Source organism: Flavobacterium algoritolerans, assembly GCF_030010385.1.
In the GTDB taxonomy this organism is placed as follows: domain Bacteria; phylum Bacteroidota; class Bacteroidia; order Flavobacteriales; family Flavobacteriaceae; genus Flavobacterium; species Flavobacterium algoritolerans.
Window position 1 is genome coordinate 1,095,756 of the sequence record NZ_JASCRZ010000001.1, and the last position, 193,995, is coordinate 1,289,750.

The 193,995-nt window shown below is 35.4% G+C and carries 154 protein-coding genes, 1 tRNA gene and 2 pseudogenes (1 of these 157 cut by a window edge); 83 read left to right on the top strand and 74 right to left on the bottom strand.

Annotated features, from left to right (window positions below):
• The 5 genes from hemE to QLS65_RS04760 all read left to right on the top strand — a co-directional run.
• Window positions 1-970: the 3' portion of a uroporphyrinogen decarboxylase gene (gene hemE, locus QLS65_RS04740; RefSeq protein ID WP_282715561.1), read on the top strand. 56 nt of this gene lie to the left of the window's left edge; the window shows 970 of its 1,026 coding nt (coding positions 57-1,026); its start codon lies off the left edge, out of view; it ends in the stop codon at window positions 968-970.
• A gap of 68 nt (window positions 971-1,038) precedes the next feature.
• Window positions 1,039-1,947, top strand: a complete 909-nt coding sequence (gene hemF / locus QLS65_RS04745; RefSeq protein WP_282715563.1) for an oxygen-dependent coproporphyrinogen oxidase — start codon at window positions 1,039-1,041, stop codon at window positions 1,945-1,947.
• A 121-nt stretch (window positions 1,948-2,068) separates the two neighbouring features.
• A complete protein-coding gene (hemB, locus tag QLS65_RS04750) occupies window positions 2,069-3,061 on the top strand; it encodes a porphobilinogen synthase (RefSeq protein WP_282715565.1) in 993 nt (330 codons plus the stop codon).
• 2 nt (window positions 3,062-3,063) lie between these two features.
• On the top strand, window positions 3,064-3,573 hold the full coding sequence (locus QLS65_RS04755; protein WP_282715566.1) for a DinB family protein: 510 nt from the start codon (window positions 3,064-3,066) through the stop codon (window positions 3,571-3,573).
• 37 nt (window positions 3,574-3,610) lie between these two features.
• Window positions 3,611-3,997, top strand: a complete 387-nt coding sequence (locus QLS65_RS04760; protein WP_282715567.1) for a c-type cytochrome — start codon at window positions 3,611-3,613, stop codon at window positions 3,995-3,997.
• Window positions 3,998-4,027: 30 nt separating this feature from the next.
• Here the strand turns inward: QLS65_RS04760 and QLS65_RS04765 are convergent, their stop codons facing one another.
• Window positions 4,028-4,258 carry a hypothetical protein gene (locus QLS65_RS04765; protein WP_282715568.1) on the bottom strand — a complete coding sequence of 77 codons (231 nt, stop codon included), beginning with the start codon at window positions 4,256-4,258 and terminating at the stop codon, window positions 4,028-4,030.
• Here QLS65_RS04765 and QLS65_RS04770 point away from each other — a divergent pair.
• The 3 genes from QLS65_RS04770 to QLS65_RS04780 all read left to right on the top strand — a co-directional run bounded on the left by QLS65_RS04770 (window position 4,246) and on the right by QLS65_RS04780 (window position 7,064).
• Window positions 4,246-4,716 (top strand): methylated-DNA--[protein]-cysteine S-methyltransferase, encoded by a 471-nt coding sequence (locus QLS65_RS04770; protein ID WP_282715569.1) that lies wholly within the window; start codon window positions 4,246-4,248, stop codon window positions 4,714-4,716. The two genes, QLS65_RS04765 and QLS65_RS04770, sit on opposite strands and share 13 nt — an antisense overlap.
• Window positions 4,717-4,855: 139 nt before the next feature.
• Window positions 4,856-5,569 (top strand): 3'-5' exonuclease, encoded by a 714-nt coding sequence (locus QLS65_RS04775; protein WP_282715570.1) that lies wholly within the window; start codon window positions 4,856-4,858, stop codon window positions 5,567-5,569.
• Window positions 5,570-5,624: 55 nt separating this feature from the next.
• Entirely contained in the window at window positions 5,625-7,064 is a 1,440-nt protein-coding gene (locus tag QLS65_RS04780) for a nucleoside recognition domain-containing protein (protein ID WP_282715571.1), read from the top strand.
• Window positions 7,065-7,140: 76 nt separating this feature from the next.
• Here QLS65_RS04780 and QLS65_RS04785 read toward each other — a convergent pair whose 3' ends face one another.
• From QLS65_RS04785 to QLS65_RS04850, 13 genes and pseudogenes are all read right to left on the bottom strand, one after another.
• Window positions 7,141-9,183 carry a M4 family metallopeptidase gene (locus QLS65_RS04785; protein ID WP_282715572.1) on the bottom strand — a complete coding sequence of 681 codons (2,043 nt, stop codon included), beginning with the start codon at window positions 9,181-9,183 and terminating at the stop codon, window positions 7,141-7,143.
• A 222-nt stretch (window positions 9,184-9,405) separates the two neighbouring features.
• Entirely contained in the window at window positions 9,406-10,065 is a 660-nt protein-coding gene (locus QLS65_RS04790; RefSeq protein WP_282715573.1) for a CoA transferase subunit B, read from the bottom strand.
• A 2-nt stretch (window positions 10,066-10,067) separates the two neighbouring features.
• A complete protein-coding gene (locus QLS65_RS04795) occupies window positions 10,068-10,769 on the bottom strand; it encodes a CoA transferase subunit A (protein ID WP_121343182.1) in 702 nt (233 codons plus the stop codon).
• A gap of 189 nt (window positions 10,770-10,958) precedes the next feature.
• Complete coding sequence (locus QLS65_RS04800) at window positions 10,959-13,268, bottom strand: penicillin-binding protein 1A (protein WP_282713263.1); 2,310 nt, start codon at window positions 13,266-13,268, stop codon at window positions 10,959-10,961.
• Window positions 13,269-13,277: 9 nt separating this feature from the next.
• Window positions 13,278-13,757 carry a gliding motility lipoprotein GldH gene (locus QLS65_RS04805; protein ID WP_099713891.1) on the bottom strand — a complete coding sequence of 160 codons (480 nt, stop codon included), beginning with the start codon at window positions 13,755-13,757 and terminating at the stop codon, window positions 13,278-13,280.
• Window positions 13,741-15,006 carry a PSP1 domain-containing protein gene (locus QLS65_RS04810; RefSeq protein ID WP_099713890.1) on the bottom strand — a complete coding sequence of 422 codons (1,266 nt, stop codon included), beginning with the start codon at window positions 15,004-15,006 and terminating at the stop codon, window positions 13,741-13,743. Before QLS65_RS04810 ends, QLS65_RS04805 begins: the two co-directional genes overlap by 17 nt.
• 186 nt (window positions 15,007-15,192) lie before the next feature.
• Window positions 15,193-16,560: an oxygen-dependent tRNA uridine(34) hydroxylase TrhO gene (gene trhO, locus QLS65_RS04815; RefSeq protein ID WP_282715574.1), complete on the bottom strand. Its 1,368-nt coding sequence runs from the start codon at window positions 16,558-16,560 to the stop codon at window positions 15,193-15,195.
• A gap of 349 nt (window positions 16,561-16,909) precedes the next feature.
• Window positions 16,910-17,586: pseudogene (locus QLS65_RS16185) on the bottom strand (DUF2461 domain-containing protein).
• 1 nt (window position 17,587) lies between these two features.
• Window positions 17,588-18,046, bottom strand: coding sequence for a DUF1905 domain-containing protein (locus QLS65_RS04830; protein ID WP_282715576.1), 459 nt, complete (start codon window positions 18,044-18,046; stop codon window positions 17,588-17,590).
• A 357-nt stretch (window positions 18,047-18,403) separates the two neighbouring features.
• Entirely contained in the window at window positions 18,404-18,814 is a 411-nt protein-coding gene (locus QLS65_RS04835) for a BrxA/BrxB family bacilliredoxin (RefSeq protein ID WP_091172289.1), read from the bottom strand.
• Window positions 18,815-18,916: 102 nt separating this feature from the next.
• Window positions 18,917-20,083: a lycopene cyclase family protein gene (locus QLS65_RS04840; RefSeq protein ID WP_282715577.1), complete on the bottom strand. Its 1,167-nt coding sequence runs from the start codon at window positions 20,081-20,083 to the stop codon at window positions 18,917-18,919.
• Window positions 20,084-20,103: 20 nt separating this feature from the next.
• Complete coding sequence (locus QLS65_RS04845) at window positions 20,104-20,571, bottom strand: thioredoxin family protein (protein ID WP_282715578.1); 468 nt, start codon at window positions 20,569-20,571, stop codon at window positions 20,104-20,106.
• A complete protein-coding gene (locus tag QLS65_RS04850) occupies window positions 20,571-22,814 on the bottom strand; it encodes a TonB-dependent receptor (RefSeq protein ID WP_282715778.1) in 2,244 nt (747 codons plus the stop codon). Before QLS65_RS04850 ends, QLS65_RS04845 begins: the two co-directional genes overlap by 1 nt.
• Before the next feature lie 120 nt (window positions 22,815-22,934).
• Between QLS65_RS04850 and QLS65_RS04855 the strand changes: the two genes are divergently transcribed.
• From QLS65_RS04855 to QLS65_RS04865, 3 genes are all read left to right on the top strand, one after another.
• Window positions 22,935-24,806, top strand: coding sequence for an Nramp family divalent metal transporter (locus tag QLS65_RS04855; RefSeq protein WP_282713270.1), 1,872 nt, complete (start codon window positions 22,935-22,937; stop codon window positions 24,804-24,806).
• A gap of 155 nt (window positions 24,807-24,961) precedes the next feature.
• Window positions 24,962-25,615 (top strand): metal-dependent transcriptional regulator, encoded by a 654-nt coding sequence (locus QLS65_RS04860; RefSeq protein ID WP_282713271.1) that lies wholly within the window; start codon window positions 24,962-24,964, stop codon window positions 25,613-25,615.
• Between the two features lie 43 nt (window positions 25,616-25,658).
• A complete protein-coding gene (locus tag QLS65_RS04865; protein ID WP_282713272.1) occupies window positions 25,659-26,075 on the top strand; it encodes a hypothetical protein in 417 nt (138 codons plus the stop codon).
• 26 nt (window positions 26,076-26,101) lie between these two features.
• On the opposite strand, the gene QLS65_RS04870 is transcribed toward QLS65_RS04865, so the two are convergent.
• The 8 genes from QLS65_RS04870 to QLS65_RS04905 form a co-directional block, all read right to left on the bottom strand.
• Window positions 26,102-28,561 (bottom strand): PAS domain S-box protein, encoded by a 2,460-nt coding sequence (locus tag QLS65_RS04870; protein WP_282715579.1) that lies wholly within the window; start codon window positions 28,559-28,561, stop codon window positions 26,102-26,104.
• A gap of 99 nt (window positions 28,562-28,660) precedes the next feature.
• The gene (locus QLS65_RS04875; RefSeq protein ID WP_282715580.1) at window positions 28,661-29,182 is read right to left on the bottom strand and encodes a YfiR family protein; all 522 of its coding nucleotides are present in this window, start codon (window positions 29,180-29,182) and stop codon (window positions 28,661-28,663) included.
• A 45-nt stretch (window positions 29,183-29,227) separates the two neighbouring features.
• Entirely contained in the window at window positions 29,228-31,912 is a 2,685-nt protein-coding gene (locus QLS65_RS04880; RefSeq protein ID WP_282715581.1) for a TonB-dependent receptor, read from the bottom strand.
• A 571-nt stretch (window positions 31,913-32,483) separates the two neighbouring features.
• On the bottom strand, window positions 32,484-32,615 hold the full coding sequence (locus QLS65_RS04885; RefSeq protein WP_121343192.1) for a FeoB-associated Cys-rich membrane protein: 132 nt from the start codon (window positions 32,613-32,615) through the stop codon (window positions 32,484-32,486).
• Window positions 32,616-32,756: 141 nt separating this feature from the next.
• Window positions 32,757-34,988, bottom strand: coding sequence for a TonB-dependent receptor family protein (locus QLS65_RS04890; protein WP_282715582.1), 2,232 nt, complete (start codon window positions 34,986-34,988; stop codon window positions 32,757-32,759).
• A 104-nt stretch (window positions 34,989-35,092) separates the two neighbouring features.
• Complete coding sequence (gene feoB, locus QLS65_RS04895) at window positions 35,093-37,192, bottom strand: ferrous iron transport protein B (RefSeq protein WP_121343193.1); 2,100 nt, start codon at window positions 37,190-37,192, stop codon at window positions 35,093-35,095.
• On the bottom strand, window positions 37,192-37,431 hold the full coding sequence (locus tag QLS65_RS04900; protein WP_121343194.1) for a FeoA family protein: 240 nt from the start codon (window positions 37,429-37,431) through the stop codon (window positions 37,192-37,194). The genes feoB and QLS65_RS04900 overlap by 1 nt, the downstream gene beginning before the upstream one ends.
• Window positions 37,432-37,599: 168 nt before the next feature.
• Window positions 37,600-38,265 (bottom strand): SCO family protein, encoded by a 666-nt coding sequence (locus QLS65_RS04905; protein WP_099713879.1) that lies wholly within the window; start codon window positions 38,263-38,265, stop codon window positions 37,600-37,602.
• A 224-nt stretch (window positions 38,266-38,489) separates the two neighbouring features.
• Between QLS65_RS04905 and QLS65_RS04910 the strand changes: the two genes are divergently transcribed.
• Window positions 38,490-40,553, top strand: a complete 2,064-nt coding sequence (locus QLS65_RS04910; RefSeq protein WP_282715583.1) for a M13 family metallopeptidase — start codon at window positions 38,490-38,492, stop codon at window positions 40,551-40,553.
• Window positions 40,554-40,623: 70 nt separating this feature from the next.
• Here the strand turns inward: QLS65_RS04910 and QLS65_RS04915 are convergent, their stop codons facing one another.
• From QLS65_RS04915 to QLS65_RS04935, 5 genes are all read right to left on the bottom strand, one after another.
• Complete coding sequence (locus QLS65_RS04915) at window positions 40,624-41,547, bottom strand: DMT family transporter (RefSeq protein WP_282713280.1); 924 nt, start codon at window positions 41,545-41,547, stop codon at window positions 40,624-40,626.
• A 1-nt stretch (window position 41,548) separates the two neighbouring features.
• The gene (locus QLS65_RS04920; RefSeq protein WP_282715584.1) at window positions 41,549-42,352 is read right to left on the bottom strand and encodes a Rossmann-fold NAD(P)-binding domain-containing protein; all 804 of its coding nucleotides are present in this window, start codon (window positions 42,350-42,352) and stop codon (window positions 41,549-41,551) included.
• 12 nt (window positions 42,353-42,364) lie between these two features.
• Window positions 42,365-44,683: a M28 family peptidase gene (locus QLS65_RS04925; protein ID WP_428831870.1), complete on the bottom strand. Its 2,319-nt coding sequence runs from the start codon at window positions 44,681-44,683 to the stop codon at window positions 42,365-42,367.
• A 103-nt stretch (window positions 44,684-44,786) separates the two neighbouring features.
• Window positions 44,787-45,134, bottom strand: coding sequence for a hypothetical protein (locus QLS65_RS04930; RefSeq protein WP_282713282.1), 348 nt, complete (start codon window positions 45,132-45,134; stop codon window positions 44,787-44,789).
• Window positions 45,131-46,660, bottom strand: coding sequence for a bifunctional GNAT family N-acetyltransferase/carbon-nitrogen hydrolase family protein (locus tag QLS65_RS04935; RefSeq protein ID WP_282713283.1), 1,530 nt, complete (start codon window positions 46,658-46,660; stop codon window positions 45,131-45,133). The genes QLS65_RS04930 and QLS65_RS04935 overlap by 4 nt, the downstream gene beginning before the upstream one ends.
• 180 nt (window positions 46,661-46,840) lie before the next feature.
• Here QLS65_RS04935 and QLS65_RS04940 point away from each other — a divergent pair, with 180 nt between their 5' ends.
• Window positions 46,841-47,173: a single-stranded DNA-binding protein gene (locus QLS65_RS04940; protein WP_282713284.1), complete on the top strand. Its 333-nt coding sequence runs from the start codon at window positions 46,841-46,843 to the stop codon at window positions 47,171-47,173.
• A gap of 116 nt (window positions 47,174-47,289) precedes the next feature.
• Here the strand turns inward: QLS65_RS04940 and QLS65_RS04945 are convergent, their stop codons facing one another.
• The 7 genes from QLS65_RS04945 to metG all read right to left on the bottom strand — a co-directional run bounded on the left by QLS65_RS04945 (window position 47,290) and on the right by metG (window position 54,765).
• Window positions 47,290-47,460 carry a hypothetical protein gene (locus tag QLS65_RS04945; RefSeq protein ID WP_282713285.1) on the bottom strand — a complete coding sequence of 57 codons (171 nt, stop codon included), beginning with the start codon at window positions 47,458-47,460 and terminating at the stop codon, window positions 47,290-47,292.
• Window positions 47,461-47,504: 44 nt separating this feature from the next.
• Window positions 47,505-48,011, bottom strand: a complete 507-nt coding sequence (locus QLS65_RS04950; RefSeq protein ID WP_282713286.1) for a ferritin — start codon at window positions 48,009-48,011, stop codon at window positions 47,505-47,507.
• Between the two features lie 39 nt (window positions 48,012-48,050).
• On the bottom strand, window positions 48,051-48,680 hold the full coding sequence (locus tag QLS65_RS04955) for a chloramphenicol acetyltransferase (protein ID WP_282713287.1): 630 nt from the start codon (window positions 48,678-48,680) through the stop codon (window positions 48,051-48,053).
• Window positions 48,681-48,888: 208 nt separating this feature from the next.
• Window positions 48,889-50,151: an OmpA family protein gene (locus QLS65_RS04960; RefSeq protein WP_282713288.1), complete on the bottom strand. Its 1,263-nt coding sequence runs from the start codon at window positions 50,149-50,151 to the stop codon at window positions 48,889-48,891.
• Window positions 50,152-50,389: 238 nt separating this feature from the next.
• Window positions 50,390-51,076 carry an HAD family hydrolase gene (locus QLS65_RS04965; protein ID WP_282713289.1) on the bottom strand — a complete coding sequence of 229 codons (687 nt, stop codon included), beginning with the start codon at window positions 51,074-51,076 and terminating at the stop codon, window positions 50,390-50,392.
• Window positions 51,077-51,129: 53 nt separating this feature from the next.
• Entirely contained in the window at window positions 51,130-52,563 is a 1,434-nt protein-coding gene (locus tag QLS65_RS04970) for a hypothetical protein (protein WP_282715586.1), read from the bottom strand.
• Between the two features lie 141 nt (window positions 52,564-52,704).
• Window positions 52,705-54,765, bottom strand: coding sequence for a methionine--tRNA ligase (gene metG / locus QLS65_RS04975; protein WP_282715587.1), 2,061 nt, complete (start codon window positions 54,763-54,765; stop codon window positions 52,705-52,707).
• Between the two features lie 132 nt (window positions 54,766-54,897).
• Between metG and QLS65_RS04980 the strand changes: the two genes are divergently transcribed.
• The 12 genes from QLS65_RS04980 to QLS65_RS05035 all read left to right on the top strand — a co-directional run bounded on the left by QLS65_RS04980 (window position 54,898) and on the right by QLS65_RS05035 (window position 65,221).
• Complete coding sequence (locus QLS65_RS04980; protein WP_282715588.1) at window positions 54,898-55,725, top strand: hypothetical protein; 828 nt, start codon at window positions 54,898-54,900, stop codon at window positions 55,723-55,725.
• A 126-nt stretch (window positions 55,726-55,851) separates the two neighbouring features.
• Window positions 55,852-56,022, top strand: a complete 171-nt coding sequence (locus QLS65_RS04985; RefSeq protein ID WP_282715589.1) for a hypothetical protein — start codon at window positions 55,852-55,854, stop codon at window positions 56,020-56,022.
• A 68-nt stretch (window positions 56,023-56,090) separates the two neighbouring features.
• Window positions 56,091-56,630: a DMP19 family protein gene (locus QLS65_RS04990; protein WP_282715590.1), complete on the top strand. Its 540-nt coding sequence runs from the start codon at window positions 56,091-56,093 to the stop codon at window positions 56,628-56,630.
• Between the two features lie 225 nt (window positions 56,631-56,855).
• Complete coding sequence (serS, locus tag QLS65_RS04995) at window positions 56,856-58,127, top strand: serine--tRNA ligase (protein WP_282715592.1); 1,272 nt, start codon at window positions 56,856-56,858, stop codon at window positions 58,125-58,127.
• Between the two features lie 97 nt (window positions 58,128-58,224).
• The gene (locus QLS65_RS05000; RefSeq protein ID WP_282715780.1) at window positions 58,225-60,000 is read left to right on the top strand and encodes a tetratricopeptide repeat protein; all 1,776 of its coding nucleotides are present in this window, start codon (window positions 58,225-58,227) and stop codon (window positions 59,998-60,000) included.
• A gap of 67 nt (window positions 60,001-60,067) precedes the next feature.
• The gene (locus QLS65_RS05005; protein WP_282713961.1) at window positions 60,068-60,379 is read left to right on the top strand and encodes a DUF4286 family protein; all 312 of its coding nucleotides are present in this window, start codon (window positions 60,068-60,070) and stop codon (window positions 60,377-60,379) included.
• A 134-nt stretch (window positions 60,380-60,513) separates the two neighbouring features.
• Complete coding sequence (rsmA, locus tag QLS65_RS05010) at window positions 60,514-61,293, top strand: 16S rRNA (adenine(1518)-N(6)/adenine(1519)-N(6))-dimethyltransferase RsmA (RefSeq protein WP_282715594.1); 780 nt, start codon at window positions 60,514-60,516, stop codon at window positions 61,291-61,293.
• Entirely contained in the window at window positions 61,283-62,635 is a 1,353-nt protein-coding gene (mgtE, locus tag QLS65_RS05015) for a magnesium transporter (protein ID WP_099713861.1), read from the top strand. Before rsmA ends, mgtE begins: the two co-directional genes overlap by 11 nt.
• A 145-nt stretch (window positions 62,636-62,780) precedes the next feature.
• Window positions 62,781-63,557, top strand: a complete 777-nt coding sequence (proC, locus tag QLS65_RS05020; RefSeq protein WP_282715597.1) for a pyrroline-5-carboxylate reductase — start codon at window positions 62,781-62,783, stop codon at window positions 63,555-63,557.
• 138 nt (window positions 63,558-63,695) lie between these two features.
• Window positions 63,696-64,076 (top strand): Dabb family protein, encoded by a 381-nt coding sequence (locus tag QLS65_RS05025; protein WP_282713298.1) that lies wholly within the window; start codon window positions 63,696-63,698, stop codon window positions 64,074-64,076.
• 55 nt (window positions 64,077-64,131) lie between these two features.
• The gene (locus tag QLS65_RS05030) at window positions 64,132-64,728 is read left to right on the top strand and encodes a hypothetical protein (RefSeq protein WP_282715599.1); all 597 of its coding nucleotides are present in this window, start codon (window positions 64,132-64,134) and stop codon (window positions 64,726-64,728) included.
• A gap of 76 nt (window positions 64,729-64,804) precedes the next feature.
• The gene (locus tag QLS65_RS05035) at window positions 64,805-65,221 is read left to right on the top strand and encodes a hypothetical protein (RefSeq protein WP_282715601.1); all 417 of its coding nucleotides are present in this window, start codon (window positions 64,805-64,807) and stop codon (window positions 65,219-65,221) included.
• Window positions 65,222-65,309: 88 nt separating this feature from the next.
• On the opposite strand, the gene nhaA is transcribed toward QLS65_RS05035, so the two are convergent.
• A complete protein-coding gene (nhaA, locus tag QLS65_RS05040; RefSeq protein WP_282715602.1) occupies window positions 65,310-66,464 on the bottom strand; it encodes a Na+/H+ antiporter NhaA in 1,155 nt (384 codons plus the stop codon).
• Between the two features lie 143 nt (window positions 66,465-66,607).
• Between nhaA and QLS65_RS05045 the strand changes: the two genes are divergently transcribed.
• Genes QLS65_RS05045 through QLS65_RS05055 form a run of 3 tightly spaced genes read left to right on the top strand, consistent with a single transcriptional unit; the run spans window position 66,608 to window position 68,832 of the window.
• Entirely contained in the window at window positions 66,608-67,957 is a 1,350-nt protein-coding gene (locus QLS65_RS05045) for an NAD(P)-dependent oxidoreductase (RefSeq protein ID WP_428831869.1), read from the top strand.
• Between the two features lie 52 nt (window positions 67,958-68,009).
• Window positions 68,010-68,393 carry a DUF4234 domain-containing protein gene (locus tag QLS65_RS05050; RefSeq protein WP_282713301.1) on the top strand — a complete coding sequence of 128 codons (384 nt, stop codon included), beginning with the start codon at window positions 68,010-68,012 and terminating at the stop codon, window positions 68,391-68,393.
• Window positions 68,368-68,832 carry a DUF2752 domain-containing protein gene (locus QLS65_RS05055; RefSeq protein ID WP_282713302.1) on the top strand — a complete coding sequence of 155 codons (465 nt, stop codon included), beginning with the start codon at window positions 68,368-68,370 and terminating at the stop codon, window positions 68,830-68,832. Before QLS65_RS05050 ends, QLS65_RS05055 begins: the two co-directional genes overlap by 26 nt.
• Window positions 68,833-68,901: 69 nt before the next feature.
• Here QLS65_RS05055 and QLS65_RS05060 read toward each other — a convergent pair whose 3' ends face one another.
• On the bottom strand, window positions 68,902-70,704 hold the full coding sequence (locus QLS65_RS05060; RefSeq protein ID WP_282713303.1) for a lysophospholipid acyltransferase family protein: 1,803 nt from the start codon (window positions 70,702-70,704) through the stop codon (window positions 68,902-68,904).
• 203 nt (window positions 70,705-70,907) lie between these two features.
• Here QLS65_RS05060 and QLS65_RS05065 point away from each other — a divergent pair, with 203 nt between their 5' ends.
• The 3 genes from QLS65_RS05065 to QLS65_RS05075 all read left to right on the top strand — a co-directional run bounded on the left by QLS65_RS05065 (window position 70,908) and on the right by QLS65_RS05075 (window position 74,184).
• Window positions 70,908-71,669 carry an exodeoxyribonuclease III gene (locus tag QLS65_RS05065; protein WP_282715605.1) on the top strand — a complete coding sequence of 254 codons (762 nt, stop codon included), beginning with the start codon at window positions 70,908-70,910 and terminating at the stop codon, window positions 71,667-71,669.
• A 163-nt stretch (window positions 71,670-71,832) separates the two neighbouring features.
• Window positions 71,833-72,774 (top strand): OmpA/MotB family protein, encoded by a 942-nt coding sequence (locus QLS65_RS05070; protein WP_282713305.1) that lies wholly within the window; start codon window positions 71,833-71,835, stop codon window positions 72,772-72,774.
• A 372-nt stretch (window positions 72,775-73,146) separates the two neighbouring features.
• Entirely contained in the window at window positions 73,147-74,184 is a 1,038-nt protein-coding gene (locus QLS65_RS05075) for an aldo/keto reductase (protein WP_282715607.1), read from the top strand.
• A gap of 48 nt (window positions 74,185-74,232) precedes the next feature.
• On the opposite strand, the gene QLS65_RS05080 is transcribed toward QLS65_RS05075, so the two are convergent.
• The 8 genes from QLS65_RS05080 to panC all read right to left on the bottom strand — a co-directional run bounded on the left by QLS65_RS05080 (window position 74,233) and on the right by panC (window position 83,161).
• Window positions 74,233-76,200, bottom strand: a complete 1,968-nt coding sequence (locus tag QLS65_RS05080; protein WP_282715609.1) for a transglycosylase domain-containing protein — start codon at window positions 76,198-76,200, stop codon at window positions 74,233-74,235.
• A gap of 199 nt (window positions 76,201-76,399) precedes the next feature.
• Window positions 76,400-76,834 carry a hypothetical protein gene (locus QLS65_RS05085; protein WP_282715611.1) on the bottom strand — a complete coding sequence of 145 codons (435 nt, stop codon included), beginning with the start codon at window positions 76,832-76,834 and terminating at the stop codon, window positions 76,400-76,402.
• A 43-nt stretch (window positions 76,835-76,877) separates the two neighbouring features.
• Window positions 76,878-77,282, bottom strand: coding sequence for a hypothetical protein (locus QLS65_RS05090; RefSeq protein ID WP_282715613.1), 405 nt, complete (start codon window positions 77,280-77,282; stop codon window positions 76,878-76,880).
• Between the two features lie 174 nt (window positions 77,283-77,456).
• Window positions 77,457-79,100, bottom strand: a complete 1,644-nt coding sequence (locus QLS65_RS05095; protein WP_282715615.1) for a carboxylesterase/lipase family protein — start codon at window positions 79,098-79,100, stop codon at window positions 77,457-77,459.
• 35 nt (window positions 79,101-79,135) lie between these two features.
• Complete coding sequence (radA, locus tag QLS65_RS05100) at window positions 79,136-80,497, bottom strand: DNA repair protein RadA (RefSeq protein WP_121343219.1); 1,362 nt, start codon at window positions 80,495-80,497, stop codon at window positions 79,136-79,138.
• Window positions 80,497-81,645 carry an alpha/beta hydrolase gene (locus QLS65_RS05105; protein ID WP_282715617.1) on the bottom strand — a complete coding sequence of 383 codons (1,149 nt, stop codon included), beginning with the start codon at window positions 81,643-81,645 and terminating at the stop codon, window positions 80,497-80,499. The genes radA and QLS65_RS05105 overlap by 1 nt, the downstream gene beginning before the upstream one ends.
• A gap of 302 nt (window positions 81,646-81,947) precedes the next feature.
• Window positions 81,948-82,298, bottom strand: coding sequence for an aspartate 1-decarboxylase (panD, locus tag QLS65_RS05110; protein WP_121343221.1), 351 nt, complete (start codon window positions 82,296-82,298; stop codon window positions 81,948-81,950).
• A 14-nt stretch (window positions 82,299-82,312) separates the two neighbouring features.
• Complete coding sequence (gene panC, locus QLS65_RS05115; RefSeq protein WP_282715619.1) at window positions 82,313-83,161, bottom strand: pantoate--beta-alanine ligase; 849 nt, start codon at window positions 83,159-83,161, stop codon at window positions 82,313-82,315.
• A gap of 108 nt (window positions 83,162-83,269) precedes the next feature.
• On the opposite strand from panC, the gene QLS65_RS05120 reads away from it, so the two are divergent.
• The 7 genes from QLS65_RS05120 to QLS65_RS05150 all read left to right on the top strand — a co-directional run bounded on the left by QLS65_RS05120 (window position 83,270) and on the right by QLS65_RS05150 (window position 94,385).
• The gene (locus tag QLS65_RS05120) at window positions 83,270-84,076 is read left to right on the top strand and encodes a glycogen/starch synthase (RefSeq protein WP_282713314.1); all 807 of its coding nucleotides are present in this window, start codon (window positions 83,270-83,272) and stop codon (window positions 84,074-84,076) included.
• 20 nt (window positions 84,077-84,096) lie between these two features.
• Window positions 84,097-85,698, top strand: a complete 1,602-nt coding sequence (bamH, locus tag QLS65_RS05125) for a BamH family beta-barrel-assembly machinery protein (protein WP_282715621.1) — start codon at window positions 84,097-84,099, stop codon at window positions 85,696-85,698.
• Between the two features lie 6 nt (window positions 85,699-85,704).
• Window positions 85,705-87,552: a glutamine--fructose-6-phosphate transaminase (isomerizing) gene (gene glmS / locus QLS65_RS05130; protein ID WP_282715623.1), complete on the top strand. Its 1,848-nt coding sequence runs from the start codon at window positions 85,705-85,707 to the stop codon at window positions 87,550-87,552.
• Between the two features lie 391 nt (window positions 87,553-87,943).
• Window positions 87,944-90,751 (top strand): TonB-dependent receptor domain-containing protein, encoded by a 2,808-nt coding sequence (locus QLS65_RS05135; protein WP_282715625.1) that lies wholly within the window; start codon window positions 87,944-87,946, stop codon window positions 90,749-90,751.
• A 28-nt stretch (window positions 90,752-90,779) separates the two neighbouring features.
• On the top strand, window positions 90,780-92,258 hold the full coding sequence (locus QLS65_RS05140; RefSeq protein ID WP_282715627.1) for an SGNH/GDSL hydrolase family protein: 1,479 nt from the start codon (window positions 90,780-90,782) through the stop codon (window positions 92,256-92,258).
• 255 nt (window positions 92,259-92,513) lie between these two features.
• A complete protein-coding gene (gene atpD, locus QLS65_RS05145) occupies window positions 92,514-94,025 on the top strand; it encodes a F0F1 ATP synthase subunit beta (protein WP_035668832.1) in 1,512 nt (503 codons plus the stop codon).
• Between the two features lie 78 nt (window positions 94,026-94,103).
• Window positions 94,104-94,385, top strand: coding sequence for a FoF1 ATP synthase subunit delta/epsilon (locus QLS65_RS05150; protein ID WP_099713839.1), 282 nt, complete (start codon window positions 94,104-94,106; stop codon window positions 94,383-94,385).
• 52 nt (window positions 94,386-94,437) lie between these two features.
• Here QLS65_RS05150 and QLS65_RS05155 read toward each other — a convergent pair whose 3' ends face one another.
• From QLS65_RS05155 to QLS65_RS05175, 5 genes are all read right to left on the bottom strand, one after another.
• Window positions 94,438-94,980, bottom strand: a complete 543-nt coding sequence (locus QLS65_RS05155) for a GNAT family N-acetyltransferase (RefSeq protein WP_282715630.1) — start codon at window positions 94,978-94,980, stop codon at window positions 94,438-94,440.
• Between the two features lie 93 nt (window positions 94,981-95,073).
• Window positions 95,074-95,541: a hypothetical protein gene (locus QLS65_RS05160; RefSeq protein WP_282713320.1), complete on the bottom strand. Its 468-nt coding sequence runs from the start codon at window positions 95,539-95,541 to the stop codon at window positions 95,074-95,076.
• A 183-nt stretch (window positions 95,542-95,724) separates the two neighbouring features.
• Entirely contained in the window at window positions 95,725-97,281 is a 1,557-nt protein-coding gene (locus tag QLS65_RS05165; RefSeq protein ID WP_282715631.1) for a vanadium-dependent haloperoxidase, read from the bottom strand.
• Entirely contained in the window at window positions 97,271-98,194 is a 924-nt protein-coding gene (locus tag QLS65_RS05170) for a hypothetical protein (RefSeq protein WP_282715633.1), read from the bottom strand. Before QLS65_RS05170 ends, QLS65_RS05165 begins: the two co-directional genes overlap by 11 nt.
• Window positions 98,195-98,719: 525 nt before the next feature.
• Window positions 98,720-99,259: a hypothetical protein gene (locus QLS65_RS05175; protein ID WP_282715635.1), complete on the bottom strand. Its 540-nt coding sequence runs from the start codon at window positions 99,257-99,259 to the stop codon at window positions 98,720-98,722.
• A 295-nt stretch (window positions 99,260-99,554) separates the two neighbouring features.
• On the opposite strand from QLS65_RS05175, the gene QLS65_RS05180 reads away from it, so the two are divergent.
• From QLS65_RS05180 to QLS65_RS05200, 5 genes are all read left to right on the top strand, one after another.
• Entirely contained in the window at window positions 99,555-100,715 is a 1,161-nt protein-coding gene (locus QLS65_RS05180; RefSeq protein ID WP_282715637.1) for an aminotransferase class I/II-fold pyridoxal phosphate-dependent enzyme, read from the top strand.
• A gap of 28 nt (window positions 100,716-100,743) precedes the next feature.
• A complete protein-coding gene (locus QLS65_RS05185) occupies window positions 100,744-101,142 on the top strand; it encodes a GxxExxY protein (protein WP_282715639.1) in 399 nt (132 codons plus the stop codon).
• Window positions 101,143-101,178: 36 nt separating this feature from the next.
• On the top strand, window positions 101,179-101,796 hold the full coding sequence (gene bioD, locus QLS65_RS05190) for a dethiobiotin synthase (RefSeq protein ID WP_282715641.1): 618 nt from the start codon (window positions 101,179-101,181) through the stop codon (window positions 101,794-101,796).
• An 84-nt stretch (window positions 101,797-101,880) separates the two neighbouring features.
• Window positions 101,881-103,152 carry an adenosylmethionine--8-amino-7-oxononanoate transaminase gene (gene bioA / locus QLS65_RS05195; protein WP_282715643.1) on the top strand — a complete coding sequence of 424 codons (1,272 nt, stop codon included), beginning with the start codon at window positions 101,881-101,883 and terminating at the stop codon, window positions 103,150-103,152.
• Between the two features lie 124 nt (window positions 103,153-103,276).
• Entirely contained in the window at window positions 103,277-104,431 is a 1,155-nt protein-coding gene (locus QLS65_RS05200) for a beta-ketoacyl synthase N-terminal-like domain-containing protein (protein WP_282713328.1), read from the top strand.
• Window positions 104,432-104,445: 14 nt separating this feature from the next.
• Here the strand turns inward: QLS65_RS05200 and QLS65_RS05205 are convergent, their stop codons facing one another.
• Window positions 104,446-104,925, bottom strand: coding sequence for a regulatory protein RecX (locus tag QLS65_RS05205; protein ID WP_282713329.1), 480 nt, complete (start codon window positions 104,923-104,925; stop codon window positions 104,446-104,448).
• Window positions 104,926-105,263: 338 nt separating this feature from the next.
• Between QLS65_RS05205 and QLS65_RS05210 the strand changes: the two genes are divergently transcribed.
• The 3 genes from QLS65_RS05210 to QLS65_RS05220 all read left to right on the top strand — a co-directional run bounded on the left by QLS65_RS05210 (window position 105,264) and on the right by QLS65_RS05220 (window position 116,029).
• Window positions 105,264-108,857 carry a T9SS sorting signal type C domain-containing protein gene (locus tag QLS65_RS05210; RefSeq protein ID WP_282715646.1) on the top strand — a complete coding sequence of 1,198 codons (3,594 nt, stop codon included), beginning with the start codon at window positions 105,264-105,266 and terminating at the stop codon, window positions 108,855-108,857.
• Between the two features lie 174 nt (window positions 108,858-109,031).
• The gene (locus QLS65_RS05215) at window positions 109,032-111,941 is read left to right on the top strand and encodes a T9SS sorting signal type C domain-containing protein (RefSeq protein WP_282715648.1); all 2,910 of its coding nucleotides are present in this window, start codon (window positions 109,032-109,034) and stop codon (window positions 111,939-111,941) included.
• Between the two features lie 230 nt (window positions 111,942-112,171).
• Entirely contained in the window at window positions 112,172-116,029 is a 3,858-nt protein-coding gene (locus QLS65_RS05220) for a T9SS sorting signal type C domain-containing protein (protein ID WP_282715650.1), read from the top strand.
• Window positions 116,030-116,093: 64 nt separating this feature from the next.
• Here the strand turns inward: QLS65_RS05220 and bioB are convergent, their stop codons facing one another.
• From bioB to QLS65_RS05240, 4 genes are all read right to left on the bottom strand, one after another.
• Window positions 116,094-117,179: a biotin synthase BioB gene (bioB, locus tag QLS65_RS05225; RefSeq protein WP_282715652.1), complete on the bottom strand. Its 1,086-nt coding sequence runs from the start codon at window positions 117,177-117,179 to the stop codon at window positions 116,094-116,096.
• A 65-nt stretch (window positions 117,180-117,244) separates the two neighbouring features.
• The gene (locus QLS65_RS05230) at window positions 117,245-117,454 is read right to left on the bottom strand and encodes a hypothetical protein (protein WP_282715654.1); all 210 of its coding nucleotides are present in this window, start codon (window positions 117,452-117,454) and stop codon (window positions 117,245-117,247) included.
• 449 nt (window positions 117,455-117,903) lie between these two features.
• Complete coding sequence (locus QLS65_RS05235; protein WP_282713334.1) at window positions 117,904-118,353, bottom strand: hypothetical protein; 450 nt, start codon at window positions 118,351-118,353, stop codon at window positions 117,904-117,906.
• 115 nt (window positions 118,354-118,468) lie between these two features.
• The gene (locus QLS65_RS05240) at window positions 118,469-119,398 is read right to left on the bottom strand and encodes a bifunctional riboflavin kinase/FAD synthetase (protein WP_282715656.1); all 930 of its coding nucleotides are present in this window, start codon (window positions 119,396-119,398) and stop codon (window positions 118,469-118,471) included.
• A 215-nt stretch (window positions 119,399-119,613) separates the two neighbouring features.
• Between QLS65_RS05240 and QLS65_RS05245 the strand changes: the two genes are divergently transcribed.
• Window positions 119,614-122,313, top strand: coding sequence for a zinc-dependent metalloprotease (locus QLS65_RS05245; RefSeq protein WP_282715658.1), 2,700 nt, complete (start codon window positions 119,614-119,616; stop codon window positions 122,311-122,313).
• Between the two features lie 50 nt (window positions 122,314-122,363).
• Here QLS65_RS05245 and pth read toward each other — a convergent pair whose 3' ends face one another.
• The 3 genes from pth to QLS65_RS05260 form a co-directional block, all read right to left on the bottom strand.
• A complete protein-coding gene (gene pth, locus QLS65_RS05250) occupies window positions 122,364-123,038 on the bottom strand; it encodes an aminoacyl-tRNA hydrolase (RefSeq protein WP_282713337.1) in 675 nt (224 codons plus the stop codon).
• Window positions 123,039-123,386: 348 nt separating this feature from the next.
• Entirely contained in the window at window positions 123,387-123,998 is a 612-nt protein-coding gene (locus tag QLS65_RS05255; RefSeq protein ID WP_282713338.1) for a 50S ribosomal protein L25/general stress protein Ctc, read from the bottom strand.
• Between the two features lie 85 nt (window positions 123,999-124,083).
• Window positions 124,084-125,025, bottom strand: a complete 942-nt coding sequence (locus QLS65_RS05260) for a ribose-phosphate pyrophosphokinase (protein ID WP_099713818.1) — start codon at window positions 125,023-125,025, stop codon at window positions 124,084-124,086.
• A gap of 219 nt (window positions 125,026-125,244) precedes the next feature.
• On the opposite strand from QLS65_RS05260, the gene QLS65_RS05265 reads away from it, so the two are divergent.
• The 7 genes from QLS65_RS05265 (at window position 125,245) to QLS65_RS05295 (ending at window position 131,094) form a co-directional block, all read left to right on the top strand.
• A tRNA-Leu gene (locus QLS65_RS05265) sits at window positions 125,245-125,324 on the top strand.
• A 229-nt stretch (window positions 125,325-125,553) separates the two neighbouring features.
• Window positions 125,554-127,473, top strand: a complete 1,920-nt coding sequence (locus tag QLS65_RS05270; RefSeq protein ID WP_282715661.1) for a glycoside hydrolase family 97 protein — start codon at window positions 125,554-125,556, stop codon at window positions 127,471-127,473.
• A gap of 397 nt (window positions 127,474-127,870) precedes the next feature.
• A complete protein-coding gene (locus QLS65_RS05275) occupies window positions 127,871-128,260 on the top strand; it encodes a hypothetical protein (RefSeq protein ID WP_282715663.1) in 390 nt (129 codons plus the stop codon).
• A 242-nt stretch (window positions 128,261-128,502) separates the two neighbouring features.
• Window positions 128,503-129,030, top strand: coding sequence for a hypothetical protein (locus tag QLS65_RS05280; protein ID WP_282715665.1), 528 nt, complete (start codon window positions 128,503-128,505; stop codon window positions 129,028-129,030).
• A 170-nt stretch (window positions 129,031-129,200) separates the two neighbouring features.
• Window positions 129,201-129,581, top strand: coding sequence for a hypothetical protein (locus QLS65_RS05285; RefSeq protein WP_282715667.1), 381 nt, complete (start codon window positions 129,201-129,203; stop codon window positions 129,579-129,581).
• 22 nt (window positions 129,582-129,603) lie between these two features.
• Window positions 129,604-130,251: a hypothetical protein gene (locus QLS65_RS05290; protein ID WP_282715668.1), complete on the top strand. Its 648-nt coding sequence runs from the start codon at window positions 129,604-129,606 to the stop codon at window positions 130,249-130,251.
• Between the two features lie 180 nt (window positions 130,252-130,431).
• The gene (locus tag QLS65_RS05295; protein WP_282715670.1) at window positions 130,432-131,094 is read left to right on the top strand and encodes a hypothetical protein; all 663 of its coding nucleotides are present in this window, start codon (window positions 130,432-130,434) and stop codon (window positions 131,092-131,094) included.
• Window positions 131,095-131,377: 283 nt separating this feature from the next.
• Here QLS65_RS05295 and QLS65_RS05300 read toward each other — a convergent pair whose 3' ends face one another.
• From QLS65_RS05300 to QLS65_RS05355, 12 genes are all read right to left on the bottom strand, one after another.
• Window positions 131,378-132,559 (bottom strand): aldose epimerase family protein, encoded by a 1,182-nt coding sequence (locus QLS65_RS05300; protein ID WP_282715672.1) that lies wholly within the window; start codon window positions 132,557-132,559, stop codon window positions 131,378-131,380.
• A 111-nt stretch (window positions 132,560-132,670) separates the two neighbouring features.
• Window positions 132,671-134,179 (bottom strand): L-arabinose isomerase, encoded by a 1,509-nt coding sequence (araA, locus tag QLS65_RS05305; RefSeq protein WP_121340714.1) that lies wholly within the window; start codon window positions 134,177-134,179, stop codon window positions 132,671-132,673.
• Between the two features lie 176 nt (window positions 134,180-134,355).
• Window positions 134,356-135,057 carry an L-ribulose-5-phosphate 4-epimerase gene (locus QLS65_RS05310; protein ID WP_099713803.1) on the bottom strand — a complete coding sequence of 234 codons (702 nt, stop codon included), beginning with the start codon at window positions 135,055-135,057 and terminating at the stop codon, window positions 134,356-134,358.
• Window positions 135,041-136,732 (bottom strand): ribulokinase, encoded by a 1,692-nt coding sequence (locus tag QLS65_RS05315; protein ID WP_282715675.1) that lies wholly within the window; start codon window positions 136,730-136,732, stop codon window positions 135,041-135,043. Before QLS65_RS05315 ends, QLS65_RS05310 begins: the two co-directional genes overlap by 17 nt.
• Before the next feature lie 165 nt (window positions 136,733-136,897).
• Entirely contained in the window at window positions 136,898-138,883 is a 1,986-nt protein-coding gene (locus QLS65_RS05320; protein ID WP_282715677.1) for an alpha-L-arabinofuranosidase C-terminal domain-containing protein, read from the bottom strand.
• Window positions 138,884-138,968: 85 nt separating this feature from the next.
• Complete coding sequence (locus tag QLS65_RS05325; RefSeq protein ID WP_282715679.1) at window positions 138,969-140,936, bottom strand: glycoside hydrolase family 127 protein; 1,968 nt, start codon at window positions 140,934-140,936, stop codon at window positions 138,969-138,971.
• A gap of 21 nt (window positions 140,937-140,957) precedes the next feature.
• Window positions 140,958-141,944 (bottom strand): arabinan endo-1,5-alpha-L-arabinosidase, encoded by a 987-nt coding sequence (locus QLS65_RS05330; RefSeq protein WP_282715681.1) that lies wholly within the window; start codon window positions 141,942-141,944, stop codon window positions 140,958-140,960.
• 186 nt (window positions 141,945-142,130) lie between these two features.
• Window positions 142,131-143,126 carry a glycoside hydrolase family 43 protein gene (locus QLS65_RS05335; RefSeq protein ID WP_282715683.1) on the bottom strand — a complete coding sequence of 332 codons (996 nt, stop codon included), beginning with the start codon at window positions 143,124-143,126 and terminating at the stop codon, window positions 142,131-142,133.
• Window positions 143,127-143,216: 90 nt separating this feature from the next.
• Window positions 143,217-144,839 carry an arabinan endo-1,5-alpha-L-arabinosidase gene (locus tag QLS65_RS05340; protein ID WP_282715685.1) on the bottom strand — a complete coding sequence of 541 codons (1,623 nt, stop codon included), beginning with the start codon at window positions 144,837-144,839 and terminating at the stop codon, window positions 143,217-143,219.
• A 12-nt stretch (window positions 144,840-144,851) separates the two neighbouring features.
• Window positions 144,852-146,399, bottom strand: coding sequence for an alpha-N-arabinofuranosidase (locus QLS65_RS05345; RefSeq protein ID WP_282713482.1), 1,548 nt, complete (start codon window positions 146,397-146,399; stop codon window positions 144,852-144,854).
• An 85-nt stretch (window positions 146,400-146,484) separates the two neighbouring features.
• Window positions 146,485-148,032 (bottom strand): RagB/SusD family nutrient uptake outer membrane protein, encoded by a 1,548-nt coding sequence (locus tag QLS65_RS05350; RefSeq protein WP_282713483.1) that lies wholly within the window; start codon window positions 148,030-148,032, stop codon window positions 146,485-146,487.
• Between the two features lie 29 nt (window positions 148,033-148,061).
• The gene (locus QLS65_RS05355) at window positions 148,062-151,106 is read right to left on the bottom strand and encodes a SusC/RagA family TonB-linked outer membrane protein (protein WP_282715687.1); all 3,045 of its coding nucleotides are present in this window, start codon (window positions 151,104-151,106) and stop codon (window positions 148,062-148,064) included.
• 626 nt (window positions 151,107-151,732) lie between these two features.
• Between QLS65_RS05355 and QLS65_RS05360 the strand changes: the two genes are divergently transcribed.
• On the top strand, window positions 151,733-152,422 hold the full coding sequence (locus tag QLS65_RS05360; protein ID WP_282715689.1) for an NUDIX hydrolase: 690 nt from the start codon (window positions 151,733-151,735) through the stop codon (window positions 152,420-152,422).
• 186 nt (window positions 152,423-152,608) lie between these two features.
• Here QLS65_RS05360 and fsa read toward each other — a convergent pair whose 3' ends face one another.
• The 3 genes from fsa to QLS65_RS05375 all read right to left on the bottom strand — a co-directional run bounded on the left by fsa (window position 152,609) and on the right by QLS65_RS05375 (window position 156,723).
• A complete protein-coding gene (gene fsa / locus QLS65_RS05365) occupies window positions 152,609-153,265 on the bottom strand; it encodes a fructose-6-phosphate aldolase (protein WP_121340722.1) in 657 nt (218 codons plus the stop codon).
• Between the two features lie 20 nt (window positions 153,266-153,285).
• Window positions 153,286-155,325, bottom strand: a complete 2,040-nt coding sequence (locus tag QLS65_RS05370) for a transketolase family protein (RefSeq protein WP_282715691.1) — start codon at window positions 155,323-155,325, stop codon at window positions 153,286-153,288.
• Window positions 155,326-155,724: 399 nt separating this feature from the next.
• Window positions 155,725-156,723: a GntR family transcriptional regulator gene (locus tag QLS65_RS05375; RefSeq protein ID WP_282715693.1), complete on the bottom strand. Its 999-nt coding sequence runs from the start codon at window positions 156,721-156,723 to the stop codon at window positions 155,725-155,727.
• Between the two features lie 101 nt (window positions 156,724-156,824).
• Here QLS65_RS05375 and QLS65_RS05380 point away from each other — a divergent pair, with 101 nt between their 5' ends.
• The 8 genes from QLS65_RS05380 to QLS65_RS05415 all read left to right on the top strand — a co-directional run bounded on the left by QLS65_RS05380 (window position 156,825) and on the right by QLS65_RS05415 (window position 167,894).
• On the top strand, window positions 156,825-157,877 hold the full coding sequence (locus QLS65_RS05380) for an aldose epimerase family protein (RefSeq protein WP_282715695.1): 1,053 nt from the start codon (window positions 156,825-156,827) through the stop codon (window positions 157,875-157,877).
• 1 nt (window position 157,878) lies between these two features.
• On the top strand, window positions 157,879-158,973 hold the full coding sequence (locus QLS65_RS05385) for a glycoside hydrolase family 53 protein (protein WP_282713491.1): 1,095 nt from the start codon (window positions 157,879-157,881) through the stop codon (window positions 158,971-158,973).
• A gap of 6 nt (window positions 158,974-158,979) precedes the next feature.
• On the top strand, window positions 158,980-160,026 hold the full coding sequence (locus QLS65_RS05390) for a glycoside hydrolase family 53 protein (RefSeq protein ID WP_282715698.1): 1,047 nt from the start codon (window positions 158,980-158,982) through the stop codon (window positions 160,024-160,026).
• 34 nt (window positions 160,027-160,060) lie between these two features.
• On the top strand, window positions 160,061-162,487 hold the full coding sequence (locus QLS65_RS05395) for a DUF4982 domain-containing protein (RefSeq protein WP_282715700.1): 2,427 nt from the start codon (window positions 160,061-160,063) through the stop codon (window positions 162,485-162,487).
• A gap of 95 nt (window positions 162,488-162,582) precedes the next feature.
• Window positions 162,583-163,752: a galactokinase gene (galK, locus tag QLS65_RS05400; protein WP_282715702.1), complete on the top strand. Its 1,170-nt coding sequence runs from the start codon at window positions 162,583-162,585 to the stop codon at window positions 163,750-163,752.
• On the top strand, window positions 163,752-164,831 hold the full coding sequence (locus QLS65_RS05405; protein WP_282715704.1) for a UDP-glucose--hexose-1-phosphate uridylyltransferase: 1,080 nt from the start codon (window positions 163,752-163,754) through the stop codon (window positions 164,829-164,831). Before galK ends, QLS65_RS05405 begins: the two co-directional genes overlap by 1 nt.
• Entirely contained in the window at window positions 164,828-165,847 is a 1,020-nt protein-coding gene (gene galE / locus QLS65_RS05410; protein WP_282715706.1) for a UDP-glucose 4-epimerase GalE, read from the top strand. The genes QLS65_RS05405 and galE overlap by 4 nt, the downstream gene beginning before the upstream one ends.
• Before the next feature lie 361 nt (window positions 165,848-166,208).
• Window positions 166,209-167,894: a sodium/sugar symporter gene (locus QLS65_RS05415; RefSeq protein WP_282713497.1), complete on the top strand. Its 1,686-nt coding sequence runs from the start codon at window positions 166,209-166,211 to the stop codon at window positions 167,892-167,894.
• Window positions 167,895-168,279: 385 nt separating this feature from the next.
• Here the strand turns inward: QLS65_RS05415 and QLS65_RS05420 are convergent, their stop codons facing one another.
• A complete protein-coding gene (locus tag QLS65_RS05420) occupies window positions 168,280-168,627 on the bottom strand; it encodes a toxin-antitoxin system YwqK family antitoxin (RefSeq protein ID WP_282713498.1) in 348 nt (115 codons plus the stop codon).
• Between the two features lie 228 nt (window positions 168,628-168,855).
• On the opposite strand from QLS65_RS05420, the gene aspS reads away from it, so the two are divergent.
• The 18 genes from aspS (at window position 168,856) to QLS65_RS05510 (ending at window position 186,242) form a co-directional block, all read left to right on the top strand.
• Window positions 168,856-170,601, top strand: a complete 1,746-nt coding sequence (aspS, locus tag QLS65_RS05425; RefSeq protein WP_282715709.1) for an aspartate--tRNA ligase — start codon at window positions 168,856-168,858, stop codon at window positions 170,599-170,601.
• A gap of 132 nt (window positions 170,602-170,733) precedes the next feature.
• Entirely contained in the window at window positions 170,734-170,928 is a 195-nt protein-coding gene (locus QLS65_RS05430; protein WP_007137066.1) for a cold-shock protein, read from the top strand.
• Between the two features lie 299 nt (window positions 170,929-171,227).
• Entirely contained in the window at window positions 171,228-171,593 is a 366-nt protein-coding gene (locus QLS65_RS05435; protein ID WP_282713500.1) for an NADH-quinone oxidoreductase subunit A, read from the top strand.
• A 71-nt stretch (window positions 171,594-171,664) separates the two neighbouring features.
• Window positions 171,665-172,213, top strand: a complete 549-nt coding sequence (locus tag QLS65_RS05440) for an NADH-quinone oxidoreductase subunit B (RefSeq protein ID WP_066335808.1) — start codon at window positions 171,665-171,667, stop codon at window positions 172,211-172,213.
• Between the two features lie 4 nt (window positions 172,214-172,217).
• Window positions 172,218-172,739, top strand: a complete 522-nt coding sequence (locus QLS65_RS05445) for an NADH-quinone oxidoreductase subunit C (RefSeq protein ID WP_099713780.1) — start codon at window positions 172,218-172,220, stop codon at window positions 172,737-172,739.
• Between the two features lie 35 nt (window positions 172,740-172,774).
• Window positions 172,775-174,013: an NADH-quinone oxidoreductase subunit D gene (locus QLS65_RS05450; RefSeq protein WP_282715712.1), complete on the top strand. Its 1,239-nt coding sequence runs from the start codon at window positions 172,775-172,777 to the stop codon at window positions 174,011-174,013.
• 49 nt (window positions 174,014-174,062) lie between these two features.
• A complete protein-coding gene (locus QLS65_RS05455; RefSeq protein WP_282715714.1) occupies window positions 174,063-174,593 on the top strand; it encodes a complex I 24 kDa subunit family protein in 531 nt (176 codons plus the stop codon).
• Between the two features lies 1 nt (window position 174,594).
• A complete protein-coding gene (gene nuoF / locus QLS65_RS05460) occupies window positions 174,595-175,962 on the top strand; it encodes an NADH-quinone oxidoreductase subunit NuoF (protein WP_113636420.1) in 1,368 nt (455 codons plus the stop codon).
• A gap of 18 nt (window positions 175,963-175,980) precedes the next feature.
• The gene (locus QLS65_RS05465; protein ID WP_121340741.1) at window positions 175,981-177,030 is read left to right on the top strand and encodes an NADH-quinone oxidoreductase subunit G; all 1,050 of its coding nucleotides are present in this window, start codon (window positions 175,981-175,983) and stop codon (window positions 177,028-177,030) included.
• Window positions 177,023-178,075 carry an NADH-quinone oxidoreductase subunit NuoH gene (gene nuoH / locus QLS65_RS05470; RefSeq protein WP_282715717.1) on the top strand — a complete coding sequence of 351 codons (1,053 nt, stop codon included), beginning with the start codon at window positions 177,023-177,025 and terminating at the stop codon, window positions 178,073-178,075. Before QLS65_RS05465 ends, nuoH begins: the two co-directional genes overlap by 8 nt.
• A 114-nt stretch (window positions 178,076-178,189) precedes the next feature.
• Window positions 178,190-178,735, top strand: coding sequence for a NuoI/complex I 23 kDa subunit family protein (locus tag QLS65_RS05475; protein ID WP_091172451.1), 546 nt, complete (start codon window positions 178,190-178,192; stop codon window positions 178,733-178,735).
• Window positions 178,735-179,247, top strand: coding sequence for an NADH-quinone oxidoreductase subunit J family protein (locus QLS65_RS05480; protein ID WP_282715719.1), 513 nt, complete (start codon window positions 178,735-178,737; stop codon window positions 179,245-179,247). The genes QLS65_RS05475 and QLS65_RS05480 overlap by 1 nt, the downstream gene beginning before the upstream one ends.
• Window position 179,248: 1 nt before the next feature.
• Window positions 179,249-179,569: an NADH-quinone oxidoreductase subunit NuoK gene (nuoK, locus tag QLS65_RS05485; protein ID WP_066079401.1), complete on the top strand. Its 321-nt coding sequence runs from the start codon at window positions 179,249-179,251 to the stop codon at window positions 179,567-179,569.
• A 6-nt stretch (window positions 179,570-179,575) separates the two neighbouring features.
• Window positions 179,576-181,459: an NADH-quinone oxidoreductase subunit L gene (nuoL, locus tag QLS65_RS05490; protein WP_282715721.1), complete on the top strand. Its 1,884-nt coding sequence runs from the start codon at window positions 179,576-179,578 to the stop codon at window positions 181,457-181,459.
• 9 nt (window positions 181,460-181,468) lie between these two features.
• Window positions 181,469-182,911, top strand: a complete 1,443-nt coding sequence (locus tag QLS65_RS05495) for a complex I subunit 4 family protein (RefSeq protein WP_282715723.1) — start codon at window positions 181,469-181,471, stop codon at window positions 182,909-182,911.
• A gap of 12 nt (window positions 182,912-182,923) precedes the next feature.
• Window positions 182,924-184,294, top strand: a complete 1,371-nt coding sequence (locus QLS65_RS05500) for an NADH-quinone oxidoreductase subunit N (RefSeq protein WP_282715724.1) — start codon at window positions 182,924-182,926, stop codon at window positions 184,292-184,294.
• Between the two features lie 194 nt (window positions 184,295-184,488).
• Complete coding sequence (locus QLS65_RS05505; RefSeq protein WP_282715727.1) at window positions 184,489-185,205, top strand: DsbA family oxidoreductase; 717 nt, start codon at window positions 184,489-184,491, stop codon at window positions 185,203-185,205.
• A gap of 53 nt (window positions 185,206-185,258) precedes the next feature.
• Window positions 185,259-186,242, top strand: a complete 984-nt coding sequence (locus QLS65_RS05510; RefSeq protein ID WP_282715729.1) for a Gfo/Idh/MocA family protein — start codon at window positions 185,259-185,261, stop codon at window positions 186,240-186,242.
• A gap of 79 nt (window positions 186,243-186,321) precedes the next feature.
• On the opposite strand, the gene QLS65_RS05515 is transcribed toward QLS65_RS05510, so the two are convergent.
• Complete coding sequence (locus tag QLS65_RS05515) at window positions 186,322-186,918, bottom strand: T9SS type A sorting domain-containing protein (RefSeq protein ID WP_282715731.1); 597 nt, start codon at window positions 186,916-186,918, stop codon at window positions 186,322-186,324.
• Between the two features lie 188 nt (window positions 186,919-187,106).
• On the opposite strand from QLS65_RS05515, the gene QLS65_RS05520 reads away from it, so the two are divergent.
• Both QLS65_RS05520 and QLS65_RS05525 read left to right on the top strand, forming a co-directional pair.
• On the top strand, window positions 187,107-187,979 hold the full coding sequence (locus QLS65_RS05520) for an AraC family transcriptional regulator (RefSeq protein ID WP_282715733.1): 873 nt from the start codon (window positions 187,107-187,109) through the stop codon (window positions 187,977-187,979).
• A 1,168-nt stretch (window positions 187,980-189,147) separates the two neighbouring features.
• Window positions 189,148-193,995: pseudogene (locus QLS65_RS05525) on the top strand (hypothetical protein); the annotation flags it as partial.

Here is a 193,995-nt window from a genome sequence, read left to right on the forward strand (position 1 = left end):
ACCAGTTTGGATGATGCGTCAAGCCGGAAGATATTTACCAGAATTCATCGCTTTGCGTGATAAATATGATTTTTTTACCCGTTGTCAAACTCCGGAATTAGCTGCTGAAATCACCGTACAACCAATACGAAGAATTGCTCCTGATGCTGCGATTTTGTTCTCAGATATTTTGGTAATTCCGCAAGCAATGGGAATTGAAGTGTTGATGAAAGAAAATTTTGGTCCGTTTTTGCCAAATCCAATTCGTACGATTCAAGACGTGGAGAAAGTAATCGTTCCTGATGTTAATGAAACATTAGGATACGTTTTTGACGCTATCAAATTGACCAAAGAAATGTTGAATGATGAGGTGCCGTTAATTGGTTTCGCAGGTTCTCCTTGGACAATTATGTGTTATGCAGTAGAAGGGAAAGGTTCTAAAAGTTTTGATATGGCCAAAGGATTTTGTTTCCAACATCCAGAAGCAGCTCATGTTTTATTGCAAAAAATCACGGATACCACTATTTTATATTTGAAAGAAAAAGTAAAAGCGGGAGTAAACGCCGTGCAAATTTTTGATTCTTGGGGTGGAATGCTTTCTCCGGTTGATTATCAAGAATTCTCTTGGAAATACATCAATCAAATCATTGAAGCATTGGCAGATGATGCACCGGTAATTGTTTTCGGAAAAGGATGTTGGTTTGCATTAAATGAAATGGGAAAAAGTAGAGCTTCTGCACTTGGTGTTGACTGGACCTGTTCTCCAAGAAATGCAAGATACTTGTCTGGTGGAAATATCACATTACAAGGAAATTTTGATCCATCAAGATTATTATCTCCAATTCCTGTAATCAAGAAAATGGTTCATGAAATGATTGACGAATTCGGAAAAGATAAATATATCGTGAATTTAGGTCACGGAATTTTACCAAATATTCCAGTTGATCACGCAAAAGCGTTCATTGATGCCGTGAAGGAATACAATCAGTAGTCAGTCACAGTCAAAGTTTTCGGTTTCCATTTTTGTAGCTGAAAACCATTACTGAAAACTAATTTATAATGAAAGAACAATTTTATTCTTACATACAAAACCTTCAAGATCAAATCTGTAAAGGATTAGAGGCAGTTGAAGGTCAAGCTAAATTCCGTGAAGATCTTTGGGAACGTCCGGAAGGTGGAGGAGGAAGAACACGCGTGATAGAAAACGGGACTGTTTTCGAAAAAGGCGGTGTCAATATTTCAGCAGTTCACGGGAAATTACCGGAAGCCATGCAGAAAATGTTCAATGTAGGTGAAGCTGATTTTTTTGCTTGCGGACTGAGTCTGGTATTGCATCCAAAAAATCCAATGGTACCGACGGTTCATGCGAACTGGCGTTATTTCGAAATGTACGATGATAACGGAAATGTGATTCAGCAATGGTTTGGTGGCGGACAGGATTTAACCCCATATTATCTGTTTGAAGAAGATGCAATTCATTTTCATCAAACCTGTAAAACCGCTTGCGACAAACATAATCCGGAGTTTTATCCAAAATACAAGAAACAATGCGAAGCCTATTTTTGGAACGCTCACAGAAATGAAGCACGTGGAATTGGTGGATTGTTTTTCGATTATTGCAAAGCAACCGATGAAATGAGTATGCAAGATTGGTACAACTTTGTAACCGAAGTTGGCAATAGTTTTCTGCAAGCGTATGTTTCCATCGTAGAAAAAAGAAAAGATTTACCGTATACTTCAGAGCAAAGAACGTGGCAGGAAATTCGTCGTGGTCGTTATGTGGAGTTTAATTTGGTGCACGACAAAGGCACTTTATTTGGACTAAAAACCAACGGAAGAATCGAAAGCATCCTGATGAGTTTACCGCCGCATGTGCAATGGGTTTACGATCATCATGCAGAAGCTGGAAGCGAAGAAGAAAAATTAGTAAACGTATTAGAGAATCCAAGAAATTGGATTGCAGATTGATGATTAACGATTTTTGATTTCAGATTTTCTGTTATCACCAATTCGTTTTAAATTATAAATCAGCAATCGTAACCCGAGAGCTTTGCTCGAATTGGCGAAGCAATCTAAAATCATAAATCATATGTTCCCATTACACAGAGGCAGAAGATTAAGAACGAACGAATCCATTAGAAGTTTAGTTCGTGAGACCAGTTTAAGTCCAGCGGATTTTATGTTTCCTATGTTTATTGCAGAAGGTGAAAACTACAAAGTAGAAATTCCTTCGATGCCAGGCATATTTCGTCGTTCGATTGATTTAACGGTAGAAGAAGTCAAAGAAATATTTGCATTGGGAATTCGTGCGGTGAATATTTATGTAAAAGTAAGCGAGAATTTAAAAGACAATACAGGAAAAGAAGCTTGGAATCAAGATGGATTAATGCAAAATGCCATTCGTGCCATCAAAGCCGCTTGTCCCGAAATGATTGTAATGCCTGATGTAGCTTTGGATCCGTATTCCATTTATGGTCATGACGGAATAATTGCAAATGGTGATGTAGAAAATGATTCGACGAATGCAGCCTTGGTGAAAATGGCTGTTTCTCATGCGCAAGCGGGTGCCGATTTTGTAGCGCCATCGGACATGATGGACGGACGCGTGTTGCGTTTGCGCGAAGGTCTTGACGCTGCCGGTTTTCACAATGTGGGTATCATGAGTTATTCTGCTAAATACGCTTCTGCATTTTACGGACCATTTCGTGATGCGTTAGACAGCGCTCCTGTCGATGCAACTGAAATTCCTAAAGACAAGAAAACCTATCAAATGGATTATGCGAATCGCATCGAAGCCATCAAAGAAGCGTTGTGGGACGTGGAAGAAGGCGCTGATATGGTTATGGTAAAACCCGGAATTGCGTATTTAGACATCGTTCGTGAAGTCAAAAATGCCGTAAATGTTCCGGTAACGGTATACCACGTTTCGGGAGAATATGCGATGATTAAAGCTGCTGCCGAAAGAGGTTGGTTAGACCATGATAAAATTATGATGGAACAATTAATGTGTATCAAACGGGCTGGAGCCAGTTTAATTTCGACTTATTTTGCTAAAGAAGCTGCAATACTTTTAAATAAATAGAAATGAAAAAATATTTAATAATAGCGGTTTTATTGCTTTCCAATAACATTTTTGCACAAGTTGAGGTGGTTTCCACTTTCATCGAAAAATGGGATAATTCCAAAGATTATTTAGTAGCCGTTGCAGAAGCTATGCCGGAAGATAAATATGATTATAAACCTGCTGAACGTGAAATGTCGTTTAGAGAACAATTATTTCACATACAAGACAACATGAATTGGTTGGGCACAACACATTTTTCGGAAGAGAAATATGTGAAAAAAGAAGCGGTAAAAGGACTTTCAAAAGCGCAAATCGTCCAAGAAATAAAAGCCTCTTTTGATAAAGCAAAGACATTTGTACAAAAAACCAATAATATTGAACTGTCCCAAAAAGTAGATTTTTTTGCTGGTCCAAAATCAAAATTACAAATACTCAACTTGATGCAAGATCATGTTACCCATCACAGAGCGCAAATTTTAGTATATTTGAACCTGAATGGAATTCAACCACCCAAGTATGTTGGTTGGTAATTTTGCAATTTAGATACTTATAATTAAAGAAATTAACATGAGAAAGACGTTGTTTTTATTTGCCGTTTTAGCCTTTGCTTCTTGTAAAAAAGAAGAAGTCAAAAAAGAACCTTTATACCCAACCACTGCCGAAGAAGTTGCCCAAACTCCAGAGGAATTAGGAGAGGAGATTTTCAAAGGAAAAGGAAATTGTGTTGCCTGTCATCAAGTAGACAAGAAAGTGATAGGACCAAGTCTGCAGGATATTGCTAAGATTTATAAAGATAAAAACGCAAGCATCGTAACGTTTTTAAAAGGTGAAGGTGAGCCTATTGTTGACCCAAGCCAGTATGAAGTTATGAAAACAAACTTCGCCGTTACAAAAGCTATGTCTGATGACGAATTGAAAGCTTTAGAAGCTTACGTATATTCAAATTTGAAATAATTTATACTGAACTTGCTTCAGTATCCGGAGCTAATCCCGCTCTACGCTGTATTCCCGATAAATAAAAACTACGGCTAAAAAGCCTTGTATTTCTAAATCGGGAGATGTCGCTGCTATCGGGGCTAAAATACAAGAACCATTCGTCTCTGCGGATGGTTTTTTTATGCCTAAAACTGTTTGAGCGTATTTATTTCTGAACTTTCTTGCTTCTTTAGAAACAATGTGGTTAATTTTTTTATCTTTAAAATATGGAAACAGCATACATCAAAACGCCTTTAGGAATCGCTACAATCATTGGTGATGAAAATGGAATATCTGTAATTTCAGTTTCGGAAGAAGGAGAAATTTCAACTACAATTCATGCTGTTGTGCAAGAAGCCGTTACGCAACTCAATGATTATTTTGAGGGGAAACGAACCGATTTTGACTTTGCACTGAATCCAAAAGGTACTGAATTCCAACAAAAAGTTTGGAAAGGATTACTCGAAATTCCATTTGGGAAAACCTGCAGCTATATGGATTTATCCAAAAAACTGGGTGACGTTAAAGCTATTCGAGCTGTGGCTTCTGCTAATGGGAAAAACCCGCTTTGGATTGTCGTTCCGTGTCACAGGGTCATTGGAACAGATGGTTCCTTAACAGGATATGCGGGTGGTTTATGGCGCAAAAAATGGTTGTTGGAACATGAGAATCCAACCACACAACAAAGTCTTTTTTAAAAATAGACTTCTTAGATTTCTTTGATTGTTAGAAATTTAGATTGTCTCAGATTTAAAAAAATCGATCAAGTTTACTAATTTAGGTTTTTGTATTTAATCTAAAAATCTAAGAAGTCAAAAAATCTAACAAATCTAGCTGATGATAGAAAAAATAAACCTCAATAACATTCTGTTTCTCGATATAGAAACTGTTCCGGAAGCCGAAGATTTTAATGCATTAGATGCTGAAATGAAAGACCTTTGGGAGCACAAAACCCAATACCAGCGCAAAGACGAATACACGCCGGAGGATTTTTATGACCGAGCGGGGATTTGGGCCGAGTTTGGTAAAATCGTTTGCATCTCCGTGGGTTATTTTACTATCAAAGGCGATATTCGAAATTTTAGAGTGACTTCTTTTTTTGGAGAAGAAAAGAAAATGTTGTTGGATTTTAATAATTTGTTGAACAATCATTTCAATCAGCCTCAACATGTTTTGTGTGGGCACAATGCCAAGGAATTCGATATTCCGTTCCTTGCCCGACGCATGATTATCAATCAAATTGCCATTCCTAACAAGTTGAATTTATTTGGAAAAAAACCATGGGAAATCCCACATTTAGACACTTTGGAGTTATGGAAATTTGGCGATTACAAACATTTTACTTCTTTAAAATTGATGTGTAAAGTCCTTGGAATCCCTTCTCCAAAAGGCGACATCGACGGCAGTCAAGTAGGACATGTTTTTTATGTAGACAAGGATATTGATAGAATCGTAACCTATTGTGAAAAAGACACGATAGCCGTGGCACAGATTTTCCTGAGATTACGCAGGGAAGAATTGTTAATTGAGGACGAGATTATTCATGTGTAAGCATTCTGTCATTGTCATTGCAATTGATTTATTACATTTACAAAAATTATAAATTATGGTATTGAGTAGATTTTGGTTGGTCATTTTTATTTCAGCAATTGTATTTGTAGTATTTAGTTTGTTTTCTGGAGACAATTATACGATTGACCACGTTTTGAACGGAAAAAAAGATGATCCAATTCTGGTTTCGGAGAAATTCGCAGAGCAACTTCCTGCTTTTATTAAAGACAGCATCAAGAAAGCACCTGAACAAACCATGATTATCAATCGTGATACGCTAAATGCGGATACGACTTATGTCTATAAAAATAAAACCGTAAAAATATATAGCGGTGTTCAAAAATCAGATGGTTTATTGCCAACGTGTAAAAGTACTTTACTGGAATTAATCCTTCCGCTGATGGCCTATTTGGCTTTTTTCTGTGGATTGATGGAGCTTTTAATCATTTCAGGAGCCTCTGGAAAATTAGCTAAAGCATTGAGTCCTGTTTTTGTAAAAGTGTTTCCTAGTATTCCCAAAAACCATCCTTCCATTTCGTATATGACTTTAAATTTCGCTGCAAATTTCTTAGGATTGGATTCTGCTGCAACTCCTTTTGGTCTAAAGGCCATGGAGAGTTTACAAGAGATAAATCCAGAGAAAGACAAAGCAAGTGATGCACAAATTATGTTCATGTGTTTGCACGCATCAGGTCTTACTTTGATAGCTACTTCTATTATAGGATATCGTGCTGCTGCAAATGCGAGTAATCCCGCTGATGTGATGTTGCCTTGTATTATCACTTCTTTTATTGGTACAATTGCTGCCTTTTTAATTGTTGGAATCAAACAAAAAATCAATTTCAAAAGTGCTTCTTTGGTGATTGTATTGATGACATTAATAGCTGCCATTGTAGGTTTGTTGATGTATGTAAATCATTTGGATTTAATTGGAAAAAACTATTTCACCTCTAATCTTTCTGCTTTAATATTAATCGGAATAATTGCCTTTACCTTGATCTTTTCGTTTATTCATGAGAAAAAATTTACTGAAGCATCTACTACAGTTTTTGAAAGTTTTGTAGTGGGAGCTAATAATGGTGTGAAAACCGGAGTGACTATTTTTCCTTATGTTTTGGGAATGCTGGTAGCTATTTCTTTATTCAGAAACAGTGGTTTGTTTGAAATTATTAGCGATTGGATTGCTTTCATTTTTTCAAATATGGGAGTAAGTAAGGAAATTACAGACGCTTTACCGGTTGCGTTGCTTCGTCCCTTTAGTTCTGCCGGATCAAGAGGATTTTTGATTGACTCGATGAATACTTTTGGTGCGGATTCTTTAACGGCTAGATTGGCAAGTATTTTTCAATGCAGTGCCGAGAGTACTTTTTATGTGATAGCCGTTTATTTTGGCTCTGTGAACATTAAAAACACACGCTATGCATTAGGAACGATGCTTATAGTAGATGTAATTTGTGTGATTACAGCAATTTTTGTGGCGACTTGGTTTTTTTAAAAAGAAAAATTTAAGATATAAAATAAAAAAGCCTCACAACATTGTGAGGCTTTTTTTTAGACTTAATTTGGAAGGATTACTTCTTGATGAATGTTTTTACGATGGTTTCTTGACCATTATTCAATTCGAAGAAATAAATTCCCTTAGTTAGTGTGCTTACATTAATCTCTCCTCCTGATGTTTTTCCGTTTTGAAGTTCAAATCCAAAAGAGTTATAGATTTTATAAGAACCACTTTTGTTTTCTTTGATTGAAATGCTTAAAACGTCAGTTGCCGGATTTGGATACAATACAAATGCTTCATTCGTAGTTTCGGTACTCGCTACTTTAGCAGCACTGGTTTTAGCAGTTGATCCTGAATAAGCGGTTCCAACACCTACGGCATAAAATGCATTTGTAGTCGCTATCACCTCAGGAGAACCTGCTCCGTAAAGGTCAGTTGCGGCTTGTATTCCGAATGTTCTTGCATTTGCATACGTTGAGTTAGCAGACAAATAAACGCTTTCTAAACGATACGTAATTTTAGCCGCTTTATCAATTCCGATACCCGCAACGCTATAGAAACTTCCTTTGTCGTTTGTTCCTGTTTTACCTTCAGTCAGGATATAAAACCAATGGTTTAAAACTCCGCTGTTTGTGTGAACGCCACAATAGTCATTTCTAGAGCTTGGTCTACATTTTGTTTGGCTGATCCAATTTGTTCCGCCATAAGTATCCGGTTGCCCTTCACTTTTAGGATTGCTCATAGAACGTAAAGCTAAATGTCCTGATCTTCTTTCTATGTCTTCTCCAATTAACCAAAGTTGTTTATTTGGTGCAGCATAATATTCGATACAAGCTCCCCAAATATCAGAGAAAGCTTCATTCATTGCGCCAGATTCTTGTTGGTATGCCAAGTTTGCAGTGTTCGTACAAACTGCATGTCCTATTTCGTGTCCGGCTACATCTATTGAGGTTAAGATGTCAAATCCACCTGTTCCAGAGCCGTCACCATACGTCATTACACTTCCGTTCCAATAAGCATTGTTATAATTGCTACTGTAGTGAACATAGCTTTTTATGGCTGCTCCAGCATTATTATAACTGTTTCTTCCGTGAACAGCCGAAAAATAGTCATACGTCTTTTCAGCTCCCCAATGTGCGTCTAACGCTCCATTATCTTTGTTTACATTATTGAATTCAGCTGCCGTCCAGTTATTGTCTACATCTGTAAAATTTACGGCTGCCGTGTAGCTAGTTCCTTTTTTCATATTGTAAGTCATAACTCCATTACCACGTGTTGCATCTGCTAATATGTATGATGATCCGCTCAATGTTGTTTGGATTGATTGGGAACCACTATAGCGAGTGTCAGCATTGGCAATTACAAATGATGTTGCTGCATTGTTTTCAGATTTTTTATTTACGGAATTATGCTTTGCATCATTGCTGAATTCATCCAGATGTTTGATGGTTGTATTGTAAAATAAAGTGGCACCGGTTATTGCATCAATATAGACGTCACCACGGCTTACCGGATTTGTGGCATAAATGTCAAATTTATAAGCTAAGCGAAATTGCTCTGTTTTTTTACCTTTGGCATCTTCATCCACAAGAGGAAGTAAAACTAATTCGCCAGTAGGTTTTTGATAGTCATTAATCTTTGCTTCTGCTGGAGATTCCCAAAGATATGTAGCTGCTCCAATTTGTTTTAAAGCGCTGTTTAAAGCTTGTTGTTTTGATAAAACCGGACGCGTGTTTACGTTTTCTAATTGATAAAACTCACCGCTCATGGATTCTAATTTTCCTGATTTTGAGTGTAAGGTGTACGTAGAGAATTCAACTTTTATCCCTTGGTGAAATAATTGAAATTTTTCATGAGAAAACCCTAATTTGTCAGTTTCTGATTTAGTTTTTGCGAAACTGGAATTGTCTTTTAATTCTAATTGCTCTCTGAATGCTTTTTCAGAATCGGTGTTTTTGTACGTTGACTTTTCGTTAAAAACAATTAGTGAAGGTTTTCCTCTTTCGTCAGTAAATTTTTCTTTTACATTTTTAGTTGCGTCTTGAGCATTTGTTTCTAAAGCAAAAAAAGAAACGGAGGCAAAAAGCGCAATTTTTCCAAGTAATTTTGTTTTCATTTAATAGGGTGTTTTGGTTAGTTAAATAATGAATCAAATTTAACAAAAAAACAATATAATGTTAGTTTTGTGTTAAATTAATTGGTTTTTATTTGTTGTGAAATATAAAATCTGTCAAAATAGATGTTTTTATAAGAGGCAAGAAAATGTAAAATTAATGTCAAAAAAAAATGCATCCCTTTATAGGATGCATTTTCTATAGTCGATTTTGAACCGAAAATGTTAGTCGATAATCATCTCCGGAATTTCACCTTCAATAATTAAATCAGCTTCAGTAGAAGCGATGATATGTTCTACGGTTGCACCTGGTGCGCGCTCCAATAGTTTGAAACCTTGCGGTGTTATTTCTAAAACAGCCAGTTCAGTAACTACTTTTTTAACGCAACCTACACCCGTTAATGGCAAGGTACATTTTTTAAGTATTTTAGATTCTCCTGCTTTGTTTACGTGCATCATGGCTACAATAATATTCTCGGCAGAAGCCACTAAATCCATTGCGCCACCCATTCCTTTGACCATTTTACCTGGGATTTTCCAGTTGGCAATATCACCGTTTTCGGCAACTTCCATAGCGCCAAGGATTGTTAAGTCAACATGCTGTCCACGAATCATTCCAAAACTGAATGCTGAGTCAAAGAAACTTGCTCCGGGCAAAGTAGTTATGGTTTGTTTTCCTGCGTTGATTAAATCAGCATCTTCTTCACCTTCAAAAGGGAATGGACCCATACCTAGAATTCCGTTTTCACTTTGAAATTCAACGTCAATTCCTTCGGGGATATAATTAGCCACTAATGTTGGAATTCCGATTCCCAGATTCACGTAATAGTTGTGTTTTAATTCTTTTGCAATGCGTTTTGCAATTTGATTTTTATCTAAAGCCATAATTAGAAAATTTTTCTCACGGTTCTTTGTTCAATTCTTTTTTCATATTTCACACCTTGAAAAATTCTATTTACAAGTATGCCTGGAATATGAATTTCGTTTGGATCTAAACTTCCTGCAGGTACTAATTCTTCTACTTCGGCGATAGTGATTTTTGCCGCTCCAGCCATACAAGGATTAAAGTTTCTTGCGGTTCCTTTGAAAATTAAGTTTCCGGCTTCGTCACCTTTCCATGCTTTTACGATGGCGAAATCAGCGTTGAAAGCGTGTTCCATAACATGCATTTTCCCATTGAATTCGCGAACTTCTTTGCCTTCGGCTACTTCAGTTCCATATCCGGCTGGTGTAAAAAAAGCGGGAATTCCTGCTTGTGCCGCACGACAACGCTCTGCTAAAGTTCCTTGAGGGATAAGATCCACTTCGAGTTCTCCAGAAAGCATTTGGCGTTCGAATTCGGCATTTTCACCTACGTAAGAAGAAATCATTTTTTTGATCTGACGCTTTTGCAAAAGCAATCCAAGACCAAAATCATCAACACCTGCATTGTTTGAAATACAAGTTAAATCCGTAGTTCCTTTTTTTACTAATTCGGCGATGGAATTTTCTGGAATACCACATAATCCGAAACCGCCAAGCATAATAGTCATCCCGTTTTCAATTCCTTGAAGGGCATCCTGAACGTTGTTTACTTTTTTGTTAATCATAAAAATGAGTTGCTATTTGTCGAATTTTATTTAATGAAGAAGTAAATCTGTTTATAATACAAGAACAACAGAATTTAATTTTGAGAACCAAAGCCCTAGCCCAGATAGAAGCGACATCCTTTCTGGTTCTGATTTTTTTCAGGACCAGAAAGATATAGCGGTTAGCTGGATTAGCTCCAGATGAAAATTTTACAATTCAAATTCTTCGGTATCTTGTTCTACGGCCGTCGTGTCTATTACCTTTTTAGGAACGTAACAGTCTACTTTTATAGAAAGATTTGCAGGTCTTTCAAAGCCTTCCTTAGAAACTTTAAGGGCTGGATCAGCATAACAAAGTTTCATGAAATACCCCCAAACCGGCAATGCGGCTGTGGCTCCCTGACCATAAGTGATGCTTTTGAAACGGGCTGAACGATCCTCACAACCTACCCAAACTCCAGTTACAAGATTAGGAACCATTCCCATAAACCAACCGTCAGACTGGTTTTGAGTAGTACCTGTTTTTCCTGCAATAGGGTTTTTAAACGAATATGGATAACCCGTCCAGCGGTTGTCTCCGTTACCGCCGCCAGTGGTGCGCAAACGGTCTCCAGAACCACCTTCGGTTACACCTTCCAGTAATTTGATAACCGCATAAGCGATGTCTTTGTTTAAAACATCATGCGATTCAGGTATTGGTTCGTAGATGATAACGCCACTTTTATCTTCAATTTTAGATATAAATTGAGGTTTCATATAAACGCCTTGATTGGCAAAAGTGCTGTAAGCGGCAACCATGTCTTCAACTGTAATTTCAACTGCTCCTAAGGCAATGGAAGGTTGGTTTACAATTTCGGATTTCACTCCTAATTTATGGGTTAAGTCGATTACTGCTTCCGGACCAACTTTGTCAATTAATTTTGCGGATATCGTATTTATGGAATTAGCCAAACCTCTTTTTAAGGTAACCATTCCGCGGTATTTGTTGTCTGAATTTCTAGGTTCCCAATCTTCGGTAACATGATGGCGTCCTTTTCTGATTACGAATGGTCCATCAACAATCGAGTCACAAGGAGACATGTTCAATTGCTCGATAGCAGTGGCGTAAACAAATGGTTTGAAAGTAGAGCCTACTTGTCTGGCGCCTTGTCCTACGTGATCGTATTGGAAATATTTGTAGTTGATACCACCAACCCAAGCTTTTATATTACCGGTTTGTGGTTCCATTGCCATCAATCCAGATTGTAAAAAGTGTTTGTAATAACGGATAGAATCCAATGGCGTCATGATCGTATCTTTTTCTCCTTTCCAAGAAAAGACAGTCATTTTTGCTTTTTCGCTGAACGATTTTATAATTTCTTCATCGCTTTTATCCATTGATTTCATCACAGCCCATCGGTTAGATGATTTCATTGCCTGATTCAAAATTCGTTGTGTTTCTACCGAAGAAATATTAACAAAAGGAGCGTTTTTATTATCCTTAGACTGATTGAAAAATTCTTCTTGAAGGTTTGCCATGTGAGCAGTAACTGCTTCTTCAGCATGCAATTGCATTCTGGAATCAATCGTGGTGTAAATTTTCAGACCGTCTTTGTAGATGTCATAATCAGAACCATCCGGTTTTTTATTTTCCTCGGCCCATTTCTTCATGTAATCACGCAGGTATTCTCTGAAATAAGTTGCCGTTCCGTCTTTATGAGTTTCTAATTTGAAATTTAATTTGATAGGTAAACTTTGAAGTCTTTCCTTCTCTTCTTTCGAAATGATTTTTCCTTTTTCCATTTGCAAAAGCACCACATTTCTTCGGTTTTTTACCCCTTGCGGGTTTCTGATAGGATTGTATAAACCGGAATTTTTAAACATCCCAACTAATATTGCCGATTCACTGATGGTTAAATCCTTAGGTTCTTTAGAGAAATAGGTTTTTGCCGCTGAACTTACTCCGACAGAATTATTTCCAAAATCATACACATTACAATACATGGCAATGATTTCATTTTTAGTGTATTGTCTTTCTAATCGAATGGCGATAATCCATTCTTTTATTTTTTGTACAATTCTAAAAGGCAGGAATTTAGATCCTTCTCCGTGAAATAATTGTTTGGCTAATTGCTGTGTCAACGTACTTGCACCACCGCTGGTTCCTAAACTTGAAATAGCTCTTAAAGTTCCTCTACCATCAATACCGGAATGCTCATAAAAACGGGCGTCTTCAGTGGCGATTAATGCTTGTACGAGGTTTTTTGGTAAGTCTGAATAGCGTAATTGAGACCTGTTTTTTTCAAAATATTTACCCAAAACCACTCCGTCAGCCGATATGATTTCGGTAGCTAAGTTAGAATCTGGATTTTCTAAATCTTCAAAAGAAGGCATCGAGCCGAAAAGTCCCCATGAAGCAAATAAGAAAAACAAACCGACAGCACCCATTCCATAAAAGAAGATTTTCCAAAATTTCTTTTTGTAGTAAGTGACGTCCTTATCAATGTTTTTTGTCTGATTGTTATTTTTTTTGATAGCCATAATACTATTTTATTCTTTTTTTTCTATTCTAAAACCTACCTCTGTAATTCCGTCTAAAGCTGTTACGCCAGGAACTTTGCCGTTTTCTCTAACAGCTTGTTTGATATAGACTTTGTATTTTGATTTGAACCGCACATTTTCCTTGTAAAAGAGTTTGCTTTCTTTTATATCCGAAAAACCATCGCCTAATAGTGTTCCGTCCGGATCTGCCATTTGGTATTCAAGCGTGTCTACTTTTGTAAAACCATTTGGCAATTCTAATGCCACAATTAAAAACAGATTATTGTATTGATAATTGTTATTGGCTCTCAAATTCACAAATAAATTGTATCGTTTTGTTGAGTCTAATTCCGGTAAATTGAACGTTACAATGCTGTCTTTGTGCCACGCACTGCCAACAGATTTATATTCATCAAAAACTCTTTTTTTATCACATGAAGAAAAGAGAATCACCACTAAAAGAAGTAAAGCGCTATTTTTTATCCACATTTTTAGTAATAATTATAGGTTTTCTTGGTTCCGCAGGCTTTTTGTCATTTGGATTCTGACGGTTATTATTGTTATTGTTTGCGGGCTTGTTGTTATTTGCTACAATTGCATTTTCACCGGCCGGTTTGCGTTTTTTATGCTGTTTTTTCTTTGGTTTTGGTTGATCAAAACGAGTCAAACTTTCTTGACCCATTGCATTATTGAAGTTTTTCTCCGGTTCAGCAACAATCTCGATAGCATAATCTTCTAACGAAGAAACTTTGTTTTTTAGTTTGTTTTCGGCAACAATTTCTTTGACTTGTTCAATTTTCAGCACATGCCAATTAGCAAAATTATTGGTGTACGCAAACCACATCAATCCTTTGAAAATATCTTGTTTCTGGCAAATGGCATCTCCTTTTTCAGTCACCAATTTTGTTTCAAAATCCGGAAAATCTTTCAACGCATCCATGTACGTATCTAGCTCATAGTTCAAGCAGCATTTCAATTTTCCGCATTGTCCAGCCAGTTTTTGTGGATTCAAAGACAGTTGTTGGTAACGTGCCGCTGAGGTGTTTACACTTCTAAAATCTGTCAACCAAGTAGAACAACACAATTCTCTTCCGCAAGAACCAATTCCGCCTAAACGAGCTGCTTCCTGACGAAAACCTACTTGCTTCATCTCGATACGAGTACTGAATTCTTTAGCGAAATCTTTAATCAACGCACGAAAGTCGATACGGTCATTTGCCGTGTAATAAAACGTAGCTTTTGATCCGTCCCCTTGAAATTCAATATCCGAAATTTTCATTTCCAGTTTTTGAGCAATCGCCAGTTCACGTGCGCGAACCTTCATCGGCTCTTCACGATCTCTTGCAGTAGACCAAATATCAATATCTTTTTGGGAGGCTTTTCTATAAATTTTTGGAATTTCATTACCCAAGTAATTCGCTCCTTTTTTCTTCATTTGAATTTTAACCAATTCTCCAGTCAAAGTAACAATTCCTATATCATGACCCGGAGAAGCAACAGTAGCTACGATATCGCCAATGCTTAACGTTAATTTCTCGGTATTGCGGTAAAATTCTTTTCTTCCATTTTTGAAACGTACTTCAACACAGTCAAAAGGTGCGTCGCCATTAGGCAAACTCATATTAGAAAGCCAATCGAATACCGTTAATTTATTGCAGCTATCGGTGCCGCAAGTCCCATTATTTTTACAACCCTTAGGTGCGCCACCATCAGAAGTTGAACAACTTGTACATGCCATAATCTTATATGTAGTGTTGCGACGAGCACAACTTAAGTTCTTAAAACGTTTAATGTGTAAAGATAGTATTTTTTAATTTTATGGAACAATGCCTATTTGCGCCAATAAATCATAAATTTTTAATAAAAAAACCCATTACAAATCAGATTGTAATGGGTTAATTTCATAGGATTTTATCCTAAATATTTAATCTAAAATCTTATATAATTTATCAGATAATCGGATTCTGAACGGCAGTTTAAACGTGCAAGTGTCTCCAGAAACTGCTTTTTCTTGTGCTAAATCGTTAACAAGCATTTCTTCGATTACTACTTTTTGTTCTCCGGTTGTGGAACCTTTTATTAAAATGGTATCGCCAATTTTGATTTCGTTTTCTTCAATTAAAAACTGACCAATACTTGGTTTTGAAAAAAAATGCGTTCCTTTTCCGATATAGACTTTCTTAATTTTTGGTTCTTTTTTGATGGCAGTCCCGGCGCTTCGAGATGGTTTTTCGGCAACAAAAACACCATGCGTTTCTTCGTTGTTTTTGAAAGTCAAAACGTCTGATTTTCCTTTTTTGAAAATCTTATTTCCGTTTTTAATTCCTCTTCGAATGGCTTTTTGCTCTTCTTCCGGTAAATGAATCACACTAACACATTCGGCAGAACAGCACCCTTCCATTTTTTCCTTGCAAGAGTCACATTGGATAAAAAGTAAATGACAGCCTTCGTTCACGCAATTCGTATGCACGTCACAAGGTTCGCCACATTGATGACATTGGGAAACAATATCATCTGTAATTCTTTCGCCTAAGCGGTGATCAAATACAAAGTTTTTTCCAATGAATTTACTTTCTAAACCTTCAGCTTTTACTTGTCGTGTGTATTCAATAATTCCGCCTTCGAGTTGGTATACGTTTTCAAAACCTTTGTGTTTGAAATATGCGCTGGCTTTCTCGCAACGGATTCCTCCGGTGCAATACATCAATAGTTTTTTGTCTTGTTTGTGTTCCGCAAGCTGCTCTTCGATGATTGGTAAACTTTCACGAAAAGTATCAACATCTGGTTTTATGGCTTTGGTAAAATGTCCAATTTCACTTTCGTAATGATTTCGCATATCGACCACAATGGTATTCGGGTCTTCCAAAAGTTCATTGAATTCCTTGGCTTTTAGGTGGATTCCAATATTCGTCACATCAAAAGTCTCATCAACCAAACCATCAGCCACAATCTTGTCACGCACTTTTACAGTCAGTTTTAAGAACGAGTGATCGTCTTGTTCTACGGCAATATTCAATCGTATTCCTTTCATGAAATCATAGACTTCAATCGAATCTTTGAACGCATAGAAATTATCGGCAGGCAATGATAATTGGGCGTTGATTCCCTCACTGGCTACATAAATTCGACCCAAAACTTCAAGAGCGTTCCAAGCCAGGAATAATTCGTTACGAAATTGTGTTGGATCTGAGATTTGCGCATAAGCATAGAAAGACAACGTAAGACGTTGTTTTCCGGCATCATCAATCATGATGGCTCTTTCCTCTGCGCTTAAGGTGTTATACAGTTGCATGCTATAAACAGTTTTAAGTTGAGAAATTTATTTTTGCAAAAGTAATTAATTTAACCGCAAAGTTCGCAAAGAAGGCGCAAAGTTTATGAATGGTTTGATTTCTTGGAGCTATTTAGCTTCGCTGAATCTTCGATGTCCAGCTTTTCGTTAGATCTCTTGTTTTCGCTATCGCTACAAAAAGAGGATGCCGCTGCAAACGAAGTTCACTGAACTCCTATAAAAATATAGACTAGTAAAGTAATCTGGGCTAGGGGAGTTGTGGTGCATAGAAAGTTTAGTTTTTCAGAGTCGTACTTGTCACTTCGAGTCACACGAAAGGATTCGTGCGAGAGCGGGGGCGGGGTTCTTTTTATTCTTTAAATTCTATAGCTTTATTAAGATATTCAATCAGTGGTTTTGCCGTTTTAAAATAGTTACTAATGATTTTTACTGCGTCTGCACTTGTCAAAACATTGTCACTTATCAATTCTTTGGTACAAAAACCTTTCATTTTTAGTAATTCAATAACTGGTTCCCTTTCTTCAGGAAAATCAGTGAATTTTTTTAATTTACTTTGACCTTGAATACCGTTTGGAAATATATCCTGAAATTGTTTACTTGAAATTATTCCTTTAATTTCTTCATATGAATAACTTATTTCTTTCCGAATTTTTTTAAATATTCAGGAGTTGTCTGCCAAACTCCACCACCAACCATACAATTGCCTGGTTCAATATGAATAAAATATCCTGCTGTGTTTCCGTGTGGAGCATTTTTATTGAAAACGATTAAGACATAATTTTTATAAGGCGTCTTGTCTTTTGAAAAACGCAAGTCTCTGTTTACTCTAGTCAAGCACTTTTTAGGAACTAAATTTGCATTTGCTATTGACAAGTCTAAATTTGCTAATTCTAACAATAAATTCTCTGTAAACAAAATAATATCATCCTTGTAGGCTTGATAAGTAAGTTTGTTCTGTTCAAACCACTCTCTTGAATTATTTTTTTTAAGTTCTTTTAAAAAGTTTAAAGATGTTTGCTTAATCATTTTACTTATTTAATTTATCTATGTGTTTTATAATTATCTTAATTTGTTTCTCTTCGATTTTTTGAGAAATAATACTTTCTAAAACATCATTTTTTTCCGATTCGCTTAGTCTTTCAAAAGCTTCTAAAACTCCAGATTCCTTGAAGGTTTCTAAAATTTGCTTTTCAGTTATTTCTTCTTTCTTAGATAATAGATAAAGTGAAACTGTAACAATATCACCACCTTTTTTATTGATAGCTTTTCTTATTTCACTATTTATAGAAAGCATTTTGTCTTCTCCTTTTATTGGGGCAAGGTTTCTTGCTTCAATCTTGTAAGTATCGATTGAACCTGAAACTTTTATGTCGCCCCATTTTCCATCAATATGTTTTGAATTTGGAATACGTAAATGATAAGTCCAAGCACCTTTTCCGTGTTCATATTTTAATTCGAGTTTTTCGTCTTTTATGATATACTCCATTTTACAGTCTCATTTTTAGCTTTTTTGCTAACTATTTAATACCATCAAATATACACTTCTTTTTCTATCCTAAATTTTTCCAAGCCCGGATTACTTCACAGGATTTTATTTTATAGGAGTTCAGTGAACTTTGTTTACAGTGAAAATTCTTTCTAGCCCGGATAGTCACGAAGTTTCGGGAGAAATCCTTTTTTATCCGCTTTTTAGCTTAAAAAAAGATTGAAACGAATAGCTTGACATCGAAGATTCAGTATAGCTAAATAGCTCCAAATAAATAATCATTTAAAGTTTATAAATAAAAAAACCCTTTCAGAGTTTAGAACTCTGAAAGGGTTAATACATTCTAAAATAGAATTTTTAGCAATACTCGTTGAAAGCATCTTTTAAGTTTTCAGCGATTAGTTCTGCTGGGCGACCTTCAATGTGGTGACGCTCTAGCATGTGAACTAATTCTCCGTTTTTGAACAAAGCCATACTTGGCGATGATGGAGGAAAAGGGAACATGTGTTGTCTTGCAGCATCAACTGCATCTTTGTCAACTCCTGCAAAAACAGTGATTAAATGGTCTGGTTTTTTAGCGCCATCTAAACTCATTTTTGCTCCCGGACGTGCGTTTCTTGCAGCACAACCACAAACCGAATTCACAACTACAAGCGTTGTTCCTTCTAATTTCATTGCGTTTTCTACCGCTTCAGCACTATGTAAATCTTGAAAACCTGCAGCTGTTAATTCCGCTTGCATTGGTTTTACCATTTCTTCTGGATACATATCTTTTTTATTTTAAATCAATAATAACTTCGAGTTACAAAGTTACAAAGTTTACAATCAAGAATAGGAGTTCAATTATAAAGTTTTGTTATAGTTTGATTGTTATTTCATTGCTTTGAAAGCCACATGAAAAATAGCTTTGATAAATAGCATTTTTGGACATTTTAAAATCACCTGAATGTCTTCAATAAAAGAGGTTTCCTCGTCTAAAAATTTAAAAATCAAACTTGGATTTCCTTTTTTGAACATTGAAGAAAAAATATGGGAACCCAATTCATTTTTTCGGTCTAAAATGTCTAACAAAAGCAAATCGTAAAACCAGAATTTGGTTCTTTTATGAAATTTGGTGAAGTCGGTTTCCCTTTGAAGAAACGCCACCAATTCACTTGATTTTTTATCAGAATTCTTGAAAGTGTAACCCGTACTCGCTTTTGTCCAACCGCCGGAAGTTCCTATGTTTAGTACGTTTTTAGTGTTTGCTTTCCGAAAAGGATAACATGTCATAGGAATACTGCCTTGCTCTTTTTCGACGATTTCATAAGTTGTAATGCCAAGTTTTTCGATGTATTGCTTGATTTCGTTTTCGTATTCTTCTTTTTTTAAATGGTGGTGCGAAAACAAAGTGTATTCCAGTAAAGCTTCAGTTTTTGATGTGGGTAACACATACATAAAACGGGTGTTTCCTTTTTGTTCCACCGAAAAATCCATGAAAGTTGCTTGCTCGGAATTGAAAATAGGCTGCTCGCTTTTGATAAACCAACCAATAAAATGCTGTTGTAAAACAGGATATTTCGCCTGACTTTCTGCTTTATGTTTGTTGTAAATGCTGTTGAATAATTTCGAGCATGAAAAGGATTCACTTTCGGTTTGTACCAGAATTATAGTTTCAGATTCTTCAATTTCCAATACTTTGTGTGGAAGGAAAGTGATATTTTCTTGTTTCGAAAGCAAATCAAATACTTGGTTATAAAAATCCAGTCCTTTCACCATATTGTAGTGATACGGTTGCAAGTCTAAATCCCTGCGAAAGTTTTCATTGGCAAACAAAGCCAAATCCCATTTTTTTGAAATAGATTGTTCCCAAAGTGAATCGTTAGTTTTCCAGAAACACCAAGTTCTGTCGTTGGTTTTTTTAGTGTTTTCATCCAATAACAAAATACTTGTATTCTTAAATTTTCCGGATTGTACCATTTTGTACACGGTCATCAAAGCCGATAATCCTGCGCCTGTAAAAATATAATCGTAGTGTTTCATTTGAGGATTTGACATTTCCCCAAAAATAGACAATTTTATTCTTTTAGTTTGGCTAAAATCAGCTTTAATTCTTTTGGTTTTAAGTACCCGCTGTGTTGAAAAATAATCTCGTTTTCACTGTTCAAAACACACAAAACAGGAAAATTCAGTTGCTTATTTATGGTTCCTAATGCGATGGCCAGTTCGTGCGTTCCAGAGTTGTTTCCTGTGGGCTTGAATTGAAAAGTGGTTTTATTGAAAACTACCGCTCGTTTTTCTTCGGCATTGAAATTAATAAAATAGAAAGCGTTGTTGAGTTCTTTGATGATTTCCTCGTTTTTGAAAGTGCTGTTTTTCATCGCATGGCAAAATTGGCACCAATCGGTTTGAATGAAAACTATCGTTTTTCTCTTTTCGATACGTTGTAAACTGTCAATTTGTTCCAATGAAACCGAATGCAACTGCGCAAATCCAGCAGGAATTACACAGCATAAAAGCAACAGTAAATAAAGATTCTTTTTCATTATTTTAAGGTGTAACGAAGTCCGAAAAAGCTTCTGATTCCTTGGTTTGGTCCATAGACATAAGTCGTATCAAACGTTAATCCATAGGGATTTTCAGGTGTTGCCAATACTTGTCCGTTCGTATCGTATGTTACATTTTTATCAAAAGGATCATTGGTTCTTGCAATTAAAAATGGGTTATTTTGTTTAGGCAAAAAGTTTAATAGGTTTTTAATTCCGGCATAGAATTCAAAGTTTTTCAAGCCAGAATACGTAAATTGAATGTTTTGCAAACTGTACCAAGGTGATTCTGAAGCACGAGGATCCAAAGCGCTTAAAAGAGGCAATTGCATTGGGCTGTACACATTTCCGGTGTAATCTACATTCAAATCAATAGCCTGAAATTTATACGAAACGCTCCATGTTGCCGTAAATTTCTCGGTTAGAAAAGGGGTTTCTTTTCGGCCATTTTCAACGTTTTTATTGTCTAGCAAGGAAGCGCCAGTGATAATCTTTAATCCATTCGGAAAATTGAAATCGATGTTCGTGCTGATGCCTTGGCTTATCGCATAACCGTTGATGTTGTCATAAATGATTTGATTTGGATCAGTATCATAATCCGAAACAATTTTATTACCGAATCGGGTATGGAAAAAGGAAGTTTCAATACCAATAAAAGTTCCGTTATCGAAATTTATTTTCTTGATATAATTCAAATTGGCATTTATGGATTGTTCCGGTTTCAGGTTATTGGCAATTACAATTTCACGGGCGCCGGTTAAAGCTGCGTGATCTTCAGTAAATAAATTCACCACTCTAAAACCCGTTCCCGCATTCAAACGAATGATGTTGTTATCGTCCAATTTCCATTTGTAAGCAATTCTTGGTGTTAAGATACTTCCGTGAAACGAGTTGTAATCGTAACGCATTCCCAGCAACAGCTTGTGTTTTTCAGTGAACGTGATTTCATCTTGAACAAAAATTCCCGGCAACCACGTTTTCTCGGGGTTGTTATTTCCCAGTTTTGAAGTTGCTGGTGTATTGTCATCGTAATAATTGTATCGGGTGGCAATTCCGGTAAGCAAATCATTTTTTCCTATTTTTTTATCCCAAGTCAATTGTAGAAAACCAATTTTTTGGTTGGCAATATAACTCGTTGTGCCGTACCGACTGTCTTGAAAATGTACATTTCCTGAAAAGGAAAGCATCAGTTTTTCCTGAAACGGCAGTTGGTAACTTCCAATCAATTCTGCTCGTTTGGTATAAATGCTTTCCCCGTAAATTTCGTCACCGCCACGATTTTTTTTCTCCCAACGCACATCGCCACCAAAACGGTCTTCATAAACACCACGCGCCGCAATGGTGAACAATCGATTTTCTTTTCTGTTGAAAGTCCATTTTTGAAAAAGGGAAATTCGGTCAGAAAGGGTAACATCGGTAAAATTGTCGTTATCGTTATCTATTTTTTGATTGTATCTGAAATAATTTAAACCTAAAAGTGCCGTTGCTTTCTTGCCAACATTGAGTTTTACTCCTAAATCAACATTGGTTTCCAACCAAGAAGTAGAAAACACATCAGCGGAAAATAGGGGAGCGTTTGTTGGATTTTTAGTAATGATATTGATTAAACCGCCCACGGCTTCACTGCCATATAAAGAAGAAGCGGGACCTTTTACGATTTCAATTCGTTCCACCAATGAGTTTGGAATTCCGGATAATCCATACACTGTGGATAAACTGCTCACGATGGGCATTCCGTCTATTAGAACCAAAGTATAGGGACCTTCCAGTCCGTTGATGTGGATGTCGCCCGTATTACAAACACCACAATTAAGCTGTGGTCGGACTCCGTTTACATTCTGTAAGGCTTCATAAATACTGGCTGTTGGGTTTTTCTTAAAAAATATCGGGGAATAAACCTCGACTGGAACGGCACTTTCTAATCTTTTTACTGCTTTTAAAGTTCCCGAAACAACGACTTCATTGAGTTGGTTTTCGGTACTTGAAAGATCAAAATCCAAAATGTTGTTCTCATTAATTTTGACCGTTATATTCTTTTTTAAAGTTTGAAAACCGCTTGCCGTAATCTGAATTCTATAATTTCCTTCAGCAATATTCTCGATGCTGTACTTTCCTAAACTATCCGTTTGAGTGGCGTATTTTGTTCCAATTAAAAAAATACGGGCATCCGAAACCCCTTTTTTCTCTGATGAAACAAATCCTGAAAGACTCGTTTTTTCTTGGCCGTAGCTAAAGTGAAACATCAGAAAAACAAAAAATACATATAATTTTTTCACTATGCTTAAATTAAATTTAGGCAAAGCTAAAAATTATATTTTGCAAAACAAATTTTTTAATTACATTTGTATCAATAACTTAATAATATGACTAAATCTTTAGAAGAAGTAAACCAATCCGTTTCTACGCTAAACAAGAAATCAGTATTCCGAAAAATCCTTGCTTTTTTTGGACCGGCTTATTTAATCAGTGTTGGTTATATGGATCCGGGAAATTGGGCGACGGATATTGCAGGCGGAAGCCAGTTTGGGTATGCATTGCTTTGGGTTTTATTAATGAGTAACATTATGGCTTTGTTGTTGCAAAGTTTGAGTGCCCGACTGGGGATTGTTACCCAACGTGATTTGGCACAAGCCTCCAGAGAAACCTATTCGCCATTTATCAATTATATATTGTACTTCCTTGCCGAAATTGCTATCGCAGCCTGTGATCTTGCCGAGGTTTTGGGAATGGCAATCGGTATCAATTTATTATTTGACATTCCGCTGATTGAAGGCGTGTTAATCACAGTTTTAGATACCTTTTTGTTGCTGTTCTTAATCAATAAAGGCATCCGAAAAATGGAAGCTTTTATCATTGTATTGGTTGCTATCATTGGATTTTCTTTTATTTTCGAAATGATTTTTGCCCAGCCGGAACTGGATAAAGTGTTGTTTGGATTAATTCCTTCGATGCCCAATGAAGCGGCATTATATATTGCTATCGGTATTATTGGAGCTACGGTTATGCCACACAATTTATACTTGCATTCTTCATTGGTGCAAACCAGAAAATTCGAAAGAACGACTGCCGGAATTAAGCAGGCTTTGAAATATAATTTTATTGATTCTACGATTGCATTAAACTTAGCTTTTTTAGTGAATGCCGCAATTTTGATATTGGCAGCAGCCACATTTTATAAAAACGGCATGTTTGAAGTGGCCGAGATTCAAGATGCCCATCGTTTTCTGGAGCCACTTTTAGGAAGCAAGTTTGCGCCTATATTATTTGCGGTAGCCTTGATTGCTGCCGGACAAAGTTCCACAATTACAGGAACTCTTGCCGGACAAATTGTAATGGAAGGGTATCTTAATTTGCGTATTCAGCCTTGGGTTAGAAGAATCATCACACGATTAATCGCCATTGTTCCTGCGGTTATCGTAATTACGATTTACGGGGAAAGTGTTACGGGAAAATTACTGATTTTGAGTCAGGTTATTTTGAGTTTACAACTGGGTTTTGCCATTATTCCGTTGATTCATTTCGTGAGTGATAAATCAAAAATGAAAGGATTTCATATTGGGAAAGTGACCCAAATCGCTTCTTGGGTTATTGCAACAATCATTGTTTCATTAAATGCTAAATTGGTTTTTGATGAAATAACAGGTTGGCTTGAAACTTCCGAAAATCCACTTTTGTTATGGTTAACGGTAGTTCCTTTAGCTTTTGGATTCTTGATTTTATTGCTTTATATTGTGTTTAAGCCTTTTATTGCCAAAGCCAAAATAGATATTCAAAATCATTCGCCACACAGTTTAAAACTGCGATTTTCTAAATCAGGAAGTTACACAAAAAAGAATATTGTGGTCTCCGTAGATTTCTCCAGTGCCGATGAAGTGGCTTTAAATAACGCTTTTGAATTAGGAGGAATAGAAGCAAAATACACTTTGATTCACGTGGTAGAAACCGTGGGAGCCATGATTTATGGCGAAAACACAGATGATCACGAAACCTTAATCGACGAGAAATTATTAGAGGAATACAAAGTAATGCTTACCGAAAAAGGATTTCAAGTAGTCACACAATTAGGCTTTGGGAAACCGAATAAAGTGATTCCGGAGATTGTCAAGAAAGGAGCATTTGATATTTTGGTTATGGGAACGCATGGTCATACGGGATTCAAGGATTTAGTCTTTGGAACTACGGTTGATAAATTGCGCCACAAAATTTCTATTCCGTTACTAATTGTTAAAAATTAAATTCTTGTGCTGAATTTGTCTCAGTATCAGAAGCTATTCCCGTTATCCGTTGTAAATGAAATTCACTGAACAACAATGCAAATAAAAGGATTCCCACTGTTATCGAGACTAGGGAATCTGAAATCAAAAATCGTTAATCTGCAATCAAAAATCAAATGACATTTTCAGAAGAGAATTATCTTAAAACCATATACCACCTTACCATTATTTCAGATTCAGAAATAAGCACCAATGCTATTGCCGAAAAAATGGAAACCAAAGCTTCATCAGTGACTGATATGCTCAAGAAATTAGCCGAAAAAGACTTGGTTAATTATAAAAAATACCAAGGCGTTTCGTTGACAGAACACGGAAAAATAGCCGCAAAAATGATCGTGAGAAAACACCGTCTTTGGGAAGTTTTTTTAGTAGACAAACTAGATTTTTCCTGGGATGAGGTTCATGATATTGCGGAACAATTGGAACACATCAAATCAGAAAAACTTATCAACAAACTGGATGATTTTTTAGGAAATCCTACCGAAGATCCACATGGCGATCCTATTCCCGATGCAAATGGTCAAATGGTTAAAATAGAAAAGCAATTGCTCTCTGAATTGCACGAAAACCAAGCAGGAATTTGCGTTGGCGTTAAAGATACCTCCTCAGAATTTCTAAAATATTTGGACAAACAGGGAATCGCATTGGGTTCTAAAATTGAAATCATAGGAAAGGAAACTTTCGATTTGTCTTTGAAAATAAAAGTGGACAACAAGGATTTAACCATTTCCAATAAAATTGCCAGTAACCTTTTCGTAAAATTAACGTAGCTATTTGGCGTTATCTTTGGATAAACTATTTAAAATAAAGAACATGAAAAAATACTTGCTGTTGTTTCTTTTGATGCTTGGCACGATAACTTTCGCACAAAACACCAAAACAGAAAATGTTCAATCCTTGAAGATAACCCAAAAAAAGTGTCTTAAGAAAAAGGGATTCAATTTGGTTTTGAAAGAACTCGTTTCTGATTCCCGCTGCCCGGAAGGTGTGACTTGTATCTGGGCGGGAGAAGCTTCGGTTGTAGTTTCGGTTTACAAAGATTCAAAATTAGTAGAGGACCACACAATGGTTTTTTCGATGAAAAACGAAGAAAAAAACAAACAGTGGTTTTCTAAATATTTGCCTGAAAAGCAAAAAAACATAAAAAATTTTAGTGTTTTTCCTTATCCAAAAGAAGGAGTTCAAGTCAATCCGAAAAACTATTATGTAAAAATTGGGTATGTAAAATAACCCTTCTGGAATCAGTACAGTAAATGTTATTTTTTATCGCTTTTGAATCCTATTAATTTTCGATATTTCTGTTCGCTTTCTTCTAAAGCTACCTCAAGTTCTTTGTAATAGGTGATGTCTTTTATATTTGCAACAGCAGCAATTACATAGTTGTTTTCATCGATTATCGGTCTTCCGCTGATGATAACCCGTTTTTTAGTTTTCGTTTCTGAATCTTCAATTATAATCTCGACATCATCTGTTGATTCGCCTTTTAATGCTTTTTCCAATGGAAGGTTTTGAGCCGGAAAAATAGTTTGCTCGTCAGGATAATACAAGTCGTATTTAGTGGACCAATCCAGTGTAGTTGGCATTGTAGAGTCTTGTTTTATACCTATGATTTCTTCGGCCATATGATTCGATAAAACGATTCTTTTCTGGCTGTCAGTTACAATAATTCCTTCGCCAATATTTTCTAATATCAATTTCAATTTTAATTCATTAAGACGCACTAATTTATCGGCTTCTATTTTCTCGTCTTCTAGTTTTTTGCTTATTGAGATGTCTTTAATAAAAGCAATGAAAATGTATTTGCCTAAAATAGTAGCTTGCGACACGGTTAACTCAATATCAAATTCAACATTTTGGTTGTTAAGTGCTGTGGTTTCAAATGTTTTATTAAGAATAGGTCCTTCGCCAGTATCTATAAAGTGATGAAGTCCTTTTAAATGATTCTCTCTATGTTGTTCTGGCATAATTAATTCATGCATTCGTTTGCCTAAGGCTTCTATAATGGTCCAGCCAAAGATTTTTTCGGCTTGCGGATTCCATCTCATGATGATTCCCTCGTCATTTATTACAATTAAAGCGTCAGGCGCCTCATTGAAAATGGTTTGTAATTGACCTTCGCTTTCTTTTAATTTCTGCTCGGCTGCTTTTCGTTCCGTGATGTCTCGCATGATCGATTTGTGACCGGTAATTCTATTTCCTTCCCTTAACTGCATTACCGTTTGTTCTACCCATTTTAGTTCTCGGTTTTTGGTAATAATGGGAAATGAGAATAATGTTTCGTCTATTTTATGTTTAAATTGATTTAAGTAAAAATCGGCCACACGGTCTTTCCATTCTGGAGCGACTAGTTCTGAAAAATGTTTTCCTATAAGCTCATCTTGGGTATAACCCGTTAGTTTTTTACAAGCAGGATTGATGTAGGTGAAATAACCTTTATAGTCTGATGTGTGGACAAGATCACTTATGTTTTCCACAATTTCACGATATTTCTCTTCGCTTTTGCGAAGTGTTTCTATGGCTTCTGCCAATTGGGCTGTGCGTTCCGTTACTTTTTGTTCCAGTTCTTCATTTAGTTTTTTAATCTCGGTTTCTGCATTTTTCCGTTCCGTGATATCATGAAAAACTGCCACCGCTCCGGTTATTTTACCAGCCGAATCTTTTAATGGTCTGGCGGATATTACGACAAAATTGCCTTCGGTTTTTTTGTAATTTTGTACAAATATTTCCATATCATCCACTTCTTCACCATGCAATGCCTTAACGATAGGCAGGTCATCAGTAGCCAAAACAGCTTTAGTATCCGGCCACAATATGCCATAAGTATCAGCCCATTTTTCTTCGGGTATATCCAGAAGGCCAATTCCAATTATTTTTTCAGAAGCGGGATTCCAAATGATAAATTTCCCATTTTCATCAGCAACGACTAATCCATCACCCATGTTTTGAATCACGGATTGTAAAAGTATATTTTGCTCATTTAACTGCTCTTTAGATTGAGCCACTTCATTGTCTCTTTTTTCGATTGTTGAAAGCATGTCATTAAGACCTATGGAAAGAATACTGATTTCGTCTTTTCCTTCAACGGTCATTCGGGTGGTATAATCACTGGTGTCCTTTATCTGCTGAATTACGGTTACCAAGTTCAATAAGGGTTTTGAGATGTATTTTTTAATAATCATTGCAATCAAGAATGCCAGCCCGATTCCTACGACCAATAGTACAACTCCCAGACGCAGTACATCCATTTTTATTTTATTCAATTCTGATAATTCAAATCGGATACAAACCAATCCAATTGTTTTATTGTCTTTCTTGATTTTGCTGTAAACAAAAAGATTTTCATTGGTAAAATGAGAACTTTTTTCATTCATGGCCGGGACAGAAAATCGATAGTTAGGATCAGAGCCCGGTTTTGTATAGGAGGCAAAAACGTTGCCTTTTTTGTCCAATATGTTTGCATTCAAAATGTCGTTTTGCACGTTTAATTCCGATAGGATTTTATTGGCGGCAGCATTATCCAAAAACTCAAGGGCAGAAACATTATTGAAACCTACCACTTGTGCAATAGCTATTGAACTAATCACTTTTCGGTCTTTAAATCCTTGAATGTCAATCAGTACAAAAGCAGTAATACAAAGTCCCAATACAAATGCTGAGGTGAAAACCTGCATGAGCACCAGCTTATTTTTAATTGATATGTTGCGTAGATTCATCATGTATGTATTGTTTTTTCAATATTTATAGCACCACTTCGCACATTAAACGTTTTGTGTTTTAAAGATTTTCAAATCACTCAAAGCTGTATTTTGATATTATTATTGCACAATAATGGCATGTTGCAATAAGAACGAACTGATTCCTATTCCGGCTTTATTTATTGCTTTTAGATTTACTTCAAATTTTAATTTATTGTCGACCGTAACAAAATTCACATGTGTGCCTTTTTTTCCGTAGCCGTTTTGTTCTGTCACAATCAGTACCGGTTTTCCGGCATATTTAGAAAGAATGGTCTCAATAGGAATGGAACAATTGTAAGGAACAAACAGGATGTTGCAAAAACTTATGTCATTCAAATTTTTATATTCTTTTACTTCAATTTTTTTGTTTTTACTAATGTCAATTAGTGAACTGGTAATTGGACTTCCTTCCAGAATAGCAATCCTGAAAGTTTGTTTTTTAGAATAGTTTTTCCAATAGACGTAGTCTACAAAACGATATAGAAAATCAGCTTTTAAAGCATATTCCTTCCCGCCGGAATTCTCTTGGGCCGAAATCGTATTTCCCCCCATTAGCATGATAATTACGCTTAAAATAAATAGGTGATTTCTAGTTTTCATCATTATGTTTTTAACGAAGTTCTACCCTGATTTGAAATATCTTTTTTAAAATTTATAGATAAGCGACAAGCTAAATAAAGTTCCTAATTGGCTAAAGTGATATCCTTGATAGGTCATTTGCGAGTAACGACCATTGAATGTAATCAGGTTAAATTGTGATTTCACTTGATTCGGGTTGTTCAGAATGGCTGTTCCGGCGGCATTTTCGGCTTTAAATTTCCATTCGGGCACTACATTTAACACATTATTCGCGTTAAACGTTACGGTTAATTTATCTGTTGCAGTGTAGTTAATTCCTAAATCAGTGACTATTTTAGGGATAAACTCCGTTCTTAAATTGGAGTCTAAACCTTCTTGTTTGAAAGTTGTTTTTCCAAAATACGTGTTGCTAAGTGAGAAGTCAAATTTTCTGATTCTGTAATTTGCTCCCAAAATCCATTTGGTTTCGGGTCTGGACGTAAACATTAAAGCATCAAGTGTTGCACCAAAATTATTACTTGCAACGGGTGAAATTCTTTTGTTTTCAAGCGTTATATTTCCGGACAAATTGAATTCAATAACCCCGGCCCCTAATGTTAAAGTGCCGTAATTCATGACCACATCTATGCCTGAAGTTCTCGTATCGAATGAGTTTTCAAACCAGGCAACGCTGCCAAACTGTGTGTCCACTTTATCCCCTAAAATGATTCGGTCTTTTACTTTAATGTTGTAATAATCTACAGTGAAATTTAAATCTTTCAAAGGATTGGAACCTATTCCTACAGTTATATTGGTTGATTTTTCGGCATCTAATTTTGGAATACCCAAAATACGTGCATGTGCAGAAATATTATTAATTAAGCCGTTGATTTGAATTCCCTGACCCGCTACGAAAGAATATTGTGATTTTTGAGAGTAGATTTGGTGTAATGTCGGTGCTCTAAATCCAGAAGAAATAGAACCTCTTACCGTAATTTTATCTTTATAAAATTTATATCTGGAACTTAATTTCCAAACCGTTGCTGCCCCAAAATCACTGTAATCTTCATAACGAACGGTACCATTCACTGAAAAATCTTTTGTAAAGTCATACGCCAGATCAAAGTATCCTCCTAAATTGTAACGATTCCATTTTCCAGAATTCTCGGGTCGATTCCCCGCAAATGAGTCGGCGCCAAATCCATCCCAAGAAGCCTTATCGCCTTCATTGATCAGGAACGTTTCGGTTCTCACTTCGGAGCCAAAACCAATACTTATTTTATCTGACAGCACTTTAGAAATATCTAAATTACCCACAACATGATTGAATGATGCGCCTCCCGGTTTGAAAAAAATGGGACTGTTCTCACGATTTAAATTCACTCCATTTGCATCCTGAATATCAGATCTGTTATGAGAGTTTTCTATAGCGTAAGTTTGTTTGTTTCCGCCTACTGTTATGCTGGCATCAGTATTCCATCCGTTTTTTATGGATTTGTAGCCTAAAGTGGCGTTGTAATCGTTTAATTCGCCAATAAATGTTGGAATATGGCCTTTGTATGAAGCTATAGTTCCGTCTCCAAAGAAGTTTAATAAATAGGGAAGGTCGTTTAAAGTAATTCCTCCTCCGTAGCCCCAGTATGGCGTTCTGTAATTGGCATAAGAATTCACTTTTTTATAGACATAGGCGGCGTTGTAATACATTTGTGTCTCATCAGATAGATTCAATCCACCGTTTACCAAAAATTTTGCAGCAGCAGTTTCTGGAGCTCCATTTATATTTTTGGCATCCGGATATTTTGTTAGAAAAGCGTTAATATCTGCTGAGGTGTTAATACCTGAAATAGAACCTCCAAAATCAGTAAATTCTCCATCTGCATCTACTTTTCCGGGTCTGTTTGCCAATTTTACTTTCGAAAAATCTAATGTATAATTTACAAAACCATTATTGCCCACATCAGAGCCATTGTTTAAGCTCACGCCCAGCATTTCGCCGTCACCTTCACCTGTCATGCCTGTTTTAATAGTTACGGAACCATCATCAGCTCTCTTTTTTAAAATAATATTGAGTACTCCGGCAATGGCATCAGAACCGTATTGTGCCGATGCGCCATCCCGAAGAATTTCCACCCGTTCTATGGCATCAATTGGTATTCCGGAAATATCAGCTCCTGTTTCCCCTTGACCGGGAGATGTTTGAACATAAAGTAAAGCGCTTAAATTTTTTCGTTTTCCGTTGATGAGTATTAAAGTTCTACTAGGTCCCATGTTTCTGATTTCGTATGGGTCAAGTAAGGAAGTAGCATCATTTACGGGAGTTTGAGCAGTATTAAAAGAGGGAATTTTATACTGTAATGCTTTGTCAAAGGTTATTTGTCCTGTTGAGGTCAGTTCTTCATAGGACACAATATCAATGGGAAGTGTTGTTGTAGTATTGCTTCTGGGCGTAGCTCTGGTTCCGGTAACGACAACTGCGTTAAGATTTTGTCCGCTTCCTTCAGATAAAACAACATTCAAAATAGATTCGGTTGTGTCATATTCTTGTTTGGAGAAACCAAAGTAACTAAAGACTAAAATAGCTCCTTCTTTGACGGTAATCTTGTATGCTCCGTTGAGATCAGTGGAAACGCTGTTACTTGTTCCTTTTTCGGTGACATTTACGCCTGACATGGCAACACCAGCATTATCTATCACAAAACCGGAGATTTCTTTTTGTGCAAAAAGAAAGGTGATGTTCAGCATAAATAATACGATGGTGACAAACTTTTTCATGATTAGTTGATATTGGTCCATTTTGGTTTGAAATCAATGGCAACGTAATAATTGTAAGAAGTTTTCAGGGAACTACTTCTTGTGTTTTTGAGAAAAAGTAATCCGTGAAAAAGAGGAGTATGAAATCAAAAAGTAGTTTTGTTCAAGTTGTTAAAAAGCAGTTTATCCCAAAACGAGTACTACTTTAGGTCTATAACAGAATTGGAAATATTTTTTGGGATTAAAAATATTTATACTTATGAATGAGATTTTTACTAAAAATTATGATGGTCTAATCCTATGCGAATTCCCCATTCATAATAGTTCTATAATTTCAATTCTTTGTAGGGATAGAGTTGAAATTATGTCCAAAAGGCAACTTAGATTCAGGTTGAATTTAAAAGCCACTTTTTTAATATAAAAATGGAAATAGCTGATTTTGAATCTAAAAGCTCGTTTTTTCTATAGTAAATTTAGTCAAAAAAAGGGATTTTATTAAGTTGTTGAAAGATTTTTTTTGTTTTTTTAAGGAAACTTTAACCCAATTGAGTTTTAAAGTAATTCAGATTAAGAAACAGAAAAGAGGAAAATTTTAATTGCAACCACAATCATCACCGCTGCCGCAATTTTTATCTGATTTTTTCTTTTTGAAAAAGAATTTTTTGATCAGAAAAGCAAGGGCAATTCCCAAGGCAATAAAAGCAATTATTTCTTGAATATCCATACTGTAAATTTAAGAAAAAGCAACCCGAAAAGGTTGCTTTTTTGCGTTAAACTAATTACAAAGTTTTTAGAACTGCGCCATGATTCCAAAGTTAATTATAAAGATTTATTTCAGATAATGAAACTGTAATTTCATGTTCAATTATAATTTTGCACCAATGGAAATGTAAAAGGTTCTTCCTTCTCCGGGTAATATACCAGGTCCTGGATATCCAGTCGAACGTCTTGTAGCATAAGCTTCATCAAAAACATTGTTTATTCCTGCTTTGATATTGTAGTTCTCTAAGAATTTATATTCTGATGAAAAGTCAAACACATTGTATTTATCGAGCATTCCCGTTACTCCATTTGCAGATGGTGTTGTGGTATTATTAGCATCTGTAAATATTTTTCCTGTTAAGCGGTATTGTAGGGTAGTAGATACGTTGTTTTTACCCCATGAAAGCCCTAAATTGTGAATATAACGAGGCGCATTTTCAACTCTTTTACCGTCTAGATTTGAACTTGTTATTACTGCATTAGGTGCTGTTCCTGTAGTTGTAAAAGTTTCAAAATCGGTGTAGCGACTGTCAATAAAACTCATCGAAGCAAAAAAGTCAACATTTCCTACTTTGTTGTCTATTTTAAGAAAACGTGTAATATTGAAGTTAAAAAAGCTTTCAATACCCTTGTTCACGGTAGTTCCTAAATTCGTTCTGTATAAAAAAGTTCCTTGTGATGGATCATTATTTGTAAACTGTCTCACTCCACCAATACGGTTGTTGTATTGAAGGTAAAATAAACTAATGTCAAAGTTGATGTAGTTGTTTATATTTCCTCTATATCCTAAATCAGCATTGTATCCGCTTGCATCCTTTAAGTTTGGATCAATCACATCTGTAACTGCTGGAGGTGTTAAGTCAGAGAAAAGTATCGGTCTGTAAGCTTGAGATATATTGGCATACACATTGGTACTAGCAAATTTATATTCTAATCCAAGGCCAAACAATGCTTTGTTACGTACAATAGGTGCTGCGTCAAAATTTACATTTGCACCATTGTTTACAGCAAATAATCCAGCGCCACTAGAGGTAATGTGTTCAAAACGAACTCCGGGTGTAGCACTAAATTTTTCAGTAACTCTAAATTGATTCTCTGCAAAAAATGCAATGTTTTCAGTCTTAAATTTTATATTTCTTGTATAATCTGGATTTACAGATAAATCGAAATCACTTCCTGTTGTACCATTTCCGCTTTGTTTACGAGTAGTTGTTGCTTGGTATGCACGTGCTCCAAAAGCCAAGTTGTGTGATGTTTTGCCCAATTTGTATTTGTAAACATTTCTGTTTTCTACACCAAAGTTTTCATAAAAATCACGATCTACACGTCGGTTGGCATAGTTATCTGTAGTAGGATTTATAGCATCAGCAACATTTGGTGTTGCAGTAAACCCAACACTATTACGCTCCCCTTTAAGACCAAATAATTTTGTATTAGAAGTTAAATTGTCATTTATTTTGGTGTCTAACTGTACTGAGAAAACATTCCATGGAGTTCCAAACCAGTTTCTATTACGTAAAGACTGCTGTGGGTTGGCTTCAAATTGTGCATCGGTCAAACCTCCAGATTGTTTCATTTGGTAATCCATATTGGTATACTCAGCAGAAATTTTGGTGTTTGGTGTAAAACGATATTCTAAGAAAGCATGGGTGTTGCGTACGGTGTACTCTCCGTTTTGTCTCCATCCATCAGCACTTCTTGAATGGTTATATATGTAGTACGAAAAGTTTTTTAGGGTACCACCAATAGCGTTGTAAGAGCTCATTAAGCCATAACTACCGACACTGTTTTGGGTTTCAAAAGTGAATTTTTTCTTTGTTTCTCTTTTCAACACATAGTTTAGCATTCCTCCAAATTGGGGTCCAAATTGTAGCGAAGCACCACCTCTGATCAATTCAATACTTTCAACTGCTTCAAGTGGCGGGTTGTAGTACGCTTCTGGATACCCAAAAACATCCGATGAAATGTCATATCCGTTTTGTCTAGTATTTAATTCCCAACTTCTGTTAGGACTCAAGCCTCTTACACCTACATTAATTTGTATACCTGATCCTTCGTTTTCCCAAATGTTTACACCAGGTACTCTAGAAAATACTTCTCGGGCGTTGTTTGTAGCAAAGTTACCGTTGATGTTAGAAAGTTTTAAAATCTCATTTTTCTTTCCTGAAAACAAAACGTTTTCTTTTACTTCTGGCATTCTTTCTGGACTTTGAATTTTACCAGTTATAATCACAGGCAACAAAGTCTTTACTGTGTCATTTAATGTTGGATTTATTTGCTGAGCAAATACGCTTGTAGTAAGCAAACATAGTCCTATCGAAAAGGCATTTTTCATATTATCTTTATTTAGATTAAATCTACGATGCAAAGATAAATCTGAAATATTATTTAGACAAATTAAAAATAATAAAAATAAAAATTTAACGTTTGTTCAATATTTTATTTTAGAATTTGATAGGCAAGTAAAGCCACCACATAAGCAAATCCAGACATGAAGATCAATTGTCCAGCCGGCCATTTCCATGAATTGGTTTCTTTTTTAGTAACTGCAAGCGTACTGGCACATTGCATGGCAAAAGCATAAAACAACAACAATGATATTCCGGAGGCAAAGTTAAAAATCTTTTCTCCGGTTACCGGATTGATTTCGGCAGCCATTTTATTTTTGATTGTAGTCTCATTATCACTGCCACCTACGCTGTAAATGGTAGCCAATGTTCCTACGAATACTTCTCTGGCAGCAAAGGAACTGATAATGGCAATTCCTATTTTCCAGTCATAACCAAGGGGTGAAATCGCCGGTTCAATAGTTTTTCCCATTAATCCAATATAGGAATTTTCCAGTTTTTGTGAAGCGACGGCATTCTCAAAATCTGTTTCTGATAACGGATTTTGCTTCGTGTTTTCAGTAACAATTGTTTCTGCATTATTGAATTTTTCGCCTGGACCGTAAGAGGCTAAAAACCACAATACAATAGAAATCGCTAAAATGATTTTTCCGGCGCCAAAAATAAAAGCTTTCGTTTTTTCGATTACATTGATTCCCACGTTCTTGAAAAGGGGTAATTTATAATTCGGCATTTCTACTACGAAGTATGTTTTTCCTTTTATTTTAAGGATTTTATTCAAAATGTAAGCAGAGAAAATAGCCATTCCAAAACCCAAAAGGTACAACAACATTAAGGTCATTCCTTGCATGTTCAGAAAACCAAAAACACGATTGTCCGGAATTACTAGTGCAATAATAATGGCATAAACCGGTAATCTGGCAGAACAGGTTGTAAAAGGTGTTACCAGAATGGTGATTAATCTTTCTTTCCAGTTCTCTATATTTCTGGTAGCCATAATTGCGGGAATAGCACAGGCTGTACCTGAAATAAGCGGCACCACACTTTTACCTGATAAACCAAATTTTCGCATGATTTTATCCATCAGGAAAACTACTCGGCTCATGTAACCACTTTCTTCAAGAATCGAAATAAACATAAACAGGAAGGCAATTTGTGGAATAAATATCAAAATTCCGCCTATTCCGGGAATGATTCCCTGTGAAATTAAATTGGTCAAAACTCCTGCCGGTAATTCTTCGGCAGCAAGTGTACTCAATGAAGCAAAAGAAGCATCGATAAAATCCATTGGAATTTTAGACCATTCAAAAATAGATTGGAAAATAACAAACAAAATCAGGAAGAAAATTACATATCCCCATACTTTGTGTGTCAGAACACGATCCAGTTTACTGCGGAAATCTTTAGCAATAGTGGTGTCAATTTTTAATCCTTCTTTCAAAACATCATTGATGAATTGATAGCGTTTTATGGTTTCTTTTTGTTGCAAACGCTTTAAATCCGAATGCGATTTAGTAAACGAACTTCTAATTTCATTTCGATCTAAATTCAGGAAGTTTACGTCTTGCGTGATGACCAACCATAATTTATACAACAGCTGGTTTGGAAATGTTTTGCGAAGCGTATTAAAATATTCAGGATCAATACTGGACGCATTCAAACACGGTTCGCTTGAAATGGTTTTGTAACTGACAATCAATTTTTTCAATTCATCGATTCCAAAGCCTTTTCTGGAACTGATAAGTGCGATCTTTGTTTTTAAATGCTCCTCAAGATACGGAATGTCTAGTGTGATTCCTTTAAATTTCATTCTATCGGCCATGTTGATGACTAATATTGTGGGGATTTCAAGGTCTTTTATTTGGGTAAAAAGCAGTAAATTTCGTTTCAGATTTTCAACATCAGTAACAACAAGTGCTACATCCGGATATAATTTATCGTTTTTATTCAGTAATAATTCAATGACTACATTTTCATCAATCGAACTGGCATTTAAGCTGTAAGTTCCGGGTAAATCCAGAATATTCGCTTTGGCATTATTGGGTAATTTACAAAAACCAATCTTTTTTTCAACCGTAATTCCAGGGTAGTTTCCCACTTGTTGATTAAGTCCTGTCAACTGATTAAAAACGGAAGTTTTCCCCGTATTAGGATTCCCGATTAAAGCAACATTGATATTTTGATTGGTCATTATAAGTTGTTTTTTAGTATTTCAACTTCAATCTCACGGGCTGTCTCCACGCGGATAGCAACGTGTGAACCATTAATGTTAAGGTATAAAGGATCGCCAAAAGGAGCAATTTGAAGCAGTTCAACCATATTTCCAGGCAAACAACCCATTTCTAGTAATTTCAACGGAACAATGTCAATATCAAAATCTTTGATAATGGCTTTTTCACCTTTTTTTAGAGAATGTATCGTTGTTTGCAAGTCTTATTTAGATTGAATTAAGATTGCAAAAGTACATATTATAAAACTAAAAAAAATGATAATTGTCAATTTTGTAGTTTTTTTGGATAAATTTTAAGAATAGGGAATAGTTTGTTTTACTGGGTTTTTCAATCAGATTATAAGTGACTTATCTTCTGTTTAAAGTCTTTATTCGTTACTCAAAAAAGTAATATCTTCGATTAATCGCTTGATGTCTTCTTTATTGGTGCCGTCATAAAAGCCACGAACTCTTTTTTTGGCATCCACCAAAACAAAATTTTCGGTGTGAACCATATCATATAATTCACTTGGTTTTCCCAGTTTCACGGCCAAATATGATTTTCTGGCCATGGTATAGATTTCTTTTTTATCTCCGGTAACTAAATTCCATTTGGCATCATCAACATGATGTTTTTTGGCGTAGGCCTTCAAAACAGGAACGCTGTCAGTCTCCGGGAAAACGGTATACGATAATAATTTCACCTTTGGATTATTGGCGAAAGCTTTTTGAATATCGGATAAATTGGTGGTCATCTTTGGACAGATAGAGCCGCAAGTGGTAAAGAAAAAATCAGCAACGTATATTTTGCCTTCGTAATCTTTTTGGGTGATGGTTTTTCCGTTTTGGTTAACAAATGAAAAATCAGCAATCGTATGGTACTTGCTTTTGTATTGAATGGTGCTGTCCACTAATTCAGGATTTACATCCGCAGGATTATAAATGGGGAGTGTTTTTTTTGGCTTTAAAGCCGAATAAAATAAAGATAAAATGATTGCCGAAAGAACAATGAAGACCCCGAAAAAGAGTCGGTATTTTTTGAAAAATTCTAACATAACGCTATTTTGATGCAAAAATACGAAAACGAGATTTGTTTTTAATTCAAATTAACACAATCTTATTTTAGGTGCATTCCTTTGAAATAAAGGATGTGAAATTAATACCTTTTAGGATTAAACCTTTTAGAAATTTTAAAGTCAAATAAAGATGTATTTGATTTTAACTAAAAATCAAATTATTTATTAATAGCTTTGTTAAGATAACTAAAAACCAAAAAAAAATGAAAAAAACCAGCAATAAGCAATTGCTTTTTGTGATTCCCGCAATCATGGGTTTTGCGGTGAGTCAAGCACAGAATGCTCCGGCAGCTAAAGAACCGGGGATCAATGTGAATTACATGGATAAGGCTGTAAAGCCTAGCAACGATTTCTTTCGTTATGTAAACGGAACTTGGTTGGATAATACGGAGATTCCAGCTGATAGAACCCGTTGGGGTAGTTTTGATGAATTGCGTCAAAAAACAGATGCTGATGCATTGGCAATTCTAAAAGAAGCCGCAACAAATCCAAGCTACAAATCAAATACTGATCAAGGAAAAGCGATTAACTTATACAAATCTATTCTCGATACCGTAGGAAGAAATAAGTTAGGTATAGCGCCTTTGAAACCGTACTTAAAGAAAATAGACGCGGTTAAAAATGCCAAAGATTTAGAGGTATTATTGATCGAAATGGAACCTATTGGTGGTATTGGATTTATGGGTGCCGGCGTAGGAACTGATGCAAAAAACAGTAGTAGAAACGTGATTAATTTAGGTCCCGGCAGTGTAGGCTTGCCAGACAGAGATTATTATGTTTCTGAAGATGCCGATTCCAAAGAGAAACGTGCTAAATATCTTTTACACGTTGCCAAAATGTTGCAATACCTTGGTGATAAACCAGCAGTTGCAAAAATGAATGCTGAAAAAATCCTGGCTCTTGAAATTGCCATGTCTAAACCAAGATTGGACAGAGTAGAACGCAGAGATCGCCGTAAGTCATACAATCCAATGACATTGGCTGATTTGAGTAAATTAACTCCATCAATCAACTGGAATAATTATTTCACAAAAATTGGATTGGCAAAAGTAGATACTGTTATTGTATCGCAACCAAAATACATGACTGCGCTAGAAACTATTTTTAAAGAAAATAAAGTAGAAGACTGGAAAGCATACATGCGTTGGAGTTTGTTGAATAGAGCTTCAAGCCAATTATCAACTGAAATTGAAAATGCAAACTGGGAGTTTTACGGAAGAACGTTAACGGGAGCTGTAAGTCAAAGACCACGTGACGAAAGAGCACTTCAGACCATCAATGGAGCGGTTGGAGAAGCGTTAGGAAAATTATATGTTGAGAAAAAATTTCCGGCTGAAGCCAAAGCCAAAGCGGAGAAAATGATCAAAAATATATTTTCAGCTTTCGAAAACAGAATCAATAATTTGTCTTGGATGTCTGCAGAAACAAAGGTGAGCGCGCTTGCTAAACTGCATAAATCAAGAATTAAAATTGGTTATCCTGACAAATGGAAAGATTATTCAGCCTTGACGATAAAAAGTCCAGAAGAAGGCGGAACGTATTTTGAAAACGCTAAAAGCATGGCGCAATGGCGTTTCAATGAGAATATAGCAGAGTTGAATAAACCTGTTGATAAAGACAAATGGGGAATGTCTCCACAAACGGTAAATGCGTATTACAATCCTTCAAATAACGAGATTGTATTCCCTGCAGCAATTTTACAACCGCCTTTTTACAATTACCAAGCGGATGAAGCAGTAAATTATGGTGGAATCGGTGGGGTTATTGGACACGAAATTTCACATGGTTTTGATGATTCAGGTTCCCGTTACAATGCTGACGGAAACTTAGTAGACTGGTGGACTGCAGAAGACTTGAAACAATTTTCAGCCTTAACAGGAGCACTTGCCGCTCAATACAGCGCTTTGCAACCTATTCCGGGAACTTTTGTAGATGGTAAATTTACGCTGGGTGAAAACATTGGAGATTTAGGTGGAGTAAATGCTGCTTATGATGGTTTACAATTGTATTTGAAAGAAAACGGAAATCCGGGATTAATCGACGGATATACTCCAGAACAACGTTTCTTTATTTCTTGGTCAACGATCTGGCGTTCAAAAATGCGTGATGAAGCCTTGAAAAACCAAGTAAAAACAGACCCGCATTCTCCAGGAATGTACCGTGCTTATGTTCCTTTGCAAAATATAGATACGTTCTATAAAGCATTCGATATCAAAGCAAATGACGGAATGTATATTGCACCTGAAAAGCGTGTAAGAATCTGGTAGAAATACATACAAGCATAAAAAAAGTCCCATTTGACACCGTCAGATGGGACTTTTTTGATTTATCAGGGATTTATTTTCGGCCTTTCCTCAACGAATAATTGACCATATACAATCCAAACAATGTAACGCCACCGCCTATTGCAATGGCAGCATTTAGTACTTCTCCGAAAATCACAGCACCTAGAATTACGGCTATAATTGGGTTGATGTAGGCGTAAATACTGCTTATTTCAGCAGGAAGATTTTGAAGCGCATAGATAAAGGCAATGAAAGTAAGTACAGAACCAAAAACAACTAAATAAGCAATAGACCACCACGAAATAGCTGGAATAGCACTCAAACTAACGGAAGTTCCCGTTGCTCCATTGTACGCAAAAATTAAAATACTGGATATAAACATTTGCAGCCCCAAACTAAAATAAGGATTAAAACTGGCTGCTTTTTTCTTTGTGTATAACGAGCCAAATGCCCAAGTTAACGTGGCTATTAATGACAGTATAATCCCAAATCTAAAATCAGGAATCATAAAATCACTTAAATGATCGTAAAAGATAACGCAGACGCCGCCAAAACTGATAATCAGACCAATAACCGTCAGTCTTGCCAATCGTTCTCCTTTAAAAAAAGTAATAATTACAATCCATAAAGGAACAATAGCGCCAATGATTGCTCCCAGTCCGCTACTGATGTATTTCACGCCCCAAGTGCTTAATCCGTTGCTCAAAACAAAATTAAGGATGCTTAAAATGACAATGGTTTTCCATTGTTTTCCTTTTGGCCAAGGTGTTTTTTTGAACAAGAAAAAAGAAATATACAGCAATCCACCAATGAATTGTCTAATGGCAGCAAGTTGTAAAGCCGGCATATGTTTTACGCCTTCTTTTGAAGCAATCCAAGTAGTTCCCCAAAAAAAACTGACCCAGCACAAGGCCAAAATAGGTAATCCAATGGCATTAACTTTAGACGAAACAGCATTTTTAATTTTAGTTCTCACGTTATAAATTTGGTTTTGTAAAAGTATAATTTAAAACGGTTTCTATTTTAGTACTCAAAATTGTTTTTCCAATAGATGGATTTTTATGATTAAACTTTGGCAAAGCCAAATCTAAATCCACTGCTTTTTGTGTGTAGTACCTTTCTCGTGAGGGATGAGATGGAGCGACCGCATTGAAGGTTTCATTCCACACATCATTTTCAATGATTTTTAGAATTATACCCACACAATCTTCCTGATGAATCAAATTAATCGAGGCGTCAGGATTATCCAAATTTTCACGTCCAGCCAAGAACTTTATTGGATTACGGTCTTCGCCAATTAAGCCGCCAAAACGCAATACCGTTGTTTTAAAGTTTATATTGCTTTGCAAAAGCTTTTCTGTTTCCAGTAATTGTTTGCTTCCTTCAGTATCCGGTTTCGGGATTGTTTCTTCAGTAACAAAAGCATCATCGTCATTATAGACCGATGTTGAACTGATGAAAAGCACTTTTTCGACTGATGATTTTTCTGTAAACGGAATTGTATTTCTAATCTTGGAAACAAAGTTTTCTGTCCCTGAACCGCGAAGTTTTGGTGGAACATCGATTATTAAAATTTCAGAATTCTCCAGAAAATCGGTTACGTTTCCAGTGGTTTTATTTTCTGAAAGTGCAATTAAAAAAGGTTCAATTCCTGCATTTTCCAATACGGCTAATTTCTCTGTCGAAGTCGTCGAGCCGTTTACTGAAAATCCTTTTGAAAGTAAGGCTTTCGCCAAAGGAAAACCCAGCCAGCCACAACCTAGAATACTAATTTTTGTCATTTGGTGTTTAAATTATTTGACTTTCAAACTGTCTTTTGCAACTGTTAAACTATCTTTAGTCATAGGATTGATAGCAGTATCCAAAGCATTTGCAACCACAACCGGTGTCGGTTTTATTTTTTGTTTGATTACTACCGCATCATTCAAAACAAAAGGTGTTGGCATCATCCAGTTTTCTCTTTTGGCTATTCCAAATAAAGGATTAGTCATTAAATCAAAAGAACTTTCCATCAGTTCCATATCAAAAACCGTTGAGGAATTTACACTGAACTGCATTTCTAAAGGTGTGTTTCCAACGACATAATAACTCAATATTTTCTTTCCTTTGCGTTGGTAAAGTGAATTTTTCTGGCCTAATGTGGTCACGCCATTCGCTTTGAAATTATGAATCGCCATTTTTTCATTGGCAAAAATATCATAGCGGTTGACGTTTCGATTCGGGGAAATCTTTATTCTCAAATACCTTTGATTGCCTATAATTCTGTCTTCCAGAAACGCTATACTTGGTTTTAGAATGTCTTTTTTAGGAGCTTCGGCAGCATAAGTAAAACCGGAATTGTATTTGCTGAACAATGGTGTTTCGTTCAAAATGGCTGCGTCTTTTGGGTTTTCACCCAAATAGCTTTTGGTCCAGGAATCAAGATTGGTGTCATACGTAACCCAATTGGTTTTGTCAGTATCGGCATCATAGACATACAATAAGCTGTTTGATTTGGCTTTCCCATATTCGTAACCAGATTCAGAATGCGCTTTGGCAAAAAAGCCAATGGCAAGCACAAAAAACACTAAAGACCAGATTCCCTTTTTGGCGAAAGTCCCAAAAACAGGCAACAATAATGTGAATGTCAAAACGGTAAGAATTGCACTTCCAAACAACACTTTTAATCCCAAACCAATAGGAAACATCTGTATGAAAGGCGCTATGATTATCAAGGCCGGAATGCTAAAAATAAGACTTAGTATTTTACGGGATTTTTGGGTAATGATAAATGCAGCGAATAAAAATAATCCAAAATAGACCGGAATAATCAAGAATCCAGCTCCTTGTAAACTAAAAGCAAGCGCTCCATTAATGACAATCCAAATAAATAATGGCGCTACATAATGATTCATAGTCACTTTCTTGGCAGAAAAACGGTTGTAAAATACTAAGCTTATCGCCAAAGCCAGAAGTACAAATGCTGCAATGTAAGCGTGTCCGTTATAGGTAAATCCGTTGAGTAAATCATTGTATTGCGGGTAAACGGCTAATAATCCTTTCCAACCAAAAAAAGTAATTAATCCAGTAACAATCAATGAACCTAAAAACGGAATAAATCCTCTTCCAATTTCGCGAAATGATAAAATACGCTTGGCTATTCCTAAAAATAATAGGAAAATAAATAGCACCAATGCGATTACCACCATTGGTAAAACCCAGCTAAAAGGATAACTTATAAATGTATACGGAATGGTAAAATAGACGTAATCTTCGCTGGCTTGTGTTGTATTTAAATCGGCATTTGAGAAATAGTTCAGCAATGGCATTAAATACGTGCCTTGATGCGCTAACGTGTTTTTGTTCAAATGATTGATGTCGTCCTGAGCGGTATGATAGTTAAAATGGTCATCAATAAATGCAAAATTATACCCTTGAATATTGCCTTGTTCTCTGAAAACAGTCAAATCAGTATCGTTTGGTAACATTTTATAAATGCTGTACATCAAGGAATTTGAAACGGGAAAAGTCGCTTTTGCAGCAGCAAACTCTTTTACTAACCCTGCATTTCCCTTGTTGGTTTCCATCAACATATAGCTGGGTCCGGATGAACCACGCGCTTCAAAATTAAGCACCAAACCTATTTCTTTTGCCCAACGGTGTTTGGTTACAAATAATGCTGCGCCATTTAATCCTAATTCTTCCGCATCTGAAAACAGAATGATAATGTCATTTTTATGAGGAGTTTTAGAATATAAAAAAGCACGAACACTCTCTAGAATCGTCGCTACGCCAGAACCTGCGTCACTTGCCCCTTTAGAGTAGGAATGTGGCGCGCTGTCATAATGGGAAAGCAATAACAAAGCTTTAGAACTAGAAGTTCCTTTTATGCGAGCCAATATGTTTTTTGATTGTACCAAATTTCCCCAATCGCTCAAGGTGTATCCTTCTTGAACAGAAGTTTCCAGTCCTAACTTGTTCAGCTCTTTTACGAGATAATTTGCAACCATTTCATGTTCTTTGGAACCTACATAATGAGGTTGTTTTGAAATGGCTTCCACTTGGTTCAAAGCTCTTTTGGTCGAAAATTCAGAAAGAGAACCTTCTTCATCTGAAGTCCAATGTGGCATCATGGTGAAATAAATCAATCCTAGAATTACTAAGATAAATAAACCGGCAAAAATTGAGGAATAATCTTTTTTCATTTTTGGTTAGATAGGTTTGGGGTTGTGGTATTTATATGTCTTTTTTGACTAGCATGTAAAAATCATTGTCTAAAAGCATATAGCCTTGATCATATAGGAAGTAGTAGGTGTTTCCAGTTTTGGTTTGTAAAATATTAGTAAAAAACTCAAAATCGAAACCTTTGCCCAGGAGTTTTGTCCGAGTGGTTTTTGATTTTCCTTCAACATTAAGCTCTGACAAAATACGGTAATTCTTGCGTAACTTATTGTTGATGTTGCGCATAAAGTTAGTACTGTCTTTGTTTATTTTATTGTTGTAGGTATTACGGCAACCGTCACTACAGAATTTCTTATCCTCGCGACCTACAATTTTCTCTCCACATTCTAGGCAGGTTTTCATGGATTTATTTTTTTAATTTCGTACAAATCTGTTCTACGATCTTTAAGAATTCGAACACTTCCATGCTCGTGAAGTTCCTTTAATAAATTCAAATCAACATCTACAATTAGGGTCATTTCAGTATTCGGAGTAGCTTCGGCTTTTATTCCGTTACTTGGAAAGGCAAAATCCGATGGTGTAAACACCGCAGATTGGGCATATTGAATGTCCATGTTGTTCACCTTTGGAAGATTTCCAACACAGCCGGCTATAGCCACGTAACATTCGTTTTCAATTGCTCTGGCCTGTGCACAATGTTTGACTCTGGTGTAGGCATTTTGAGTATCAGTCAAGAATGGTACAAATAAGATGTTCATTCCTTCATCAGCCATTAATCGGGAAAGTTCTGGAAACTCTACATCATAACAAATCACGATACCTATTTTTCCGCAATCGGTATCAAAAGTCTTAATTTGTGATCCTCCGGTCATTCCCCAATGTTGCACTTCGTTTGGAGTGACGTGAATTTTAGCATACATTTCTGAAGTTCCGTCTCTTTTACAAAGAAAACCAACATTGTATAACGTGCCGTTTTCTAAATACGGCATACTTCCTGTAATGATGTTTATGTTATAAGAAATGGCTAATTCTTTAAAGCGTTTGTGAATGGGTTCAGAATGTTTGGCTAATTCCCGTATGGCTTCGGCTTCAGATAAATGATTGTAATCCGCCATCAACGGTGCTGTAAACAGTTCCGGAAATAAAGCAAAATCACTTCCGTAGCCAGAAACTACGTCAACAAAAAATTCGCATTGTTCAAACAAAGCTTCAAGATTATTCAATTGACGCATCTGCCATTGTACCAATCCCAGTCGGATAACGCTTTTTTCGAGGTTTATTAATTTTGGACTTTCGTCGTAATAGATATTATTCCATTCCAATAAAACGGCAAATTCTTTGGAATCAGAGTCACCTTCCAAGTAGTTTTTCATTACTCGGATCACGTGAAAATCATTACTCAACTGAAAAGAAAGTACGGGATCGTGAAGTTCTTTTCTTTTTACTTTTTCGATATAATTTTTTGGAGTAAGTTTTTTTGCATGTTGTCCATAATTAGGAATTCTTCCTGCAAAAACAATTGCTTTTAAATTCAATTGTTCACATAATTCTTTTCGGGCATCATATAAACGTCTGCCAAGGCGTAATCCTCTATAATTTGGATGAATAAAGACATCTATTCCGTATAAAACATCTCCTTTAGGGTTATGGGTAGAGAAGGTATATTTCCCTGTTATATCAGAATAATTATGGTTTTTATCGACAAGACTTTCATCAACAATGAGTGATAATGCTGAACCAACCACTTTGCCATCAACTAAAATTACCAATTGACCTTCAGGGAAAAGGCTTAATAACTTTTCAATATGATGTTCTCTCCAGTAGGAACCAATCATTTCAGGATAGGATTCTACCATGGAGTTTTTTAACTCTTTGTAATCGTTAAACTCTAGATTTCGTAATTCTACTTTGTTTATTTTGGCTTGCATAAGAAGTTGATTTCCATCAAATATAATTAAATTTTCCCATTTACAAACGTTTACAAATAGTTACAACCGAAAGTAATTAGTTAGTAACCGAATACTTTTTGGAAGTCACCGCATCTTTGCAATGTTGATTTGAAAGACCAATTCAACAAAACATACACTAACATTTAAATAGTATACGCCATGAGCACATTAAGAAACAAAGTACAGTTAATTGGACACGTAGGAAATGATCCGGAAATCAAAACTTTTGACGGAGGAAAAAAAATAGCCAATTTCACATTAGCAACCAATGAAAGCTATAAAAACGACAAAGGAGAAAAAGTAGAAGAAACCCAATGGCACAAGCTTGTAGCTTGGGGGAAAACAGCTGAAATTATTGAAAAATATGTTACTAAAGGCAAAGAAATTGCCATTGAAGGGAAGTTGACCCATAGAAGTTATGATGATAAAAATGGGGAGAAACGCTATGTTACCGAAGTAGTGGTAAATGACGTCCTTCTTTTAGGGAAGTAGTTTTTTAGTAATCAATATTCAGTTCAAGTCTGTTACTGAAAACCATAAAAAAACCATCGATAATTATCGGTGGTTTTTTTATGGTTTATTGAACGGTAAACTATAACTGATATTGTTTATTTGTCTTTTTTGCGTAAATCAAATTTTGGACAGTTTTTGCAACGTTTGTGTTCTGCTTTTTTATATTTTTCGCAACACTCAGACTTGAGGTTTTCTTTAGCAGATCCATTTTTAAGGAATTTTTTTTTATCCTTTTTCGTATCCTTATTTTTCTTCTTTTTACTCAATTTCTAAAAAATTAAAATCAAGTTATTTGCTAAACAATATTTGATTATTTAGGTGTGCTGTTTAAAGTTAGTTGTTGCATATCTCTGTCAAATAAATACAAGCCACCTTTATCGTCACCAATCAGGTTTATTTTATCCAAAATAAGTTTTGCCTGGGCTTCTTCTTCGATTTGTTCAGCTACATACCACTGTAAAAAGTTGTGTGTGGCATAATCCTTTTCAGAAAAGGAAACATCAACCAGTTTGTTAATCGAATCAGAAACAAAAATTTCATGTTTATACAATTCTTCAAACATTTCCTTAAATGTTCCGTAACTGATTTTCGGAGCCTTTAATTCGCTAACTTTAGCATGACCACCGCGTTCATTTACGTAGCGGACTAGTTTAAGCATGTGTACTCTTTCTTCTTCAGATTGAGCATACATAAATTTTGAAATTCCTTCCAAACCATGAGTTTCTGCCCATGAAGCCATAGAAAGATAGGTTTGGGATGATTCAGCTTCAATCCGAATCTGATTGTTTAGCGTGTGTTCTATATTTTTTGATAACATGGCAGTAAGTTTTAAGTAAAGTTACAAAAAAAACTTAACCTACTGATTCATAATATCTTGAAAAAAATCTACAAATTGTCCTAAATGTAAGCCATCTACTAATCCATGATGCACATGAATAGACATTGGCATGGTTCTTTTTCCGTTTTCAGCAATTTTCATTTTTCCAAAGGAAATTTTCGGACAACTATCCGGAAAAGTATAGCTTCGCGCATGCGATAATGAAGTGAAATCCAGCCATGGAATCGCCGAAAAATGGATTACATTATCATCTGTAAATGTTCGGGTAAAAAGACCAGTTGTATTTTGTATTCTTTCAATTTCAGTTAGTGCATTTGCAGTAAAAATTTCAAAATCTGCGTTGTATTCGATTAAAGAAAATCCGAAACTACCGTCTTCACGACCAATAGTTGCAGAAGCATTAATTTGGTCACAAACATATATTTGGTCATCCGTAATCCTGTAGCGAAATGATTCGGTAGTATTGACAGCAACCAATGTTTTGTGTAAATAATAGATAAAAAAAGAAGCGTTCAATGATTTTGCTGTTGCGTAGGCTTTGGTGCAGTCGATTTCTACGGTTGCGCCAAAGAAGGGTTCTTCAAATTGTCTAAAAAAATGGAAATGTTCTTTTCTGGACCAGTTCTCTATATCTAAAAGTGTTTTCAAGATTTTGTAATTTTATTTAGGATTCAAAAGTACAGCTATTCTTTGAAATCTGGAATTCATTTCATCCAACTTTTGTTGTGAACAAATTATAAAATGGATGTTTCGAATGCTGTAATGTTGATTTTTTTTTGTGATAAAAAACGAAAATAACAGCCATAAAAAAAGCCCTAAAGAAACTTCTTTAGGGCTTTTTGATATAAAAAACAGCTTATTTTACTCTGAAAGTAACTCTTCTTACTAATCTTCTTGCATTTTCTGAATCGATATCTACTGAAGTATCTTCACCAGCAGCAATTACATTTAATCTTGATGCATCAACATTAGCTTTAACTAAAGTGTTTTTCACATTGTTTGCTCTTGCATTAGATAATTTATCATTATATGAAGATCTTCCAACTTCGTCAGCATGTCCTACAATATCAATTGTAGCAGTAGGATTGTTTCTTAAGTATGTTAAGATAAAATCAGTGCCTTCTGTAGAAACATTAGTTGGAGTTGATTTATTGAAGTCAAAATAAACTGCAACATAACCACCATTAATTAGACTAGTGATCAATTCATTGTTTGTTAAAAGAGGAGACTTGTTAGTAGCACTACCATAATTTTTTATGATAAAAGCTTCTGTTTCATCAGGAACATTATTATTGTTTTTGTCAATAGATCTTCCTTTAGTATCAACCATTGCTCCTGCTGGTGTACTTAACTCTTCATCTAAATAATCAGCTACACCATCTTTATCAGAGTCTAACATTTTATTTTCAATAGCCATAAATCTTGCGTCAATTGCATCAAATCTACCTTCATGATCGATAACCCAGTCAGCATGTTTTTCGTTTTTACCTAAGTAAACAGTTAAACCTACTGTACCATTGAAAAGTACACCGCCGAAACCAGGAGATCCTATTGTACTTGCACCATCAAAAGTACGGTTTTGTTTAGCATTAAGAATTGTTGTAAAATCTCCAGTTAATGCAATTCTATTAGATAATTTAATTTGACCAGTAACACCAGCAATAAAATTACCCATTCTGTCAGTTCCTGAAAAGTTGTCAGATTCACCAAAACCTAATCCAAAACCAGCGTGACCTAATAAACCAAGAGTGTTTGTCCAAGTTTCAAAGCTCATGATTCTTCCTAAGTTAGCAACTGCTTGTAAGTCAGCTCTGTAGTATTTAGAGTCAAATCCTATTGAATTTTCACCTTCTTTAAAACTGTTATATCCAAAATCAACTTTCAAACCAAATTTGTTATTGAACATATAACGCACACCTAAATCAGCTACATAAGCACTAGTAACAGCAGTTCTATATCCAGCAGTCATAGGTCTCATCGGTTTGTTTAAACCACCAGCTAATTCAACAGACCATTTGTTAAATTCAGTTCCAGTACTTGCGCTTTCTACATTTTCTGTTTGAGCACTCAAAGTTGTCATTGCAGAAGCAAAAACTAACGTAAGTATGATTTTTTTCATAATTTTATTTTTTAAAAATTCTATGCAAAAATACGATATATTGTTAGATAAGAAATTTTAAACAGTTAATTATGTAAGAATTAGTTTTAATTCTACAAACCAAGTTTGTAACGGCATTTTTAGCAATATTTTGTATTTTTTTTATAGATTATATAAAGATATTAACTTTAAATTTAAACGGTTTTTAATTGAAAAATAGTTTTGTTAATGATTAAAGAGGCTTAAAAATTGGTTTTTATTATTCCAGTCTTCTTGCTACTTCTTTTATTTTTTCATAAGCGCTGAAATTTTCATGTTCCACCTTATAGTCTATTTTTTCGTGTGCCCAAGTTGTATGAAACGGAATATGAACAGCGTGTCCGCCAATGGCTAAAACAGGTAAAACATCTGATTTCAAAGAATTACCAATCATCAAAAATTCTTCAGGTTGTATTTCCAAACGTTTGATTAAATCAGAATAATCAATTTCTTGCTTGTCTGACATTACCTCTATGTGATGAAAATAATGGCCTAAACCAGAATTGTGAAGTTTTCTTCTTTGGTCCAATAAATCACCTTTAGTGGCAACGACTAATTTGTATTTTCCGTGTAAAGCATCTAAAGTTTCTTCCACACCATCTAATAGAACAATGGGTTTTTCCAGTAATTCTTTACCGTATTGAATAATTTTTTCGATAATTTCTATAGGAAGTGTATTATTCGAAATGGTCATTGCGGCCTCAATCATCGACAGAATATACCCTTTGATCCCGTAACCGTATAATCTTAAATTATCGATTTCTACCTTAAAAAGTTCTTTAGAAATTCCTTGATGCGACAGATAATCTTCCATCAAACAACAGAATTTCTTCTCCGTTTCATCAAAATACGTTTCGTTGATCCATAAGGTATCATCGGCGTCGAAAGCAATTACTTTTAGTTTCATTTTTTTTGTAATGGTTGATTAATAAAATCCAAAAATTAATTGTGTTCTATTTTTTAATCATTAAATTTTTTGAGAATATATTCCTTTGTTTTATTATCATAATAACCTAAATAATAAGCATCGGTTTTAAATAATGTTTGTGATGAAACATCTTTATAGGTATCGAAAAAAGTACGGATTTTATCAAACGCTAAAGGTTGTAAATCGCCTTTAATATGACTGCCTTCCTTGTCAAATAATCCGTCTGTTTTAACCACTTTTCTATTTGAGTAGGAATTAAAACTCTCTATGCCAGGGTTGTGCACGGCGATTGAAACGAGTGCTCCAATTAAGCCAAATTGGCCCATACCAAATTGGCTGGCTGACTGTTGAACTGGAGAAACACCCCCAAAAGTAATTAGTGTGTTTTGGCCAATTGTATAGCAGCTAACACCAGGATATAAATTGTTTACTTTTCGAATAAACTGTGAAGAATTTTCTAAGGTTCTCTTTCCTCCAAAATCGCCTCCTTCCAGTTGAACTTCCGAATTTTTAAAATCGATTGGTTCGGATGACTTAGCGGTATGTTCCTTCAATACTTTTCCGTCTAAATCTTTTACAGTAAGATAAAATAGATTGGATGCGCTTTTTAATTGATATAATTTGTTGTCAAAGTAAAATGAATTCGAATTTAAATACGTTCGGTCTTCTTGTATATCGTGGGTTTTTATTTTTTTTTCAGTAGCTTTAAAATCTGTTAAGTCAACAGTGATAACTTGGGTAAACTCAATATTCGTGTCAAGGGTAATGATAATTCGATTGTTTTTGAAATAACATTTTCTCTTTTTGGCACTATCAGTTAGAGATGTTGGGTTGTCGGTATTTATAAGCTGCAACGAGAAAGGCGCTTCAAAAGGAAGTAAATTTTCTCCTAATACTTCATATAAGTTTGATTGTGTATAGTCTGATTTATAAAAAGTAAATCCGTTCAAATTGATTTTTTTTTCGGTATAATCACCTTCTTTATCAAAAACATAGAGTTTTAAATCATTGCTTTTTTTGATAACTGTTAGGATATAAAAAAAATCTTTATCACTAAATTTTTGTAAAACTTTTTCGTCTTTCAATAATAAAGAATGTTGTTTTGTTGTGGTTTTACGGTTATTGAAATCGTATAATTCAGTAAAAATATCCTTGGAATCATTTGATGACCAAAAAAGTCTTGTGTTGTCATTGTTGATGTTGTAGCCAATCATCTTAGTGTAAATTTTAGTATTTGGCCTTTCGGATGAAATACTATCAACGATTTTCATTTTTTCATCGAGTTGAATTGCTTTTACTTTTATTTTATCACCAATAAATAAAGTAATTTCTTTTTTATCGTTATTTATAGTCTGAAAAACATCTCGATTTTTTTTTAGCTCAAGAGGTATAGAAGATACCATTTCTTGTGAAAAAGAAATTAAACTACTTAAAATTAAAGACGCAAGAAGTGTTTTTTTTATCATTTTTAGATAGGTTTATTTTTTAGCTAATATCTGATTTTTTTTAAAATATTATTAGTTAAAAAATGTTTTTTAAATGCAAATTGCGTGACTTAATTAAAATTTTAATTAAGTCACGCAATTTTATACTTTTTTCAAAAAGTCTTAATTTATCGTTTCTCCATTCGCAACACCATCAGCATCCGGATTCACAAAAACCAATTTTCCTTCAGCATTCGTAGTCATCAAAATCATTCCTTGGCTTTCTACGCCACGAAGGTTTCTTGGAGCCAAATTCACTAAAACAGTAACTTTTTTACCAATAATATCTTCTGGTTTAAAACTCTCTGCAATTCCTGAAACGATGGTGCGAACATCAATTCCAGTATCTACTTTTAAAATCAAAAGCTTGTTCGCTTTTGGCATTTTTTCGGCTTCCAGAATCGTTCCTGTACGGATATCCATTTTGGCAAAATCCTCAAATTGAATCGCTTCTTTCTGCGGTTCTGCTTTTTTGTTTTCGGCAGTATTGGCAGTTTTAGTCGCTTCCAGTTTGTCTATTTGTTTTTGGATTTCCTCGTCTTCAATTTTAGCAAACAATAATTCCGCTTCGCCAATTTGGTGTCCAGCCGGAATCAAATCAGAATTTTGAGCAATAGTATTCCAGTTCAACGGACTTTCTATTTTTAGAATTCCTGATAATTTTTTAGCCGTAAACGGTAAGAAAGGTTCGCAAAGTGAACTTAAAGCCGCTGCAATTTGCAACGCCACATACATTTGAGTATGTACGCGTTCTGGATTGTCTTTGATCACTTTCCAAGGCTCTTCGTCAGCCAAATATTTATTTCCTAAACGAGCTACATTCATCAATTCACTTAACGCTTCACGGAATCTGTAACGTTCCACAGAACTCGAAATTACAGCTGGATACGCTTTCAATTCGGTTAAAGTTGCTTCATCCACTTCCGAAAGTTCGTTTGGTTGTGGAACAATTCCGTTGTAGTATTTATTGGTTAAAACCACAACACGATTAATGAAATTCCCGTAAATGGCAACCAATTCATTGTTATTTCTAGCCTGAAAATCTTTCCAAGTAAAATCATTATCCTTAGTTTCCGGCGCATTCGATGTCAGGGCATAACGCAAAACATCTTGCTGATTAGGGAATTCTTTCAAATATTCGTGCAGCCAAACCGCCCAGTTTTTAGAAGTCGACAATTTGTTTCCTTCCAAGTTCAAGAACTCGTTCGCAGGAACATTATCCGGCAAAATATAACTTCCTTCCGCTTTCAACATCGCAGGGAAAATGATGCAATGGAAAACAATATTGTCTTTCCCAATAAAGTGAACCAGTTTTGTATCCTGATCTTTCCAGTACGGTTCCCAATCTTTTCCTTCGCGCAAAGCCCATTCTTTCGTAGAAGAAATGTAGCCAATCGGCGCATCAAACCACACGTATAATTTTTTTCCTTCAGCACCTTCAACAGGAACGTCAATTCCCCAATCCAAGTCACGAGTTACCGCACGAGGCTCTAATCCGCCGTCAATCCATGATTTTACTTGCCCGTAAACATTCGGTTTCCAATCGTTTTTATGTCCAACAAGAATCCACTCTTTCAAAAACTCTTCATAACGGTCCAAAGGTAAAAACCAGTGTTTCGTTGATTTCAAAATAGGAGTTTCTCCAGTAATTGTCGATTTAGGATTGATTAAATCCGTAGCGTTCAATGTCGAACCACATTTTTCGCATTGGTCACCGTAGGCTTCTTCGTTGCCACATTTCGGGCAAGTTCCCACAACAAAACGGTCTGCCAAGAATTGATCTGCTTTTGCATCATACAATTGCTCGGTCACTTCTTCAATAAAATCACCTTGTTCATACAGTTTTCTAAAAAATCCCGAAGCGGTATCATGATGGATTTTAGCCGAAGTTCTGGAATAATTATCAAACGAAATTCCAAAATCAGAGAATGATTTACGAATGATTCCATCATATTTATCAATTACTTCCTGTGGGGTAATGCCTTCTTTTTTGGCTTTCATCGAAATCGCCACGCCGTGCTCGTCACTTCCGCAAACAAACAATACGTCTCTTCCCTGCAATCTTAAATATCTGGAATATATGTCCGAAGGCACGTAAACACCCGCTAAATGGCCAATGTGAATCGGTCCGTTCGTATATGGCAATGCTGCTGTAATCGTATATCTTTTTGGATTCTGTATCATGATTCAATTTTATTGAGTGCAAAAATAAGATTTTTTATGGTAGTGACAAGTCGCGACTCGTTCGTACTGGAGTAAATAAATTACATTTTTTGTTTTATTTGGAGCTATTTCCCGCTGTAGGTTACAATTTTTTTGTCAAATGAGGAAAGCCGTAAATGTATATTTTTTAGTATCGATAAATTTGACGGCACAGTAGCAACGAATGCTAGTTTAATAAAACAACCTAATTTAAATAAAATGAGAAAACTAATTACATTACTAATTATCGTATTAATATTGATTCCTAAAAAAGTGGAAGCTCAAAATAATGGTACGGTAGCGGTAGCTGCTATTGCTGGTATAGCAGCCATTGGTGCCGGTATTTTTGCGGTTGATCAAATGAAAGAGCAGGCAGAATTAAAGGCAACACAGTGGATATTAAATAACCACCCTGAGTTAACCAGTTTTTCATTAAAAACGTTAGCTTTTGAAGGTAAAAAATTAAAAGACATGTCTTCTGTTTCTGTTATATTATATAATGTTCAGGAGTTTCAGCCACAAGAAAAGTCTGTACTTGATGGTAAAAAACAGGTATTGTTTGGGTTTACAAGTAATGGCTGGGTAAATGAAAGCGGAGTTAATTTTGATAAAGTGAAATGGTATTTAATTGATGAAAGTGAATGGATCAAAATGATGACATCTTACGTTAAAGTTGCTTCTGGAGTTAATGATAATAAATTAATTAAAGATAAACTAGTGGAAGGTAAAATTGTAAATAAGGGTGTAAAAATTAACGGTAAAATTGTAGTTCCTTTTTTTGAGTTATCTGGCGATATGTATGTTGTTGCAGATTATTCAAATGAAATGAAATTTATATATAATGAAAGATCACTAGGGATTTTTCTAAAAGAAACTAGGGATTTAGTTCAGATAGGAAGAGCTGAGATAATTGATATACATGATTTCTTTTTTAGCAAATAGTTCTATTCTATCGGGTTCAAGCTTCTTGTTAGTAATATTTTATCAATAACTCATCACTTATGAAAGCTACATTTATAATGTAGCTTTTTTTATATTTGTAACCGTAATTAAAGTAGTTTCTATATCATGGCAAAAGGACCCGAAAAAAACACTAAAAATAAGGCTTTACATAGCAAATTGCTCAATCGGAAAAAGGCTAAACTTCAAGAAGAAAAAAAAGAAAAAGCGTTGCGTTTGAAAGCTTTAGTTTCAAAAATGAATCAGAAAAAGAGTAGTGACGAATCTGATGTCATATAAATCGCATTGTATTTCATTTCTGTTTTTATTTACCCGAAATTTGCAGCACATATTCAAACACAAAACCTATGGAATTCGGTAGAATAATTATTTCAGAAACAGCAATGAACAGTGAAAATCTCCAAGATGTAATTCACTCTAATATTTCAGTAATCAACTTAATGCGTGAGGAAGGTGTGAACGATGATTTGATTCACGAAGATGCCATAATGAGTTATTATTTAGATTATTATACCTCACAATATACCGAAGGAAATTTTGCTCAGTTTGTATACAATTCCGGTTGGGATAAAGAACTAAACGAATTAATCGAAGAAGGTTTGGTATTAATTGGCGCCGAAAAACATTTGGAATTGTTCCAACAGCAATCCAAAAAAGTAAAATTAATGAGCAGTGTAAAACTGAATAAATTCCTGAAAGGGAAATTGGAAGGTGTAAATCCTATCCGAGATTTGCTTAACAACGACACTTTTTTTGAAATAGAAGAAAATTTAATTACTTTGAATGCTGCTTTCTTAAAAACCCACCCAGATTTTGAAGTTCTTTCTGTAGACGACATGTTTGCAACCTTAGAAGAATTTGTAGGTCATGAGATTAAAAGAGACTAAAGTAAGTCAAAAGTCCAATGTCATAAAGTTTTTAAAGTCCTGTTTTTATTTGTTTTTTTGAAGTTCTGTTGTCAATGTAAATTAAACATTAGGGCATTTGAATCATACATTAGTATTGGACTTTATGACTTTCGACTTTTGACGAATTTTTTCCCCCATTTCTATCAAACATTTCCTTAAATTTGCTTCCATTATTATAAAAGTTAGCGTTAAAAAAATCAAGCTATGTTACAAATCGCATTTATTAGAGAGAATCAAGAAAAAGTAATCAAGGCTTTGGCAAAGAGAAACATCGATGCTACAAGTGTTGTTGAAGAAGTGGTACAACTGGATGAAAAACGTCGCGCTACGCAAGTGGAGCTAGACAACATTTTATCCGAATCTAATAAATTATCCAAAGATATTGGCGAATTGATGAAAGCGGGTGAGAAATCGAAAGCCGCCATTCTAAAAGAAAAAACCGTTTTAAACAAAGAGAAAAGCAAAGCTTTAGCTGAAACGGCTGATGTACTTGCCGCAGAACTTTTGGAAAAATTATACACGTTACCCAATCTTCCGGCTGATATTGTTCCTGTTGGAAAAACACCGGAAGAAAATTTAAACGTTTTTGAAGAAGGGGAAATTCCAGTTTTGCACGAAGGAGCACAACCGCATTGGGAATTGGTAAAAAAATACGACATCATCGATTTTGAACTTGGAGTAAAAATCACAGGAGCAGGATTTCCGGTGTATAAAGGAAAAGGAGCACGATTACAACGCGCCTTGATCAATTATTTCTTGGATAAAAATACTGCTGCGGGATATAATGAAGTTCAGGTGCCACACATGGTCAATGAAGCGTCTGCTTACGGAACGGGACAATTGCCGGACAAAGAAGGGCAAATGTATCACGATAAAACGGATGATTTGTACTTGATTCCAACGGCTGAGGTTCCAGTTACGAATTTGTTTCGTGACGTGATTTTGAACGAAAATGAATTACCCGTTTTAACAACGGCTTACACGCCATGTTTCCGTCGTGAAGCAGGTTCTTATGGTGCGCACGTACGTGGATTGAACCGTTTGCATCAATTTGACAAAGTGGAAATTGTACGTGTAGAACATCCGGATAAATCATACGAAGCTTTGGACGGAATGGTCGAACACGTTAAAAATATATTACAGGAATTGAAATTACCATACAGAATATTGCGTCTTTGTGGTGGAGATATGGGATTCACTTCAGCTTTGACGTATGATTTCGAAGTGTTTTCTACGGCGCAAGATCGTTGGTTAGAAATCAGTTCAGTTTCTAATTTTGAGACTTTTCAAGCCAATCGTTTGAAATTGCGTTTCAAAGACAAAGACGGAAAAAACCAATTAGCACACACCTTAAACGGAAGTGCATTGGCTTTGCCAAGAGTTTTGGCAGGAATTTTAGAAAATTACCAAACTCCGGAAGGTATCGTAATCCCTGAGGTTTTGCGTCCGTATTGCGGGTTTGACATTATAAACTAAAAATCTTCAACAGATAAGTCATATAAGTTTTTGTAAAATTATATGACTTATCTGTTTAAAAAAGAGATGTTTGACGAAACAAATTGCAATTGAAACAATGAAAAAACTCTTTCTACATATTACCCTGTTTTTTTCATTAGTTTGTTTTTCACAAAACGAACAATTAGCGCAGTATTATTATGACAAAGGCGATTTTGAAAAAGCAAAAATCAGTTATGAAGAGTTGCTGCAAGAGATTCCGTTAAACTCCCAATATTTTTTAAGAATAATAGACTGTTCGCAGCAATTGCAACAATTTGAAAGTGCCGAAAAAGCCATTCAAGAACGACTTGACAAGTACAATCAAGGGAATCTTCTGGTGGAATTAGGGTATAATTTTCAGTTGCAAAAAAATGATGCCAAAGCTAAGATTTACTACGATCAGGCATTAGACCGAATCAGAAAAAATCCAAATGAAGTCTACGGAATTTCAAATGCTTTTGAGAGAAAAGTGTTGCTCGAATATGCGCTGAAATCCTACCAAACCGCTACACAATTAGAACCGAACTTTAATTTCAATTATCAAATAGGGTTGCTTTACGGTCAATTGTCTAATATGGAAATGATGATTTCCACTTTTCTGGAAGAGGCGTTTGCCAATCCTCAAAACTCCATTAGAATCCAAAATCAACTGGTTCGTTTTATGGTTGATGAAGGTGACGCAAACTTCAATAAAACATTACGGAAAGCGCTGATTTTAAGAACCCAGAAAAATCAAGACCTCTTTTGGAATCATTATTTGAGCTGGTTTTATGTACAGCAAAAAGAGTTCGAAAAAGCTTTTATTCAGGAAAAAGCCATTTACAAACGTAATCCGGAATCGCTTGCCAATATTGTAAATTTAGGGCAACTGGCTATTGAAGAAGAGAATCAGGAAGCGGCTAAAGAAATTTTGGGATTTGTATTGGAAAACACACAAGATTTAGAATTGCTGATCCAAGCGAATTCTTATTTGGTAACCATGAAAATTGAAAAAGCATCCGAAAATGACTTTGCAGCCATCAGCACAGAATTAGACGGTTTGTTGAAACAATTCGAAATAAGTCCTTTTACCTTATCTTTGCAGCTGATTCAGGCACATTTCACGGCATTTAAATTGAAAAAACCGGAAGAAGGAAAAGTAATAGTTAAGAGAGCGCTGGAATTGCAATTGAATGATTATGAAGTGGCTAATGCCAAAATGGAACTGGCAGATATTTTGCTTTACGAAGAAAAATTCAACCAGGCTTTGATCTATTATTCACAGATTGAATTGGATTTGAAGAATGATGTAATGGCACATGAAGCCAGTCTGAAAGCAGCAAAAACCAGTTATTTCAAAACCGATTTTGCGTGGGCGTTGAAACAATTTAAGGAATTGAAATCAGCCAATACGCAGTTGATTGCGAATGATGCTTTGGAATATTTTCTGTTAATCAATGACAATACTGTTGCTGATTCGACACAAACGGCTTTGAAGCAATTTGCCAAAGGAGATTATCTGTTGTATCAAAACAGGAATCAGGAAGCGGTAGCACAGTTTCAGACGATTTTGAAAAACTATAAAGGACAAGAAATAGAGGCTGTAACCTTGTTGCGATTAGGGAAAATATATGAAAAGAAAGGTGATTTTGCTTTGGCTTTAAGCCAATACCAAATGATTATCGACCAACATAGCGACGGAATTTACATAGACGAAGCGTTGTATTTTTCGGCAGAAATATATAACAAGCAATCGTTACCTGAAAAAGCGAAGCCACTATATGAAAAGGTATTGTTCAATCATCAGGACAGTATTTATTTTGTGGAAGCCAGGAAAAAATTCAGACAATTGCGAGGAGATACTAATTTGTAAAAAAGTTTAACTGTTTAATTGTCGAATCGATTAACCAGTTAAACAATTAACCAGTTAAACAAAAAAAATGATATTATACAACGTTACCACAAACATACATGAAAGCGTTCACGATCAATGGATGATTTGGATGCAATACAAACACATTCCCGAAATTTTGGCTACTGGAAAATTCTCTTCGGCTAGAATGGTACGGGTTTTAATTGAAGAAGAAATGGGCGGAGTAACCTATTCAGTTCAATATGCAACGGACAGCAAAGAAACTTTGGAGAAATATTACCAGGAAGATGCACCGGCTTTTCGCGAAGAAGGATTGAAATTATTTGGAGACAAAATGCTTGCTTTTAGAACAGAATTAGAATTGATTGCAGATTTTTAGAGTCATTGCAAGGAACGAAGCAATCACATTCAGATTGTCGTTTTGAACCACAATCTTGAAGTCGCAATCTGCGATCTCCAATTTGAAATAAAATACACTTTGTGCCTTAGTGCCTTCGTGGCAAAACAAAAAACATGGAAAAAGTAACAGCCAAAAAACACCTCGGACAACATTTCTTGAAAGATGAAAGCATTGCAAAAGACATTGCCGACACGTTGAACTTAGAAGGATATGATGATGTATTAGAGATAGGTCCGGGAATGGGAGTTTTGACAAAATATTTGTTGGATAAACCGGTGAACACCTACGTTATAGAAATCGATACGGAATCAGTGACGTATTTGGACCAAAATTATCCAAAATTAAAAGACAGAATCATTTCTAAAGATTTCTTAAAATACAACATCAACGATATTTTCGAAGGGAAACAATTCGCTATTATTGGGAATTTCCCGTATAATATTTCGACACAAATTGTGTTTAGAACTTTGGAATACCGCGATCAGATTCCGGAATTTGCGGGAATGTTCCAGAAAGAAGTGGCACAACGTATTTGCGAAAAAAAGGGAACAAAAGCCTATGGAATTCTGTCAGTTTTAGTTCAGGCTTTTTATGATGCGGAATATTTATTTACGGTTGATGAAAATGTTTTTATTCCGCCACCAAAGGTGAAATCGGGAGTTTTACGTTTGCGCAGAAAGAAAGATTACAGCTTGCCATGTGGTGAGAAATTGTTTTTCACGGTAGTGAAAACGGCCTTTCAACAACGACGCAAAACGTTACGAAATAGCTTAAAAATCTTAAATTTGTCGGATAGTTTGAGAGAAGATAAAATTTTTGACCTTCGTCCAGAACAATTAAATGTAGAACAGTTCATAGAACTCACCCAAAAAATAGAAGCCGATGGAGTTTAAAATCAGCAAAGAATTAATTCAGGAATTAGAGCAACTCATTCAAAATAAAAACGACCAGCAACTGGAAGTGTTATTGAATGATATGCACCATGCTGATATTGCTGAAATTCTCGATGAGCTTGATTTTAATGAAGCGACCTATATTTTTAAAGTTTTAGACAGTGAAAAAACCGCCGAAATTCTTCTGGAACTAGAAGATGATTTGCGGGAAAATATATTAAGCAGGCTTTCGCCAAAAGAGATTGCGGAAGAATTAGATGAGCTGGAAACAAATGATGCAGCCGATATTATTGCGGAGCTTTCGAAAGATTTGAAAGCCGAAGTAATATCAGAACTTCAGGATGTTGAGCACGCCAAAGATATTGTTGACTTATTGCGTTATGATGAGGATACCGCAGGTGGAATCATGCACAAGGAATTGGTTAAAGTCAATGAAAATTGGAATGTCCTCACGTGTGTAAAAGAAATGCGCATTCAGGCCGAAAACATCTCCAGAGTCCATTCGATTTATGTCGTGGATGATGAAGATAGATTGAAAGGGCGTTTGTCACTCAAGGATTTATTGACCACTTCTTCCAGAACACCGGTAAGTGATGTTTACATCCGAAAATTAAACTCCGTAAAAGTAGATACCGAAGATGTTGAGGTAGCTCGAATCATGCAAAAATACGATTTAGAAGCCATTCCTGTCGTAGATGAAATGGGACGATTAGTGGGAAGAATCACCATCGATGATATTGTGGACGTAATCAAGGATGAAGCAGATGAGGATTACCAGTTGGCAGCAGGTATCTCGCAAGACGTTGAAGCGGATGACAGCATCTTTGAACATACAAAAGCACGATTGCCTTGGTTGGTTTTGGCTCTTTTGGGTGGTTTTATCTCCGTAAAAGTGCTTGGCTTGTTTGAAGGAGCGATGTTTGAGCATGGGAATTTGTTCTTTTTCACACCACTTATTGCCGCAATGGCAGGAAATGTAGGCGTACAATCATCAGCAATTATAGTACAGGGTTTGGCAAACAATACGTTGAGCGGATCCTTGTTTAATAGATTGGTCAAAGAAGTGTCACTAAGTTTATTAAACGGACTGATTTTGGCTACGATATTGTTTTTAGGAAGTCATTTTCTATTGAATGTCGAATTGATCATTGGCGTTATTGTTACTATAGCATTGATGTCGGTAATTATTATTGCATCGTTAATAGGAACTTTTGTTCCGTTGTTACTCGATAAATTTGGGATTGACCCCGCATTGGCTACCGGACCGTTTATCACTACAAGTAATGATATTTGCGGAATTCTGATTTATTTTTCGATAGCAAAAATGATTCTGGGATTTTAAGAAAGAATTGAACTAAGAGAATAGAGAGAAATTAAAAAATAACTAATACAACTATAACTACACAACCAACACTTTTCCCTAACGGCTTACTTTTCTTTGGAGAGTCCCGAAGCTTCGGGAGGGGAGAGGAAAAACCACAACCAGCATGAAAGTACACATTATTGGCGGCGGAAACTTAGGCGTTTCTATCGCATTAGGACTATCAAAATTTTCACCAGAGAACCAAGTAACCGTAACCAGAAGAAACACATCAAGCATTCTGTATCTTGAAAAATTAGGCGCTACGGTTTCTACGAATAATATCCATCAGATTCAGGAGGCCGATGTCATTATCTTGACTATAAAACCGTACCAAGTAGATACTGTTTTAGCCGAAATCCTTCCTGTAATTTCGAATAAAATTATTGCGTCGGCAGTGAGTGGATTGTCCATAGAAAATTTACAAAACAAAATAGGTGTTGCTAATAGTGCCATCCGAATCATGCCCAATATTGCGGCACAGTTTGGTGCATCAGCAACTTGTATTGCGTTTCACGAAAAAGACAAAGAGAAAGCGCAAGATGTAGTTTCTCTTTTTCAGAGTTTGGGAACCGCTCCTATTATTGACGAAAAATTAATGGATGCAGCAACTGTTCTTGCGGCCAGCGGAACTGCTTTTGCGTTGCGATACATTCGCGCATCGATGCAAGCCGGAATCGAAATAGGATTTGACTGGCAAACCGCATTAGCCATTTCGGCACAAACCGTAAAAGGCGCTGCCGAAATGTTACTAGAAGAAAAAGTGCACCCGGAACAATTAATTGACCGCGTAACTACACCACAAGGCTGTACCATAGCCGGGTTGAACGAAATGGAAATGCACGGATTCAGTTCGTCCCTGATACGAGGCATCAAAACGTCTTTGAAACAAATTAAGGGATAAGTTTCTAGTTCCGTAAAATTTTGATTATCTAAGCTGCGCAAATGTCTCTGACTTTGAGCAATTTTTTTACTTAAGCTTCGCAAATATTGATATTTGTTTACACACTCAAATAAATACTATATTTGAAAAAAAACTACCATGAAAAAACTACTTCTTTTAACTCTTATTTTAATTTCAAGTTATACCGCAAATGCACAACAAAATAAACAAAAACAAGTGCTTAGGCATGTGGTGATGTTTGGTTGGAAACCCGGAACCGATACGGTAGCAATTGATAAAGTGGTAACTGCTTTTGGGAATTTAGAACATAAAATCAAATTGATAAAAGCGTATGAATGGGGAATTAATAACAGTCCTGAAAACTTGAATAATGGTTTGACGCATTGTTTTACCTTAACATTCAACAGTGAAGCCGATAGGGATGCGTATTTGATTCATCCGGATCACAAAGCTTTTGTGGCTGTTTTGAGTCCCGCGCCAGATAAAGTTACCGTAGTTGATTATTGGACTAATAAGTAAACAGAAATCTGCAAAAAAGGTTTGAATCATAAATAATAAACAACAAGTATAATAAATGAAGAAAGTAATAACAGTACTGGTTTTAGTATTCAATCTAAATGCAAACGCTCAAGAAGTACCCGTTGAAAAATCAATTTTTGGAATACAAACCGGATTTGGAGTACACACCGGAATTTGGTTTAACAATGAAAGCAAATTGTCAAGTAGCATCGCATTACGAAGTGAAATTGGTCTTGAAAAGGATTTTACGGTTGGAGATCATTACGATGGCGCCGGTTTTATTTTGCAACCGGTACTAACTGTAGAACCAAAATATTATTACAATCTGGAAAAAAGGAATGCAAAAGGTAAAAAAACAGCCAATAATAGCGGCAATTATGTTTCAATCAGGACAAGTTATCACCCGGACTGGTTTGTGATTAATTTAGCGGATAACGTAACCAAAACGGCTGATTTAGCTATTGTTCCCACCTGGGGTTTAAAACGCCAAATAGGAAATCATTTCACTTATGAGACTGCTTTAGGGTTTGGGTATCGTGTGGTGTATTTGAAAGAGAATTCAGTTAATGGTAATGTGCAGAATGTAGATGGAGCGTATAATAGAAATCAATACATTCCTTATTTGCATATAGGAATAGGATATGCCTTTTAGGAAAAAATAGTTTAGATTTCTGCCAGAACCATATAACGGCACTTTAACCGTTTGGCAACCAATAAATAATCTCAAGATGAATCAGAGCACAATTGTAGTCAGAATGTCTAAAAGTAGTGGAGTTTATAATAAATCTAATCGTTATGTGTTGCGCATAGCCAATGAAATGGATTGTGAGATGAACTACAACAACAACCGGAAAGAATATATTGTTTTACCCGGAAAACATAATATTGAAATTGGTGATGGAATTTCTTTTCAAACAGAAGAAATACTACTTAAGGAGGGAGAAACGAAAGTACTGACCATAAATCCCAGTCTTACGTACAATCTTGGATTTGGGATGCTAACAGGAATGGTAGTAACAGGTTTGATTATTCAATTTGCAATACTTCAAAAATTTTCTTCTGTGATGATTATTTCATTTATGCCATATTTATTCATTAAGAAAAGAAATTTCAAAAATAGTTTTGCGATAAGTTATTCAAAGTAAAAGCTGTTACTACGCATCAAAAAAAGCCTGTTTAATATTACTTAAACGAGGCTTTTTTGATTAAATTAATTGTAATTAATATATTGTGTTATTTTTTTGCTCTAGCAGGTTTCAAATTAAATTTTAACCATAAGAAACCAATGGTTCCGGCAATGAATGAAGCAATTAGAATCGCAATTTTGGAATACGTGATTACTTCTTCTCCGTCGTTTTTAAAAGCAAGAAGCGTAATAAAAATAGACATTGTAAAACCTATTCCGCCCAGCATTCCTGCGCCTAGAATACTGCTCCATTTTAGATCTCTTGGCAGCGTACAAATTCCTAAACTAACCGCCAGTAGTGAAAACAACCAGATTCCCAATGGTTTTCCCACAACAAGCCCTAGCATAATTCCAATTGTGTTGGGATGATTCAATCCCTCATGCCAATCTGAATTTATAGCAATGCACGTATTTGCTATGGCAAACAAAGGAAGAATAAAAAACGCCACTGGTTTGTGTAAAAAATGCTGTAATCGGTACGAAGATGTTTTTTTGCCTCCATTTCCAAAAGGAATTACAAAGGCTAATAATACTCCGGTTATTGTCGCATGCACTCCTGAATTTAGCATGAAATACCACATCGCTGCTCCACCAATCAAATAAGGAATAAGACTGTGTACTTTTCTTCGGTTCAGGATAAATAAACCACCCATAATAGCAAAAGCGATAAATAAATTTAGATAAGCAATAGTGTCCGTGTAAAATATGGCAATTACCATAATAGCGCCTAAATCATCGATTACGGCAAGCGCAGTCAGGAATACTTTCAAAGATGTAGGAACACGATTTCCTAAAAGTGACAGGATTCCAATAGCAAAAGCAATATCTGTCGCCATAGGGATTCCGGCTCCATTTTGTGTGATAGTTCCAAAATTAAACAGTAAAAAGATTCCGGCAGGAACAACCATTCCGCCCAAGGCTCCAAAAATAGGTAAAGCCGCATTTTTTATACTGGATAGTTCTCCTTGATACATTTCACGTTCTAATTCTAAACCAATGAGTAGAAAAAAGATAGCCATTAAACCGTCATTGATCCAATGTGTTATGGAATGGCTGCCAATATTGGTTTCCCAAAATGCAATATATTCGGTTTGAACGGGAGAATTGGCTAATAAAAGAGAGAGTGTTGTTACAAAAAGTAATAAGAGTCCACCGGCTTTTTCGCTTTCGAAAAAAGCGTTGAATGTTTTCGTTAATTTCATTTTTCGGTTTTCATTTATTATAAGCATACGATTTATAATAAAAATTGAGAATGCTAATTTACGATTTTATGAGCTAATTTTCTTTGATAAAACAATAAACCGTAATTTTTTTGTTAATTTGAAGTATTAAAAAAGTACATTTTATGGACATCAAAATCCTTCATATCGATAGCAATAATTCCTTACTTTGGGATCAATTGCAGCATTCTGGATTTATAAATCACAGCGATTTCACCTCGTCAAAAGAGGAAATTGAAGCCAAAATTCAAGAGTATCAGGGTATTGTTATCCGAAGCCGTTTCAAGATTGACAAAACATTTTTGGACAAAGCCACTAATTTACAATTCATTGCGCGCGTTGGAGCCGGATTAGAAAGTATCGATTGCGACTATGCAGCATCCAAAAACATTACGCTTATCGCTGCTCCGGAAGGAAATCGAAATGCTGTTGCCGAACATACATTGGGAATGATTTTATCCCTTTTTAATAAATTGAATGAAGCAGATAGTGAGATACGCTCCGGACATTGGAACCGTGAAAGCAACCGCGGTCATGAACTCGACGGAAAAATAGTTGGGATTATAGGTTACGGAAACATGGGAAAATCATTTGCTAAGAAACTCCGTGGTTTTGATGTTGAAGTCCTTTGTTATGATATTCAGGTAAATGTAGGCGATGTCAATGCAAAGCAGGTTTCATTAGCAGAATTCCAGCAAAAAGTAGATGTAGTAAGCCTGCATATTCCTTGGACTCCTGAAACCGATAAAATGGTTGACAGTGATTTTATCAATGGATTTGCAAAACCATTTTGGATCATAAATACCTCTCGTGGTAATAATATTGTCACTGCCGATTTGGTTGCCGCTATGCAATCCGGTAAAATTCTCGGAGCTGGTTTAGATGTTTTGGAATACGAGAAGTTGTCATTCGAAACCCTTTTTCACGATAAAAATACTCCCGAAGCTTTTCAATATTTGTTGAAAGCTAAGAATGTGATTCTGAGTCCGCATATTGCCGGCTGGACATTCGAAAGCCATGAACGATTGGCGCAAGTCATTGTAGATAAAATAAAAGCAAAATATTTTGGTCAAGCCAAAGTTGCCGAGTCGGAGAAACGCGTCACGGGAATTGGGGGTTTCTTTTTTAAATCAAAAAATCCAAAAGAACTGGTTGCTTGGTACGGAAAACATTTAGGTTTAAAAACGGATCAATATGGCTCCACTTTTTGGTGGAAAGACAAAGAGGGGAATGATTGTTCTACCCAATGGTCACCATTTGCAGATGATACTGCATATTTTGCTCCAAGCGAAAAACAGTTCATGCAAAACTTTAGAGTAGATGATTTAGAAAAATTATTACAAAAATTATCGGATGAAGGTGTAACAATTGTGGGTGATATGGAGACTTATGAGTATGGAAAATTTGGCTGGATTTTGGATAGCGAAGGAAATAAGATAGAACTTTGGGAACCAATAGATACTGCATTTCAATAAAATTTTAATTTCAATATTTTAACTAACTTAAATTTAACCTAACCAAACCAAAATGGAAGAAATCGTACAAGAAACTTGGAACACTCCAAGGAAACCCATTCCAGTATTTAAAGTAGATCCAGTATTAGTATTAATTTTTGGGTTTTTAACCTGTGGATTGTATTTAATTTATTGGAATATTAAAGTTGCAGAAGTTTTTAATGCTGTTTCTGAGCGAGAAGTTATCTCACAACCTATCGCCATATTTGCGGGCTGTTGTTATCCTGTAAATATTTATTTCTTTTATTTAGCAGGCAGAGACGGACTTCCGGATGTGTATAGTAGATCAGGTTCAGCTCAAAAAGACGATACGGTTTTGCTGCTTATTTTAGGGCTTTTCTTTCCAATGATTGCCGCAATGATAGTTCAAAATGACATCAATAAATTATACAATTAATAGTAAAGATAAACGTAAAATTTACGGAATTATAGGCGCTGTTCTCACGTTGATGATTCCGTTTTTTTTAATGTTTACTAATGGTGATAATCATCTTGAGACTGATCAGTCTATGTGTCCTTTCAAAATGATTACAGGCTTTCCATGTCCCGGTTGTGGAATTACAAAGTCATTGGTTTATTTTTATCAGGGGAATTTTTACAAGAGCATAAGCTATCATATTTTAGGTCCTTTTGTGATTACATTTAGTGTTGTCAGCATTGTTATACTGTCTATGGAATTAATTACTAAAAAAGAGTATTTTAATGCTGTTATGTACAATAAAAGACTAGCTTATGGTTTGGGTGTTTTTCTTGTTGGATATCATCTCATAAGATTAATTTTCTTTATAAAAAACAATTCTTTAGATTCTATTTTGAAAGAGTCCATCTGGAGATAAATTAATTTATATAAAAAATCCCGTCTCGTCTTTTTAGGACGAGACGGGATTTTTTATATCTAGTGGTTACTAGTCTTCTTTGTCATTTAATTTTCGTTCCAGTTCAGCCTGAAATTCTTCCATTACGGGCTTCATGGTGCTTTCCGGAATATCTGCAATTCTGATATACATTAATCCATCTACAGCATTATTAAACAGCGGATCCACATTAAAAGCAACCACTTTTGCGTTTTGTTTGATGTATTTTTTAATCAAAACCGGTAAACGCAAACTTCCTGGTTCCAATTCGTCAATAATTTTATCAAACTTATTCAAATCCGATTCGGTTTCGTTAAAAATGAAATCTTTGTCGGCATCTTTTAGTTTTACTTTATAGGCTTTCTTGGGGTGAATGTATTGTGCTATGTAAGGATCGTAATAATTGGATTTCATGAATTCAATCATCAGTGATTTTGAAAAATCTGAAAATTGATTACTGATACTCACACCCCCCAGTAGAAATTTATGTTCTGGGTAACGTAACGTAGTATGCATAATTCCTTTCCAAAGAAGAAAAAGAGGCATTGGTTTTTGTTGGTATTCTTTGATGATGAAAGCGCGACCCATTTCTATGGATTTGTGCATCATATCATATAGTTCGGGTTCAAATCGGAATAAGTCGTTGAGGTAGAAACCATTTATTCCATACTTTGGATAAATTTCTGAACCCAAGCCCATTCGGTATGCACCAGCAATTTTATGGGCTTCATTATCCCACAAAAAAAGATGATGGTAATATTGGTCGTGTTTGTCTAAATCAATAGGTTCGTTTGTTCCTTCTCCTACTTCTCTGAAAGTGATTTCTCGAAGACGGCCAATTTCATGTAGGATATTAGGAATTTTAGATGCTCTTGCAAAGAAAACTTCGTAATTTTTACTTTGTAAAAGTCGGCAATCCGTGCTGCGTAATGCATCTACTTCCTTAATCATTTTGTCCTGACTTGCGGCAGTAACAATTTTCTTTGGGCTTTTAGGAATTTTTAAAGTGGGTGTTGGTAAAAAGTTGCTTTCTTTTTCGAAAGGATTAGCTAACATGTAGGTTTTCTTTCTTAAAAATTCCGAATATTCCTCAATAGTTGCATGTTCGTTTTGTTCGCTTACAGAAATTGGTTTACCAATACGGACTTTAATCACCCGTCGTTTCTGGCTGAACACTTCCGAAGGTAGTTTTGCTGTTCTAAAAGTACTGCTTATTTTAGACAGCAAATAAAACAATCGGCTATTTTTTGCATGAAAATAAATTGGGACAACAGGAACTTGGGCTTTTCTAATGACTTTAATTGCACCTTCTTCCCAAGGTTTATCCACCATCAATTTTCCATCTTTGTAAGTAGAAACTTCTCCGGCAGGAAACATTCCTAATGGTTTCCCATCGCTTAAATGACGTAGAGTTTCTTTAATTCCCACTACGCTTGATTTGGCATCCTTATGATTTTCAAAAGGATTTACTGGCATGATGTATTTCTTGAGAGGGGCAATACGATGCAAAAGAAAATTGGCTATTATTTTGAAATTTGGCTCTCTTTCAAGCATTAGTTTCAATAATAAAACACCATCAATACCTCCCAGAGGATGATTTGAAATGGTGATATAAGCGCCTTCTTTTGGTAAACGTTTTAAATCTTCTTCCGGAATTTCGAATTTTATTTGTAAGTCATCTAATATCCCATTTAAAAACGCAACATCTTTTAACTGTTTATTTCTGTCGTACACTTTGTTTAAGGTCGAGATTTTTAGCACCTTCATCAGCATCCAGCCAGAAAAAGTCCCCAGAACTCCGTACTTGTCTGCATTTATTGCTTTTGCAACTTCTTTCGCGGTTACTAAACCCATGTATCTTTTGTTTTTTTAGAGCAAGAAACAAAGATAGCAAAAAACTCCATTTTCTCTATTTTTCTGAATCAAACTTCTAGTTTTTTGTTACATTTGAAACCCACATCTTAACAATATAATTTTTTCCGAGAAAATAAAAAAGTGGGTTCCTGATAACTGCAGGCAAAAAATAGTTTTTCGGAAGAAATTCAAATTTTTTTTTAATGAGAATTATTTCATACAACGTAAACGGAATCAGAGCCGCCATTTCAAAAGGATTTATCGACTGGTTGCAACACGCAAATCCGGACATTATTTGTCTTCAGGAAATTAAGGCAACCGAAGACCAAATCCCAGTCGAAGATATTGCAAAAGCGGGTTATCCGTACCAATATTACTATTCAGCAACCAAAAAAGGATATAGTGGCGTAGCGATTCTATCGAAAATCAAACCCAATAATGTCGTTCACGGAACCGGAATTCACTACATGGATTTCGAAGGAAGAAACCTCCGCGCTGATTTTGATGGATTTTCAGTGATGAGTTTGTACTTGCCATCAGGGACAAATATCGATCGATTGGACCATAAATTCATGTTCATGGATGATTTTCAAACCTACATCAACGAACTTAAAAAAGATACGCCAAACCTAATTATCTGCGGTGATTATAATATTTGCCATGAGGCAATTGACATTCACGATCCAATCCGAAACAAAAATGTTTCCGGATTTTTGCCGCAAGAAAGAGCCTGGCTCGATGGATTTATGAAGTCTGGATTTGTCGATAGTTTTCGCCATTTCAACAACGAGCCGCACCAATATTCGTGGTGGAGTTACCGTGCCGGAGCCAGAGGAAACAACAAGGGTTGGCGCATCGATTATAATTTAGTCAGCGATTCTTTAAAACATAAATTAAAAAGAGCCGTTATTTTATCAGATGCCGTGCATTCGGATCATTGCCCAATTTTGGTAGAAATAGAGTAATCTAGAGCAATTTCCCGTCTCGTCCTAAAGACTAGATTGCAATCTTGTTGTTTTTAAAGAAAAAAGAACAAGGATTTCCACTTTTATCTGGGCTAGGGCATTCGAATACAATTTGAAATTTTTCTTTCAAAACAACATTAGAAACAACATAAATACATACAAAATGATTAAAAGAGTTTCCATCGGATTATTAGTATTGGCGCTTTCAACCTCCTGTGTATCCAAGAAAATATACAACGACTTAGAAAGTAAGTTCACCGATTTAAAAAAAGAAAACAGAAGTTTAGCAGATGAAAATGCCGATTTGCTAAAAGCTAAAAATCAATTAGAATTAGACCGTGACGGCTTAAAAACTGATTTGAGTAAATCCAAAGCCGAACTGGATAAATTGAAAGCTGATTACGCAGCGGCTCAAAATAAATTCAAAGTCTTGCAAGATTCTTACGCCGCTTTAGAAAAAAATAGCGGTGATGCTTTGCAAAGCAACATGAAGAAAAATCGTGATTTACTGGATCAATTAGACGAGAAAGGAAAAGCATTGGCATTAGAACAAGAGCGATTGAGCAAAAGCGCACAACGTTTACAAGAATTAGAAGATTTGATTGCTGCTAAAGAAGCCAGCATGAAAAAACTAAAAGAAACTTTGTCTAAAGCTTTGAACAGTTTTGAAGGAAAAGGATTGACAGTGGAACAAAAAAACGGGAAAGTATATGTTTCTATGGAGAACAAACTACTTTTCAATTCGGGAAGTTGGGCGGTAGGTTCCGAAGGGAAAAAAGCAGTAATTGAAGTTGGAAAAGTTTTGGGTGACAACCCAGATATATCAGTACTCATCGAAGGTCATACGGATGATGATGCTTTCACGGCTTCAGGACCAATTGCGGATAATTGGGATTTATCAACCAAAAGAGCGACAGCAATAGTTGCTATTTTAAGCGAAAACAAGAAAATCAACAAACAAAATTTAACGGCTGCCGGAAGAGGAGAATTCTCCCCATTAGCAAGCAATTCAACTGCAGATGGGAAAGCTAAAAACCGTAGAATCGAAATCATTCTAACGCCAAGATTAGACGAAATTGCCGAAATGTTGAATGAGATAAATTAAAAAAGAAGCAAAGTTTTAAAGCAGCAAAGGTTCAGAGTATATGCTTTGAACCTTTCTGTTTTCTGGTTACGAGATGTTTTGGAAAGCATCCAAAATTAAGAAGTTTCACCATTAAGAAATTAAGAAAATTAAGTTTTGATCCTTAATGAAACTTAATTTCTTAATGGTTAAAAAAAGAACCTTTTCTTATTCGCAAATCTGCTAATTTCATCTTTCGATGGAAGGTTTCGATTGGCGAATTAGCGGTTTTATTTTTTTAAATATCCCGTTTAGTCATAAATAAACGTTTCTCAATTTTCTGTTAACTGTAAATTTAAACCACAAACTAATTTTATCTTTGTTTTCGAAAAATAAAATACAATTTCCTTAAAAATGAAATACACTACTTTACCCAATACTGATATAAAAGTCAGCAAAATTTGCCTTGGAACCATGACTTTTGGGCAACAAAATACGGAAGCTGATGGTCATGCCCAAATGGATTATGCTTTAGAAAACGGAGTTAATTTTTTTGACACTGCCGAAATGTATTCGGTTCCAGCGCGTCAGGAAACTTATGGAAGTACAGAAAAAATTATTGGAACTTGGTTCAAAAAATCAGGAAAAAGAGAAGAAATAGTCTTGGCTTCGAAAATTGCCGGACCCAATCCTAATTTTGGCTACATGAGAGAGAAATTAGATTTCTCACCAGCCAGTATCAAGTTTGCATTGGATAATAGTTTACAACGCTTACAAACGGATTATATTGATGTGTACCAATTGCATTGGCCAGAACGCAAAACCAATTATTTTGGACAACGAGGTTTCAAAGTGCAGGATGATGCTTGGGAAGATAACATTCACAATGTATTGGAAACGTTGGACGGTTTTGTCAAAGAAGGAAAAATAAACCACATCGGACTTTCAAATGAAAATCCATGGGGAATCATGCGTTTTCTAGAGGAAAGCAAATACAACAATTTACCAAGAGTAAAAACGATTCAAAATCCATATTCGTTATTGAACAGACTTTTTGAAAACGGTTCGGCCGAGGTCTGCCTTAGGGAAAATGTGGGTTTATTGGCGTATTCGCCAATGGCTTTTGGAGTTTTGTCCGGTAAATTCCTTACTGGTGAAGCGCATCCAAATGCCAGAATTAAGTTGTTTCCGCAGTATTCCAGATACAACAGCGCACAATGTACTGAAGCTACAAGATTGTATCAGGAAATCGCCAAGAAAAATGGACTGACTTTAACGGAATTGTCTTTGGGATTTATAGAACAACAGCCGTTTGTAACCAGCACGATTATTGGCGCGACAACATTGGAACAATTAAAAGAAAATATTGATACGATTCAAGTGTCACTTTCGGATGAAATTCTAAAAGCAATTGATGAAGTGCAAGCCGTGATTCCTGATCCGGCACCGTAAAGTAATAAACCCTATCACAGTTCAAAACTCTGATAGGGTTGTTTTTAATTAAAGATCAAATTCTTCGTCAACGGATAAAGAATCCACTTTTATTTGCGTTGAATCTTGTACTTTGAATTTGATAAAAGATTTCGCAGGTCCTGAAATTAGTATGGGTAAGGATTTGTAAATAGTGTCTTCTGGAGTCAAAAGTCCTCTTCGAAACATGATATTCGTTAGAAAAGATTCTTGTTTTACTGCAAAATCTTTCAACATCCCTTGATCGTTGAATTGGTACATGAATTTCTTGGGACTTGGAATAATTCGGGCGAGATATAAGCATTCGTTCAGCGATAATTCCGAAGGTGTTTTTTGGAAATAAAACTGACTTGCTTCACCAATACCATATACATTTGGTCCCCATTCGATAATATTAAAATATACTTCGAGCATGCGTTCCTTGCTCACAATTCGGTTGTTTTCCAGAATGTAAACCAATAAAATTTCCTCCAGTTTGCGGGATACGGTTTTCTCTCGACTCAGAAAAGCATTCTTTACTAATTGCATGCTGATCGTGCTGGCGCCACGGGAAAACTTTTTGGTTCTTATGTTTTTGACTATGGATTGTTTGAAAGCCTCGCTGATAAAACCACGATGCGAAAAGAAAGAAGGATCTTCTGTAGTTAAAACGGATTTTCTTAAATACGGTGAAATTTGGTCTAATGGCGTATAATTTGGATTGGCAGAACCAACTAAAATAGGACGTTGCAACACATTTTTTATAAGTGCGCGATACACAAATTCTCCATTGAGTTTGTTGAGATTCGCTTCGCCGTATTTTGTAATTTTCAGATTTTCTTTCTTCAATTTACTGTCAAAAACCAGCTGATTCGGTTTGTTTTGGTTGAAGGCAAAATCCAATTTGTAATCAAAAGTACCGCTCGCTTCCATTCCTTGAAAGTGGGTGAATAAACCGTCAGGTAGCGAGGTGATAAAGTCCTGCGCTTTCATTTTTGGAATAGTAACCTTGAGTTTGTAAATCGTATCTTTTTCCGTTTCGTAAGCTACGTAAGGATGAAATTTTATCTTGTTCAACTGAACTGTTGAGCTGCTGTCAATCGAAATAAAATCAGAACCCAATAAGAATCGATAATCAAATTTGGCATTCTTAAGAATAACATCTTTGCTGGCAATTTTCGGGTGGTTGAGTTTTAAATTGGCAATAGCCATAAAGCCATCAATATGCAATTCGTCGCCATCTCTATCTATGTTTTGAATATTCAATCGAATAGAGTCAAAGCTTGATTTCAGGTTGAAACGCTCGTCTAAATAAGGCATTTGGATGGCACCCGAATCAATATTGACGAAACGGATATCGGCTTTTTTGTTTCTTGGATCAGCAAACCCTTTGATTCTCCACCGTTGTGAAATAGTATTGGTCTGAACTTGAATGGATGTTTCTAGTTGTTTGTTGACCAATCGCAGTTTTTGGAAATTAATGGTTGCTTTTTTACCGTTATCGTTGAGTCGAAAAGAAAGATTGTCCAAGATCATATCCGTAGGGACTAAATTCAGTGCTTTTGAGATTATTCTGTAGGCAAACTGTGCGTAATCTCTTTTCTCGTCGCTTATTTCCGTTTGGTTGTCTTTTTTTAGAAAAGCATCAAAATTCCTCAATTTTCCTTTTTTTACTAACTGGACAAAACCGTTCTGGACTTCTAAAGTTCCAAGTTGAACATCTCCCGTTATGAGATGCCATAAATTGACGCTGGTTTTTAGTTTTTGGATTTTAAAAAGCGTGTCTCTTTTTTTTGGAACCAGTATTATTTCGGTAAGATTCAAACCCGATAATCCGTCAAAAGAAGCTTTTTTTATCGTAAAAGAGCTGTTGTAATCCACTTCCATTTCATTAGAAACTTTTGCTATTGTTTGTTGTAAAACGGCATCTCGAAAGATATAAAAAGCAATAATTAAAGTGACAAATAACACAAAAAGTATTTTTGCTGCTAGAATTAATTTTTGTTTTCCGGTTTTCATAAACAGTTTAATAAGTAATACAATCTAAAATACAATGCGTTTGGAATCTCGGCCATAAAGAAAAGGAAAATAATACTAAGGGAAAGATTTTTATGGTTTTCTTTAGAATATTGATTGAGGAAAATGATTTTTTAAATAAAAAAACTACAACCATAAAGCGTTGTAGTTTTTAAATTATTACGTAGCAGCTAAATTTGCTTTAGGGTTTTGGTTCTTTATATTCAAAAGGGTTGTAAAAGCGTCTTACTTTTTCCACAATCTGGTTTAAGGTCATTTTATCCGCTGTTTCTACGACTTTTAGTTTTCCGGGTTCAATTAAATGATCCGTCATTAATTTTTGTTCCAGTTTAGTTTTGGTTTGTGCGGGACCAAAAACAATAAGTTCATCCGATTTTTTGACATAAGACAGCACTGATTTTATAAAATAATTCAGCTCTTGTTTTTTTCGGTCGTCAAATTTTTTGTCGCTATTGCCATGATGAAGTCCTGAGAAAGTTCCTTTATTACCTTCGTCATTATGATGTACGCTGTTTTCAACCTCAGAATCTATTTCGGTAATTTTTTCTGTATCACCATCAAGAGCAACAATTATTGCTTTTGAGGAGTCTATCCAAATGCCAGTTTGTCTTTTCATGTCTTTGATATTTTAAATTAAAATAGATTGTTTTTTGCTGTTTTTATTGCAACAGAATCGCGCTTAGTTGACTTATTAGAATGTGTTCTGATTTATTTTTTCCTGAAAATGAAGAAGCGATGGAGTTGGCAGTTTTTAGAATTAAGGCATTAATTTCTGGAGTGAACAAATGTGGGTGTTCTGCTCTGAAAATTTTAAAGTCGGGAAACACTTGTTCCAAATCCCATTCATTGGCGACAAGCCAGTCAAAAACAATCTCAATTTCATAAGCGGTATCGTCGCCAAATTCATTAAAACTATTTTCCAGCGGAAGCCATTCGGTCTTTATTATTTGTTTCAGTTTGTTGATTTCTTCTGTACGAATGGTTTTGTCTATGGCCGCAATAGAATAGAACACTTTGCCTAAGTGTTCATATAAATGAGTCATAGTTTGGTGTGAAGGTTTCATTTTTATTTTCGTAAAGTGTTGTTAGACACAAAGTTACGAAAAATAATGAATTCCTTTGCTGCTTTTTCTTTTTAATTGAAATAAACAAAAATATAATTATTTGATTTTCAGTTTTTAACAAAAAAAGAGGAAGCCTTTTTTAGTGACTTCCTCTTTTTTGCAGCGGCAGAAAAATTATTTTTTCGAATATTCTTTGTCTAAAAATAAGTATCGGGCGTCGTTCTCTGCTCGTACTGATTTTGAGACTAAATCGATAATCATGATTTCGGGTTTTTCTTCATTTTTTGACATTGGCCAAACCGGAAGTTTATCACTATTTGGATTTCCAGTTTTAATAAAGTTGGCAAAATAATTCAGCATCGTTTCTGAAACTGCATAATCAGATTCTGTCCAGGCATAGTCTTTATTTCCGGCTAAATTACCCATTGCATATTCGATTTCGGCAGAGTGTACTGCTCCTTTTGGTATTGGTGCTTTTGGAGTGTTTGAATTCTTTTTGATGACACCGCCAGCAAGGCCAGCTTCAAGACTATTGTCTCGCATTTTTGGTCTAGGATGTGTGTAATAATAGCGATATACTGGTTGCGTGCTGTTTTTTCGATGCAAATCAAACCATTTCCAGGTGCTGTAGGCGATAAAACGGTCACCCGATAAATCGGTGGCGGATTGCTCTGTTACTTCCAGAGTTCCTGTTGGATATAATTTCAATACTTCATCGGCTTTTTTGCCATACAATTCTTTTACTTTTTGAATATAGGTTTCATTACTGATGTCTTTTCCGGCTGTCAATGCTCTGTAAGTCATTTCTTCGGAGTTCCATCCTAATAATAGAGGAATCATAGCTTGTTGTTTGGCTTCAAAAGTTTCAGGTAGTGTTTTGGTTAAAAAATAACCGTCAATGGTAGTTTTAAAAACGCCTAAACTGCTTCCTAACGATTTTTGGTAAAGTTCTAACGTAGACATTTCACGAAGATTTTTTAAGGAAGTTGCTCCGATTTTTTGGGCATATTCAAGGCCTGTTTTTTCGGCTTCGGCCAAAGGAACCGGTGCTAATGTTGGGAATATTGAACCACCGCTTTCGCCAATAGCTCCTGCAATAATTCCTTTTGATAAAGGAGAAGCCATTTGTGCACTTACGGCAATAGAACCCGCTGATTCTCCTGCAATAGTTACGCGTTTTGGGTCACCTCCGAATTTTGAAATATTGGCTTGTACCCATTTTAAAGCAGCATTTTGATCTAATAATCCGTAGTTTCCAGATGCACGATTCGGTGATTCTTTGGTCAGTTCCGGATGGGAGAAAAATCCCCAGATTCCCAATCGATAGTTTACGGTTAGGGTTACTATTCCTTTTTTTGCCATATTCTCACCATCATAACGACTTTCTGAGCCATCGCCTGCAGCAAAACCACCACCGTAGAAATACACTAAAACCGGTAATTTTTCATTGGCAGATTTAGCAGGAGACCAAACGTTCAGGTACAAACAATCTTCGCTCATGCCATCACTTCTAAAACCCATATCGCCAAAAACATTAGATTGAATGGCTCGTGGTCCAAATTTTTTGGTTTGTTTTACTCCAGTCCAATTGGTTAAAGGTTGAGGCGCTTTCCATCGTAAATCACCTACTGGTGGTTGTGCAAACGGAATTCCTTTGAAACTTTGAATGTTTGTCTTTATGTCAAATTCTCCTTCAATAGTTCCGTTAGCAATAGTGAGTTGAACGGGGAAAGCATTTTGATTTTCGGCTTGTTGCGCTTCCGAAAAGAAAGGAATGAGCAACAGCAGTATTCCGATACAGTTTGTTTTTAGATTCATAGTGTATTATTTTATTTGTTTTTTTGACATTATATTTATCCAAATAGTTCACTCGCCACATCTTCAATTTTGGCTACCAATCGTATTTTGATTCCGGTATTTTTCAATGCAATTTTATTGTATTTGGATACGAAAATGGTCGAAAAACCTAATTTTTCTGCTTCCTGAATGCGTTGATCCACACGGTTTACCGGACGTATTTCGCCTGAAAGTCCCACTTCGCCGGCAAAGCAAAAATCTTTATTGACTGCAATATCTTCATTCGAGGATAAAATGGCGGCTACAACAGCCAAATCTATCGCCGGATCATCTACTGAAATTCCTCCCGTCACGTTCAGGAAAACATCTTTGGCGCCAAGCCTGAAACCGGCTCTTTTCTCTAAAACGGCCAGAATCATATTGAGTCTTTTCGCATTATAACCCGTCGTGCTGCGTTGCGGTGTTCCGTAAACTGCGGTGCTTACCAAGGCTTGGATTTCAATCATCAACGGGCGCATGCCTTCTAATGTTGACGCAATTGCAGTTCCGGATAATTCTTCATCTTTGTGTGAAATCAATATTTCGGATGGATTCGAAACTTCTCGCAATCCATTGCCTAACATTTCATAAATACCAATTTCGGCAGTGGAACCAAAACGGTTTTTTAACGAACGTAAAATGCGGTATACGTGGTTTCTGTCGCCTTCAAATTGTAAAACCGTATCGACCATGTGTTCCAGGATTTTTGGCCCTGCAATGTTTCCATCTTTGGTAATATGACCAATCAGAATTACGGGAATATTGGTTTCTTTGGCAAACTTGATCAGTTCGGCTGTGGTTTCTCTAATTTGAGAAATACTGCCGGGAGTGGATTCAATATAATCCGTATGCAAGGTTTGAATGGAATCGATAATCACGATTTCCGGTTCAATGGCTTCAATTTGCTTGAAGATATTTTGGGTTTTGGTTTCAGTAAGAATATAGCAATTGTCACCGCTTGGCGTGATTCTTTCGGCACGCATCTTTATTTGTTTCTGACTTTCTTCGCCCGAAACATATAAGGTTTTATAGGGTAACTTTAAGGATATTTGAAGTAAAAGCGTGCTTTTTCCAATGCCGGGTTCACCACCCAAAAGAATCAAGGAACCAGGAACGATTCCGCCACCCAATACGCGATTAAGTTCGGCGTCTGTAGTGTCCATTCGAATTTCCTGAGCCGAATCAATTTCGTCTATTCGTAACGGTTTCGGTGCTTTACTGCTGGTAGTAGTTTCGCTTTTCCAAGCTGTTTTTTCCTGTTTTTGGATAATTTCTTCCGCAATGGTATTCCATTCTTTACAAGAATTGCATTGTCCTTGCCATTTTGCATATTGTGCGCCACAGTTTTGGCAAAAAAAAGTTGTTTTTACTTTCGACATTATTTTTTTGGTGTTTGGCTTGTCATGTCATCGTATTTTTCCATCATCATGTTTTTTGTAAGGTCGCCAATTTCCTCTAATTGAGAAGCACTTTGATAGCGTTTTGCCGCTTTTTTCGGGTCGCCCATTTTCTCATACATTAAACCCATTTCATAATCGGCAAGCATTGACTTTGGATAATTTTTATTGGCAATTTCAGCTAATTTATCCAATTCAGGATAGGCTTTATTTTTTAGGATTGCCGCTTCAATGGCTTTGAAATCGTTTACACGAATAGGTATTTTTAAACCTAAACTTTTGGACAAAGCAGCATATTTATTGGTCAAATAATCAACATAACCGGATTGTAACACAGCAATTTTTTCGCTGTATTCAGTAGATGAAATGGGTTTGTAAGCATCAAAAAATTGGTATAAGGCATTTGGAATCGAGTACAGTACAAGCGAATAGTGTGATGCGCCTTTAAAATTATCAAACTTGTAATTTAATTCAGGATTAGCAACTTGTTTTATGTTCTCGTCCAGTTTTTTGATAGACTCTTGAATTTTTTTTATATCGCCATCTCCATTGGATTGATAATAAAAAATAGGTTGTTTTATATTTGAAAGTTTTTCTGGAATGATATTTTCCATTTCAGGAGCCAGTTCCGGGCTTAATGAAATATATCCATTGAATATAGGATTGTCTTTGTACAGAAAAAAGTTTAAAAATCCCGCCGTAGTGTCGTGTCCTGCAATGATTCGAAATGGTGCAACTGGGTATTTTTTTTCGATATAAGGAAGTAACTCGGCGCCAATAAACTCAAAGAATTTTGCGCCTTTTCCGGAAGGAACTCCATCTGCTTCATCATAAGTGCTGTCGTCAAAGCGTTCGTTATTTTTGTTTTGGCTTATGCCAACGACAATCATTTCGGGTAGATCATCCCAATAAGCACCGTAATTCAAAGCACCGTAAAATGGGTCAAATAAGTAATCGCCATCGAGTAAAATAAGTATCGGATACTTTTTATTTGGGTTTTTTTCGAAAGAAGGCGGAAGTCCAATTGTGATTTCACGGCTTTCGCCCAAAGCGTTTGAATCGAATGGTATGATGGTTTTTTGTGAAAATGCTGTAATAGAGAAGAATAAGAATAGTAGTAGTTGTTTCATAATGTGGAGCGTTTAGAAATTGAAGTACACCTAAATAAGACAGCAATATAATACTTTATTTACTTTTATTTTAAAAACAAGAAAAGTTAAGGCACCAGAATTGCACTTGCTTTTTAGAAAAATAAATAGGATTTAGGGAGTTGAAAAATGCGCTAAACAAAAAACAATTGAATATCTGATTTTGAGTTAAGTAAATCAGATATTCAGTGTCTAGTGAAGTTAAATACTTTTACTTTGAGTTATAAAATAAGGAATTTATCTTTTTCAAAAAGTATATCAGTACGTATTTGTTCTTTGAAGAATTAGGTCAAAGAATTGTCATTTTCGTTAGGGAAAATAATCCACGGTTTGAAGGCTTTTGCTTCTTCAAATTCTAGTATTGCATACGAAATAATGATAATAATATCATCTCTTTGTACTTTTCTGGCTGCTGGACCATTTAAGGTTATGATGCCTGAGTTTTTTTCGCCTTTGATGGCGTAGGTGTCAAAGCGTTCGCCATTGTTGATGTTTACGATGAATACTCTTTCTCCTTCAATGATATTGGAGGCTTCCAGTAAAGCTTCATCTATGGTAATGCTACCGATATAATTTAAATCGGCGCCAGTTACTTTTACTCGGTGTATTTTTGATTTTACGACTTGAATTTGCATGCTACAAAAGTAAATTAATTTAATGAAATGGTATCAATCAATCGAATATTATTGACAAGTACCGCAATGAACGCACGGTATTTTTTATTTTTATTTTTTCGGGTACAAGGTAAAAGTGTTGCTTCATCGGCAATTACAAAATATTCCAATGTGAAGCGCGTGTTCTTGCTGAATGATTTTTGAACCCATTCTGAAATAGCGGTGGTGCTATTAGTCGCAAATTTTTCTTTTACAGCGGTTAATGTTTTATAAATAATTGCCGCTTCGTTTCTTTCCTCTGTTGACAAGCGTTCGTTTCTGGAACTCATAGCAAGATTGTTGGATTCTCTGTATATAGGACAGCCAATTACGTTTACTTGTAGGTGGTTTTTAGCTACCATTTTTTTGACAATTTGTAATTGTTGAAAATCTTTTTCACCAAAATACGCGTTTGTTGGTTCTATTATTTGAAACAGACGTTTTACAATTGTGCCGACTCCATTAAAATGACCAGGTCTGAATTTGCCTTCCATTTGATTTTCAAGACCGTCAAAATCGAAAGATTGAGAAAGAGGTTTCCCATCATAAATGTCTTCAACTGATGGTGCGTATAGAATTATATTTGGATTTAAAGCCGTAAGTTTTTTTACGTCTTCTTCTAATGTTCGGGGGTATTTTGCTAAATCTTCGGGATTGTTAAATTGTGTTGGATTTACAAAAATACTTACGACAGTATTTTCATTCTCGAGCAATGATTTTTGCATTAATGCCAAATGACCTTGATGTAAAGCGCCCATGGTAGGAACAAATCCAATAGTGGATTGGACGGTTTTTATTGATTTCAAATAGTCGATTAAAGATGCTTTTCCGTAGAAAATATGCATGGCAGTATTATTAAAATTAAATGCAAACTTACTATTTTAGTTAATAACTGCATAAAATTTTGTAATTTTGCGTGGTTTTTATTGCCAATAAATTAAGTAAATTACAATATGAAAGATAAGAGGATATTATATGTATCATCTGAAGTGGTGCCTTATCTCGCTGAAAATGAGGTCTCTTTAATGTCTTACGACGTGCCGAAAATGATTAATGATCAAGGTGGACAGATAAGAATTTTTATGCCAAGGTATGGAAATATTAACGAGAGAAGACATCAATTGCACGAAGTAATTAGACTTTCGGGGATGAATTTGGTAGTAAACGACTTGGATATGCCCTTGATTATAAAAGTGGCTTCCATACCAAAAGAAAGAATACAAGTTTACTTTATTGATAATGATGAGTATTTTAAAAGGAAAGCCACATTTGCTGACGAAGAAGGTGTGATGTATCCTGACAATGATGAACGTGCCATTTTCTTTGCAAAAGGAGTTGTTGAAACGGTAAAAAAACTCAATTGGGTTCCTGATATTATTCACGTTCATGGATGGATGGCTGCGATGTTGCCTATTTACATGAAGCATTTTTACAAAAATGAAGCCTTGTTTTCTGAGACAAAGATTGTCACTTCGGTTTACAGTCAGTCTTTTGATGGGACTTTAGATGTTGAAATGATTAATAAAGTGAAATTTGACGGTGTTCCTGATGATGCGATTTCAGATTTGGAAGTTCCAGACTATGAAAACATCATTAAGGCTACTATTAAACATTCTGATGCGGTGATTATAGCATCAGAAAACCTATCTCCAAGTTTAACAAAATTTATAGAATCTTCAGGAAAACCTTTTTTACCTTTCGCACCGAAAGATGCATTCGCGGAAGCGTATACTAATTTCTATAGAAACGAGGTTCTTTAAATTAAACTTTTTTATTAAATATGTACAATAATTCTTTTTTTAAGAAAATTCTGGTAGTTGCGAGTGTTGTTTTTTTATATTCCTGTGATAAAGATTATAATGAAATTGGAGGTGATTTAATTGGTGAAAACAATTTTGATCTCAAAAAAGAAACGTACAATGTTTTAGCTTACAATCAAAAAACGGGTCCTATACAATCAAATGATCTTGTGGTAAATCCTTTGGGAATTTATAACAATCCAAATTTTGGTGAAACAACGGCCAATTTTGGTACACAATTGACTTTGTCTGCAACCCTAACAACAATAAGTACGAGCCCTTATATTGAAAGTGTAGTTTTGACAATCCCATATTATTATGATGCGTCAAAAACGGTTACAAAAACTGATGGTAGTCATGATTATGTGTTAGATTCTATATACGGACCTGATAAGGCTGAGATGAAACTAAGTGTTTATGAGTCTGGATATTATATGAGAGATGCAGATCCCATTGGTGGGTTTTTGCAGCCTCAAAAATATTTCACAAATCAAAATGCTGAATTTGATAATGTTAAAAAACCAAATCGTTTGAATGACGACTCTAATTTAGCTCAAAACGATAAGTTTTTCTTTGATCCAGCAGAGCATGTAGTTACTACAACCGATTCAATTACAAAAGTAGTTACGACTACAAGAACTCCTCCGGGAATGCAATTGAATTTGAATAAGGGTTATTTTAAAACAAGAATAATTGATGCTGTTGGAGCTGGAAATTTGGCTACAAATGATGTTTTCAAAGAGTACTTCAGGGGACTTTATTTTAAAATGGAAAAATCAGGAAGTAGTGCCGGGAATTTAGCAATGTTAAATTTTAAGGCGGGAAAAATTACTATAAAATATAATGAGGATTTGTCAACAACAACTAGTGGTGTTACTACAATTACACGAGTTAAAAAAACTATAGTTTTAGACATGACAGGAAATTCAGTGAGTTTGTTGAATACTGATTTTTCGGGTAGTGGACTTGCTTATAATGCTTTGCCAAATACTGGAAATACAGCCGAAGGTGATGACAAATTATATTTAAAAGGTGGTGAAGGATCTGTGGCAGTGATAAGTCTTTTTAATACTCCGGGTGAATTAGAAGCTATCAGGAATAGTGGATGGTTAATTAATGAAGCTAATTTAGTTTTTCATATTGACGCTGCTGCTATGGCTGCTAATTATGAGCCACAAAGAGTTTATTTATATGATTTTAATAATAACCGACCTATTGTTGATTATTATTCAGATGCAACAACAAATAGTATTGATGTTAAAAAATCAAAAGTCATTTTTGATGGTAATATAAATACAAATGCTACTAGTAAAAGAGGAGTTACGTATAAAATTAGGGTTACAAATCAAATAAGGAATCTTGTTAAATATAAAGATTCAACCAATGTTAAATTGGGATTAGTAGTTACAGAAGATATTGCAACTATAGCTTCTCACAAATTAAGGACTCCAAATGCTTTTATTTCTGGAGCGCCAAAATCATCTGTAATGAATCCTTTAGGAACGATTTTATTTGGAGGTAAATCCACGGTTCCTGAGGATAAGAGATTGAAGCTTGAAATTTATTATACAAAACCTAATTAAAAAACTATGTGTGGAATCGTTGGATATATCGGTTATAGAGAAGCTTATCCTATAGTAATAAAAGGATTAAAAAGACTTGAATATAGAGGTTATGATAGTGCTGGTGTAATGTTGTATGACGGTGAAGAACTAAAACTTTGTAAGACAAAAGGGAAGGTTTCTGATCTTGAGGCGAAGGCTGCAGAAGCAATTACAAAAACTGGGACTATAGGAATAGGGCATACGCGTTGGGCAACTCACGGTGTTCCTAACGACGTAAATTCACATCCTCATCTTTCTAATTCAGGGGATTTGGCAATAATTCACAATGGGATTATTGAAAATTATGCGCCTTTAAAAGAAGAACTAATAAAACGTGGGTATGTTTTTCATTCAGATACAGATACTGAGGTATTGGTAAATCTTATTGAAGAGGTGCAAAAAAAAGAGAATTTAAAACTAGGGAAAGCAGTTCAAATAGCTTTGAATCAAGTAGTGGGAGCGTATGCAATTGCTGTTTTTGATAAAAAGACTCCTAACGAGATTGTTGCTGCTAGACTAGGAAGTCCATTGGCTATTGGTGTAGGTGAAGGAGAGTTTTTTATTGCTTCAGATGCTTCACCTTTTATAGAATATACTTCTAATGCTATCTATCTTGAAGATGGTGAAATGGCAAATATTAGATTGCATAAAGCCATGAAAATTAGAAAAATTAAAGATGATTCTTTAGTTGACCCATATATTCAGGAACTTCAAATGAACTTAGAGCAAATAGAAAAAGGTGGTTACGATCATTTTATGCTCAAAGAGATTTATGAACAACCAAGTGTGATAAAAGATACCTATCGCGGAAGACTACATGCTAATGAGGGTATTATTCAAATGGCTGGAGTTGAGGATAATTTAGAGAAATTCCTTAATGCTGATAGAATTATTATTGTGGCTTGCGGAACTTCATGGCATGCAGGTTTAGTTGCAGAGTATGTTTTTGAAGAATTTGCACGTATTCCAGTAGAAGTAGAATATGCTTCGGAGTTTAGATATAGAAATCCAATAATAAACAGTAAAGATGTAGTTATCGCTATCTCACAATCAGGAGAAACAGCAGATACTATGGCTGCCATAAAACTAGCCAAAGAACACGGAGCATTTGTGTTTGGTGTTTGTAATGTAGTGGGTTCTTCTATTTCTAGGGAAACACATGCAGGTGCTTATACACATGCCGGACCTGAAATCGGTGTCGCATCGACTAAAGCTTTTACCACACAAATTACGGTATTGACGATGATAGCTTTGCGTTTGGCGAAGGCCAAAGGAACTTTGTCAAATAGCGATTTTCATACGTATTTGCAAGAATTAGAAATTATTCCAGAGAAGGTGAAAGAAGCTTTAGAGACAAATGAAAAAGCAAAAGAAATTGCTTTGACTTTTAAAGATGCTCTGAACTGTCTTTATTTAGGAAGAGGGTATAACTTTCCTGTAGCTCTAGAAGGCGCTTTGAAGCTTAAAGAGATATCTTATATTCATGCTGAAGGATATCCTGCAGCTGAAATGAAACACGGACCAATTGCATTAATTGATGAACATATGCCAGTGGTTGTCATTGCGCCAAAGCAAGGACACTATGACAAAATTGTAAGTAATATTCAAGAGATTAAATCCAGAAGCGGAAAAATTATTGCCGTTGTAACTAAAGGTGATACACAAGTGCGTGAATTAGCTGACTATGTTATTGAAATCCCTGAAACATCAGATGCTTTGTCACCATTGATCACGACAATTCCATTACAGCTTTTGTCTTATCACATTGCGGTGATGCGTGGTTGTAATGTTGATCAGCCTCGTAATTTAGCAAAATCAGTAACAGTAGAATAAATTTTTATACAAAAGAGATTCACATTACAATATTTAAAAAAAGCCTTGGAAGATTTCTTTCGAGGCTTTTTTATAGAATAAGTTTTTTTGGATTGTGACTTCTTTAAATGCTTGAAAAGCGTAAAGAAAACGTTAAATTTCCTCAGCTTTATCACTTTTATCAAATATCTAAAAATTAATAATTTTTTTGTGATAAATGTATTTTTTATATGCATGCATAGTGATATTCTATTATTATTACATAATTTTTAACATATAACATTAAAAAATAAATAAAGAATAAGTGCGAATGAGGTAAAATAACTGATAAATATGAAATTTTTCAGGTGCTTTTTTATTAATATCAAAAATATTTGTACTTTGGCGTCATAAACCAACAAATTTTAACCCAATGAGAGTGTATTTACTTTTTTTGTCATTGTTTTTTTGTAGCCTAACTTTTGCTCAAAATTCAATTTCAGGTATTGTTACAGACAGTAACAACCAACCTATTCCTGGAGCCAACATTAAAATTGTTGGAGACACTTCAGGTGCGATTACCGATTTCGACGGTTCTTTTGTTTTACAATCGTCTAGAAAGCCCCCTTTTACAATTGAGGTTACGAGTGTAGGTTTTACATCTCAAAGAGTTTCAGTAACATCTTCCTCGCAAAAAGTTATAGTAAAACTTGTTGATGAAGAGAATAAATTAGACGAAATTGTGGTCTCTGCATCAAGAACCCCAGAAAGAGTTCTAGAATCACCAGTGACTATTGAAAGAATGGGTATTGCTGAAATTAAGAAAACGGCATCGCCATCTTTTTATGATGGATTAGAAAACATGAAAGAAGTTCAAATGAATACTTCAAGTATGTCATTTAAATCGATTAATACGCGTGGTTTTGCATCTGTTGCAAATACCCGTTTTATGCAATTGGTAGATGGTATGGATAACTCTTCCCCCTTGTTAAATTTTGTACTAGGAAACTTAATAGGTTTATCTGAAATTGATGTTCAAAGCGTTGAATTACTGCCAGGAGCCTCTTCTGCATTATATGGGGCAAATGCATTCAATGGTATATTATTTATGAACAGTAGAAGTCCATTTACAAGTGAAGGGATAACTGGTTATGCAAAATTTGGACAAACTTCTCAAAAAGCTGCGGGTACAAATGACTATATTGATTATGGTTTTCGTATGGCTAAGGCATTCAATAAGTATATAGCAGGTAAAGTAAATTTTACTTACATGAGAGGTACAGAGTGGCATGCAGTAAATTATGATGATAAAACACGTGTAGGGATTGATAGAAATACTATTAATTATGACGGTATAAATGTTTACGGAGATGAAGTTGCTACAAATATTAAAGGAGTTGGTCAAGCTTTAGCAGCTCAAAATTTGATTCCTGCTTCGGCAGTAAATTTACTTCCAAATTCTAATGTTAGTAGAACAGGATATAATGAAGTTGATTTGACTGATAATAGAGTTTCCAATACGAAAATAGATTTGTCTTTACACATTCGTCCATTCGGAGATGAAAAGTTAGAAGTAATTGTGCAAAGTAAATTTGGTTATGGAAATACAGTTTACCAGGGAGCCAACCGTTATTATTTGAATAATTTTTTTATGCAACAACATAAAATTGAATTCAAAGGTAAAAACTTCTTTTTAAGAGGTTATACTACAACTGAGGATGGTGGTCAGTCCTACGACATGTTGTTTACTGGTATTAATGTAAACAGAAAATGGAAAGATGACAGAACTTGGTTTGGACAATATGCTGGGGCTTACATACAATCAACGCTAGGAGGATTTACTCCTGAGCAATCACATGCACGTGCTAGAGCTACTGCAGATACTGGTAGATTGATACCAGGAACAAATGCATTTAAAAATGCATTTAATCAAGTTATTAATGACCCGAGTGTATTGTCGGGTTCAAAATTGGTTGATAATTCAAGAATTTACCACTCTGATGCAAATTATAATTTCAAAGATTTGATACAATTTGCTGAAATTCAGGTTGGAGGATCATATAGAGAATACGAGTTGAATTCATTTGGGCGTATTTATACAGATGCTGCTGGACCGATACGTTATGATGAATACGGTGTATACACACAGATAATGAAAAAATTAATGGATGATCGTTTGAAATTGACCGGTTCTATTCGTTATGATAAAGCGCAGAATTTTGATGGTAACTACTCTCCGAGAATTTCTGCTGTATATTCCGCAGGACAAAACAAAAATCATAATTTCAGAGGATCTTTTCAAACCGGTTTTAGAAACCCTACTACGCAGGATCAATACATTGGATTCAATGTAGGAAGTGCAATTTTACTTGGTTCAGCACCAGATAACTTGATACGATTTGTAGAAACTTTACCAATCGCAACTGCTGTAGGTCAGGGATTTGCCGGAGGTACATCGGTGACTATTAACGGAACAAGAGCATATGAAAATTCATATACCGCATCATCTGTCATTGCTTTTGCAGCTGCGGCTAATCCTGCATTATTGAGAAAAACAAATGCTGGTGTAGTTAAACCAGAAGAAGTAAAAGCTTTTGAATTAGGTTACCGATCTTTCATAAATAAAACTTCAATTGATGTTAATGGATACTATAACATTTACAATAATTTTATCGGAAACTTAAATGTTATTACTCCTTTATATGGAACTGCTTTTGATGGTGGTGGTTTAACTAATCCAGAAGGACCTAAAGCATTACATGCTTTGCAAAATGGAAATACAAGAACTTTTCAATTGTATACAAATACTCCTCTAGAAATTAAATCATTAGGATTTGGTCTTGGATTATCTAGAAAAGTGTACAAAGATTTTGAAATTGGTGTTAATTACAATTATGCTGAATTCGAATTTGATCAGTCAAAAGACCCTAGTTTTGAAGCTGGTTTTAATACGCCAAAACACCGCGTTAAAGCATCCATTGGTAATGAAAAGTTACTCCCAAATTTTGGATTTAATGTAAGCGGAAGATGGAATAGTGAATATTTATGGCAGTCTTCATTTGCTGACGGTACAATAGCTGCTGCTACAGTAATAGACGCACAATTAAATTACCTAATCCCTTCTTTGAAATCTACATTAAAGATAGGAGCTTCAAACATAGGTGGTAAAGAATATGGTCAAGTGTTAGGGGCTGGTTTGATTGGTCAGCAATATTTTGCATCATGGACAATCAACCCGTAATCATTCATTAATACTAAATTATAAAACGATGATAAAAAATTTCAAATGGTTATTATTTGCTTCTTTAGCATTTGTAGCGTGTGATAGTGAGGAAGAGGTGACAATTGACGCTAATTCATCTGATGGGAAGTCTTTAACCTCAGGTACGGCATCAGTATCCAAGTATGTAGCGCTTGGAGATTCTTATGCAGCCGGTTTTAGTGATAATGCATTATTCATAGCTGCTCAGCAAGGTTCATATGCAAATATTATTTCGCAGCAGTTTGCTTTAATAGGCGGAGGTGAATTTAAAACGCCTTTGATGGCTGATAACGTTGGTGGTTTGTTGTTGGGTGGTAATGTGATTCAAGGGCAGCGTTTGTTTTTTAATGGTACTGCACCTACTCCGGTTACAGGTATACCGTCAACAGAGGTTACTACTAAGTTAACAGGCTCTTTTAATAACATGGGTGTGCCAGGAGCAAAAAGTTATCATTTAGTTGCGCCAGGTTATGGAAATGTTGCCGGTGTTGCAACAGGGCAAGCGAATCCTTATTTCGCAAGGTTTTCATCTTCTGCCTCAACAACAGTATTAGCGGATGCCGTGGCACAAGCTCCAACTTTTTTTTCGTTATGGATTGGAGGGAATGATGTTTTGGGATATGCTACTTCAGGAGGTAGTGGAGTAAATAGAACGGGCAATTTAAATCCTGCTACTTATTCAAGTAACGATATTACTGATCCAAATGTATTTGCTAGCGCATTTAGTGGAATTGTAAATGCGATGACTGCTAATGGTGCAAAAGGAGTAGTGGCTAATTTGCCTTATGTGACTGCTTTGCCATATTTCACAACCGTTCCGTACAATCCAGTTGCTTTATCAGCTGCAGCCGCAGCACAGTTAAACGCAGGTTATGCAGCTTACAATGGAGGTTTGCAAGCAATGGTTAATGCTAATTTATTGACTGCGACTGAGGCAACTAGAAGAACAATAAATTTTAAAGCGGGTGCAAATGCTGTTGTAATAGTAGATAGTTATTTAACAGACAGGACTTCTTTTGGTATCCCGTCTTTTAGACATGCCACCGCTGAGGATTTAGTGGTCTTGCCAGCGCGAAGTTTTATTGGTACAGTAGTTGGTGGAAATGCTGCTGCTGTAAATGGAGTATCGGTTCCTCTTGCTGATAGCTGGGTTTTGTCAAAAGAAGAAATTGCAGAAGTAAAAGTTGCAACAGATGCTTATAACGTAACTATTAAGTCTATTGCTGATGCAAAAGGTCTTGCATTTGTGGAGCTAAAATCAGTTACGGATCAATTAGCTAATGGCGGTATAGTTTATAATGGTTATACAACTACATCCACATACGTAACCGGAGGAATGTTTTCATTAGACGGTGTTCATCCTAGCCCAAGAGGATATGCTATAATTGCAAATTTGTTTACTGAAGCGATCAATGCAAAGTTTGGGGCTAATTTTAAAAATAAAAATGTTGGTTTATACCGTATTTTGTATCCAGCAACGCTATAATAATTAATTGTAATAAATATTTTGGACAACCACCGCTTTACAGTAGGTGGTTGTTTATTTTGCGGATAGTACGATGTTTTCCCTTTTTTTAGGTCTATTCGTATGAATAATTAAATAATTCCTTTTTTTATAAAAAAATAATTGATTTTATATTTTAAAAAATTATCTTTGCGCTCTGAAAAAAGCATTTAATCGATACGTTTCGGTTGGTACTAATTCATAAACCTAAATAGCTATTTAATAAACACATAAGTAATGTCAAAAGTAATAGGAAAAGTTGCCCAGATCATTGGACCAGTAGTTGATGTAGTTTTCAACGGTAAGGATGTTGAACTTCCAAAAATTTATGATTCGTTAGAAATCACAAAAAAAGATGGTACTTTATTAGTACTTGAAGTACAATCTCACATTGGTGAAAATACAGTACGTACCATTTCGATGGACTCAACAGATGGTTTGAGTAGAGGTTATGAAGTAGTTGGAACAGGAAATCCTATCCAAATGCCAATCGGTGCCGATGTTTACGGTCGTTTATTCAACGTAATTGGAGATGCAATTGACGGTTTAGGTAATTTACCAAAAACTGGAGAAAACGGTATGTCTATTCACAGACAAGCACCAAAATTCGAAGATTTATCTACTTCTTCTGAAGTTTTATTCACAGGTATTAAAGTAATCGATTTAATTGAGCCTTACTCAAAAGGGGGTAAAATTGGATTGTTCGGTGGTGCTGGAGTTGGTAAAACAGTATTGATTCAGGAGTTGATTAACAATATTGCAAAAGGACACGGTGGACTTTCAGTATTCGCAGGAGTAGGAGAAAGAACACGTGAAGGAAATGACTTACTTCGTGAGATGTTAGAGTCAGGAATTATAAAATACGGTGATGAGTTCATGCACTCTATGGAAAATGGAGGATGGGATTTATCTAAAGTGGATATGCCAGGAATGAGAGAGTCTAAAGCTACTTTCGTTTTCGGACAAATGAATGAGCCTCCAGGAGCTCGTGCTCGTGTAGCACTTTCTGGATTATCTATTGCAGAATATTTCCGTGATGGAGCAGGAACTGATCAAGGTAAAGATGTATTGTTCTTCGTGGATAATATCTTCCGTTTTACACAAGCAGGTTCTGAGGTTTCGGCACTTTTAGGTCGTATGCCATCTGCGGTAGGGTACCAACCAACATTGGCTACTGAAATGGGTGCCATGCAAGAGCGTATTACATCAACAAACAAAGGTTCTATTACATCTGTACAAGCGGTTTACGTTCCTGCGGATGATTTAACTGACCCGGCTCCGGCTACAACTTTTGCTCACCTTGATGCGACTACTGTATTATCTCGTAAAATTGCTGAGTTAGGTATTTACCCTGCGGTTGATCCATTGGATTCAACTTCAAGAATTCTTACTCCTCAAATTTTGGGTGATGAGCACTATGACTGCGCACAAAGAGTAAAAGAAATTTTACAAAAATACAAACAATTACAAGATATCATTGCGATCCTTGGTATGGAAGAATTATCAGAAGATGATAAATTAGCCGTTTCAAGAGCACGTCGTGTACAACGTTTCTTATCTCAACCTTTCCACGTTGCTGAGCAATTTACAGGATTAAAAGGAGTTTTAGTTGATATCAAAGATACTATCAAAGGATTTAATATGATTATTGACGGTGAATTAGATCACTTGCCAGAATCAGCTTTCAACCTTAAAGGTACTATTGAAGAAGCTATCGAAGCTGGAGAAAAAATGTTAGCGGAAGCTTAAAATTAGTTTAAAGTTTAAAGTTTGAAGTTCACTCGTAACCTTAAACTTTAAACTTTTAAATTTTCAAACTACAAAAATATGTTATTAGAAATAGTATCACCAGAAGCAAAATTATTTTCAGCAGAAGTAACTTCGGTTACATTGCCAGGAGTTGATGGAAGCTTTCAGATTTTGAATAACCACGCGCCAATCGTTTCTATTTTAGGAAAAGGTGTCGTGAAAATTACAGCTTCTGATTTTGCTTTTGCAAAAGAAGTAGCAGGTAAATTCACGAAGTTAGATGCTCAAAATTATACACTGGCTATCAATTCAGGTACAATTGAAATGAAAGACAATAAAGTTATTATTTTAGCTGACTAAAGCAATCTTGATCATAAAAAATGAAAGCCTCACAAATATGTGAGGCTTTTTTTTATGTCCAATCCCAAAGTATAATATTCCAAACAATCCCATCTTCGTTATAAGTATCAATTATTTTGAATCCAATGGCTTCGTGTGCTTGCATAGAGCGAAGATTTATAGCGGCAACTTCAGTGATTAAGTAATCAAATTGATGTTGCAGTTCCTCTCTGTAAAAATGATAAAGTCCTCTGAATATTCCTTGTTTGCGATGGTTTTTATCTACACAAATTTGCCCCATTACAACGTAGGTTTTATCCTTGGGTACTAATTCATCAATTCTTTCAAACATGGGAATTAGAGCCTTGATTTCGTTCCTAAAGCCAGAAAGCATTACAAGTGCAAAACCTACTACTGCGTCATTGTCTTTGGCAATAATATGTGCGCAAGCAGAATTCATTTGTTCTAGCAAATCGACGGAATGTTGTACGGTAACAAATCCTTCTTGAAGTTTTTCTTCAGAACTTATATTCTGAGAGCTATTTTGTAATTGGAGTGTTCTAATTTGTTCCAATTCGTCTAGAGTTGACGCTCTTTTATAAAGTATAGGTTTCATTTGATTTTATTGATTACGGATTGATGATTGGTATTTACTATCTGTAATTATAAAATTAGAAAATCTTTGATTACACGAAATGGATTTAGATTTTTATTTTTCGCTTAATTTCAAATTCATTTCGGCATAATATTTTTCATTGTATTTTCCTGCAACCACAAGGGCTCCAGAAATTAAAATAAGATTTTTGATTATGTATTGTCCCGCCAAAGTAGGGCAATAAGGAAATGCATCAAAACAAATAGTTTTTAGAATAAAAACAGGAAAAAATGTAGCCGCCATATGCATTAATAATAGCGGAATAGTATAAGGAATAAGCCGTTTTATGAGTAAACCAAGACCTATAAGAACTTCGCAAATACCAAGAATTGGAATAAATATTTCGGGTTTAAACCAATAAACGGTTTGTTCTACTAATTCGCCGGCAGGACTCATTCCGAAAATTTTTAAAGTACCAAACCAAACGTATATTAATGCCAATGAAATTCGCATCATATTGATGCTGTGTTTTTCCATTTTTTTGCTTAAAATAAAATAAAAAGTATTGAATGTTTTTTTCATTAGTAAGGGTGTTTAATGGGTTGTTCTGGCTTTTTTTATAATCGATGCATTGTTCTGTTTCAAATTAGACCCATGAAAAATAAAAAAAGCCTAACAGGTTTCCAACGTCTGTTAGGCTGTAGTTGGGAAGATGAAATATTAAAACAAACCATTAAAACAAATTACCAACTTAATTATTTTAAGTTATTCGGCGCCATCAGTAAGTGCTCTTGCAACAGCAAAACCGCCTACTTTTTCGCCTAATTCAAGTCCTTTTTCACAATCGCTTCTGTAATGGATGCATCCAAACATTCTAGAATCCGAAGCTTCTTTTGCCATAGCCACAAAGCTTTGTTTTTTTACAGGAATTATGTGTGATAAAACTACACAGGCTGCACCGCTAAACGTTGAGTGTCCTGACACATAGGAAGGGAAATTAGGAGTGCCTGTCAATGTTTTTATAGATGGGTCAATTTGAGAAGGTCTCGGGTTGAAGTACGTGTATTTTGCATCCCAACAGCTGATAGCCGCATCCATCATGGCAATATTTAATAATGCCAGATTTCTTGCCCATCGTACTTCGCTATAATTTAGCTCTACAAATGACTCTGATGCAATTGCATTCCAGTGTCCTGGAGGTGTATAAGTTCCTACACCATCAGCCCAAAAAGTCACGATTTGCATGTTCTTTCTTGTGGCATTTTTTCCGTAGTTTTTTACTTCAGCTAATTCCTTTGCAAATTGTTCTGATTTTGTAGAAGGCGGAGGAATCGGACGGCTGGCAACAACCATTTCTGGAGTCATTAAGAATGATTTTACTTTTCCAAACAATGGTAACATTGGAGGTCTTGCAGGTACATCTAATGATTTCCAAGGAGTTTCTCCAGTGGCAGCAGTTTGAGTTTCCAGTTGTGTCCAAAGCGCTTGATTACCAATAGCTGCTCCAGTTCCATCAGAAGCCGCTCTGGCGATAAATTTGCCTGCAATTTTTCTGCCTAAAATAATTCCTGCATCAACATCACTTCGAACATTGGCACCACTAATAATGCGATATAATTTTTGTTCCTCTGCTTTTTCTTGTATGTAAGCGATTTCTGTTGGGAACAATAATTTTAATAATTCAACCGTAACTCCAGCTAAAACAGCATCTTCAGATGGATATGAAGGTAAGGTGCTTTTTGGGATTAAAACCGGTAAAGTTGCATCAACCGTAAAAGGTGCAGCTCTATTATACAGTTTTTTATAATGCCAAGTAGCAATCATTGCATCGTATTGCGCGGCACTCACGTAAGCATAGGCTCTTGCTGCGTATGGAGGATTTGAAAAAGGAAATTCAGGATTTGCAAATGGATTTGCTCCAGATGGTGCAGGATACGTTCCGTCTTCATTTTGATATGGTGGACGATTGTGTCTTGCAACTAAAGTTCGCATGATTTCATTCCAACGTAAAACACCTCCGGCACTCCAGTATTTTATTATTTTTTTCTGTTCTGGCGTTATGCTTGCCTGGTAACTTTTTATTTCATTGATTTCCCTTGTAAATGCGGCTGCGGTACTTGCGATTGGTGCATCCAAAGAGAATTCATCCGGTGTAGTCAATAGGAATGTTTTCCAAGTTCCTGCTAATTCGTCTGTATTAGCCGGATTTAATTGAGGGAATTGTTCGTTGCGTTCTGTTAACTCATCACTACAAGAATAGTTCATCGTAAGAAACAAAACCAAAAGACTGTTATAGGCTATTTTTTGTATTTTATTTTTCATTTTCTTGAGTTGTTTTTTTTAAATTAAGGATATAAAATAAACCGCCATAAAAGGTATTCGATTGTCCAACATTTCTGCCTTCTGTAACAAAATTGCATCCTCCAATAATAGATAATGCCGGTATTTTCTTGAGTGTATATTTAGTATTCACGCCTACTTTTAATGCATTCATAGTATTGCTTGGAAAAGGCATATTGTTTGTTGTAATGTCAAATCCTCCAGATTGTGTAACCCAGTTGTCTACCACTGCCTCGGCTATTAATCTGTTTGAGCGATAGCCTATTCTGAAGTTTACAGAAATTGCGTCGGGCATATCAACTTCATTGGTGTAATGTATTTCGTTTGTGTAATAGGAATTTCTGTCAATGGTTATGTTGGCTCTTTTTACATACGCTCCAGAAACAGTGCTAAAAAAGTGACCTCTTTGATAATCACCCATCAATCGTAAAGAAGCAGTTTTGCTTCTTAGTCCAAGACTTAATGGCAAATAATCAGCTGAATAATTAGAAACTGGAGCCGAAAGCCCTCCTAAAGCATATAAAGAGTAGGTTGCTTTTCCAATTGTTTTTTCAAAAGGCATGTATTTTATGGTTAACGATAGGTCCTGCAGCCCTTTTTGACCTTCCATTGTTCCAGCAGAAGCCTTTGTCTCTACGTACGGAAGGCTGAAAATAATATTCAATTTGTCAGAAACGCCATAGTTTCCCATTAAGGCAACTGATTTTGTAGAAACGGTACCAAGATTAAGATTTTCTCTTTTAAAGGTTCCTTCCCAATACTGGTCCCAGCTGCTATATTGGTATACAGCTCCAAAACAAAAGTTGTTTTTGCTCATCATAATACCGTCAATCTCTGTTTGAGCATTCATAAATAAAGGTGCCAACAGCAGGCAACTCAGATAAAATTTTTTCATTAAAAAATGGTTTTGGTTAGTAGTTTAATATTTAAAATAATTGATTTTTTAAAATGGTTAATGATATAAAACAGGCCAACAACGGCTTCTTTCTAAAAAGAAGTTTGGTATTAAAAACAGATAAGTTAGTGGATAGGTAGTGTCACTGTAAGTAAGATTTACTTTGGCTTTGGCCAAAAAATCTCATTGAATTTACAAGGCAAAAAGAATAGATTGAAGGTTGCATTTGAAATAAAGAACTCTTTTAAAAATCCATTTTTTGAATTTGTAAATTAATTTAAATCATGATTCTGAAAGCTAGTTGTACAAAACATACCAGAATAGAAATACAAAATAGGCCTTTGAATTCATTCGCAAAAAGCGAATTCGGGAAAATACAAAAGATTATTTTGTATTTATAACAGGCATAATTTCTAATAAAAGGGTGTAATAAATGTACAGATTTAGCTAAAAAGCAATCGTGAATTATCTTGACTTTACAAATGCCAGATAAAAGCGAATGATTCCACTAAAATGAAAGAAGATTTAAACGAAATCGGGTGGTGAATACGATACGAAAATGTATCCGGAATCTAAGGCCTGGTTTGGCATAATGATAGGTTCACTTGAAAGTACGGCTGTTTTTGGAGAAAAATCTACGCAAACAGCAGTATTTGCTACATAATCTTTTAGGAAAGATTTTAGTAGTTTTTTTACTGGAGACTCTTTTGATGAGGATCCGTTGAATAATTGATTGTCAACAATGTCTTTTAAATCCTGACTTATTGCATCTTGATGTGAATTGCGTAGGTAATACAGACTTAGTATGTTGTTTTGAATTCTTTTCTTGAAAATATGATAACTTTTATTGTTGATAACCACATCTTCATTTACATACTCAAAATCAGTGTCTTCGATAAAGGAGTATAAAGTGGCGTTCAATTTGATTACTTGAAACTCTGAATCATGTTTTTTCTCCATAGAAGACACCCACGCTTGCTCCTCTTGATAAGCAAACATCAGATAGTATCCCATCACGTTGTAGAACAACGTTACTATTAGAAAAAGTGATGCAATTCGTTTCATATTTGCCGAAAGTAGAAAACTATTTCATAGGTTAACATCTTCGATATTAATTTTAAGTTTTTTTTAACATAATTTTATGAAAGTTATAAACCGAAACCGTTTTCGAAAAAATTTATGTATTTTTTTTTCATTGCTATTTTTCAATTGTTAATTTTTAACGAATTATATTTTTATCATTTATGAAATGGGATTCTAAATTAGAATTTATATTTCAAATCTCATTAATTTGAAGAAATCAGCAAACAAAAATGATACAAAATCCATAAACCAAAAAAGATGCTTATTTTTGCTGACTATGAAACATTTTCCAGAAAATTTATCCGCTAAACTTGAAATTAGAAAGCAGAATAATGCTTTGCGAAAATTACCTTTGTCAAGTAAAAAGATTGATTTTTCTTCCAATGATTACTTGGGTTTTTCTCAGTCAGAAATTATTTTTAAGGAGACGCATCAGCATTTAATTACTAATAACATCATTCAAAACGGAGCAACCGGTTCTCGTTTATTATCTGGAAACCATAAACTGTATCAGGAAACAGAAGACTTTATTGCAAAGTTTCACAAATCTGAATCGGCTTTGATTTTTAATTCGGGCTATGATGCCAATGTTGGTTTTTTTAGTGCTGTTCCGCAAAAAAACGACTTGATTTTATACGATGAATTGTGTCATGCTTCTATTCGGGACGGAATTCAACTGTCTAATGCCAAAGCCTATAAATTCAATCACAATGATTTTGAAGATTTAGAAAAATTGATTTTACGGAATCCAAACACCAATATTTATATCGTCACCGAATCTGTTTTTTCTATGGATGGAGATTGTCCAAATCTAGAAGAATTAGTTCAACTTTCGGATAAATATCACTGTTATCTTGTTGTTGATGAAGCGCATGCTTTGGGAGTTTTTGGTATAGAAGGAGAAGGATTCGTGCAAATGTTAGGTTTGCAAAATCATGTTTTTGCCCGCATTATGACTTTCGGAAAAGGGTTGGGTTGTCATGGAGCGGCGATTTTAGGTTCGACTGAATTGAGGGATTATTTAGTAAATTTTGCCCGAAGTTTTATTTATACAACAGGGCTTTCACCCCATTCTGTTGCTACGATTTTGGTTGCATACCAACATTTAAAACAGGATTCGACTTCAATTTTAAAATTAAGAGAAAATATTGTTTTTTTTAATCAGGAAAAAAATATGTTGGGATTAAAGCCGCTTTTTGTCCGAAGCAAATCGGCGATACAATCCGCTATCATTCCAGGAAATGAAAAAGTAAAAGCAATCGCCAACCAACTGCAGGAAAAAGGATTTGATGTGAAAGCAATACTTTCGCCAACTGTTCCCGAAGGGCAGGAACGCTTGCGTTTTTGTTTACACAGTTATAATTCGACGGAAGAAATCTCTGAAGTATTGCGTTTGTTGAGTACTTTTGTTTTTTTAGCCACAGATGCCACAGATTAAACGGATTTTAATTTTTAAATACTAAATAATGACTGAAATTTTACACAAAGAATTATCGGAATCTATTTTAAAAGTTTTTTATGACGTTTACAATGAATTGGGTTATGGTTTTCTTGAAAAAGTGTATCAAAATGCAATGTATTTGGAATTAAAATCACAAGGTTTTAAAGTTGAACCTCAAAAGCAAATTAAAGTATATTATAAGAATGAACTTGTTGGTGATTTTTTTGCTGATTTACTAATCAATGATCTTATCATTTTAGAATTAAAGGCTTGTGATAGTTTAGTGAAGGCACATTATGTTCAGACTTTAAATTATTTAAAAGCTACAAATATTGAAATAGGTTTGTTGTTAAACTTTGGAGAAAAACCAGAAATTAAAAGACTAATTTTCACAAACAACAGAAAAAATTTAAAATCTATATAAATCCGTTTAATCCGTGTCATCTGTGGCCAAATATATATGAAACTATTTATAACAGGAATTGGAACTGATGTTGGTAAAACCATCTCGTCAGCTATTATTACAGAAGCTTTACAGGCAGATTATTGGAAACCCATCCAAGCTGGCGATTTAGAAAATTCCGACAGTCATAAAATCAAATGTTTTTTATCTAATGAAAAGACGGTAATTCATCCGAACAGTTATGCTTTGAACACGCCTGCAAGTCCGCATCTCGCTGCTGAATTGGACGGAATTGTTATTGATTTAAAGAAAATTACTGAGCCCAAAACAGAAAATCATTTGGTTGTTGAAGGTGCTGGAGGTGTTTTTGTTCCGTTGAATTCAAATGATTGTGTTATTGATTTGATTCAAAATGAATATAAAGTGATTGTGGTTTCCCGACATTACTTGGGAAGTATCAATCATACGTTATTGACGATTGAAGCCTTGCAAAACAGAAAAATCGCAGTCGTGGGAATAGTTTTTTCTGGTGACGAAAATAAAGCAACCGAATCGATTATTTTATCTAAAACGGGAGTAAAATGCATTGGAAGAATTGAGCAAGAACCGTATTTTGATAAAAATGTAATAAAAGAATACGCTGATTTGTTTCGCGAAAAGCTATTGAGTTTATAAAATTAAGAATCAAGAAGAAAGAATCAAGACTTGTTTTTTAGGTTTTTCTCGCTTCTTGTAGCTTGCTTATTTTATCTTTGCAAAATGAATTTAACAGAAAGAGACCGCCAATATCTTTGGCATCCGTATACCCAGCATAAAACCGCAGCGTTACCAATTGCCATTAAAAAAGGGAAAGGCGCATTGCTTTGGGATGAAAATGAGAAGGAATATATTGATGCAATCGCTTCGTGGTGGGTCAATCCTTATGGACATTCGAACACCTTTATTGCCGATGCGATTTACAAACAACTCACTACATTAGAGCATGTTTTGTTTGGTGGATTTACACACGAACCCGCTATTTTGGTAGCCGAGAAGTTGATGGAAATCTTACCAAAAAACCAACAGAAAATATTCTTTTCGGATAATGGATCTACAGCAGTTGAAGTGGCAATTAAAGTGGCGCTACAGTATTTTTTCAATAAAGGAGAAAAGAGAACTACGATAATCGCTTTCGAAAATGCTTTTCACGGCGATACTTTTGCAGCCATGGCAGCGAGCGGAATTTCATTTTATACACAAGCTTTTCAAGGAATGTTTATTGATGTGGTGCGGATTCCGGTTCCGGTTAAAGGACGGGAGCAAGAAAGTTATGATGCGTTACAATCCGTTATAAAAAACAACAATTGTGCGGGTTTTATTTTTGAGCCATTGGTTCAAGGAGCCGCAGGAATGGTGATGTACGAGCCGGAATCGTTAGATATATTGATGCGAATTTGTCAGGAGAATAATGTGCTAACCATTGCTGACGAGGTGATGACCGGCTTTGGAAAAACAGGAAAAACTTTTGCAACGGATTATTTGGTTGAGAAACCAGATATGATGTGTCTGTCCAAAGCGTTGACAGGAGGAACTATTCCCATGGCGATTACGACTTTTACTCAGGATTTATTCGATGCTTTTTATGATGACGATATCAATAAAGCACTGTTTCATGGACACACATTTACAGCAAATCCTACAGGCTGTGCGGCGGCTTTGGCCAGTTTAGAATTGTTGCGAACCAATGAAATGCAAGCGAATATAATTCGTGTTAATCAAAATCATTTGGATTTTCAGGAGCGAATTAAAAATCACCCAAAAGTTGTTACAACACGAGTGCTGGGAGTCATTTTTGCATTAGAAATAAAAACCGAAAGTTCAGCCAGTTATTATGGAACATTGCGTAATAAACTCTATGATTTTTTTATCGAAAATGGAGTAATTCTGCGTCCTGTTGGTAATATTGTCTACATTTTACCTCCCTACATTATTACCGATGAACAATTAGAAAAAGTATATCAAGTGGTCGAAAATGCTTTAGAAATAGTTTAATTATTAAGCCACAGATTAAAAAAATCAGTTTTTATCTGTGAGAATTCGTGCCATCGTGTGCTATTTTTTCACTGATAGAATGTAGAATGTAAATAACTTTGCGACCTTTGCCAAAAAAAATATCTTGTCAACAATAATCTCCATAACAGCCATAGCTTCCATTTCGCCTTTAGGAAATACTCCTGAGGCTATTTGGGAAAATTATCTTAATGAAAATCATTGTTTTACGGAACATATTTTAGACCATAAAAAAACCTTTGTAGCGACTTTAGACGCTAATTCAGAGCAAGTTGTTGGCGCTTTGCGAGAATCAGATAACAAATATAAATCCTTAGATAAATCGGTTTTGTATGCCATGGCGGCTTCGCGAAAAGCAATGCAAAATGCGGGTTGGACACAAAAAGATATTTTTGGGATTAATATTGGTTCGTCTCGTGGTGCAACAGATCTATTCGAAAAGCACTATCAAGATTATTTACAAACTGGAAAAGCACAAACTCTAGCTTCTCCAACGACCACTTTGGGAAATATTTCCTCTTGGGTTGCTCATGATTTACAAAGTTCTGGCCCGGAAATATCTCATTCCATTACGTGTTCCACTGCTTTGCATGCATTATTAAATGGAGTGGCTTGGCTTCGAGCAGGAATGGCTGATAAATTTCTGGTTGGCGGCAGTGAAGCGCCATTGACTGATTTTACGATTGCCCAAATGCGGGCGTTGAAAATTTATTCGAATAGTACAGAAACATACCCGAATCGTGCGCTTGATTTAGAAAAGAAACAAAGCACCATGATTCTTGGCGAAGGTGCCGGCGTGTGTTGTCTCGAAATAGGGAAAAAAGAAAATGCCTTGGCTTATATAGAAGGAATTGGTTATGCTACGGAAATTCTAGAACATAATATTTCTATTTCGGCGGAAGCAACTTGTTTCCAAAAATCAATGAAAATGGCATTGGAAAACACTGATTTATCCGAAGTTGATGTTATTGTGATGCATGCTCCGGGAACTATAAAAGGCGATTTGACGGAGTATAAAGCGATAGAAACAGTTTTTGGCGAAAGCCTTCCTTTATTGACTACCAATAAATGGAAAATTGGTCACACTTTTGGTGCATCGGGGATATTGAGTATGGAACTCGCTATTTTGATGATGCAAAACAACAGATTTATCGGAGTTCCTTTTGCGGAAGCGCAATTACAAACAAAACCGATTAAAAAAGTACTGATTAATGCCGTTGGTTTTGGTGGAAATGCGGTGAGTGTTCTTTTAAATTTGTAATTTTTTGTGCTTATTTATAGTTTTTGTAAATTTTCTAATTCTTTTGCTTTTTCGAAAATCAAATTGCTTTCGAATCCTCTGCGCAGTAAATAGTCACAGAATTTTTTTCGTTTTTTTAATAGATTCGTTTCTTTTATGGATTCCCAATTTCTGTCGGCAAGGGTATGAAAAGTGGATAAATATTCCTCAGTAGAGATTTCTTTGAGGGCAATATTTATGAGAGTTTGTGTTATTTTTTTTGCTTTTAATTCATTGACAATCCTAATTTTTCCCCAATGTTTGATACGGTGCTTTCCTCTAGCAAAACTCTGTGCAAAACGTTCTTCATTAAGAAAATTATCACTTATAAGATGAACCATAATCGTGTCAATTTCATCAGCGTCCATTTTCATGCTCCTTAGTTTTTGAGCGACTTCTTCATGACAGCGTTCTTGATAGGCGCAATAATGCTCTATTTTATGGATGGCCTCTTTTATGGAATAAACTGGATTCATTAGTGGGATTTGTGGTTTTAGTAATTAAGCTAAATTAATTATTAATGGTGGTTATTACGCATTAAAAATATAATTTAGATCAAGAGTATTGCAGTTAAACTCATAAGAGTTTGTCTCTGTGGGTATTGAAAATGAAAAGGTTTCGTTTTTGATATTTTTCTTTCTTTACAAACACAAACACGTATTACGTCGATTATTTTAACAGATGGTCGGTAAAATTTCATTTGATTTAAAAAAGTAACTGATATTGTACAAATTGATTTTTTCTATAAAAATACACACTGTAACATGGTTCTTTAATGCCGTATTAAAACAATTGAATTTACAAATAATACCACATGAATAAAACTTTATATGCACTAAATAAAAGAACACTTTTTTTTCTTTTTTTTCTGGTAATGTCTACAATTTCTTTCGGGCAAACTACTCTTTTTCAATTTAATTTTGAAGGGTCAGTAAATCCAAATATAAATAATACCATAGGTACCCCTACAATCGGACAGTTCGGTGTTGACAATGCGCAGCTTGCCAATGATAATACTTGTGGAAGTGGAAATTCATTTTCGCTGTCTGCCAATCAATGGAATAGAGATGATTTCTATCAGTTTACAGTAAATGCCACTGGGTATGAAAATTTAGTTTTTTCTTTTTGCAACAGAGCAAGTAATAATAATATCAATGATTTTAGAGTTTATTCCAGTTCTGATCAAGGCGTAACACTTACTGCTATAACACCTAGTTTCAATCCTGATATCAATAGTAGTACAAGGACATCTGATGTTTTACCTGTATCTGCAAATAACAATCCAGACGTTCGTATCTACATATACAAAACAAATAATCCCAGTGGCAACGGTAATGGTGCTAATAGCGCTGCTAATAGAACTTTATATTTAGATAATGTAACATTAAGAGGCTGCCCAACTACAGCGGGGACTTTATCAGGGAATCAATATGTCTGTACTTATAATCCTAATCGAACAGTAACTTTTACATCTACCATTTCAGGAGGGACATGGTCTAGTAGTAATGCTGGTATAGCAACAGTAAATGCAACAACAGGAGTAGTAACAGGGGTAGGAGCAGGAACTGCGACAATAACATATACAATTAGTGGTACAGGGTGTACAACAAGAACAGCTAATAGAGTTGTTTATGTTGCTAATGGTCCTGGAGGAGCCGTTACGGCAATAAGTGGATCTAATTCACAATGTCAAAATACTGCGGCTACTTACACAATAACTTCTGATCCAGCTAATTTTAATCATACTTGGAGTTATTCTGGTGCTGGTGTAACATTTGTTACTAGTGCTGATGGACGTTCAGCTACAGCAACATTTGCTGTAAACGCAACCTCAGGGAGAATAACAGTAAATTCAACTAATGCATGTGGGTTAGGTTATGGCAATGGTTTAGATATAACTGTTGCTCCTTCAAGCAATGGAGGTTCTATTCCATCAAGTTCAAGTGGTTGTCCAAATAGTTATATAACTTATTTAAATTTAACAGGTTATGTAGGGAGCCCAATACGTTGGGAATCTTCAAATGATAACTTTGTTAGTAATATAGTTTCTATTGAAAACACGAATAACGGTATAAATGTCAGCAATTTAACTCAAACCACTTATTATAGAGCAGTAGTGCAAAATTTACCTTGCACAAATATTGCTTATTCTAATACTTCTACAATAACTATAAATAATAGTATTGGTGGTACAGTATCATCAGGTCAAACTATATGTTACGGAAATCAACCAGTTAATATAGTTTTGAGTGGTAATACTGGTTCTGTTGTAAGGTGGGAAAAGGCTACTAATATTGGTTTTACCGTAGGTTTAGTTACTATTTCTAATACGAGTACTACCTTGACTGGTGCAGAAATTGGTAACTTAACAACTAACACTTATTTTAGAGCGGTAGTTCAAAACGGTAGTTGTACAGAAGTAAATTCTGCGTCTGTGTTGATAAGCGTGACTACTCCTCCGGATAAACCAATTCAAGGAACAATTGTTCACCCTGATTGTGTTTCGGCTACGGGAAGCGTTACTTTGAATAGTTTACCCTCAGCAGGAGCATGGGCCTTAATTAGAAGCGGTACCTCATCGGCAACAATTACGGGAACTGGTGGTTCAACTACAATTTCAGGATTGGCTCCAGGAACGTATACATTTACAGTTTCAAATGGCACTTGCACATCTTTAGCTTCAGATAATGTGGTGATAAACCCTGTCGTTACTAATACATGGAATGGAACGGTTTGGTCTACAGGATTACTTCCAACTAACTCACAAAAAATTGTTTTTGCAGGAAATTTTAATCAGGATGTGAATTTAGTAGGTTGTTCTTGTATAGTTACAGGAAGTACAGTTGTTACCATCAGATCAAATCGAACACTGACCATTACGAACGAAGTGGAAGTAGTAGGTGGAGGAATTTTGACTTTTGAGAACAGGGCCAGCTTGGTACAAATTAATGATGCCGCTGTCAATGCGGGAAATATTAATTACAAAAGACTCACAAATACTGGAGTACGCAATACTGATTATACGTATTGGTCTTCACCGGTATCACCATTAAATTTAGGAGGTACTGGAGGAATTTCGTACAATCCTTCTAGTCTTGTGGGTAGTATATTTTATTCTTACGAAGTTACTGCAGGCTCTGAAGATTGGAAAAGTGAGTCGGCTACAAGTCCAATGATTGTGGGTAAAGGGTATACTATTAGAGGTCCTGGACCAATATCAGTGAGTCCCTTGACTCCGTTGGAAGCGACATTTACTGGTAAACCTAATAACGGACGCTATCCTATCATAGGAATATATCCTTTTAAATCATATCTTTTAGGGAATCCATATCCCTCGGCATTAGATGCAGATAAATTTTTGACTGATAACGCAGGTGTCATAGATGGAACACTTTATTTTTGGACGCACAGTACAAAAATTGGAATTGGAGTTGTTAATCCCGGAACAGGTCTTTATGCTTATTCTGGAGATGATTATGCTTCCTATAACTTAACTGGGGGTGTTGGAACTGTTGCAGATAACGATCCTGATAAGGCACCGGGTAATCCTAACAAACCAATTGGGAAGATAGGTGCAGGACAAGGTTTTTTTGCTACAAGTAATGCAACGATTATAGGTACAAATGAAATTGTATTTAATAATAGTATGAGAGTTGGCGTTGGAGGAATTACAGGAAATAACTCTCAGTTTTTCAAGACAAATAACACTAAATCAAAGACGACAATTGCTATCGAGAAAAACAGAGTGTGGCTGAATTTAACTAATACACAAGGGGCCTTCAAGCAATTGTTAGTAGGGTATATTACCGGAGCTACTAATGATTATGATAACGGTTACGATGGTGAAACTTTTGATGGAAATGAATTTATAGATTTTTACAGCGTAAATCAAAATAAAAAATTTGTGATTCAAGGTAGGGCATTACCATTTGAAGTAAATGATGAAGTTTTACTGGGATATAGATCTGTCGCAATAGGGGATTTTAGTATTGGTATTGATGAGGTAGACGGAATCATGCAGTCTCAAAACGTCTATATTGAAGATAAGTTGTTGAATGTAGTGCATGATTTAAAATCCTCATCGTATGATTTTACAACACAAGAAGGAACGTTTAACGATCGTTTTGTTTTGCGTTATACAGATAAAACTTTAGGGACAGGAGATTTTGAAGCAGTAGATGATAAAGTTGTAATTTCTGTTAAAAACAAACAAATAAAAATTGATTCTTCAAATGAAATAATTGATAAGGTTTTAATTTTTGACCTAATTGGAAAACAACTTTATAAAAAGATAAACGTTGAGAATAATCTGCATATACTCTCCGATTTGTCTTCAAGCGAACAAGTTTTAATTGTGAAAATTATATTGCAAAGTGGTCAAACTGTTTCTAAAAAAATTACATTTTAATAATTTGTTACAGCTTGTATTTTTTAAGGTTTTGTAAAACAGCTTTTTAACGAATATAAGTGCGTGTCGACGACTTTATTGTGTGAAGTGGATTTGTTTTTTTTAATTTGAATTTAATGAAGGTTTTTTTCTTTTAGAAGACCACATCTTTAAAATTAAATTTAATAAAAAAGCATGATCAAAAAATTACTCTTGACTAAATTTAATGTTTTTATTTTGTTGTTATTTATTTTTTCTGGAGAAATGTCTGCACAATGTGCCATAACATCAACAACCAGTGCTAGTTCTTTAACATGTGATACTTCTCCTTTAAACGCTTGTGATGGTGTTTTATACATAGGGGATGGAGTTACAGTTATGACTTTAACAATTAATACTGGTTTTAATCTTACTTGTTTAGGCGCAATTAATTTTGTGATTAGGAATAAAGCTAAAATAGAGTTTGGAAATGGAGCTAATGATAGACTGACACTAGCAGCTGGATCATCCATTACTGTTGAATCTGGTGGGGATATTAGTGGTGGTAATCAATGTACTGCATCTGATAGAATTTATATAGGAACAGATTTAGTTTCAACATGTAGCGGAGGCGCAAGTGCAGACTTTACTTTTACTCAATTAGTGACTCAAGGTGGGTACAGTCCAATTAGCGTTTCATCTGATAAGTCATCAGTTTGCGGTTCGGGGAATTTTACCCTCACAGCTACATCAGACCCAGCGATTGGAGCTACTTACGAGTGGTTTAACACTGCAAATGGAGGATCGGCTATTCATACTGGAAGTTTTTATAATACAGGTGTACTATCATCTACTCAAAATTTTTATGTACAGGCAAAATATGCTTCCTATACTACTATTAGAAAGCTAATTACTGCTACAGTTATTCCAAATTTGCCAGCTTCAGTGAGTATTTCCGCATCGGCTACTTCAATATGTGCTGGAACTCCTATAACTTTTACGGCATTGCCAATTAATGGTGGCGCTGCGCCAACATACCAATGGTATAATGGGCTGATAGCAATAAATGGAGCCACATCAGTTACCTATACAGCTAATACATTAGCAAATAATGATGCTATAAAAGTAATAATGACTTCGAATGCTACTCCTTGTCTTACAAGTAGTCCAGCAACATCAAATGGAGTTACTGTCACTGTTAGTTCTATTCCTACAATACCTCTTCTAAGTAGCACCGCAATACCGTTAGATTGTACAAGCATAGCTGGAACTTTTACAATAACTAATTACAATGCATCTCATACTTATGCTGTAAGTCCGTCGACTGGAGTTACAATTTCTGGGAACACAGTAACTGGGCCTGCGGGAAGTTATACGCTAACGGCCACATTGGGAACTTGCATCTCTGCATCATCATCTAGTGTAACCATTAGCAATCCGATTACATCAACTTGGAATGGGACCTCTTGGTCTAACGGTATTCCTATTGGAGATTCAAATATAGTTTTTACCGGATCATATCCTCCAGCTATAGATCCAGCTGTAGATTTATCAGGCTGTTCTTGTCAAATAATTGGAAGCCGTACAGTAACAATAAAATCTGGGCGTACTTTAACAGTAGTTAATGGGATAAATGTTCCTGTAGGTGCATCATTGATATTTGAAAATAAAGCTAGTTTAGTGCAGACTAATAATGATGGATTAAACTCAGGAAGTATAATTTATAAACGTCTGACTACACCTATTAAAAAATTTGATTATACCTATTGGTCATCACCAGTTTCACCACAAACTTTGTATAATGTGTCTCCAAGCACACTCTCAGACAAGTTTTTTTCTTTTGATTCTGCAGTAGAAGATTGGAAACAAGAAAGTTCGTCAACAGTAATGTCAAAAGGAAAAGGTTATATTATACGAGCTCCTGAGAATAATGATCCTACACCACCTCCGCCAGGTTTGCTAGAAGCAACTTTTATTGGTGCTCCAAATAATGGAACAGTTTCTATTACCACTGTAATTAATGATAAGTCCTATTTAATAGGAAACCCGTATCCCTCTGCTCTGGATGCTAATAAATTTTTAATAGATAATAGCTCGGTTTTAGATGGTACCCTTTATTTTTGGACACATAATACAAGTATTCAATTAGCATCAGGCATAGCTAATGGATCTGCAGGATCTGGGGTTTATGCTTATACTTCAGATGATTATGCTACTTATAATCTTACCGGAGGAGCAGCGACATCAGCTACTACTTTAGGACTTGATCCAGTTGTTCCAACTGGTAAAATTGCTGCTGGACAAGCGTTTTTTGCCACTACTAAACCTACTATTCCAGCAAATAGTTCAATAATATTTAATAATACCATGCGTGTTTCCGGTGGTGTTTCCGGTATAAACAATGCGCAATTCTTCAGGACTGCTAAAAGCTCAAAAACGACGGATGCAATTGAGAAACACCGTGTTTGGCTTAATTTAACTAATTCAGAAGGTGCTTTCAAACAAATGCTAGTTGGGTATGTTACTGATGCAACTAACGATTATGATGATGCTTTTGATGGAGAAAGTTTTGATGGAAATCAGTTTGTTGATTTTTATAGTGTCAATGATGATAAAAACCTAACCATACAGGGTAGAGCTTTGCCATTTGATAAAAATGATGAGGTACTATTAGGGTATAGTTCTACAATTGCAGGGACTTTCTCAATAAGTATTGATCAGGTAGATGGAATACTAGTCTCAGAAGATGTTTTTATCGAAGATAAAATGACTAATAGCTTTAAAAATCTAAAAGAAGGAGCTTATAGTTTTTCAACAGGAGCAGGTGCTTTCAATGATCGTTTTGTGTTGCGTTTTACAGAAAAAACGTTAGGAACAGACAATGTTGGTGAATTTGATAATTCAGTTTTAATTTCTAAAGATAAAAATGAATTAAAAATAAAATCTGAACTTGAAAGTATAAAACGAATTACAGTTTTTGATTTACTTGGAAGAAAAATATTTGATAAAGAAGCTGTAAATAGTAATGAATTCCGTACTTCAAATATTACTTTGAATAAACAATTAGTGATAGTCAAAGTACTATTAAACAATGGAAATGTGATCTCTAAAAAAGTCATTTATTAGTAACGCTAGAATAATTTAACAACAGTATAAAAAAATCCCATTCTATTTGTTTAGAATGGGATTTTTTATAGAATTAAAAGTAAGAATATTTCTTTATTTTGGGTAAATATCACTAAATGTGGGTATTGTACAAATTAATCATTGTCTTTACATTTATAGATGTTATTAATCAAAGTTGAAATTATGAGTCGTATCAAAATTCATAATAGCGGCCTAAATCCAATCTAAATTTGAAAACAATATTAGTTTACTTTGCTATAGTATTTGGTCTTTTGTTTCAAAATAAGGCATATTCTCAACAAGGAAAATCAGATGCAACATTTAATGTTTATGATGATGGTTTGCAAGGGGATGGTTTTGATAATACAGTCAGAACGGTCTCTTTACAAACAGATGGTAAATTGATTGTAGGAGGTGACTATTTGAATTTTAATGGTGTAATAACTCCGTATTTATGTCGGTTATTTCAAGATGGGTCTAAGGATACTTCCTTTAATCTGGGCACAAGTTTTAATGGTAAAGTGTATTGTTCCTTAATTCAACCTGATGGCAAGATAATTTTAGGAGGTTCATTCACAGTCTTTAATGGAATAAGTGCGAACCGATTAATTAGATTGAATAGTGATGGCTCTATTGATACTACATTCAATACTATGGTAGCTGCAAGTAGTGGAATAGTGTATGGGCTAGCTTTACAAACTGATGCGAGCGTGGTTGCTGTAGGTAGCTTTACTAAATACAATGGAATCACAGCTAATCGAGTAGCCCGAATTTTGTCTGACGGGGCTTTAGATACTAGTTTTGTAACTGGATCTGGTGCTAATGGAGTAGTGGAAGAAGTTCAAATTCAGCCTGATGGGAAGATAGTTTTAGCGGGTTCATTTGATACTTTCAACGGAATTAGTAAAAATAAAATAATCAGATTGAATTTAGATGGGAGTCCTGATATTTCTTTTGTGATTGGCTCGGGTTTTAATGCTGGCGTGTCAGCTCTTGTCTTACAACCTGACGGGAAAATCATAGCAGGCGGAGATTTTATAACCTATAACGGAATTACAGCAAATAAAATAGTTCGTCTGAATTTAGATGGTTCTATTGATGTTAGTTTTTTATCTGGACTGGGATTTAGTAATGGTGTCGTTGAGGTTGTTAAATTAAATTCAGCTGGAGCAATTATGGTTGGAGGTTCTTTTACGGGTACTTATAAAGGAATAGATGTGAATCGGTTAACATGTTTGAGCTCTAATGGAATTTTAGATCCAATATTTGATATTGGAGCAGGTCCATTCTCGGCCTCAGTTCTGGATGTTGTTATTGCAGCCGACGAATCTTGGTATGTTGGAGGTTCTTTCTCCATTTTTGATTCACAAAATCAAGGGCGATTGGCTAAAGTTGATCCCGTCGGAGCTCTGGATATTGGGTATCTTACTGCTGGAGTAGGTTTTGATAATTCAGTTTTGAAAGTACTTTCCTTATCAGATAATAAAACAATGGTATTTGGTAGTTTTACGAAATTCAACGGAACTATTTGTAACAGAGTTTCACGTTTGTCTGAAGACGGTACAATTGATTCTTCATTTAATACATCTGGTGCTGGTGCAAATAATACCATCAGAAGTGCAATTATACAAACGGATAATAAAATAGTTTTAGTAGGTGCTTTTACTGCTTACAATGGAGTGCTGGCAAATAGAATAACCAGAATTCTTCCAGATGGGCTTTTAGATCCCACTTTTATCACGGGATTAGGTTCAAATAATCAAATCTATGCGCTCGCATTGCAACCAGATGGAAAAATAATTATTGCTGGAAATTTTACAAGTTATAATGGGGTTTTGGTGAATAGAATTGCTCGCTTACTGCCCAATGGAATTCTTGATCTCACTTTCAATACAGGTTTGGGTGCTGACGCTATAGTAGAAGCGGTTTTGTTACAACCGGATGGAAAAATAGTTTTAGGAGGACGTTTTGCTACTTTTAATGGAGGTTCTCATAATAGGATAATTCGTTTGAATACTGATGGAAGTATTGATTCTGGTTTTTCTATTGGTCTTGGTTTTGATAAGAATGTATATGCGATGGCATTACTGTCAGATAATAAATTGATTGTTGGCGGAACATTTTTAAACTATGGAGGTGCTTCCGCAAAAAGAATCCTGAGGTTGAATAGCAACGGTAGTCTGGATACCACTTTTGCATCAGGAGCAGGTTTTAGTAATGGAGAGATTAGAACTATTTTGGTCCAGCCGGATGACCGGGTTTTACTTGGCGGAACTTTCTCGGGCACTTATAATGGAATTGCTGTAAAACGAATGCTGAGATTGCTTTCTTCGGGAGTTTATGATACTACTTTTTCCGTAAACTTAAACGGTACGCTGTTTAGCACTTGCTTTACGCCAAATAATAAAGTAATTATTGGAGGAAGTTTCAATTCTGTTTCTGGAATAACAAAGCATCGTGTAGCCCGAATTAAACTGTGTACAAATAGTTCTGTATGGAACGGGATTGCATGGAGTAATGGGCTGCCATCAGTTGAAAGAACATTAATTTTCAATGGTAATTACAGCTCACTTGCTTCCGTAAATTCCTGTTCTTGTTCAATTAGTTTGGGAAATACGGTTACTGTTCCAGACGGAAATACTCTGGGATTAGTTTTTGATTATTCGGGTTTAGGCACGTTGATTTTAGAAAACAATGCGGCACTTTATCAATCCGAGGATCAGGTCGGCAATACAGGGATTATCCGGCTAAAAAGAAAAACGACACCAATCCTTAAAACAGATTATACGTATTGGTCTTCTCCGGTTTTAAATCAAAAATTGATTGATGTATCTCCTAATACCCCTTTGGACAAGTTTTATTCTTTTGATGCTTCATTAGATTCATGGTTCAATGAGCTTTCAACAACTGCAATGACGGTTGGTAAAGGATATATTATTCGTGGTCCGGAATTTTTTTCAAGTACGGCTACGGCATATCATGAAGCAGTGTTTTTAGGTGTTCCTAACAATGGATTGGTGTCAATTCCCATTGGTGCTACAGATACGTCGAATCTTATTGGAAACCCATATCCGTCAGCGATTGATGCTAATTTATTTATAAATGCAAATAATGGAATTTTAGAGGGTACCATTTACTTTTGGACGCATAATACTGCGATTAATAATAATGTATATACTTCGGATGATTATGCAGTTTATAATTCATTGGGAGGTGTTAGTACGAGTGCGTCTTTGAGTTCAGGTGTTAATAGTACAAAGCCTGATGGTAAAATTGCTTCTGCTCAAGCTTTTTTTGTCACTGCTATCAATGGTGGCGGAATTGTAAAATTCAATAATAGTATGCGAATGATTGGGCAGAATTCAAGTTTTTTTAAATTAAATACGACCAAAAAAGCAAAAACAAATGAGATAGAGAGACATCGCATTTGGTTGGATTTATATAATAGTGAAGGCGCTTTCAAACAAATGTTACTGGGTTATGCAACCGGGGCGACTGATGATTTTGATAATTCTTTTGATGGTGAAAGTTTTAATGGCAATGAATATTTAGACTTTTACAGTATTATTCAAGATAAGAATTTGGCAATTCAAGGCAGGGCTTTGCCATTTGAAGAAACTGACGAAGTTAAATTAGGGTTTACTACTACGATAGCGGGTGCTTTTACGATTAAAATCGATCAAGCGGATGAATTATTAGCACGCCAAAATGTTTTTGTTGAGGATAAATTCAACAACAATATTGTTAATTTAAAGAATGAAAATCTAACTTTTAATACTGCTGTGGGAATTTTTAATGATCGTTTTGTCTTGCGTTTTACCGATAAGACTTTGGCTTTGAATGAACTTGAAAAAGATAAAGAATCAGTTTTAGTGTTCAATGAAAACAAACAATTACAGGTGAATTCTACTAAAGAGTTCATCGATGAAATTTCAATATATGATTTGGCTGGAAGAAAAATATATCAAAGGAATAATATAAATGATATTGATTTCTCGTTACTTAATTTGGTGTCGAATCATCAGGCATTAGTGATAAATATAGTTTTACAAAATGGTCATTCAGTTGTGAGAAAGGTAGTTTATTAAAATATTGGCATAAAAAAACCATCTGTTCAAAACAGATGGTTTTTGTGTTAATTTTAATCGATATTTATTTTTCTTTACCGGATGCTTCAAGATTTCTCTCAATAGTATGCCCTGGTCTTGACCATTTTGGTTTTTCTCCCAATGGTGCAAATTGAGAATCTTCAGCTTCAACGGTTTGTGGCTGAGAAACTTTTGTAAATGGTTTTTGTGGATTTAAACCTAACATTTCAAACATTTTCATGTCTTCATTTACATCAGGATTTGGTGTAGTAAGTAATTTATCTCCTGCAAAAATAGAATTGGCACCAGCAAAGAAACACATGGCTTGACCTTCGCGGCTCATATTCATTCTTCCGGCTGATAAACGTACTTGAGTTTCAGGCATGATAATTCTCGTAGTGGCTACCATTCGAATCATTTCCCATATTTCTACCGGTTTTTCTTCTTCCATCGGAGTTCCTTCAACAGCTACTAATGCATTTATTGGCACAGATTCAGGTTGTGGGTTTAATGTAGAAAGAGCTACTAGCATTCCTGCTCTGTCTTCTATGCTTTCCCCCATTCCGATAATTCCTCCGCTACAAACAGTAACATTCGTTTTACGAACATTCTCTATGGTTTGCAAACGGTCTTCAAATCCGCGTGTTGAAATTACTTCTTTATAATATTCTTCGGAAGTGTCTAAATTGTGATTGTAGGCATATAAACCTGCTTCTGCCAATCGGTGCGCTTGGTTTTCGGTAATCATTCCAAGGGTACAACACACTTCCATGTCTAGTTTATTTATGGTACGAACCATTTCAAGCACTTGGTCAAATTCAGGGCCGTCTTTTACGTTTCTCCAAGCTGCTCCCATACATACACGTGAAGATCCGCTAGATTTTGCGCGTAAAGCTTGCGCTTTCACTTGGCTAACTGACATTAAATCATTGCCTTCAATTTCAGTATGGTATCTTGCGGCTTGTGGACAATAGCCACAATCCTCAGGACATCCACCCGTTTTTATGGATAATAATGTTGAAACCTGAACCACATTAGGGTCGTGGTGTTCTCTATGTGTAGAAGCTGCTTCAAAAAGCAAATCCATCATAGGTTTATTATATATTGCGATAATTTCTTCTTTCGTCCAATTGTGTTTTGTAATACTCATCGATGCGATTTTTTGATGCACCAAAAGTAGTTAAATTGTTCTAAAGAAGCAACGCAATAGCTAAGTTAATCAGTTATCTGACGGTTGTTCCAATATAGCATTAGCAACATGGTGACAATTACCGAAGAGGCGATTCCTTCAAAAGGTAAGCAAATCAAATCAGTATTTACCGAAGGGTTTCCACCAAATAAAAAGTCATTGGTAAGGATTTTGTATAGGTATCTCCTCCATTCGTTTGGCTCTAAGTCACTAATCCTTTGATGCTTAAAAGACACCTATCAATGAGGTACTTACTGCTGATTAGCATTGCTAACAAAGTTTTTTTCTTACATTGATGTTTATTTTAATCGTTCTGCTAACACCGTAAAAAATGAATAACACATTCAAAAGGGAAAAATAAAATAAATCAGCATAGACGAATGTATTCATGAGCTAAAAAAACACCCCAATTCCAAAGAAAATAATTCCCCCGTTTAATAACTCTTTTGGTAGTTTCATAGGATTCGTTTTTAAAAATTAAAAAACAAACTTCATTATGCAATAGAATAGAGATGTGAAGTGAAAAGAGTGTTCTTTTTTGAAATCTATTGCTATATAATGGTGTTATTTATCGTTTTTCGATAAATACTTTTGGTGTGTTTTCAGTCGAATGTTTGTTCTGTATTCTTTTATTACAGCTCTGAATTATTTCTTCTTGAAAAGCCTAAAAGTAAAATAGATTTAATCAATTTTGGTGTTTGTCTGAAGCGTAACGGGTGTCCCAATACAGCATTAGCATGAATGTAACAATTACGGCCGATACGATTCCTTCAAATAACAAGGAAATAGAATAGGTCATCACCGATGGATTTCCGCCAAATAAAAAGGTTTTTGACAATGAGCTTACATAAGCATCGCCTCCTTTTGAAAAGCTGTAAATTATCAGTCCAATGATGCTTAAAAATATTCCTGTAAGTGAAGTGATTAATGCCGAAACAGCATTGGAAACCAATATCGTTTTGCCTTCGGCAAAATTTGATTGTAAGGTTCTTTGAGTTCCGTAAAATACAAACAGCACGTTAATCAGACGTAAATAATATAAATCAGCAAGACCTAAAGCCTCCATTAATAAGAAATAAAGTCCAATTCCAATGAAAATAATAAATCCGTTCAATAATTCTTTCGGTAGTTTCATATGGCCAGTTTTAAAATTTAAAAAATTACACCTTTATGATAAACAGTATATTACAATCAAATTTACAGAAAAAATAGCAATATTTTATGAAAATATAAAAGATTTTTATTCAGAATTAAAATTTATTTAAGAATGTGAGTGCCGTTTTTTTGTCTTTCTCAAGTTGTTCTTTCAGGAGGTCAACAGATTCAAATTTTTGTTCTGAACGAATCCTATGCAGTATTGAAACGCTGATTTTTTGATTGTATAAATCAGCATTAAAATCAAAATAATGAATTTCAATAGACTGTTTTTGCCCGTCAACAGTAGGATTAAATCCAATGTTCATCATTCCAAAAACGATTTGTCCATCAATTATGCTTTTTACAATATATACTCCGTTTTGCGGAATCAGTTTGTAATTTTCTTCGATTTTTAAGTTAGCAGTAGGAAAACCGATTGTTCTTCCTAATTGTTTTCCTTGGATAATACTTCCGGTTAGAAAGTAATTGTATCCTAAATATTCATTGGCCAAAGCCATATCTCCTTCTAATAGGGCATTTCTGATTTTTGTAGAGCTTACCGAAATGTCATTGATTTCCTGAACTGATATTTGTTCTACTTCAAAACCGTATTCTTTTCCATAGTCGATTAGATCATCAATGTTAGCCGTTCTATTTCTTCCAAATCGATGGTCGTGACCAATAACTATTTTTTGGATATGAAATCGATCAACAAGAATGTTACTCACAAATTCTTCGGCGGTTAGTCTCGAAAAAGCTTCGTCAAAAGGATGGATAACAAGGTTTTCAATACCAATCTTTTCTAGCAAATCTATTTTTTCGTCTATGGTATTGAGTAGTTTTATGTCAGAATGCTCTTGTAAGACCATTCTGGGATGAGGAAAAAAAGTAAGAACTAAGCTTTCGTATTTTTGATTTTCAGTGTTTTGGGTTAATTTTTTCAGGATTTTTTTATGCCCAATGTGTACTCCGTCAAAAGTGCCTAAGGTTAGAATCGTTTTTTTTGTGGAGCTGAAATCGTTTATAGAATGGAAAATCTTCAAAGCAAGTGTTTTATAATAGTGCAAATTTAAGGTATCTATTTTAAAAGTAGCAGTATGGCCAATTGATTTTCAACGGAATTTCAAGAAAAAATTTAAAAAAGGGATTTTAAAATAAAAAATGGTTAAATTTTCTAGTATTTGATTTAAAATATCAAAAAATTGAATCAATCATTGCTATAAATGATTTAATTTTGAGGTTTAAATATCATAAAATTATGAGAAGAATTATACTGTTTTTTATAATTATTTTTTACAATTCAGCAATTCATTCCCAAGAGGGATCTTTTTGGAAAAGAATTGCCCAAGATAATGTTGCAGTTTCTGACAGAATAAATGTTAAACCAATTGCTGATAAGCAGTTATTGTTTAATTTGAATGAAGTTGCATTAAAAAAATCGTTGGAAGTACTTCACAATAAAGAAGGAAAACAGAGTAGAATTGAAATTACTATTCCAAATATGAATGGTGATCTAGAAAAATTTTCAGTTTGGGAGTCCTCTAATTTTGAACCGGAATTGCAAGCACAAAATCCTACCATAAGAGCTTATAATGGTATTGGAATTACAGATCTAAAAGCGTCTCTTTATTTCAGTTTATCCCCAAAAGGTATCCAGACTATGATTCTCAGAGGGGAAAGTGGCTCAGAATTTATCGAGCCCTATTCTAAAGATAATACTACTTATGTTCTTTTTGATTCCAAAAGCAGGGTTTCAGGAAGTTTGCCTTTTACATGTAAAACGGAAGATGTAGCTTTGAATAAACAACTCTTAAATAAGACCGGTAAAATTGGTGCAAATAATAAAGTTTTTAAAACCTTAAGGCTGGCTTTGTCTTGTACGGGTGAGTATACTGCATTTCATGGCGGTACTGTTGCAAATGCTTTGAGTGCTATGAATGCTACTATGACAAGAGTTAACGGGGTTTTCAATAAAGACTTAGCCGTAAAACTGAATATAATCGCAAATAATAATCTTTTAATTTACACTGATGCCGCCACTGATCCATATTCAAATTCCACTGAAGGCGCAGCTGGGAAATGGAACCAAGAATTACAAAACAATTTAAATGCCACAATTACGGATACGGGGTATGATATTGGTCATTTATTTGGTGCAGATGGAGGTGGAGGAAACGCAGGTTGTATAGGTTGTGTGTGTGTAAATCCTACTGTCGAATTTCCTATGGCAAAAGGAAGTGCTTATACTTCACCAAGTAATGCAGTACCTCAAGGAGACACTTTTGATATTGATTTTGTAGCGCACGAAATGGGACATCAATTAGGTGCAAATCATACGTTTTCTTTCGAGATTGAAGATACTGGCGTAAATGTGGAGCCAGGCAGTGGTTCTACTATTATGGCATATGCAGGAATTACTTCGGGCTATAATGTTCAAAATAATTCAGATGATTATTTTGCTTATGCAAGTATAAAGCAAATACAGGATAATCTTCTTTCTAAAACTTGTCCCGTGAGTACTGTTCTTGCTAATAATCCTCCAATAATTAATGCTGGTTTAGATTATACTATTCCTAATGGTACTGCTTTTAAGTTAACTGGAACAGGATCAGATACGAATGGAGATGTGGTTACCTATTGCTGGGAACAAAATGACACGGCTGTTAGGACTGTAGATTCTACGATAAACGAGGAGGGTGATTTCAGCTTTGCATCGCCGACAAAAATTTACGGACCTAACTTTAGATCTTTTTACCCAAGTAATACACCAGTACGCTTTATGCCTGCTTTGAGTTCGGTTTTGGCAAATAAGCTGACAACCACATGGGAGTCGGTTTCTACAATTGAAAGAGCGCTTACTTTTACATTGACGGGCAGAGATAATGCGGCTCTTGGAACTGCGCAAACAAATACGGATGAAATGGTGGTAAATGTCAGTGGTACAGTAGGTCCATTTGCAGTAACTTCTCAAAACACTGAAAATTCCGCTTGGATTCAAGGAACGACCCAGACAATAACTTGGGATGTAAATAATTCCAACACTCTGATTGGTTCAACGAATGTAAATATCAAACTCTCAACTGATGGAGGATTAAATTTCACTACAGTTTTAGCTTCAAATACCCCAAATGACGGTTCGGAAACAATTACGGTTCCAAATGTAGCGTCTAAAGATTGTAGGGTTTTAATTGAGCCAACAGCAAATATTTATTATGCTGTAAATAGCAAATCCTTTGCTATTGGTTATTCAGTTTCTTCATCTTGTGTTACTTATAATTTTTCAGCCCCGTTTCCTATACCGGAATCTACTACTTATGCAACGAGAACTATTACTGTACCGGCTACGACTGAAGTCATATCTGATGTGAATTTTTCAGTTGCTTTTACACACACCTATTTGTCAGATGTGCAAATAGAGGTTGTAAATCCACAAGGGACCGCAGTAAAGTTATTTGAAAGAAGTTGTGGCTCTTTAAGTCGTAGTTTGGTTTTGAATTATGATGATTTAGGAACGCCACTTGATTGTGGAGTAACAACAGCTCAAACTGCATCACCATTTGAATTATTATCTACATTTAATGGACTGAGTCCTCAGGGGAATTGGACTTTGCGTGCTCGTGATTTGGATCAGAATGATGTTGGTACAGTTAATTCAGCCTCAATAACAATTTGTACAAAAACGTATACTTTGGCAACACCAGATTTTGAAATTAATAATTTTGTTGTATATCCAAATCCAAATAAAGGGGATTTTAGTGTTCAATTTACGAGTGCATCATCAAATGGGGTAAAGGTATTGGTACATGATTTATTAGGCAGAAAACTTTTTGAAAATAAATTTGAAAGCAATTCTAATTTTAACGAAAACATCCAATTGAAAAACATCCAACCAGGACTTTATTTATTGACGGTGATTGATGGAAGCCGAAAAGAAGTGAGAAAAATTGTGATTGAGTAATCAAAATTAAAACACAAAAAGAGGGAAACGTCTATGATGTTTCCCTCTTTTTATTTTCCGTTAAATGCGGTCATTGTGTTTTCCAGTCCAGCGGTTCCAAATGATTTTATAATCTCCGAAGCCAGTTCTAATCGATCAGGAAGTGCCAGTTTCTCAGCGTCATCCCATTCGCCAAGAACATAGTCAACTTGTTTTCCTTTCTTGAATTCGTCGCTGATTCCAAAACGGAATCTAGTGTAGTTTTGCGTATTCAGCACCAGATTGATGTTCTTTAATCCGTTGTGTCCGCCATCACTTCCTTTTGGTTTAATGCGGATGGTTCCAAAGGAAAGATTCAAATCATCTGTAATCACAAAAATATTTTCTAATGGGATGTTTTCTTTATCCATCCAGTATTGAACTGCTTTTCCACTTAAATTCATGTACGTGTTAGGCTTTAAAAGAAAAAAAGTTTTTCCTTTTAATTTGTATTGAGCAAGGGAACCTAGTTTTACGGTTTCAAAAGAAATCCCTTCTTTGCGAGCCAAAAAATCCACTACTTTAAATCCGATGTTATGCCTTGTGTTTACATATTCGGCGCCAATGTTACCGAGGCCAACTATTAAAAATTTATTACTCACGCTTTCTATGTTGTTTTTTGTGTGTTCTTGAACCTCTGGCTTGATACAACCTGTATTGTCTTCTGTTTTTGTTGATGAGAATAAATTTGAAATCCATTTTATCATGTTGCAAAAGTAAACTAATGGCAATTATTAGAGCAAAACCGTTTCGCTTTTTTTGAATTTTTTAAACCATAGAAGGGATTTAAGTTCATTTAAATTAGAAAGAGAAGAATTGCGGGATAGATAGCTTTAAAAAATCGTTATGGAGAACTAAAGTGGTTCTGGATAGCCCTTATGGAAGTGACATCCTTTTATGCCTTTTTTTGGTATGAAAGATAGAACGTACAGCAGGAGGAGTGTTGTTGTGAAAATGGATAGCTGTGCTCCTGAATAGAATCTGAAACGAGTTCAGATTAAATAAAAAAAGCACCAGTTTTACAACTGATGCTTTCTTGAATGATTGAAAAAATATTATTTTTTCTTTCCTTTTGCAGGAGCTTTTGCTGCTTTTGCTGCTTCTTGAGCTGCTTTCATAGCCGCACGAGAAATCTTCACTTGACAAATAACTGTATTGTCTGGGTGCATGATTTTGAAGTTTGGAGTAGGTACTTTAGTAACGTATAATTTGTTACCCATGTCAAGTGGCGTAATGTCAGCTTCAACGAAATCTGGAAGATTTTTAGGTAATGCTTTTACTTTTAATTTACGGTTGTTCAAACGTAAATCTCCACCTGCCATAACTCCTTTAGAGTTACCAACGATTTTTACTGGAACTTCCATAGTGATTTCTTTGTCATCAAAAATTTGAAAGAAGTCAATATGTAAAATCTTGTCAGACACCGGGTGAACCTGAATGTCTTGTAAAATAGCGTTAAATGATTTTCCTTTTCCAAGATCGATCTCAACTGTGTGAGCGTTTGGAGTGTAAACCAAGTTTTTGAAAGCCATAACTTCTGCTGAGAAATGAACTGCCTGATTTCCTCCGTATAATACGCAAGGAACCAATCCAGCATTACGTAGGGCTTTAGTTGCTACTTTACCCACGCTTTCTCTTTCTGATCCTTTAATTGTAATCGATTTCATTGTAAAAAAAATATAGTTATTAAATAATATTACTTGTTTGTGTTTTTTTAGTTAACCTTGCTAATTCCCCTTTAGGGTTAGAGATTTACATTATAAACTTTCCACTAATGGAATTGTTGTGGTGCACCATGTGCATAACTTCAGCAAAAAGAGGTGCACAACTTAACACTCTTATTTTGTTTGATTCTTTCTTCAACGGAATAGAATCGGTAACTATTAATTCGCTCAATTTTGAGTTTTCAATTTTTTCGTAAGCCTCGCCAGATAAAATAGCGTGGGTACAAATTGCTCTTACGCTCAAAGCTCCTTTTTCTATCATTAAATCGGCGGCTTTCGCCAAAGTGCCTCCGGTATCAATCATGTCATCTACTAAGATTACATTTCTACCTTTAACCTCGCCAATTAATTCCATCGTGTCAATCACATTAGCAGCTTTTCTCTGTTTGTAGCAGATAACCACATCTGAATTTAAAAATTTAGAATAGGCGTAAGCTCTTTTAGAACCTCCCATATCAGGAGATGCAATAGTCAAATTGTCTAAACCTAAACTTTCTACATATGGTAAAAAGATAGTTGAAGCAAAAAGATGATCCACTGGTTTTTCAAAGAATCCTTGAATTTGATCAGCATGCAAGTCCATTGTCATTACTCGTGTTGCCCCAGCGCTTTCTAATAATTTCGCTGTCAATTTTGCCCCTATCGGAACTCTAGGCTTGTCTTTTCTGTCTTGTCTTGCCCATCCAAAATAAGGAATTACTGCAGTTATATGTCTTGCCGAAGCACGTTTTGCAGCGTCAATCATTAATAACAATTCCATCAAATTATCTGCATTTGGAAAAGTCGAACAAACAATAAAAACGCGTAATCCTCTGATAGACTCTTCATATGAAGGCTGAAATTCACCATCGCTGTATTTTGACATGGTGACTTTCCCTAATGGGATTCCGTATTGCTCTGCTATTTTTTCTGCAAGATAGACACTTTGTGAACAAGCAAAAATTTTAGCTTCTGGTTCTAGGTGTGACATTAATTTGTTGTTTTGTAGTTAGTTAGTGTGTTTCGTTTTACCGAGGTGCAAATTTATAAAATTTATTCAACTCTGAAAGGAAAAAATTAAGTATTTTTAGTAGAACATTTAATATTATTTTTTACATTTGCACCGTGTTAAAGGAATTGATGGTTGATTTAAACACAATCACATCTTTTATTGCGTTGGAATAACTGTTGTTATTTCATGTCTAGCTAAGCCCGGATGGCGGAATTGGTAGACGCGCTGGTCTCAAACACCTGTGGGAAACCGTGCCGGTTCGACTCCGGCTCCGGGTACAAAAACCGCTTCGAAAGAAGCGGTTTTTTTGGTTTTAGATGGTTTTTTTCTCCTGAAATATCCATTAATATGGCGTTAATCACTTGATTATCGGTTCGCTTATAGCAGTTTTATACCCCAAAACGTTTTTTTTGTGATATTCTAAATAGAGTTTGAAAATTTTAACGATATCGTTATTTATACAATTTTATTTTTGTATTCTTGTAAGTGTAAATAAAACACTTAATTATGAAAAAAATAGTTTTGTTAGCTTTTTTGACGCTGTCATTGTCTTCATTTGTGGGGAAACCAACCCGTTATTTTTTTGTCAATTCGGATAAAACAATAAAAATTGAATTTAGTCTAAACCTAAAGAAAACGCCTTCTTACAAGGTTTTCTTCAAAGATAAATTGGTTGTTAATACTTCTGATTTGGGGATTGTCAGAGAAGACGCTAATTTTTATTCGGATTTAAAGATAGTGGCCGTTTCTAAATCGAAACCAATTCAATCCAACTATTCGATGCTGCAAGGGAAACGAAAAAAAATTGCTTATGCTGCAAATCAATACACCGTTAGCTTGCAAAACAATAAAGGGGAAAGAATGAATGTTATTTTTCAACTATCCCACGATGGAATTGCGTTGCGATACCATTTTCCAGAAACTTCTACAGCTATTAAAAAAATAACAGAAGAGAAAACTACTTATAATTTTGACACCACCACAAAAGCGTGGTTGCAACCCATGTCCAGAGCGAAAACGGGATGGAAAGAAACCAATCCTTCCTATGAAGAGCATTATGCGATGGACGTTCCCGTAAATACAAAACCTGCCATAGGCGAAGGTTGGGTGTATCCGGCTTTGTTTCATGCCAATGATACTTGGGTTTTGATTTCCGAAACAGGATTGCAAGCCAATTATTGCGGCAGCCGATTGGTGTTTAATGACACATCAAAAGCGATGCAGGTAACTTTTCCGCAAAAAGAAGAGATTTTCCCTAACGGGGCTTTAAATCCGGAATCTGTTTTGCCTTGGTACACACCTTGGCGCATTATTACTATTGGGTCACTTAACACCATTACCGAAAGTACAATGGGAACAGATCTAGCCGATCCGTCAACGGTTGCAGACACTTCGTTTATAAAAAGCGGAATTGCGTCTTGGAGCTGGGTTTTGCTGAAAGATGAATCGGTTAATTATGAAACTACCCATAAATTTATTGATTATGCCGCTGCTATGAATTGGCCGTATTGCTTGATAGATGCCGATTGGGATACTCGAATTGGCGATGAAAAAATGAAAGAATTGTCGGCTTACGCCAAAGGTAAAAACGTGAAACTACTCGTTTGGTACAATTCATCCGGATCCTGGAACAGCACGGAATACCATCCAAAAAGTAAATTAATCACCCATGCTGACAGAGTTCGGGAGTTTACCAGACTTAACGAAATGGGAATTGCGGGAATCAAAGTTGATTTTTTTGGTGGCGACGGACAATCGATGATTGCGTATTATCATGATATGCTGACCGATGCTGCGGCGCATAAATTAGTGATTAATTTACACGGAGCAACTTTACCCAGAGGTTGGCAACGCACCTATCCAAATTTGCTTACGACTGAAGCGGTAAAAGGATATGAATACATTACTTTTTTTCAAGATATTGCGGACTTAGCCCCAACACATTGTGCCATGCTCCCTTTTGCTCGAAATGTTTTTGACCCAATGGATTTCACGCCAATGGTTTTGGATTATATTCCAAATATTACCCGAAAAACAACTCCAGCATTTGAATTAGCCTTGCCCGTTTTATTCTTATCCGGAATTCAACACATCGCCGAAACGCCTGACGGAATGGCTAAAATGCCTGCTTATGTAGTCGATTATTTAAAAGACATCCCGACGAATTGGGATGATTCTAAATTTATTGATGGGTATCCGGGAAAGTACATTATCATGGCCAGAAGGAAAGACAATATATGGCATATCGTTGGGATCAACGGGGAAACCACTGCCAAAGAAATAGAAATTGATTTGTCTTTTGTGACTAATTCCAAAGGTTTTAGTATCGCCGAAGACGAGAACGGATTTCAGCAAAAAGCCGTATCAAAAAGTACAAAACTAAAAGTAACTATGAAACCTCATGGAGGGTTTGTCGTGAAGATTTAGTTTTTTCAGGAGCTATTTCCCGCTTTACACTGCAATCTTTTCTTAATCCTGTCAGGGCTAGGGAATCCTGCATGTCCAATACCTTATTTCTAATCTAGATTACAATTGTTAAAAGGCTTCCTAAATAAAGCTACTTTTAGTAATTTGTAATAAAAATATTATTTATACATTTGATTGAAATAAAGTCTGACAGTTTACAGACTTATCAACCTCTATTTGGGGTGATAGGTCTGATTTTATCAGACCTATATGCTAGTTATGCGGGAGTTATGCCGAAATTACGCAGATAAAAACAATTTGAAAATAAAGATCTGTTTCCGCAGAAAATATCTAAACGGAAACTTAAAATTATAACAGCAATTTTTAAAACCACGAACAGAGATAACTAAGAAAAATTATGATGAAGAATCTACTTTGTTTAATAATATTAATATTTTTTAGCAACTGCGACAGAAAGAAAACTATAAAAGTAGAATTAAATGCATCGCAATTAATTCCAAAAGGCGAATGGATAAGTAATTCTGATTCTCTATCTGGAATTAGCATTCGAGAAGATAAAATTGCCTTTTTTAAAAATATGGAATTCAAAAGCGAGGATATTTATAAATATAAAATTGTAGATTCAGTTGAATACGAAAATGAAACGAAAAAAATTCTTTCAACATACTTGGTAACTTATGATGATGCAGATACAATTAAATATAAAATTAATGCTCGGAAAAGCTCTGTGATTACATTAAGACTAAAAGAAAATATAATCGAAACTTTCAAGTTGAAAAATAAATAATGAGAAGCCGAAAATTTAAAATTAGAATTTGCCGACAGAAGCGTGATAAATTTACGGTTCAATTGGAATTTCGACAAAATAACCCCCGCATAACACACGCTACAAGCAATTTGGGGATTTAGTTAAATTTAAAGATAGTTTTGTATTTGGTAAATTTATGTTTATCCGAAGATTTGGCTTCTTTAATCCCAAACTGCTTGTAGCGCGAGAACGTTAGTGGCAAGTTTAACAACCTCGCATAAATGATGAAATTTGAAATACCTTTTGACGAGAATATTTACAGACAACAAATTGAATTAACTTTCAAGATTGCTTGGGAAAAATACTTTGGTGAAACTAAAAAAACAGCTATAGTTGCGGTTATTTTTATCCTTCTCGGAATTGTAATATTATATGGAAAAGGAGATATTGGAGGTTTGTTTTTAATTTTAGGAGTAGTTTCAGGAATTAGTGCAATAATTCGATTTAATAAGTATAAGGAAGCAAAAAAGACAACTGAAAGAATAACTATTGAAAGTATACAAAAGTGGAATGAAAATCCAATTAGTGTATGGGAATTTGAAAATAGTTATTTTAGATTTGAATTTTATGGTGGTGATTATAAAATCAATTGGGATAATTTTAAATATTTCAATGTAGATAATCAAACTGTATTCTTTGGTTTCAAAGAAAATACGAATTGGTATTCATTATCAGAAAGTGAAATTAGAAAAGAAAATTTCGATAAGGTAGTTGATTTCGTTGCATCTAAAATAAAAACCAGCGACTAACAGCCGTTTGGTGAGATTGGGGTTTTAAGCTGAATTTAAAGATGGTTCTGTATTTGGAAAATTTGCGTTTAACCGAAAAATCTCGCATCTTTATTTCCCAACTTCGCCAAGGGTCAGAACGTTGTGCGGCACTTTCGAGCGACAGCGAAAAAACTAAAATAGTTACAAAAATGAATATTGATATTTTACTTTATATAATTTTCATAATTCCAATTCTTATAGTTGGATTGCAAATAGAAAAACTAAATCACAAAAAAACATTTATAATTTGGATTTTATTGGCAATTTTTTTGATTTGTATTGGGATAATGATTGAAGATAATTCTAATAATGAAATAAGAAGTATTAGCTATTTTGGTTCTCAAATGCTTTTTATATTTCTAATTATTCACAAGATTACAAGAGATATTTACTTTAAAATATTTAAAAGAGAACCGGAATTTGGAAAATTCCCAAAACACAAAATCGATATTATTTATACATTGATATTAACATCAGGAACAATGGTTTTACCATTTCTTATCGATAGTTACGTATTGAAAAAATTCTGAATTAAAAACAGCAAAATAAAATATGGAAAATTTAGTTAGGCAACTTTTAGAAACAGAGTTTAGAGAATATAAACAATATCATTTATACATTTTGATTGGTTTTACACTTATAATTGCGTTGTTTCAAGTAATACAAACATTAATCGTTACCAATAAAGTTGAGAAATATAAAAATGATTTAAAGAAATCAGAAATTAGGTTTTCAAGATATAACGAATTACAAATTAATGCATTGAGAAAAATATATCATCAATTAGCAACGTTTCAGTTAGCAAATAATCTTTTGTTCAAAAATGGAACTAATAAAATTGGTCATACCAAATTTGAGAATAGAATTAATGAATGGATTAAAAATTATTTAGATTGTGCTAACGAATTAGCAAGAGAAAAAATATTGTTACCAAAAGAAATTAAAGAATCGTTCTCAAAAACCATAAAAGATTTTGATGAAATAAAATCAGTATTAATAAATGAAAGGGAAAATTTGAATTATCTTGAAATGGCCTATTCTGGAAATTGGAATTCTATGTATGAATTTGAAGGTAATGAACTTGCAATCATCACACAAAAATTGAATATAATAAAAGAAAAAGATTCAATAAAAAATTCCGACAAACACATCAGAGAATTGAGAGAGAAAATAGAAGCGGTATTTCAAAAAATGGAATAAATAAAAAAGCGATCGCACAACAGCCGTTACAAGAGATTTGGGCAATTGGCTTTATTTAAAGTTTGTTTTGTACTTGGAAAATTTGTGCATAATGGAAAAAACTAGCATCTTTAATCCCAAACCTCTTGTAGCGCCAGAACGTTAGTCGTAATTTAAAAAACACACTACTCAACTTCAATTATGAAAAAAATAATCATTTTACTTTTATTGAATATTTCACATTTTGCATTTTCTCAAAACATACGCGAAATAGATTCTGTTTCTATTATAATGTGTAATTCGTTAATAAATTCAGGAAATATCAAAAACGATACTTTACGAATTAGTTCTTTATATCAAGAGCAACTAAATCCATATCTAAAAACTTTAGAAAGTTCAAAAGCTGAAAAATTTAGTGAGTTGTTATATTATAGGCTGCAAAGAAATTGCGTGGAATTTAGAGAGTTACTCGACCGTTTAGAACCTCCAAAAGAAAGTGTTGGTAGAAAAACAATAAAAACAATTTCCAAATTGACAAAAAAGCAAATTGAAGATTTTAAGAAACAAGCGAACTTTAAATATTTTGAAGCAAGTGGCGATATAACTTTATCTATTATGGAAAATGGAAAATGGACAGATAATTTTGCAGATAAAACTTATTCAAAACTCGATTACAATTGGATTAGCAATACCGAATTTGAACTAATCTTTATTGAAAGTAATAACGAAACTAGAAGCGGTTTCAGTGTTGCAGGCGATAAGCTTGTTTATAATGTTATTTCAAAAGAAGCAGATTATTATTTAGTGAGTGTAAATATTCCCGGTCAAAAAGAATTTGAAGAATTCAAGTTGTATATTAATTAATAAAACTACGCCTAATACCGGTTTCGCAAGATTTGGGCAATAGGCTTAATGGAAAGTTGGGTTTGTATTTGGGATGATTTGTCAAATCCTCTAGCTATCGCAAACTTTTCGCTCGCAAAGAAGAAAGTTATCTAGCACAACACTAAAATAGCAGTATTAAATTACCATAAAAAAACCCCGAAAGTTTTACTTTCGGGGTTACTAACTAGTTCCATATTTAAACCAAACCATTCAACTTATTTATGGGAATAGAAACTAATCTATTAAATTAGTTAGTGTATTGTTATTTAACAGAGAATTTAAAGCTTGTTTTAGTTTTATAATTCTCACCTGGATTCAAGACCGTAGTTGGAAAATCTTTTTGATTTGGAGAATCTGGATAGTGTTGTGTTTCTAGACAAAAACCAGTTCTGCGAGCATACGTTCCGCCATTTCTCATGGGTAAAGTACCGTCTAAGAAGTTACCGGAATAGAACTGTATTCCTGGTTGGTCCGTGTACACTTCCAATAATCTTCCGCTTCCGGCATCATAAGCCGATGCTGCAAAACGCTCTCCTTTATCTTGATTGTTCAGTACCCAGCAATGGTCGTAACCCAATCCGTTTTTCAATTGTTCGTCTTTCGCTTCGATTTGTGCACCCACTTTTTTCGCTTTTCTGAAATCAAAAGGTGTATTGGTTACATCGGTCAATTTTCCTGTTGGAATAAGTGTTGCTGCAACCGGAACTAATTTATCTGCATCGATAGTGATTTCATGATCTAAAATTGGTTTAGAAAAATCAGAAGACAAGTTGAAATACGAGTGTTGTGTTAAGTTTACCACCGTTTTTTTATCGGTAGTTGCTTCATAAACCACGTCCAATGAGTTGTCATTGTTCAAGGTGTAGGTTACAAAAACAGTTAGATTTCCAGGATATCCTTCTTCCATGTCTTTACTCACATACTTCAATTTTAGCGAAGCATTGTCTCCGGATTTTGCTTCTTCGGCAGTCCAAACCACTCTGTGAAAACCTTCTGGTCCTCCGTGCAAAGCATTAGGATCGTTGTTGATGGCCAAAGCATATTCTTTTCCGTCCAAAGTAAATTTTCCCTTTGCAATTCGGTTTCCGTATCTTCCGATAAGGGCTCCAAAATACGGATTTGGTTTCATGTATTGTTCCAATGAATTAAAACCAAGCACTACTTCTTCTGATTTTCCGGCTTTGTTAGGCACTTTCAAAGAAGAGATAATTCCACCATAAGTGATAATATCCACTTCCATTCCTTTTTGGTTTTTCAGTTTGTAACTGTCAATTTTTTCACCTTTTGGAGTCGTTCCATAAGCTGATTTTTCGATAGTTACCACATCAGTAGCTTTTGCTTCTGTAACAGTTTCTTCCACTTTTTTATCGCTTTTGCATTGAATATTCATACTGGCCAAACTTACTATGGAAATTCCGTAAATGCAACGTTTTAATACATTCATAATGATTCGTTTTTTAGTTTTTTAAAAGTCTTAAAGTCTAAAGTTTAAAAATTAACTAAAACTTCAATCCTGTACATTAGGACATTAAGACTTTATGACATTAGACTTAAATTATAGACCGTGCTGAAACAAATGATAATAGGCTTCGTTAGCATTAATTTTATCCTTAAAGTCCCTAACGGTTGTTTTTTCATCGATAACAAGCAATTCTATACCCGCAATATCGGCAAAATCTTCCATATATTCAGTTGTCAAAACTTGGCTGTAAACCGTATGGTGTGCTCCACCTGCTAAAATCCATGTAGTTGCAGCAATATCAAGGTCTGGTTTACAATCCCACAAGACGCGAGCAACAGGAAGTTTAGGCAAATCGGCCATTGGCGCTACCGCTTCTACTTCGTTTACAATCAATCGGAAACGGTTCCCCATATCAATCAAGGAAGCGTTGATAGCATTTCCTGCAGCAACATTAAATACCAAACGAACTGGATCTTCTTTTCCTCCAATGCCTAATGGGTGTACTTCACAAGAAGGTTTTGCATCAGCAATTGAAGAGCAAATTTCCAACATGTGAGACCCTAAAACATACGATTTTTGAGGCGTGAAATGATACGTGTAATCTTCCATGAAAGAAGTTCCTCCTTCAAGACCTACATTCATTACTTTCATTGCACGGAGTAAAGCGGCGGTTTTCCAGTCGCCTTCTCCACCAAAACCGTATCCATCTGCCATAAGACGTTGCACAGCAATTCCCGGAAGTTGTTTTAAAGAACCCAGATTTTCGAAAGTATCAGTGAAAGCACCAAAACCTCCTTCTACAAGAAATGCTCTTAATCCTATTTCTATTCGGGCAGCTTCTAGCAATGAATCTCTTTTTTCTCCTCCTTTTTGAAGGGCTGGAGCCAAAGTATAAGACGCTTCATATACTGCAACTAATGCATTCGTATCAGCATCAGAGACTTTGTCAATGTGTTTAGTAATATCTGAAGAGTCGAAACCATTTACCGAAAAACCAAAACGGATTTGGGCTTCGACTTTATCTCCTTCAGTTACTGCAACTTCGCGCATATTGTCTCCAAATCTTGCCACTTTTAAGTTTTGGAACTCATCCCAACCTAAAACGACTCTGGACCAAATGCCTAATTTCTTTTGAACGCGTTCGTCTTCCCAATGTCCAACAACCACTTTACGTTTTTTACGCATTCTGGACATGATAAAACCAAACTCTCTGTCTCCGTGAGCCGATTGGTTTAAATTCATAAAATCCATATCCATAGAAGCCCATGGAATTTCAGCGTTGAATTGTGTATGCAAATGGCACAATGGTTTTTTAAGAATATTTAAACCGCCAATCCACATTTTAGCTGGCGAAAAAGTATGCATCCAAGCAATAATACCAATACAGTTTTTGTTCGAATTGGCCTCTAAACATACATTTGTAATTTGTGCTGGAGATTTCACCACATCTTTATATACAATTTTCACTGGTATATGAGACGAAGCGTGTAACCCTTTTGCAATATGTTGGGAATGCTCTGCTACTTTTCTTAGCGTTTCTTCGCCATATAATTCTTGGCTGCCTACTACAAACCAAACTTCTTTTTGAGATATATCTATCATTATTTTATTATTTTATATAGTATTGAATAACATTGTTTTACCTATTCTGGAAAATAACATTGAGTTATAAAATGATTTAAGATTTTTGATTTCAGAAGTTTAGACTCGTATAAAACGAGAAATCTAGTGCTGTAAAATCTGAAATCAAAAATCGTTAATCATCATTCAAAAATCTATTATTGTCCGTAATACGAATCTTTTCCGTGTTTGCGTTCGTAGTGTTTCTTTATTAAGGAATCTTTTAATCTTGGCGCATTCGGGTTTATTTGCAAAGTCAAGTGTGCCATTTCGGCAATTACCTCTAAAACTTTACTATTGTAAACTGCTTTCGCTGCATTCTTTCCCCAAGCAAAAGGACCGTGATTTCCAATGAGAATCATTTCCACTTCTTCGTACGAAAGGTTTTTTTCTTTGAAACAATCCAAAATCTGAATTCCGGTATTGTGTTCATAATTGCCTTCGATAAGTGCGTCGGCCATTGGCGCAGCACAAGGAATATCAGTGGTTAAATGATCGGCGTGAGTCGTTCCAAAAATTGGAATGTCTCTTTGCGACTGTGCCCAAGCTACAGAATACGTGGCATGAGTGTGTGCTACACCACCGATGTTTGGCCAGTTTTTATATAAATAAGCGTGCGTTTTTGTATCCGATGACGGACGCATGCTGCCTTCGATAATGTTATTGTCAAAATCTACAATAACAATGTCTTCGGGTTTCAAATCTTCGTAAGGAACACCGCTTGGTTTTATGGCAAAAACACCATTTTTTCTATCTACGGCACTCACGTTTCCAAAAGTATAGACTACTAAATTCAATGCATTCAATTGCATGTTTGCGTCGTAGCATTCTTGTTTTAAAGCATTATACATACTGCTCATGGTGTAGTTTTTTAATAGATGGATCGGCAAAAGAACTTAGTTGTTCATATGCCAAAAGCAATTTATTATAGGCAGCAACTTTGTCTAATTGTGGAAAATATTCACCGTCAAAATCACTTCCCATTTTTTGGCTGGCTTCAATTACATTCGGATAAATTCCTGCTGCAACTGCTGCGTATATTGCTGCACCCAACGCTGGTGTTTGGTCTGAAGCTGCAATCTTGATTGGTTTATTCAACACATTTGCCAAGGTTTGCATGATGTAAGGCGATTTTCTCGCTACACCACCAATTCCGATGACGCTGTTTATTTTCACCCCTTCTTCCTCAAAGCGATCTACTATTTTTTTAGAACCAAAACAGATGGCGTTTACTAAAGATTTGAATAAATGTGGTGCTTTCGTTCCTAAGGATAAATTAGAAATTGCACTTTTAATTTCCTGATTAGCATCTGGAGTTCTTCTTCCGTTAATCCAATCTAAAGCGATTGGCACACTTTCGGATAAAGGAATCTTTTCTGCTTCGGCGGTCAATTGAACGATTAAATTATCACTCATTTCCGCTTTTAACTGCTTTTTTTGTTCTTCAGTCAAAAGGGTAGAAGTAGCCAATAAATGTTCTGTTGGCCAAAGTAGTAATTCTTTGTACCAAGCCAATAAATCTCCAAAAGCAGATTGTCCCGCTTCCAGACCTATGAATCCTGGAATTACGGAACCATCAACTTGTCCGCAGATTCCACGAACGGTTTTTGTTCCGATTGATTCTTTTGAATCAATAATAATATCACAGGTTGAGGTTCCCATCACACGAACCAAAGTATTTTCTTCGATTTTTGCTCCTACCGCTCCAGAATGTGCGTCGAATGTTCCCACTGCAATTACAGTATCGGTTGTAAGTCCTAATCGTGTTGCCCATTCTTGGCTTAAGTTTCCGGCTATCACATCAGAAGTATAGGTTTCATCGTATAATCTTCCGCGAAGTGCGGCAAGATATGGATGCAATTGACCTAAGAATTCTTCAGGTGGTAATCCATTCCAGTCTTCGTGCCACATGGCTTTATGACCGGCTGCACAACGACTTCTTTTGAATGTTTTTAAATCTTTATTGTCAATCAATAAATACGTCATTAAATCACAATGTTCCATCCAAGTATAAGCGGCATCTTTTACTGCTGTATCTACTTTTGCAATGTGTAAAATTTTTGCCCAAAACCATTCTGATGAATAAATCCCACCTACATATTTGGTGAAATTTTCTCCGCCCCAATTTTCGGCAAGTTCATTGATTTCGTTTGCTTCGTTGATAGACGTATGATCTTTCCACAACACCATCATCGCATTCGGATTGTGTTCAAAACCTTCAGTCAAAGCCAAAGGAATTCCATCTTTAGTAACTGGTACTGGTGATGAACCGGTGGTGTCAATACAAATGCTTCGTATTAGTGAAGGATCTATATTGCTGTTTTGAACAACATATTTTATGGTCGCTTCTAATCCTTCGATATGATCTAAAGGATGCTGGCGAAACTGATTTGTGGATGCATTGCAATATTCTTTGGTTGCCCATCGCTTGTATTGACAAACATTTGATGCTAACTCTTGCCCATTTTCAGTGTCTATTAACATCGCTCGAACAGAATCTGTTCCGTAATCTAATCCTATAACATAATTTTTCATCCCAAAATCTTTTAAAGAATTACAAATATAATATATTTATTTTATAAGTGTATAAAAAACACTTAATTTAATTTGGTATTATAATTTTTATCAAAAACGCATAAAAACAGCGTTTTACGAGTAAAATAAAAAACAAACGTATGATATACATTTATTCTGTTGCGATTATTTCATTTTTAACTTCAAAACAGTAACAGAATAGGGTGGAAGGCTCGTTTGCGCTTTGTCCCCTTTTAAATTAAATCCCTTTTCTGTAGGGCTTATTTTCTTAGGATTTGCAAATGAATTCTCGTCTTGTAAGTTTGGACTTGTAAGGGTTATTATAGTTCCCTTAGTTTGTAATTTGGTTCCTTTTAAGTCTACATTTACTTCTTGTGCAGTCGCAGATGTGTTTACTAATTTTACAATTACTTCTTTAGAGTTGCTATCTTTCACTGCAGATGCAAACAGATTGTTTTGCCCAGTTACCGGTTTTCCGTCTTTGGTAATTGCTATTAAATCAGTTCCTCTATTGGTGGCAAATAATTTTTGCACATAATAATTAGCAGAACCATAGGCTTCCAGATTGTTGAACCAAAGTAAATCCGGTGTCCATTGCCACGCTTCTTCATGAGCCATCAACGGTGCGTAAGAAGTTAAATTAACCACCTCAGCATTTCGTTCTAAACCGGTCATGAAAGCAGCTTCAGAGAAGGCACATTCCCAATTGTTTCTGTTGTCAGGACTTGCAATAGCGACACTTTGAGCCGCATATTCACCTGCGAAAATTTTAGGCCCTTTTCGGTCATAACTGTCATAACGAGTAGCATTTTCTCTAAACCATTGTGGGCTTTTGTAATAATGCTCATCTACAATTTCAGCATTCAATTTTTTAAGTTCTTGCATGCCGTATTCAAAATAATCTCCTTCCGGAAATGGTCCGCTTCCGGAAACAATAATCATTTTTGGATATTTTGCTTTAATTGCTTTTTCAAATACTTTGTATCTTTCGATGTAATCTGGTCCCCATTGCTCGTTTCCAACACCAATGTATTTTAGGTTGAACGGTTTTGGATGTCCCATTTCAGAGCGAACTCTTCCCCAAGGAGTTTCTGTGCCGCCGTTTGCAAATTCAATTAAATCCAAAGCATCTTGAACGTAAGGATCCAATTCTTCCATTGGAACTAATTCTCCGGTGTTGAACTGACACGCCATTCCACAGCTCAAAATAGGCAAAGGTTGCGCGCCTAAATCTTCTGAAAGTTGGAAATATTCAAAAAATCCTAATCCAAAAGTTTGGAAATAATCCGGTGCCGGTTTGTGAGTGAATTCAGTGTTCCAACGGTTGATTAAAGTTTCTCTTTTTTCCACATCACCTACGGTTTTTTTCCATTGGTAACGCTGTGCCAAAGTTCTTCCTTCAACAATACAACCTCCTGGGAATCTCAAAAATCCCGGTTTCATATCATACAAAAGTTGCACAATGTCTTTACGCATTCCGTTTTTTCTGTTCATCCAAGTGTCTTCCGGAAACAAAGAAATCATGTCTAAATCGATGGTTCCATTTCCTTCAAAGGTGATTTTCAATTGTGCTTTTGCCTCGGTTTGAGTAGCAGTAAATTGAGCGTTATAACCTTTCCAGTCGTTTGCTGTTGGGACAATGCTAGTTTCGCCCAATACTTTTTTGTTTTTATCAATAAATTGAATAATGATTTTTTTGATAGCGCCGTTATGATTTGCCGCTTTTAACGAAAGATTGTATTTGGCATCTTTCTTAATTCCCATGCCACGGAATCCTTCATTAATCATCGAAAACCCTTTGGCGTCATTGATTAATACTCTGCAAAAACTTGGATTGGTTTTGTTTTCCAATGCTTTGACAGTTGTAGCAATTCCGGATGTTGTATTGAAAGAATGCTTGTCACTATTCGGTTGTTCCCAACCCATAAGCGGCGCTTCAAATTCAAAAGAACGGTTTTTAATCATTTCGGCATACAAACCACCATCGGCAGCAAAGTTGATGTCTTCAAAGAACACACCGTACATTGTTGGTTGAATTTTAGTTACTGTAGTAGCGGTATTAACTTCCAGATTCGTTTTTTGTGCATTGGCATAAAAGCCATTAAGTAAAAGCCCACAAAGGGTGATTTTGGTAATTAAATTAGGTTTCATTTTTTATTGGTTTAAGGTTTAAAGTTTAAAGTTGTGGGTGTACGCATTTAAACTTTAATGATTCGTCTATTATCTCTTTGTCTTTTTACTCTTTGTAATCAATCCAAACTTTCATTTTTCCAACGCCTCTGTTCGACCAGGAATAATACGGAATGGCTTTTAATTTTTGGGTTTGAATGATATTTACACCTTCTAAAAGGTTTTCTTCTTTTTTAACTTTGAAAGTATCGTTTGCACCAATGGTTATGGCATCAAAATTTGTAGCATTATCAGCTTCTTCAATCGCATATACAATAGGTCCGTATTCCAAAGCGACTTTCCCTTTGTTGCCCTCCACTTTTGTATTGGTCACCACTTGTTTTACTTCCATTGGGAAATCAAGAACAATTTTTTCCCTTTTTTTCCATTTTCGGGTAATAGTGATGTATCCTTTGTCTTCTTGGTATGCAAATGCTTTTCCGTTTATAGTAACGGTTGTTTTTGCAGTTGAGGGAGTCGCATAGCTATATAAATCTCCCGGTAAAACCTGATTTCTCGCCCAACTAGGAATGCGTAATTTTATAGTAAATTCAATTTCTTTTTTTGGAGAAACAGTAAGGGCAACTTTTCCGTCCCAAGGATAATTGGTTTGCTGTGAAATTTCTAAATTGGTTTTGTCCAATGTTATTTTCGCTGTATTTGAAGCGTATAAATTCACATAAAGTACGTCTTTACTTTTAGAATAAATCAATCCCGGAATCGAAGGAATAAACCGAATCAAATTCGTTGGACAGCAAGAACAGTCAAACCAAGATTGACGGGTACATTCGCCACGATTGAATTTATAAACACCATCCGATTCCAATGCATTTGGATAAAAGAATTTTTTTCCGTCCAATGACAATCCAGAAATCAATCCGTTGTATAAAGAGCGTTCAATCACATCAAAATAATCTGAATTTCCAGAAATATTATGCAGTCTATGGTTCCAATACACATTTCCGATAGCGGCACACGTTTCGTTATAAGCGGTTAGATTTGGCAATTCGTAATTTTCGCCAAAAGCTTCTCCATCGTGTTTTGCACCAATGCCTCCTGTGATGTATGTTTTTTTGTTGACCATATTAGTCCACAAATGATTTACCGCATTCCCGTAAGCAGCATCATTTTCTAAAGCGGCAATATCCGTCATTCCGGCATACATATAGACTGCTCTTACGGCATGACCCACAGCTTCTTTTTGTTGAATAACAGGAATATCATCTTGGGAGTAAGCGCCATATAAATTGTGGTTTTTTGGATTTCCGCGGTTGTCCAAAAAGTATTTTGCCAAATTTAAATAGGCTTTATTATTGGTAACTTGGTATAGTTTTACCAAACCGGTTTCTACAATTTGATGTCCGGGAACACTATGAACTTGATCTGCTCTGTCGCCAAAAGTGCGCACTAACATATCCGCATTTTTGATGGCAATGTCTAAGAAGTTTTTCTTTCCAGTAGCTTCGTAATGTACTACAGCCGCTTCAATCAGATGACCGGAATTGTACAATTCATGACTGATTTGAAGTGATTCCCAACGCTTTCCTTCAATCACGGGAACCCATGGAGCTGGCGGTTTCGCAGGATTTATGGTTCTCCAAGTGGTTAAATAACCGTCTTTTTCCTGACCAATTTTCACAATGCTAATTAGTGAATCTAATAGTATTTCGAGTTTTGGATTGGGTTCACTAATTAAAGTATTTGAAGTGCCTTCGATAATTTTATAGACATCGGTATCGTCAAAAGGCATTTGACCTTTTACGGTTCCTTCCATTTTACTACCAGCAATTAAAAAGTTGTCCATGCGGCCTTCTTCTTCACATTTGTGGATAGCGTATTCGATGGTTTTTTCTTGTACTTTCTTGATAATGGGCAACCAAAAAGCATCTGTAACCTTGACATTTTGAATGTTTACAGGAGTGATGGTATAACCTGATTTTTTTGATGAATTCGATTTTTTTAAACGTTGTTGTGCTTGTCCGCAAACGGTCATTAGAATCGAAACTGCTAGTATTGTTCTTTTTATAAAGGTCATTTGCCTACTATTAATCTATTTTTAATTCAGTGGTGCTACAACAGGCCATAAATCAGTATCCCATTGCATTTGTTTTATTTTTAAAACAGGTCTCCCTTTTTGCTTGGAATCATACGCATGAAAAATGATATAATCTTTCCCGTCAAAAGTATAAGCGCTGTTGTGTCCTGCTCCGAACCAGTTTTCGTTTCCTTGAATAAGAAGTGTTCCGCCACCTTCGTTTAATGATTTTCCGTCTTTATCCACATAAGGACCGGTAATAGTTTTAGATCTTCCTACGACTACTTTGTAGGTGCTTTTTTCGCCTCGGCAACACAAATCCCAAGAAAGGAATTGATAATAATATCCGTTCTTTTTGAAAATAAACGGAGCTTCAAGTGCGCCATCTCCCGGATCAGTATCTGCTAATTCGAAAGTTCTTTTGCGTTTTGAAATGGTGGACCATTCTTCTGGTTGTGCTATTGATTTTAAATCGGGATTTAATTTTACCATTTTCAAACCATTCCAAAACGAACCAAATGCCAACCAAGGCGTGTTGTTGTCATCAAAAGTCAAATTGGGGTCAATTGCATTCCATAAATCACGATTTGGGACTGATTGAATTACAATTCCGTGATCGACCCATTTATATGCCGGGTCTTTTGGGTCCAAAGTGGTGTTGGTTGCTAATGCGATTGCCGACGTATTTTTTGCGAAAGCAGAAACCGAATAATACAAATAATAGGTATTGTTGTGAAAAGAAACATCCGGCGCCCAAATATGGTTGTCGAAATTAGGCACTACTTTATCTACCCAAACCGGTTTTTCTTTGAAAATAGCGGGTTCCGGCTGCCAGTTTTTTAAATCTTTGGAACTAAAAACACTGATTCCTTTTCCGGTGCAGTATAAATAGTAGGTATCTTTTTGCTTGATCATTACAGGGTCGTGAACGGTAATGTCTTGCGCCCAAGCGGAAGCCGTCATGATTAGTAAGAGAAGTAATGGTTGTATTTTTTGATATAATTTCATGCTAATTTTTTTTATTTTTTAAACCATATAAGTCATTTAAGAAAATATAAGTTTTTGATATTGTGTATTTTTTGAACTGTTTTTAATTTCATCTTATACGGTTCAAATTTTTAAACCACTTAAGAAAATATAAGTTTAAATGGTTTTATTAATCGTTTGTGTTTAAAGCCATTTCCTGTAATGTGCTTATTTTTGAATACCTTCCGTAGTCATAATTACACGTTTCAGCGTTCCATCTTCATTGTAATATAGACGGTCTATGCACACTGATCTTCTGAAACTACCACCGTTGGGTTGAGTTGCGCCATTGTGATAAATGAAATAATCTTTTCCCTTGAACTCAATAATCGATTGATGGTTGGTATTCGAGTTTCCAGCTATTTCATTCAGAATTCCTTTGTATTCCCATGGCCCGTTGATAGATTTACTCATAGCATAAGCGATTTTTTCAGGAAACTGATACGCATACGATAGATAATACCAATCCTTTTTTTTGTGAATCCAAGGCGCTTCGGTGAAATTTGGTAAGGAAATGGTTTGTATTGGTCCATCAAGTTCAACCATGTTTGCTTTTAATTTTGCGTAATGACAAACAGTATTTCCCCAGAATAAGTAGGCTTGACCATCATTGTCTATCATAACAGTTGGGTCAATATCGTCCCAACTAATGTTGGTTTTGGTTGTCATGTCATTAGTAATAATGGCTTTTCCTAACGCATCTTTGAAAGGACCTGTTGGACTGTGAGCAACAGCCACTCCAATTGATTTTCCTGGAATCGTTCCATGTTCAACAGTAACATACCAATAGAATTTTCCGTTGCGTTCAATGACTTGAGCTGCCCAAGCATCGGATTTTGCCCAAGTAAAATCGGTTACTTTTAGCGGAGCCGGATGTTCTTGCCAGTTCACCATATCTGATGAGGAATATACTAGCCATTCATTCATTTTATAAAAATTGAAATCATTTGGTGCTTCATCATGACCAGCGTAGAGATAAACTTTGTCTTTATATACCAAAGCTGCAGGGTCGCCAGTGTACTTGTCTTTGATGACTGGGTTGTTGATTTGCATGGATTGACTCGGATTTCCATCATTGGCGGAAGCCGTAACACGATCTGTTTTTATAGTTTTACAAGAGGAAAGAAATGCTAGAAGCAATAGGGTTGTAATTGTATTTTTCATTTTGATTTTTTCTGTAAAAGAATGAAAAGGGTGTTTTATTTGTAACAGTTGCCTTTCTCAATGATGCAAAAAGGCAACTGTTTATATTTATTAATCAATCTTTTTACCCCAAACGGGTGCTCCAGCTGTTGTAAATCCTGAATAGGTGATGGTGACTTTTCTAGTAGCTCTTTCCCAATCCCAAGCATCGCTTACTTTACATTTTACACCGTTGACAGTTAGTGTCTTGTTTGTACTGTCATACGACCAGTTTCCTGTGGCACCGCCACTTACTTTTTTGTCGGCAGTTAGGTATATAGTTGCTGATTTTTGGATGACTTTGTATTGGTAATTCATTGTGATTTGTTCCCAAGTCCCTATAAAGGAGGCTTCGGTAACGGTGGTTTTTGGCACTCCTGCATAGCGCTCCGGAGCAACTACTGGCCAACCGTCTTCGGTCCATTGAATTTCTCGAACGTGACCCATCATTACAGCATTAGAAACATTAATTCCGGGTACACCTTCTGGCAAGCGAGCTTGAGAGGCATAAAACCATTCTTTGGTTTCCGGATTTTGAAAGATAGAACAATGTGAAAATCCAACCCATCCTGTATGATTGTTAAAGGAATAGGGATGTGTTAGCATTGGCCAAGCATCGGCTCCATTGGTAACATCGGCTCCATTGATTCCTAGGTAAGGTCCCATAATATTTCTGGAACGGGCAACACGAGTGTTGTAAGGTACATCAAGTCCGTCATAAGCCAAAAATAAGTAATAATAACCCGTGTTTTCGTTGTATATAATCTCTGGCCCTTCTGACGCTTGCCAACGACTAGCTCTATTACGAGTGGCGATGCGAGTTCCATAATCGCTCAATGTTTTTAATTGATCTGGTTTTCCGGTTGTAGGATTCAATTTTAAAGCGGCAATACCGGAATGCCAAGAGCCGTAGATTAAATAGTGTTCTCCTTGTGGAGTAATAGTAAAAGTAGGGTCGATGGCATTGAATTGAAAATACGCATTTTCCCAATTTCGGGTACCTGTAAAAGAATACGGTTTTACACCATCTGGCTCAGAGCAAACGACCATTCCTTTATCTACCCAAACATTAGTGGCTAAATCATCGGATTCTGCCAGTCCAATAAAGGCTCTTTCTGACCATGAATACGTGAAATCGGCACCTATAATTGGTTCATCTACCACAATGCTGTAATACATTCGGTATTTGCTGCCTACTTTTTTGATGTAAGGCGCCCAATACCCATAACGTGGATTTGTAATAGCGGGCAAAGCAGGGACCATGCGCGCTCTTTTGTTGTTCAAAGAATCTTTTACCCAAGCTGGAGCTTGTGTCATTGCAGCACCCATGTATTCCCAAGTAATTAAATCTTTAGAACGTCTGTATGGGAAATGGCCTTGGCCATCAGCAGCACCACCATAAGAAGCATCGGTTTGATACATATAATAATATTCGCCACACTTTTCAACAGAAGGATCATGTACGTTAGCCAAGTTCCATTGAGAACGATTACTCCAAGAAGAAATAGGAGTGTAATTGTCCGGATACGTTGGTCCGGCAAAAGTACTCGGTGTTGGTGTAGGAACTGGAACAGGAGTCGGTGTTGGTGCAGGGTCTGAAGCTGGATCATCGCCAGAACAACTGCTAATGGAAACAGCAATTAAAAAAGGCATCAGATACAAAACTAATGTTGAAAGGAATTTTGAATTTTTCATTATTATGTTTTTTTATTTGGTTTCTAAAACCACTACAGTAAATGCAGGGATTGTGATTTCCAGTTTACCCTTTTTTGTTTCAAAACCTTTGAAAACGGCAGGTTTGATTTTTGACGGGTTATCAAATGTGTTGTGGTCTTGTAATTTTGGTGATGCCAGAATAGTTCCGGTAACATTTTTAATTCCAAGTTCCTGCATGTCAATTTCTATTTTGTGGTCTTTTTTAGAATCAATGTTTACCAATGAAATATGAATTAGTCCGTTTTTATCTTTGGATGCCGAAGCGGATAAAGCAGGAAGTTTTTCACCATTGTGTGTGTATGATGGAGAATTAATCGTCATTGGTAATAATTGTGCATCGTGATGTACGGTGTACATTTTCATAACGTGATACGTTGGCGTAAGCAACATTTTTTCGTTCTCAGTTAAAATAACAGCTTGCAGTACGTTTACAGTTTGAGCAAGGTTTGCCATTTTCACTCTTTTAGAGTGATTGTTAAAAATGTTCAGTGTTGTACCCGCAATCATAGCATCTCTCATGGTGTTTTGTTGGTATAGAAAACCAGGATTTGTACCTTCTTCTACATCATACCATCCGCCCCATTCGTCAACAATAAGTGCCACTTTGTTTTCTGGATCGTATTTATCCATAATGTCAGAGTGTTTGGTTACTAATTCTTCCATTTTAAGTGCAGTTTGCATGGTTGCAAAATATTGTTCCTCGTTAAATTTAGTTGAAGACCCTTTCTTTTCCCATTTTACAAAAGAGTAGGAGTGAAGCGCAACGCCTTCAATTAAACTTTTAGGAATATCACGCATTAAAACTTCGGTCCAGTGGTAATCAGCAACATTTGCTCCTGAAGCAATTCTGAAAAGTTTATCGTTATTAGACCAATCGGTCATGAACGTAGCATATTGTTTGTAAAGGTTCGCATAATATTCCGGTGTCATATTTCCGCCACATCCCCACATTTCATTTCCTACTCCCCAAAAAGTAACACCCCATGGTTTTTCGCGATCATTCTTTTTTCTTAGCTCAGACATTGGGCTACCGCTGTCGTGGTTTACATATTGTACCCATTGCTCAAGTTCCTGAACGGTTCCACTACCTACATTGCTGGCCAAGTATGGTTCTGTACCCAATACTTCACATAAATTTAAAAAATCGTGTGTTCCAAAACTATTGTCTTCAGTAGTTCCTCCCCACCAACGGTTTACAATACTTGGTCGGTCTTCTTTAGGTCCAATACCATCTTTCCAGTGGTAAGTGTCCGCAAAACAACCTCCGGGCCATCTTAAATTTGGTATTTTTAATTCTTTTAACGCAGTAATAATATCGTTACGAACTCCTTTTGTATTTGGAATAGAACTTTTTTCGCCAACAAAAAACCCACCATAGATGCATTTTCCTAAATGCTCAGCAAAATGTCCGTAGATGTGTTTGCTGATAGTTGGTCCATCATTACTATTTTTTAAAGTAAGTACTGTTGTTTCTTTTTGTGCAACAATAACTTGAGTACAAAAAGTAAAAATAAATAAGATTAATAGGATTTTTTTCATGTTGTTTTTAAGTTATAATATCATGTAGTAAGCTTTTAGTAAGCTTACTACATGATATTAAAATTCTAACTAAATCAAATAAATATTAGTAGCCACTGTTTTGAATTGTTCCTGGATTGTTATCCATTTCCAATTGTGGTATTGGGAAAAATTCTCTTCCTGTTGCATAAGAGTTGAATTCAACATCTCTTGTTTTCAACCAAGCTAATTTTGCAGGATCTTGTAACCATCCCCAACGACGAATATCATCAAAACGGTGTCCTTCTAGCGGGAATTCTAAGAATCTTTCATGTCCAATTTGCTCTCTCATTGCAGCTTGGCTTAGTCCTGGTTTTGCTGTAGCTAAATTAGGTAAGCCAACTCTGCTTCTTACCATTTGAATATAAGTATAAGCTCCCGGAGTATCACCAGTTTCATTTAAACATTCAGCATACATTAACAATACATCCGCATATCTCAATAAACGTTCGTTAATACCAGAACGCCAGTCGAATTCGTTTGCATAATTCCCATCAGAATTTTGGTATTTTCTGCAAAACAAGTCATTCAAATCTCCTGGATTACCTGCGTAAAAAGTAGCGAAGTTTTGTCCGTAAAGTTGCATTCCACCTGGTTTGTTATAAAAAATAGTAGCGTCTAAACGTGGGTCTGTCGTGTTTGCAGTAGTTTTTTCATCATGGTATTCATTAAATAATGTCCTTGTTGGCTGTACGTCTGTCCATCCAAAAGCTCTTGGTCCGTAAGTAATAGCTCTTGCCGATGTTTTTCCCCATCCAGAAGCCGGAGCACCACCCCAACCTAAATCAACTCCACCAGCATCTCTGCTGAATTGTACTTCAAATAATGACTCTGAATTGTTTTCGTTTGTGTCAGTAAAGTTATCACGGTAATTAGCGACTAAAGAATATACACCTAAATCAATAACTTGTTTGAATGCGATTTTAGCATTTGGAAAATCTTTGGTAAACAAGTACGCTTTCCCTAAATATCCTAAGGCAGCTCCTTTAGTGGCGCGCCCTTTATCATTAATATTAGAGTAGGAAGGAGGAAGTAATTCTGCGGCAGCTTTAAAATCTGCAATAACTTGTGCCCAACCTTCTTGGTTTGTCTTTTGTGGATAGAAAGCAGCAATTTCAGTAGGAAGCGGTACGTTTTGAAACATGTTTACAGCATGAAACAAATACAATCCTCTTAAGAAATAAGCCTGACCAAGAATTCTGTTTTTAAGCGCGGTATCAGTAATATTTATATTAGGTACGTTTGTAAGTACTTGATTAGCGCGATAAATACCTTGATAATACGTTTCGTAAGCCCAGCCATAAATAGCAGAATTTGAAACATTTGAGTTGAAACGACCTACATTGTACATTGCATCCCATGGACTGTTACTTCTGGTGTCATCTCCTTTTAAGTCTAACAATAAAGGAGTGCTTCGCATATAAGTACCATCAGTCAATAAGCTGCCATAAGCTGCATTTACTCCTTTTATTGCGTCCTCATCTGTTTTCCAGAATGAATCAGCAGCGTCATTATTAGGGTCAAGTTGAATTAAATCTTCATCGTTGACACAACTTGTCGTTACCACTGCAAGTGATAAGAAACCAGCCAGATAATTAAATATTTTATATTTCATTTTGATTCGTTTTAATTGGTTTGCTAATTTTAAAAATTCACTTCAAGTCCTAAAGAAATCGTTCTAGGATTAGGGAAAGAACCTCCGTCATATCCTCTAGAGAATGATCCGTCGTTGCTATTAAAATCAGGATCGCTTCCTCTGTATTTACTGATAATTAATAGATTTTGCCCGTTTACAAACAATTTTGCTTTTTGAATAAAACTGGTAGTCGGAACTGGGATTTCATATCCAATTTCCATAGTTTGCAGTTTTATGTAATCTCCATCTTCTATGAATCGGTTCGAATCTCTTCCGTTGGCATTCGGGTCACCAATAATTGGGCGAGGAACATTTGTATTTGTATTTGTAGGTGTCCAGTAATTAAGCATATCAGTGCTGTGGTTACCATATTGTCCCGCCATTAAATTACGGTATATGCTATTGAAAACTTTGTTTCCTCCTGCACCTTGCCAAAACATTGAGATGTCCCAGTTTTTGTAAGAACCGCTAAAGTTCATCCCATAACTGTATTTTGGAATTGTAACTCCTTGAAAGGTTCTGTCAAGATCACTAATCATTCCGTCTCCATTGATATCTTTGAATTTAATATCACCAACTCCAGCATTAGTTTGCGTAGGAGCAGCAGCAAGTTCAGCAGCATTTTGGAAAATTCCATCTGTCTCGTAGGCATAAATTTCACCCATAGATCGACCAACTTCTGTTTTTGAAGCAGCACCATAGATTGGATTTCCGTTGATACCAATTTGCAATACTTCATTTTTCAACGTTCCTAAATTAGCAGATATGCTGTATTTGAAGGCATTGTTGTTGTTGTTATAGGATGCAGAAAATTCAAATCCTTTGTTTCTCATTGCACCGGCATTAGTAGTAATACTTGCAGGGAAAGCTCCAGTAGAAAAAGGTAATGGAACACCCACTAATAAATTAGAAGAGTTTTTTACAAAATACTCTGCTGTAAACTGTAAAGCATTATTAAACAATCCAAGCTCAACTGCTACATCGGTTGTTTTATTATCTTCCCATCTTACATTTGGATCTAAAGAAGCAACAACTGTTGTTCCTGGAGCCAATTCGTTGTTGAAATTGTAACCTGCAAAACTATTGATTGTTGTGGCAAAGAAATAGGCTGGAATTGTGTTGTTCCCTAATTTACCATAACTACCTCTTAGTTTGATTGTGTTTACCCATTCTGGTAAGTGAATGAATTTTTCGTTGCTCAATTTCCAAGCTCCTGAGAAAGAGTACGCATTTGTTGTGTTGTATTTTTCACTAAAAAGCGACGATTTATCTTGTCTAAAGTTAGCTTGAAACAAATAGCGATCATCAAATGAGTAATTGATACGGCTTATGTAGGATGTACCAGTAATAGTAGTGTTAGACTCGCCTGTACTGTTATCATCAGCATATTGCAATTTGCTGATTTCACCAAAATCATATCCTACACCTCTTGACCAGTGGTTGTAATAGTCTTTTCTTTCTTGTACCCAACCGGCTAAAGCGTCAAACTTATGTTTATTAATGTCTAATGAGTAAGTTAGTAGGTTATTAAGAAAAGTTTTAGTTTCATTACCAGTTGATACATCTAGAGATGCTTCTTCTTTAGTAGTAATATAATACCATCCTAAGTCACTTTGCGGAACAAATTTTCTATTTTGATAATCTAATCGATCAAAACTGGCGTCTAGTTTATATTTTAATCCTTTTACGATTTCATATTCTCCCCAAATGTTCCCAATGAAACGGTTTCTTTTTCCGTTGTTTTCGATTAAGTTGTTGAATCCTATAACATTAAGTGAAATGGCTCTTTGAGTTAGATTATCAGTACCTCCGTAACCGCCTAATCTATTTTCATCGTATACTGGCATTGTTGGAACAGCACCTAACAAAGCTGCGATAGCAGTTTCCCCTACATAACTGTTGAAATTTTCTTTGTCAGATTGTGTGAATCCTATTTTAGTACCGTATTTGAATTTTCCTTTTTTACCATTCAAATTCAAGTTCATAGATAGTCTTTCATAATCTTGAGGAGATTTGATATAACTGCTATTTTTGAAATAATCCATATTCATATTATAGGCTAAATCCTCTGTACCACCATTAAATGCTAACGAATGATTCTCTATAATTCCAGTTTCGTAAGCGGCATCTTGCCAATCTGTATTTACATTACTGATGTAATTGCTGTTGTTCGGGTCATTTCCTGGAGCAACGTTTAATCCAGCATTCAATTCTGCTGTGCTGGTTATGTTTTGATACCCTAATCTATCAGTTACATTCCAAGTTTTAGCAACATTTTGAAAACCTACAAGAGATTTATATTTGACATTCAGTTTTCCTGCTTTTCCTTTTTTGGTTGTAATTATTACTACACCATTAGCACCACGAACTCCATAAATAGCTGCCGAAGAGGCATCTTTTAGCACTTGCATAGATTCGATATCTCCTGGAGCAAAATCAAACGGAGAATCTACAATCATTCCGTCAATTACAAAAAGAGGATTGTTGTTGCTAAAAGAGTTAAGACCTCTAATTTTAATATTTACAAATCCACCTGGCTCACCAGATGATTGCACCGTAACACCGGCAACTTGTCCTTGAAGCATTTTTGCTGCATCATAGGTTACTGTTTTCTTAGCAGATTCCATGTTTACAACTCCAACTGACCCAGAAAGGTCTGATTTTCTTTGTGTCCCGTATCCAATAACTACAACTTCGTCAAGTGCAGTAAGATCGTCTTTTAGTGCTACGTTAATTTGTGTTTTAGTGCCCACTGTAATTTCTTGACTTGCATAACTTATATAAGAAAATATAAGGATGTCACTTGGTGCGGCTTTTATAGAATATTGCCCGTCAAGATCAGTTGTGGTTACTGTATTAGTACCTTTAATCAAAATATTTACTCCTGGCGCAGGTATTTTGTCTTTTGCTGAGGTAACAATTCCGGTGACAATTTGAGTGTTTTGAGCTGATACATTAATAGTTGCCATTAGCATAATTATTATTGCCAGAAGCCATTCTTTTTTTGGTAATAAAAAATTACAATAAAGAAATAATCGGTGGTTTGTTTTCATTCGGTTATTATTTAGGTTAATTATAAGTGTGTGTTTTACATTTGTAAATTTAATTAAAAAAAATGCATAAAAACAAATTAATATGATAAAAAAAAGAGGAAAAAAAAATACATTTTTTAAATTAAGTGTAAAATTAACATTTTAAAATTATGTTTTTGTAAAAAATGCATCTGTTTTCAGAGTTAATTTGTGTAAAATTTACACTTTATGTGAAAAAACAAACATTTCTACAAAAAATTGCCCATGAAAATTATTTTATAAAACAGCTGAATAATTGCCTTTTAGATCAGTTTTAATTTGGAAATCAGAGGTGTATTGTAAAAAAAGCCTTCTTTTTCAGGTATGTTTTTTTGTAAAAAATTAATTTAGCAGTCTACAAACGGCTCTTATTCATCGCAATCGATTGAAATACAAGAAAAAAATGGGTTAATTTGCTGGTTTGGAGTTTTACTATTATCAGTTGATGAAACCAGTCTCTATAAGATAAAATGTGCGGAATAATATGTAGCGGTTTAGTAAACGAAAAAAATTGGATTACAGGGTTTTAATGGACTAAGTGTAAAATCAACATTAATAAATTATGAATGCTTTAGAGAAGTTTATATATTTACAATAAAAAACACATTATGTTAAATAGTTATAGTTCTGCTGATAAAGTTTTACTGGCAGTGGATTGTATCATTTTTGGTTTTGATAGCGAAGGATTAAAAATTCTTTTGATTAAAAGAGATTTTGAACCTGAAAAAGGCAAGTGGTCTTTAATAGGTGGATTTCTTAAAAAAGATGAAGTACTGGACAGCGCTGCCATCAGAATATTAGATTCCTACACTGGGCTTCAAGATATTTATATGGAACAATTGCATGCCTATAGTGAGATTGACCGTGATCCTGTAGAAAGAACTATTTCTGTGGCTTATTTTGCATTAATTAATATTGAAAACCATAATGCAGAATTGATTAAAAACTATCATGCACAATGGTTTAGCGTTGCGAATGCTCCAAAATTGATTTTTGACCACGACACCATGTTAAGACATGCCATAAGAAGATTGCGATACAGAACGTCCATAAAACCTGTAGGATTTGAACTTTTACCGGAGAAATTTACGATGCGTCAACTGTTAGAATTGTACGAAGCGATCCTTAGTAAGGAATTAGATAAAAGAAACTTCATCAGCAAAATAAACTCATTGGATATTTTAATAAAACTCGAGGAGAAAGATATGATGTCCTCCAGAAAAGGATCTTATCTTTATACTTTTGACAAAGAAAAATATGATGCAAAACTCTTGAATGATTTTGTTTTAAACCTATAAGTCATTCATTATAATCATAAACTAAAAAAGGAAGCCTCGTAAATGAGGCTTCCTTTTTTTTATAATCATGAAAAAACTATTCTTCAATTCTTTGATTGACTACAACTTCAATGATTTTCAGAATAGTTTTATAAATGCGAACTACTCTTAAAATGGCAAAGTGTAGCCCAAATAAAATTTAAATCCCTAACTATTTCCTTTATTATAATCTGCCAAGAAAGTAGCCAAACCGCTATCCGTTAGCGGGTGTTTTAATAAGCCTTCAATGGCGCTCAATGGTCCTGTTATGACATCGGCGCCAATTTTAGCACAATTTAAAATGTGCATGACGTGACGAACGGATGCCGCCAAAATTTGCGTTTCATATCCGTAATTATCATAAATCAGTTTGATTTCGGCAATCAATGCCATTCCATCTGTAGAAATATCATCTAATCTCCCTATGAAAGGCGATACATAAGTGGCGCCGGCTTTGGCAGCAAGTAGGGCTTGTCCTGCTGAAAATACCAACGTACAATTGGTTCTTATTCCTTTATTCGAAAAGTATTTTATCGCTTTTATTCCGTCTTTAATCATTGGAATTTTCACCACGATTTGAGGATGTAAAGCAGCCAGTTTTTCACCTTCAGCAACCATACCTGCAAAATCTGTTGATATTACTTCGGCACTCACATCACCGTCAACTAATTCGCATATTTTTACATAATGCGCAATAATATTGTCGGCACCGGTGATTCCTTCTTTTGCCATTAGCGAAGGATTTGTAGTTACACCGTCCAGAATTCCTAAATCGTTAGCTTCTTTTATGTCTTTTAAATTTGCCGTGTCTATAAAAAATTTCATGTCTTTATTTGTTTAAATGTTTATTTACTTTCTTCAATGTAGTTTAGGATTTTTGCACAAACACTTTCGCTGGTAAATCCAAATTTTTGATCCAATACACTTGCCGGCGCAGAATATCCAAAGTGCTCTAGCCCAATTATTTTTCCGCTGTCGCCAATTAAGCCTTCTAAGTTTACCGGAAGTCCAGCGGTAAGACCAAACACTAATTTTCCTTTTGGAATAATACTTTCCTGATATGCTTTTGGTTGTGATTTGAACAAACCTTCAGATATTATTGAAGCTACGTTTATGGTTAGATTTTTTTCTTTTTCTAAAATAATTGCGGCTTCCAAAAGTGTGGCTACTTCTGATCCATTTGCGATTAATGTGATGTCAGGATTTGGTGTAGATTTAACCAGGTAACCTCCTTTTTTAGCTTCGGTTGCTTCTTCATATCTTGAAGTTCTTGTAGCAGGAATGTCTTTTATGTTTTGTCTTGAAAGAATCAAAGCTGTTGGCGTACTGGTATTTTTCAAAGCCATATCCCAAGCGACCGAAGTTTCAATAGCATCGGCAGGGCGGAGCGCTAATAAACTTTGGTTGCCCGAATGGTTTTTTATTTTTTCCAACAAACGCATTTGTGCTTCCTGCTCAATAGGTTGGTGCGTAGGTCCGTCTTCGCCCACTCGGAAAGAATCGTGTGTCAAGACATATTTCACCGGTAATTCCTGAATTGCGGCTAATCGAATGGCAGGTTTCATATAATCCGAGAATACAAAAAAGGTTGCTACTACTGGGATAACACCTCCGTGAAGGGCAATTCCGTTAGCAATAGAAGTCATAGTCAATTCTGCCACCCCGGCTTGTAAAAAGGCACCGCTGAAGTCATTTTTTTGTAAAACAGAAGATTTTTTTAAGAAACCATCCGTCTTATCACTGTTGGATAAATCTGCCGAAGAAACAATCATGTTTTCCACGTGTTCAGCCAAGTAAGCTAAAACTGCTGATGAAGCATCTCTTGTTGCGGCATTTGCTTTTTGGACTACATTGCTCAAATCCAGTTCTGGAAGTTTTCCGGATAGAAAAGAATCCATTTTTTGAGCCATTTTTGGATTTTCTTTTTTCCAAGTGGCTACATGATGCTTTTTGTACGCGGCCTCTTCCGATTTTTTGGCTTTTATTTTATCATAATGCGTTGCCACATCTTCATAAATTGCAAAAGGATTTTCAGGATTTGCTCCAAGGTTTAGTAAGGTTTTTACATAATCAGCTTTCGTATCACCAATAGGTTTTCCGTGCAGTTCACATTCGCCTTCATATATATCGCCATTGGCGGTAACGCAACCTTTTCCCATAATCGTTTTTCCAATTATTAAGGTTGGTTTTTCTGATTCTTCATTGGCTTCGTTCAATGCTTTTCTAATTTGCTCGTGGTCGTGTCCGTCAATAGTGATGACTTTCCAGCCCCAAGCTTCGTATTTCATAGCCGTATTCTCTGAAGTTACTTCATCTGTCATGGACGAAAGTTGTACATCATTCGAATCATAAAACATGATGAAATTGTTCAAGCCTAAATGTCCGGCTATTCTGCCCGCACCTTGTGAAATTTCTTCCTGAACACCACCATCAGTAATGAAACCGTATATTTTGTGATTGAAAATACCTTTGAATCTGGCATCTAGAAATTTTGCAGCGATAGCTGCACCAACTCCCATTGCATGTCCTTGTCCTAAAGGCCCGGAAGTGTTTTCTATTCCTCTAAGTACATCTACTTCCGGATGACCTGGAGTTACGGAACCCCATTGTCTGAAGCTTTGTAAATCTTCTTTTTTGTAATTGCCCAACAAATAATATTGGGAATACATCAATGCAGACAGGTGCCCGGCATCCATAAAGAAACGGTCCCTGAATGACCAATCCATTTCTGTTGGGTCAAATTTTAAGTATTCAGTATATAAAATGTGCAAAAAATCAGCACCTCCCATGGCTCCTCCCGGATGTCCGGAATTCGCTTTTTCTACCATCGAAATAGCTAATGCTCTACTATTATCAGCAGCTAAATTGTCAATTTTTTTATTCATGTTTAAATTATAAAAATTAAGTATTTTTTGAAAAGTATAATATGATTCGTTTTATTATTTGTGTCCAAAGTTTCATAAGCGGGAGTAAATTTTTGTTTTTCTATACTAGAATTAGAAGGGAAAAAATTTATAGTGACTAACCGACAAAATCAGTGTCAGATAAAAAATATTTTATGTTTAAACCAAAAATTAATTAGTAACAGCTTCTTTTTTAGAGGATATGTGTGTAAAAAAATAATAAGTGTATAAAATACATTTACAAATGTAAACAAATTTTTTTAACAATGACAAATAAATTTTTTTTCTGTAATTTTAAAATAAGAATCGCATTTTTTTTGCCAATAAAAAATGGCAATACTATTTTTTTAAAAATAGTATTACCATAAGAAGATTGAATTGTTACAGTGAATTTCGAATTATTAACGTGCATTTGTTTTCTATTTGTTCTTTTTTACCTTTTAAAATCATTTGCGCCAAAATTCTTCCCATAGCATCAAAATTTGTAGAAATAGTTGTAATTCCGTTTTCAACTACTTTTTTTAAAGGGGTTTCATTATAGGAAATAATGCCAAAATCATCTCCTAATTGTAGGTTTTGAAGCTTTGATTTTTCAATTACACGTACTAAATCTCTATCGCTTGGAATAATGTATACTTCTCCTTTGTTAATCTTCTGATTTTCAAACTCAGTGATAATTTCATAATTAAAAGCAAAATCTCGGCAAAAATTCTCGAAGCCAATTCTCATTCCTAAAGGTTCTCTAAATCCAGGAAAAATCATAATTAGTTTTTCATATTTATCTAGTTTTGATTTTCCCTCTAGCAATCGGTCATAGATGTCTTTTACGAAGTTTTGATATACAGCCGGGAACGATTTTAGTTCAGGATTAGTTTGATCTAATATGTACACTTCATTTACTGGTAGGGTTTTTATAACTGATGCCGCCTCAGCCAAATTGGTAGGCATAATGATATATTTTGTATAATTTCCATTACTGTCATTTATTAGTTTTTGGAAAACTTGAATGTTAAAATGATGAAAGAAAATGTCAACCTGAACATCATTACCAATGTTTTTCAAGAATGCGTTGTAGATGTCTTCTTTGAAAATATTTAATTCATCAAAAAGTAAAAATATCCTTTGTTTTATGGTGACCGCGATACTTTTTACATAATATCCTTTTCCAGGAATTGCATAAATAATACCTCTTTTCTTTAATTCATCATAGGCTTGCAGGACTGTATCACGAGATAATGAAAACTCTATACTGACTTTGTTTACAGAGGGAAGTTTGTCTCCTTTTATCAGTTTTCCTTCTTCAATTCCCTTCTCAACGGTAATGATAATTTGTTTGTATTTAGGAATTCCAAGATTGTTTTGAATCGAAATAATTTTCATAAATGAATGAATTTTTTCGCAAGATACAAAAACTGGTAGGTACTGGTGTGTAATTTATGATAATTATTTTACTTTTGGTTTTCACATTTCATAAATAAATCATGAAAATAAAACACATATCACATTTTAAAGCTAATTCTGCTGTAGAATTATTTGGTTTTACATCAGATGGTGAAGAGGTTTCTCTTTATGAATTAACAAACAAAAACGGAATGCAGCTTAAAGTTACTAATTATGGTGCAACTATTACCTCGTTGAAAATGCCACTGAAAAGCGGAGAATTTGTAGATGTGGTTTTAGGTTTTGATACTTTAGAGGCTTATATCAAATCATTTGATTTGGAAAGCGCACCTTACTTTGGAGCTACAGTAGGAAGATTTGCAGGAAGAATAAGCGACAGCGAATTTGTATTAAACGGGACATCTATTCACTTAAAAAAAAATCATAAGAGTCATTCACTACATGGCGGAAATGGCGGTTTTAGTCAAAAAATATGGAAAGTCAAAAACATACATAACGGTAAAAATCCTTCCATGACGTTAGCTTATTTTAGTCCAGATCAAGAAGAAAATTTTCCAGGGGATCTATCCGTTGAACTTACATATACTTTGTCTGATGCTAATGAATTAATGATAAATTACACCGCGTCAACGACAAAAGACACTGTAGTGAATTTGACACATCATAGTTATTTTAATCTTGATGGGCACAAATCCAATGTTTCTGAACAAGAAATAATGGTCAACTCACACAGATTGTTAGAGAAAACTAATGAGAATATTCCAACTGGGAGGTTTTTGAACGTAGCAAATTGTCCTTTTGATTTTACGTCGCCCAGAAATTGTCCTTCTAAAATTGACAATACCTTTATTTTGAATAAAGAAAATGAATTTGCTGCTTCACTTTTCAATAAAAGCAATAATTTAAAAATGTCAGTGTATACCAATCAGCCGGGTGTTCATATTTATGTTGGCGGGAATTGTTTTAATACTTTAAAAGGAAAAGAAAATGCGGATTACCACCCTTTGAGCGGTATTTGTTTTGAGACACAAAATTTCCCTAATGCACCAAATTACAAGCATTTTCCCAACTCAGTTTTGAGAAAAGAAGAACTGTATTATCACAAAACTATTTATAAATTTCAATCTTTTTAATATGAAAAAACACATTTTGGTTTTTGGAGTATTTGCACTCCTGGGAATGTTTTTTTCCTGTTCAGCCAATGATACAAATGAAACGCCAATAGTTGAACCGCCAGTTGCGGAAGATACTTTTATAAGAGCTGCAGATATTTCTTTTCTGCCGGAAATAGAAAGTTCGGGAACTATTTTATACAACAATACCAAAGCGGAAGATATGCTTACGACTTTAAAAACTGCAGGTTGTAATGCGGTACGAATTCGTCTTTGGAAAAATCCTTCAAACGGACATTCAGGAATGACTGAAGTAAAAGCTTTGGCGGCACGTGTGAAAAAAGCAGGAATGAAAGTTTGGTTAACCGTTCATTATTCAGACACATGGGCAGATCCGGCAGTACAAACGATACCAGCTGAATGGAAAAATTTGTCTTTTACAGATTTAAAAACGGCGGTAGCTACTTATACTTCTACAATTATTACAGAAATTAATCCTGATATTATCCAAATAGGGAATGAAATAAATAGTGGATTGCTTTGGCCACAAGGTCATCTAATTAATCAGGAAGTACAATGCTTGGCCTTATTATCTGCGGCAAGCACAACTATTCGCACCAAAGCGCCAAATACCAAGATAATGATTCATTATGCAGGTGTTAAAGCTTCGGATACTAATTGGTTTTTTAATAAAATTAAAAGTGTAGATTACGATTATATTGGTTTATCCTATTACCCGATTTGGCACGGAAAAGATTTAGAAGTTGTCAAAACGACCATTAATACGTTAGGAAAAACATACAATAAAAAAGTAATCATTGCTGAAACGGCTTATCCGTTTACATTAGGATATAATGACTGGACTAATAATATTGTTGGTTTAGACACACAACTGGTTTCAGGGTATCCAGCTACTCCTGATGGGCAAAAAAGTTTTGTAATGGCAATAAAAACAGTCGTAAAAGAGTCTGAATTCGGCTTGGGATTTGCGTATTGGGGAGGCGAATGGATTTCTTTCAAAGGGAATCAAGCCGCAAATGGCTCTACTTTTGAAAATCAGGCTTTTTATGATTTTAATAATAAAGCATTACCTGTTTTGCAGGTGTTTAATAAATAAGTACACATGAAAAATTCACCAATGTATTTCCGATTCGTTTTGATGTCTTTAATGATTTCAGTGCTTTATTCTTGTAATATATCCAAAAATATTCAAAAAACATCAAAGAGTTCTTTTGCAAAAGGAGCCGATGTGGGATGGTTGTCACAAATGGAAGCCACAGGATACAAATTTTACGATACTGATGGCTCTGAAAAAGATTGCTTGCAACTGTTGAAAGACAGAGGAATGAATACCATTCGCCTTCGTGTTTGGGTAAATCCAAATGACGATAAAGCCAGTGGACATTGCAGCAAGGAAGAAACCGTTGTCATGGCTTTGCGCGCTCAAAAAATGGGAATGCGTATCGTGATTGATTTTCATTACAGTGATTCGTGGGCCGATCCAGGCAAACAATTCAAACCAAAAGCTTGGGAAAATCATACTTTTTCAGAGTTAATGACGGATGTGTACGACCATACTTTTGATGTTTTGAGCGCATTAAAATCAGCTGGAGTTACTCCGGAATGGGTTCAAGTAGGGAATGAAATTCCAGGAGGCATGATGTGGCCGGAAGGAAGTACTAAAAATTGGAGCCAATTGGCACAATTACTCAACAAAGGCTATGAAGCAACAAAGGCTATTGATGCTAAAATCAAAGTAATCGTTCATCTTGACGAAGGTAACAATAGTGAAAAATTCAGATGGTTTTTTGATAATGCTACAGCAAATAATGTAAAGTACGACGTGATTGGGCTGTCCTATTACCCTTTCTGGATCAAGAAAGATTATACCGAAACCATTGCGGATTTAGCCAATAATCTTAACGACATGGCTACCAGATATAACAAAGAAGTGATGGTTGTAGAAGTTGGTGGTGAATATGACAAAGTGCAAAACACGTACGGAATGTTAGCAGCAACAATCAAAGCGGTCAAAGCAGTGCCAAATAACAAAGGACTTGGTGTTATTTATTGGGAACCACAGGGCGAAAAGAGTTGGAGTCACTATTCGTTAAGTGCTTGGCAATCTGACGGGAAGCCTTCGCCGGCTTTGGATGCGTTTAAAGAATAATTTGGATTAATAAAATTTTAAAAAAGATTTGAAAATGAAGAAAGTAATACACGTTCTGTTTGTATGTTTCACTTTTACACAATTGGCTGTGTCTCAAACACGAGAAGTTAAAGTGTTAGATACCAATTGGAAATTTCAAAAAGGCGATTTTGAAGAGGCAATTAAAGTAAATTTTAATGATTCGAAATGGGAATCCGTAACTGTTCCGCATGACTGGGCAATTTATGGGCCTTTTGATAAAAATGTAGACATACAAAAAGTTGCCATCGTTCAAAACGGAGAAAATATAGCCACTGAAAAAACAGGAAGAACTGGCGCTTTACCTCATATTGGGACAGCGTGGTATCGCAATACATTCACATTGCCTAAAGATGTAAAAGGGAAAAAAATAATTTTACTTTTTGAAGGCGCAATGAGCGAACCTCAAGTGTATTTAAACGGAAAAAAAGTAGGAGAATGGGCGTATGGCTATAGTTATTTTTATTTTGATGTTTCCCAATTTATACAAGAAGGCGCAAACACATTGTCAGTAAAACTAACCAATAAAGAGTTTGCTTCCCGCTGGTATCCTGGTGCCGGTTTATACCGAAAAGTAAGTGTTATTATAAAAAATAACGAAAGCATTGACCAATGGGGTCAGTTTGTAACGACACCTTTTATAAGTTCAGAAATTGCGAAAGTTAACATTAAGACCAAAGCTTCTGGAGAAAATACTCGTTTAGTCACCACTATTTTTGATGCCGAAGGACAAAAACTTAGTTCAGAGGAGTCGATTATGCAATTCGGAAAAGAATTCGATCAAAATTTAAAAGTAGAAAAGCCAAAATTATGGAGTCCCGAAACCCCTTATTTGTACAAAGCGGTTTCCCAATTATATGTAGGAAAAGAACTGAAGGATGAAATTTCAACCCGTTTTGGAATTCGCGAAATAAAATACGAGGCCAATAAGGGGTTTAGTCTTAATGGAAAGATAACCAAATTTAAAGGAGTTTGTTTGCATCATGATCTTGGTCCGCTTGGAGTTGCCGTAAATAAAGCCGCGTTGCGCAGGCAAATGGAGATTTTAAAAGATATGGGCTGTAATGCGATTCGCAGTTCGCACAATATGCCTTCTTTCGAGCAATTGGAGTTGGCGGATGAAATGGGATTTATGTTTCTAGCAGAGAGTTTTGATGAATGGGTACTGCCAAAAGTAGAAAATGGCTACCATCGTTTTTTTGAGGAATACGCTGAAAAAGACATCGTGAATTTAGTGCAGGCAACAAGAAATCATCCTTCTATTGTGATGTGGAGTTCTGGAAATGAAGTGCCTGATCAATGGGGAGAAGCTGGTGTAAAAAGAGCCAAATGGTTGCAGGAATTATTCCATAGAGAAGACCCAACACGTCCGGTAACTGTAGGTATGGATCAAGTAAAAGCGACTATGGAATCTGGTTTTGGAGCTTTGCTGGATGTTCCGGGGTTGAATTATCGGGTACATTTATATGATGAAGCATTTAAAAAATTTCCGCAAGGGTTTATTTTAGGTTCAGAAACAGCTTCAACGGTTAGCTCCAGAGGGATTTATAAATTCCCTGTGGTGCAGGAAAAAATGAAACAATATCCTGATTTTCAATCTTCCTCTTATGACCTGGAAGCCTGCAGCTGGTCTAACGTACCTGATGAAGATTTTGTGCTTCAGGATGATAAACCTTGGGTAATTGGAGAGTTTGTTTGGACAGGTTTTGATTATTTAGGAGAGCCTACGCCTTATGACGAAAACTGGCCGTCTAGAAGTTCTTATTTTGGAATTAATGATTTAGCTGGTTTACCAAAAGACCGTTATTATTTATATAGAAGTCGTTGGAATACAAAAGAATCAACACTTCATGTCTTGCCACATTGGAACTGGGAAGGCCGTGAAGGAGAGATAACTCCCGTTTTTGTATACACGAGTTACAACAGCGCGGAACTTTTTATAAATGGCAAAAGCATGGGAGTGCAGAAAAAAAATAAAAGTACACCACAGAATCGCTATCGCCTGATGTGGATGGATGTGAAATATGAGCCAGGAACAGTAAAAGTGGTGGCTTATGATGACAATGGAAAAGCTGTTGCTGAAGAAGAAGTACGTACTGCCGGCAAGCCTTATAAAATTGTTTTAGATGCGGACAGGAAAACAATCACTGCCGATGGCGAAGATATATCTTTCGTGACCGTATCTGTAGTGGATAAAAATGGAATTCTTTGTCCTACAGCGACTAATCAGTTAAAATTTAAGGTTTCAGGAGCGGGTACTTACCGTGCTGCCTGTAATGGTGATGCTACTTCACTCGAGATGTTTCATAAAGATACCATGAAACTTTTTAGTGGGAAGTTGGTAGTCCTCGTGAAATCTACTACAACTGCGGGTGATATAAAACTTGAAGTAAATGGAGGTGGGCTTAAGAGCGGTAAATTGATTTTGGCTGCTGCCAAATAAATAAAAATCTTAAAAAGAAAATAGTTGTTCAAGTATCAAGTACGGCTTTAAAACGAATACTTTAACAATTTCAAAATAACGGTAATTTAAAGAAAATGAACGATTCATTAATTAAAAAAACGACAGCTTTCTTTGAAGAAAGTTTTGGTTCAGCACCCAAAAAAATAGTACTTTCTCCGGGAAGAATTAATATTATCGGAGAGCATGTCGATTATAATGACGGCTATGTTTTACCAGCAGCAATTGACAAAATCATCTGCTTTGCTTTCGAAAAAAGTAATTCCAATACCTCGAAAATTATTGCGATTGACCTTGACGATTCGTTTGAAGTTGATTTGACAACGGAGATGGAATTGACGGATACTGTTTGGACGAATTACATACGTGGAGTTATCAATCAATTGAAAATTAAAGGTTTTAAATTTGATGGATTCAATTGTGTTTTCAGCAGTAATATTCCTGTAGGTTCCGGTTTATCTTCTTCGGCGGCACTAGAATGTGGATTTTTGTTTGGAATCAACGAGCTTTTTGAACTGAAAATAAAACCTGTTGATATTGCCTTAATGGGGCAAAGTGCAGAACATTGGGTAGGCATCAATTGCGGGATAATGGATCAGTTTTCGAGTGTTATGGGACAAGAAAATAAGGTAATAAAAATTGATTGTAAGACCTTAGAATATGAATATCATAATGCGAATTTTAATGATTATTCTTTGATTTTATTTGATTCAAATGTAAAACATTCCTTAATGACATCTGCTTATAATGAGAGAAGACAGCAATGTGAAGAAGGGATTGCGATTATAAAAAGTAATTTTCCTGAGATAACTAGTTTTAGAGATTGTAACGAAGAACATATTTTAGGATTACAACATGTAATGAGTGCCAATGTTTTTAAAAGGTGTCTTTTTGTGGTAAAAGAAATCAAACGAGTAACGCAGGCTTGTGATGCTTTGGACGAAGGAGATATTGAAACCTTGGGTAAATTAATGTTTGAAACACATCAAGGATTATCAGCTGATTATGAAGTAAGTTGCACCGAATTGGACATGATTGTGAATACACTTAAAAAGGAAGAAGCCGTAGTAGGTTCCAGATTAATGGGCGGTGGTTTTGGTGGATGTACCATCAATTTAATAAAAAAAGGACATGAAGAGCGAATTAAACAGCAGCTTTCTGAACTTTATTTAGATAGTTTTGGAATAGAATTAAAAATTTACGATGTAAAAATCGGAAATGGAACATCAATTTATATCGCGAAATAATGAAAAATTTTGATATCAACGAAGATCCGCACAGACGTTATAATCCGTTAATCAACGAATGGGTTTTGGTTTCTCCACACCGTTCGAAACGCCCTTGGCAAGGACAAAATGAAACAGTAACTTCGGATGCATTGCCTGAATATGACCCAACATGTTATTTGTGTCCTGGAAATGTTCGAGCAAATGGAATGGTGAATCCGGATTATGAAAGTTCTTTTGTTTTTGAAAATGATTTTGCCGCTTTAAAGCAAGAAGAAATTGCATTTGAAGAGAACAAAAACGACCCGAGCGACAGCGAAATGGCGAAGCAAACTTTTTTTAGAGCTAAACCAGAAAGAGGAATTTCTCGTGTGGTTTGCTTTTCGCCAAAACATAATTTGACGTTGCCGGAAATGCCAGCAACTGCGATTGAAAATATCATTCATACCTGGCAAAAAGAATACACGGATTTAGGTAATGTTGACTACATCAACCATGTTCAGATTTTTGAAAATAAAGGAAGTGTTATGGGTTGCAGTAATCCGCATCCTCACGGGCAAATATGGGCGCAATCGTCTTTGCCGACTGAGGTGGAGAAAACGCAAAATAACTTAAAAGCTTATTTTGAAAAACACAAGAAAACACTTTTTCAGGATTATTTAAATGAAGAAATGAAACTCGACGAGCGCATTGTTATTGAGAATCATCATTTTGTGGCATTGGTCCCTTTTTGGGCGATTTGGCCGTATGAAACGATGATTGTCAGCAAGCGAAATGTGAGTAAAATAACGGATTTCACTGAAATGGAAGTAACCGATTTTGCGGTTATTTTAAAACAATTGACTACAAAATATGATAATCTTTTTGAAACGTCATTTCCGTATTCATCCGGAATTCATCAGTCACCTACTGATGGAGAATTGCATCCGGAATGGCATTTTCACATGCATTTTTACCCACCGTTGTTGCGTTCTGCAACCGTAAAGAAATTTATGGTAGGATATGAAATGATGGGTGAATCACAACGGGATATTACGCCTGAGAAAAGTGCCGCGGTTTTAAGAGAACAGTCTAACGTACATTACAAAAATAAATCATGAAAATAGTTGTTACCGGAGGTTTGGGATTCATTGGTTCGCATACCGTAGTGGAATTACAAAATGAAAATTTTGAAGTAGTTGTTGTTGATAATTTGTCTAATTCTTCAATTGATGTTTTGGATGGCATAGAACGAATTACAGGTAAAAAACCGCTTTTTGAACAAATAGATTTAAGAGATAAAGCAGCTGTTCAAGTTTTCTTTCAGAAGCATGAGGATGTGGCCGGAGTGATTCATTTTGCTGCCTCTAAAGCAGTTGGTGAAAGTGTCAAAGAACCCTTGTTGTATTATGAAAACAATGTTGCTTCGCTGGTTTACATTTTACAGGAGTTACAGAAAAAGCAGGAAGCTAATTTCATCTTCAGTTCATCTTGTACCGTTTATGGTCAAGCCGAAGTGATGCCCATTGCCGAAACTACGCCTGTACAAACGGCTATGTCTCCGTATGGAAATACCAAACAAATTGGCGAAGAAATTATTACCGATGTCACTAAAGTAAGTAACGTCAATGCTATTTTGTTGCGTTATTTTAATCCAATAGGTTCTCATCCATCAGCTGAAATTGGGGAACTGCCTATGGGTGTACCGCAAAATTTAGTTCCTTTTATTACTCAAACCGGAATGGGTTTGCGTGAATCATTATCCGTTTATGGAAATGATTACCCAACGGTTGATGGAACTTGTGTTCGCGATTATATTCACGTAGTTGATTTGGCGAAAGCCCATGTCATTGCTTTACAAAGATTAGTGAACAAAAAGAATGCAGAGAAATTAGAAGTTTTTAATTTGGGAACCGGAACCGGAAGCTCGGTACTGGAAGTGATTAGCGCTTTCGAAAAAGTTAGCGGCCAAAAATTACCTTACACGATTGTTCCAAGAAGAGAAGGCGATGTGACTTCGGTTTATGCCAATACCGATAAAGCGAATACTGTGCTTGGATGGAAAACACAGTCAACTTTGGAAGAAGCGATTGCCAGTGCTTGGAAATGGGAACAAAAGGTCAGAAATAGCCGTTAAAAATTTATGGAATCCATTTTTTGTTGTGAAACATGTATAAAAATGGGATTTAGATAGTAGTTTAAGTGCTTTTTTTAAGATTTAACCTATACAATAATAATAAATGTAAAAAATACATTTATAAATGATGTAAATAAATATTTTTATTTTACTTTTGACTTTCATAATTCATAAAAAAACAATAAAATTAAAATACATATCACATTTTATATTCAATTCTATAATGGAATTGTTTGGTTTTAAGCCAAGTTGTGTGTGATTTGTTTAAAAAAAAGCAGTATAATTACATTAATAAAAACAATATATAATACAAGACAATAATCTCATTCATTTATATTAATTTCTAAAAAACAAATTACTCATGAACCAGAACCTTGCTTTTGCTGATTACGCAGTATTTATTATCTATTTTATCGTGGTATCCACTTACGGATATACCGTTTATCGCAAACGTGAGAAAAACGAACATGATGCCAAAGCTTATTTTCTTGCTGAGGGAACATTGACATGGTGGGCTATTGGAGCCTCCTTGATTGCTTCTAATATTTCAGCTGAACAGTTTATTGGAATGAGTGGGGAGGGGTTCTTTTTAGGAATAGCAGTTGCCGCTTATGAGTGGATTGCCGCTATTGCATTGATTATTGTCGCCGTTTGGTTTATTCCTGTTTATTTGAAAAACAAGATCTATACCATGCCTCAATTTTTAAAAACAAGGTATAACGAATCAACTGCTTTAATTATGGCCGTTTTTTGGTTGTTCTTGTATGTATTTGTAAATCTTACTTCTATTTTATATTTAGGTGCTGTTGCTATTAATGGGTTAGCAGGTGGTGAATATTTACACGCTATTATGATTGGGCTTGCCGTTTTTGCTTTAGTAATCTCTTTAGGAGGTATGAAAGTCGTTGCATATACGGATGTAATTCAGGTTGCGGTTTTAATTATCGGTGGACTAGTTACATCATATATTGCTTTAACTACAGTTGGACAATATTTTGGAGTTGGAGAAAATGCTATTGCAGGTTTCAAGGTGTTAATGAGAGAAGCTCCGGAGCATTTCAAAATGATTATCCCGGAACCAACTGCTACTTCTTCTCAAAATGATATTAATAAGTATCTTACTTTTCCGGGGATGATGTCATACTTGGCGGGTATTTGGATTATTAATCTTAATTATTGGGGTTGCAACCAATACATTACGCAGAGAGCTTTGGGTGCCGATTTACAAACTGCCCGTACCGGTATTTTGTTTGCAGGTATTTTGAAATTATTAATGCCACTTATTGTTATGTTACCGGGTATTGCTGCTTATGTTTTATATGAAAACGGACATTTGCCTCAATTGGTAGGTGGAAAAGATGGGGCGTACTCTGCAGTGCTAACGTTTTTACCAACAGGTTTGAAAGGATTGTCTGTTGCTGCTTTAACAGCTGCTATTGTTGCTTCTTTGGCTGGAAAAGTGAATAGTATTTCTACTATTTATACGTTAGATGTGCATAAAAAATACATTCAAAAAGATGCGAGTGACAGAAGTCAGGTAAACATAGGGAGATATGCTGTTTTTGCAGCGATGCTTCTTGCTGTTTTGTTTACTTGGAATGATATTTTAGGAATTGGTGGTGTAGGTGGGTTTACTTATATCCAAAAATATACGGGTTTTATTAGTCCTGGAGTTTTTGCCATGTTTTTCCTTGGAATGTTTTGGAAAAGAACTACTGGAACTGCTGCAATAATAGGGGTGATTTCCGGTTTCTTATTGTCGGTTTTGTTCAACGAATTTGCACCGGCATTATTTGGCACAGAAACATTACTTTACACAGCTTACACCAATGGAAAAGGCGGATATGAAATACCATTCCACATTTGTATGGGATTGTCATTTATGTTTACAATGCTTATTATGATTGCAGTGAGTTTTGCCGGACCAAAAGTGAATCCAAAAGCTTTTGAGTTAGATACTGAAATGTTCAAGGTAAAACCACAAACAACAGTATTAATCGTAATTACTTTATTGATTATTTTTGCATTGTACGCTAAGTTCTGGTAGTATATAACAACTAGTTTCAAGATACAGGAATAACTATCATTGCCGTTTAGTTAAGATCAGTTGGTAATCCCAAATGAAAACTTAACTAAACGGCATTTGATTTTAAATGTATTTGGAGTACGTAACAATAGATTTTGAAAGCGTTTCCACAAAAGAATTTCTGTGTTGTTAAAGTAAATAGAATCGCTGTAAGACAATTTAAATACCAGAATTAGTACTGGTAAATCTTGCGATATTAGCCGTGTTTCAGGCGGATTAATTGGTCCCTTTTGTGAATTTTTAAAGTGATTGAAAGTATAGTGTTTACTACTTATTTAGTAAATAGTAGACATAAAAAAAGCTTCCGTTCTTCGGAAGCTTTTTTTATGTCTTAATAGATGATTTATTAGTCTCTGTTAACCAATGCGTCTTGTTTCCATGTTTTTACGGAAGCAATTCTGCTGTTAGAATAGTCTACTTCGTTTAACTTATTTCCATTCCAAAAAAGCCATTTTCCAGTTTTTTCTCCATTTTCATAATTAGCAACAGATAATCTATTGCCATTTGTGTCATATGAAGTCCAAACTCCGTCTAGTTTTCCATTTTTAAAGAAACCTTCTTGTTGTACTTTTCCATTTTCAAAGTAGTAAGTTGTTTTTACTAATTCACCTACAGCTTCTAATTTTGGATCGTTCTCTTGAGCAAAAGCTATTCCTGAGAAGATTAATGCGGTTAAGATTATATATTTTTTCATGGCGTTTGGGTTTTTAAATTCATATTAGCTTAACAAATATATAAAACATTTTACAATAAAAAAACTTTAAGTTAACAATTTAGTAACATTGGAGTAAAATTTAACATTGGGAATACAATTTTGAGTAAAAATCTAACACTAAAAAATGGTATTTCTCAATTCATTATTCATAATTAGTCCTAAATTTGCACCCGAGCCTAAAGGGCAAAACAATCTAAAATTAGAATAATGTATAGAAGTCATAATTGTGGCGAGTTGAATGCCTCACATATTAATACAGAAGTTACACTTGCGGGATGGGTTCAAAAATCACGCGATAAGGGATTTATGAACTGGATTGATTTACGAGATCGTTATGGAATTACGCAATTAATTTTTGACGAAGGTCGTTCAGATAAATCAGTTTTTGAATTAGCAAAAACCTTAGGGCGTGAATTTGTAATTCAGGTAAAAGGAACTGTTATTGAGCGTGAAGCTAAAAATAAAAACATTGCAACTGGCGAGATAGAAATTTTAGTTACTCAACTTACTATTCTTAACGCATCTCTTACGCCTCCTTTTACAATTGAAGACGAAACGGATGGTGGTGAAGACATCAGAATGAAATACCGTTACCTTGACATTCGAAGAAATCCAGTGAAAAACAGTTTGATGTTTCGTCATAAAGTAGCGATGGAAGTGCGCAAATACCTTTCGGATTTGGATTTTTGTGAAGTAGAAACGCCTTATTTGATTAAATCTACTCCAGAAGGAGCAAGAGATTTTGTGGTACCTTCTCGAATGAATGAAGGACAGTTTTATGCGTTACCACAATCTCCTCAAACGTTCAAACAATTATTGATGGTGGGTGGAATGGATAAATATTTCCAAATCGTGAAATGTTTCCGTGACGAAGATTTACGTGCAGACAGACAGCCGGAATTTACGCAAATCGATTGCGAGATGGCTTTTGTGGAGCAAGAAGATATCTTGAATGTTTTCGAAGGATTGACAAGACATTTATTAAAAGAAATAAAAGGTATTGAAGTAGAAAAATTTCCAAGAATTACATACGAATACGCCATGAAAACATATGGGAATGACAAACCGGACATCCGTTTCGGAATGGAGTTTGGCGAGTTGAATGAAGTGGCGCAACACAAAGAATTTTCAGTTTTTAATGCTGCGGAATTAGTGGTGGGAATTGCGGTTCCGGGAGTTGGAAACTATACTCGTAAGGAAATAGATGGATTAATTGACTGGGTGAAACGTCCTCAAGTGGGTGCATCTGGAATGGTCTATGTGAAATGTAATGAAGACGGTAGCTATAAATCATCAGTAGATAAATTCTACGATCAAGACGATTTAACAGAATGGGCAAAAATCACTGGCGCAAAAGCTGGAGATATGATTTTTGTGCTTTCTGGTCCAGCCGATAAAACGCGTGGACAATTAAGCGCATTGCGTATGGAATTAGCAACGCGATTAGGATTGAGAAACCCGGCTGAATTTGCACCTCTTTGGGTAGTTGATTTTCCTTTATTGGAATTTGACGAAGAAAGCGGTCGTTACCATGCTATGCACCATCCTTTTACTTCTCCTAAGCCTGAAGATATGCATTTATTGGAAACGAATCCAGGCAAAGTTCGTGCTAATGCGTATGATGTGGTTTTGAATGGAAATGAAATTGGTGGTGGATCGATTCGTATTCATGATAAAGCGACACAACAATTGATGTTCAAATATTTAGGTTTTACCGAAGAAGAAGCCAAGGCTCAATTCGGATTCTTAATGGATGCTTTCCAGTTTGGTGCACCGCCACACGGAGGTTTGGCTTTTGGATTGGATAGATTGGTGGCAATTCTAGGTGGTCAGGAAACAATTCGTGACTTCATTGCTTTTCCAAAAAATAATTCAGGAAGAGATGTCATGATTGATGCTCCGTCAGCAATTGATGATTTGCAATTAAAAGAGTTGCATATAAAATTAGCGTAGTTGTACTTTATCGATTAAATTTGTTAGAAAACGTTGAATATCAATATTTTTACAAAATAAAAAGAGAAGAATGTCTTTCGTATTATATTAAATATTACATTTGCTCCATTATAAATTATTATTACTATTACAATGCGTACAGGTACAGTTAAATTTTTCAATGAATCTAAAGGTTACGGATTCATTACAGACGAAGAAACAGGAAAAGACATTTTTGTTCATGCATCAGGAATCAACGCGGAAGAATTGCGCGAAGGTGACAGAGTTAGCTATGAAGAAGAAGAAGGAAGAAAAGGAAAAGTTGCTGCGAAAGTAGCAGTTATCTAAGCATAAAAAAATTAATTTTTTTTGCCTACGAATGTTTAAAAAACGTTCCGATTTATTTCGGAACGTTTTTTTTTTATTCAAAATTGTTGTCGTTTTCGGAATAAACAAGCCTTGTTTTTAGAATTGTTAATTTTTTAAACGTTAAACACATCTTAAGATAAAAATCTTTTCTTATTTATAATTAATAAAAATTGTAAATTTACAACGTTGTAGTTGCGATGTATTTTTGAGTTTTTATTGTTATTTAATAATTTGAAAGTTATCTTTGTGGCTTATTTTTATTCAAAAAAATCGATAATATGCAATCCGATCAATTAAATTATATACCAATTTTAATGCAGTTTATCCTAGCTGTAGGATTTGTTGTAGGAACTATAATAGTTTCAGGAAAATTAGGCCCTAAAAGATCTTCTGAAATCAAAGATAAGAACTTCGAATGTGGGATTGAATCTGTTGGAAATGCGAGAATTCCATTTTCAGTTAAATATTTCCTTGTAGCCATCTTATTTGTTTTGTTTGACGTTGAGGTGATTTTCTTGTATCCATGGGCAATCAATTTCAAGGAATTGGGAATGGAAGGAATGGTTAAAATGGTGATTTTTATGCTTTTGCTTTTGGTGGGATTTTTCTACATCATCAAAAAGAAAGCATTAGAGTGGGAATAAAAATTTATTTTAAATGCTGATTTTAAATGATGTCATTGTAATTCAGAATTTATAATTCAAAATAATAAAAAATGAGTGATTCAAATATAAATATGGTTGCCCCTCCGGAAGGCGTTGTTGGTGAAGGTTTCTTTGCTACAAAGCTGAATGATGTTGTGGGATTGGCTCGTGCAAATTCATTGTGGCCTTTGCCTTTTGCAACATCTTGTTGTGGGATTGAATTTATGGCAACAATGGCTTCGCATTACGATTTGGCACGATTTGGTTCTGAAAGAGTGAGTTTTTCTCCTCGTCAAGCGGATATGCTAATGGTAATGGGGACGATTTCGAAAAAAATGGCGCCAATTTTACGTCAGGTTTACGAACAAATGTCAGAGCCTCGTTGGGTAATTGCTGTTGGAGCTTGTGCCTCATCTGGTGGAATTTTTGATACTTATTCTGTTTTACAAGGGATTGATAAAGTAATTCCGGTTGATGTTTATGTTCCGGGTTGCCCGCCAAGACCAGAGCAAATTGTTGACGGAGTTATGAAATTGCAAGAGTTGGTTAAAACGGAATCGGTAAGAAGAAGAAGTTCTCCAGAATACCAAGAATTATTAGCTTCTTATAATATCAAATAAAATAATGGCGCTAGAAACGATACAAATCCAAGAAAAATTAGTTGAAACATTTGATTCAGCTGTTTTTGAATTCAATCAGGAAAGAGATATATTTTCATTTGAAGTCGCTGCCGATAAAATTACGGCGGTGATTCTTTTTTTGAAAAATGATCCAACATTGCGTTTTCATTTTTTAACTGATTTGTGTGGGATTCACTATCCTGACAATGATGTGGATCATCAATTTGCAGTGGTGTATCATTTGCACAATTGGTACGAAAACAAAAGAATTAAAATCAAGGCATTTATCAACGGTGAAAATCCAGAAATAAAAACGATATCAAACATTTTCTTGAGCTCTAATTGGATGGAAAGAGAAACATATGATTTTTATGGGATAAACTTCATTGGTCATCCACAATTGAAACGTATTTTGAATATGGATGAAATGATTTCTTTTCCAATGCGAAAAGAATTTCCAATGGAAGATAGCGGAAGAACAGATAAAGATGACCGTTTCTTTGGAAGAACAACCGACAATTATTAAAAACACACACTATTATAATTTTTCACATTAAATAAATGTCAGAACTATTATTACCACCAGAGCATCGCTATGCTAAAAGAATTGCTGCCCAACTAAACGATGACGGAAGCGAGCTTTCGATCTTAAATTTAGGGCCTACTCACCCAGCTACACACGGTATTTTTCAAAATATCTTGTTGATGGATGGAGAAAGAATTCTAGAAGCGGAACCAACTATTGGTTACATTCACAGAGCTTTCGAAAAAATCGCTGAAAATCGTCCTTTTTACCAAATCACACCTCTTACTGATAGAATGAACTATTGTTCATCGCCTATAAACAATATGGGTTGGTGGATGACATTAGAAAAATTGTTGGATATTGAAGTTCCTAAAAGAGCACAATATTTAAGAGTAATTGTAATGGAATTGGCTAGAATCACGGATCATATCATCTGTAATTCAATCCTTGGTGTGGATACCGGAGCGTATACCGGATTTTTATATGTGTTCCAATTTAGAGAAAAAGTGTATGAAATCTACGAAGAAATTTGTGGAGCTCGTTTGACAACTAATATGGGAAGAATTGGTGGTTTCGAAAGAGATTGGTCACCAGAAGCTTTTAGAAAATTAGATGTTTTTTTAGCGGAATTTCCTGCTGCCTGGAAAGAATTTGAAAACTTATTCGAAAGAAATAGAATTTTTATTGACAGAACTATAAATGTTGGAGCTATAACGGCTGAACAAGCTATGGCTTACGGATTTACAGGTCCAAATTTACGTGCTGCAGGTGTCGATTATGACGTCCGTGTAGCGCAACCGTATTCTTCTTATGAGGATTTTGATTTTATTATTCCTGTTGGGAAATCTGGAGATACTTACGATCGTTTTTGTGTTCGTAATGCCGAAGTTTGGGAGAGTTTGAGTATCATTCGTCAAGCATTAGAAAAAATGCCGGAAGGAAATGACTTCCATGCTGATGTTCCGGATTATTACCTTCCTCCAAAAGAAGATGTATACACAAGTATGGAATCATTGATTTACCATTTCAAAATTGTGATGGGTGAAGTTCCTGTTCCAGTTGCCGAAATATATCATCCTGTTGAAGGTGGAAATGGAGAACTAGGCTTTTACTTGGTTACTGACGGAAGTCGAACTCCATATAGATTACATTTCCGCAGACCTTGTTTTATTTACTATCAAGCGTATCCAGAAATGATTAAAGGTTCATTACTATCGGATGCAATTGTTATTTTGTCAAGTTTAAATGTTATTGCCGGAGAATTAGACGCTTAAAAGATATCAGATTGTTAATTAACGATTTTAGATTTCAGATTTAAAAAAAATGGAAAGAACTTATCACAAACAAGAAATAAATATCACTGAAGCATTGATGTCCCGCATCAATGAATTAATCAGTCATTATCCTGAAGACAAAAGAAAATCGGCTTTATTGCCTGTTTTACATGAAGTTCAAGATGCTCACGACAATTGGTTGAGTATTGAATTAATGAATAAAGTAGCCGAAATCCTTTTGATTAAACCAATTGAAGTTTATGAAGTAGTTTCGTTTTATACGATGTACAACCAAAGACCAGTTGGAAAATACATGTTTGAATTTTGTCAAACTTCTCCTTGTTGTTTGAATGGAGTAGAGGATTTAATGGATTACACTTGTGAAAAACTAGGTGTAAAAGTAGGCGAGCCTACTCCAGACGGTCTGTTTGAAGTTAGAGGTGTTGAATGTTTAGGTGCTTGTGGTTACGCTCCAATGATGCAATTAGGCGATTTTTACAAAGAACATTTGACGGCAGCAAAAATCGACCAGTTAATTGATGATTGCAAAAACGATACAATAATATTACACGATAAATAATATGTCACAAAAAATATTATTAGACAAAATAAATATTCCAGGAATTAAAACGTACGAAGTATACCGTCAAAACGGTGGTTATGCTTCAGTAGAAAAAGCCCTAAAAACATTAACGCCAGACGAAGTAGTTGAGGAAGTGAAAACTTCAGGATTGCGTGGTCGTGGTGGAGCAGGATTCCCAGCAGGAATGAAATGGAGTTTTATTGATAAAAAATCAGGAAAACCAAGACATTTAGTTTGTAATGCGGATGAATCAGAGCCAGGAACTTTCAAAGACCGTTATTTGATGGAATTTATTCCTCATTTATTGATTGAGGGAATGATTACTTCCAGTTATGCTTTGGGTGCAAACCTATCTTACATCTACATTCGTGGAGAATACATGTGGGTTTATAAAATATTAGAAAGAGCCATTAATGAAGCAAAAGCCGCTGGATTTTTGGGTAAAAATATATTAGGTTCAGGGTACGATTTAGAACTTTATGTTCATTGTGGTGCCGGAGCTTACATCTGTGGTGAAGAAACTGCATTGATTGAATCTTTGGAAGGAAAAAGAGGAAATCCTCGTATCAAACCACCATTTCCTGCTATTTCAGGACTTTGGGCAAATCCAACGGTTGTAAATAATGTAGAAACAATTGCCGCTGTGCCTTGGATTATCAATAATACAGGGGCAGAATATGCTAAAATTGGTATTGGACGTTCTACAGGAACTAAATTAATTTCGGCTTCAGGACATATCAAAAATCCTGGTGTTTACGAAATCGAATTGGGTTTAAGTGTTTACGAATTCATGAATTCTGATGAATATTTAGGCGGAATGAGTTCTGACAGACCTTTGAAAGCATTTGTACCGGGAGGAAGTTCTGTTCCCGTTTTACCAGCCCATTTAATTTATAAAACGGCAAACGGTGAAGATCGTTTGATGTCATACGAGTCGTTGAGTGACGGTGGATTTGCTACAGGTTCTATGTTAGGATCAGGCGGATTTATTGTTTACAATGATACATCTTGTATTGTTCGTAATACATGGAATTTCTCTCGTTTTTATCATCATGAAAGTTGTGGACAATGTTCTCCATGTCGTGAAGGTACTGGTTGGATGGAAAAAGTATTACACAGAATAGAAAACGGTCACGGTCGTGAAGAAGATATCGATTTGCTATTGAGTATTCAAAGTAAAATTGAAGGAAATACCATTTGTCCTTTAGGTGACGCAGCAGCTTGGCCAGTGGCAGCAGCAATTCGTCACTTTAGAGAAGAGTTTGAATACCATATTCGTTTCCCGGAAAAAATAAAAAATAGAGATCATTTTGTTGCTGAACCTTTTGAAAAAGTAAAGCATTTAGTTTCTAAAGTAATCGTATAAAGTCAAGAATTTCAGAAAATGAAAGTAACCATAGACGGTCAAAGCATAGAAGTAGAACCAGGAACAACAATCCTGCAGGCAGCACGTATGATAGGTGGAGAAGTAGTTCCGCCAGCAATGTGCTATTATTCTAAACTAAAAGGTAGCGGTGGAAAATGCCGTTGTTGTTTAGTGGAAGTTTCCAAAGGAAGTGAAGCCGATCCAAGACCAATGCCTAAATTAATGGCATCTTGTGTAACCGGTTGTATGGACGGAATGGAAGTAAACAGTAAATCTTCGCCAAGAGTAACCGAAGCCAGAAAATCAGTAACGGAATTTTTATTGATCAATCACCCGTTAGATTGTCCGGTTTGTGATCAGGCAGGAGAATGTGATTTGCAAAACTTAAGCTTTGAGCACGGGAAATCAGAAACTCGTTTTATCGAAGAAAAAAGAACTTTTGAGCCAGAAAATATTGGTCCAAATATTCAATTGCACATGAACCGTTGTATTCTATGTTACCGTTGCGTAATGGTTGCAGATCAATTGACTGATGATCGTGTACACGGAGTAATGGATAGAGGAGATCATTCTAATATATCAACTTGTATCTCAAAAGCGGTTGATAATGAGTTCTCCGGAAATATGATTGATGTTTGCCCGGTAGGAGCTTTAACTGATAAAACATTTAGATTTAAATCCAGAGTTTGGTTCAGTAAGCCTTATAATGCACACAGAAATTGCCCTACTTGCTCTGGAAAAACTACCGTTTGGATGTTTGGTGACGAAATCCAACGTGTTACCGGAAGAAAAGATGAGTATCATGAAGTAGATGAATTTATTTGTAATGGATGTCGTTTTGATCACAAAGACATTGCAGATTGGACTATTGAAGGACCAAGAGCATTCGAAAAAGATTCGGTTATCAACCAAAATAAATACAACAGAAAATTACAAAAAGTGGAAATCGCTACTGAAGAAAATATTCTTTTAGGTAGAGAAGAAGACCGTAAGAAAATAAGCATGGTTGAAATTCCATTGACTGAGGAAGACATTATTAATCAAAAAAGCTTGGGTAATAATGGATAGTACTATTATCATAGAAAAAAGTGTCATTATTATTGCGGTTTTTGCTTTGACAATGTTAATGGCAATGTATTCCACTTGGGCTGAACGAAAAGTTGCCGCTTGGCTTCAAGATCGTGTTGGACCAAATAGAGCCGGTCCTTTTGGATTGTTTCAACCGCTTGCCGATGGTTTAAAATTATTCTCGAAAGAAGAATTTGAGCCTAATACACCAAACAGATTTTTGTTTTTTGTAGGTCCGGCAATTGCAATGAGTACCGCTTTAATGACCAGTGCCGTAATTCCTTGGGGAGATAAATTGCATTTGTTTGGAAGAGATATTTTATTGCAGGCCACTGATTTAAACATTGGATTATTATACTTTTTTGGAGTTGTTTCAGTAGGTGTTTACGGAATCATGATTGGTGGTTGGGCATCTAATAATAAATTCTCTTTGATGGGTGCGGTTCGTGCTGCTTCGCAAATGGTATCTTATGAAGTTGCCATGGGACTTTCGATGATTGCTTTGTTGATGATGACTGGAACGTTGAGTTTAAGAGAGATTTCGGCACAACAAGCAGGAATGAATTGGAATGTGTTCTACCAACCGTTATCTTTTATTATATTTTTAATTTGTGCTTTTGCAGAAACGAACAGAACTCCTTTTGACTTAGCGGAATGCGAAAGTGAATTAATTGGAGGATATCATACCGAATATTCATCGATGAAAATGGGATTCTATTTATTTGCTGAATATGCGAATATGTTTATTTCTTCTACAATTTTGGCGGTTTTATTCTTTGGAGGATATAATTATCCTGGAATGAGTTGGGCTGTTGAAAACTGGGGTGTAAATATTGCCAACATTTTAGGATTTGGTGCTTTGTTTATCAAATTGTGTGGATTCATATTTTTCTATATGTGGGTTCGTTGGACTATTCCAAGATTCAGATACGATCAATTGATGCATTTGGGTTGGAGAATATTAATTCCGTTATCGATTATTAATATTATAATTACCGGAATTGTAATTTTGAGAAGTGAAATTGCAACTTATTTAGGATTTTAATTGTACCGAAAAAGCCCTAGCCCTGATAGCAGTGGAAATCCTTTATTGTTTTTTCTTTGAAAACAATAAAGATTGAAACGAATAGCAGGATTAAGCTTCAAATAAAAATAAAAAATGTCAATAGAAAGTATATCCTTATCGGGAAGAAAAAAGCAAGTCTCTAACAAGGAGATGACTTTTTGGGAAAGAATGTATCTTGTTGCGATTGTCAAAGGTTTGATAATTACGATTCAGCATTTGTTCACTAGAAAAGTAACGATTCAATATCCGGAGCAAGTACGTGAAATGAGTCCGGTGTATCGCGGTCAGCACATGTTGAAACGTGATGAGCAAGGTCGTGAGAACTGTACGGCTTGTGGTTTATGTGCGTTGTCTTGTCCTGCGGAAGCGATTACGATGAAGGCTGAAGAACGCAGAGCAGATGAAAAACATTTGTACAGAGAAGAAAAATATGCATCGATTTATGAAATCAATATGTTGCGTTGTATTTTTTGTGGATTGTGTGAAGAGGCTTGTCCGAAAGACGCCATTTACTTGACAACTTCTAAAGTTCTGGTTCCTTCAAGCTATGAAAGAGAAGATTTTATCTTTGGAAAAGACAAATTGGTCATGCCGCTTGAAATGGCAATGAAAAACGCTCAACTTAAAAACGCTAACTAATGTCTACGATACTTATAATTTTTTGTGTATTGGCTGCTATCACATTAGCAACCGCATTTTTGACAATTTTTAGCAAAAATCCGATTCACAGTGCAATTTATTTAGTGATTTGTTTCTTTTCGATTGCAGGTCATTATCTATTATTGAATTCTCAATTCTTGGCGATAGTGCATATTATTGTGTATTCTGGAGCGATTATGATTTTGTTTTTATTCACCATCATGTTGATGAATTTAAATGAGGAAAGAGAAGTACACCGACCTAGAATTACTCGATTAGGAGCTATTGTTTCTTTTTGTTTAATCTGTTTGGTTTTGATAGCTATTTTTATCAACTCAAAACCTATTGTTGGCGAATACGTAACTACCGGCGAAGATTATCAGTCTATAAAAGTATTAGGTAAAATACTGCTGAATGAATATATGGTTCCGTTTGAATTTGCTTCTATATTACTTTTGGTTGCTATGATTGGAACTGTGTTATTGTCTAAAAAAGAAAAATCGCAAAAATAAGATGAACAATATTTTAAACCACATTGGTATTGAAAATTATATATTCCTAAGCGTAATACTTTTTTGTATTGGCGTTTTCGGAGTGTTGTACAGACGAAATGCCATTATCGTATTTATGTCAATTGAAATTATGCTGAATGCAGTAAACTTATTGTTTGTAGCATTTTCAACTTATCATCAAGATGCGCAAGGACAAGTTTTTGTGTTCTTTTCGATGGCTGTTGCTGCTGCAGAAGTTGCGGTAGGATTGGCAATTCTGGTTTCTATCTTTAGAAATTTAGGTTCAATTACTATCGATAATTTAAAAAACTTAAAAGGATAAATGGAAATGAATACCAATATAGCTTTAGTTTTAGTTCTCGCTCCTTTTTTAGGATTTTTAATCAATGTTTTCTTTGGCAAAAGCCTTGGGAAATCACTTTCTGGAATAATAGGAACTCTTTCAGTTTTGGTTTCTTTTATTGCAACTGCTTATTTCTTCAGTGGAATTGCAGCGCAACCGGAAGGAATTCGTATTTCACTTTTTGATTGGATCCAAATCAGTAATTTCAATGTTGATTTTGGATTTCAATTGGACCAATTGTCCATTTTATGGTTGCTTTTTGTGACCGGAATTGGTTCTTTGATTCATTTGTATTCCATCAGTTACATGCATGATGATGAAAATATGCACAAGTTTTTCGCATATTTGAATCTGTTTATATTCTTCATGATTACATTAGTAATAGGAAGTAACTTATTAGTATTGTTCATCGGTTGGGAAGGTGTAGGTCTTTGTTCGTATCTGTTAATTGGATTTTGGCATAAAAACCAAGAGTACAATGACGCTGCAAAGAAAGCATTCATCATGAACCGTATTGGTGATTTAGGGTTGTTAGTTGGGATTTTCATTCTTGGAAATTTATTCTCAACTTTAGATTACGCTACTTTAAAAACGGCTATTGCTGGTGCAACGGATCTTAATATGTATTGGCTTTCAGTTGCTGCTTTTTCTTTATTTATTGGAGCTTGTGGAAAATCAGCACAAATTCCATTGTATACTTGGTTACCGGATGCGATGGCGGGTCCAACACCGGTTTCAGCATTAATTCACGCAGCTACGATGGTAACTGCAGGAATTTTTATGATTACCAGATTGAATTTCTTATTTGATTTGACTCCGGATGTACAATCTATAATTGCAATTGTTGGAGCTGTTACTGCTTTGGTAGCCGCAACAATTGGATTGGTTCAAAATGATATCAAGAAAGTTTTAGCTTATTCTACCGTTTCTCAATTAGGGTTAATGTTTTTGGCTTTAGGTTTAGGCGCTTATGAAGTGGCTGTTTTCCACGTAATCACGCACGCTTTCTTCAAAGCTTGTTTGTTCTTGGGTTCAGGTTCTGTAATTCATGCTTTGCACGGAGAACAAGACATGCGAAATATGGGTGGCTTGAAAAAGGCAATGCCAATTACTTTTGCAACGATGTTGATTGCTTCTTTAGCAATTTCTGGAGTTCCATTATTCTCAGGTTTTTTCTCGAAAGACGAAATCTTATTAGTGGCTTTCCATCATAATATTCCGTTATGGGTTGTGGCTTCGGTTGCTTCTATAATGACTGCTTTTTATATGTTCCGTTTAATGTTTTTAACGTTCTTCCAAGAATTCAGAGGAACCGCAGAACAAAAACACCATTTGCACGAAAGTCCATCTTTGATTACCATTCCTTTGATTGTTTTAGCAATTTTGGCTACCATCGGTGGTATGATTAGTTTGCCAGGAAACAGTTGGTTGAATCATTATTTGATTCCAATTTTACCAAAATTAGCAACCGCTGAACACCATTTAGGAACTACTGAATATATCTTGATGGCTATTGCTGTTGTGGGTGGATTAGTAGGAATAGGTATGGCTTACGCCAAATACATCAAACAAAATACAGTTCCAACAGAAGATGCTGCTATTACAGGATTTTCTAAAGTGCTTTACAATAAATATTATGTTGATGAATTTTATGACGCTATTTTTGTTAAACCAATTAATTTCTTGTCTCGTTTTTTCAGAGACACTGTAGAAACTGGTTTGTCAGCTTTAGTTTTTGGATTCGGAAAAGTTACCAACGAAATAAGTTACCAAGGAAAGAAAATACAAAATGGAAGCATTGGTCTTTATCTTTTTGTTTTCGTATTAGGGCTTTGTGCCATTGTTTCTTATTTATTTTTAGCTCAATAATCTTATACTATGAATGTATCTCTAATATTAATTATATTTTTGGTTGGTGCGTTTGCAACTTTTCTTGCAGGCGATAAACTGGCTTCAAAAGTGGCTTTGTTCTTTGGATTAGCTGCTGCAGGCGCTTCTATTGTATTGTTAAATCACTATAATTTAGGTGAAAATATCAGTTTCATCAACCAGTGGATTACGCAGCCTAATATTTCTTTTGCTCTAAAAGCAGACGGATTATCAATGGCAATGCTTTTATTGACCACAGTTTTGACTCCAATAATTATATTTTCCTCTTTTGGAAATGACTATAAAAATTCAAAATCATTTTATGCTTTAATCTTGTTTATGGCGTTTGCTATGGCAGGGACTTTCTTGGCATCAGATGGTTTGTTGTATTATATTTTCTGGGAATTAGCATTGATTCCTATTTACTTTATCGCCTTAATTTGGGGTAACGGAGATACAGAAGAACGTAAAAAAGCGGTAGTTAAATTCTTTATTTACACACTTGCAGGTTCTTTATTTATGTTGGTTGCTTTTATTTACATGTATCAAAAAGCAGGAAGTCTTTTATTAGAAGATTTATACAAATTAAATTTATCAGCAACGGAACAATTGTGGATATTCTTGGCTTTCTTCTTGGCGTATGCCATTAAGATTCCATTAATTCCTTTCCACACTTGGCAAGCAAATGTGTATCAAAAAGCACCAACTGTTGGGACAATGCTTTTGTCTGGTATCATGCTAAAAATGGGATTATACAGTGTTATCCGTTGGCAATTACCATTGGCGCCATTGGCAGCCAAAGAATACATGTATATTTTCATAGGACTTGGAATTGCAGGTGTGATTTACGGATCTATCGTAGCATTGAAACAAAAAGATTTAAAAAAATTATTAGCGTATTCTTCTTTGGCTCACGTTGGTTTGATTGCAGCAGGAACATACACTTTGACATTAGACGGATTGCGCGGAGCAGTTTTACAAATGATTGCTCACGGATTTGTAGTTGTTGGATTGTTTTATGCCGCTGAAATTATTTTCAGAAGATACGAAACTAGAGCCATTGTTGAAATGGGCGGTATTCGTACGCAATCACCAAAATTTACTTCGATGTTTTTGATTTTGGTATTGGCATCTGTTGCTTTGCCTACTACTTTTAACTTTATTGGAGAATTCACCGTTTTATACAGCCTTTCACAAATTAATATTTGGTTTGCTATTTTAGGAGGAACAACGATAATTTTAGGAGCGTATTATATGTTGAAAATGTTTCAACATGCAATGTTGGGAGAAACCAATTCTAAAGTTTTTGCTGATGTAACGATCAATGAAGGAATAACATTGGTACTTATAATTGGTGTTTTATTCTTTTTTGGGATGTATCCAAAGCCAATTACCGATTTGATTACGCCAAGTCTGGAAGAAATTTTAACTCAAATAAACCGAATTAACTAAGTCAAATAAAAAATGAATACATTAATAGCTATAATAGGATTAGGTGTTTTATGCCTTTTATTTGAAATTTTTAATTTAAGGAAAGCCATTGTTCCAATAACAATACTTGGATTATTGGGGGTGCTGGGTTTAACTATATCTGAATTTAATTCTACCGAGAGTTACTACAACAACATGATTGTTGTGAGTAAATTTTCAAGTACTTTTTCGTCTTTGTTTATAGCGCTTACCATTTTCTTAGTGGCTTTAGGACATAACTTTTACGAAAATCATCAATCTAAAATCTCTGATTATATTGCCATAAAAATATTTTTATTGGCAGGAGCAGTGGCGATGGTTTCTTTTGGGAACTTAGCAATGTTCTTTTTAGGAATAGAAGTATTATCAATTGCGCTTTATATTCTTGCGGCAAGTGATCGTATGAATTTGAAAAGTAACGAAGCTGGAATGAAATATTTCTTGATGGGGTCTTTTGCTTCGGGAATCATTCTGTTTGGTATCTGTTTAATTTACGGAGCCATGGGAAGTTTTGATGTTACTGAAATCAGCGAATTATCACAATCAGCTGAGTTGCCGGTTTGGTTTCCAATCGGAATTGTATTGGTAACAATCGGAATGTTATTTAAAGTGGCTGCAGTTCCATTCCATTTCTGGGCACCGGACGTTTACGAAGGTTCTCCAGCGTTGACAACAGCGTTGATGAGTACTTTAGCCAAAGTAGTTGCTATGGCAACTTTGTACAAATTATTATCTGTTATGAATGCTGATGTTTCTGAGTCGTTCAAAATGGTAGTAGTTATTATTTCTATGGCTTCGATGACAGTTGGTAATATTATGGCATTGAGACAAACGAATGTAAAACGTATGTTGGCTTTTTCAGGGGTTTCTCATGCTGGTTTTATGTTGATGACTTTATTGAGTTTGTCTACATCAGCTGGAAGTTTATTGTATTATGCCTCAGCGTATTCTTTATCTGGAATCGCAGCTTTTAGTGTGATTTTATACGTTTGTAAAAATAGAGACAACGAAGATGTGGTTAATTTCCACGGATTGGGAAAAACAAATCCATTGTTAGCAGCCATTCTTACGGCAGCTTTACTTTCTATGGCTGGTATTCCAATTTTTGCCGGATTCTTTGCTAAGTTGGTTTTGTTCAATCAAACGATTCAAGCAGGTTACTTGGCTTTAGTAATTGTAGCTGTAGTAAATTCAATTATAAGCGTTGGTTACTACTTCAAATTAATTTTGGCGATGTACACGAAAGAACCAAATGAAGAACGAAAAGGAACTCCCGTTATTATTTATGCTGTTGCTGTTATTGCAATTGTACTGAATATCGCATTAGGTTTGTACCCTTCATTTGTGTTGGATTTATTGGCATAAACCAAAGTTTTAAAATATACAGAAAACCATCAAGAGTAATTTTGATGGTTTTTTGTTTAAAGGTGTTTTCTGATCTGAATAAGTATTGACTATTGCAGTATCTATAATTAAATACTAAAACCTAAAAAGCTCCAAATTGAATTGATTAAATTTGTATTGTAGAATTAACTTTGAGTTTAATTAAAAGAAGTAAGATGAGAAATACATTAAAAATACAAATCTGGTCGGATATCATGTGTCCGTTTTGTTATATAGGGAAAAGAAGAATAGAAGGTGCTTTACAAAATTTCGAACATAAAGATGCAGTTGAAATTGAATGGAAAAGCTTTCAGCTAGACCCTGGCTTTGTAGCTTCTCCCGAGGATAATATGGTAGAGCATTTGGCAGAAAAATATAGAAAAGATACCGATTGGGCACATGAGATGCTTGACAATATGACTCAAAATGCTAAAAATTCAGGTTTGGATTTTCATTTTGAAAAAGCGATTATGGCTAATTCATTGCATGCGCATCGCTTGTTGCATTTGGCTAAAAAGTATAATTTGGCAAATGACTTAGAAGAATTACTGTTCAAAGCGTATTTGACCGATGGCAAGAATATAAATGATTTAGATACATTGAAAGCATTGGGATTGGAAGTAGGACTGAATGCTGAATCCATTGAAGAAGTATTGCATTCTAATGCCTACACAAATGAAGTGCAGCAAGATATTGATGAAGCGCAATCTGTGGGTGTTCAAGGTGTTCCCTTCTTTGTTTTTGATAATAAATATGCAGTTTCGGGTGCCCAACATGTCGAAACATTTGTAAAAACACTTGAAAAAGTATGGGAAGAAGGTAAATTTGATTCGAAAGTTACGGTATTGAATACTACCGATGGAGACAGTTGTGGAATCGATGGTTGTGATTAAAACTATAAACCTTTTTATTCTAAATTCTCAGAAGCAATAAAAAATCAGTAATTATGAGTGAAAGTACAAAAGTAATCCGTTGGGGAATATTGGGATGTGGAAATGTTACCGAACTGAAAAGTGGCCCCGCATATCAGAAAACTGATGGCTTTGAAGTGGTCGCAGTAATGCGAAGAGATGCGGATAAAGCTGCAGATTATGCTAAAAGACACGGAATTAGTAAGTATTACACGAATGCTGATGATTTAATTAATGATCCTGAGATTGATGCGATTTATATTGCTACACCTCCGGATGTTCATAAATTTTACGGACTTAAAGTCGCTGAAGCCGGAAAGATATGCTGTATCGAAAAACCTTTGGCTCCAAATTACCAAGACAGTCTTGCAATTTACAATGCATTTTCCGCAAAAAATATTCCTTTGTTTGTTGCCTATTACCGTCGGACATTACCTCGTTTTGAACAAGTGAAAACGTGGTTAGATACAGGTTGCATTGGTGAAATCAGGCACATAAGATGGCATTTGAGTAAATCGGCAAATGCTAAAGATTTATCTGGAGAATACAATTGGCGAACTGATGCCACGATTGCTACAGGCGGTTATTTTGATGATTTAGCAAGTCACGGTCTGGATTTATTCACACATTTATTGGGAAATATAAAAGAGGTCTCTGGATTAAGTCTGAATCAACAGGGATTGTATTCGGCTAAAGATGCAGCGACAGCCTGTTGGCTGCATGAGTCTGGAATTACAGGTTCTGGAAGTTGGAACTTTGGTTGCTATGAACGTGAAGATAAAGTGGAGGTTTTTGGGAGTAAAGGAAAAATAACATTTTCTGTATTTGAAAATGATCCTCTGGTACTTTCGAACGAAGCGAGGCAAACTGAGGTATTCATTGAACATCCTGAAAACATACAGTTGTATCATGTTCAGCAAATGCGAGAAGACCTTTTGGGGAACAGTAAACACCCTTCCACAGGTTTAACAGGAGTTCATACGAGCTGGGTTATGGATAAGATTATTGGAAATCTTTAGTATTTTCAATTGTTTAAAACCAAAAAAAAAAGGCTGTCTAATAAAGACAGCCTCATAATTACTACAATTTATTTAATCACTATTTGGTAGCAACTGTTTCGCTAAATGTTTTACTATTGTAGGTTATCTCAAACGTATATTTACCTTTTTGAGCGCTACTTAAGTCAAATATTTTGCCAACATGAAGATCAGCAGCGAAAGTTTCTTTATACACTTCAGTTTGATCTGAGTTGTAAACAGCAACAGTAACCGGAACTTTTTCAAGGTTTAAGACATTAAGAGCAACGATTCCGTTTTTGTTTACCAAAACTGGTTTGTACACTTCAGAAATAGCATTGGTAGACAATTTTGCTTTGTTACCTACTACCTCAATTTTATATTTTGAAATTTTAAGAGCACTTTCTGCTTTCAAGAAGTAGATTCCGTCTGGCAAAGCAGTCAAATCGTATGTTCTGTTAATGTTATCTTCAGAAGTAACTTTTTCTTGATAGATTAAACTGTCATTGGTGTCATAAATAGACAAATCAATTTTCTTAATCTCTTTCAAACTAAAACTTACAGTTTTTCCTTCTTCTTTTATTAAATCCAGTGAAAAATCTGCGTTTCCTGCATGTGCTTGTACGGCAGTCAATACTATTGCTGCTAACACTAAACTAAATTTTAAAATCTTTTTCATAATTGTAATTTTTTAGATTTATAATGATATTTATCTGATGCTAAATTAGCCTAACCTATTCAGTATGAGTAGTGCTGAATTTTCTAATTTATGTGCTATTTTACCTTTTACGAAATCGATTAAGGTTAAAAAAGTTAATTGAGTATCTATTTTTGGTAAATTTGTGCTAATTGTAGATAGGGATTCGTATGAAAATTGTACCTCCAGCTTTTGAAATTATTGCTCCATCCTTTGGGAGTTCTTTTTACTTTTCGAAGTATGTCGAAAACGCTAACAGCAAAGCACACTTGTGGCATTATCACCCTGAAATTGAACTTGTTTTTGTAAATGGAGGTTCTGGAAAACGCCAGATAGGAAGTCACATTTCCTATTATACCGATGGTGATTTGATTCTGATAGGAAGTAACCTACCGCATTGTGGGTTTACCAATGAAGAAACCGGAAACAAAAATGAAACGGTCATACAGATGAAACCTGATTTCTTGGGGAATGGATTTTTTGATATTTCCGAAATGACCAATATTAGGAATCTTTTTAGTCAAGCCAAAGCCGGAATTGCTTTTCACGGTGAAACCAAAAAAAATATCGGGAAGAAAATAGAATCGATGGAACAACAGTCGCAGTTTGATCGCTTGTTGACTATGTTAAGTATTCTGAATGAATTGGAATTATCCAAAGAAGCTAGCATTTTGAATGCCGATGGATTTTCGATGGAAATGCAAATGCAGGATAATGACCGCATCAATGCTGTTTTTAATTACGTAAAAGATAATTTTCAGGAACATATTACGCTGGAAAAAGTTTCGGAATTGGTGTGTATGACTGAGCCCTCCTTTTGTAGATATTTTAAAAAGATAACCAAGAAAACCTTTACCAAATTTGTCAATGATTACCGTTTGGTTCACGCCTCTAAACTGTTGGCTGAAAAACCCATTAGCATTACTGAGATTTGTTATGAAAGTGGCTTCAATAACTTTAGTTATTTTAATAAATCATTCAAAGAATTTACAGGTAAAAGCGCTTCACAATACCGCCAGGAACTGAAGTCGGTGCTGAAGTAAACAGGTTGTTACCAAACCTAGATTTCTCTTTTAGAATCTTAATATTGTATTAAAGTCTAGAAATACTATTTTATATAACTTTCTGAAATTATTTTTGGGCATATGCATTTCTGTGAACCACTGTGTTTATTGCTGTTTTTTATTTCACTAAAGAAAAAAGTGCAGTAATATTTTCTTGATTAAGTATGAATAAATGTATTTTAACCGATTTTAATGCTTTTAATCGATTTTTTATTTTTTAAAATTATTTTCATGTTCAAATGTTAATAAATGTAGTATTTTCGATATTTTTTTTCATTTTAAGATATCATTAGGAAATATTTAACGTTTTTAAAAAAAAATAAGTAGATTCAAATTTGGGGTTTTTAGAATGTAGATTACAGTAATTTTAGTTAGTTTGTAGTAATTATTTCGATATATCATCATCATAAAGTATTTGTGATTATACGAAAAACACACTATCATGTTTATCTGAGTTTGTTTTAATTTTTAACAAAAATTTCATTTTAAAAATTGCAGCGTGCTTTAAATATATGTGAGATATTAAAATGTAAATTTAAGAGTGTTAATAAAGCAACTGAGAATAATTATTTGATTAAAATTAGTAGTGAAAATAAAAGATTTAATTTTTTGTTTTCAATTTCTTGCAAGTTTAGGTATTGTAAGTCAAAATGTAAATTTTTACTTCTTCAAGTATAACATAAAGTATAACATCTTTAAAAGTTTTTCATTGTGGAAAAATGTTGTTTTTGAACTATGAATGCAACATCAAGATGGATAATAAATAATAGTAAAAAAAAGTACTTGCAAATTTTAATAAAAATCAAATCAATGATTTTAAAAAAAAAGGCAGGTAACTATTTAGATAAGTTTTTCTTAAATTAAAAAAAAATTGAAGCAGCTTTAGACTCTCTCGAGTGAGGAAATTTGGTTGAAGTTGATTGAAAAATATATTTAGTTTATTTTTAAACTCAAAATTTTATATTGGTATAGTTTTAGTCAAATTTAACAACCCTATTTAAAAGCAAATAATTAAAATTTTAACAAAGTGTAGGTGTTGAGTGTGATTAATTTGCATGAATTAAGCTACTTTTACTCTGTCTAGCTATCAAAAAAGCATTAACAATATTGGCTCTAACGAACTTACATAAATGAAAAACTTACAAAAATGAAAAACTTTACTAACCTAAAATTTCTAAAAATCAAGTACTTCGATAAAATAGTTGTTTTAATTTTTATTTTCTTTTATAATTTTGGGATATCTCAAAATTTTCAAAATGTAGCTATAACAGGTGTAATTTCAGGTAGTGGTACTAATAATGCTTTATTTAGTGCTACTTCTCCCACTATTCCGTTACTTGCTAGAGTTAGGGCGGAGAGAATAGCGGGGCCTCAAGCAGGAACTTTCACACAAAATGGAGATAATATTGTTTATACCCATGGCGCTGGAGGTACTGGAATACCTAATAATAAATCAAGAATTCGCTTTACTTTTTTAAGAGCTGACGGTATAACAACTATTCCTTTAGACGACTTTAGATTTGTTATTAATGATATTGATGGACCCAACAATGAAGCTTTAGCTACAGATTGTGGTGCTTCAGTGAGATTTGCCGGTACAGCCGATCCTACAAGATTAGTTATTGACAAAACACCACCAGATCTAAATGCCACGGGCACCGCTAATGAATCAGGAACTGCTCCGAGCAGAGTAATGTTTGAATTTAATGATGTTTCTAGTATTGAATTTGATAATTATGCAAATAGCGGTTTTCTGAAGGAATTTGATATGAATCAAAATAATTTTGCTATCACTTTGCCATTATATTCAGTTTGTTTGCAAGATTCGGACGGAGATGGTAAAAACGACGCTATTGATTTAGATGATGATAATGACGGGATATTAGATTCTGTTGAAGCTGGAGGGAATAATCCAAATGGAGATCAAGATGGTGATGGTTTGCCTAACTATTTGGATACAACAAATAATAGCGGCCAATCACCTACTTATACAGCAAATGCTGACGGTTCAGTGACAAATTATACAGATGCTGACGGTGATGGTTTTCCTGATATTTACGAGTCAAGTTCAGATTCTGATCCTTTGCCCAATCATTTAGATTTAGATTCAGATAATGATGGTTGTTCAGATTCCAATGAATATTATAATTCTTCAACGGCTGATGGTGGAGGGGGACAATATGGTTCAGGAGCAGATCCAGCTCCGACTAACGCCAATGGAACAGTAATTGGTGCTTCGTACTCTGGGACATATACCAATGTAATTACTGTTGGTAATGTGATAACAGTTCAACCTGCTAATCAGGTGACATTTTTTAATGGTAATGCTGCTTTTTCAGTGACAATTTCATTTTCAGGCACTATCCAATACCAATGGCAAGAGAGTACTAATGGAGGTACAGTATGGTCTAATATTTCAGATACGGGAATATATTCAGGAACAGCAACATCTTCTTTAAATCTAACAGGAGTAACTTTAACACAGAATGGCTATGATTATAGAGTAATTATAACAAAAAGTGATTATGTGTGTGGGAATGTTGTTTCAACATCAGCAGATTTGATAGTAAACCCACAATCCAATGTTGGGATCACTAAAACCTCTAGTAGTGCCACACCAAATGTGGGAAGCAATGTTACCTTTACCTTAACAGCCAGCAACGTAGGACCAAGTTCAGCAACGGGAGTTTCTGTTACCGATGCACTTCCAGCGGGTTATACCTTTGTAAGTTCAACCGCATCAACAGGCACGTACACTAGTGGAACAGGAGTGTGGACTGTAGGCACCTTAGCCAATGGATCAAGTGCAACTTTAAGCATCACCGCCACAGTTAACGCAACAGGCAGTTATGCCAATACAGCAACAATAACAGTTAATGAATCAGATCCAACCCCGGGCAACAATAGTGCAACGAGTACACCAGTACCAGTTCCACAATCCAATGTTGGGATCACTAAAACCTCTAGTAGTGCCACACCAAATGTGGGCAGCAATGTTACCTTTACCTTAACAGCCAGCAACGCTGGACCTAGTGCAGCTACAGGCGTCTCAGTGACAGACGTATTACCGGCAGGCTATAGTTTTGTAAGTGCTACAACAGCCACAGGAACATATAGTAGTGGAACTGGAGTTTGGGCTATTGGCAGTTTATCCAATGGATCAAGTGCAACTTTAAGCATCACCGCCACAGTTAACGCAACAGGCAGTTATGCCAATACAGCAACAATAACAGCTAATGAATCAGATCCAACCCCGGGCAACAATAGTGCAACGAGTACACCAGTACCAGTTCCACAATCCAATGTTGGGATCACTAAAACCTCTAGTAGTGCCACACCAAATGTGGGCAGCAATGTTACCTTTACCTTAACAGCCAGCAACGCAGGACCTAGTGCAGCTACAGGCGTCTCAGTGACAGACGTATTACCGGCAGGCTATAGTTTTGTAAGTGCTACAACAGCCACAGGAACATATAGTAGTGGAACTGGAGTTTGGGCTATTGGCAGTTTATCCAATGGATCAAGTGCAACTTTAAGCATCACCGCCACAGTTAACGCAACAGGCAGTTATGCCAATACAGCAACAATAACAGCTAATGAATCAGATCCAACCCCGGGCAACAATAGTGCAACGAGTACACCAGTACCAGTTCCACAATCCAATGTAAGCGTAGCTAAAACAGTAGATAACCCTACACCAAACGTAGGCAGCAATGTCATTTTCACCTTAACAGCCAGCAACGTAGGACCAAGTTCAGCAACGGGAGTTTCTGTTACCGATGCACTTCCAGCGGGTTATACCTTTGTAAGTTCAACCGCATCAACAGGCACGTACACTAGTGGAACAGGAGTGTGGACTGTAGGCACCTTAGCCAATGGAGCAAGTGCTACATTAGACATCACCGCCACAGTTAACGCAACAGGAAGTTATGCTAATACAGCAACAATAACAGCCAATGAAGCAGATCCAACACCCGGAAACAATACGGCAACTAGTACACCAGTACCGGTTGATGTAATTGATGCTGTAAACGATGGTCCAACATTTGTAGCTACAGCGAAAACACCTAAGATTATATTAAATGTTACAGATAATGATACTTTAAATACTATTTTAGTAACAGTTGCTAACACCGATGTAACACCAATTACCACAGGCCCTTTAAGTATTGATATTGACGGCAATTTAACATTAGCAGCGAACACTGTTTCTGGAACTTATCTAATTACATACCAGTTGTGTGAGTTTGGAGCAAGTCCATTGAATTGTGATACAGCTACAGCAACTGTGGTAGTACAGAATCCATTAATTGGAGTAAATGATGGGCCAATTACAGTGACAACTGCAAACATTCCTAAAATTGTTTTAAATGTAACTACAAATGATACTTTACATGGAGATTTGGTAACAGATACAAATACTAATGTAACTCCACTAACATCAGGACCATTAAGTGTGGCTAGTAATGGTGATTTAACTTTACGAGATAACACACCTTCTGGAACTTATAATTTAACTTATGAAATATGTGAGGTAGGAGCAAACCCAGTAAATTGTAATACTGCAACTGCTACGATAGTAGTTTTGAATTCTATTGTGGCTAATCCAGATGTTACAGGTGGGCTTCCTGGAGCGGTTACTGGTTCAGTATTAGGGAATGATACTTTAAGTGGAATTCCACCTATCAATCCTACTGATGTAATTTTGACAACTACAATTTCAAATCCTGCTTTGACTTTAAATCCAGACGGATCAATTACTATTGCACTGGGAACTCCCGCAGGACCTCAAACATTAGAATATCAAATATGTGAAATCGATTCATCTCCAGCTAATTGTAGTACATCTACAGTTACCGTAAACGTTTTTGAGGCTGCTGTAGATGCAATTGTTGATGATTTTACGGCAGTGGCGTATGTTGGTGGAAATGGTGGAGTTACTACATCAGTATTAAATAACGATACTCTTAATGGTGCTATTTTAAATCCAGCTGATGTTACATTAACATTAGTAGGAATAGCACCGGTAGGTTTTGTTCTTAATAATGACGGAACCATAACTGTTCCTTCAGCGTTGACCTCGGGTACGTATATGGTTTTTTATCAAATTTGTGAAGTAATAAATCCTACTAATTGCGATACTGCAAATGCGAAAATTCTTATTAGTAATCAAATTAATGCATTTGATGATATTTTTGCGACTCAAGTTCCTAGTACTACAACAGCTTCTTCAGTAGGAAATGTCTTAATTGATAATACTAATGGAGCAGATACATTAAATGGTATAGCAGTTACAGCTGCAAATACAGATGTGACTCCAATTACTACAGGACCACTAAGTATTGATGTAGATGGAATGTTGACGTTAGCTGCAAATACTGTTTCAGGCACATATACCATTATTTATCAATTGTGTGAGTCGGGAGCAGATCCTATTAATTGTACAAATGCAACTGCTACGGTTGTCGTTTTGAATCCAATTGATGCCGTTGCTGATGGTCCAATAACAGTAAATACTGGAGTAAATCCAAAAGTAGTGTTGAATGTAACTGCAAATGATACTTTAAATGGTGAATTAGTTAAACCGACCAATACCGATGTAACACCAATTACGACTGGGCCATTAAGTATAGATGCGAACGGAGTATTAACGTTAGCAAGTAACACACAAAGTGGAAGCTATACCATTATTTACCAATTATGTGAAGTTAATCCATCTAATGGATTAAATGTAATACCTTCTAATTGTACAAATGGAACCGTAACGGTTGTCGTTGCCAATGCCATAGTTGCAGCTAACGACACACCAGCAGCAGTAACCACAGGAGACAGCACGCCAAGTGTTTTGGTCAATGATAGTTTAGATGCAAACCCAGTTGTAATCGGCACCAATGCAGGCGAAGTAACCTTAGCAGGAGTAACGGTTCCAGCAGGCTTGACATTGAATGCAGACGGAACAATAACAGTAAACGCGAACACCCCAAGTGGTACGTAC

What these genes read in the sequence shown, in the direction of transcription:
- hemF (WP_282715563.1), top strand. Translation starts at nt 1,039, where the DNA reads ATGAAAGAACAATTTTATTCTTACATACAAAACCTTCAAGATCAAATC.
- hemB (WP_282715565.1), top strand. Translation starts at nt 2,069, where the DNA reads ATGTTCCCATTACACAGAGGCAGAAGATTAAGAACGAACGAATCCATT.
- QLS65_RS04755 (WP_282715566.1), top strand. Translation starts at nt 3,064, where the DNA reads ATGAAAAAATATTTAATAATAGCGGTTTTATTGCTTTCCAATAACATT.
- QLS65_RS04760 (WP_282715567.1), top strand. Translation starts at nt 3,611, where the DNA reads ATGAGAAAGACGTTGTTTTTATTTGCCGTTTTAGCCTTTGCTTCTTGT.
- QLS65_RS04770 (WP_282715569.1), top strand. Translation starts at nt 4,246, where the DNA reads ATGGAAACAGCATACATCAAAACGCCTTTAGGAATCGCTACAATCATT.
- QLS65_RS04765 (WP_282715568.1), bottom strand. Translation starts at nt 4,258, where the DNA reads ATGCTGTTTCCATATTTTAAAGATAAAAAAATTAACCACATTGTTTCT.
- QLS65_RS04775 (WP_282715570.1), top strand. Translation starts at nt 4,856, where the DNA reads ATGATAGAAAAAATAAACCTCAATAACATTCTGTTTCTCGATATAGAA.
- QLS65_RS04780 (WP_282715571.1), top strand. Translation starts at nt 5,625, where the DNA reads ATGGTATTGAGTAGATTTTGGTTGGTCATTTTTATTTCAGCAATTGTA.
- QLS65_RS04785 (WP_282715572.1), bottom strand. Translation starts at nt 9,183, where the DNA reads ATGAAAACAAAATTACTTGGAAAAATTGCGCTTTTTGCCTCCGTTTCT.
- QLS65_RS04790 (WP_282715573.1), bottom strand. Translation starts at nt 10,065, where the DNA reads ATGGCTTTAGATAAAAATCAAATTGCAAAACGCATTGCAAAAGAATTA.
- QLS65_RS04795 (WP_121343182.1), bottom strand. Translation starts at nt 10,769, where the DNA reads ATGATTAACAAAAAAGTAAACAACGTTCAGGATGCCCTTCAAGGAATT.
- QLS65_RS04800 (WP_282713263.1), bottom strand. Translation starts at nt 13,268, where the DNA reads ATGGCTATCAAAAAAAATAACAATCAGACAAAAAACATTGATAAGGAC.
- QLS65_RS04805 (WP_099713891.1), bottom strand. Translation starts at nt 13,757, where the DNA reads ATGTGGATAAAAAATAGCGCTTTACTTCTTTTAGTGGTGATTCTCTTT.
- QLS65_RS04810 (WP_099713890.1), bottom strand. Translation starts at nt 15,006, where the DNA reads ATGGCATGTACAAGTTGTTCAACTTCTGATGGTGGCGCACCTAAGGGT.
- trhO (WP_282715574.1), bottom strand. Translation starts at nt 16,560, where the DNA reads ATGCAACTGTATAACACCTTAAGCGCAGAGGAAAGAGCCATCATGATT.
- QLS65_RS04830 (WP_282715576.1), bottom strand. Translation starts at nt 18,046, where the DNA reads ATGGAGTATATCATAAAAGACGAAAAACTCGAATTAAAATATGAACAC.
- QLS65_RS04835 (WP_091172289.1), bottom strand. Translation starts at nt 18,814, where the DNA reads ATGTATCCAGAAGAAATGGTAAAACCAATGCAAGCGGAATTAACAGCT.
- QLS65_RS04840 (WP_282715577.1), bottom strand. Translation starts at nt 20,083, where the DNA reads ATGTCAAATCCTCAAATGAAACACTACGATTATATTTTTACAGGCGCA.
- QLS65_RS04845 (WP_282715578.1), bottom strand. Translation starts at nt 20,571, where the DNA reads ATGAAAAAGAATCTTTATTTACTGTTGCTTTTATGCTGTGTAATTCCT.
- QLS65_RS04850 (WP_282715778.1), bottom strand. Translation starts at nt 22,814, where the DNA reads ATGTTTCACTTTAGCTACGGCCAAGAAAAAACGAGTCTTTCAGGATTT.
- QLS65_RS04855 (WP_282713270.1), top strand. Translation starts at nt 22,935, where the DNA reads ATGACTAAATCTTTAGAAGAAGTAAACCAATCCGTTTCTACGCTAAAC.
- QLS65_RS04860 (WP_282713271.1), top strand. Translation starts at nt 24,962, where the DNA reads ATGACATTTTCAGAAGAGAATTATCTTAAAACCATATACCACCTTACC.
- QLS65_RS04865 (WP_282713272.1), top strand. Translation starts at nt 25,659, where the DNA reads ATGAAAAAATACTTGCTGTTGTTTCTTTTGATGCTTGGCACGATAACT.
- QLS65_RS04870 (WP_282715579.1), bottom strand. Translation starts at nt 28,561, where the DNA reads ATGATGAATCTACGCAACATATCAATTAAAAATAAGCTGGTGCTCATG.
- QLS65_RS04875 (WP_282715580.1), bottom strand. Translation starts at nt 29,182, where the DNA reads ATGAAAACTAGAAATCACCTATTTATTTTAAGCGTAATTATCATGCTA.
- QLS65_RS04880 (WP_282715581.1), bottom strand. Translation starts at nt 31,912, where the DNA reads ATGAAAAAGTTTGTCACCATCGTATTATTTATGCTGAACATCACCTTT.
- QLS65_RS04885 (WP_121343192.1), bottom strand. Translation starts at nt 32,615, where the DNA reads ATGGATATTCAAGAAATAATTGCTTTTATTGCCTTGGGAATTGCCCTT.
- QLS65_RS04890 (WP_282715582.1), bottom strand. Translation starts at nt 34,988, where the DNA reads ATGAAAAATGCCTTTTCGATAGGACTATGTTTGCTTACTACAAGCGTA.
- feoB (WP_121343193.1), bottom strand. Translation starts at nt 37,192, where the DNA reads ATGACCAATCAAAATATCAATGTTGCTTTAATCGGGAATCCTAATACG.
- QLS65_RS04905 (WP_099713879.1), bottom strand. Translation starts at nt 38,265, where the DNA reads ATGTTAGAATTTTTCAAAAAATACCGACTCTTTTTCGGGGTCTTCATT.
- QLS65_RS04910 (WP_282715583.1), top strand. Translation starts at nt 38,490, where the DNA reads ATGAAAAAAACCAGCAATAAGCAATTGCTTTTTGTGATTCCCGCAATC.
- QLS65_RS04920 (WP_282715584.1), bottom strand. Translation starts at nt 42,352, where the DNA reads ATGACAAAAATTAGTATTCTAGGTTGTGGCTGGCTGGGTTTTCCTTTG.
- QLS65_RS04925 (WP_428831870.1), bottom strand. Translation starts at nt 44,683, where the DNA reads ATGATGCCACATTGGACTTCAGATGAAGAAGGTTCTCTTTCTGAATTT.
- QLS65_RS04930 (WP_282713282.1), bottom strand. Translation starts at nt 45,134, where the DNA reads ATGAAAACCTGCCTAGAATGTGGAGAGAAAATTGTAGGTCGCGAGGAT.
- QLS65_RS04935 (WP_282713283.1), bottom strand. Translation starts at nt 46,660, where the DNA reads ATGCAAGCCAAAATAAACAAAGTAGAATTACGAAATCTAGAGTTTAAC.
- QLS65_RS04940 (WP_282713284.1), top strand. Translation starts at nt 46,841, where the DNA reads ATGAGCACATTAAGAAACAAAGTACAGTTAATTGGACACGTAGGAAAT.
- QLS65_RS04950 (WP_282713286.1), bottom strand. Translation starts at nt 48,011, where the DNA reads ATGTTATCAAAAAATATAGAACACACGCTAAACAATCAGATTCGGATT.
- QLS65_RS04960 (WP_282713288.1), bottom strand. Translation starts at nt 50,151, where the DNA reads ATGAAAAAAATCATACTTACGTTAGTTTTTGCTTCTGCAATGACAACT.
- QLS65_RS04965 (WP_282713289.1), bottom strand. Translation starts at nt 51,076, where the DNA reads ATGAAACTAAAAGTAATTGCTTTCGACGCCGATGATACCTTATGGATC.
- QLS65_RS04970 (WP_282715586.1), bottom strand. Translation starts at nt 52,563, where the DNA reads ATGATAAAAAAAACACTTCTTGCGTCTTTAATTTTAAGTAGTTTAATT.
- metG (WP_282715587.1), bottom strand. Translation starts at nt 54,765, where the DNA reads ATGATACAGAATCCAAAAAGATATACGATTACAGCAGCATTGCCATAT.
- QLS65_RS04985 (WP_282715589.1), top strand. Translation starts at nt 55,852, where the DNA reads ATGGCAAAAGGACCCGAAAAAAACACTAAAAATAAGGCTTTACATAGC.
- QLS65_RS04990 (WP_282715590.1), top strand. Translation starts at nt 56,091, where the DNA reads ATGGAATTCGGTAGAATAATTATTTCAGAAACAGCAATGAACAGTGAA.
- serS (WP_282715592.1), top strand. Translation starts at nt 56,856, where the DNA reads ATGTTACAAATCGCATTTATTAGAGAGAATCAAGAAAAAGTAATCAAG.
- QLS65_RS05000 (WP_282715780.1), top strand. Translation starts at nt 58,225, where the DNA reads ATGAAAAAACTCTTTCTACATATTACCCTGTTTTTTTCATTAGTTTGT.
- QLS65_RS05005 (WP_282713961.1), top strand. Translation starts at nt 60,068, where the DNA reads ATGATATTATACAACGTTACCACAAACATACATGAAAGCGTTCACGAT.
- rsmA (WP_282715594.1), top strand. Translation starts at nt 60,514, where the DNA reads ATGGAAAAAGTAACAGCCAAAAAACACCTCGGACAACATTTCTTGAAA.
- mgtE (WP_099713861.1), top strand. Translation starts at nt 61,283, where the DNA reads ATGGAGTTTAAAATCAGCAAAGAATTAATTCAGGAATTAGAGCAACTC.
- proC (WP_282715597.1), top strand. Translation starts at nt 62,781, where the DNA reads ATGAAAGTACACATTATTGGCGGCGGAAACTTAGGCGTTTCTATCGCA.
- QLS65_RS05025 (WP_282713298.1), top strand. Translation starts at nt 63,696, where the DNA reads ATGAAAAAACTACTTCTTTTAACTCTTATTTTAATTTCAAGTTATACC.
- QLS65_RS05030 (WP_282715599.1), top strand. Translation starts at nt 64,132, where the DNA reads ATGAAGAAAGTAATAACAGTACTGGTTTTAGTATTCAATCTAAATGCA.
- QLS65_RS05035 (WP_282715601.1), top strand. Translation starts at nt 64,805, where the DNA reads ATGAATCAGAGCACAATTGTAGTCAGAATGTCTAAAAGTAGTGGAGTT.
- nhaA (WP_282715602.1), bottom strand. Translation starts at nt 66,464, where the DNA reads ATGAAATTAACGAAAACATTCAACGCTTTTTTCGAAAGCGAAAAAGCC.
- QLS65_RS05045 (WP_428831869.1), top strand. Translation starts at nt 66,608, where the DNA reads ATGGACATCAAAATCCTTCATATCGATAGCAATAATTCCTTACTTTGG.
- QLS65_RS05050 (WP_282713301.1), top strand. Translation starts at nt 68,010, where the DNA reads ATGGAAGAAATCGTACAAGAAACTTGGAACACTCCAAGGAAACCCATT.
- QLS65_RS05055 (WP_282713302.1), top strand. Translation starts at nt 68,368, where the DNA reads ATGACATCAATAAATTATACAATTAATAGTAAAGATAAACGTAAAATT.
- QLS65_RS05060 (WP_282713303.1), bottom strand. Translation starts at nt 70,704, where the DNA reads ATGGGTTTAGTAACCGCGAAAGAAGTTGCAAAAGCAATAAATGCAGAC.
- QLS65_RS05065 (WP_282715605.1), top strand. Translation starts at nt 70,908, where the DNA reads ATGAGAATTATTTCATACAACGTAAACGGAATCAGAGCCGCCATTTCA.
- QLS65_RS05070 (WP_282713305.1), top strand. Translation starts at nt 71,833, where the DNA reads ATGATTAAAAGAGTTTCCATCGGATTATTAGTATTGGCGCTTTCAACC.
- QLS65_RS05075 (WP_282715607.1), top strand. Translation starts at nt 73,147, where the DNA reads ATGAAATACACTACTTTACCCAATACTGATATAAAAGTCAGCAAAATT.
- QLS65_RS05080 (WP_282715609.1), bottom strand. Translation starts at nt 76,200, where the DNA reads ATGAAAACCGGAAAACAAAAATTAATTCTAGCAGCAAAAATACTTTTT.
- QLS65_RS05085 (WP_282715611.1), bottom strand. Translation starts at nt 76,834, where the DNA reads ATGAAAAGACAAACTGGCATTTGGATAGACTCCTCAAAAGCAATAATT.
- QLS65_RS05090 (WP_282715613.1), bottom strand. Translation starts at nt 77,282, where the DNA reads ATGAAACCTTCACACCAAACTATGACTCATTTATATGAACACTTAGGC.
- QLS65_RS05095 (WP_282715615.1), bottom strand. Translation starts at nt 79,100, where the DNA reads ATGAATCTAAAAACAAACTGTATCGGAATACTGCTGTTGCTCATTCCT.
- radA (WP_121343219.1), bottom strand. Translation starts at nt 80,497, where the DNA reads ATGTCGAAAGTAAAAACAACTTTTTTTTGCCAAAACTGTGGCGCACAA.
- QLS65_RS05105 (WP_282715617.1), bottom strand. Translation starts at nt 81,645, where the DNA reads ATGAAACAACTACTACTATTCTTATTCTTCTCTATTACAGCATTTTCA.
- panD (WP_121343221.1), bottom strand. Translation starts at nt 82,298, where the DNA reads ATGCAAATTCAAGTCGTAAAATCAAAAATACACCGAGTAAAAGTAACT.
- panC (WP_282715619.1), bottom strand. Translation starts at nt 83,161, where the DNA reads ATGCATATTTTCTACGGAAAAGCATCTTTAATCGACTATTTGAAATCA.
- QLS65_RS05120 (WP_282713314.1), top strand. Translation starts at nt 83,270, where the DNA reads ATGAAAGATAAGAGGATATTATATGTATCATCTGAAGTGGTGCCTTAT.
- bamH (WP_282715621.1), top strand. Translation starts at nt 84,097, where the DNA reads ATGTACAATAATTCTTTTTTTAAGAAAATTCTGGTAGTTGCGAGTGTT.
- glmS (WP_282715623.1), top strand. Translation starts at nt 85,705, where the DNA reads ATGTGTGGAATCGTTGGATATATCGGTTATAGAGAAGCTTATCCTATA.
- QLS65_RS05135 (WP_282715625.1), top strand. Translation starts at nt 87,944, where the DNA reads ATGAGAGTGTATTTACTTTTTTTGTCATTGTTTTTTTGTAGCCTAACT.
- QLS65_RS05140 (WP_282715627.1), top strand. Translation starts at nt 90,780, where the DNA reads ATGATAAAAAATTTCAAATGGTTATTATTTGCTTCTTTAGCATTTGTA.
- atpD (WP_035668832.1), top strand. Translation starts at nt 92,514, where the DNA reads ATGTCAAAAGTAATAGGAAAAGTTGCCCAGATCATTGGACCAGTAGTT.
- QLS65_RS05150 (WP_099713839.1), top strand. Translation starts at nt 94,104, where the DNA reads ATGTTATTAGAAATAGTATCACCAGAAGCAAAATTATTTTCAGCAGAA.
- QLS65_RS05155 (WP_282715630.1), bottom strand. Translation starts at nt 94,980, where the DNA reads ATGAAACCTATACTTTATAAAAGAGCGTCAACTCTAGACGAATTGGAA.
- QLS65_RS05160 (WP_282713320.1), bottom strand. Translation starts at nt 95,541, where the DNA reads ATGAAAAAAACATTCAATACTTTTTATTTTATTTTAAGCAAAAAAATG.
- QLS65_RS05165 (WP_282715631.1), bottom strand. Translation starts at nt 97,281, where the DNA reads ATGAAAAATAAAATACAAAAAATAGCCTATAACAGTCTTTTGGTTTTG.
- QLS65_RS05170 (WP_282715633.1), bottom strand. Translation starts at nt 98,194, where the DNA reads ATGAAAAAATTTTATCTGAGTTGCCTGCTGTTGGCACCTTTATTTATG.
- QLS65_RS05175 (WP_282715635.1), bottom strand. Translation starts at nt 99,259, where the DNA reads ATGAAACGAATTGCATCACTTTTTCTAATAGTAACGTTGTTCTACAAC.
- QLS65_RS05180 (WP_282715637.1), top strand. Translation starts at nt 99,555, where the DNA reads ATGAAACATTTTCCAGAAAATTTATCCGCTAAACTTGAAATTAGAAAG.
- QLS65_RS05185 (WP_282715639.1), top strand. Translation starts at nt 100,744, where the DNA reads ATGACTGAAATTTTACACAAAGAATTATCGGAATCTATTTTAAAAGTT.
- bioD (WP_282715641.1), top strand. Translation starts at nt 101,179, where the DNA reads ATGAAACTATTTATAACAGGAATTGGAACTGATGTTGGTAAAACCATC.
- bioA (WP_282715643.1), top strand. Translation starts at nt 101,881, where the DNA reads ATGAATTTAACAGAAAGAGACCGCCAATATCTTTGGCATCCGTATACC.
- QLS65_RS05205 (WP_282713329.1), bottom strand. Translation starts at nt 104,925, where the DNA reads ATGAATCCAGTTTATTCCATAAAAGAGGCCATCCATAAAATAGAGCAT.
- QLS65_RS05210 (WP_282715646.1), top strand. Translation starts at nt 105,264, where the DNA reads ATGAATAAAACTTTATATGCACTAAATAAAAGAACACTTTTTTTTCTT.
- QLS65_RS05215 (WP_282715648.1), top strand. Translation starts at nt 109,032, where the DNA reads ATGATCAAAAAATTACTCTTGACTAAATTTAATGTTTTTATTTTGTTG.
- bioB (WP_282715652.1), bottom strand. Translation starts at nt 117,179, where the DNA reads ATGAGTATTACAAAACACAATTGGACGAAAGAAGAAATTATCGCAATA.
- QLS65_RS05235 (WP_282713334.1), bottom strand. Translation starts at nt 118,353, where the DNA reads ATGAAACTACCGAAAGAATTATTGAACGGATTTATTATTTTCATTGGA.
- QLS65_RS05245 (WP_282715658.1), top strand. Translation starts at nt 119,614, where the DNA reads ATGAGAAGAATTATACTGTTTTTTATAATTATTTTTTACAATTCAGCA.
- pth (WP_282713337.1), bottom strand. Translation starts at nt 123,038, where the DNA reads ATGATAAAATGGATTTCAAATTTATTCTCATCAACAAAAACAGAAGAC.
- QLS65_RS05255 (WP_282713338.1), bottom strand. Translation starts at nt 123,998, where the DNA reads ATGAAATCGATTACAATTAAAGGATCAGAAAGAGAAAGCGTGGGTAAA.
- QLS65_RS05260 (WP_099713818.1), bottom strand. Translation starts at nt 125,025, where the DNA reads ATGTCACACCTAGAACCAGAAGCTAAAATTTTTGCTTGTTCACAAAGT.
- QLS65_RS05270 (WP_282715661.1), top strand. Translation starts at nt 125,554, where the DNA reads ATGAAAAAAATAGTTTTGTTAGCTTTTTTGACGCTGTCATTGTCTTCA.
- QLS65_RS05275 (WP_282715663.1), top strand. Translation starts at nt 127,871, where the DNA reads ATGATGAAGAATCTACTTTGTTTAATAATATTAATATTTTTTAGCAAC.
- QLS65_RS05280 (WP_282715665.1), top strand. Translation starts at nt 128,503, where the DNA reads ATGATGAAATTTGAAATACCTTTTGACGAGAATATTTACAGACAACAA.
- QLS65_RS05285 (WP_282715667.1), top strand. Translation starts at nt 129,201, where the DNA reads ATGAATATTGATATTTTACTTTATATAATTTTCATAATTCCAATTCTT.
- QLS65_RS05290 (WP_282715668.1), top strand. Translation starts at nt 129,604, where the DNA reads ATGGAAAATTTAGTTAGGCAACTTTTAGAAACAGAGTTTAGAGAATAT.
- QLS65_RS05295 (WP_282715670.1), top strand. Translation starts at nt 130,432, where the DNA reads ATGAAAAAAATAATCATTTTACTTTTATTGAATATTTCACATTTTGCA.
- QLS65_RS05300 (WP_282715672.1), bottom strand. Translation starts at nt 132,559, where the DNA reads ATGAATGTATTAAAACGTTGCATTTACGGAATTTCCATAGTAAGTTTG.
- araA (WP_121340714.1), bottom strand. Translation starts at nt 134,179, where the DNA reads ATGATAGATATATCTCAAAAAGAAGTTTGGTTTGTAGTAGGCAGCCAA.
- QLS65_RS05310 (WP_099713803.1), bottom strand. Translation starts at nt 135,057, where the DNA reads ATGAGCAGTATGTATAATGCTTTAAAACAAGAATGCTACGACGCAAAC.
- QLS65_RS05315 (WP_282715675.1), bottom strand. Translation starts at nt 136,732, where the DNA reads ATGAAAAATTATGTTATAGGATTAGATTACGGAACAGATTCTGTTCGA.
- QLS65_RS05320 (WP_282715677.1), bottom strand. Translation starts at nt 138,883, where the DNA reads ATGAAACCTAATTTAATTACCAAAATCACCCTTTGTGGGCTTTTACTT.
- QLS65_RS05325 (WP_282715679.1), bottom strand. Translation starts at nt 140,936, where the DNA reads ATGACCTTTATAAAAAGAACAATACTAGCAGTTTCGATTCTAATGACC.
- QLS65_RS05330 (WP_282715681.1), bottom strand. Translation starts at nt 141,944, where the DNA reads ATGAAATTATATCAAAAAATACAACCATTACTTCTCTTACTAATCATG.
- QLS65_RS05335 (WP_282715683.1), bottom strand. Translation starts at nt 143,126, where the DNA reads ATGAAAAATACAATTACAACCCTATTGCTTCTAGCATTTCTTTCCTCT.
- QLS65_RS05340 (WP_282715685.1), bottom strand. Translation starts at nt 144,839, where the DNA reads ATGAAAAATTCAAAATTCCTTTCAACATTAGTTTTGTATCTGATGCCT.
- QLS65_RS05345 (WP_282713482.1), bottom strand. Translation starts at nt 146,399, where the DNA reads ATGAAAAAAATCCTATTAATCTTATTTATTTTTACTTTTTGTACTCAA.
- QLS65_RS05350 (WP_282713483.1), bottom strand. Translation starts at nt 148,032, where the DNA reads ATGAAATATAAAATATTTAATTATCTGGCTGGTTTCTTATCACTTGCA.
- QLS65_RS05355 (WP_282715687.1), bottom strand. Translation starts at nt 151,106, where the DNA reads ATGAAAACAAACCACCGATTATTTCTTTATTGTAATTTTTTATTACCA.
- QLS65_RS05360 (WP_282715689.1), top strand. Translation starts at nt 151,733, where the DNA reads ATGTTAAATAGTTATAGTTCTGCTGATAAAGTTTTACTGGCAGTGGAT.
- fsa (WP_121340722.1), bottom strand. Translation starts at nt 153,265, where the DNA reads ATGAAATTTTTTATAGACACGGCAAATTTAAAAGACATAAAAGAAGCT.
- QLS65_RS05370 (WP_282715691.1), bottom strand. Translation starts at nt 155,325, where the DNA reads ATGAATAAAAAAATTGACAATTTAGCTGCTGATAATAGTAGAGCATTA.
- QLS65_RS05375 (WP_282715693.1), bottom strand. Translation starts at nt 156,723, where the DNA reads ATGAAAATTATTTCGATTCAAAACAATCTTGGAATTCCTAAATACAAA.
- QLS65_RS05380 (WP_282715695.1), top strand. Translation starts at nt 156,825, where the DNA reads ATGAAAATAAAACACATATCACATTTTAAAGCTAATTCTGCTGTAGAA.
- QLS65_RS05385 (WP_282713491.1), top strand. Translation starts at nt 157,879, where the DNA reads ATGAAAAAACACATTTTGGTTTTTGGAGTATTTGCACTCCTGGGAATG.
- QLS65_RS05390 (WP_282715698.1), top strand. Translation starts at nt 158,980, where the DNA reads ATGAAAAATTCACCAATGTATTTCCGATTCGTTTTGATGTCTTTAATG.
- QLS65_RS05395 (WP_282715700.1), top strand. Translation starts at nt 160,061, where the DNA reads ATGAAGAAAGTAATACACGTTCTGTTTGTATGTTTCACTTTTACACAA.
- galK (WP_282715702.1), top strand. Translation starts at nt 162,583, where the DNA reads ATGAACGATTCATTAATTAAAAAAACGACAGCTTTCTTTGAAGAAAGT.
- QLS65_RS05405 (WP_282715704.1), top strand. Translation starts at nt 163,752, where the DNA reads ATGAAAAATTTTGATATCAACGAAGATCCGCACAGACGTTATAATCCG.
- galE (WP_282715706.1), top strand. Translation starts at nt 164,828, where the DNA reads ATGAAAATAGTTGTTACCGGAGGTTTGGGATTCATTGGTTCGCATACC.
- QLS65_RS05415 (WP_282713497.1), top strand. Translation starts at nt 166,209, where the DNA reads ATGAACCAGAACCTTGCTTTTGCTGATTACGCAGTATTTATTATCTAT.
- QLS65_RS05420 (WP_282713498.1), bottom strand. Translation starts at nt 168,627, where the DNA reads ATGAAAAAATATATAATCTTAACCGCATTAATCTTCTCAGGAATAGCT.
- aspS (WP_282715709.1), top strand. Translation starts at nt 168,856, where the DNA reads ATGTATAGAAGTCATAATTGTGGCGAGTTGAATGCCTCACATATTAAT.
- QLS65_RS05430 (WP_007137066.1), top strand. Translation starts at nt 170,734, where the DNA reads ATGCGTACAGGTACAGTTAAATTTTTCAATGAATCTAAAGGTTACGGA.
- QLS65_RS05435 (WP_282713500.1), top strand. Translation starts at nt 171,228, where the DNA reads ATGCAATCCGATCAATTAAATTATATACCAATTTTAATGCAGTTTATC.
- QLS65_RS05440 (WP_066335808.1), top strand. Translation starts at nt 171,665, where the DNA reads ATGAGTGATTCAAATATAAATATGGTTGCCCCTCCGGAAGGCGTTGTT.
- QLS65_RS05445 (WP_099713780.1), top strand. Translation starts at nt 172,218, where the DNA reads ATGGCGCTAGAAACGATACAAATCCAAGAAAAATTAGTTGAAACATTT.
- QLS65_RS05450 (WP_282715712.1), top strand. Translation starts at nt 172,775, where the DNA reads ATGTCAGAACTATTATTACCACCAGAGCATCGCTATGCTAAAAGAATT.
- QLS65_RS05455 (WP_282715714.1), top strand. Translation starts at nt 174,063, where the DNA reads ATGGAAAGAACTTATCACAAACAAGAAATAAATATCACTGAAGCATTG.
- nuoF (WP_113636420.1), top strand. Translation starts at nt 174,595, where the DNA reads ATGTCACAAAAAATATTATTAGACAAAATAAATATTCCAGGAATTAAA.
- QLS65_RS05465 (WP_121340741.1), top strand. Translation starts at nt 175,981, where the DNA reads ATGAAAGTAACCATAGACGGTCAAAGCATAGAAGTAGAACCAGGAACA.
- nuoH (WP_282715717.1), top strand. Translation starts at nt 177,023, where the DNA reads ATGGATAGTACTATTATCATAGAAAAAAGTGTCATTATTATTGCGGTT.
- QLS65_RS05475 (WP_091172451.1), top strand. Translation starts at nt 178,190, where the DNA reads ATGTCAATAGAAAGTATATCCTTATCGGGAAGAAAAAAGCAAGTCTCT.
- QLS65_RS05480 (WP_282715719.1), top strand. Translation starts at nt 178,735, where the DNA reads ATGTCTACGATACTTATAATTTTTTGTGTATTGGCTGCTATCACATTA.
- nuoK (WP_066079401.1), top strand. Translation starts at nt 179,249, where the DNA reads ATGAACAATATTTTAAACCACATTGGTATTGAAAATTATATATTCCTA.
- nuoL (WP_282715721.1), top strand. Translation starts at nt 179,576, where the DNA reads ATGAATACCAATATAGCTTTAGTTTTAGTTCTCGCTCCTTTTTTAGGA.
- QLS65_RS05495 (WP_282715723.1), top strand. Translation starts at nt 181,469, where the DNA reads ATGAATGTATCTCTAATATTAATTATATTTTTGGTTGGTGCGTTTGCA.
- QLS65_RS05500 (WP_282715724.1), top strand. Translation starts at nt 182,924, where the DNA reads ATGAATACATTAATAGCTATAATAGGATTAGGTGTTTTATGCCTTTTA.
- QLS65_RS05505 (WP_282715727.1), top strand. Translation starts at nt 184,489, where the DNA reads ATGAGAAATACATTAAAAATACAAATCTGGTCGGATATCATGTGTCCG.
- QLS65_RS05510 (WP_282715729.1), top strand. Translation starts at nt 185,259, where the DNA reads ATGAGTGAAAGTACAAAAGTAATCCGTTGGGGAATATTGGGATGTGGA.
- QLS65_RS05515 (WP_282715731.1), bottom strand. Translation starts at nt 186,918, where the DNA reads ATGAAAAAGATTTTAAAATTTAGTTTAGTGTTAGCAGCAATAGTATTG.
- QLS65_RS05520 (WP_282715733.1), top strand. Translation starts at nt 187,107, where the DNA reads ATGAAAATTGTACCTCCAGCTTTTGAAATTATTGCTCCATCCTTTGGG.